Source organism: Paraburkholderia sp. EG287B (genome assembly GCF_040965595.1).
Classification (GTDB): domain Bacteria; phylum Pseudomonadota; class Gammaproteobacteria; order Burkholderiales; family Burkholderiaceae; genus Paraburkholderia.
Genome location: NZ_JBFRCG010000002.1, coordinates 340,914 through 568,121 on the forward strand (window position 1 = coordinate 340,914; position 227,208 = coordinate 568,121).

The following is a 227,208-nucleotide window of genomic DNA, read 5'->3' on the forward strand; positions in this document are numbered from 1 at the left end:
TGTCGCGCCGCGGCGTAGTCTGGATCACTTCATAGAGCGGCGTGTTCGACATCAGGCCGCCGTCCCAGTAGTACTCGCCGTCGATCTCCACGGCCGCGAAGCCCGGCGGCAGTGCGCCCGAGGCGATGAAATGCTCGGGACGCAAGGTCGTGGTCTTGTTGTCGAAGTAGACGAAGTTGCCGCTGCCCACGTTGACCGCGCCCACCGACACGCGCGTTTCGCCCGAGTTGATGCGCTCGAAGTCGCACAGGCGTTCCAGCGTGGCCTTGAGCGGCTTGGTGTCGTAGTAGCTGGCCGTTTCGGGCGAACCCGATCCGTTGGGCAGCGGCGGCGGAAAGCGCGGCACGAAGAAGCCCTTCTGCCCTTCCACGATCGCACCTGCCGCCTGCATGGCCGTGAAGGTCTTGCGCACGGCGGCGTTCGCATTGAAGAGCGCGTGCTCGACGAAGGGCGGCAGTGGGAAGCTGAAGGCCGGCTGGCAGATCGTCTCCCAGAACTCGCGCAGCCGCGCCACGCGATGTTCGGGCGCATTGCCCGCGATGATGGCGGTATTGAGCGCGCCGATCGAGATACCCGCGATCCAGTTCGGCGCGATGCCGGCCTCGACGAGCCCTTCGTACACGCCCGCCTGATACGCGCCGAGCGCACCGCCCCCCTGCAGCGTGAGCGCGATGGTTTCCCATTCCTTCGCTTCCGCGCCACAGTCCGAAACATGTGGCTGTGGTGCGCTCCCCTGCGGTGCGTTGCCGATACGCGCGCCGGTATGCGCACCGACCTCGTCGTCGACTGCGCTCGACTGGACCTGCCCCTTCTTGCGTTGCGCCATTGCTGCGCCTCCTCGGCCCGATGCCTGCGTTATTGCATGAACCAGCCGTGGCTCACCACGAAGGACTGGCCCGTAAACGCTGCGCTCGGGAACGCCGAGAGGAACAGCACGGTTTGCGCGACGTCGTCGACGGTCGTAAAGATGCCGTCCACCGTGCCGCCGAGCATCACGCGCTTGACCACTTCTTCTTCGGAAATGCCGAGTTCCTTCGCCTGCTCGGGAATCTGCTTTTCGACCAGCGGCGTGCGCACGAAGCCCGGACACACCACATGCGAGCGCACGTTGTGCTTGCCGCCTTCCTTGGCGAGCACGCGCGCGAGGCCGAGCAGCGCGTGCTTGGCCGCGACATAGGCCGACTTGAGCGGCGACGCTTCGTGCGAGTGCACCGAACCCATGTAGATCACGACGCCGCCGCGGTCGTCCTGGTACATGTGCTTGAGCACCGCCTTGGTGGTGAGGAATGCGCCGTCCACGTGGATGGCCTGCATCTTTTTCCAGTCGGAGAACGCGTAGTTCTCGATCGGGTTCACGATCTGGATGCCGGCGTTCGAGATCAGGATGTCCACCGGGCCGAGTTCGGCCGCGACGCGGTCGATGCCCTGATTCACGGCCTCTTCACTCGTGACGTCCATGGCGACGCCGATGGCCTTGCCGCCTGCGCCCTTGATCTCTTCGGCCACGGCGTCCGCGCCGCTCTGGTTCAGGTCGGCGATGGCGACTGCGGCGCCCGCCTGCGCGAGCGTGAGGGCAATCTGCTTGCCAATGCCGCTGGCCGCGCCGGTAACGACTGCGACCTTGCCATCGAGTTTCGTGTTCAGGGAGAGAGACGACATCGGGCACCTCCAGGTGAGTGAACGGGACAGGATGAAACCTCGGAGCGCGCGCCGTCAAACCTGACGAATGGCTTATGCCATCCGGCCGGATGTTGCGTCGCGGCCAACGAGGCTATTGTGCATGAAGGCGCCTCGTCGAAGCATCGAGCACGACAGGCAAAAGAGATTTTCGCCGCACTGCAAGGGGCGGCGCGCGGCGCAAGCCCTTTCAGCAGCAACGGCCAAGTCGTGCTAGTTTTATCGGCTCACAAGGAGGCGTTCATGAACTATCGGCGACTGGGCCGCTCAGGCCTGCAGGTAAGCGAACTGTCCATCGGCTCGTGGGTCACCTACGGCAACCAGGTCGACGCCAGGCTCGCGCGCGAATCGCTCGCGGCAGCGCGCGACGCGGGCATCAACTTCTTCGACAACGCCGAGGCCTATGCCGGCGGCAAGTCCGAAGAGCTCATGGGCCAGGCGCTCAAAGAGCTCGCATGGCCGCGCGTGAGCTATGTGGTCTCGACCAAGTTCTACTGGGGCTTGAACGAAGCGCCCAACCAGTACCACACGCTCAACCGCAAGTACCTCATGAACGCCATCGACGGCTCGCTCACGCGGCTGCAACTCGATTACGTCGATCTCGTGTTCTGCCACCGCCCCGACCCGAACACGCCGGTCGAAGAAACCGTCTGGGCGATGAGCGACATGATCACGCGCGGCAAGGCGCTCTACTGGGGCACCTCGGAGTGGAGCGCCGACGAAATCCGCGCCGCGTGGGAAATCGCGGAGCGCCACCACCTGCACAAGCCGGTCATGGAGCAGCCGCAGTACAACCTGTTCCACCGCACGCGCGTGGAAGACGAATACCGTCGGCTCTACGAGGACATCGGCCTCGGCCTCACCACCTGGAGCCCGCTCGCCTCGGGTCTGCTCACCGGCAAGTACCGCGGCGGCGTGCCGTCGGGCAGCCGCGCGGAACTGCAGGGCTACGACTGGTTGCGCAAGAACGTCACCGACCCCGACAAGAACGAGATCGTCGGCAAGCTCGCCGAGTTCGCGAAACAACTCGACTGCTCGGTGGGACAACTGGCGCTCGCGTGGATCCTGACGAATCCGCGCGTGAGCACGGTCATCACCGGGGCCTCGCGCATCGAGCAGATCGGCGAAAATATGAAGGCGCGCGACGTGGCGGAAAAGATCACGCCGGACATCAAGGCGCAGATCGAGGCGATCGTCGGCGACGCTTACGACTGATGTAGGGCGCGTGCCCGCAAGGCGCGGGCCGCCCGAAACCGCGGGGCGGGCTCACGCGCGGGCGTAGCCGGCCAGGCGGCGTACCGCGGCTCACGTATTGCGGTGGCGTACAATACGCGGCCTCGCGGGCGGCGCCGTCATCGCGCCGCCGCTGCCGTCTTCCCCGTTTTCACCGGACCTCGTGTCCCGTCCATCATGCTGAGCTACCGTCACGCCTTCCACGCCGGCAATCATGCCGATGTCCTGAAACACGCCGTCGTCGTGCAATTGCTGCATTACCTCGGCAAGAAGGACAAGGCGTACTGGTACATCGACACCCACGCGGGCGCCGGCGCCTATGCATTGCGCGAAGGCTACGCGACGAAGAATGCCGAGTTCGACACGGGCATCGGCAAGCTGTGGGGCCGCAACGACCTGCCCGCGGCGCTGGCGGACTACGTCGACGAAGTGGCGGCACTGAACCCCGACGGCGAACTGCGCTTCTACCCAGGTTCCCCCTATCTCGCGTGGCGTCTCATGCGCGAGCAGGACCGCATGCGGCTGTTCGAATTGCACAGCACGGAAATCGACGTGCTGCGCCACCGCTTCCACGACGCGGGCCGCCGCGTGATGATCTACGCAGGCGACGGCTTCGACGGCATCAAGGCGCTCCTGCCCCCGCCGCCGCGCCGGGCGCTCGTGCTGATCGACCCGTCTTTCGAGGACAAGCGCGACTACGCGCGCACGCTGACGTGCGTCGAAGAAAGCCTCAAGCGCTTCGCCAACGGCACCTATGCGGTCTGGTATCCGCAAGTCACGCGTCCCGAATCGCAGCGCTTCCCGGAGCAGCTCAAGCGCCTGCAGAACAAGAACTGGCTGCACCTCTCGTTTTCGGTGAGCAACCCGCCCGAAGACGGCTTCGGCCTCTACGGCAGCGGCATGTTCATCCTGAACCCGCCCTACACGCTCGAAGCGCAGATGAAAGAGGCGCTGCCGTGGCTCGTGAAGACGCTCGGCCAGGACGCCGGCGCGCAATTCAGGATCGAGTCGCGCGGCGACTGAGCCGGGACTCAACCCCGCGCGAGCGGCCTTACTGCCCGGATGGCAGCGGCTGGGGAAGCGGCGGCGTCGGGCGATGAGGGGGGCGCGGCGGTCGCGGCGGCGGAGTCGGCCGCCCACCACCCTGCTGCACTTCCACGTACGGCGCGACGACATACGGCTGCGACGAATCCGGCGCGAGACCCGCCGGTTGCACCGCCTGAACCATCGGCTCGGGCGAGAGCGGCGCGTTTTGCAGCACCAGCCCCGGCTGGCCGTCGCTGATCCCTCTTTGTGTATCCAGAATGAGCGGCTGCCCGGCATGCGCGCCGGCGTTGGCGCACGCCATGACGACGGCGATCAGGCCCGCACGCGCAACAGAAAAACGACGCAACGCGCGGCGAGGCGACACAGGCGTGCGGTGGGAAATGCGGTCTTGCACCATGAACGGCCCCCGGAGAGAAAGCGACACCATTGCTATGACGGCTGGTCGCAAAAAAGACTTTACCTTACCCCGGTGGGAAGGCTCAGGCTCTGTTCCATCGGTGGTGCAGAAATGACAAAGCCCCGCCAATGCGGGGCTTGAGATCGTGCTGCTCCAACCGGACCGAGCCCGGCTGAAACTGGCTTACAGCGAGTTGTAGCCGTTCGTTTCGATCGAACGAAGGCGCTGCTCGAGCTGGACGATATCGGCCGACGAGGCGAGATACGCTTCGCGGCGACGACGTTCAGCAGTTTCAAACCAGTTGCTCAGCTTTTCAAGAACGAATGCAAACATGATGGTGTGCTCCAGGGATTCGGTTCGGCGATCCCCGGTGAATTCGCATCAGGGATAACCCTCATCAGGGATAACCCGTATTGTAGCGGTTGCACCGAACTTTGCTAGTGAATTGCCCGAATACTGTGCATTCCATTTTGGAATGACCCCAGAGAGCGAATTGGCAACATCATGTTTTATCGACACATTTTCCGGCGGTTTCGCAGAGACTTGGCGGCAATCCCGTTTTGTCGCACCAATACGGTGCGCACAGCCCATGCGGTTGCGTCAATTTGCCCGCCGCGGTTGCACCTGCGTTCAGTGAACGTGGCCGGGCTCGTGGCATTCTGCCGGGGCGACGTCGGCAAGCCGTTCGATGATCGGGCAGTCGGGCCGGTCGTTGCCCTGGCAGTGCGAGGCCAGGTGGGCGAGCGTGTCGCGCATCTGGGACAGTTCGGCGATGCGCTGGTCGAGTTCGGCGACGTGTTCGAGCGCGATCGACTTGACCTCGGCGCTCGCGCGGGAGCGGTCGTGCCAGAGCGCCAGCAGGCGCCGGATGTCGTCCACGAGAAAGCCCATCCGGCGCGCCTGGCGGATGAAGCGCAGCGAATGCACTTCCTCCGCCCCGTATACCCGGTAGCCGGACTCCGTGCGCCCCTTGGGCGCCAGCAGCCCGACGCTTTCGTAGTACCGGATCATTTTTGCCGTCACGCCCGATTCGCGCGCCGCTTCGCCGATGTTCACGCCGTTCTCCCGCTGTCTGGCCGATCGTTTGATCAATGCTCTGATCGTACACCTTCCCACAATGGGAAGGTCCAGTGCGACGTCCGGTCCCCGCTGGCATAATCCGCCGGCGGCCTCATATCGGGTAGTAACCAGCCTCAATCTCTGAAAAAAGGAACACACGATGATCCAGTTCAACGTCGAAGGCATGAGCTGCCAGCACTGCGTAGGCGCCGTCACGCGCGCGATCCACGAACACGACGCGCAAGCCCGGGTCGAGATCGATCTGGCCGCCGGCCGCGTGAAGGTCGAGTCGAGCCAGAGCGCCGAAGTCCTGAAGTCGGCGATCGACGAAGCCGGCTACACCGTCGTCGGCACGGCCAGCGTCTGACGGACCGGGCCATGTTCAAGGTTGCCGTGATCGGCGCGTCTGGCCTGCTTGGGCGCGCCGTGGTGCGCGAACTGGCCGCCGAGACCGCCTGGCAAGTCGTGCCGACCGCGTTTCGGCACGGCGGCCCGCAGCAGACCGTGCTCGATGTGCGCGACGCGCAGGCCGTGAACGCGTTCGTCGAGCGCGAGGCGCCCGACGCGATCGTGCTGGCCGCCGCCGAGCGCCGCCCCGACGTGTGCGAGCACGATCCGGCGGCGGCGCGCGCGCTCAACGTCGATGCGGTGCGCAGCGTCGCCGCGGCGGCGCGGCAGCGCGGCGCATGGGTGCTGTCGATCTCCACCGACTACGTCTTCGACGGGACGCAACCGCCCTACCGCGCCGGCGACACGCCGAATCCGCTCAACGCCTATGGCCACAGCAAGCTCGAAGGCGAGCGGGCCTTGCTCGAAACCAGCGACAACGCCCTCGTGCTGCGCCTGCCCTTGCTGTACGGGCCGATCGTCGGCTGGCACGAATCCGCGGTCACGAGCCTCGTGCCGGCCATCGTCGCTTCGGCAGAGCCCGGCGCGCAGGCGGCGCCGATGGACGCGTGGGCCACGCGCTACCCCACTTTCACGCCCGACGTGGCGTTCGCGATCCGCGAACTGTTGCTGCGCTGTGCGGACGGCAACGCGGTGCGCGGGGTCGCGCAGTGGTCCGGCGACGAGCCGATGACGAAGTACGACATCGCCCAACGGATCGCGCAGGCACTTGGCATTGAGGCGCGTCTGCTCGCACAGCCGACGCCCACCGACGCCACCCCGCGCCCGCGCGACTGTCATCTCGATTCGAGCCGCCTCGAAACGCTGGGGATGGGCCGCCGCACGCCGTTCGACGTGGCGATTCGCGCCGTGCTCGACGCTTTCATGGGAGACGGCGGGCAGCGCAACGCGTAGCGGCGCAAACTCAGTGAAAATTGCGGCTCTCCGTGGCGAGCCGCCCGAGTAGCCGGCTGTGATCCTCCAGCCGGTGCGCCACGAGGTGCACGACCTCGCCCTCGCGCTGCACCACGCCCGCCACCGCCAGCAGCGAAGACCCTAGCAGTTCCTTGCGCTGCGACTCGACGAGCGACGCGTGCACGATCACGTTGACGCTGCCGGTCTCGTCCTCGAGCGACACGAAGATCGTGCCGTTCGCCGTGCCCGGCCGCTGCCGCACCGTCACGATCCCGCACACGCGCGCGAGCATGCCGTGCCGGCAATGCGCCAGCTGCTCCGCCGTGCGAAAGCGCTGCTTCGCGAGGCCGTGACGCAGCAGCTCGAGCGGATGGCGATTGAGCGTGAGACGCAGGCTCGCATAATCGGCGACGATTTCCGCACCTTCGGAAGCGCGCGGCAACGCAAGCGGCGCCTCGGCAACGGGCGCATCGCGCAACAGCGCGGGCACCGCGTGCTGCGCGGTCACGGCCCACCACGCCTCGCGTCGGTGGCCCGCGATGCTCGCGAGCGCGTTCGACGCCGCCAGCGCCTCCAGTTCGCGCCGCGTGAGCGCCGCACGGCGCGCGAGATCGTCGACGTCGGCGAACGGTGCGCGCTCGCGCGCCGCCATCACACGCCGCGCGGCATCTTCGGAAAAGCCCTTGATGAGACTGAAGCCGAGCCGCACGGCCGGCCCGCCGCGTCCATAGCGGCGCGGCGCAAGCGCAATGCGCGAGCGCACGACGCGCTCGAGGCCGTCCATGAACCTGTGCCGCCGGCCGCCGCGCTTGAGCGTGCCCCTGCGCATCAACGCGGCCGCGCCCAGCAGCGCGCGATGACGCAGCCCCTCGGCGGTGCGCGCGCGAACCGCCTCGTCATCGAGCCGCTCGCCGGGTGCGTTGCGACGCTCCAGCACCGACGCCCAGTCGCTCAACGCGATATCGGGCGCGCGCACCGGCACGCCGTGACGCTTCGCATCCTGCACGAGCTGGGAAGGCGAATAGAAACCGAGCGGCTGGCTATTCAGCAGTCCTGCCAGGAATGCGGCGGGCTCGTAACGCTTGAGCCACGAACTCGTGTAGACGAGCAGCGCGAAACTCGCCGCATGGCTTTCCGGAAAGCCGTAGTCGCCGAAACCCTCGATCTGCTTGCAGATGCGCTCGGCAAATTCCAGCGTGTAGCCCTTCTTGAGCATGCGTTTCGTGAGATCGGCCTGATACGGTCGCAGATCTCCATCGCGCCGCCATGCGGCCATCGCGCGGCGCAGCTTGTCGGCTTCCTCGCCGGTGTAGTCCGCGGCGACCATCGCGAGATGCATCACCTGCTCCTGGAAGATCGGCACGCCGAGCGTGCGTTCGAGCACCGGGCGCAATTCCTCCTTCGCATATTCCACCGCCTCGTCGCCGTGCCGGCGCTTGAGGTACGGATGCACCATGTCGCCCTGGATCGGCCCCGGCCGCACGATCGCCACCTGGATCACGAGGTCGTAGTACGTGCGCGGCCGCAAACGCGGCAACATGCTCTGCTGCGCGCGCGACTCGATCTGGAACACGCCGACCGTATCGGCCCTGGCGCACATGCGATACACCGCCGGGTCCTCGACCGGAATGTCCTGCACGCGCATCTCGGCCATCCCGCGCCTTTGCGCCACGAATTCGAGCGAGCGCCGGATCGCCGAGAGCATGCCGAGCGCGAGCACGTCCACTTTCAACAGCCGCAGCGCGTCGATATCGTCCTTGTCCCACTCGATCACGTAGCGGTCCTTCATCGCCGCGTTTTCGATCGGCACGAGGCGCGAAAGCTTGTCGCGCGCGATCACGAAACCGCCCACGTGCTGCGAGAGATGGCGCGGAAAACCGCGCAGCTCGCGCGTGAGGCGGATGAGCTGTTGCGTGACGTGCGAGTCGGGCGAAAAGCCCGCTTCCTCCAGATGGCGCGCGATCGAATCGGGGCCGTCCCACCACTGATGCGCGCCTGAGAGCTTTTCGACGAGCGCGCTGTCGAGGCCGAGCGCCTTGCCCACATCGCGCAACGCGCTGCGCGAACGATAGGTGATGAGCGTCGCGGCCAGCGCGGCGCGGCGCGTGCCGTACTTGCGGTAGATGTACTGAATGACCTCTTCGCGACGCTGATGCTCGAAGTCGACGTCGATGTCGGGCGGCTCGTTGCGCGCCCGCGAGAGAAAACGCGCCACGAGCATGTTCATGCGCACGGGGTCGATCTCCGTGATCTTCAGGCAGTAGCACACCACCGAGTTCGCCGCCGAGCCGCGCCCCTGGCACAGGATCTTCTGATCGCGCGCGAAGCGGACGATGTCGTGCACCGTGAGGAAGTACTTCTCGTACTTCAGCTCGTCGATGAGCCCGAGTTCCTGTTCGATCTGATCGCGGCGCTTGTCGTTCAGGCCGTCGGGCCAGCGCTCCAGTGCGCCCTTCATCACGAGCTTGCGCAGCCACGACTGCGGCGTCTCGCCGGGCGGCACCAGTTCCTCGGGATATTCGTAGGCCAGCTCGCCGAGCGAAAACGTGCAGCGGCGCGCGACGTCGAGCGTCGCGTCGAGCGCCTCGCGCGGATAAATCGCGCCAAGCCGCACGCGCGAGCGCAGATGCCGCTCCGCATTCGCCTCCAGCGCGCGCCCGCACGACGCGAGCGGCTTGCCGATCCGGATCGCGCTCAGCGTATCCTGCAACGGCTTGCGCGAACGGGCGTGCATCAGCACGCCGCCCGCCGCGACGAGCGGCAGGCCGCTCTCCTGCGAGACGTGGCGCAGCACTTCGATCTGCGTGTCGTCGCCGCCGGTTTGCCAGAGTTCGAGCGCGAGCCAGGCGCGCTCGGCCGCGAAGCCCGCGAGCCAGTGCGCGGCGCGCAGCGTTTGCGCGAGCGTGGCCGCGCGCTGCGGCACGAGCAGCAACACGCACTCGCGCAAGTGCTTCAGATGCTCGAAGCCCGGCTCGGGCTCGGTGAAATCGGCGGGATGCACGCGATAGCTGCCCTTTGCCGCCCGCGAGCGCGCCAGCGTGATCAGCTCGCAGAGATTGCCGTAGCCTTCGCGGGTCGTTGCGAGCGCAACGATCGTGCAGAACGGCGCGCCATGTTCGTCGACGAGATTCAGCTCGCTGCCGATCAGCAGGTGCAGCGACGGCTCGAACGGGCCCAGGGCCGCGGCGGCGGCATGGCCGCCGCATTCGCGGGCCTCGCGCACGGCTTCGTCATACGCCTTCTTGCGCGCCTCGTCGTATTCGTTGAGCGCGCTCCAGGCGCGCACGACGCCCGCGAACGAGCATTCGTCGGTGATCGCGAGCGCGCGGTAGCCGTGGCGGATCGCCTGCTCGACCATCTCGCCCGGGCGCGACGCGCCGTGCAGGAAGGTGAAATTGGTCAGGCAGTGCAGCTCGGCGTAGTCAGGCAGCTGCGCGGCCCACTGCGCCGGCAGTTGTGGAGGCGACGACGCGCCCGTCCCGCTGATCGACATGATTCCTGAAACCCGAAAGAACGACGAATAAACGCTAGCCGAACAGCCCTTGCAGATACCACTGGCCGCCAATGCGCTCGCGATACAGCCAGAACATGCGGCCCTGGTCGTCGGCGGCGACGTAATAGTCGCGCCCGACGCCCTCGCCGTCCCACCAGCCGGACTCGATGCGCTCGGTACGCGTGAGCGTCTTCAGCGGCCGTCGATAAACGGGCCGGTCGCCGCGTGTCGCGAGCTTGAGCGGCTTTTCGAGCAGCCACGCCGGACGCGGCTGGGTCGGCAGCGGCACCTCGGGCAGATCGAAGGCGCTTTGCACGGGCGCGCTCGCGCCGGCCTCCTGCTGCGGCTTGCCTGCCTTGCGCGGCTTGCGCGTACGCTTCGCGCCGCTCTCGCGGTAAGGCCGCGCCGACATCGCCAGTTCGGGCCGGTGATCGTCCTCGACGAAAAGCTGCAGCACGTTCTGCTCACCGAGCCGCGCGCCGATGCGCTCGAAGAGCTGCCCGAGCGACGCCTCGGCGGCCTCGGCCATCGGAAAGAGCGTGTCGGTGGGCGCCGCGTATGCGCTCACCTGCGAGGCGACGAGCGCAAGGCCGATCACGGGCGCGGCAAGCTCGGTCTGATTCAGGCGCTCGCGAAGCAGCCACAGCAGATGCTCGGCGTCGCGCGAAGGCGACGCCCAGGCGATCGTGAGCGTCGAGGTGCGCGGCGCGTGACGCGAAGCCAGCTCGTGCTCCAGACGCAGCTCGAAGCCGCTCAACGCCGCGTGCTGCGCAGCCAGCCAGCCGGCCAGCTGCATCACGAGCCGGCGCGCGGCAAAGAGCAGCGCCTCGGCGCTCTCCACGCGCGCCTGCAATTCGAGCGACGCGTGAAACGACGGCGGCGCGGCAAACCAGACGCGCGGATCGGGCGCCTCGCCGCGCGCCCGCGCGAGCCAGCCGAGCACGCCGTCGCCGAAACGCCGCACGATGCCGTCGCGCGGCAGCCGCCGCAAGTCGCCGAGCGTCGCGCAGCCGATCTGCGTGAGCGCGTGGTCGTGCTGCGCGGCGAACGGCGCAAGCGTGACCGGCAGCGAATCGAGCACGCGCGCGAGCGTCGTTTCCTTGAGCACATGCCAGCGGCGCGACGAACGCGTGACGTGCGCCTGCGCGAGCGTCCACGCCCCCCACGCCGTGGGCGCGCACGCCATGCGCGCGGTGTGCCCGCAGCCGGCCACCGTCGCCGCAACCCTCCCGAGCAGCGCACGCACGCCGCCGAACAGACGCAAGCCCGAACCGACTTCGAGCAACAGCGTGTGCGACTGCGCGAACGACACCTTGGGCGTATAGGCGAGCAACGCGAGCGCGAGCGCCTCGAACGCGCGGGTCTCGCGCGCCGGATCGGCTTCGAGCAGCACGAGCCCCGGCGCGAGCGCGAGCGCATGCGAGCGCGTGTTGCCGGGCTCGACGCCGGCGCGCAGCGCGTCGAGATCGGCGCTCAGGATGCGCGTGTGGTCGGCGAGCGCGTAGCAGCGCGGCGCGCTGGCGACATCGGCATCGGCATCGACGCTTTCAGGCGGAAGCGGCGTTGACGGCGCCGGCGGCATCAGAGGTCTGACGGCCTCCAGCGGCAACAACGGCAAGGTGACGGCGATCCACAGCATGATTGACCCCGGGCCACGGCATGACGACGGAAGCTGCGTCCGGCTGGGGCAGCACCGCGTCCTGCAGCGGCAATGTAATGACGAGTGGCTGGGCGGGCGGCGGCCCGCGGCGCTTGAAAATATCGACGGAGAGCGCGGCGAGCTGCATCCATTGCCGGCGGTTCAGGTTCGCGTCGTCGGGCGGCGGCACCGGCGAGCAGGTCATGCGCAGCGGCGCCGGCGACGACTGGTTGCGCGCGGCGAGCGGCCGCACGAGAAACGCGAGCGCCTGCGAATCCTGGGCGGCGACCTGCAGACGGCGCACGGCGTCGGCGCGCGCCTTCGTCTGCCAGAGCAGCACGGCGCCCATGCCTTCCTGCTTGAGCGCCTGCTCGGCCACCCACGCGGCCTCGTCTTCGGCCGCGCGCACCCAGATCACGCGCTCGAGCGCGAGCCCCCATGCCTTGAGCGCGCAGGCGTAGGGGCGCCACGGCGGCGCGACGAGCAGCACGTGCCGGCCCGCCTGCGCGGTGAGCGCGCGCAACGCCGGCGCGACGAGCCGCATCTCGCCCACGCCGCCCTGCTCGACGAGCAGCTCGGTCAGGCTGCCCGAGGGCCAGCCGGCGCCGGGGAGCTGGGCGTCGAGCGTCGCGTGGCCGCTCGGCACCGTGCGCTCGCTGGCGCGCGCGAGCTGATCGCCTTGCCACACGCGGCTTTGCAGCCGGGGGGGCAAGTGCGCGGCGAGTTGCGCTGTAGTCTGCGCAGTGATCTGGGCTGCTGCTGCCATGGTTCGTGGCCTGATTGATGGGAACGCTCCGCCCTGCCCGGCAAGAAATGGGGCATCGGCAGGAAGGAGGTCGACTCGCCTCCACCTGTATATTTATACAGTATTTTGAGAGATTGGAGGAGGCGGAAATTGGGGGAGGGTCATTTTGCGATCCATTGCAAAATGCTGATCCAGGCGCTTGCGCGATGGATCGGCCGCCGGACGTCGCGCTGACGTCCGGGGCAAACGCCGCTTCTTAGTATTCGCCGCCAGCCCGATGCGGGCGACTGCGATAAACGGCGCGGAGCTTGTTGCTATCAGGACGCCGACGTCAGATCGAGCGCCACGGCTTGCGCAACCTCGATGCCGTCGATGGCCGCCGAGTAGATGCCACCGGCATACCCGGCGCCTTCGCCGGCCGGATACAGACCTACGACGTTCATGCTCTGGTAATTGTCCTTGCGACGAATGCGCAGCGGCGACGACGTGCGCGTCTCCACGCCGGTGAGCACGGCGTCGTGCATCGCGAAGCCTGCGATCTTCCTGTCGATCTGAGGCAGGGCTTCGCGGATGGCTTCGATCACGTAGTCGGGCAGCGCGGTGCTGAGATCGGTCGGGTGCACACCCGGCTTGTAAGACGGCACCACGGAGCCGAGCGACGTCGACGGCCGGCCGGCGATAAAGTCGCCGACCAGCTGGCCCGGCGCCTGGTAATTGCCGCCGCCGAGTTCGAACGCCCGCTCTTCCCACTTGCGCTGGAAGGCGATGCCCGCGAGCGGACCGCCCGGATAGTCCTCCGGCGTGATGCCGACGACGATGCCCGCGTTCGCGTTGCGCTCGGCCCGCGAATACTGGCTCATGCCGTTGGTGACCACGCGGCCGGGTTCGGAGGTCGCCGCGACCACCGTGCCGCCGGGGCACATGCAGAAGCTATAGACCGCCCGTCCATTGTTGGCGTGATGCACCACCTTGTAGTCGGCCGCGCCGAGTTGCTTGTGGCCCGCAAACTTGCCGAAACGGCTGCGATCGATCAGCCCCTGCGGATGCTCGATCCGAAAGCCCAGCGAAAACGGCTTGGCTTCCATGAACACACCGCGATCGTGCAGCATCTGGAAGGTGTCGCGGGCGCTGTGGCCCACGGCCAGCACGACGTGGTCGCACGGCAGCGTCTCGCCGTTCGAAAGCTTGAGCGCGCGCACCTTGCCCTGCTCGATTTCGATGTCTTCGACGCGGGTTTCGAAGCGCACTTCACCGCCCAGTTCGTGGATGGTGGCGCGCATTTTCTCCACCATGCTCACGAGACGGAACGTGCCGATGTGCGGCCGGCTCAGATACAGGATGTCTTCCGGCGCGCCGGCCTTGACGAATTCCTCGAGCACCTTGCGGCCGTAGTGGTGCGGATCCTTGATCTGGCTGTACAGCTTGCCGTCGGAAAACGTCCCGGCCCCGCCTTCGCCGAACTGCACGTTGGATTCGGGGTTGAGCACGGACTTGCGCCACAGCCCGAAGGTGTCCTTGGTGCGCTCGCGCACGGCCTTGCCGCGTTCGAGGATGATGGGACGAAAACCCATCTGCGCGAGGATCAGTCCCGCGAACAGGCCGCACGGCCCCATGCCGATCACCACCGGACGCGCACGCGTCGAGTGCTCGGGCGCCCTGGCGACAAAGCGGTAGGTCATGTCCGGCGTCACCCCGCAATGCGGCTTGCCGGCGATCCGCTTGAGCGCGGCCGCTTCGTCCTTGACTTCGACGTCGACGATATAGGTCAGCTTGATATCCGAGCGCTTGCGTGCGTCGTGCGCACGGCGGAACACGGTGTAACGCACGAGCGCATCCGCCCCTACGCCGAGTTCCGCGAGGCGGCCCCGAATCGCGGCGTCAAGTTCGCTTTCGGCGTGGTCGAGGGGGAGTTTGACTTCGGATAAACGTAACATGGCTGCCAGGGTGCGATCGCCACGGGAGTTGTGGCCGATCCGTATTTTATAAGCTCGGCGGCTTTTCAAAGGGAACGCAAGCCGTACGACGAGACGCGAGCGCGTTTGACCCAACATGGGACAAAAAGAAAAAGGGGCTACAGGCCAATGGCGTGTAACCCCTCGGTATTGCTGGTCGGAGCGATAGGATTCGAACCTACGACCCTCTGATCCCAAATCAGATGCGCTACCAGGCTGCGCTACGCTCCGACGAATCAGCGATTGTATCGGCACTGATGCCACGCCGTCAAATCTTCGGGATCCATAGCGACGAAAAGCGATCCACATCACGCGCTTGCCGCACACCGGCCTGGCGTGCACCATGACAGGACACGCCGTACGTGCACCCCATACCGCCAAAAAAGGAGACGCCATGCACCTCATCCTCTGGCGCCACGCCGAAGCCGAAGACATCGCCGCCAGCGACCTCTCCCGCCAGCTCACCACGCGCGGGCGCAAGCAGGCGCAGAACGTCGCGCGCTGGCTGCGCGCACGCCTGCCCGACGACGCCGTGATCCTCGCCAGCCCCGCCGCACGCACCATCCAGACTGCCGAGGCGCTCACCGATCAATATCGCGTCGTGCGCGAACTCGCACCCGATGCGAGCGTCGAGCAGGTCCTCACCGCCGTCGGCTGGCCCGAGGGCCTCGCATCCACGGTCGTCGTGGTCGGCCATCAGCCCACGCTCGGCGAGGTCGCGGCGCGGCTGCTCTCGGGCGGCGCCGATTCGCGCAGCTGGGCCGTGAAGAAGGCCGGCGTGCTCTGGCTTGCGAGCCGCGAGCGCAGCGGCGGCGACCAGGCCGTCCTGCACGCGGCCATCACGCCCGATCTCGTCTAGCCATCCAACCCGCCTGCGCCTGCCCACCGGGCCGCCTGTACGCGGCCCCTACAACGATTCAAGCGCGCTTCAACCGCACTTCAAACGCGCCCCGCCGCCCCCGGCCTTTCGGCCGCTGTGTCCGTCTGTCTTACGCCACGTCATCGAATCGTCATTGCGTTTTCATGGAAACGTAACCGCGTATTACTACATTGCCGGAAAAGTTCTCTTACTTCCGACCAGGACGCCCCATGCGAGATCTGCCGACGCCCACCCTGCCGTTCGCCTCGACGCTGTTCGAGTCGAACCGACGCTTGCCGCGTGCCGAAGAAACGGTCACCGCGCAGCATCGGCTGCAGGTGGCCTGGGCGCGCACCGACGAGGAGCTGCGCGAAGCCCAGCGCCTGCGCTACCGCGTTTTCGCCGAAGAGATGGGCGCACGCCTGACCGGCCCCGCCGGCCTCGACGTCGACGCCTTCGACGCCTACTGCGACCACCTGCTCGTGCGCGACCTCGACACGCTCAAGGTCGTCGGCACCTACCGCGTGCTGCCGCCGCACCAGGCGGCGCGCATCGGCCGCCTCTATGCCGAAAGCGAATTCGACGTCTCGCGCCTCGCGCATCTGCGCCCGAAAATGGTCGAGGTGGGCCGCTCGTGCGTGCATCCCGACTACCGCAGCGGCTCGGTCATCATGTCGCTGTGGGGCGGTCTGGGCGGCTACATGCAGCACAACGGCTACGAGACGATGCTCGGCTGCGCGAGCGTGGCCATGGCCGACGGCGGCCACTACGCGGCGAACCTGTACTGCGCGCTCGGCGCCGACGCGCTGACCGCGCCCGAATACCGCGCGTTCCCGCACACGCCGCTGCCCGTCGAGGAACTGCGCACCGGCACGCCCGCCGTGCCGCCGCCGCTCATCAAGGGCTATCTGCGCCTTGGCGCGAAGATCTGCGGTGCGCCCGCCTGGGACCCCGACTTCAACACCGCGGACTTCCTCACGCTCTTCCGCCTCTCGGAGATCAACGAACGTTACGCACGCCACTTCCTCGGCGAAGCCGTGACGCGTTAAGGCCTCATCGGCCCTTCACCGGGCAAAATCAGTAGGCAAACTCCGCGGGCAAAACCAGCGGACAAAAAAAGCCCGGCTCACCAACGAGCCGGGCTTTTTTATCGGCACAGTAAGACGAGGCGCAGCGCGCTACGCTCACTCCTCCGTATAGACCACGCGATACGGAATGCCGATCTTGCCCCATTCCGCCGCTTCCTGAACGAGGTTGTAATCGGTGAGCGGATTGTTCTGGACCCAGGCATTGGGCAGCAGCACTTCGTAGCCGTTGCCCTCCTCCTCCACCTTGATGTGCGGCAGGCCGACATCGGCGCGGCGCCGCGTCAGCAGCGCGGCGAGGCGCAGACAGAACAGCAGCGTCCATTCCACATCGCGCGTTTGCGAGAGCTTGCCGAGCTTGCCCACGTGGCCGAGCACGAGCGCGGCGAGGCGCGCCTGGTCGGTGCGCGAGAAGCCGGGCATGTCGGCGTTGCTGGCGATGTAGGCCGAATGCTTGTGGTACGCGCTGTGCGAGATGGAAAGCCCGATTTCGTGCAGCGACGCCGCCCACGTGAGAAACATGCGGTTCTCTTCGCGGCGCTCCTCGTCGGGCTCCTCGAACTGGTCGTAGAACTTCACGGCCAGTTCGCCAATGCGCCCCGCCTGCGCGCGATCGACGCCGTAGCGGCGCATGAAGCCCTCCACCGTGACCGTACGCATGTCCTCGTGCTGCGAGCGGCCCAGCAGGTCGTAGAGCACGCCCAGGCGCAGCGCGCCATCCGTGGTATCGACATAGTCGATGCCGAGTTCCTCGAACACCGCGATCATGATCGAGAGACCACCCGCCAGCACCGGGATGCGGTCGGGCTTGAGCGCGACGAGCTTGAGCCGGTTGACGTTCTCGGCCTTGATGAGCGCGCGCTTCAGGCGCTCGAGGCCGCCGCGCGAAATGCCATGCGTGATGCCGGGATCGTTGAAGCCGTTCGCCTCGACGAGTTCCGCGAGCGCGCGCGCCGTGCCCGACGAGCCGATCGCCTGGTCCCAGCCGGTCTTGCGGTAGTCGCCGGAAATGATCTGGATTTCGCGCGTGGCCGCGAGTTCGGCCTGGCGCATGGTGTACTCGTCGACGTTGCCCGAGGGGAAGAACTGGCGGCTATGGCTCACGCAGCCGATATAGAGGCTTTCCATGCGGATCGGCGTGTAGTGCGCGCCGATGATGAACTCGGTCGAGCCGCCGCCGATGTCCACCACGAAGCGCTTGCCCGCGCTCGCCGGCACCGAGTGCGCAGCGCCCGCATAGATGAGACGCGCTTCTTCGCGCCCCGCGATCACCTCGATCGGGAAGCCGAGCGCCGCTTCCGCCTCGGTGAGGAACTCGCGCGCGTTCTTGGCGACACGCAGCGTATTGGTCGCCACCGCGCGCACCTGGTCGGGATGGAAGTCGCGCAGGCGCTCGCCGAAGCGCTTGAGCGCGTCCCAGCCGCGCACCTGCGAGGCGCGGTCTAGCAGTTTGTCCCTCGAGAGGCCGGCCGCGAGGCGCACCGGTTCGCGCAGCGCGTCCACCGGGTAGATCTGGCTGCCGGCATCGGTTTCCTCGACGCGGCCTACGATCAGACGAAAGCTGTTCGAACCGAGATCGACGGCGGCAAGCAGTTGGGGATTGGTGACCATCGAAGGGGCAGGCTCCATGCGTGCATACAGAGACGAACGCGCAGCCATGCGGGCTTGTTGCGCCGCCGCCGCGCTGTCCAAATGCGTCATTTTAAGCGTAGCCGACTTCACCATGTCGCTCCTCGCATTGGTCATGACCATGGGTACTTTTACCCAGCGTGCATGTTCGCAACGCGACTTGTCGATTTCGTGAAAATGCGGCGTAAAATTTATGACACTACGAATGTCACAATAAAGTCATATTACTGTGAGAATTTCCGAGCGTCCGTTCGAATCCATTCCTGACATTCCGTTTTCATTGCCGATGTCCATCCGCTATCCCCTACTCAATCGCGAACTGGGCATTCTGGGATTCAATGAGCGCGTGCTCGCACAGGCGTCCGATCCCGCTGTTCCTTTGCTGGAGCGCTTGCGCTTCATCTGTATCACCAGCAGCAACCTCGACGAATTCTTCGAAGTCCGTATGGCCGGGCTTCAGGAGCAGATGCGCGACAACCCGGGCGCGCTCTCGCCCGACGGCATGTCGCTGCAGCACGTGTACGACCTCGTGGTCGAGCGCGCGCAGCGTCTCGTGCATCGCCAGTACCGCATGCTGCACGACACCGTGCTGCCCGCGCTCGAACAGGAAGGCATCTACTTCCACGGCACCGACGCGTGGAACGAAGCGCAAACCGCATGGGCGCGCAAATACTTCTTCGACGAACTGCTGCCGGTTCTCACGCCCATCGGGCTCGATCCCGCGCACCCGTTCCCGCGCGTGCTCAACAAGAGTCTGAACTTCGTGGTCGAACTCGAAGGCAAGGACGCCTTCGGGCGTCAAGCCGTCATGGGCATCGTGCAGGCGCCGCGCGCGCTGCCGCGCCTCGTGCGCATGCCGCAGGAGCTTTCCGGCTTCCAGCACGGTTTCGTGCTGCTCGGCTCGCTGTTGCAGCGCTTCGTGGGCGAGCTGTTCCCGAGCCTCGTCGTGCGCAGCTGCAACCAGTTCCGCATCACGCGCAACAGTGAACTCTTCGTCGACGAAGACGAAATCACCAACCTGCGCGTGGCGCTGCAGGGCGAACTGCCCGCGCGTCACCTCGGCAACGCGGTGCGTCTCGAAGTGTCGGCGGAAACGCCTCCGCATCTCGTGAAGCGCCTGCTCGACGAAAGCGGCCTCGACGAAAAGGACTGCTATTTCGTCGATGGTCCCGTGAATCTCGTGCGGCTCATGCAGCTGCCCGAGATGGTCGATCGCCCCGACCTCAAGTTCGTGCCGCACGTGCCTGCCATTCCGCGGCGCATCGCCGCGAACAGCAACATGTTCGACGTGATCGATCAGGGCGACGTGCTCCTGCATCATCCGTACGAGAGCTTCCAGCCCGTGCTCGAACTGCTGCTGCAGGCCGCGAACGATCCGAACGTGGTCGCGATCAAGCAGACGATCTACCGCACCGGCACCGACTCGCCGCTCATGGACGCGCTCATGCAGGCCGCGCGCAACGGCAAGGAAGTAACGGTGGTGGTGGAGCTGCTCGCGCGCTTCGACGAAGAGACCAACATCAACTGGGCCGCGCAGCTCGAAGCCGTGGGCGCGCACGTGGTTTACGGCGTGGTGGGGCACAAGTGCCACGCCAAGATGATGCTGATCGTGCGCCGCGTGCCCGTGAACGGGCGCATGGTGCTGCGCCGCTACGTGCACCTCGGCACGGGCAACTACCATCCGCGCACCGCGCGCCTTTATACCGACTTCGGCCTCATGACCTCGGAGCCGAAGATGTGCGAGGACGTGCACCACGTCTTCCAGCAGCTCACGGGCATCGGCGGCGAGCTGCAGCTGCACGATCTGTGGCAGTCGCCGTTCACGCTGCATCCGAAGATGATCGAGGCGATCCGCAACGAAGCCGACGCCGCGCGCGCCGGCAAGAAGGCGCGCATCGTCGCGAAGATGAACGCGCTGCTCGAGCCGACCGTGATCGACGAGTTGTACGAAGCCTCGCAGGCCGGTGTGAAGATCGATCTGATCATCCGTGGCGTGTGCTCGTTGCAGCCGGGCGTGCCGGGGCTCTCCGAGAACATCACGGTGCGCTCGATCGTCGGGCGTTTCCTCGAGCACCACCGCATCTACTACTTCTATGCGGGCGGCAAGGAAGACGTCTATCTGTCGAGCGCGGACTGGATGGATCGCAACCTGTTCCGCCGCGTCGAAGTGGCGTTCCCGATTCACGACCGCCGGCTCAAGCGCCGCGTGATCGCCGAAGGGCTTTCCACCTTCCTCGGCGACAATCAATCGGCGTGGCTCATGCAAAGCGACGGCCACTATCGCCGCCGCCGCGCGGGCAAGGCCGTGCGCAATGCGCAGCTGAGCTTGCTGGCGAAGTTCTGTCCGTGACGCTTTGACGGATCGATCACGCTGGACGCAAAAAAGCCGCTTCGAATGAAGCGGCTTTTTCAATTGCGGCTGTGGATCGTTAAACCGGCGCCGGCTGCCGTCTCGTCGTGCGCGCGGCCGGGAAACGCACCGTGAACGTGCTGCCCCGCCCTTCCTCGCTCTTCACTTCGAGCGCCGCGTCGTGACGCTGCAGCACGTGCTTGACGATCGCGAGGCCCAGTCCCGTGCCGCCCGTGTCGCGCGAGCGGCTGCGGTCCACGCGATAGAAGCGCTCGGTCAGGCGCGGAATGTCGGCGGCCGGAATGCCGAGGCCGCTGTCGGTAACCGAAAAGACCGCGCTGCCCTGTTCAGAGCGCCAGGATAGATGCACGATGCCACCGTCCGGCGTGTAGCGCACCGCGTTGGTCGCGAGATTGCCGAGCGCGCTCATGATCTCGGTTTCGGAACCGGTGACGCTCAGTCCGTCGTCGAAATCGGCCGTGATGCGGTGACGGCCGCCCGAGAGGCTTTCGGCGTCCTCGCGCACGTGCCCGAGCACCGCGCGCATGTCGACCATATGGTCGCCGGGCTGACGCCCCTCGCCTTCGAGCTTGGCGAGCACGAGCAGGTCGGTGACGATGTGGCGCATGCGCGAGGCCTGCTGCTCCATCAGCTCCAGATAGCGGTTGCGCTCGGCTTCGCCAAGCGGCAGCTCGCGCATCGTCTCGAGGAAGCCCGAGAGCACCGTGATCGGCGTTTTCAGCTCGTGCGAGACGTTGGCCACGAAGTCGCGCCGCATGGCGTCGGTGCGCTCGAGTTCCGTGATGTCCTGCGACAGAATGAGCTTGCGGTTCTCGCCGTACGGAAACACCTGCACCGAGATCACGTTCTGACGCTTCGCGCCCATGCCGCGCATGATCAGCATGTCCTTGTAATCGTGCGAATTGAGGTAGCGCACGAAGTCGGGCTGACGCACGAGATGCGTGATGTGCTGGCGCAGGTCGCGCTTGGCGTCGAGGCCGAAGTGGACTTCCGAGATCGCGTTGCACCACTCGATCTGGTCGTGGTCGTCGAGCATGGCGACGCCGTTGGGCGAAGCCTGGATCGCCTGGATGAAGCGCGAATGCTGCTGCTCCACCTGGCGCACCTGAGCGTGCCAGCGCTTCGCGAGCTTATGCAGACGGTAGTAGATTTCGCCCCAGATGCCGGGGGCGCTCGGCACTTCGCCGTAGACCGGCGCGTCGAGCAGGCGCCACAGACGCTGCTTGTGAAACGTGCTGAAGAGCATTTGCGCGAGCAGCGCCAGCACGGCGATGCTCAGCGCGAGCTTGACGCCAAAAATCGCGCCAATACCCGCGCAAATGAGCGCGAGCAATACGATCGATACGAGGGAGCGCGCCCAGATGATGTTCATGTTCCTGCGATCGAAGATAAATACGGTCGGATGCGGGCACGCGACATCGAGTGACTACCGCGCGAGTACCGGCGGCAGTGAAACGGTCGCGCCGCCCGGTGAGTCACCCTGCGGCGCGGCCATGGGTCCAGCTCAGGCGCTCTTGGCGAGACGGTAGCCGCTGCCGCGCACCGTTTCGATCATAGCATCGCACCCCGCCGGCTTGAGCGCGGCGCGCAGACGCTTGATATGCACGTCCACCGTGCGCTCTTCCACGAACACGTGATCGCCCCATACCTGGTCGAGCAGCTGCGTGCGGCTATGCACGCGCTCCGGATGCGTCATGAAGAAGTGCAGCAGGCGGAACTCGGTCGGGCCGAGATCGAGCTTGATTTCCGAGCCTTCGGCGGCGGCCGCGACGCGGTGCGTGGCCGGATCGAGCTTCAGACCGTTGATCGCCACCACGTCTTCCGTGAGCTGCGGCGCACGGCGGCGCAGCACCGCCTTGATGCGCGCCATCAGCTCCTTGGGCGAGAACGGCTTCGTTACGTAGTCGTCAGCGCCGATTTCGAGCCCGAGCACCTTGTCCTGCTCGTCGCCACGCGCCGTCAGCATGATGATCGGAATATGCTTCGTGCGTTCGTTGTTGCGCAAGTCGCGCGCGAAGTTCACACCCGACTTGCCCGGCAACATCCAGTCCAGCAGGATGAGATCGGGCAGCACGTCGCTGATCAGGTTCTGCGCCTGCTCCGCGTTGTAGGCGCGGATCGGGCAGTGGCCTGCGTGCTGCAGGTTCACCGAAATCAGCTCGGAAATGGCGGGCTCATCTTCGATGACGAGAATGCTGCTAGGCATCGGCACCTCTTGACCTTGTTACCTATGGAATGAATTAGCTGAGCGCTTCGCGTTCGAGGGCGTCGCGCGACTTGTGGCGCACGTCGGTGCCCTTCACGATGTAGATGATGAATTCCGCGATGTTCTTCGCGTGGTCGCCGATCCGCTCGATCGCCTTGGCGATGAACAGATAGTCGAGGCCCACCGAGATCGTGCGCGGATCTTCCATCATGTAGCTCACGAGCTTGCGCACGAACGCGCGGAATTCCTCGTCGATCGCCTTGTCGTCGCGCACGATCTGCGCGGCGGCCACGGTGTCGAGGCGCGCGAACGCGTCGAGCGCGCGGCGCAGGATCGACACGGCCATTTCGCCCGAGACCTTGATCTCGGCGATGTTGACGGTGCGCGAAGCGCCGTCTTCCATCAGGCGCTTGGTGCGCTTGGCGATCTTCTCGGCTTCGTCGCCGGCGCGCTCGAGATTCGTGATGGTCTTCGAAATGGCGAGCACGAGGCGCAAGTCACGCGCGGCCGGCTGGCGGCGCGCGATGATATTGCTGCACTCCTCGTCGATCTCGACTTCCATCGTGTTGAGGCGGTCCTCGGCGGCGATCACGCGTGCGGCGGCCTCGCTGTCGAAGTCGTTGAGCGCCTGCATTGCCGTGATGATCTGCGATTCGACGAGGCCGCCCATTTCGAGCACCTTCGACGAAATGAGGTTCAAATCGGCGTCGAACTGGCTGGACAAGTGTTTGTCGGACATGATTTGCTCCCTGCTCCGATTAGCCGAAGCGGCCGGTGATGTAGTCTTCCGTTTCCTTGCGGACCGGCTTGATGAAGATCTTTTCGGTGTCACCGAATTCGATCAGCTCACCAAGGTACATGTAAGCAGTGTAGTCCGAGCAACGCGCGGCCTGCTGCATGTTATGGGTGACGATCACCACCGTGTAATCGCTCTTGAGTTCCGCGATCAGCTCTTCGATGCGGCCCGTGGAAATCGGGTCGAGTGCCGAGCACGGCTCGTCGAGCAGCAGCACTTCGGGACGGATGGCAATGCCGCGCGCGATGCACAGGCGCTGCTGCTGGCCGCCCGAGAGGCCGTAGCCGCTCTGGCCGAGCTTGTCCTTCACTTCGTTCCAGAGCGCGGCCTTGGTGAGCGCCCATTCCACGCGGTCATCCATTTCCGGACGCGAGAGCTTCTCGAACATCTTCACGCCGAACGCGATGTTGTCGTAAATCGACATCGGGAACGGGGTCGGTTTCTGGAACACCATGCCGATACGCGCGCGCAAGAGCGAGATGTCGCGCTTGGTCGTCAGCAGGTTCTCGCCGTCCATCACGATCTCGCCTTCGGCGCGCTGCTCCGGATAGAGCGCGAACATCTTGTTGAAGGTGCGCAGGAGCGTGGACTTGCCGCAGCCCGACGGGCCGATGAACGCCGTCACCTTGCCGTCGGGAATCTGCAGGTTGATGTTCTTCAGCGCGTGATACTTGCCGTAGAAGAAGTTCAGGTCCTTCACTTCGATCTTCGGCTTGCCCAGCGCCGGCAGGCGTGCGTTCTGGGCGGGATCCGCAGGTTCAAACCCAGCGGAGGGCGCATTGCCGTGCGCAGCGGTGTTGAGGTGACTCTCAGCCATGTTCATCGGGAACTCCGCCCTTGCTTACTTGTTCGAAAAGATCGTGCGCGCGAGGATATTCAGACCCAGCACGCCCAGCGTGATCAGGAAAACGCCGGCCCACGCAAGCGACTGCCACTGCGCAAACGGGCTCATCGCAAACTTGAAGATCGTGACCGGCAGGTTCGCGATCGGTTGATTCATGTTCGCGGTGAAGAACTGGTTCGACAGCGCGGTGAAGAGCAGCGGCGCGGTTTCGCCGGCGATACGCGCAACCGCCAGCAGCACGCCCGTCACGATACCGGCGACCGATGCCTTCAGCGTGATCGACATCACCATCTTCCACTTCGGCGTGCCGAGCGCGAATGCGGCTTCACGCAGGTTGTTCGGCACGAGCTTGAGCATGTTCTCGGTCGTGCGAATCACGATCGGAACCTGCAGGAGCGCCAGCGCAATCGCGCCGGCCCAGCCGCTGAAGTGCCCCATCTTCGCCACGACGAGCGCGTACACGAACAGGCCCACGACGATCGAAGGCGCCGACAGCAGAATGTCGTTGATGAAGCGCGTGACGCTCGCGAGCCAGCTCTTCTGGCCGTATTCCGCGAGATAGATGCCCGCGAGAATGCCGATCGGTGTGCCGACGAACGTTGCGATCGCAACGAGCATCAAGCTGCCGACGATGGCGTTGGCGAGACCGCCGCCGTCGGTGTTAGGCGGCGGCGTGGACTGCGTGAACAGTTCCACCGAAAGGCCGCCGATGCCAAGCGAGAGCGTCGTATAGAGAATCCACACGAGCCAGATAATGCCGAACGCCATCGCCGCGAGCGAGCACGTGAGCGCGATCGCATTGGTCACGCGGCGGCGGCGCTGCAGCTTGTCGCGCATGCGCTCCAGCTCGGGACCGTAAATCGCACCCGGAATTTTCATCATCGGTTCGCTCATCGCGCACCCTCCGCTTTTTCAAGGCGCAGCAACATGAGCTTCGAGATCGACAGCACGATGAACGTGATCACGAAAAGGATCAGGCCGAGTTCCATCAGCGCGGCGGTGTGCAGGCCCGGGCTCGCTTCCGCGAACTCGTTGGCGAGCGCCGAGGTGATGCTGTTGCCCGGCGAAAAGAGCGACACGTTGTCGAGCAGGTTCGTATTGCCGATCACGAACGTGACGGCCATCGTCTCGCCGAGCGCGCGGCCGAGACCCAGCATCACGCCGCCGATCACGCCGGTCTTGGTGAACGGCAGCACGATCTTCCACATCACTTCCCACGTCGTGCAGCCAATGCCGTAAGCCGACTCCTTGAGCAGAACGGGCGTGACTTCGAACACGTCGCGCATGACCGAAGCGATATACGGAATGATCATGATCGCGAGAATCACGCCGGCGCACAGAATGCCGATGCCGATGGGCGCGCCCTGGAACAGCGCGCCGACGATCGGCATGCCGCCGAGCAGCGAGCCGAGCGGCTTTTCGAACCACTGCGCGAAGATCGGCGCAAACACGAGCAGACCCCACATACCGTAGACGATCGACGGGATCGCGGCGAGCAGTTCGATGGCGATGCCGAGCGGGCGGCGCAGCCACGCGGGCGAAAGCTCGGTGAGGAACAGCGCGATGCCGAAACTCACGGGCACGGCGATGATGAGCGCGATGATCGAGGTGGCGATCGTGCCGTAGATGGGCACGAGCGCGCCGAACTGCTCGCTGGGTGGATCCCAGTCGGCAGTCCAGAGGAATGCGAAACCGAATTTCTGGATCGTCGGCAACGAGGCGATGATCAGCGACACGATGATGCCGCCGAGCAGCAACAACGTGACGACGGCGGCGAGGCGTGCGAGGCCGCCAAAAATGATGTCCCCTGCCGGGCTGGGCGCTTTTTGCTGCGCGGCGTTGCCGGGCGGGTTCGACACGAGCGGGACGTCGGACATGGTGACCTGGGTTCCAGTTGCCGCGAGCGCGGGGCTCACGACGTTGATGCAGCCGTGGGACTGCAGATCGCCCGACTTCCGGCCGTTAATACTGACGACTCAGCCGGAAGGCGGACGGCACATCTTGGACAGCGCGGTTTCAGGCAAGCCACAAGCGAACAGGCCGCGCGCGTCACGCGGCGGCCTTTTTTTACGCTTGCCTGACGCCCTGCTTACTCAGCGATGGCTTTGCCGCTCGCGTCCTTGACCTTCTCCTTCCACTGCGACTTGATTTCGGTCACGACCGACTGCGGCAGCGAGATGTAGTCGAGGCTGTCAGCAGCCGGCGTGCCATTCTTGAACGCCCAGTCGAAGAACTTGAGCGTTTCCTTGCCCTGGTCCGGCTTGTCCTGTGCCGTGTGCAGCAGCACGAAGGTCGCGCCGACGACCGGCCACGCGTCCTTGCCCGGCTCGTTCGTGAGGATCTGGTAGAACGACTTCTTCCAGTCCGCGCCAGCGGCCGCTGCCTTGAACGTTTCGGTGTCCGGCTGAACCACAGCGCCCGACTCGTTCTTCATGGCAGTGTAGACCATGTGGTTTTGCTTGGCGTACGCCCACTCGACGTAGCCGATTGCGCCCGGCAGACGCTGCACGAAGGCCGCGACGCCGTCGTTGCCCTTGCCGCCCGTACCCGTCGGCCAGTTCACGGTCGTGCCTTCGCCGACCTTGCTCTTCCAGTCGGGGTTGACCTTCGAGAGGTAGTTCGTCCAGATGAAGCTGGTGCCCGAACCGTCGGCGCGGCGGACCACGGCGATGTCGAGATCAGGCAGCTTGACCTTCGGGTTCAGTGCGACGATGGCCGGATCGTTCCACTTCTTGATCTTGCCGAGGTAGATGTCGCCGAGCACCGGGCCCGACAGGGTGATCTCGCCCGGCTTCACGCCCGGCACGTTGATCGCCGGCACGACGCCGCCGACCACCGTCGGGAACTGGAACAGGCCTTCCTTGGCCAGATCCTCGTCCTTCAGCGGAGCGTCCGAGCCCGCGAAGTCAACGGTCTTGGCTTGAATCTGCTTGATGCCGCCCGACGAGCCAATGCCCTGGTAGTTGACCTTGCCGCCGCCCGACTTTTGATAGGCATCCGCCCATTTCGTATAGATCGGTGCTGCGAAGGTGCTACCCGCGCCGGTGATGTCAGCAGCCTGCGCTGCGATCGCGAAGAGCGCGCCAGCAACGCCAGCGAGCGCGGTTTGCATCAATTTCATGAGACCTCCAGTGTGTGAGCGGATGAACGACACCGCGAAGCTTAGGGGGTCTCTGTGACAGTACCGTGACGATTCATGAAGCGAACGTGACAGTTCGATTACTGGCTGAAAGGCGCGTGGATATGCGTTTTGCGCGATTTTGCAAGCGCGGTCGCGGCATGGCCTGCACGTGCTTTGATAGCTAAAAAGCCCGCCAGGCGGGCGTTTGGCGGCCGCCTGGGGTCCGATGTAAAATTCGAGGATTTCCTCGAAAATGGTTTGCAAACCGTTATGCGATTGTTTTAAACGTTTGCCTGCTTGCGTTGCGACGCCGAATAAATCGCAAAAAAAGATGAGCACGACGGCCAGTTGCCACGTCGTGCTCATCGGTTTGGTGCTGGCGCGACCCCGTCGCGCGGTTTGCGCGACGGGGTCGCCGGCGCTCACGCGATCGAACGCTTCACCACGCTGGCGATCGCCTCGGCGTAGTGCAGCGTGTCGCGCTCCTCGCGGGCCTCGACCATCACGCGCAGCACCGGCTCGGTCCCCGAAGCGCGAATCAGCACACGACCCTTGCCCTTCAATTCCGCCTCGGCGGAAGCGATCGACTGCTGGATCTCGGCGTTGCCCTTCCAGTCGGCGCCCTGCGCGATGCGCACGTTGATGAGCTTCTGCGGAAACAGCTTCACGCCGTCGAGGAGCTGCGCGATCGTCTTGCCGCTGCGCTTCATCGCCGCGAGCACGAGCAGCGCCGAGACGATGCCGTCGCCGGTCGTGTGACGGTCGAGCGACAGGATGTGGCCCGAGCCTTCCGCGCCGAGCTGCCAGCCGCGCTCGCGCAGTTGCTCGAGCACGTAGCGGTCGCCCACGTTCGCACGCACCAGTTGCACGCCGAGGCCTTCGAGCGCCTGTTCCACCGCGAGATTGGTCATGAGCGTGCCCACCGCCCCTTCCACCTTGCCGTCGGTCGCGATGCGGTCCTTCACGAGCACGTAGAGCAGCTCGTCGCCGTTGTAGAGGCGGCCCTGCGCATCGACGATCTGGAGCCGGTCGGCGTCGCCGTCGAGCGCGATGCCGAGGTCCGCGTGATTCGCACGCACGGCGCGCACGAGTGCGTCGGGCGCGGTCGCGCCCACGCCGTCGTTGATGTTGAAGCCGTTCGGCGACACACCGATCGGAATCACGTCCGCGCCCAGCTCGTGGAACACGTGCGGCGCGATGTCATAAGCCGCACCGTTGGCGCAATCGATCACGAGCTTCAGGCCGCGCAGATTGAACGCCTGCGGGAACGTGCTCTTGCAGAACTCGATGTAGCGCCCGCCCGCGTCGTGCAGGCGGCGCGCGCGGCCAAGCTGCTCAGAGGGCGCGCAGGCCAGCGGCTGCTCGAGCTGCTCCTCGATCAGCGTCTCCACTTCGTCGGGGAGCTTGTTGCCGTCGGCGGAGAAGAACTTGATGCCGTTGTCGTAGTAGGGATTGTGCGAGGCGCTGATCACCACGCCCGCGGCGAGTCGCAGCGCGCGCGTGAGATAGGCGATGCCGGGCGTCGTCATCGGACCGGCCAGCATCACGTCGATGCCCGCAGCCGACAGCCCCGCTTCCAGGGAGGCTTCGAGCATATAGCCCGAAATACGCGTGTCCTTGCCGATCAGCACCGACGGGCGCGGCCCGGATGCCGCAGCCGCCCCCGCGAGCACCTTGCCCGCGGCATAGCCTAGCCGAAGCACGAAATCGGGCGTGATCGGCGCCTCGCCGACCTTGCCACGCACTCCATCAGTTCCGAAATAACGACGTCCCATCTTTCTACCCCTCGGTTTGGTGCTGCTTTGTCCTGTATTGTGGCGCCTGGATCTGCTCCGGCGCACTTCGCGCCCGCCGGCGTTCTGCCGGGCGATGGCTCAGTCTTGTGTAGCCGACGTAGCGGCGGACATCGCGTCGCGCATCGCCGCCCAGACCTTGAGTGCGTCCACGGTGGGCGCCACGTCGTGCACGCGAATGATCGCCGCACCGCGCTCCGCCGCGCACACGGCCGCCCCGACGCTCGCCGCCACGCGCTCGGGCGCGGGCCGGTTTACGAGCGCGCCGAGCATCGACTTGCGCGACATGCCGGCCAGGATCGGATACGGCGCGACACCTGCCGCAACCTCGGGTGCCGTCGCGGGCAGGTGCGCGAGCAGCGCGTAATTGTGCTCGACCACCGACTTGCCGAAGCCGAAGCCCGGATCCACGCTGATACGCGCCTTCGCCACGCCCGCCGCTTCGAGTTCGGCGCAACGCCGGGCGAGAAACTCGCGCACCTCGCGTACGATGTCCGCGTAATCGGGCTCGCCCAGTTGCATCGTCTGCGGCTCGCCGAGCATGTGCATCACGCACAGCCCGCAGTTGCTCTCGCGCACGGCCTCGATCGCGCCGGGCATCCGGAAACCCCAGATGTCGTTGATCATGTCGGCGCCCGCCGCCAGCGCCGCGCGCATGACTTCGGGCTTGTACGTGTCGATCGACAGCGGCACGTTCGCGCCCTTGAGCTTTTCCACCAGCGGAATCACCCGTTCGAGTTCCTCGTCGAGCGGCACGGCCGGCGCGCCGGGGCGCGTCGATTCACCGCCGATGTCGATGATATCGACGCCGTCGAGCATCATCTGCTCGGCGCGGCGCAAGGCGTCGCCGAACGCGATATAGCGACCGCCGTCGGAAAACGAGTCGGGTGTGGCGTTGAGGATCCCCATGACGAGCGGACGCTCGAACGTCAGCGTGAAGCGGCCGCACGCGAGCGGTTCAGGTGGGAGACTATCTTGCGAGGAGATGTTGGGCACGTCAGAAAACGTCAGATGTGTAACGAGATGCGGCGGCACAGCGGCACGCCAGAAATGCAAAACGGGCCGATGTGAACATCACACCGGCCCGCAACTTTACTCGATAAGGATCACGCCGGTGCGGTCGCGCTACCGGGCTTGACTTCGGTGCCCGTGCTGCCGCCCGACGACGCGTCGCCCGGCGACGGCGTGCTCTTCGGTGAGCGCGGCGGACGGCCGGCCATGATGTCGTTGATCTGGTCGGCGTCGATCGTTTCCCACTCCATGAGTGCCGCGGTCATGGCTTCGACCTTGTCGCGGTTCTCGTCGAGCAGGCGCTTCGCGAGGTTGTACTGCTCGTCGAGCACGCGGCGGATTTCCGCGTCGACCTTCTGCTGCGTCGCTTCCGAGATCGCACGCGTGAAGCCCTTGCCGAACGGGCCGCCGTCGTTGTCGTCGTCGGCGTAGACCATCGGTCCGAGCGCGTCGGTCATGCCGAAGCGCGTGACCATGGCGCGGGCCGTTTGCGTGGCCTTGTTGAAGTCGTCCGAGGCGCCCGTGCTGATCAGGTTCATGAACAGCTCTTCCGCCACACGGCCGCCGAACAGGATGGCCAGACGATCCAGCAGATAGTCCTTCGAGTACGTTTCGTTGTCGTGCTCGGGCAACTGCCACGTCACGCCCAGCGCTCGACCGCGCGGAATGATCGTGACCTTGTGCACCGGGTCCGCCTTCGGCAGCAGCTTCGCGATCACCGCGTGACCCGACTCGTGGTACGCCGTGGCGCGCTTCGCTTCTTCGCGGATCACCGCCGACTTGCGCTCCGGACCCATGAAGATCTTGTCCTTCGCGTCTTCGAAGTCCTGCATTTCGACGATGCGCTTGCCGCGGCGCGCCGCGAACAGCGCAGCTTCGTTCACGAGGTTCGCAAGATCGGCGCCCGAGAAGCCCGGCGTGCCGCGTGCGATCACCGCTGCATCCACGTCGTTGGCGATCGGCACCTTGCGCAGGTGCACCTTCATGATCTGTTCGCGGCCGCGGATGTCCGGCAGGCCCACATAGACCTGGCGGTCGAAACGGCCCGGACGCAGCAGCGCCTTGTCGAGCACGTCAGAACGGTTGGTTGCCGCGATCACGATGACGCCCGAGTTCGCCTCGAAGCCGTCCATCTCGACCAGCATCTGGTTCAGCGTCTGCTCGCGCTCGTCGTTGCCGCCGCCCATGCCGGCGCCACGATGGCGGCCGACCGCGTCGATTTCGTCGATGAACACGATACACGGCGCGTGCTTCTTGGCCTGCTCGAACATGTCGCGCACGCGGGCCGCGCCCACGCCGACGAACATTTCGACGAAGTCCGAACCCGAGATGCTGAAGAACGGCACCTTCGCTTCGCCGGCAATGGCGCGTGCCAGCAGCGTCTTACCCGTACCCGGAGGGCCGACGAGCAGCACGCCGCGCGGAATGCGCCCACCCAGCTTCTGGAATTTTTGCGGATCGCGCAGGAAGTCGACGAGCTCGGACACCTCTTCCTTCGCTTCGTCGCAGCCGGCGACGTCGGAGAAGTTGACCGCGTTGTTGTTCTCGTCGATCAGGCGGGCGCGCGATTTACCAAAGGAGAACGCCCCGCCTTTGCCGCCCCCCTGCATCTGTCTCATCATGTAGAACCAGAACACGATGATGAGTATGGTCGGCCCGAGGTAGTACAGCGCGGAAACGAGCGCGTTCGGCTCTTCATCGGCCTTGCCGCTCACCTGCACGCCATATTTCATCAGGTCGCCGACCATCCAGATGTCGCCTGGGGAGACGATCTGGTATTTCTGGCCATCAGCCGGAGTGACCGTGAGGTTCCGCCCCTGCACCACGACGCTCTTGACCTTGCCGTTCTTCGCGTCGTCCATGAACTGCGAATAGGAAACGCCTTCCTGGACACGGGGCTTGTCGAACTGCTTGAACACCGTAAACAGCACCAGTGCGATTACCAGCCACACTGCTGCCTTCGAAAACATGTTGTTGTTCAAAGCACCACTCCTTCACTCATAGATGGGCGCCTACATTTGCCTTGCGACTGCGACACCACCAAAGCATTCTAATCCAGTACACGGACCCCTGCCATAACGTTTCGCTACCGCAGGAATAGCCCGAGCGCCTTGTCCGGACCGCCTCTCGGGGTCATTTTGCGACCAGATTGCGCCATTTGCACGGCAATCATGCCCCGTTTAACAGGGACGCTTCAGATGTTTACCCAATATAAACGTTTCGGACGATTTATCACGCGAAGCCTTCGGTTTGCGCGCCGCCACGACCTTGAACTGCTGCTTGAACTTCTCGACGATCTGACTGTAACCGCTGCCGTGGAAGCATTTGACTAAAAGGGCTCCATCGGGTTTCAGATGATTCTGCGAGAACTCGAGCGCGAGGTCGCACACGTGCTCGATACGCGCCGCGTCGGCCGACGCGACCCCCGAGAGATTGGGCGCCATGTCCGAAATTACAAGGTCGACCGGGCGGCCGCCCACCAATTCTTCCAGTTGCGCGAGCACGTCGTCCTCGCGGAAGTCGCCTTGCAGGAACTGCACGTCGGAGATGGGTTCCATCGGCAGGAGATCGAGCGCGATGATCGTGCCGTCGATGCCACCCTGCCGCTCTTCGTCGCGCTTCGTGCCTTGCGCGAGCTTGTTGCGGGCGTACTGACTCCAGCTGCCGGGCGCCGCGCCCAGGTCCACGATCACCATGCCGGGGCGGATCAGCTTGTCCTGCTCGTCGATTTCCTTCAGCTTGTAGGCAGCGCGGGCACGATAGCCCTCCCGCTGCGCCATTTTCACGTACGGATCGTTGATATGGTCGTGCAGCCACGACTGGTTGAAGCGATTTTTTGCCATTAAAGATGAACTCTTGCTGCGTGATTCCGCGCTTTTAGCGGATAATACGCGTTTTATTCGTGCGGCCGTCGCGGCCCGCCTGGCCGGATGTTCGTTGCTCCGCCGGCGTTTTTGGCCCGCGCCCTGCCGTTCCCCACGGTTTTCCGTTGTTCCGACGCGCTTTGCCCGCTGGCGGCCCGCTTTTCGCGGACCGCAATCCACGTCTGCCCAGGTTGTCAATTCACGCCTGTCGACCCGCGCGGCGCCGTCATTTTAGTCGAGTCTGCCACATCCCATGCCCGCCCTCACTCTTTCCGCCGAACAGCGCTCCGAGCTGCGCTCCCAGGCTCACGCGCTCAAACCGGTCGTGCTCATCGGCGCCGAGGGACTGACCGACGCTGTCCTCAAGGAAATCAAGGTTCACCTGGCCGCCCACCAGCTCATCAAGGTGCGCGTGTTCGGCGACGAGCGCGAAGAGCGCCTCGCGATCTACGAAGAGATCTGCGACCGCCTGAGCGCCGCCCCGATCCAGCACATCGGCAAGCTGCTCGTCATCTACAAGCCCGAGGAAGCCAAGGCGAAGGCCACGACCGCGCGCGCCGGCGCCCGCGGCACCGTGTCGCGCCCGGCCGCCGACGTGCCGAGCGCGCGCGAAGCGGGCAAGCGTGGCGCCGCGCCGCGCACCGTCAAGGTCGTCAAGGCCAGCGACAACCCCATGCGCAAGCCGAAGGCGCAAAAGGTGACGGTCAAGGGCAACGAGCGCGTCACGCAAGGCGGCAACATCAAGCGCGCCAAGAAGCGCCAAACCAGTTCCAAGCGAGCCCACCAGGGTTCGAAGTAAAAAAGCGCGGCCTTCGAGCCGCGCTTTTTTTCGCCTGAACCGGCTTCAGGCCACTTTCAGCGCGGCGCGGTTTCCATGCGCTGCGCCAGCGTGCCGCGTGCCGAAGGCAGCAGCCAGACGAGCCACGCACCCAGCAGGCTCTGCACGAGATAGAACAGGCTCGATACGCCGTGCAGCAAGCCGAAGCGGCTCGCATACGGCGAACTGGCCACGTCCATGCCCGCGCTCATCGCCTGAACGCGCAACGCGTTCATGAACGGCTGCAGCGCGAAATAGCCGATCAGCACGCACAGCAGCATCACGGCCAGAATCCAGCGCAGCCGGCGATAGCCCAACGCGCCGCGGTGCACGAGCACGCTCGAGAGCCCGACCAGCAGCACGCCGCACACCACGCCGATCAGGCCTTCGAGGCGAAACAGCTGCGCGGCGAGTTCGCCGGCCACCGGCCTTTCGAGCGACGCGAACAGCACGGGCGCGACCGCATAGCCGATGGTCAGCTGACTGCCGACCCACAGCATGGCCAGCAGCCCGAAGAGCCGGTGCGGAACGAGCGAAACGGGAGTGGCGGAACCCACGTGGCTTGCAGTACTCACGTCGACGCGCCCTCAGACGTAGCGAACCTCGATGACCTCGTACTCGCGCACGCCGCCAGGGGCCTGCACTTCGGCGACATCGCCTTCGGACTTGCCGATCAGCGCACGCGCGATGGGCGAGCTGACCGAGATCAGGCCGTGCTCGAGATCGGCTTCGTCGTCGCCGACGATCTGGTAGGTCACCGTCTTGCCCGAGTCGAGGTCTTCGAGATCCACGGTCGAGCCGAACACCACGCGGCCGTCCGCTTCGAGCGTGGCCGGGTCGATGATCTGCGCGGCCGCCAGCTTCGACTCGATCTCGGCGATGCGGCCTTCGATGAAGCCCTGCTTTTCCTTTGCGGCGTCGTATTCCGCGTTTTCCGACAGATCGCCCTGCGCGCGCGCTTCCGCGATCGAATTGATGACCGCCGGACGCTCGACGGATTTCAGGCGCTGCAACTCTCCGCGGAGTTGGTCTGCACCGCGCTTGGTCAAGGGAATCGTGCTCATAAACAACTCGTACGGCCCACGAGGGCCTAAAGGAGACCGCGCCACGCACGCTTGTCGCGCACGTTGCGGCCATAAAAAAATTCCGCGGTTAAGTGCATCCCGCGAGGGCGGCTGCGCGGTCTGGCGCAGCCTGAAAACCCTGTTGGGACGCCGCTTAACCGCGGCACATTCAGCTTTTGTAGCCTGCCTCGTCGAGCGTTAGACAGACAATTGAAGCCTTAGTTTAGGCGAGCATGGAGGCCTTGTAAATCATAGACTTCCAGGTTCTTCAGGTAGCGCAGACCCTCGACGGCCGCGCGTGCGCCCGACATCGTCGTGTAGTAGGTGACCTTGTTGGCCTGCGCGCTCATGCGGATCGAACGCGAATCGGCGATCGCGGAGCGGGTTTCGTCGACCGTCGTGAACACGAGCGAAATCTCGCCATTCTTGATCATGTCGACGATGTGCGGACGGCCGTCCTTCACCTTGTTCACGACCTTCACCGGCACGCCGGCCGCCTCGATCGCGGCAGCCGTGCCGCGCGTGGCGACGATCGGGTAGCCGAGCTCGTGCAGCATGCGCGCGACTTCGACGGCCTTGGGCTTGTCGGCGTCCATCACGGTGATGAAGACGGTGCCCGACTCCGGCAGGCGCGAGCCCGCTGCGAGCTGCGACTTGAAGAGCGCTTCGCCGAAGGTCTTGCCCACGCCCATCACTTCGCCCGTGGAACGCATTTCCGGTCCGAGCACCGGGTCGACGGTCGGGAACTTGACGAACGGGAACACCGCTTCCTTCACGCTGAAGTACGGCGGCACGACTTCCTTCGTCACGCCCTGCTGCGCCAGCTTCTGGCCGACCATCGCACGCGCCGCGATCTTCGCGAGCGGCAGGCTCGTGGCCTTCGAAACGTACGGCACGGTACGCGAAGCGCGCGGGTTCACTTCCAGCACGTAGATGATGTCCTTCTTCGAACCATCGTCCTGCGGCACTTGCTGGATCGCGAACTGCACGTTCATCAGGCCGACCACGTTCAGCGCCTTGGCCATTGCGGCGGTTTGACGCTTGAGTTCGTTGACCGTTTCCTGCGACAGCGAGTACGGCGGCAGCGAGCAGGCCGAGTCGCCCGAGTGCACGCCCGCTTGCTCGATGTGCTCCATCACGCCGCCGATGAACACGTCCGTGCCATCGGAGATGCAGTCCACGTCGCATTCGATCGCGTCGTTCAGGAAGCGGTCGAGCAGCACCGGCGAGTCGTTCGACACCTTCACGGCCTCGCGCATGTAGCGCTCGAGGTCGCGCGGCTCGTGGACGATTTCCATGGCGCGGCCGCCCAGCACGTACGACGGACGCACGACGAGCGGGTAGCCGATTTCGTCGGCGAGCTTGAGCGCTTCGTCTTCGGCGCGTGCCGTGCGGTTCGGCGGCTGGCGCAGGTTCAGGGCCTGCAGCAGCTTCTGGAAGCGCTCGCGGTCTTCTGCGGCGTCGATCATGTCCGGCGACGTGCCGACGATCGGCACGCCGTTCGCCTCGAGGTCGAGCGCGAGCTTCAGCGGCGTCTGGCCGCCGTACTGCACGATCACGCCAAGCGGCTTTTCCAGGTCCACGACTTCGAGCACGTCTTCGAGCGTGAGCGGTTCGAAGTACAGGCGGTCGGACGTGTCGTAGTCGGTCGAAACGGTCTCGGGGTTGCAGTTGACCATGATCGTTTCGTACCCGTCTTCGCGCATGGCGAGCGCGGCGTGCACGCAGCAGTAGTCGAACTCGATGCCCTGGCCGATCCGGTTCGGGCCGCCGCCCAGCACCATGATCTTCTTGTTGCTGGTCGGGTTCGCCTCGCACTCTTCCTCGTAGGTCGAGTACATGTAGGCGGTCTTCGTGGCGAACTCGGCCGCGCAGGTGTCCACGCGCTTGTAGACCGGGCGCACGTTCAGTTCGATACGGCGCTTGCGCACATCCGTGGCGTTGCTGCCGAGCAGCTTCGCGAGACGGCGATCCGAGAAACCGCTTTGCTTCAGGAAACGCAGCTCGTCCTTCGAGAGGCTTTCGAGCGTGCGGCCCTTGCAGGCCTCTTCCTTCTTGATGATCTCTTCGATCTGCGCGAGGAACCATGGGTCGATCGCGGTTTCTTCGAAGATCTCTTCGCGCGTCATGCCCACGCGGAATGCGTCGCCCACGTACCAGATGCGGTCCGGACCGGCTTCGCCGATCTCGCGGATGATCTCGTCGCGGCTGGTGGTTTTTTCGTCCAGACCGTCCACGCCGACTTCGAGGCCGCGCAGCGCCTTCTGGAACGACTCCTGGAACGTGCGACCGATCGCCATGACTTCGCCCACCGACTTCATCTGCGTGGTCAGGCGCGGGTCGGCTTCGCGGAACTTCTCGAACGCGAAGCGCGGAATCTTCGTGACGACGTAGTCGATAGTCGGCTCGAACGAAGCCGGCGTCTGGCCGCCCGTGATTTCGTTCTTGAGCTCGTCGAGCGTGTAGCCCACGGCCAGCTTCGCCGCGACCTTGGCGATCGGGAAGCCCGTGGCCTTCGAAGCCAGCGCCGACGAACGCGACACGCGCGGGTTCATTTCGATCACGATCATGCGGCCCGTGCGCGGGTCGATCGAGAACTGCACGTTCGAGCCGCCCGTATCCACGCCGATCTCGCGCAGCACCGCGAGCGAGGCGTCGCGCAGGATCTGATATTCCTTGTCGGTGAGCGTCTGCGCCGGCGCAACCGTGATCGAGTCGCCGGTGTGGATGCCCATCGGGTCGAGGTTTTCGATCGAGCAGACGATGATGCAGTTATCCGCCTTGTCGCGGACCACTTCCATCTCGTATTCCTTCCAGCCGAGCAGCGACTCTTCAATCAGCAGTTCGCGCGTGGGCGAGAGGTCGAGACCGCGCTTGCAGATCTCTTCGAACTCTTCACGGTTGTAGGCGATGCCACCGCCCGAACCGCCGAGCGTGAACGACGGACGGATCACGACCGGGTAGCCGCCCGTGCCGGTGGCTTCGGCGATTTCGCCTTGCACCTTGAGCGCCTCTTCCATCGAGTGCGCGACGGCCGACTTCGCCGAGCCAAGGCCGATCTTCGTCATCGCGTCCTTGAACTTCTGGCGGTCTTCGGCCTTGTCGATGGCTTCCGGCGAAGCGCCGATCAGCTCGACGTTGTACTTCTTCAGCACGCCGTGGTGGTGCAGGTCCAGCGCGCAGTTCAGCGCGGTCTGGCCGCCCATCGTCGGCAGGATCGCGTCGGGGCGCTCCTTCTCGATGATGCGCTCCACCACTTCCCACGTGATCGGCTCGATGTAGGTGACGTCGGCCGTGTTCGGGTCGGTCATGATCGTCGCCGGATTGCTGTTGACGAGGATGACCTTGTAGCCTTCTTCACGCAGCGCCTTGCATGCCTGCGCGCCCGAATAGTCGAACTCGCACGCCTGGCCGATGATGATCGGACCCGCGCCGATGATGAGAATGCTCTTGATGTCTGTCCGCTTGGGCATAACGCTCTCGCTAAATATTCCTGTGTCTTTTACGTCTGACGGCTCGCGGGTGACTCAGCTTGCCGCCCGGGTGCGCGCGTGGGCCGTTCTTCGAACCGGCTCGCTGCGCACCCTGCTCTGCTCTTGCGCTCGAGGCGGCGCTTACGCCGTCTTGGCCTTGTCCATCAGCGCCGTGAAGCGGTCGAACAGATAGCCGATGTCCTGCGGACCCGGCGACGCTTCCGGGTGGCCCTGGAAGCAGAACGCGGGCTTGTCGGTCAGCTCGAAGCCTTGCAGCGTGCCGTCGAACAGCGAAACGTGCGTGACGCGCGTGTTCGCGGGGAGCGTCGCGGCGTCCACCGCGAAGCCGTGGTTCTGCGACGTGATGACGACGCGGCCGTCGGCGAGATCCTTCACCGGATGGTTCGCGCCATGGTGGCCCGTCTTCATCTTCATGGTCTTCGCGCCCACGGCGAGACCCATGATCTGGTGGCCGAGGCAGATGCCGAAGGTCGGGATGCCGCGCTCGATGAAAGCTTGCGTCGCCTTGATCGCGTAGTCGCACGGTTCCGGGTCGCCGGGGCCGTTCGAGAGGAACACGCCGTCCGGGTTCAGTGCGAAGGCGTCTTCAGCCGTGGCTTGCGCAGGCAGCACCGTGACGTCGCAGCCGCGCTCCGCCAGCATGCGCAGGATGTTCTGCTTCACGCCGTAGTCGAACGCCACGACCTTGTACTTCGGCGCCGATTGCGTGCGGTAGCCTTCGCCCAAACGCCATTCGGTGGTGTTCCACTTGTACGGCTTGTCGGTCGAGACGACCTTCGCGAGGTCCATGCCCGCGAGGCCCGGGAACGAGCGCGCGAGTTCGATGGCCTTCGCTTCGTCGTCGGAGCCTGCGAGGATCGCGCCGTTCTGCGCGCCCTTGTCGCGCAGGATACGCGTGAGCTTGCGCGTATCGATGCCGGCGATGGCGACCACGCCTTCGTCCTTCAGATACTGGCCGAGCGTGCGCTCCATGCGGAAGTTCGAGGCGAGCACGGGCAGGTCGCGGATGATCAGACCGGCGGCATGGACTTTCGTGGCTTCGACATCTTCGGCGTTGACGCCGACGTTGCCGATATGCGGATACGTGAGGGTGACGATCTGGCGAGCGTAGCTCGGGTCGGTCAGGATTTCCTGATAACCGGTGATGGCCGTGTTGAACACGACTTCACCGATCGTATGACCCGGCGCGCCGATCGAGTAACCACGAAAGACCGTGCCGTCGGCGAGCGCGAGCAGAGCGGGAGGGAATGACGGCAACACGGGAGACTCCTTGGGGGAGCACCCTGTGCCGACCTGTTATCCGACGTTGCGATCTTGCGACCTGTGGGAGCGGCTGCGGCGTCGGCCCCCCTTTCCGTGAGGATCAGGATGCGCGCGCGGCTCGCTCGCTTGCGCGACCTCTTCGTGCGGTCGACCGTTGTGGCGCCGGGCCACGAGCGCGCGTTTGTGACGCAGGATCGGGCGGCAGCCGGCCAGTTGACGATGAAGCGCGGGCGGCGGATGAACGGATGGGAGGAGGTAGGCGCTAGGGTGCGGGTTGATAAGCTCAAACCTTGAAATTATAGCGCGAAAGTCACCTTTCCTTCAAATTTCAGGATGACGCTGGCGACGGGGAGCGTGCTCGCAGCCCGGTGCGCGGCCTTTTCCACTATAGCGGGCGGGGGCGCTGCGGCAAGCGCCGCCCGAAGTGTTACCCATGTCCCCGCACACCTGTTACCCATGTCTGCGCTCACACCCACCAATGAAAACGCCGCCACCTGGCGGGGTGACGGCGTCAAACACAACAAAAACGGAAAAGTGATCGGAGCGAAATACCATGCGCTGCCCCCGCAACGCATGTTTGAGCACCCTTCGCCAGCCGCTATTTTGTATGGTGTTTCTGCGTGTGGGTTTCGGCCTTCGGGCGGCTCGCCGCACCCTTCGACGCCTTGCTGGGCGCAGCGCTGACCGTCTTTGCCTTGACAGGTTCGGAAATCTTGACAACCTCGGTGCGCGCGCGACCGTGCTTCTTATCGTATCGCGACTTCGACCCGGTGTCTGCAACGCGGGTGCCAATTCGCTGCACGCCACCACCAGAAACGTTCGTTGCCAGACGCTCCGGCCCGGGTTCGCTCGGCATCGCCTTGTTGACCGGCACGTGCAACACCAGCACCTGGCCCGGCGCAACGTAGTCGCGGCGGGTCTTGTTCCATGCCTTCAACTGGCCGAGCGACACGCCATAGCGGCTCGCCACCGCTTCCATCGACTGCTTGCGGCGCACGCGGATCAGCATCTTGCGCGTGTCGGGCACGTCCGGCTCCATGGCCAGCACAGCGCTTTCCGCCACGTCGGCGCTGATGTCCTCGTCGTCGCCGTCGTCGGTGCGCGGCACCACGAGCGTCGAGCCCGCCTTCAGTCGCATGCCCGCCGGAATCTTGTTCACAGACATCAGCGTGTCGGCGTCCACGCCGATCTTCTGCGCGATCGCCGCCGGCGTGGCGCGCGAGTCGGTCGTGTAGACGGTCCACGACGAAAGCTGGCCGGAATAGGCCTTCAGGTTGCGCTCGAACGCGCTCGCGTTGTCGAACGGCAGCAGGATCTGCGGATCGGTCGCGCCGAGAATCACGGGCTTCTTGAACGACGGGTTGAGCGAGCGGAACTCGTCGGTCGTCATGTTCGCGAGCTTGGCCGCGACGTCCACATCGATGTCGTGCGAGGTCGTGACCGTCACGAAATACGGGTGGTTCGGAATGGACGGCAGCGTGAGCCCGTACTGCTGCGGGTTCATCACGATGTTCTTGACCGCCTGCAGCTTCGGCACGTAGTTACGTGTTTCGCTGGGCATGCGCAGGCTCTGGTAGTCGGTCGGCAGGCCCGCCGCCTCGTTGCGCGCGATGGCGCGCTGCACGTTGCCCTCACCCCAGTTGTAGGCGGCCAGCGCGAGATACCAGTCGCCGAACATGTCGTGCAGGCGCGAAAGATAGTCGAGCGCGGCGCTGGTGGAGGCCAGCACGTCGCGGCGCTCGTCCTGCCACATGTTCTGCTTGAGGTTGTAGGTGCGGCCCGTGCCCGGCACGAACTGCCACATGCCGGCGGCCTTCGCGACCGACAGCGCCTGCGGGTTGTAGGCGGACTCGATGAACGGCAGCAGCGCAAGCTCGGTAGGCATGTGACGCGCCTCGAGCTCTTCGACGATGTGATAGAGATACTTCTGCGAACGCTCGGTCATGCGCGCGACGTAGTCGGGCCGCTGGGCGTACCAGTTGGCGTTCATGTCGACGAGGTCGCTCTGCAGGTCGGGCATCTGGAAGCCGCGGCGAATGCGCGCCCAGAGATCGGCGTCGGGACTCGTCAGCTGATCGACGGAGCCTTGATCGACGTTAATGGTTTCTTTCGCAGCGGAGGTCTTACGAATGAGGTCGGCGTTGGCCTGGGCGTTGGCTGGTGCTAGAGAAGTCGCAGACGGTCCCCCGCTCGCACAGGCGGCGAGCATGAGGACCAGCAGCGCACTGATTATGAATCGCATGAAAATCTACATCCGCATGGCTGGAATTTGCAGCCGATAGTACGGAACGCGTCCGTTTCCGTCAATCGGAATTATTGGAAAAAAAGCCATGAAATCCGCAGCTTGGGCGTGATTCCATACGATTGGGTTGAGCATGCCCCCTGACCCGGATGGGTCAGCGGAACCGATTCTTCCATTCACGCATCATTGCGAAAGCCGCCAGCCGGTCCGGCACCGATTCGTGCAGCGCCTCGGTGAGCGCGGCTTGCACCGCCGCATCGCCCGCGCGCAGGAAAGGATTGACGGCGCGCTCGTGCGCGATCGTCGTGGGCAGCGTCGGCACGCCGCGCTCGCGCAGCGCCGCCGCCTCGCGGCTCCAGTCGCGCAGATCGGCGTTCTCCGGATCGCAGGCGAGCGCGAAGCGAATGTTCGACAACGTGTATTCGTGTGCGCAATGCACATGGGTATTGCCGGGCAGCGCCGCGAGCGCGTCGAGCGAGTCGAGCATCTGCGCGGGGGTACCCTCGAAGAGGCGGCCGCAGCCGCAGGCAAAGAGCGTGTCGCCGCAGAACACGTGAGGCGTGCCGGCGGCATCCGCTGCCTGGAAATAGGCAATGTGGCCACGCGTATGGCCAGGCACGTCGATCACCGTCAGGTCGAGCGCGGGTGCATCCAGATGGACGGCGTCGCCGCCCTTCACGCGCGTGACAAACGCATCGAGCGGGCCGAGCGCCTCGCCGGCCGGGCCATATACGGGCACGCGGGCGTCGTCGAGCAGATCCGCCACACCGCCGACATGGTCGTTGTGGTGATGGGTGAGTAAAATAGCGACGAGCCGCCAGCCGCGCTTCGCGAGGTACGCGCGAACCGGAGCGGCGTCGCCCGGATCGACGGCAACGGCATTCCGGCCGTCCGAAACGACCCAGATGTAATTGTCTTCAAACGCCGGAACCGGTACGTACTCGTAGGCGCACGCATCGCTCGAACGCGCGTACTCAAGCGGACTCTTCATGGGGCGACGTATTCTTCGACATGTCTGACCGATTGATTATAGACTGGCCCGCCTGGACCGCCTCACCCGCTGGCAGGTATGTGCTCGGCTGGGAGCAGGAGCAGCTCGACCGCGTGGTGTCGAACATATTCGGCTACCATGCGCTGCAGCTCGGCCTGCCGCAGCTCGACGCCCTGCGCGAGAACCGCATGTCGTGCCGCGGCCTCGTGCTTGACGCCGCCAGCGCCGCGAGCGCGCCCTACTCCGTACCCGGCGCGGCGGCCCATGCGCACCCGAACGGCGGGCAACCGTCGCCCGACGCGGGCGGCGCAACCCCAGACCGCGCCCCGGCTGCGGGCGGCAGCACGTTGCTTCACGCGCCCGCGGGCCGCAGCGCCGTCTGGTGCGACTTTCTCGATCTGCCGTTCGAGGCGCAGAGCGTCGACCTCATCGTGATGCCGCACACGCTCGAATTCACGAGCGACCCGCACCGTCTGCTGCGCGAAGCCGAACGTGTGCTGATGCCCGAAGGGCAACTGCTGATCGTCGGCTTCAACTCGCTTTCGCTGTGGGGTGCGCGCCAGTCGGTCGGCAAGCTGACCGGCCATCCGTTCCTGCCCGCGCGCCAGGACCTGATCGCCTTCACGCGCCTGAAAGACTGGATCAAGCTGCTTGGCTTCGAGCTTGAACGCGGGCGCTTCGGCTGCTATCGTCCGCCGCTCGCGACGGACCAGTGGCTCGGCCGCTACGGCTTCATGGAAGCCGCCGGCGACCGCTGGTGGCCGATTTTCGGCGCTATCTATATGGTGACGGCGATCAAGCGCGTGCGCGGCATGCGCCTCGTCGGCCCACTGAAGGTCAAGAAGCCGGTGCTGGCCGCGAGCCTGAAGCCCGCGGCGACCACGCCTTCCCCAACACGCAACAAGGACTCATGAGCACACCCGACTTCGTCGAAATCTTCACGGACGGCGCCTGCAAGGGCAACCCCGGCCCCGGCGGCTGGGGCGCGCTGCTGCGCTTCGGCGCGCAGGAAAAAGAACTGTTCGGCGGCGAGGCCGGCACGACCAACAACCGCATGGAGCTGATGGCGGTGATCGCCGCACTCGACGCGCTCAAGCGCCCGTGCAAGGTGATCGTGCACACCGACTCGCAGTACGTGCAAAAAGGCATCAGCGAGTGGATTCACGGCTGGAAGAAGAAGAACTGGATGACGGCCGCCAAAACGCCGGTCAAGAACGACGACCTCTGGAAGCGCCTCGACTCGCTCGTCGCCCAGCACGAGATCGAGTGGCGCTGGGTGAAGGGTCACGCCGGCCACCCCGAGAACGAGCGCGCCGACGCGCTCGCGAACCGCGGCGTCGCCACGCTCGCCGAACTCTGAGACCGCGGCTTTCCAGGACCGCTTCGCGGCTGCCTCACGCTTTCACGCCTTACAAGACATGCGCCAGATCATTCTCGATACCGAAACCACCGGCCTGAACGCCCGCACGGGCGACCGCATCATCGAAATCGGCTGCGTCGAGCTGGTGAACCGCCGGCTCACGGGCAACAACCTGCATTTCTACGTGAACCCGGAGCGTGACAGCGACCCGGGCGCACTCGCCGTGCACGGCCTCACGACCGAGTTTCTCTCCGACAAGCCGAAGTTCGCCGAAGTCGCGGACGAGATCCTCGACTTCATTCGCGACGCGGACATCATCATCCATAACGCGCCGTTCGACATCGGCTTTCTCGACGCCGAACTCGCGCTGGTCGGCAAGCCGGGGTTCAAGGAGCACTGCGGCGAGGTGATCGACACGCTCGTGCAGGCCAAGCAGATCTTCCCCGGCAAGCGCAACTCGCTCGACGCCCTGTGCGACCGCTTCGGCATCAGCAACGCGCACCGCACGCTGCACGGCGCGCTGCTCGACTCGGAGCTGCTCGCCGAGGTGTATCTCGCGATGACGCGCGGCCAGGAAAGCCTCGTGATCGACATGCTGGGCGAGCACGCCGCACCCGGAGCGGCCGCCGCGCCGCGCATCCAGCTCGGGTCGATCGATCTGCCGGTGATCATGGCGAGCGACGAAGAAATCGCCGAACACAACGCCGTGCTCGACGGCCTCGACAAGGCGATCAAGGGGACATCGGTTTGGCGCACCGAGCCGGCTCCCGCCGAAGCCAATGCGGCCGATGCGCAAAATGCTTAAAAAGGGCTTTACAAGAGCGAAAACACCCTGCATAATCTCAATCTCTTCGGGTGGTTAGCTCAGCGGTAGAGCACTGCCTTCACACGGCAGGGGTCACTGGTTCGATCCCAGTACTACCCACCAGAATTCCTGGTGTTGGTAACGACAAACACCGAAGAATAAAAGGCCTCGTTGCGAAAGCAACGAGGCCTTTTGCTTTGGGCTTCGGCTTTACGCGAAACATCCGATCGGCGCGCTTCACTGTCAGCAATCCGAATCAACCAATAGAACGGGTTTTCTGTTTCGCAGCGAAATTGACGACCTGAGTGCGCCCTACTCGCCGCCGGTATCGAGACCGATGCCGCGCGCCATGCCCGTGGCCGCGAAAACCATCACGACGAGCAAGAGCGTCTGCCATCTGCCGATAAGTGCGTATTTCCGCGCGCCGGTGAGATCCGGCACGTCGCCGCGCCGCACGGCGAGGCGCCAGCGCAGCAGCGCCATCATGGGGACGATCTCGAGCAGAAGGATCAGCACGAGCGCGGCCATCTTCACGAGAAAGAGCGGTTCGTGGATGTAGTACTCGGCGCCCTTCTCGAAACCACCGAACGCACGCATGGCGCCAGTGACGATCAGGACGACCGCCGAGCCGCCCCAGCCGTTGTCGGCGCTGAAGATCATCGGCAGGTCTTCGGTGGACGTGCAGCGGCGCAGGCCGCGCGTGCGCCGCAGGATCGAAGCGAGCGCGAAGCCGAAGGCGAGCAGATGAACGGCAGCGAGCAACCAGCGTATCGGCATTGCAACTCCTTCCGGTGGACGACAGGAACGGCAAGCAATGGTAAAGCGGCTAGTGCGCGGATGGCGCGCAATGCGGCCGGGCAGCGGGTCGTCAGGCCTGCCTGAGCGCGGCGTCGAGGGCGCGTGCAGCCGTGCGGTCGCCTTCGGAGGCGAGCCCCACGCGAAACACAGTCTGACGGTTGTGGCCCGCCGCAGCGGGCGAATCCCAGAGCAATTCGATCTTTGCGCGGCGCGCAGGCTTGCCCGCGGGCGCCGCAGCAGAGGATGCGGATGCCGGCCGCTGCGCAGCGGGCGCGCCCGGCTCAGGCGTGGCCGCAGACTGGCCGGCCCCCAGCGCCGCGGTGGAATCCGCAGAATCCACCGAATTTGCGGCATCCGAAGCAGCAACCGGTTCGGCGACGCCACCCGCGGGCGCAGGATCGTCGGTCTGCGGCGGCGCGGGCAAGAGCGCGGGTCCGGACGCAACGGCCCCGCCCCGCGGCGCGCCGGAGAGCCAGCGCACCGACAGCTCGCGGGCATCGTACTGGCCGACCTTGCGGCTCTCCTGCCAGACGACCGTCGTGCGCGTCGCGGCATCGATCGACACGGCGAAGCGGCCGATCGCGAAGCGCCGCGCCGCGAAGTTGCTGCGCCAGAGAGCGCGCGGCCGGCAGATCCAGACCACGGCCGCATAGAGCGCGGGCGCGGCCACGAGCCAGCCGTTGGTGTCGGCCACGGCGTGGAAGGTGCGCCGCCAGCCGGCGGTCCAGACGAACACGCCGATCGAGCCGATTGCGAACAAGAAGCCGAGCACGCCGAAAAAGCGCAGCGCCTGACGCAGCCACTGGGGCAGCGGGTGAAACGGCCGCTCGACGCGCGCCCTGGCGCCCGGCAGCACGATCAGCAGAAACAGGAAGACGAGATTCAGGCTCGCCGCCGGCGACGACGCCATGCCTTCCAGCGCGGCGACGAAGTTCATTTGCGCCATGGAGTGCAGCCAGCGCGCGAGGATCACGAGCCCGATCGCGCGCAGCGCGAAAAGCGTCCCGGCCCCGGGTACGGTGGCCGTGGGCGTCGGTCGGGTTCTGGCCAAGGGTATTCTCCTCTGTCGACCAGAGTCGACGCTTTAGCGTCTTACTCTGGTCCCATGCATAGCTGTTGCCCGGAGTCGACGCTTTAGCGTCTTACTCCGGTCCCATGCAAAGCTGTCGACCAGAGTTCGCGCTTTGGCACGTCACTCTGGTCCCATGCAAAGCACGCTTTCGTGGGCGCCGCGGATTTTACGGCACGGCCATTATAGGGACATTAAGCGTGCGCCTCACCCGCCGCCGCCGCGAATGCGACAACGCCCCGGTGCATAGGCACCGGGGCGTTGGAAAAGCGGGAAAACCGGGCGCGCCGCAGCGCATCCAGTTTCGGTCGTACCTTAGCCGGCGTTGACTTCGCGCAGCACGGTGCGATGCTTCTGGCGCAGCAGTTCTTCGTACACGGCCACGTAGTTGCGTGCCATCACCTTCGACGAGAAGCGCGCCTCGAACGCAGCGCGCACCTTCTCGCGTGACAGCGTCGACAAACGCTTGACCGCCGCGACTGCGCTGATTTCGTCTTCCACGACGAAGCCCGACACGCCGTTCTCGATGACTTCCGGCACCGAGCCGCGCTTGAACGCGATGACCGGCGTACCGCAGGCCATGGCTTCGATCATGACGAGGCCGAAGGGCTCCGGCCAGTCGATCGGGAACACCAGGGCATGCGCATTGCCGAGGAACTCGCGCTTTTCGTGCTCGCCGATTTCGCCGATGTACTCGACATGCGGCAACGCCATCAGCGGCTTGATGACTTCTTCGTAGTAGGCGCGGTCGGCCTTGTCGATCTTGGCGGCGACCTTGAGCTTCATGCCCGCCTGGCCGGCGATGCGGATCGCGCGGTCAAGGCCCTTCTCCGGCGAAACGCGGCCGAGGAATGCGAGGTAGCCGGGCTCGACGTTCGGAATCGGCGTGAGCACGTCTTCCGGCAGGCCGTGGTACACGGTCTGCTGCCAGTTGGCTTGCTGCAGCGGAATGCGCTGGTTGTCCGAGATCGACACCACCGGCACGTCGTTGAACGCATTGAACACCGGCTGCAGTTCGGGCAGGTCCAGACGGCCGTGCATGGTCGTGACGAACGGCACCGGCTGGCGCTGGAACAGCGAGAACGGGTAGTAGTCGATGTGGAAGTGCAGCACGTCGAACTCGTCCGCGCGGCGGCGAACTTCTTCGAGCAGCAGCATGTGCGGAGCCATCACGTCGCGAATCGTGGGGTCGAGGCGCAATGCCTGCGGCCAGAACGCTTCGAGCTTTGCCGAGGTGATCGAATCGCCGCTGGCGAACAGCGTGACGTCGTGGCCCTGTTCGACCAGCGCTTCGGTCAGGTAGGAGACCACCCGTTCCGTGCCGCCGTACAGCTTGGGAGGAACCGCCTCGTGCAACGGAGCGATTTGAGCGATTCGCATAGTGGTGAACTCCTTCCTCGTAATAAATCGGGCAATAGACTGCAAATTTGACAATCGACCTATGCAGGCTGCGGCTTCCTTGTCGCCACGCGCCTTACAGGCGTTCCATACCGCTAACCGCGCCGGAAATCCGGACACAGACCCGACGCAGTTGTGAAGCGGCAAGAGAGCGCACACGCGGCGGTTCAGGCGGTAAACGCGCAGGGTTCGCGGCCGTTGACACAGAAGCTGTCAAATTCCCTACGCTGTCCGAGTCGGCATTATCCCGGTCCAGGGTAAATACCGGCTAGATCATTTCAAAGTCTTTACGTTGTTACAAACCGGAAACACTCCGCAACCCATTGTTTTCCAAGAGAGTTCTAGATTGGGTGCTGCGCTGCGGGAAGCAACTGCGCGAGATTGTCGCGGCCCTTGTGCGCATGAATCGATCCTGCTCGTTTCCTGGTTCGCAACCGGCGGACAGCGTGTTGCGAGCAAGCACAGCGCTTTTCCGAATGCAATCCGTAATTCTATCTCTAAAACACCTATCTCTAAAACGGTCCACGATTCCTGTTGAACCTCCACTGCAACAACGTGTCCCCAATCTGTATCCCGCGCTATCGTGTCGCGATATGATGCGCGTCCGCCGGGCACAGGCGGTGCGCGAGACCCATGGGGTGTTTACAATGCGGTAAGTCCGCCTTCGTTGCCGTGCGCCCGAAGCCGTTCGTCGCCTCAGCGCCCGCCATCTTCCTTGAACTTGCACGGACGAAATTCCGTCAGACCGACCACCCGATCAATTGGAACATCTGACCATCGCTCAGCGTAACGCCCACAACGCAAAGCTTGCGAGCTATGCGCGGCACCCGCTCGCGTTCCTTTTCCGCTACATCAAGCGCCATCCGTTCGCCCACACTGTCGTGCTCGCCAGCGTGTTCGCGGCAGTCGGTTGCGCGCTTGCGTCGCAGTACGCCATCAAGCATCTGATCGACGTGCTCGGAGCGGGACGCCATCATCCGGGCCCGCTGTGGACCGCGTTCGCCATCCTCGTCGGCCTGATCGCCGCCGACAACCTGCTCTGGCGGGTCGGCGGCTGGTTCGCGGCGCACACCTTCGTCGCCGTGACGGGCGACCTGCGGCGCGACCTCTTTCAGTATCTGAGCGGACACTCGCCCACTTACTACGCCGAAAAACAGCCCGGCACGCTCGCCAGCCGCATCACGGCGACGTCGAACGCCGTCTACACGGCCGAGAACACCACCGCCTGGAACGTGCTGCCGCCCTGTATCGCCGTGGCCGGCGCGATCGTCATGATCATCGCCGTGAACCCGCTGATGGCGGCGGGCCTCCTGCTCTGCTCGGCGATCCTTTCGGTGATCCTCTTCAAGCTGGCCGGGCGCGGCTCGTCGCGCCACCACACCTTCGCCTCGAAAGCGGCCGCGGTGGATGGCGAGCTCGTCGACGTGATCGGCAACATGGCGCTCGTGCGCGCTTTCGGCATGACGTTCCGCGAGCAGAAGCGCTTCGGTTCGACCGTCAAGGCCGAACTCGACGCGCGCCGCTCGAGCCTGCTCTACCTCGAAAAGCTGCGTCTGCTGCACGCCGTGATCACGGCCATGCTGTCCGCCGGCCTGCTCGGCTGGGCGCTGTGGCTCTGGGATCAGGGCAAGGCGACGTCGGGCGACATCGTGCTGGTCAGCTCGCTCGGTTTCACGATCCTGCACGGCACGCGCGATCTCGCCGTGGCGCTCGTGGACGTGACCCAGCACGTGGCACGCCTCGCCGAGGCCGTGCAGACGCTGCTGGAGCCGCACGGCATGCCTGACCGCGACGACGCCAAGGAGCTCGTGGCCCAGGGCGGCCGCGTCGATTTCGAAGGCGTGACCTTCGCGTATCCGCACCGCAAGGCGATCCTCGACCATTTCGACCTGCGCATCGAGGCCGGTCAGCGCGTGGGCCTGATCGGCAAATCGGGCGCGGGCAAGACCACGGTGCTCGCGCTGCTGCAGCACTTCTACGACGCCCAGGGCGGCGCGATCAAGATCGACGGCCAGGACATCGCGCACGTCACCCAGGACAGCCTGCGCCATGCCATCGCGCTCGTGCCGCAGGACATTTCGCTGCTGCACCGCTCGATCTACGAAAACATCGCCTACGGCCGCCCCGAGGCGAGCCGCGAGGAAGTGCTCGCCGCGGCCCGCGAGGCGCGCTGCGCCGAATTCATCGAAGCGATGCCCGAGGGCTACGACACGATCGTGGGCGACCGCGGCGTGAAGCTGTCGGGCGGCCAGCGCCAGCGCATCGCGATCGCGCGCGCCATTCTCAAGAATTCGCCGATCCTGCTGCTCGACGAAGCCACCTCGGCGCTCGACAGCGCGTCCGAAGAGGCCATCCAGCAGGCGCTCGACCGGCTGATGGTGGGCCGCACGGTGATCGCGATCGCGCACCGCCTCTCCACGCTCAACAACTTCGACCGCATCATCGTGATGAGCGCGGGCAAGGTGATCGACGACGGCAGTCCGGAAGAGCTGCGCAACCGTCCGGGCCTCTACCGCGACCTCCTCGCCAAGCAGTACGGCAAGCAGTCCACGCTGCATCTGGGCAGCAAGAAGGCCGACGAAAAGCACGTGGCCTGACACCACCACCGCGCAGGCAGGCGCCTAGCCCGCTGCGTCTCGCCCCGGACGCCCGGACGCAAAAAAGCCGCTTCAGTGCATCGACTCAAGCGGCTTTTTTTCCGCTCTCGTGCGGGTGCGCGAGGCGCGGGTGCTCAGCCCTGAGCGCGCTCGAGCGGCGGCGCGCTCACCCCTTGCCGCACGCTGACCCGGCCGAGATCGCGCATGAAGCGGTCGCGCCAGACCGAGACATTGTTCTCGCGCAGCTGGGCCATCATGTCCTGATAGCGCGCGAGGCGCTCGGCAAGCGGCATGGCAAGCGCGGTGCCCAGCGCATCGGCCATGCCGTCGATATCGAGCGGATTGACGATCAGCGCGCCAGACAGCTCCTGCGCCGCGCCGGCGAAGCGCGAGAGCACGAGCACGCCCGGATCCTCGGGATCCTGTGCCGACACGTATTCCTTGGCGACGAGGTTCATGCCGTCGCGCAGCGGCGTGACGTAGCCGACGTTCGACGCCCGGAACAGCGCGGCCAGCACCGCCCGTTCGTACTGGCGGTGGATGTACCAGATCGGCGTCCAGTCGAGTTCCGCATAACGGCCGTTGATGCGCCCCGACTCCGCCTCGAGCCGCAGCCGGATGTCCTGATAGGCATGCAGGTCGGCACGCGTGGGCGGCGCGATCTGCACGAACGAGACCTTGTTGCGCTGCGCCGGCGCGTGGTCGAGCAGGCGTTCGAAGGCGCGAAAACGCTCCACGAGCCCCTTCGAGTAATCGAGCCGGTCCACGCTCATGATCACCTTGCGTCCGTGCAGCGTGGACTTGAGCGTGCGCACCGGCTTGCCGCGCTCGCCGGCCTTGGCGAGTTCCGCGATCTCGTCGGGATAGACGCCGATCGGGTAATCGCCCGCGCAGAGCGTCTGCCCGAACGCCTCGATGCGCGTGAGGCCGTCCGGCTGCAGCGCCGTCGTGCCCCCCGCCTCGTTCACGATGTAGTCGCAGAACGCGCGCAGATCGGGTTTGGTCTGGAAGCCGAGCAGGTCGAACGCGCACAGCGCCTCAACCAGCTCGCGATGCGGCGGCACCGCCAGCAGCACCTGCGAGGCCGGAAACGGAATGTGCAGGAAGAAGCCGATGCGGTTCTTCACGCCCGCCGCGCGCAACGCCTGGGCGAACGGAATGAGGTGATAGTCGTGGACCCAGATCACGTCGTCTTCGCGCAGCAGCGGCACGAGTTGCTGCGCGAGCCACGCGTTCACGCGGCTATAGCCCTCGTATTCGTGGCGGTCGTACTGGACGAGATCGGCGCGGTAATGGAACGCGGGCCAGAGCGTCGCGTTCGAGAACCCGCGGTAGTACTGGTCGTAGTCGCGCCGCAACAGGCCGATGGTGGCGAAGGTGACGGCCCCGCGCTCCTCGAGCGCGATCTGCGGCTGGCCGGAGGTGAGCACGTCCCCGCTCCAGCCGAACCACATGCCGCCGGTTTCCTTGAGTGCGTCGTACACGCCCACCGCGAGGCCGCCCGCGGCTGGACCGCCTTCGGAAATCGGCGCGACGCGGTTCGACACGATGATCAATCGGCTCATGAGGGGCGGGGTCCGTGCAGGAAATCGGGAAGGCGTGGCGCGCGCGAGGCGAGGCTTCGGCTCGGGCAAGGCAGGCAATCTACTTGGGTGATGGAGCGACGCATGCGTGCGATCACCGGGCGCCCGGCATGGCCGCAACGAGCGAGGCGAGCCAGCCGATCAGCGCGTCGACCGAGTCGACGCGCGTCTGCGCGATGGTGTCGCCGCCGCCGACCTTGATCGACAGCCCGCCCAGCGCGTTGACGACAGAGAAACCCTTCTCGTCGGTCAGGTCGTCGCCGGCGAATACCGGGCTGCGGCCCGCGAACGGCGGCTCGTCGAGGAACGCGCGCAGCGCGCGGCCCTTGTCGACGTCCTTCGGCTTGATTTCGTAGACCATCTTGCCGGGCTGCAGCACGTAGGCGTCGGCGTAATCGGCGGCGAGGCGCTCGGTCGCGGCGCGCGCTTCGGCCTCTCGCTCGGGCGCGTTGCGGTAGTGCAGCGCGAGCGACGCGCCCTTGATCTCGAGCAGCATGCCCGCATGCGTACGCACCACTTCCGCGAGCACCTGCTCCATGTGTAGCAAGCGCTGGTCGTTGAAGCCGACACGCTGCGTGTCGCCGTTGGCATCGCGCCGCTCGGCGCCGTGCAGGCCGGCGACGGGCAGATCGGGCATGCCGAGGAAACCGTCGATGCTCTCGATGCCGCGCCCGGAGACGATCGCCACCGCGCCGTGCGTCGCGCGGCGCAACTCGCGCAGCAGCGCGAGCATGTCGCGACGAACGAGCACGCCATCGGGCGTGGGCGCGAGCTCGACGAGCGTGCCGTCGAAGTCGAAGAAAAATGCCGTCTGTTCAGGCGGCAGGACTGCCGGAAGTGCTTGCATTGCGTTCTTTTCACCCATCGGCCTGCTGGCCGGGTATGGCCCCGGGCTGCGCCCAGGGAAAGTGTGCGAATCTTACCGCGCCTTGGATCGATTATCGAGAAAGTAAGGGGCTGACCGCCTGTGCAGGCATCCCGGACTCGAAGATGCGGCATATCGACGCGAGCAATCGCGCCGACCGGGGCGCGCGCGACCGCGCGGACCCAATTTTGCTACAGTCGCAGCGACAAGCCGAGCCTGATGGTCTGAGCGAGCGCGGCCGACATAATCCATATCGAGTCGACGAGATTGCCTTTGCTCCCCACCTTCGAGCCCACGCTGCGCACGTTCCGCACCCGCTTGAGCCGCTATCTCCGCGGCGGCATGCGTAGCCTGCGGCACGCGGCGGTGGTGGCCGGTGCGGTGCTGCTCGCCGCGTGCTCGCACCCGGGCGAGGCGTGGCAGCTTACGAACGTGAGCGGTCATCTGCCCGACCTGGACTTCGCGCTCACGGCCGACAATGGCCAAAGCGTGACCGGCGCCAGTTTTCGCGGGGACACGACGCTCGTCTACTTCGGCTACACGCATTGCCCGGACGTCTGTCCGGAAACCATGGCGCGCCTGATGCAGGTTATAGCGAAGCTCGGCCCCGATGCGCACAAAGTGCGGATACTCTTCATCAGCGTCGATCCGGCGCGCGACACGCCGCAGGCATTGCACGCCTATGTAGGCGCGTTCGACGCGCGGCATGCGCGCGGCCTGACCGGCACCGACGCCCAGATCGAGTCGCTCGCGCGGCGCTACCGTGTGGCCTACCAGATGGAAAAGCGCGACCCCGACGGCAGCTACGAGGTCACGCACAGTTCGGCCGTGTATGTGTTCGACGCGCAAGGCCATGCGCGCCTGCTCGCCACCGACCACGACTCTCCGGACGCGATCGCGCATGACCTGCGCCGCGTCATAAACGACACGGCGTGAACGCATGCGGCCTCGCCGGTCCAATCATCGGGTTTTGACGCAACAGCAATCGCAACAGGAAACGTTATGACGAAGAACCTCAAGTCACTCACCGTCTCGCTCGGCTGCGCGCTGAGCACCTTCGGTGCGCTCGCCGCCTTCGCGCCCGCCGCACACGCCGCCGCCGGCACGCTGAGCGCGCAGGACGCATGGGTGCGCTGGCTGCCCAACGACCTCCCGGCCGCGGGCTACGTGACGCTCAAGAACGATGGCGACCAGCCGGTCGACCTCGTGGGGGTATCGAGCGACGCTTACGGCATGGTCATGCTGCATCAGACGGTCTCGAATGGCTCGACGCAGAAGATGATCATGGTGCACAAGGCGACGGTGCCTGCGCACGGCACGCTCGCCATCGCACCGGGCGGCTATCACCTGATGCTGGAGAAGGCGAAGCACAAGGTCGCGCCGGGCGACACGGTGAACGTGAAGCTGCAGTTCTCGGACGGCGAAACGCTCGACACGCCGTTCGCGGTCAAGCCGCCCTCGGGACAGTGACGCCGCAGCAATACCACCGCGCGCATACACCGCATTTTTCATTGGTTGCGCGCGCAAGCATGTTGAATCCGCGATGAAGCCGCCGCCATGCTCGCGATGACCCTGCTCTACTGGCTCCAGCCCTGGGAGCCCTCGCCGACCGTGATGATCTGCACGCTGCTCGCGGCGGTGCTGTTCGTGCGCGGCAAGCGGCACGCGCGGGTGTCGCTCGCACGCCAGATCTCGTTCTGGTTCGGGCTTGGCGCACTCTATGTCGTGCTGCATACGCGCCTCGACTACTACTTCGAGCACGAGTTCTTCATGCATCGCGCGCAGCACCTGGTGCTGCACCATCTGGGGCCGTTCTTCATCGCGCTCGCCTACCCGGGCGCGGCGCTGCGCGCGGGCATTCCGTTCAGGTGGCGGCAGCGCTTCGTGCGCCCCGCGCTCGCCGCACGACCCGTGCGCGTGGCGCTCGACATCGTCATGCATCCCGTCGTCGCGGTCGGGCTCTTTGTCGGGCTCATCTACTTCTGGCTCTTTTCGCCGATCCACTTCATCGCGATGCTCGACTGGCGTCTCTACCGCGTCATGAACTGGAGCATGGTGATCGACGGGCTGTTGTTCTGGTGGCTCGTGCTCGACTCGCGCCCCGCGCCGCCCGCGCGCCTCTCGCCGGGCAAGCGCGTGCTCGTCGTGATCGCGGCGATTCCGCCGCAGATCGTGCTCGGCGCGTTCATCTTCTTCACGCCGCGCGAGCTTTACCCGGTCTACTCGATCTGCGGCCGCGCGTTCACCTGGCTCTCGCCCATGCGCGACCAGCAGATCGGCGGCCTGCTGCTGTGGATTCCGGGGTCGATGATGAGCGTGGTCGGCGCGCTGGTCGCGCTGCGCCACTGGATGCGGCTATCCGCGCGCGGACGCTTGCAGCGGGACCGGCGGCCCGGCATGCGTCCGGCAGACGGCGAGCGTCAGGAGGAAGAGCGCCCCTTGCGCACGTAACGCACTCGAGTGCCGGCGCAAGGTGTGACACACGTCGAATCAGGCCGAGCGCATCCACACGTGCGGAATGCCGTCCTCGTCGTGAATCTCGCCAACGGGTGAGAAGCCGAACGCACCGTAGAACTTCTGCAGGTGCGCCTGCGCATGCAGACGCATCGCGACGTCGGGCCATTGACGGACGATCTGCGCGATGGCGCGTTCGAGCAGCGCGTTGCCGAGCTTGATGCCGCGGTGGTATTGCGACGTCACCACGCGGCCGATGCGCACGTCGGCGTCCTGCGCGTCGGGCAACAGCACGCGCAGATAGCCCGCGAGCTCTCGCACGCCGCCCTGCTCGCTCCATGCAAACAGATGCCACGCGCCGAAGTCGAGACCGTCGATATCCCCATACACGCAGTTCTGCTCGACGACGAACGCGTCGGAGCGCAGTTTGAGCATGGCGTAGACTTCGCGCGCATCGAGCGCATCAAAGGCTTTCCATTGCCAGTCGAATTGGGGCAGCGGCAAGGCGGTGGACTGCAAGGTCATGGTCGGTGATTTCCATCAAGGTATCGTCAATGACCACGATTATGCCGCGCGCCGCGCGCGCCACAAACCCGCCACTGCGCAGCGCTCACTTGCGCCGGCGCGGTTGCTCGTATTTGCGCCAGTACTGGAACGGCTCTTCGTGCAGATCGATGTCGAGATCGACGATGCGTGCCTGCATGCTCTCCTGCGCGTCGGCAATCGCCTTGTTGTAGACCGCCGGCGCGATCTCTTCGAGAAAGAAGCCCAGCAGCGCGCCTGCCGCGATGTTGCCGATCGGCTCCTCCATGTTCGCGTCGAAATAGCGCTGGATGGAGGCAATCGCTTCGGTGCGCGCGTCTTCGGGGAGTTCGATGGACATGTGGGGAAACCGCAGAGGAGGGGTTGCGGCTATTTTGCGCCAGGTGCGTTGGCGCGTGGCGAAAACGCAGCAAGGCGGACGCAAAAAACAAAAGCCACCCGAAGGTGGCTTTTGTTTTGCATCTGGAGGCGCGAGCCGGAGTCGAACCGGCCTACACGGCTTTGCAGGCCGCTGCATAACCGCTTTGCTATCGCGCCAGAAGCGGACTGACCGGGGTGCGGAAAACTGCTTGCGCTCGCAACGACCGGACAGATTTGTTTGATGGCTTGATACGCTGCTCAAAGCCTGCCAAACAAAAAGGGAAGCGCTGCTTCCCCTTGGCATTTGGAGCGGGAGACGAGTCTCGAACTCGCGACCTCAACCTTGGCAAGGTTGCGCTCTACCAACTGAGCTACTCCCGCAAATATCCTGCTTTACTGCGACTTTTACTGCTTCGGCACCTCGTTTTTCCTGCTGAAAAAACGCCGCACCTTGAAATCTGGAGCGGGAGACGAGTCTCGAACTCGCGACCTCAACCTTGGCAAGGTTGCGCTCTACCAACTGAGCTACTCCCGCATATCTGCTTCAGATTTCGCCGAATTTTCAACTAACTTCAGCTTATCTTCTGCGATCTCTACTGCATCTGCCTACTTGCTACTTCGTCGTGCAGCGGAGAAGTGAGATTATGTATAACCCGCAGAATCGTGTCAACCCCTTCGCGTGATCTTTTTGGAAAAAGACATAAGGGATTCACAAGCTCCCGCGTTCGCGGATCTGGGGCCACGCGAGCTTCATGTAGTAAAGCATCGACCAGATCGTGAGGAACGCCGCCACGTAGATGAGCCACGCGCCCCACACGCGCGAGTCGAACAGCGTCACGCCGCCGAGCGTGAGCGGCGCGTAGAACAGCAGCATGGGAATCGCGACCATCTGGCACGCGGTCTTGAACTTGCCGAGCGAATTCACGGCCACGCTCTTCGACGCGCCGATCTGCGCCATCCACTCGCGCAGCGCCGAGATCGCGATTTCGCGTCCGACGATCACGAGCGCGATCACGGCGTCGAGCCGCTGCAGATGCACGAGCACAAGGAGTGCCGCGGTCACCATGAGCTTGTCAGCGACGGGGTCGAGAAAAGCGCCGAACGAGGAGGTCTGATTCCACTTGCGCGCGAGAAAACCGTCGAACCAGTCCGTGAGCGCCGCCAGCACGAAGAGCAGCATCGCCAGCACGTTCTGCTGCATCGGGGAAAGCATCGTCTGCGGCAGATAGAACACGCCAACCACGAGCGGAATCGCCAGGATCCGCAGCCAGGTCAGGAGAATCGGGATATTGAACGGCATCGGCTGGCGCTATCTGTCGGGGAGATGCAATTATGGGAGATGCAATTGTGCCGCGTCGCCGCACGTGCCACAAGCAACCGTAAGGAATGGCCAGGCCGGAGCTGGCCAACGACGACGCCGCATCAGTGCAACTGCTGGTAGATCTGCTCGGCGAGCGAGCGCGAGATGCCCTCCACGCTCGCCAGATCCTCCACGCTCGCCGACATCACGCCGCGCAGGCCGCCAAAGCGCGCGAGCAGGCGCTGGCGACGCTTCGCCCCCACGCCCTCCAGCTCTTCGAGACGCGAAGTCTGACGCGTTTTGCCGCGCTTCGCGCGCATGCCCGTGATGGCGAAGCGGTGCGCCTCGTCGCGGATCTGCGCGACGAGCATGAGTGCGGCGCTCTCCTTGCCGAGTTCGAGCGGCGCGCGGCCATCGGCGAACACGAGCGTTTCGAGGCCGACCTTGCGGCCCTCGCCCTTCGCCACGCCCACCAGCATCGCCGGATCGAGACCCAGTTCGGTGAATACCTGGCGCGCGATCTCGACCTGCCCCTTGCCGCCGTCGATCAGCACGATGTTGGGCAGCGTGCCGCCGGGCGGCGGGGCTTCGACGGTCTCGCCGGCCTCCATAGCTTGCGCCTCCGCATCCGGGTCGGCCGGATCGGGCGCCGGCACGGGCGGCGCAGGCGTCTCGTCGGCTTCGGCGCGCGCCGCTTGCGCGACCATCTTCTCGTAGCGCCGCGTGAGCACCTGGCGCATGGCGGCGTAGTCGTCGCCGGGCGTAATGCCCGTGATGTTGTAGCGCCGGTACTCGGCCGACTGCATCTTGTGATGGTGATAGACCACGCATGAGGCCTGGGTCGCCTCGCCCATCGTGTGGCTGATGTCGAAGCACTCGATGCGCAGATGCGCGAGATCGTCCAGTTCGAGCCCGAGCAGTTGCGCGAGCGTGCGCGTGCGGGCCTGCTGCGAGCCCTGCTCGGAGAGCAGACGCGCGAGCGCGAGGCGCGCGTTTTGTTCGGCCATCGCTAGCCATGCGCGCTTCTGACCTTGCGGCTGACGCAGCACCGCGACCTTGTGCCCGGCCTGCTCGCTCAGCACGTCCACGAGTTCGCGGTTCGCGGGCGGATGGCTCACGACCAGCACGGGCGGCACGCGGTTGCCGAAGTAATGCTGCGCGATGAAGGCGTCGAGCACTTCCGATTCGATGCCGATCTCGCGCGTCCTGCGCGCATCCCCCTGCGGCTCGGGCGTGGCGGATTCGGCATCGCTTGCCGCGTCGTCATCGCCGGCGAGATCGGCCGCAATGGCGAGCGGGTCCGCTTCGAGCGCCGCATCGTCGTGTGCGTCGTCCGCTTGCGCTTCCTCGACGTAGTCCTCCACCGTCTTGCGCGCGAGCGTTGGCAGCGACTTCAGCGCGCTCGCCGCAACCACGGTCTCGCTGTCGATTTCCTCGGCGACGCCGCCCTCCTCGTCGGTCAGCGCGCGCTCCACATGCGCGGGGAAATACGCCTTGTCGCCCAGATGCCGGCCGCCGCGCACCATCGCGAGATTCACGCAAACGCGCCCGCCCAGCGCCACCACGGCGAGAATATCGACGTCGCTCTCGCTGCCCGTTTCGATGGCCTGTTGATGCAGCACTGTCGACAGCGAACTCATCTGGTTGCGCACGGACGCCGCCTGCTCGAACTTCAGCTCGGAGGCGAACGCGTGCATCTTCGTCTCCAGTTCCCTCATCACCTCGTTCTGGCGGCCCAGCAAAAAGCGCGATGCGTTGCTCACGTCGCGCGCGTAATCCTCTTCGCCGATGGCGCCCACGCAAGGCGCCGTGCAACGCCCGATCTGATGCAGCAGGCAAGGCCGCGTGCGGTTGTTGAACACCGAGTCCTCGCAGGTGCGCAACTGGAATACGCGTTGCAGGATCTGGATGCTCTCGCGCACCGCCGAGGCGCTCGGAAACGGCCCGAAGTACTGGTTGTTGCGATCCACCGCGCCGCGGTAGTACGCCATGCGCGGGAACTTGTGCCCGGTGATCTTGAGAAACGGATACGACTTGTCGTCGCGAAAAAGGATGTTGTAGCGCGGCGTGAGCGCCTTGATGAGGTTGTTCTCGAGCAGCAGCGCCTCGGCCTCGGAACGCGTGACCGTGGTTTCGATGCGCGCGATACGCGTGATCATCATCGCGATGCGCGGTGAAAGCTGCGTCTTGGTGAAGTAGCTCGACACGCGCTTTTTCAGGTCGCGCGCCTTGCCGACGTAGAGGACCGCGCCTTGCGCGTCGTAGTAGCGGTACACACCCGGCAGATGCGGCAACTGCGCGAGCGCCTTTTTCGGGTCGAAAACGTCGGTGTCGGTCATCCAGTTTCGGGGACGGGCGGTGCGTCGAGAGAGATGAGACCTGGCCTGGCGCCGCCGTCGCGACGCATTCATGGCTGTGTCCTAGAATCGCAAGTTTAGATCATTCCATGCCGCACGGAGCCTGCGCCGAACCTGCCGGCCGGGCGTTCCCCACCCGCTTGCAGCATGGCGGTCCTGATTCTCCGCGTCGTCCGCCACCCATGACAGAAGCCCCCACGCCCACCACCGCCAGCGCTAGCGCCATTGCCTGCGACCTCTTTTGCGCCGTCATCGACAATTTCGGCGACATCGGCGTGTGCTGGCGGCTCGCGCGCCAGCTCGCGCACGAGCACGGCTGGCAGGTGCGCCTCTTCGTCGACGACCTGCACGCGTTCCAGCAGCTCTGCCCCGCGCTCGACCCGGGCCGCGCCACGCAAGCGGTCGAGGGCGTAGTGATCGAACACTGGCACGCGCCCGAGCATGCGGGCGACACGCTGCAGATCGCCGATGTCGTGATCGAGGCGTTCGCGTGCGAGCTGCCGGGCGTCTATGTCGCGGCGATGGCCGGGCGGGCGCGCAAGCCCGTCTGGCTCAACCTCGAATATCTGAGCGCCGAGGACTGGGTCGCCGACTTTCATCTGCGGCCCTCGCCGCACCCGCGCTACGCGCTCGCCAAGCACTTCTTCTTTCCCGGCCTCGGCCCCGGCACGGGGGGCGTGCTCAAGGAGCGCACGCTCGATGGCGGGCGCGCGGACTTCGAGCGCTCGCCCGACGAGCGTGACGCATGGTGGCAGCGCGCCACGGGCGGCCCGCCGCCCGGGCCGGACGCCACCGTGATCTCGCTGTTCGCCTATGAGAACCCCGCCGTCGACCCGCTGCTCGAGCAATGGCGCGACGGCGCGAAGCCGGTGGTCCTGCTCGTGCCGGAGGGCCGCATCTCTGGCGCGCTCGCGCGTTTTTTCGGGCAGCCGGCATTCGGTGCAGGCTCGCAGGCCACGCGCGGCGCGCTGCGCGCGCACGCGTTGGCGTTCACCGAGCAGCGCGGTTACGACCCCCTGCTGTGGGCAAGCGACCTCAACTTCGTGCGCGGCGAGGACTCGTTCGTGCGCGCGCAATGGGCCGCGCGACCGTTCGTGTGGCACATCTATCCGCAAGCCGACGACGCCCATCTGCCGAAGCTCGACGCCGCGCTCGCGCACTACGGCCGCACGCTGCCGAAGGCGCCGCGCGCCGCGCTCGAACGCTTCTGGCATGCATGGAATGGCCGCGGCACGCCGGACTGGGCCGATTTTGCGCAGCATCTGCCGGTCTACACGGCGCGTGCCGACGCCTGGGCGGCCGAGCTCGGGCAGGTTGGCGATCTCGCCGGAAATCTCGCCGAATTCGCAAAAAGTCAGTTAAAATAAGCGGTTATCCGACGGCAGCCGTCTCAAGCGCTTCGAGTTCCGCGCCCTCCATCGTGCACGCATGAAAGAGGGTCGCAGCAACTGCAGCAGCAACCGAATCCGCTTGCGACGTTTGCCGTCGAGCACACTCGAAGCTACTCAATCTGGACAGGACAGTTTTTTACTATGAAGACCGCACAGGAACTCCGCGTCGGCAACGTCGTGATGATCGGTAACGACGCAATGGTCGTGCAGAAGGCCGAATACAACAAATCGGGCCGCAACTCCGCCGTCGTGAAGATGAAGTTCAAGAACCTGCTGACCGGCGCGGGCATGGAAACCGTGTACAAGGCGGACGACAAGTTCGACGTCGTCGTGCTGGATCGCAAGGAAGTGACGTACTCGTACTTCGCCGACCCGATGTACGTGTTCATGGACGCCGACTACAACCAGTTCGAAGTCGAAGGCGAGATGATGGGCGACGCCCTGAACTACCTCGAAGACGGCATGGCCTGCGAAGTCGTGTTCTACAACGAGAAGGCCATCTCGGTCGAACTGCCGACCGTGCTGGTGCGCGAGATCATCTACACGGAACCGGCCGTCAAGGGCGACACGTCGTCGGGCAAGGTCCTGAAGACCGCCAAGCTGAACACCGGTTTTGAGCTGCAAGTGCCGCTCTTCTGCAACATCGGCGACAAGATCGAAATCGACACGCGTACGAACGAGTACCGCAGCCGCGCCTAAAAGCAGCCTGAACGCAGCGTCAGGCCAACAAGGCGCCCGCCCGCCGCCCCGGCGGCAAAAGGCGGACACCGCGATGAAAGCGCCCCCTCGGGGCGCTTTTTCTTTTTTTGCCGAACGTGTATGTTTGAGAGTGCTACGGAAAACCTTACCGGTTATGCGCAATGGATTGCGTGCTTGCCGCCTTCAGCGGGCAAGCGGCCAAGCAAGCGCGGCGCGCACCGGTCAAAGTGACTCCCGCGGCACGGTTTCTGCTGTGGGGTGAGAGAGCATGCGTACCACGCTCTTTCCCCTTATCAGGAGAAACACAATGAACAACGACATTGCCGAAGGCAAGTGGAAGCAGATGATCGGCAAGGCCAAAGCGGCATGGGGCGAGTTGACGGACGACGAACTCGCAAAGGCCGAAGGCCGTGCGGATCGGCTCGCCGGGCTTATCCAGGAACGTTACGGCAAGACGCGTGACGAGGCAGAACTGGAAGTGCGCCGCTGGTTCGACGCGCACCGGCCACGCGACTGACGCACCGTCCACGGCATGGCCGGTGCGGTGGTCGCCCACTTGCAGGCAAACAGGGGGTTGCACGCATGCCAAAGCGCCTCGCGCTTCGGGCTTGCGCTGCTGCTCGGCCCCGCCGGCGGTTCACTGCCCGGCAACGCCGTCGCGCCCCCGTTCTGGCGCAGCACAACTGGGAGGACCGGAACTGAACACCCTGCTACGAGACATCTCCGTGATCTCGGTGAAATCTTTCGCATCGTGCCGCGCTCCCGCGCGCCGCGCGGTTGCCTGCCGGGGCGCGTGCGCGACCCCGCGCGCGCAGCGCCGGCGCGACTGCGCTCATCCGTAAGCCGCTACCGCCATGCCACACGCCCTGATTGTCGAAGACGATCCCAATAGCCTGTCAGGTCTCTCTGCGATCCTGTCGGCCGACGGGTTCTCCGTCGACACCGCTGCCACCCTCGCCGAAGCGCGCGCCGCCCTAGCGCGCTTCATCCCCGACGTCGTACTCGTCGACCTGAACCTGCCCGATGGCGGCGGCCTCGAGTTGCTGCCGCATTTGCCCGCGCAGCCGCCAGGCGGCGCGCTGCCCGTGATCGTGATGACCGGCAACGCCACGGTCGAAAGCGCGATCGAAGGCCTGCGCCACGGCATCTGGGACTATCTGCTCAAGCCCGTCAACATTCCGCGCCTGCGCAGCCTGCTCGCGCGCATTCCGCGTCCTTACGAGCTGACCGAGGAAGTCCGCGCGCTGCGCGCCACGCTGCGCAAGATGGGCCACTTCGGGCCGATGCTCGGGCGCAGCAGTGCGATCCAGCATGTCTACGACACGCTCGAACAGCTCGCGCCCACCGAAGCGGCGCTGCTCGTGCACGGCGAAGCCGGCACGGGCAAGGAAGTCGCGGCGCGTACGCTGCACCAGCTGAGCCGCCGCCGCAAGGGGCCCTTCATCGTGTGCGACGCGCGCTCGCTCGTGGCCGAGGCGGCCGCGGGCCGGCCGCTGGCGAGCGTGCTGTTCGGCCACGAGCGCGGCGCGTTCAGCGGCGCGGAACAGCGCGAGCCGGGTCTCGTCGATCAGGCGAGCGGCGGCACGCTCTTCATCGACGAGCTGACCGACCTGCCGCGCGAGCAGCAGGAAACGCTGCTGCGCGCGCTCGATTCGCAGACCTTCATGCGCGTGGGCGGCAACAGCGAGGTGGGCACCGATTTCCGCCTGATCGCGGCAACCCGCGCGAACCCGCGCGAGGCCGTCCAGCAGGGCGCGCTGCACGACGATCTGTGGCTGCGCCTCGACGCCGCGGCGATCCAGCTGCCACCGCTGCGAGAGCGCGACGACGACGCCGCCCTGCTCGCGCTCGCGTGCATCGACGAACTCAATCAGGAGGCCCAGGCGCACGGTCTGGCCGGCGCGACGCGGCTCGTCGCGCCCTCGTTCATCCGCGAGTGCCTCGCGTATGACTGGCCCGGCAACGTGCGCGAACTGCACGAACGCGTGAGGCGCGCGTGGCACGCCTCGGGCGAGGTGCTGGAAACGCTGCAGGCGGAGGAAAGCAGCGGCGCGGGCCCGCGCGAGATGAACGGCGGCCGCGTGCAGGTCACCGTGGGCACGCCGCTCGCCGACGTGGAGGAAATGCTGATCCGCGCGACGCTCGACGCCGTGGGCGGCACGCGGCACCGCGCCGCGTCGCTGCTCGGCATCAGCCCCAAGACGCTCTACAACAAGCTCCAGCGCATGCGGCTGAACTGAACCGGCAAAGCGCACGCACGTTGTAAAAAGGCTGCCCTTCGTTTCCGAAGGACAGCCTTTTTTCATTGCGCCGATGCGGCAGTCAGGGCGTCAGGGCAATACGCTGCGCAGCAATGCCTGCGCCTCGATGTACCCCGGGTCCGCCACCATCCTGTCCCAGCGCTGCGCCTTGCCGCGCGCGCGCATGCGCCTGATGCGCAGGCCCGAAGCCTTGGATGCGCGGCGCGGCTCAATGGTGCGCAACGCGTCGAGCACCTTTTCGGCCTCGTGCGGCTGATTGCAGATCAGCACCATGTCGCAACCCGCCTCGAGCGCGGCGCGCGCGCCCTCGGTGAGCGTACCGCCCTGGCGCGCGGCCTCCATCGAGAGGTCGTCGCTGAAGATCGCGCCCGTGAAGCGCAGGCGCTTGCGCAACACTTCCTCGACCCAGATGCGCGAAAAGCCCGCGGGCTTCGAGTCGACTTTCGGATAAATCACGTGCCCCGGCATCACCGCTGTGAGCGACAGACCGAGCCAGTCGTAAGGCTGCGCGTCTTCGCCGAGGATCGCTTCGAGCGGACGCTCGTCGACGGGCACCGCGACGTGCGAGTCCGCCGTCACGAAGCCATGCCCCGGAAAATGCTTGCCGCAATTGGCCATGCCCGCAAGCGATAGCCCGTGATTGAGACTCTTGGCGAGCAGCGTGACGACGCGCGGATCGCGATGGAACGCGCGATCGCCCACCACCTTCGACTGGCCGTAGCCGAGATCGAGCACCGGCGTGAACGAGAGATCGATGCCGCACGCGCGCAGCTCGCTCGCGAGGATATAGCCCACTGCCGTCGCGAGCTTGGTGGCGAGCAGCACGTCCTTGTCCCACAGCGCGCCGAGGCGCCCCATGGCCGGCAGCACGGTGAAGCCGTCGGTGCGAAAGCGCTGCACGCGGCCGCCTTCATGGTCGACGGCGATCAGCAGGTCCTCGCGCACCGAGCGGATGGCGTCGGTCAGCGCGACGAGCTGCGCGCGGTTCTCGTAGTGCCGCGCGAACAGGATCACGCCGCCGGTCATCGGGTGCGCGAGGCGGCGCACATCGTCGTCGTTCAGCGTGGTGCCGACCACGTCGAGCATTACTGGCCCGGGATTGTTCTTCATCGATGAGTTTTGCGTAGATGCCGCGCAACGCACGGCGATGGATATCAGCCGTTGATTTCCGCCACCACGAACGACACCGCGTAGTCATGCTCGTCGGTGATGCTCACGCGCGCCGTGATACTGCGTTCATCGAGCCACCGCGCGAGTTCGCCCGAAGCGACGATCACCGGACGGCCGCCCGGCTCGTTGAGGGTCTGCATGGCGCGCCAGGTCATCGGCATGCGCATGCCGAGGCCGATCGCTTTCGAGAACGCCTCTTTCGCGGAGAACCGCGTGCACAGATACGCGAGGCCCCGCGCCGCCGAGCGCGCCTTGCGCGCCTCGTAGACGGCGAGTTCGTCCGGGCCGAGCACGCGCGGCGCGAAGCGCCCGTTGGTGCGCTCCATGACTGCCGCCACGCGGCTCACCTGGATGATGTCGGTGCCGATACCGTAGATCGCCATGAGACTCCCGTCGATGTCTGTCGATTGCGCGCGGCGCGATGGCGCGGGGTAGCAGTCAGCCGCGCGTGCCGAGGCGCGCCGCCACCATGATCGCCTTCATTTCGCGCACCGCGTTTTCCCAACCCGCGAAAATTGCGTGCGCCACGATCGCGTGGCCGATGTTCAGCTCGACGATGCCGTCGATGGCCGCGATCTGCTGCACGTTCGTGTAGTGCAGACCGTGGCCGGCGTTCACCTTCAACCCGAGGCTGTTGCCGCAGCTCACGCCGGTGACCACGCGCTCGTATTCGCGCGCCTGCTCGCCGGCGTCGTGTGCCTCGGCGTAGCGGCCCGTGTGCAGCTCGATCACGGGCGCGCCCGTTTCGTGCGCCGCGCGGATCTGCGTTTCGTCCGGGTCGATGAAAAGCGAGACGCGGCAGCCCGCATCGGCAAGCTGACGGCAGGCGGCGGCGACGGCGTCGAAGTGGCCCGCGACGTCGAGGCCGCCTTCGGTCGTGAGCTCCGCGCGCTTTTCGGGCACGAGGCAAACGTCGTGCGGTTTGATCTCGCACGCGATGTCGAGCATCTCGGACGTCACCGCGCATTCGAGGTTCATGCGCGTTTTCAGCTGCGGACGCAGCGCGCGCACGTCGGCGTCGACGATATGGCGGCGATCCTCGCGCAGATGCAGCGTGATCGCGTCGGCGCCCGCCTCTTCGGCGAGGAGCGCCGCGCGGATCGGATCGGGATAAGCGGTGCCGCGCGCGTTGCGCAGCGTGGCGACGTGGTCGATGTTCACACCGAGGTCGATCACGTTGGGCGAAGTGAGAAAGAAGCTCATAGGTTCTGCAAGTCGATCAGAATCTGGCGCGTCGCGAGCGGCGTGCCGCCAAGGTACGTGTTCAGCAGGAAGCGCATGAGCGCCTTGCTCTGCGCAACCGTCTGGGGTCGATGGTAATCGTCCTCTTCCATGTCGAGCAACGTCTGGCCCGAAAGCCGGGGCCATTGGGAAGGCCATTCGTCCGACGCCTCGCGCACGCCGCGTTCCGGATCGAACACGTAGCGCCCTTCGGCCACGACGGTCTTGCGGTTCACGGTGCGGTTGAGCGCGAGCGCATAGCCCGCCTCGCGCAGCAGCACGCGCTCGAACGAGCGCAGCACCTGCACGGGCGGCTCGTCGTGCGCGAGGCGCGTGAGCGTCACGACGTAGTGGCGAAAGAGTTCGGGGTGCGGGTCTTCGCGCGCGATGAACTTCACGAGCAGTTCGTTCACATAGAAGCCGCACAGCAGCGCGTCGCCGGTCAGCGGCAACATGCCGCCGACCCACTCGGCGCCCGTGAGCGTGCGCACCTCGCCCTTGCCGGTCCACGAAAGCGCGAGCGGCTGGAAGGTTTGCAGCACGCCGCGCAACGCCGAATGCGGTCGCTTCGCGCCCTTCGCGACGAGTGCCACGCGGCCGTGATCGCGCGAGAGCACATCGATGATGAGGCTCGTCTCGCGGTACGGATAGCTGTGGAGCACGAAAGCCGGCTGCTCGGCGATGCGGTAATCGGGGGTCGTGCTGCGTGACGCGCGCGGCAATTGCGAGCGCGCGGTGGTCTTGCGGCCGTTGCGCGGTTCGGCACGGCCTTCGAGCGTGGCGTCGGCGCCTTCGGTCATCGCGTTGCGCGTGGCGGCGCCTTTCGTCGCCTTCGTGCTGCGCGTGCTCGTCGTGCCTTGGGTGCCTTTCGCGGGCGAGCGACGCGCGCTGCGGGAACCGGTCGGTTCGTCCGCAGCGATTGCCTCGTCGGCCTGCGCGTCCTCGTGCGCGGGCCAGTCGTCGTGCAGGGTTCCGGCTGCGCCGTCACTCATACGCGGTGCCCGTCGTGCTTACTCGTAACCGTAGGCGCGCAGCCCGGCTTCGTTGTCGGCCCAGCCGCTCTTCACCTTCACGAAGGTTTCGAGGTACACGGGACCGTCGAACAGCTTCTCCATGTCGAGTCGCGCCTCGGTGCTGATCTGCTTGAGCTTCGCGCCCTTCTGGCCGATCACCATCGCCTTCTGCGTGTCGCGCTCGACGAGAATCGTCGCGAAGACGCGGCGCAGCCGCCCTTCCTGCTCGAACTTGTCGATCAGCACCGTGCTCGTGTACGGCAGTTCGTCGCCGGTCCAGCGGAACACTTTCTCGCGCAGGATTTCGGCAGCGAGGAAGCGCTCGCTGCGATCGGTGAGGTCGTCCTCGCCGTAGATCGGCTCGCCTTCGGGCAGATACGGCTTGAGCGTCGCGAGCAGGCGCTTGATGTCGTCCGGATTATTTGCCGAAAGCGGCACGATCTCGCGGAACTCGCGCAGGCCCTGCACCTGCTGGATGAACGGATACAGCGTGCCCTTGTCGGTCACGCGGTCGATCTTGTTGGCGATCAGGAGCGTGGGCGCGTTCGGGGGAATCAGGTCGAGCACTTTCTGGTCGTCGGGACCGAACTTGCCGGCCTCGATCACGAACAGCACGGCATCGACCGAACTGAGCGTGGAGGTCACCGCGCGGTTCAGCGAGCGGTTGAGCGCCGTGCTGTGGCGCGTCTGGAAGCCGGGCGTGTCGACGAAGATGTACTGCGCGTCGTCGATCGTGTTGATGCCGGTGATGCGATGGCGCGTGGTCTGCGCCTTGCGCGAAGTGATGCTGATCTTCTGGCCGACCAGCGCGTTCATCAGCGTCGATTTGCCGACGTTCGGACGGCCGACGATCGCGACCATGCCGCAACGGAAACCGGCAGGAGTGGAGGTGGGAGCGTTCATGATCGGACCGGAATAGAAAAACGGGAGGCGCGCTCGCGGCGCGCCTCGGTGGAATCAGTGGCCGGCATCGGCCGCGCGCACGGGAATGGCCGTCGTGGCTTCGGCATGCGTCTGGGCATCGGTGTTCGCGCTGCCGGTCGTTGCGGTTTGCACGCGCTCGACGGTGCGCAACGCCGCTTCGGCTTTCACCGCGGCCGAGCGGTGGCCGATGGCGCCGGCGCTCGGTACGGCGTCGAAGCCCGTGGCTTTGTCGGCAGGCTTGTCGCTGGCCTTCTCTGCACCGCGTTCGGCCTTTTCCACGGGCTTTTCAGCCGGTTTGTCCTTCTCCGCCGGACGCTCCTGGACGTGCGCCGCGCGTATCACCGCGAGCGGCGCGCCTTCGGCTGCCGCGGTTTGCGCCGCACGCTCGCTACGCGCCGAAGCGCGCTCGCGGCGCTCCGGCGAGCGCAAATCGAGGGCGCCCTGCACACCTGTCACGCCGGGGACGACCTCAGGCTCCGGTTTGGGAGCACGCGCGCCCTTCGAGCGGCGCGGCTTCGCAACCAGCGCGGGCGCCGCCGCCATAACCTCGTCGAGCGCCTTCTTCGCCGCGGCCTGCTCCGCCGCGCGACGGCTCGCGCCCGAACCCGACACCTTCACGTCGAGCTTCGGCACCGTGCATTCGACTTCGAACTGCTGATTGTGCGCCGCACCATGCGTCGCGACGACCGTGTAGGTCGGCAAGGCGATCTTGTGACCCTGCAGGTATTCCTGCAGCAGCGTCTTGGAATCCTTGCCGAGCGTGCGCGGATCGATGTGATCGAGGATCGGCACGTAGAGGCGCTTGATGACCGTCTGGGCGGCGTCGAAGCCGCCGTCGAGGAAGATCGCCCCGAAGATCGCCTCCAGCGCGTCGGCGAGGATCGACGGGCGGCGGAAGCCGCCGCTGCGCAACTCGCCTTCGCCGAGGCGCAGGCCGTCGGCAATATTGAGGGCCTGAGCGATCTCGTAGAGCGACTGCTGCTTGACCAGGTTCGCGCGCACGCGCGAGAGGTCGCCTTCGTCCAGCTTGCCAAAACGTTGGAACAATAGGGCAGCCACCGCGCAATTCAGAACCGAATCACCGAGGAATTCGAGGCGTTCGTTATGCGTGGCACTGTGACTGCGGTGGGTTAAAGCCTGGCGCAGCAATTCCGCATTGCGAAATTCGTAGCGCAAACGGCTTTCCAACGGAGATTGGGGCATGGGGAGAGTATAACGCGCCCGCCGCCCCCGGCGAAAACAGGGGGCGGCGGGCGAAAAACCGTGACGAAGCGACGTTACCGGGGATTCTTCAAGTAGCGCGCGAAGATGCAATGCGCGTGATGCGAGTGAGTCTCGGGTTCGCGCATACGCTTTTCGTTGCTGCTTCTAATGCTTCTTCGCGCGCGTGCTCGACGTGCATCGCACGTCGAGCCAACACGAATTACTCGAACGAACCGATGCGACGCAGGTTGCTGAAGTTCATCCAGATGAAGAACGCGCGGCCCACGATGTTCGCGTCGGGCACGAAACCCCAGTAGCGGCTGTCCGCGCTGTTGTCGCGGTTATCGCCCATCATGAAGTAATGGCCCGCCGGCACCTTGCAGATCACGCCGCGCGCGTTGTACTGGCAGTTGTCGCGATACGGATAGTCCTCTGCGCCCACGATGAACGGCGGCACCGCGGGGTTGTTGAGGATGTTGTTCTTGCGGCCGCTGCCGAGGTCTTCCGTGAACTGCTTCGCATAGCCGATGCGCTCTTCGTCGAAGAAGTCGCCCTGCGGCACTTCCGGCACCGGCTTGCCGTTGATCGTGAGCTGCTTGTCCTGATAGGAAACCACGTCGCCCGGCAGGCCGATCACACGCTTGATGTAGTCGACCGACTCGTCCTTCGGATAGCGGAACACGACCACGTCGCCGCGCTCGAGCGGGCGGCCCTGGGTGATCTTCGTGTTCGTGATCGGCAGGCGGATGCCGTAGTCGAACTTGTTCACGAGGATGAAGTCCCCCACGAGCAGCGTGGGCACCATCGAACCCGACGGAATCTTGAACGGCTCGACGACGAACGAGCGTACGAGGAACACGATCAGGATGACGGGGAAGAAGCTCGCCGTGTACTCGAGCCACCACGGCTGGCGCAGCTTGTCGTTGCGCAGGTTCTGACGCGTGACGGGCGCGTTTTCATCGGCGAAGCGCTCGCCCACCCGTTCCTGCTGACGGTCGAACTCCGCGACCGCCGCATCGGCGGCGAGGCGCCGGCGCGGCATGAACACCAGTTTGTCTGCAACCCACGCAACGCCCGTCAAGATGACGAGCACAAAGAGTATCAGCGCAAAATTCATGTAGAGAGATCCGTTGTCCGGCTTATTTGCGTTACTTATTTATCTTCGACACGAAGGATGGCGAGGAAGGCCTCCTGCGGAATCTCGACCGAGCCGACCTGCTTCATCCGCTTCTTGCCTTCCTTCTGCTTTTCGAGCAGCTTCTTCTTACGCGTGATGTCGCCGCCGTAGCACTTGGCCAGCACGTTCTTGCGCAGCGCCTTGATGTTCTCGCGCGCGATGATGTGCGCCCCGATCGCGGCCTGAATGGCCACGTCATACATCTGGCGCGGAATGATCTCGCGCATCTTCGCCGCGACTTCGCGGCCGCGATACTGCGACTGCGAACGGTGGACGATGATGGACAGCGCATCGACCTTGTCGCCGTTGATCAGCATGTCGACCTTCACGACGTCGGAGGTGCGGTACTCCTTGAACTCGTAGTCCATCGACGCGTAACCGCGCGACACCGACTTCAGACGGTCGAAGAAGTCGAGCACGATTTCCGCCATCGGAATTTCGTAGGTGAGCTGCACCTGGCGGCCGTGGTACTGCATGTTGATCTGGTTGCCGCGCTTTTGCGTACAGAGCGTGATGACCGAACCCACGTACTCTTGCGGCATGTACAGGTTCACCGTCACGATCGGCTCGCGGACCTCGGCAATCTTCGAGGGCTCCGGCATCTTCGCCGGGTTCTCGACCTTGATCGTGCTGCCGTCCGCCTGCACGACTTCGTACACCACGGTCGGCGCCGTAGTGATGAGGTCCATGTCGAACTCGCGCTCGAGTCGCTCCTGCACGATTTCCATGTGCAGGAGGCCGAGGAAGCCGCAACGGAAGCCGAAGCCCAGCGCCTGCGAAACTTCCGGCTCGTATTGCAACGAGGCGTCGTTGAGCTTGAGCTTTTCGAGCGATTCGCGCAGCGCGTCGTACTGGTTCGCCTCGACCGGATAGAGGCCCGCGAACACCTGCGGCTTCACTTCCTTGAAACCCGGCAGCGGCTCGGCTGCAGGCTTCGTCGCGAGCGTGACGGTGTCGCCCACCTTGGTCGCGGCGAGTTCCTTGATGCCGGCGATGATGAAGCCCACCTGCCCCGCCGAAAGCTGCTCGAGGTTGCGCGACTTGGGCGAGAACACGCCGACGTGCTCGACCGGATACTGCGCGCCGGTGGCCATCAGCTTGATCTTGTCCTTCGGACGCAGCGTACCGTTGACGATACGCACAAGCATCACCACGCCCACGTAGTTGTCGAACCACGAGTCGATGATGAGCGCCTGCAGCGGCGCTTCCGGATCGCCCTCGGGCGGCGGCACCTTGGCGATGAGCGCTTCGAGCACGTCTTCCACGCCGAGGCCGGTCTTCGCGCTGCAGCGCGTGGCGTCGGTGGCGTCGATGCCGATCACGTCCTCGATCTCTTCGATCGCGTTCTCGGGGTTGGCCGCGGGCAGGTCGATCTTGTTGAGCACCGGCACGACTTCCACGCCGAGTTCGATCGCGGTGTAGCAGTTCGCCACCGTCTGCGCCTCGACGCCCTGGCTCGCGTCCACCACGAGCAACGCGCCCTCGCACGCGGAGAGCGAGCGGCTCACCTCGTAGGAGAAGTCGACGTGCCCGGGCGTGTCGATCAGGTTCAGGTTGTAGACCTTGCCGTCACGCGCCTTGTACGAGAGCGCAGCCGTCTGCGCCTTGATGGTGATGCCGCGCTCGCGCTCGAGATCCATCGAGTCGAGCACCTGCGATTCCATTTCGCGGTCGGACAAGCCGCCGCACAGCTGGATGATGCGATCGGCGAGCGTCGACTTGCCATGGTCGATGTGCGCAATGATCGAGAAGTTACGAATATGATCCATTCAGTGCCGATCAAGCGAAAAAGGCGCGCCCCAACGAAAGCTGGACACGCCTCGTAAACAGATGAAAAACCGGACTATTTTAGCCGAAAAGGGGTCCCACGGGCGAACCATCCGGTGATGTAACGGATGGGTCACGCCCTGCGCACGCGTTTCACGCACCGCCGGGCGGCGCCGGCGGCACGCTCGGTGCGTCGGCGCCCAAGCCCAGCGTAGCGCGCACGCGTGCTTCGTCGAGATGGTAGTGACACAGCTCGATGCCGTCGCAAAGGAGCACCGGCACGAGCTCGTCGTAACGCGCCAGGAGTGCGGGGTCGGAATCGACATCGACGACGTCGAGCCGCGCGCCCGCCGCGGCGGCGAGCGGCTCGAGCGCCACGCGCATCTCCTCGCACAGGTGACACCACGCGCGCCCGTAGAGCACGAGGTGCGCGCTCGCCCGTTCGAGCGCGCCCGGCGCCTCCGACTCAGACCGCATGGGCGTGCGCATCGGCGTTACTTCTGCCCCGGCGCGCGCGGGCGCAACGGCACGAACTGCGTGTTGTCGCCGCGACGCACGAGCACCGCGACCGTCTTCTGCGGGTCGAGATGCGCCGTCACCTCCTGGAACTGCTTTGCGCTGGTGATGTCCGTGTCGCCCACGCGCAGGATGATGTCGCCCTTCTGCAGGCCGGCGCGCTGTGCCGGGCCATCGACCGAGTCCACCATCGCGCCGCCCTTGATCTTGAGCTGGGCGAGCTGGTCGGCGGGAATGTCGACCACCGCGATACCGAGCGCGTTCATCGCGCGCGGCTTGGGCTCGGGCGCCTTTTTCTGGTCCGCCTTCGCGTTCTTGTCGGTCTGCATCTCGGCGATCGTGATCGGCAGATCGCGCGTTGCGCCCTTGCGCCAGATCGTCACGGTCGCCTTGGTGCCCGGCTTCGTGTCGCCGACCATGCGCGGCAGGTCGGTCGCGGCGTCGACGCTCGCGCCGTTGAACTTCAGGATGATGTCGCCCGGCTGGATGCCCGCCTTGTCGGCCGGGCCGCCCGGCTCGACGCTGGAAACCAGCGCGCCTTGCGCCTTGGGCAAACCGAGCGAGTCGGCCACGTCCTTCGTCACCTCGCCGATGGCCACGGCAATGCGGCCGCGCGTGACCTTGCCCGTGGACTTGAGCTGATCCGCCACGCGCATCGCTTCGTCGATCGGAATCGCGAACGAGATGCCCATGAAGCCGCCCGTGCGGCTATAGATCTGCGAGTTGATGCCGATCACCTCGCCCTGCATGTTGATGAGCGGACCGCCCGAGTTGCCGGGGTTCACGGCCACGTCGGTCTGGATGAACGGCAAATAGTCGCCCGTGTCGCGCCCCTTCGCGCTGACGATGCCCGCCGTCACGGTGTTCTCGAGGCCGAACGGCGAACCGATCGCCACGACCCACTCGCCCACGCGCACCTTGTTCGAGTCGCCCATCGTCACGGCCGGCAGATTGGCGGCCTGGATCTTCACCACGGCGACGTCCGTGCGGTCGTCCACGCCGATCAGCTTCGCCTTGAATTCGCGCTTGTCGGTGAGCGTCACGTAGATGCTGTCCGCGTCGTCCACGACGTGCGCGTTGGTCATCACGTAGCCGTCGCTCGAGAGGATGAAACCCGAGCCGACGCCGCTGTTCTGTTCGGTGTCGTTGCCGCTGTCCGGGCCGGAGTCCGAACCGCCGCCCGGGCTTCCGCCCTGGCTTCCGCCCTGGCTGCCACCCTGACCGCCGCCCTGCCCACCCTGCGGCCCTTGCGGGAGCGGGATGCCGAAGAAGCGGCGGAAGAATTCCGACATGTCGCCCTGATCCATGCCCGGCGGCAGACCGCGCTGAGCCGAGGAGATACGCGTCGTGGTGCGGATATTGACGACCGACGGCCCCACTTTGTCCACGAGGTCGGCGAAGTCGGGCAGGTTGGCAGCCGGCGCCGCCGATGCCACGTGCGGTGCGAACGGCAGGCACGCCGCCACGACCGCGGCCGCGAAGAATTTGCGCAGCGGGAGAATCGTCATATCGAAGTCAGCCGAAGGAAGGAGTTACCTGGGAGCCTTGTATTCTATGGCAGACGCAAACTGCTGCAACGTGGTCTGGGGCACTTCGCCAAGCAACGTGATGAAGTAATCGCCGTTGCGCTTCACGAGCACGTGGGTCGCGCCACTGCTGCCCGAGCCTTCCTTGCGACTGTTGTTCTTGACCGGTTCGATAAACACCGAAAGCGTGGAGAGTCCGTCAGAGAATACCGCCTGATCGACCGGGATGGGCGGATCGCTCGCGTCGCGCGCCGCCATCGGCCGGCGCACTTCGCGAATCTTCTGGAAGCCCGGCGCGGCCTGCCCAAACGACCAGCCCTGCGCCTCGATGTCGATCGGCTGAAGCGGCGGGCGCACGACGTTCCAGCCCTCGATATTGCGCATGCCGTTGACGATCGGCGTCTTGTCGACGGGACCGCCGATGCGCACCTGCGTGAACGCGAGCTGCTGGAGCACCTGCCCATTCGACGGGTCGAGCATCTGCGAGCGCAGCAGCAGACCGGTTTTCGCGTCCGCCCACAGCTTGTAGGCGAAGCGGAAGTTGTCTTTCGGGTCGAGCTGGATCACCTGACTGTCGAGGCCGGCCACCCGGTCGTTGGCGAGCATCTTCGGCTCGTAGACGCCCAGCACCTGGTCGCCGCTCGTGGAAAGCAGCGCCGGGAAAGCGTCCTTGTTCTGGCGCTTTTCGACGACGAGCAGCTTGCGCTCGGGCACGAAGGTATAGAGATCGTCGTTGTGGCGCAGCATCGTGCGCGGCTTGCCGTCGAGGCTTTCGAGCTTTTCGAACTCGCCGTCCTGCTTCGAGGCGTAATGCGTGATGCGCGAGGACTGCACGAACTCGCCGCGCTGGTAGACGAAGGTGCCTTCGTAACTTTGCTGCTGGGCGGCCTGCTGGATGCGGTCGAGCAGCTGTGCCGCGCTCTGGCGCGTGGCGGCATCGGCCGCCGACGCGCCTTGCGCGTGGGCACGCGGGGCGACAGACAGAGCGGTGAACATCACGGCTGCGCAGCACAGGAATGCCGGCAACCGCCCCCAGATTGTCTTTTTATTCAACCGCAATGTCTGCATCAAACTTATTGGCCTTGCGTGGTAAGAGCGGCTGAACGGATGTACGGCATGGAATCCGAAATGACCGGCTGCTGCGCGAACTGCTGGTGCGCCTGGAGATATTCGTCGAGGCGCGCGTCGCGGATGATGTTGCCGTCCTGAGCGCCCGCCACAGGCGCCGGCGTGGTGTTCATCGCCAAGCGCTGCACGCCGTCGCCCTGCGACTGCACAGCGGCGATTTGCGGCGCGCCGGCCATGCCCACACCGCGCATTTGCGGCATGACGATCCAGGTGAGCGTGGCGGCCGCGGCGGCCACGGCCAGCGACGGCATCACGCGGCGGCGCAACGCCAGAATGCGGCCCACGCGCTCATTGCGGCCAGCCTGCGCCTGCGGCAGCGCGGCCGGCGCGAGCAGATGCGGCTCCGCTTCGAAGCGCGCCGCGAAACCCGTCATGAAGGCGCGGCTCGCGGCCTGGCTGAGGGCCAGATCGTCGGAACGCAGCACGTCGCCGATCAGGTGGTACTCCGACCAGGCTGCGCGCCCTTCGCCGTCGAGTTCCAGAAAATTTCCGTTCAGATGCTCCTGCGCCGACGCTTCACCGTCGACGAAGGCGGACAGACGCTCGCCGCGCGAGCTTGATACCGATTGCATCGAGACCGAACCCATGATGCTCCCCATTCCCTAACAGACGTCCCTGTGACACCAACTCATTCTGGTGAATCGCGTCGCCGCCCGGGGCGAAGCTGGTTCTTCTTCTTACCAGCGCTTGCCTTCCGGAGTGTCCAGCAGCGGACGCAATTTTGCCGCAATGGCTTCCCGAGCGCGGAAAATTCTCGATCTGACGGTCCCGATCGGGCACCCCATCATTTCGGCGATTTCCTCGTAGCTTAGGCCTTCTATTTCCCGAAGCGTAATGGCGGTACGCAGCTCTTCCGGTAAAACCGCCATCGCAGCATTGACCGTCTGTGCGATCTGCTTGCTCATCAACATCGACTCGGGCGTATTGATATCCCTTAGTTGATCGGCGTCCGAGAAAGTTTCCGCTTCTTCAGCATCTGCCTCGGTAGAAGTCGGCGCGCGTCTTCCCTGGGTCGCAAGGTAGTTCTTCGCCGTATTGACAGCAATCCGGTACAACCACGTATAGAAAGCCGATTCGCCACGAAACTGCGGTAGTGCGCGGTAAGCCTTGATAAAGGCGTCCTGGGCCACGTCCTCGACCTCGGCGGGGTCCCGCACGAGGCGCGAGATCAGCCGGATGATCTTGCGGTGGTATTTCGAGACCAGGAGCTCGAACGCGGCCTTGTCGCCTTTTTGCACGCGCTCGACCAGAACCTGATCAATTTCTTTTTCGCTCACCTGAGAAATCCGTTAGCACATGAAGTAGACGTGGGGGCACCATTGTAGCGTCCTCGCCACGGTCTCACGTTACGCGAGTAACAGCGGTTACAAGCTTTACAGCGAAGGGAAGCTCAGCGGCCGGCCGCGCTGCGCGCGCGCACGGCGAGTGTGCGGAAGACTTCTGCCGGAACGGCGTCGGCGGCAACGAGAATCGTCGTGCGGCGTGCGCCCTGCTCCACGACGAGCGCGAGCAGCCACGCGCCCCATTGCGACGCGCCGGCAAGTCGCCCGGCTGCGAGGCAGGCACCGTCGCGCGACCAGGCCGCGAGAAAATCTGACCCGATTTCGAGGAAGGCCGGCTGCTTGCGTCGCCACGCCGCAGCCGCGAGGCCGCCGGTCGCCAGGAACGCCAGCGTGGCGGGCAACGCTTGCCAGACGCCGGACCAGGGTGCGAGCGTCGTGTAGACGGCGGCCGCGGCCACGCCGAGACCCGCGGCAACGAGCAGTTGCAGCGCAAGCGATGGACGCAGGGAAAGCAGCGGCGCGCCCGCGCGCCGCGAGGGGAATGCAGGAGGAACGCGGCCGGCCGAAGCATTCGGCGCGGCCGCTGTCTCGTCGTGCAGGATCAAGCGTGGCGCTTGAAGACGAGCGTGCCGTTGGTGCCGCCGAACCCGAACGAGTTCTTCAGCGCGACGTCGATCTTCATGTCCCGCGCGGTATTCGCGCAGTAGTCCAGGTCGCATGCCGGATCCTGGTTGAAGATGTTGATCGTCGGCGGCGACACCTGGTTGTGCACGGCGAGCACGGTGAACACCGACTCGAGGCCGCCCGCGCCACCCAGCAGGTGGCCCGTCATCGACTTGGTCGAGTTCACGACGATGTCCTTCGCATGGTCGCCGAAGGCGCGCTTGATCGCCGTGGTTTCCGCGAGGTCGCCGAGCGGCGTGGAGGTGCCGTGCGCGCTCAGCCAGTTCACTTCGCTGGTGTTGACGCCCGCGTTCTTCATCGCGGCGATCATGCAGCGGCGTGCGCCGTCGCCGTCTTCGAGCGGCGCGGTCATGTGATACGCATCGCCGCTCATGCCGTAGCCGCCGATTTCCGCGTAGATCTTCGCGCCGCGCGCCTTCGCGTGTTCGTACTCTTCGAGCACCATCACGCCCGCGCCTTCGCCGAGCACGAAGCCGTCACGGTCCTTGTCCCATGGACGGCTGGCCGTCGCCGGATCGTCGTTGCGCTGCGACAGCGCGCGCGCTGCCGCGAAGCCGCCGATGCCGAGCGGCGAGACGGTCGATTCCGCGCCGCCCGCGATCATCACGTCGCAGTCGCCGTATTCGATCAGACGCGACGCTTCGCCGATGCAGTGCAGGCCGGTCGTGCAGGCCGTGACCATCGCCAGATTCGGGCCCTTGAGGCCGTACTTGATCGACAGATGGCCCGAGATCATGTTGATGATCGAGGCCGGCACGAAGAACGGCGAGATGCGGCGCGGGCCGCGGTTGAGCAGCTCGGTTTGCGTGACTTCGATCATCGGCAGACCGCCGATGCCCGAGCCGACGTTCACGCCGATCCGTTCCGCGTTCGCTTCGGTGACTTCGAGACCGCTGTCCTGGATCGCCTGCATGCCCGCCGCGATGCCGTAATGGATGAACGTATCCATATGGCGCGCTTCTTTCGCCGGCATGTAGTCTTCGACGTTGAAGCCCTTCACTTCGCCGGCAAAGCGGGTCGAGAAGTTCGTAGCGTCGAACTTCGTGATGTTGGCGATGCCGGACTTCCCGGCGACCAGATTGGCCCAGCCGTCGGCAACATTATTGCCAACAGGCGAAATCAGCCCCAGGCCTGTAACAACAACTCGACGACGGCTCACGGTAACCCCTTATCCATAGATGACAAAAACAAAAGCCACAGAGGCCACAGGAAATGCTCCTGTGAGCCCTGTGGCTAGTTGACCGGCAGATGCCCCGCAGCGAGTGCGGCAGGCGTACGCGGTTTCACGGGCAAGCGTCCTCGCGGGCCGCCAGCGCACTGCGTTGCGCGGCCCAGGCGGGAATCTGGCGCTTAGGCCTTGACGTTCGCGCGAGCGTAGTCGATCGCTTGCTGAACCGTCGTGATCTTCTCGGCTTCCTCGTCCGGGATTTCCATGCCGAACTCGTCTTCGAGAGCCATGACCAGTTCGACGGTGTCGAGCGAGTCGGCGCCCAGATCGTTCACGAACGAAGCTTCGTTCTTGATTTCAGCTTCGGCGACGCCCAGTTGCTCGGCGACGATCTTCTTGACGCGCTGTTCGATGTTGTCCATTACCCCTCCAAGGGAAAAAAGTTAGCTCATGAATGCGAGTGCGCGCATTTTATCAGGTTTGACCTGGCTGAAAAGCGGCGCTCAAGGTTCCGGAAGGCTATCCGCGACGGCGCTTGCGCAATGTTCTGCATCAAGCGCATCAAGGCGCGGATAGTACCTGAATCCGGTTAAGACATATACATGCCGCCGTTCACGTGCAACGTCGTGCCCGTGATGTAGGCCGCCTGCGGCGACGCGAGGAACGCGACCGCATGCGCGATGTCGTCCGGGCTGCCGAGGCGGCCCAGCGGAATCTGCTGTTTGAGGGCGGCCTGCTGCTCCGCCGGCAGGTCCTTCGTCATGTCGGTGTCGATGAAACCGGGCGCGACGCAGTTCACGGTGATGCCGCGGCTGCCGATCTCGCGTGCGAGCGCGCGCGTCATGCCCGCCACGCCGGCCTTGGCGGCGGCGTAGTTGGCCTGGCCCGGGTTGCCCGACGAGCCCACCACCGAGGTGATGTTGATGATGCGGCCGCCCTTCGCCTTCATCATCGGGCGCAGCACGGCGCGCGACAGGCGGAACACCGACTTCAGGTTGGTGTCGATGACCGAGTCCCACTCGTCGTCCTTCATGCGCATCGCCAAGTTGTCCTGCGTGATGCCCGCATTATTGACGAGGATCGCAAGACCGCCGAATTCCTTGACCGTTGCGTCGATCAGCGCTTCCGCTGCAGCGGCGTCGTTCACGTTGAGCACCGCGCCGCGGCCCTTCAGGCCCGCCGCTTCGAAAGCGGCCGAGATGGCCTGCGCGCCGGCTTCGCTCGTTGCCGTACCGATCACCGTCGCGCCCTGGCGCGCCAGTTCCAGCGCGATCGCGCGGCCGATGCCGCGGGTGGCGCCGGTCACGATCGCGGCTTGATTGTCGAGAGTCTTTTCCATCGTTTGAATCCGTTAGCGGTGGTGGCGTAGGCGCTTAAGCCTTCAGAAGCGCGAGCGCTTCGTCGAGCGACTTCGGATCGAGCACCGAGGCGCCGACCAGGTTGCCGTCGATACGCCTGGTGAGGCCCGCAAGCACCTTGCCTGGACCGCATTCGACTACGTGCGTCGCGCCTTGCGCCGCGATGGCCTGCACGCACTCGACCCAGCGCACGGCGCCCGCGGCCTGGCGCACGAGCGCGTCGCGGATCTTCGCGGGGTCGGTTTCGAAAGCCACGTCGACGTTGTTCACCACGGGAATCTGCGGCGCGTTCAGCGTGACGTTCGCGAGGTAGTCGCGCAGCTGATCCGAGGCGGGCTTGAGCAGCGACGAGTGGAACGGCGCCGAAACCGGCAGCGGCAGCGCGCGCTTGGCGCCCTTTGCCTTGGCGATTTCGCAGGCCTTTTCGACCGCACCCTTGTGGCCCGCGATCACGACTTGCGCCGGCGCGTTGAAGTTCACGGCTTCGACCACGCCGCCGCTCGCAGCCGCGGCTTCCGCACAGACTGCGCGCACGGTGTCGTCGTCGAGACCGAGCACGGCGGCCATGCCGCCCTCGCCCACCGGCACCGCGCTTTGCATCGCCTGCGCGCGAAAACGCACGAGCGGCACGGCGTCGCGGAATGCGAGCACGCCGGCGGCGACCAGCGCCGTGTATTCGCCGAGGCTGTGGCCGGCGACGATAGCAGGCAGAGGACCGCCCGCCTGCTGCCACGCGCGATAGACGGCGTAAGCGGCGGTGAGCATGACCGGCTGCGTGTTGGTGGTGAGATTGAGTTCTTCGGCGGGGCCTTCGGCGATCAGCTTGCCTAGGTCCTGGCCCAGCGCGTCGGACGCTTCTTGCAGCGTCTCGCGCACGACGGCGTTATCGGCGAAGGCGTCGAGCATGCCGACGGCCTGCGACCCTTGTCCGGGAAAAACGAACGCGAATTTCATAACGTCCCCAAATTCGTTCAATACGGGTGGGCAATGCGCTCGGATGAACCGCCGCCGGCTGCGCGCGACGTGTTCGTCGTGCGCCAGGACCGGCTGCGGGAGCGCGAGAGCCCGCTCAGGATGCTTAGAAGCGGATGACGGAGGCGCCCCAGGTGAAGCCGCCGCCCACGCCTTCGATCAGCACGTTGTGGCCGCGCTTGATGCGGCCGTCGCGCACCGCAACGTCGAAGGCGAGCGGTATCGAGGCCGCCGAGGTGTTGCCATGCTCGCCCACCGTCACCACCATGCGCTCGGCGGGCAGGCCGAGCTTGCGGCAGGTGCCCTGCATGATGCGGATATTGGCCTGGTGCGGAATCAGCCAGTCGACCTGGTCGGCGGAGAGCTGCGCCTTGTCGAGCGCCTCGATCGCGACCTTTTCGAGCACGTTCACGGCCAGTTTGAACACGGCCTGGCCGTCCATGTGCAGGAACGCGTTGCCCGCGATCGCGCCGCCGTGCACGTTGCCCGGCGTGCACAGGATGTGCGCGTAGCTGCCATCGGCGTGCAGCGCGCTCGACAGCACGCCCGGTTCGCTCGACGCCTGCAGGATGATCGCGCCTGCACCGTCGCCGAACAGCACACAGGTGGTGCGATCGTTGAAATCGAGAATACGCGAGAAGGTTTCCGCGCCGACCACGAGCGCCGTGCGATGCTGGCCGCTGCGGATCAGGCTGTCGGCCACCGAAACGGCGTAGGCGAAGCCCGAGCACACGGCCTGCACGTCGAACGCCGCGCCGTGATTGCGGATGCCGAGCTTATTCTGCAAGAGGCAGGCCGTGCTCGGAAAGACGAAATCGGGCGTGGAAGTGGCGACGATGATGAGGTCGATCGACTGCGGATCGACGTCGGCGGCCGCGATCGCACGCTGCGACGCCGCAAGCGCGAGATCGCTCGTCGTGACGTCGGGCGCGGCGAAGTGGCGTGCGTGAATGCCCGTGCGGGCCACGATCCATTCGTCGCTCGTCTCGACGCCTTTTGCGGCGAGCCGTTCGGCCAGTTCCTGGTTGGTGACGCGATCAGGCGGAAGATAGCTGCCCGTGCCGATCACGCGGGAATAGAGAGTCGATTGAGCCATTATGCCTTCGAGGATGATGCGGCGCCGGGCGGTACCTCGCCCGCTGCCTGGCTGGGCGCACTGGTAGCCTGCCCCGCCTGCGCGGCTTGCACGTTCTGGGCGCCGCCGGGCTCGTCTGCCGCCTGTTCGAGCGAACCGGCGTTTTCTTCCATGGCGTGCGCGAGGCGCTCCAGCACGCCATTTTTGACGGCATCATACCCGCGATTGATCGCACACTCAAACGCGTAGGCATCGGCCGAGCCGTGGCTCTTGATGACGAGGCTCTTCAAGCCGAGCAGCGCCGCGCCGTTGTACTGGCGATGGTCGACACGTTTCTTGAAGCGCATGAGCACGGGCAGGGCGGCAATCGCCATGAGCTTGGTGAGCCACGAGCGGCCGAACTCTTCCTTGATCATGTCGTTGAGCATCTGCGCGAGGCCCTCCGACGTCTTGAGCGCGACATTCCCAACGAAACCGTCACAGACGATGACGTCGACGGTGCCCTTGTAAATGTCGTTGCCTTCGACGTTGCCGCGGAAGTTCAGCGTGCTCGCGCGCAGGAGCTCGCCCGCGCGCTTGATGGTGTCGTTGCCCTTGATGACTTCTTCGCCGATATTCAGGAGCCCGATGGTTGGGCGATCCTTGCCCTCCAGCGCCGCGACGAGCGCGTGGCCCATCTCCGCGAACTGCAGCAGGTGCTGCGGTTCGCAGTCGACGTTCGCGCCGAGGTCGAGCATCGTCGTGTAGCCGCGCGGATTCGGCAGCGCGAAGGCGATGGCCGGGCGTTCGATGCCGGGCAACGTCTTGAGCACATAGCGCGACACGGCCATCAGCGCGCCGGTGTTGCCGGCCGAGATGCAGGCTTGCGCCTCGCCCTCTTTCACGCGATTGAGCGCGACGCGCATCGACGAATCTTTTTTCTTGCGCAGGGCGACTTCGACCGGATCGTCCATTTCGACGACCTCGGTGGCGGGCACGACGGTAAGCGCGGGATGGTCCGACGCCTTCAGCTTCTTCAACTGGGCGCGAACCGCCGACTCGACGCCCACGAGCATGAGATGCGCGTCGGGGTGCGAGCGGACGAAATGGACTGCGGCAGGCACCGTCACAGACGGGCCGTGGTCGCCTCCCATGCAATCTATCGTGAGCGTAACAGTCATGGAATGCGACGGATTTCAGGCATAAAAAAGCGGCAGTTGAATGCCGCCTTTTTGCCGAGCCGAAATATGGTCAAGCGAACGGAATCGACAGATGCGGCGCCCGGTGTCAAACACCGCGCCGCATGCTGAAACGATTAGTCGTTCTTGGTCTTGACGACTTTCTTGCCGCGGTAGTAGCCGTTCGGGCTGATGTGGTGACGCAGATGCACTTCACCCGTGCTCGGCTCGACGGCCAGCGGCGCGCCCGTGAGGAAATCGTGCGAGCGGTGCATACCGCGCTTCGACGGCGACTTCTTGTTTTGTTGAACTGCCATGATAACTCCTGAAAATTTTCCGAATTCTAACACAGCCCGATCCGGCCGCCGCCACCCTTGGGGGATGGCCGGACTCCGGGCTCAGGCCCACGCGTCTGGTACTGCCTGCCCCGCACAGCCGCCCAAGGCTTGCCTTAGTGCTTGCTGCCAGGACCGTCCTTCTTGAGCGATTCGAGCGCCGCAAACGGGTTGACGCGCTCTTCCGGCTCGATTTCCTGCTCCGGCACGTCGTCCACGGAATCCACGCCCTCCGCGCCGTCGGGACCCGAGGCGAGGCTTTCGTGAATTTCCGGACAGACTTCGTGCTTCGGCACCAGCGGCAGCGCGAGCAACAGCTCCTCTTCGATCAAGTCGACGAGATCGAAATGGCGCGAGCCCACGATCACTTCGACTTCATCGTCGTCGAGCGGAAACTCGTCCGCCTCTTCTTCCGTCTGGACGATACGGAAGGTCGCATCCGCATTGAATGCCTGCTCGTAAGGAGCGAGGCACCGCTGGCACGTGAGCCACGCGCCACCGTGAACTGCAAGCCGCAGGTATGGCTGCGGCCCTTCGGTGCCGTTGTCCTGCATTTCCTGCTGGATAAAGCCCGCAGCCTGCCAGGTGAACGCGGTGTCGCGATCTGGCGCCTCGGCCGGGACTTCGTTTAACATGCGCGGCAGTTGCGAAACGCGCACGACGCCTGCCGCTTCGCGCTCGCTGCGCGCGAATTCGAAGATATCGAAGTCGCGCGGATTCAATTCGGCGCCTGCAGGCTTGCCAGTGTGTTCGGTCATGTGCGCTCTCCTGCTTCAAGGCCTGGGGCGCGGCAAGCGATGCGCGAAAGCCGCCAGCGGCTCGCTGCAATCCAGCTTGTGCCGGCCCGCACAGGTCTCTATCGACCTGCGTTTGCCTACATTCGCCCATCGACACGCTACTGCCGGCAAGGTTTTTCGAGCCGTGACGCCGCTAAATTCAGGCGCCCGCACAAGACGTGCGGCGAGAGCATACCGATGAAAAGCCCAAAATCATATCGCCTTTATCTTTGTGAGTCAAACACTTAAGCTCGCGTACGCAAGTGTCTGTGCGAGCGCGGCTTTCGGGAGCCTCTGACGACGTTTTGCGGGATATCCGCCCCTTTTTTGAGGCGAAATCCACCCGGAAATCGCCAAACCACAGCCGCCTTTTCTCCAGCCACATTCGCAGCCGCTCTCATACTCCGATCGAACATGCAGGATTCTCCCTCACAGGCCCCGCGCACGGGCCGCCCCGCCCTCATCCTCGCCTCCAGCTCGCGCTACCGGCGCGAGTTGCTCGAGCGTCTGCGCATTCCCTTCGATACGGCCGTGCCCGCCGTCGACGAAACGCCGCAGCCCGGCGAGACGCCCGAAGCGACGGCGCTGCGCCTGGCTGCCGCGAAGGCCCGCGCCGTGGCCGCCGCGCTGCCCGCCGGCGCGGCGCGAACGCTCGTGATCGGCTCCGACCAGGTCGCCACCTTCGATGGCCGCCAGATTGGCAAGCCCGGCACGCACGAACGCGCGCTCGAGCAACTGCAGGCCATGCGCGGCCGCGAAGTGTTGTTCCATAGTGCCCTGAGCGTGCTCGACACCGCGACTGGCCAAACGGATACCGTCGATGTCGTGACGAAGGTGCGCTTTCGCGACCTGCCCGACGCCGCGCTCGACGCCTATCTGCGCGCCGAAACGCCGTACGACTGCGCGGGCAGCGCGAAATCGGAGGGTCTCGGCATCGCCCTGCTCGAAGCGATCGAATCGGACGACCCCACCGCCCTGATCGGCCTGCCGCTCATCGCGCTCACGCGCATGCTGCTTGCCGCGGGCTATCCGCTGCTGGAGACGCAAGCATGAGCCTCGGCACCCTCTATCTGATTCCCAACACGCTGGGCGAAGGCGACGATGCCGCGCTCAACGCCGTCCTGCCCACGCCCGTGCGCGAACGCGCGGGCACGCTCGCCAGCTATATCGGCGAAAACGCCAAGACCACGCGCGCCTTCCTCAAGCGCGTGGGCACGACGCGGCCGATCCAGGAAATCGAGATCCGCGAACTCAATGTCAACACGCCTGCAGGCGAGGTCGACAAGCTGCTCGCACCGCTGCTCGCCGGTATCGACACAGGGCTGGTTTCCGAGGCGGGCGTACCCGCGGTCGCCGACCCGGGCGCGCTGCTCGTGCGGCGCGCACACGAGCGCGGCATCAAGGTCGTGCCGCTCGTGGGCCCGAGTTCGATCCTGCTCGCGCTGATGGCGTCGGGCCTGAACGGCCAAAGCTTCGCGTTTCATGGCTACCTGCCTGTCGACGCGAACGAGCGCGTGAAAAAGCTGCGCGATCTCGAGCAGATCTCGCGCAAGATCAAGCAGACGCAGATCTTCATCGAGACGCCCTATCGCAACCGCGCGCTGCTCGACGCACTGCTCGCGACCTGCGCGCCCTCCACGCTCGTGTGCGTCGCCGCCGATCTCACGCTGCCCACCGAGACGATCGTGAGCCGCGCGGTGTCGGACTGGAAGAAGAAGCCAGCGCCCGAATTGCACAAGCGGCCGGCGATCTTCCTGCTGCTCGCAAACTGAACGCGCTTCGGCGCGGAAAACGAATCGGCCGCTGCGCAACCATCGCGCAGCGGCCGATTTTTCTCGAGGACGACGGGAAACGAAAGCGTCGCCGTCGCTCAGTGCACCGATACCTTGCCGCCCATCAGCAGCGAATGCACGGCCGCCGAGCCGATGTTCGCGCCCACGCGCTTCGCCACGCGATCGGTGAGGCTCTGCTTGACCGTGTAATCGACGACGTCCGGCGCCTTGACGACCTCGCGCGCCACGTAATCGGTGTCGCCGTAGCCGTCCGCGAGGCCGAGCTCCACGCTCTTCTGCCCGGTCCAGAACAGGCCCGAGAAGATATCCGGCGAGTCCTTCAGGCGCTTGCCGCGGCCCGCCTTCACGGCGTCGATGAACTGCTGGTGGATCTGGTCGAGCATCTCCTGGGCGTGCGCGTCCATTTTCGGCGTGTCGGGCGAGAACGGATCGAAGAAGCCCTTGTTTTCGCCGGACGTACGCAGGCGCCGCTGGACGCCGAGCTTGTCCATCAGGCCGGTGAAGCCGAATCCGTCCATCAGCACGCCGATCGAGCCCACGATGCTCGCCTTGTTGACGTAGATCTTGTCGGCGGCGGCCGCGACGTAATAGCCGCCCGAAGCACACATGTCGCCGACCACGACGTACAGCGGGATGGCCGGGTACTTGGTGCGCAGACGATGGATCTCGTCGTTGATGATGCCGGCCTGCACCGGGCTGCCGCCGGGGCTGTCGATATGCAGGATCACGCCCGCGGTGCCGTCGTCGTCGAAGGCGCTGTCGAGCGCGCTGATGATGTCCTCGGCGTTCGCCGGGGTGTCGGAGCCGATTTCGCCGTCGAGCGAAACCAGTGCCGTATGGCGCCCCTCACTCTCCACGCGCGCCCCCGAAAGATCGAGGATCGCCCACGCGATTACCACGAACACGGCGAGAAACGCGAAGCGAAAGAAGATGCGCCAGCGCCGCGCCGCGCGCTGCTCGGTGATAGCCGCGAGCGCGATGCGTTCGAGCGCCTCGCGCTCCCAGCCTGGCGCGGGCGCGCCGCGGTCTGACGAAGCCGCGCGGGGCGCTTCGTTCGAATCAGGGGTCGGATTGTCGGACATGCGAGCGGGTTACGTTCGAAAGGGGTCGATAGTCAGGAATCAGGTTGGGGTCGGACGCAAAGCGTCGTCCGGCAGCCAGAATACCGCACGCCCCTCCGGCGTGTCGCGTTCCTCGACCTGCACGGGGCGCAAACGCCCGCCGCGGCACGGGCCGCCCACGCACTTGCCCGTGTCGGGCTGGTAGATCGCGCCGTGCGTGGCGCACATCAGATAGAGTCCCGACGACTCGAAGAACTGGCCCTCGACCCAGTCGAGTTCCATCGGCACGTGCGCGCAGCGGTTCAGGTAGCCGTACACCTCGCCGCCGTAGCGTACGAAGAACACCACCGCGTCGCCGCCCGCATAGGTCGCGTTCATGCGCCGCCCCTCGCCGCCCTCGGCGAGTTCGTCGGCCGCGCAGACGCGCACAGGCTCGAGCGGCGCTGTCTCGGGCGCCGCGCTCATGCGTGCTCCCGCAGCCAGCCCGCGAGCGCGGCCACGTCCGACGCGACGAAGCGCGGCTCGAGCTTTTCGAGCGCGCCGGACGCATGCGCGCCATACGCCACGCCGATGGCAGCCGCGCCCGCGTTGATCGCCATCTGCAGGTCGTGCGTCGTGTCGCCGATCATCACAGTGCGCCCCAGATCCTGCCCCAGTTCGCGCGTGAGCTCCTGAAGCATGGCCGGATGCGGCTTCGAGAAGGTTTCGTCGGCGCAGCGGGTGCCGTCGAAGAGGCTCGTGAGCCGCGAATCCGCCAGCGCGCGGTTCAGCCCCACGCGGCTCTTGCCCGTCGCTACGGCGAGCAGGTAGCCAGTGTCGCGCAGTTCCGTGAGCATCTCGCGCACGCCGACGAACAGCTCGGTCTGCTGGTCCTTCAGCAAATAGTGGATGCGATAGCGCTCGACGAGCCGTGGGTAGTCGGCCGGATCGAGCGTGGGCGCGGCAATCTGCAGCGCCTCGCGCAGGCCGAGGCCGATCACATAGCTCGCCGCCTCGTCGCCGGGCACGGGCAGGCCGAGGTCGCGGCACGCCGCCTGGATGCTGCGCGTGATATGGGCGGTCGAGTCCATCAGGGTGCCGTCCCAGTCGAACACAATCAGGTCAAATAACTCTCGAGCCATGCAGGACTTCTCCAAACGCTGTCAGATTCGGTGTCATTCGGGTCGCGCCGCGTCAGGTCGGGCCGCGCCAGGTCGGGCTGCGTCGGTTGCCGAGCCTGCCTCGCGTTGCGCGCGCAGCGCGTCGACGAAGCCGCGGCAATCCGCCGGCAGCGGCGCCTCGAACTGCAACGGGGCGCCCGTGATCGGGTGCGCGAGCTTCAATCGGTGCGCATGCAGAAACATGCGCTTGATGCCCGGCTTCGCGCCCGTGCGCGCGAGGTCCTTGTTGAGCGCGAAGTCGCCGTACTTGGCGTCGCCGACGATCGGCAGGCCGAGGTGGGCGAGGTGCACGCGGATCTGGTGCGTGCGGCCCGTCTTCAACTCGGCTTCGAGGAGCGCGTAGCCCGGCCAGCGCTCGACGAGATTGAACACCGTGTGCGAGGGCAAGCCGTCCGGCTGCACGCGCACACGGCGCTCGCCTTCCGGGGTCAGATACTTGTGAAGCGGCTCCTTCACGGCGCGCCGACGCCCCCAGTCGCTCGCCCATTCGCCGTGGACGCAGGCGTAATAGCGCTTGTCGGTCTGGTTGTCGCGCATCTGCGCATGCAGGCCCACGAGCGCGGCGCGCTTCTTGGCGAGCATCAGCACGCCCGACGTTTCGCGGTCTAGCCGGTGGACCAGCTCGAGGAACTTGCCCTGCGGGCGCGCCTCGCGCAACTGCTCGATCACGCCGAACGCCACGCCGCTGCCGCCGTGCACGGCCACGCCTGCAGGCTTGTCGATGACGAGCAGCGCGTCGTCCTCGTAGATGATGGGAAACTGGGCCGCCGGCACGGGCGCGGCGCCGGCCGGCGCGCTAGATTGCGAGGTGCGGATGGGCGGCACGCGCACGATGTCGCCTTCCGCGAGCCGATATTGCGCATCGACCCGACCCTTATTTACGCGCACTTCCCCGCTGCGCAAAATGCGATAGATGTGGCTTTTCGGCACGCCTTTGCAGACGCGCACGAGAAAATTGTCGATGCGCTGACCGGCCGCGCCCTCGTCGATTTCGACGAACGAAACCTGGTCGCTTGCGACCTGATTCTGGGATGTTTTGCCTAACCCTTTCATTCTGAATATAATTTGCCCAGCGCCGACGCAACGGTAGGCCAAACGGCCAAATGTTCTGCGAACCACCCAATGGACACCCCAAGGGGGTTATCCTGGACTTGGACCACGCGGCGAGCGCAGGCTGCAAGCGATAAACGGTTATTTTACTTGCGCCCGGGGCTGGTTGCTCACCCCGCTTGATGAGAAGCAACGAGTTGCACGCACGGATCACCACTCCGGCAGGGACGGCGCCCACAGGCACGTTCGGTCAGGAGCGGCTCCGACGGTAACGGAACATTGGTATAAAGAATTTATCCGGCGCGTCCCGCCGCGCGGTCGAAGTGACCGCCGCAGGAGGCGCTGGTGGCGAAAATACGGCGAGCGCCCGAAGCGTCCCGGCAATGTGCGGGACACGGCGACGTCAAAAGTGGCGAGACACCCCGAGGGGGAAGACGGGCGTTCCTGAAAAGCTTCCCGTGCGCGGCCCTGATTGAATCGAGAGGCCGCGAACCTGATCCAGTCGCAAGCGCGCGCGGTTCGCCGCTGCGGCCGGCGTCTGTCACGGCCAGTGCGATGGGCACACCCATTGGCACGCTCATGGTCACGGCAGCCAGGTGGATTGGAAGCGCAGGAAAACGCTGCCGTCGCGAACCCGCGGCATGTCTCTTCGCTTCTTGAAGACGTATTTCGCATGTGCCCACGCGGCCCCGTCCACGGCAACGCAACGCCGGACCGGCGCCCATAAAAGGCAATTCTCCCCGCCATCGTTCCCGCTCCAGCGTGCTTGTGACAACACAATAAGGCGCGGCTCGCCGCTGCCCGCACCGTGCTGCCTGGCGTCGTCGCCGCGCACCGTGCGGCTCGCGCGCGAACGCACTGGAGTCGTTCAATGAAACGAATGCTGTTCAACGCGACACAGCAGGAAGAACTGCGTGTCGCCATCGTCGATGGACAGAAGCTCATCGACATCGACATCGAAACCGCCGGGCGCGAACAGCGCAAAGGCAACATCTACAAGGGGATCGTCACCCGTATCGAGCCTTCGCTCGAGGCGTGTTTCGTCAACTACGGCGAAGACCGCCACGGCTTCCTGCCGTTCAAGGAAGTCGCCCGCCAGTACTTCCGCGAAGGCATCGACATGCGCGGCGCGCGCATTCAGGACGCCCTCAAGGAAGGCCAGGAGCTGATCGTCCAGGTCGAGAAGGAAGAGCGCGGCAACAAGGGCGCCGCCCTCACCACGTTCATCTCGCTCGCCGGCCGCTACCTCGTCCTCATGCCGAACAACCCGCGCGGCGGCGGCGTCTCGCGCCGCATCGAGGGCGACGACCGTCAGGAACTGCGCGAAACCATGGCGCAGCTGCAACTGCCGGACGGCATGAGCATCATCGCGCGCACGGCCGGCATCGGCCGCTCCGCCGAAGAGCTCCAGTGGGACCTGAACTACCTGCTGCAACTGTGGCGCGCCATCGAAGCCGCGTCGCAGGCCGGCCAGTCCGGTCAGCCCATGCTGATCTACCTGGAATCGAGCCTCGTCATTCGCGCGATCCGCGACTACTTCCAGCCCGACATCGGCGAAATCCTCATCGACACCACCGAGATCTATGACCAGGCGCGCGCCTTCATGGATATCGTGATGCCGGACAATGTCAATAAGGTGAAGCGGTATCACGACGACGTGCCGCTTTTCTCGCGTTTCCAGATCGAGCACCAGATCGAGACGGCGTATTCGCGCACGGTACCGCTGCCCTCGGGCGGCGCGATCGTGATCGACCACACCGAAGCGCTGGTCGCCATCGACGTGAACTCGGCGCGCGCCACCAAGGGCGCCGACATCGAGGAAACCGCCGCGCGCACCAACCTCGAAGCCGCCGACGAAGTGGCGCGCCAACTGCGTCTGCGCGACCTGGGCGGCCTGATCGTGATCGACTTCATCGACATGGAGTCGGCCAAGAGCCAGCGCGAAGTCGAGCAGCGCCTGAAAGACGCGCTGCGCCACGACCGCGCCCGCGTGCAGATGGGCAAGATCTCGCGCTTCGGCCTGATGGAACTGTCGCGCCAGCGTCTGCGCCCCGCCCTCTCGGAAGGCAGCCACGTGACCTGCCCGCGCTGTAACGGCACGGGTCATATCCGCGATACGGAATCGTCGGCGCTTCAGGTCCTGCGCATCATCCAGGAAGAGGCGATGAAGGAAAACACCGCGGCAATTCATTGCCAGGTGCCGGTCGAAGTGACCGCCTTCCTGCTCAACGAAAAGCGCTCGGAAATCAACAAGATCGAGTCGCGCTTCAAGGTCGCGGTCGTGCTGATCCCGAACAAGCACCTCGAAACGCCGCACTACAAGCTCGAGCGCCTGCGTCACGACGATGCGCGCCTCGACGACCCGCGCGCCTCGTGGAAGATGGCCGAGGAAGCGGCTCGCGAACTCGAGTCGGAAACCGGCTACAGCAAGCGCACCGCCGAAGCCAAGCCCAAGCAGGAAGCCGCGGTGAAGGGCATCACGCCGGAGCGTCCGGCGCCGAGCGCGCCGGTCAAGCCGGCCGAAACCGCGCCCGTCGCGGCACAACTGGCTGTCACGCCCGCGGGCGGCGGCTTCTTTGGCTGGGTCAAGCGTCTCTTCGGCGGCGCACCGGCTGCGGCGCCCGCGCCGGCACCGGTCGCGCAACCCGAAAAGACCGCCCGTCCGACCCGCGAAGCGCGTACCGAGCGCGGTGAGAAGACCGGCGCCGACCGCAACCGCAATCGCCGTTCCGGCGGCCGCGACGCGGCAGGCCGTGGCGAAAGCGCAGGCGGCGCCCGTACCGGCCAGCCGGCCGGCCGCCGTGAGGAACGCGAGCCGCGCGAACAGCGTGAACCGCGTGAGGCACGCGAGCCGCGCGAATCGCGTGAAGCACGCGAAGGCCGTGGTGCCCGCGAACAACGCGAACCGCGCGAGCAGCGTGAGCCGCGTGAAACCCGCGAAGCACGTGCCGAGCGCGAGCAGCGCATCGAACGCGTCGAGCGCGGTCAGGAGCGTAGCGATGTGACGGCGGAAGCCGGCGCCGCACGCGGCGAGCGCCAGGAACGTGGCGAGCGCCGCGAGCGTGGTGAACGTGGCGAGCGCGGTGAATCGCGTCGCCGTCAGCAAGCCGAGGCCGCTGAAGCCCAGGAAGCGCGTCTCGACGCCGCATCGGCAGACGCCGAAGGCGTCGAAGCGCCGCAGACGGAAGACCTGCCCGAAGGCGTGAGCGCCGGTGCCGACGAAGAAGGCGGACCGCGTGAAGGCGAAGAACGCCGCCGCCGCCGCCGCGGCCGCCGTGGCGGTCGCCGCGAGCGCGAGACGGATGCAGCAGGCCTGACGCCGGGTGCGGATGCACCGGAAGGCGAAGAGCAAGCCGCACCCGCCCAACCGGCGATCGAGCAGCCTGCCGTTGCTGCGCAAGTGCATGAAGCATCGGCCGCGGAAGCGCGTACCGAGGCTGCTGTCGAGACCGTCGTGACCGCTCTGCCGGCCGCAGCCGTCGTCGCCGAAGCCGGGCACGTGCCTGCCGCTGCCGTGACGACGACGCCGGTTGAAACCGTCGCACCCGCCGCAGAGCAAGCTCAGGCTCCGGCCGAGCAAGCTCCGGCACCCGCCGAAGCCGCACCGGTGAGCGTCGAAACCGCACACGCGGTCGAGCCGAAGGCCGAGGAACCCGTGGCACCTGCCGCACCTGTCGCGCCTGTGGCGCCCGCCGCAGCGGACGAACCGGTCGCACCGGAGGCCCCGGTTGAGCCGGTTCAGGCCGAAACGCTGCCTGTCGTGCGCGAAGACCGCGTCGAAGCGCCGCGGACCGAAGAGCCGGCGCAAGCACCCGTCGCTCAACCGGAGCCGGCGCAGGAAGCGGCAGCCGCCGCTCCGGCGGTCGTCGCGATCACCGAGCCGGTCGCACCGCATCCGGCTCCGGTGGCAATGGCGGCCCCCGCGCCCTCGGCCACCGCAGACACGCTGCGCCCGATGCTGGAATCGGCGGGTCTCGTCTGGGTCAATACCGACGCCGACAAGCTGCGCGCCGCGCAGCAAGCCGCTGCGCAACTGGTGAAGCCCGCGCGCACGCCGCGCGAGCGCAAACCGCTGCCGCCGGTCGACAGCACGCCGATGCAGCAGGTCGAAACCACGCGCCAGCCGTAAGCACGGCAAGCGCAACTGGCCGCGCGCCGGGCCCCGAGCCCGGCGCCCCCGAAAAGCCCGCCCCTCCCGGCGGGCTTTTTTTGATATATCAGCGTTCTCCCTTGTCTGTAGGCCGGTGCTGGTTCGGCTAAAATTGAGGCAACGCGAGAACGAAGAGACCATGACACGACGCATCATCCCTGTTGCCGACGTTCGATCGCTGCCGCCCGAACTGCCCAGGCCGGCCGCGGGAACTGTGCGCGCGCCGTCCGGCGCGGTCTTCGACGCGCTCGCCAGACCCCTGCGCGACCTCCGCATCTCGGTCACGGACCGCTGCAATTTCCGTTGCGTGTACTGCATGCCGCGCGCCGTGTTCGACAAGGACTACCCGTTTTTGCCCCATTCCGCGCTGCTGTCGCTCGAAGAAATCGAGCGGCTCGCGCGGCTTTTCGTCGCGCATGGCGTCACCAAGATCCGCCTCACGGGTGGTGAGCCGCTGCTGCGCAAGAACATCGAATTCCTGATCGAGCGCCTTGCCGCGCTGCGCACGCCCGAAGGCGAGCCGCTCGACATTACGCTCACCACCAATGGCTCGCTGCTGGCCCGCAAGGCGCGCGCTCTGCGCGACGCGGGCCTCACGCGTGTGACGGTGAGCCTCGACGCCCTCGACGACGCCCTCTTTCGCCAGATGAACGACGCCGACTTCGCGGTGGCCGACGTGCTCGACGGCATTGCGGCGGCGCAAGCCGTGGGTCTCGCGCCGATCAAGGTCAACATGGTCGTCAAGCGCGGCACGAATGACGGCGAGATCGTGCCGCTTGCACGGCATTTCCGCGGCACGGATGTGACGCTGCGCTTCATCGAGTACATGGACGTGGGCACCTCGAATGGCTGGAACATGGCCGAAGTGCTGCCGTCGGCGGAAGTCGTCGCGCGCATTGCCGAGCACTGGCCGCTCGTGCCGCTGGAGCCCCACAACGCTGCCGAAACGGCGCAACGCTGGGGCTACGCGGACGGCGCGGGCGAGATCGGCGCGATCTCCAGCGTGACGCGCGCGTTCTGCGGCGACTGCACGCGCGCACGCCTTTCGACCGAAGGCAAGTTGTACCTGTGCCTGTTCGCCTCGATGGGTTACGACCTGCGCGCGCTGTTGCGCAACGGCGCCACCGACACGGCGATCTCCGGCGCCATCGCCCAGGTATGGGAAGGCCGCGCCGACCGCTATTCGCAGTTGCGGGGCAGCGCGCAGGCGCCGGCGGCCTCCGACGAGCGCCGCATCGAAATGTCCTATATCGGCGGCTGAGCAGCCCATGACGCCGATGAGCGCCAACGCCATTTCCACCGCATCGATCACGGGCCTCGTGCTCGCGGGCGGCCGCGGCCAGCGCATGGGCGGCGCGGACAAGGGCTTGCAGATGCTGCACGGCAAACCGCTTGCCGCGCTCGTGCTCGCGCGCCTCGCGCCGCAGGTCGGCGCCCTCTCGATCAGCGCGAACCGCAACCGCGACGCTTATGCGGCACTCGGCGCGCCATGGCGGGCGAGCGTGCTCGCCGATCCGCTGCCCGACTTCCCCGGCCCGCTCGCGGGGCTCCTCGCCGGACTGCGCGCGGCGCACACCGAATGGCTCCTTGCGGCGCCATGCGACTCGCCCTGGCTGCCGGCCGATCTCGCCGGGCACCTCGGCCACGCCGCGCTCGCGGAGCGCGCCGACATCGTGACCGCGACCACGAGGAACGCCGACGGCGAGGTCTCGCTGCATCCCGTATTCGCGCTCGTACGCACCTCGCTCGCCGACGACCTCGCCGCCTTCCTCGGCGCCGGCGAGCGCAAGGTGCGTGCGTGGTACGCGCGCCACACGGCCGCCGAAGTCGCCTTTGCCGACGAACGTGCGTTTTACAATATCAATTCCTTACAGGAACTGGCCGAACTCGAACGCGCCTGAATTGCAATCGGGCGGCGCCCGGCCAGCCGCCGTCCCCGGCACACGGCCGGCACGCCCGCCTGGACGATCGCCGCACACGCCGTGCGGATGCGACGCTTCCTCACTCGATGACCACGCCTAACCATCCCACCGGCCAAGCCGGGTGCATCAGCCAGTACGATCCGCAAGCTTTGCCCGTCAGCGCCGCGCAGGCCATCGTGCTGCAGTGGGCGACGCCGCTTGCGGCGAGCGAACGCGTGCCGCTGCGTGAAGCGCTCGCGCGTGTGCTGGCCGAAGACGTGATTTCGCCCATCGACGTTCCCGCGCACGACAACGCCGCGATGGACGGCTACGCGTTCGATGGCGCGGCCCTGGCCGACATCTCCGGCGGCCTCTCGCTCGCCGTGTGCGGCAAGGCCTTCGCCGGTCACGCCTACGCGGGCGACGTTGCCGCCGGCGCAAGCGTGCGCATCATGACCGGCGCGCCGATGCCCGCGGGCTGCGACACCGTCGTGCCGCAAGAGCAGGTGTCGGCGCAGGGCGAAGCCATCGTTTTCGAAGCCAACGTCGTCAAGCGCGGCGCGAACGCCCGCCGCAAAGGCGAGGACCTCGCGCGCGGCGGCGTGGCGCTCGCGGCCGGCCGCGTGCTGCGCGCGTCGGACATCGGCTTGCTGGCCTCGCTCGGCCTCGTCGAGGCGCACGTGAAGCAGCGCCTGCGCGTGGCCTACTTCTCGACCGGCGACGAACTGCGCTCGCCGGGCGAGCCGCTCGAGCCGGGCTGCATCTACGACAGCAACCGTTACGCGCTCGGCGCGATGCTCCAGCGCCTGAACGTCGAGGCGATCGACCTGGGCGTCGTGCGCGACGACCCCGCGGCGCTCGCCGCCACGCTGAAACTCGCTGCCGAAACCGCCGATGTCGTGCTAACCTCCGGCGGCGTCTCGGTCGGCGAAGCCGATTTCACGCGCACCCAGTTGCAAACGCTCGGCGACGTCTCGTTCTGGGGCCTCGCCATGCGCCCCGGCCGCCCGCTTGCGTTCGGCCGCATCTGGTCGGGCGGACGCCCGGGCGCGGGCCGCGCAGCGCTCCTGTTCGGGCTGCCCGGCAACCCGGTCGCGACGATGGTCTCGTTCTACCAGATCGTGCGCCCCGCGCTCATGGCGATGGCGGGCGCGCAAGCGCAGCCCGTCCCGCTCGTGCCGGCATTGAGCGATCAGCCGATCAAAAAGCGCGCGGGCCGCACCGAATTCCAGCGCGGCCTCGCGCGCCGCGAGGCCGGCGGCCAGTGGCGCGTCGCGCCGACCGGCTCGCAAAGCTCGGGCGCGCTCAGCACGATGAGCGAGGCGAACTGCTTCATCGTGCTCGCCCATGAAGCCGGCGATCTCGATGCCGGCGACGCGGTCGACATCATGCTGTTCGATGGACTCGTCTAGCGCGGCGGCGCCCGAGAGGCCGTCAAAACCAACCACACGTCCACACCTGCATAACGGACCGACTACTATGAAAAAACAGATCTCGTTCATCGCTGCGGGCCAGACCGCCAAGGCGCTCATCCTCGTGTACCTGACCTTCAGCGTGCCGATCGTGCTGCTCGGCGTGCTCGTGGCGTTCGTGCGCTATGGCGCGGTCGAACTCTCGACCATCTTCAGCGCGCTGCTGCTCAACGCGATCGTCGGCTTCATCCTGCTGTGGATCGCCTGCCACGCCTACAACTGGGTGGCCTCGCGCTTCGGCGGCATCGAGATCCATCTGTCCGACGTGCCCGAGGAAGCGTAATGGCCGCGACGATCCGCGCCGCCACGCCCGCCGACGTCGGCGCGATGCACGCGCTGATGTACGAGCTCGCGGAGTTCGAGAAGCTCACGCATCTGTTCACGGGCACGGCCGACGGCCTCGCCGACGCCCTGTTCGGCACGCGTCCCGCCGCGGAAGCGCTGGTGGCGGAAGACGCCGGCCGCATCGTCGGCTATGCGCTCTTCTTCCACAACTACTCGACGTTCCTGAGCCGCCGCGGCCTTTATCTCGAAGACCTCTACGTGCAGCCGTCGCAGCGCGGCACCGGCCTCGGCACGGCGATGCTGCGCGCGCTCGCGGCGATCGCCGTCGAGCGCGGCTGCGCCCGCTTCGAGTGGACCGTGCTCGACTGGAACACGCCGGCCATCGGCTTCTATGAAAAGCTCGGCGCGACCGTGCTGCCCGACTGGCGCGTCGTGCGCATGACCGGCGATGCGCTCGAAAAGCTCGCCGCGCCCGGCGAAACGATGATCGGGTAAGCCAACGCACCGCACACGCCCGAATGCAAACGGGCCGCCTGGATCATGCGGCCCGTTTGCTTTTGGCGCGCGGGTTGCGCTCACTCGTCGCCGAAGCCCGCTTCGCTTTCTGCGTCGCCATTGCCATTGCGCAGCGCGTCGCCGAGAAGATTCGCGGCGGCCTCGCCCGGCAGCGCCTCGACGTCGCGCAGCTTGCGGTTCATCGCCCGCGTGCGCACCTCCGCCGCCTCGATGGAACGCGTGACCGTTTCGAGCTGCGTCTTGGTACGCGCGAGCACGTCGCCGAACTTGCCGAACTCCGTCTTCACCGCGCCCAGCACCTGCCACACCTCGCTCGAGCGGCGCTCGATCGCGAGCGTGCGGAAACCCATCTGCAGGCTGTTGAGGAGCGCCGTGAGCGTGGTCGGACCCGCCACGCTCACGCGGTAGTCGCGCTGCAGGACGTCGGTCAAGCCCGGGCGGCGCAGGATTTCGGCGTAAAGGCCTTCGGTTGGCAGGAACAGCAGCGCGAAATCGGTCGTGTGCGGCGGCGCGACGTACTTCTCGGCGATGGTGCGCGCCTCCGCGCGGATGCGCAGCTCGAGCGCGCGCCCGGCCTCCTCGATCGCGAGCACGTCCGCGCGCTCCTGCGCATCGATGAGCCGCTCGTAGTCTTCGCGCGGGAATTTGGCGTCGATCGGCAGCCAGACCGGCTCTCCCTGCTCCGCGCCGCCCACGCCGCGTCCGGGCAGGCGAATCGCGAATTCCACGCGCTCCGTGCTCTTCGGCACCGTCGCGACGTTCTTCGCGTACTGGTCGGGCGTAAGCATCTGTTCGAGCAGCGCTTCGAGCTGTACTTCGCCCCAGGTGCCGCGCGTCTTCACGTTGGTGAGCACCTTCTTCAGGTCGCCCACGCCCGCGGCCAGCGTCTGCATCTCGCCAAGCCCGCGATGCACCTGTTCCAGCCGGTCGGAAACGAGCTTGAACGATTCGCCCAGCCGCTGTTCGAGCGTGGCGTGCAGCTTCTCGTCGACCGTGCGGCGCATTTCCTCGAGCTTCGCCGCGTTGTTCGCTTCGATGTCTTTGAGGCGCTGTTCGAGCGTTGCGCGCACTTCGGCGAAGCGGCGGTCGTTGACTTCGGTGAGTTGCCCGAGCTGCTGCGTGAGGAGCGAGCCGAAGTGGCGCAGCGCGGCGCCCTGCTCGTCGCGCGCCTGCTGCGCCTGCTGTTGCAGGCTCTGGCGCACGGCGTCGAGCTGCTGCGTATTGGCCGCCGTGAGTTTGGCGAGCTGCTGGGCGAAGCCGTCGATCTGGCTGTTCTGCACGGTCGCGATGCTGCCGAGCTGCGCCGCCAGCGCCTGCTGCACCTGTGCGAAGCCGCCGCCGAACTCGCTGCGCGAGCTCTGCGCCGTGCGCGCGATCTCGTTGCGCAGCTCGCGCTCGATGCGCTCGGCCGCGCGAGCCTGGGTGTCGGTCGACGCGGCGAGGCGGTCGCTCAGTTGATCGAGCGCGTCGAGCGTGGCCTCGGCGTCGCCATCGCCATGGCCTTGACGCGCACGCAGCAACGCCACGAGCGTCACGACGAATGCGATCGCCAACGCAACGAGCGGCAGCGACATGACGGCGAGCGGACTCATTTACGCGCTTGCCCCAGCACGGCGGGGTTGATCGGATTGGGCGGCTGCCCGGCGCGTGGTCCCTCGCCGAGCGCGGCGATCAGGTTGTCGGCGGCGAGGTTCGCCATGGCGCGGCGCGTGGCTTCGCTCGCACTCGCGATGTGCGGCGTGAGCACGACGTTCTCCACTTCGAGCAACGCCGGATGCACGCGCGGCTCGCCCTCGAACACGTCGAGGCCCGCCGCCCCGATCTGACGCGTGCGCAGCGCGTGCGCGAGCGCCGCGTCGTCGACGATGCCGCCGCGCGCGATGTTGGTGAGCGTGGCGGTGGGTTTCATCAGCGCGAGTTCCGCGGCGCCGATCGTGTGATGGTTCTGCGCCGTGTACGGCAGCACGAGCACGACGTGGTCGGCCTGCCTGAGCAGGTCTTCCTTCGACAGATATTCGGCGTTCAGCTCGCGCTCGATCTCAGGCGCGACGCGCGATCGGTTGTGATACACCACGCGCATGTTGAAGCCGCGCGCACGGCGCGCGAGCGCCTGGCCGATACGGCCCATGCCGATCACGCCGAGCGTGGCGCCATGAATGTCCGAGCCGAGAAACGCGTCGAACGACCACTTGTCCCACTTGCCCGCGCGCAGGAAGTGCTCCGATTCCGTCACGCGGCGCGCAGCCGCCATCATCAGCGCCCAGCCGAAGTCGGCCGTGGTTTCGTTGAGCACGTCGGGCGTGTTGGTGCCGAGCACGTTGGCCGCGTTGAAGGCGGCCATGTCGAAGTTGTTGTAGCCCACGGCCATGTTCGAGACCACGCGCAGGCGCGGCGCGGCGGCGAGCGTTGCGGCGCCGATCGGGTCGCCCGCGGTGAGCGCGCCGTCCTTGTCGGCGAGACGCTGGTGCAGCGCCTCGGGCGAAAGCGCCTCGCCGTTGTTCCAGTCCACGTTGAAATACTGCTTGAGCCGGTCGATCACGTCGGGAAAGATCGGGCGCGCCACGAGAATCTTTTGCATCGTTGCTCTCCACACTTCAGTCGATGTCCGTCATTGTTGCGCGTGACGGGGCGCTCCGGGAAGTCTCGCGCGCTTTTCGCCGAGCGGCTCGCAAGCCGCCTGCGGCTAGACGAAAAAGAGCCAGGTGGCCGCGAGAAAGACCGGCGCGAGCAGCACGCCCGACCAGCCAAGATAGCCGAAGAAGCCTGGCATGCGCACGCCGCGCGACTGCGCGATCGCCTTCACCATGAAGTTCGGCGCGTTGCCGATATAGGTGAGCGCGCCCATCCACACCGCGCCCGCCGAGATCGCCGCGAGCGTTTTCGCGCCGCCCGACATGAGCGCGTTGGCGTCGCCGCCCGCGAGATTGAAGAACACGAGGTAGGTGGGCGCGTTGTCGAGAAACGACGAGAGGAGCCCCGTCGCCCAGAAGTACAGCGCCTCGTTGGGGCGGCCCGGTGCGTCGTTCACGAACTGGATCAGCGCGGCGAATGCGCCCGCCTCGCCCGCGCGCAGCATCGCGATGACCGGCGTGATCGTCACGAAAATGCCCGCGAACAGCTTGGCCACCTCGACGATCGGCGCCCACTCGAAGCCGTTGTCGGCGCGCGCCGCTTTCGACGTGAATGCGAGCGAAATGAATGCGAGCGCAACGAGTCCCGCATCGCGCACGAGATTCTGCAACTGCAGGTGCGCGCCCGCGACCTCGAAAACGATACCGGGACGCCACACGCCGCTCATCAGCACGAGCGCGACGAGCACTGCGAGCAGCACGAAATTTGCCTTGCCGCCGATGGAGAGCGCGTCGGTGTCCGGCGTCGGGTCGAGCGCAGCGGCGCGCGCTTCCCCGGCGCGGCGGAAGTACCAGCTATCGAGCGCGTAGAACACCGCGAGCAGCACGCCGCACACGAACAGCATCGGCAGCGCGAGATGCTGCGCAGTCCAGAAGAATCCCACGCCGTTGAGAAAGCCGAGGAACAGCGGCGGATCGCCGAGCGGCGTGAGCAGGCCGCCCGCGTTCGCGACGAGAAAGATGAAGAACACGACCACGTGCACGTTGTGCCGGCGGTTGTCGTTCGCGCGCAGGAGCGGGCGGATCAGCAGCATCGCCGCGCCCGTCGTGCCCATCACGCTCGCGAGCACGGTGCCGAGCGCGAGGATCGCCGTGTTCATGCGCGGCGATCCGTGCAGATTCCCGTAGACGCAGATGCCGCCCGCAATCGTATAGAGCGCGCCGAGCAACACGATGAAGGGCAGATATTCGTCGACGACGGCGTGCACGAACAGCGGATACGTCACGCCGACACCATGCGTGGCCGCGAACGGCAGCAGGAACGCGAGCGCCCAGGCCGCCGAAATCTTGCCGAAGTGGCGATGCCAGAACGCGGCCGCGAACATCGGGAAAAACGCGATCGACAGCAGCATGCCGGCGAACGGCAGCGCCCACGCGGCGCCGAGCGATGCGCCGTCGAAGGCCGCCGCGTGGGCGTTCGTGCTGAAGAGTGTCAGCGCGGCGAAGCGCGTCAGCGCGCAAGCGCTCGAAGAAGTGCCCTTACACGCCATGCACGACGATCACATGCACGCGATACGGCCCGTGTGCGCCAAGGATGATGGTCTGCTCGATGTCGCCGGTGCGCGAAGGCCCCGAAACGAAGTTGACCGCGCGCGGCAGCTCGCCGCGTTCGGCGCGCATCAGCGCGAAGGCGTCCTCGTGGCCCGCGACGATGCGCGAAGCGGGCACGACGGCGATGTGCGTTTCGGGCAGCAGCGCGCCCGAGGCCCACGTCTGCGGGCTCGATAGCAGGACCAGCGTGCCGGTCTCGGCCGTGGCGCAGAAGCAGCCCGTGAGGCCGACGAGATCGCGATCTTCGGGCTTGCGGTATTGCACGGCGAGTCCCGCGCCGGCCCAGTCGAACGTGTCGAGCGTCTGCCACGCGACGGCCTGCATGGGCAGGCTACGCTCGGCGAGATAGCGTTGCGCGGCAGCGGGCACGTCGGCGAGCTGCTGGACTTCGTCGACGGTGCTCGACATCTTGCGCGCCTCGCCAACGAAGCGCGCGACGAGATCGCCTTCGAGCGGCGGGCGCGGACCCTCCGGATGAAGCGCGAGGTACTCGGCCACGGCTTGCCGCTCGTGCGCCGCGGGCGTGGCCTCGCGTCCCTGCGCCGCGCGAATGCGCGCGAGTATGCTGCGGCGGGCGGCCGTCGTGTCCATGAACGTCCTCGTCAGATGAAGAAAGGCGACGCGCCGATTATACCGGGGCGTCGCCTGCGATCTGCGGGTCAAGCGTGCGCGTTGTTCAAGACGCCTGGTTGCCCCCGCACTCTTCCTCCACGGGCTGCTCGATGCCGAACACCTGGCGCAGATAGGCGAGATACGCCTTGTCGTCGCACATGTTCTTGCCCGGCGAATCGGAGAGCTTGGCGACGGGCTGCCCGTTGCAGCGGACCATCTTGATGACGATCTGCAACGGCTGATAGCCCAGGTCGTTGGTGAGGTTCGTGCCCACGCCGAACGCGAGGCGGCAGCGGTCGCCGAAACGCTCGTACAGGCGCAGCACCTTGGGAATGTCGAGCGCGTCCGAGAAGATCATCGTCTTCGTGCGCGGATCGCAGCGGTTGTCCTCGTAGTGCTTGAGCAGGCGCTCGCCCCACTCGAACGGATCGCCCGAGTCGTGCCGCGCGCCGTCGAAGAGCTTGCAGAAGTACATGTCGAAGTCGCGCAGAAAGGCCTGCATGCCGTAGACGTCCGAGAGCGCGATGCCGAGGTCGCCGCGGTATTCCTTCGCCCACATCTCGAAGCCGAAGATCTGCGAGTCGCGCAGACGCGGCCCGAGCGCCTGGCACGCCTGCAGGTACTCGTGCGCCATCGTGCCGAGCGGCGTGAGGTTGTGCTTCATCGCGTAGTAGACGTTGCTCGTGCCCGTGAACTGCTCGCCGAGATCGTCCTTGAGCGTGAGGATCACCTCCTCGTGCCAGCGCTTCGAGAAGCGGCGGCGCGTGCCGTAGTCGGCGATCTTGCAGTCGGCGAATTCGGGCTTCGCGCCGAGCAGCTCGATCTTGTGGCGCAGGCGCTCGCGCCCCTCCTCGTACTGCGGATGATGCTGCGTGTTGCGGAAGTACACCTCGTTGACGATGGCGAGCACCGGGATCTCGAAGAGGATCGTGTGCAGCCACGGCCCCTTGATCGCGATGTCGATCTCGCCATTGGCCTTGGGCGACGGCGTGACTGAGATGTACTTTTCGTTGAGGTGAAAGAGCGCGAGAAAGTCGATGAAGTCGCTCTTGATGAAGCGCATCTTGCGCAGGTACTCGAGCTCGGTCTCGGCGAAGCGCAGCCTGCACAGCTTCTGGATCTCGCTGCGGATCTCGTCCACGTAGGGCACGAGATCGACGTTCGGCGTGCGGCAGCGGAAACGGTATTCCACATTGGCCGCGGGGAAATGATGCAGCACCACCTGCATCATGGTGAATTTGTAGAGATCGGTATCGAGCAGCGAAGTAATGATCATGATGGGCCAGCCGGACTGCAATCGGATAGCGCCCGCGAAGCGGGATCCGGACACGCTGCCGGGCAGATGCCCCTCAGCGGTTCCGGGCGGCAGGCGCCAGCGGTGCGTCCATGTTACCCGAATGCCTGCGCGCGCCGCGTGCCCGCCGGCACGGCCCCTCGCGCACAAGGGGTAAAACGTTGCGGATCACCCCGGCATATAAACTAATCACGAAACGATCTAAGGACCGTTGCGGGCCTGTGGTTGGGGTAATTCCTCATCAGTTACAATAGCGCTTTTGGCGAACCGCCATCCCCCGATACAAAAAGCTTGCAGGAGCTGCCTGAATGACTCACGTTGTGACCGAGAGCTGCATCAAGTGCCGCTATACCGACTGCGTCGATGTGTGCCCGGTGGACTGCTTTCGCGAAGGTCCCAACTTCCTCGCGATCGACCCGGACGAGTGCATCGACTGCGCCGTGTGCGTTGCCGAGTGCCCGGTGAACGCCATCTACGCAGAGGAAGACGTGCCTGGCGACCAGCAATCGTTCATCGAGCTGAACGCCGACCTCGCGAAGGGCTGGCCGAGCATCACCAAGACCAAGGCCCCGCTGCCGGAAGCCGACGAATTCAAGGACGTGAAGGACAAGCTCGCGCTGCTTGCACGCTAATCGCTTGTTCGGGGTGTCTCCCCGTCGCCGTCGCTTATGTGGACGGTCCCTCGCGCAGCGGATTGCCCTAAACAGATCGCGACAGGGTATTGACAGGCCCAGCCAGACCCCATAGAATCTCGTTCTCTGCTTTTGTTGATCCCCGATAGCTCAGTCGGTAGAGCGCCGGACTGTTAATCCGTAGGTCCCTGGTTCGAGCCCAGGTCGGGGAGCCAAGATTCGCAAAAGCCCGTTGGCGTTCACAACGCAAAACGGGCTTTTTTATGACGTAAAGTGTTGTCGCTGTACTGCTGGTCCCCGATAGCTCAGTCGGTAGAGCGCCGGACTGTTAATCCGTAGGTCCCTGGTTCGAGCCCAGGTCGGGGAGCCAAAATATCGAGGGGTTGCGTGGTTGCACGCAACCCCTTTTTCTTTTGCTGCGCGCGTGGCGCACGCTACCCTCCCCGATAATGTCGCTTCGTCATCTTCGGGAATCCGCATGAAATCCACCCGCCTCTGCGCTTGCCTCGCGCGCCCGCTGCTCGCCTGCGCGAGCCTCGTCGCCTGCGCCGCCGCCCACGCCGAACAGATCGGCAGTGTGAACACCAACTTCCGCGTGACCGGCTCGGACAAGGTCGTCGTCGAGGCCTACGACGATCCGCAGGTGCCAGGCGTGACCTGCTACGTCTCCCGCGCACGCACGGGCGGCGTGAAGGGCACGCTCGGCATTGCGGAAGATCCGACCGAGGCATCGATCGCGTGCCGGCAGGTCGGGCCGATCTCCTTCGCAGGTCCGCTCAAACAGCAAGACGACGTCTTCAACGAGCGCATGTCGTTCCTCTTCAAGACGCTGCACGTCGTGCGCGTGGTCGACGCGAAGCGCAACGCGCTCGTGTATCTGACCTACAGCGACCGCGTGGTGAGCGGCAGCGCCAAGAACAGCGTCACGGCCGTGCCGGTGCCCGCGGGCACGACGATTCCGCTGCGCTAAACTGGGGATCCGTGCAGGATCCTTCACCATGACCGGTTCCCGTTTTCGAGACTCCGCCCGCTACTGGCGCACGCCGCTTCTGCCCGGCGCGGATCTCGTCACGGCCGAATACAACCAACATACGTTCGCGCCGCACTGGCACGAGGCCTACACGATCCCCGTGATCGAGGGCGGCGCGGAATGCTTTCGCTATCGCGGCACGCAGCATGTCGCCGCGACGGGCAGCGTGCCGGTGATCAATCCGGGGGAGCTGCATACGGGTTCACGCGCCGTCGAAGAAGGCTGGAGCTATCGGGTGATGTACGTGCCGATCGACTTCCTGCATGAGCTCGCCGGCGAAATCGCCGGGCGCACACAGCCGCTGCCGTGGTTCGACGCCGAGGTGATCCACGATCTCGATCTCGCGCACCGGCTCTCGCGCGCCCACCGGCTGCTGGAAGCCGACGCCGACTGGCGGCGCGCCACGGCCACCCCGGAATCGGGCACGAGCGCCAGCCCGGCTGGCGTGGCGGCACTTCCCGCGCCTTCCGGTGCACCGCATTGCGCCCCCGCTTCGGCGCAGTGTGCCGACCTCCTCGCCGTGGAAAGCTCGCTGCTCGACGCCCTCTCGACGCTGCTCACGCGCTACGGCCGCACGCGCGAGGCGGCGCTCAGGCACGGTCCGAACGATCCGCGCGTCGAAACGATGAAGGCGCTCCTCGCCGCCGATCTCGCCACGCCGCTGCGCGTGGCCGATCTCGCCCAGGCGGTCGGCCTCTCGCCGTTTCACGCCACCCGGCTCTTCACGCAGGCCACCGGACTGCCGCCGCACGCCTGGCGCACCCAGCTGCGCCTGCAACGCGCCCTCGCTCCGCTGCGCGAAGGCGCCACGGTCGCCGACGTCGCCGCGGCGAGCGGTTTCACCGACCAGAGCCATTTCACGCGGCACTTTCGGCGCATGTTCGGCGTGCCGCCGGGACGCTGGCAGTCGTCCTGAACGCGCCAGCCCGCGTTCCGCCGCAAGAACGTACAAGCCACGCGTAAGGCGGCCCGCTATGCTGTCCCCATGTATCAGGAGGACAGTTTGACCACGCATCCCAACCGCCTTGCCGAATTCATCGCCGGCGCGCGCGACATGATCCCCATGATGATCGGCGCCGCGCCCTTCGGCGTGATCTTCGGCACGCTCGTCACCTCGGGCCCGCTTTCGCTCTGGCACGGCCAGTTCATGTCGCTCGCCGTGTTCGCCGGCTCCGCGCAGTTCATCGCGCTCGGGCTGATCGCCTCGCACGCGAGCTTCGCGGTGATTCTCGCCACCACGTTCATCGTGAACCTGCGGCACGTGCTCTACAGCGCGACGCTCGCGCCCTATGTCTCGCACCTGCCGCTGCGCTGGCGCCTCGTGCTCGGCGGCCTGCTCACCGACGAGGTCTTTGCCGTCGCGTGGGCGCATTTCCGCCGCCATGCGCCCGGCGACGATGTCTCGCCGTGGCATTTCTTTGGCTCGGGCGTGTCGATGTACCTGAACTGGCAACTCTGGACCGCGGCCGGCCTGCTGTTTGGCGCGGCGTTCCCGGGTCTGCAGTCGCTCGGCCTCGACTTCGCGATGGTCGCGACCTTCATCGCCATCGTCGTGCCGCAGCTGGTGGCCTTGCGCTACCTCGCCGCCGCCGCGACTGCGGGCGCGCTCGCCTTTTTCTGGCAGGGCTGGCCGTACAAGCTCGGGCTGCTCGGCGCCGTGCTCGCGGGCGTGGTCGTGGGTGTCGTGCTCTCACGTCGAGGTTCGTCGCGCGGCGCCCGCGCCGGCAGCGAGTCCTCCCGCAAGTCCCCCAACGTCCAACGCACCGCAGGAGCCGGACAATGAACTACGTCGTCCTGATTCTCGGCATGGCCCTCATCACCCTGGTCATTCGCACTGCAGTGTTCGTGCTCGGCGACCGGCTGGTATTCCCGCCGCTCGTGCGCACCGCGCTCGGCTTCGTGCCCGTCACCGTGCTCACGGCGATCATCGTGCCGATGGCGGTCTCGCCCCACGGTCAGGGCGCCGAGCTGACCTGGCGCAACCCGCAGCTCGTCGGCGCGCTCGCGGCGATCGCCGTCAGCGCGCTCACGAAGCGCCCGCTCCTCACCATCGCGATCGGGCTCGGCGTGTTCTTCCTCTGGCAAGGCGTTGTCCTGCGCTAGAGGCAAGCGTCGTCCCTTACGCTCAAGTTTCACCCCGGAGCGCCGTTAAACCCGTCAGGGCCTGCTCTGGCAGGCCACTGCTCGAACGGCGAGAGCACGCGAGAAGCGACAAGGATTACACCGGGGCAACCACAATGGGGCATATCACCCTTAACCTGAAGGACGAAACGCTTGCGTCGCTGCGCAAGGATTTCGACGCGTTCCTGCGCGTCTCGCTCAAACTCGACCCGCAATTCGCCACGCCGGAATTCGAGGACTACCTGCGCGCGAAGCTGCTCGACAACATGACGCCGCTCACGGAGCACGCCGTCCAGCGGCTCCTGCAAGGCGGCCAGTACGCGTGGGCCAAGCGCACGCTCGACAAGGAATTCCCCGAGGTCGTCTCGATCCTGATGCGTCAGGCAGGCGAATTCGGTTTCGGCTTCGCGTCGCGGCCCGAGTGGACGCCCGACGAACTCTCGAAGCAGTGCCGCGACTGGGCGGCGGCCATCGTGAGCGAAGCCCAGGGCGACGACACGCTGGTCGATCCGCTGGCGGCACAGATCAAGTCGGGCGTGCAGGACATCCAGGCCCTCGAAGAGTCGATGCAGACGCCCGCGTGGCGCCTCACCGAGTCGTTGCGTCAGCGTGTGTACGAAGCGAAGATCGGCTGTGAACAGGCGAGCGGCAGTGCGGCGCGCGAGCGTCTGGGCGAGCTGCGCGGGCTGCTGAGGCTCGGCGTGACGCATGGCGTGTTCCAGAAGCAGGAAGCGCAACAGATCATGGAGTATCTGCGCCTGCTCAAGCCCGAGATTTTCGTCGAGGAGCCCGACGATGTGTTCACGCGCCTCGCCGCGTGGATGCGCAACTTCTTCATGCCGCCGCAGCGCAGCACGGCACGCGAGCAGCGGCGCTAAGCGCTGGCGCGCGCGCCTGAAAACGGCGCGCGCCCCGCTTTCCCCCTCAATCCCACATCTTCCTGAGCTTCGCGGCGATCTCGACCTTCGCCTGCGCGGCTGCGGCGAGTCCGGCCGCGCTCGGCGCGCTCGCCACGGGCGCGGGCGGCCATGCGCGGGATTCGAACAGCGGCAGCATGGGCGTCGCGATGAAGCGCGTGCGCGAGGCCCACACGTGCCGGTCGCCCGACGCCACCTGGTTGTGCACATAAAAGCGCTGCGGCACGACGATGTGCAGATCCTCCTTCGCGCGCGTCATCGCCACATAGAGCAGCCGCCGCTCCTCCTCCAGTTCCTCGTCGCTGCCCGCGCCGAGATCGGACGGAATGCAGCCGTCCACGCCGTTGAGCACGAACACGTTGCGCCACTCCTGACCTTTCGCCGAATGGATCGTCGAAAGGATCAGATAGTCTTCGTCGAGCAGCGGATCGGCGGATTCGGCGCTCGTCGCGTCGGGCGGATCGAGCGTGAGTTCGGTGAGAAAGCGCTCGCGCGAGGCGTAGGTGCTCGCAATGCTCTCCATCTGCAGCAAGTCGGCGAGACGCACCTGGGCGTCTTCGTGGTTGCGCTCGAGATGCGGCTCGTACCAGCGCCGCACGCGCTCGAACTCGGCCGGCCACGGCGTCGAGCGCATCGAGAGGCCGTCGATGAGCGACGCAAACGCCGGCCAGTCCTCGGCCGCGCGCGGCGGCGGCGCGAAAGCCGCGAGCGCCTCGGCGGCGCGATACGCGCCCGTGCACGCTGACACCTGGTCGAGCAGGCGCGCGGCGTTGGCGGGCCCGACGCCCGGCAGCAACTGCGTAACGCGAAACCCGGCTACACGGTCGAGCGGATTCTCGGCCCAGCGCAGCACCGCCAGCACGTCTTTCACGTGCGCGGCGTCGAGAAAACGCAGTCCGCCGAACTTCACGAACGGGATATTGCGTCGCGCCAGTTCGATTTCGAGCGTCGCGCTGTGGTGCGCCGCGCGAAACAGCACGGCCTGTTGCTTGAGCTTCATGCCCGCTTCACGCGCCTCGAGAATCTGCTCGACGACGTAGCGCGCCTGGGTGGCCTCGTCGGCCACGGTGACGAGGCGCGGGCGCTGCTGCGAGGGGCGTTCGGTCCACAGGTTCTTGGTGAAGCGCTCGGCGGCGGCGTCGATCACGGCGTTCGAGGCGGCGAGGATCGGCGCCGTCGAACGGTAGTTGCGCTCGAGCGTCACCTGACGCGCGGGCGGGTCGAACTGCGCCGGGAAGTCGAGAATGTTGCGCACGGTCGCGCCGCGAAACGAATAGATCGCCTGGGCATCGTCGCCGACCACGGTGAGGCCGCGGCCATCGGGCTTGAGCGCGAGCAGGATCGAAGCCTGCAGGCGATTGGTGTCTTGGTATTCGTCGACGAGGATGTGATCGAAGCGCCCCGCGAGATCGGCGGCGATGGCCGGCTCCGCGGCCATGTGCGCCCAGTAGAGCAGCAGGTCGTCGTAGTCGAGGACGTTCTGCTTCTGCTTGGCGTCCACGTACGAGGCGAACAGCGCACGTAGCTGCGGCTCCCACTCGAGGCACCACGAGAACGAACGGTTGAGTACATTGGCGAGCGAGTCGCCCGTATTGACCGCGCGCGAATAGATCGCGAGGCAAGTCGATTTCGAGGGGAAGCGCTTTTCTTTGGCCGAGAAACCCAGCTCGTGGCGCACCAGATTCATAAGATCCGCGGAATCCTCGCGGTCGTTGATCGTGAACGCCGGCGACAGGCCGATGTGATCCGCGTACTCGCGCAACAACCGCGCGCCCACGCCGTGAAAGGTGCCCGCCCAACTGAGCCCTTGCGCGAGCACGGCGGCCGCGCCTGGGGCGCTGGCAGCGATGCGCGCCACGCGCCGCGTCATTTCCTGCGCGGCGCGCCGCGAGAACGTGAGCAGCAGGATGCGGTGCGGGTCGGCGCCACCCGCGATCAGATGCGCGACGCGGTGCGCGAGCGTATTCGTCTTGCCCGACCCGGCGCCCGCGATCACGAGCAGCGGGCCCGGCAGCGCGGAACCGGGCGCGTAGCCCGCTTCGCCGCCGTGTTCGACGGCCTCGCGCTGCGCATCGTTGAGTTTCGCGAGCCACGCGCCAACGGCATTGGCTGCTTCGGCGCGCGCCTGGCTGGCATCGGAGACGGAGGAATCGGCAACGGAAACGGTGGACACGGCGGGCGCTGGGACGATGAACGTGGCGAATCGGGAAGGAGCGACGCATACTGTATATCCATACACCATGCGTCCGCAAGCGCCTGATTCCACGGCGATCTGGCGGGATTTAACGACAACGCCACGGCGCGTTTCGCCGCCGACCTCCGGGAGTCACCAAACGAAACGGCGGCGCCCGTTGTCGGACGCCGCCGCTTACAAGCCTGGCAAAGCCTGCGCCCCAGAGGGCGCAGGCGCCATCGGCATCAGCCGCTCGTCACTGCGACTGGCCGCCCTGCTGCTGGGCCGACATGCCGTTCATCTGGTCCTTCATTTCCGAGTCGTTGGCCTGACGGTCGGCCTTGTGGTTGATCTTCGCGTCCTTCACCTGCGCCTTGTACTGCGACTTCGCCTGCTTCTTCGCGTCGCCGTACTCGGCGTTCGCCGACTTCTTCGCGCTGCGGTATTCGGCGTTCGCCGCCGCGTTCGCGTTGCGCTTTTGCACCAGCGGGTCGGCGGACTGCGGTGCGGTCACGCCCTGCGGCGCGGGAGCGGGCTGCGCGATGCCCGCGGCCGCCGGCGCCTGGCTCGGCGCCTGGCCGGTCATCTGGCCCGGGGCGGCGCCGGGCGCCATGGCCGGTGCGCCGGAAGGCGCCATCGTTGGGGCTTCGCCGGCCTGGGTCGCGCCCTGAGTCGCGTTTTGGGCATACGCGCCCTGCGCGAACACGGCGGCAGTGGTCACGGTGGCAAAAGCGGCGGTAGCAGTGAGCAGCTTGGCGATCTGGGTCATGGCGTATCCTCTTTGCAGTGGTTCCGAAGGCGCTTTTGCAGCGGGCAAGTCCGCCACATCCGCACCCCCGCTCGATGGAGCCGCGCAGGAAAGACCTGGGCGGCGCTGTCGATCCGGGTGAAACCATTTTGGTATGAAGATCGCCGTGAGGTCCCGCGACGTTACTCAACGTTTCATTTACTGACGAATTCATAACATCTGGCCCCCGGATGTGACGAATTCGGTGACAGACGCTGTGGCAGGCTGCCATCGCTTATGATGCTCACCCTTCGCGCGCTAGCCGCACGCCTTTCGAATCTGAATCCGCCATGCCCAACCTCGATTTCACGCTGACCGGCGACTACGTCGAACTGCACAACCTCCTGAAGATCACCGGACTCGCCGACAGCGGCGGCTCGGCCAAGCAGATCGTCGCCTCGGGCGCGGTGAAGGTGGACGGCGAAGTCGAGCTGCGCAAGACGTGCAAGATCCGCGCGGGCCAGGCCGTGCTGCTCGGCGACACGCGCATTGCCATCAAGGCGAGCGAGTGAGCCCCGCCGAAACTTGTCCGCAGGCGCCGGCTATGCACCAGATTTGAGCATCTGGATCGACAAGGTCGCTGTCTCGCAATAAGCTTTCAGTTTTGACAGACGAACCCTGCCACGCGGCGCGCTTATCTCGCGCCGCTTGTTTTTCATGACTCGAACCACGCTTTCCCGCCGCGCCGTTGCCGCACCGCCCACACTGCGCCGCCATGCCGCCGATACCGCCCGCCTCGCCGGGCCGCTCGCGATCGCCCAGCTCTCGCAGATGGCGATGAGCGTGACCGACACGGTGCTGCTCGGCTCGCTCGGCGCCGACGCGCTCGCCGCGGGCGGCCTCGGCGCCAACCTGTTCTTCGTGGTGGTGACCGTGCTGCAGGGCGTGCTGACCTCGGTGAGCGTGAGCGTGGCGCAGGCGCGTGGCGCCGACAACGAAAGCCACGTGCCGCACATCTACTGGACCGGTTTCGCGCTGTCCCTGCTGCTCTCGGTGCCGGCGTTCGCGCTGCTCTCGTTTGCCGAGCCGATCCTGCGCGCCCTCGGGGAGCCGACACTGCTCGCGCATCACATCGGCGAATACACGGCCGTCCTGCGCTGGGGCGCGCCCGCCAGCCTCATCGGCGTGGGGCTCATGCGCTCGTTCCTGCCCGCCATCGGCGCGGCGCGGCGCCTGCTGTGGGTGTCGGTTGCGTGCGTGTTCATCAACGGTTTTCTCAACTTCGGCCTGATCCACGGTGCGTGGGGCCTGCCGCGCCTCGGCTTTCTCGGCTCGGCGGTGGCGACGACGATCACCGTGTGGCTCACCGCGTTCGTGCTGATGGCGCTGCTGCACCTGCGACCTTCGCACCAGCGTTTCGTCGTCGCGCGCCGGCCCACTGCGCCGCTGATGGGCGAACTCTTCACAATCGGCTGGCCGGTTGCGATCACCTATGCGGTCGAAGCGACGCTCTTTCTCGCCACCGGCCTGCTCGCGGGCCTGCTCGGCGAGACGCCGCTCGCGGCGCACCAGATCGCCCTGAACGTGGCCTCCGTCACGTTCATGGTGCCGCTCGCGATCGGCCAGGCGGCCAACGTGCGCGTGGGTTACTGGTCCGGCGCGGGCGTGCCGCGCGCGGCGCGCCATGCGGGCTTCGTCGCACTCGGGCTCGGCGTCGGCTTCATGTCGCTCTCGGCGCTCGTGATGGTGCTGGCGCCGCACTGGATCGTCGGGCTCTACCTGCATCTCGACGACCCGGCCAATGCGCACACCGTTTCGCTCGCCGCCACGCTGCTCGGCGTCGCGGCCATCTTCCAGATCGTCGACGGCGCACAGACCGTGGGTTCGGGCTGCCTGCGCGGCCTCAAGGACACGCGCGTGCCGATGCTCGCGGCCACGCTCGGCTACTGGGGCATCGGCTTTCCGCTCGGCTACGCGCTCGCGTTTCACTTCGGCCTCGGTGCGCTCGGGCTCTGGTGGGGCCTGGCGGCCGGGCTGACCACCGTCGCCGTGCTCATGACGTGGCGCTTTCACCGCATGAGCCGGCGCTCGCCGGCTCATGCCGCCACGGCGAGCCGTGCGGCCTGAAGCGCAGCCTGAAGCGTTTACTTAACCGGCCGGGCCGCACCGGCTCGACCGGTTAAAATACGCGCCTGGCGCCGCGAGCGGCGTCCGTCCCACGAGGGCAAGAACCGTGCGCTGCATGGGACTGGAGACAGCCGCGCCCCGCGAGCGCCGCCGGCCACCCCGGCACCGCTTGCCGTGCGCCAACGCATAACGAACCCACTCACGGACCACCCCTTCATGCTTGCCCCGATTACCCGACTCTTCCCGCTCTGGGCCGTCCTCGTTTCCCTGCTCGCCTACTTCGATCCGGGCCTCGTCGCGCCGATCGCGCCGCACGTCACGACGCTCCTGATGATCATCATGCTGTCGATGGGCGTCACGCTCTCGTTCGCCGACTTCCAGCGCGTCTTCACGCGGCCCGCGCCGGTCGCCGCGGGCATCTTCCTGCACTACCTCGTCATGCCGCTGGCCGCCTGGGCAATCGCCAAAGTGCTGCACATGCCGCCCGATCTCACCGCGGGCATGGTGCTCGTGGGCAGCGTGGCGAGCGGCACGGCATCGAACGTGATGATCTATCTCGCGCGCGGCGACGTCGCGCTTTCGGTGACGATCAGCGCGCTCTCCACCCTCGTCGGCGTCTTCGCGACGCCGCTCCTGACGCGCCTTTACGTCGATGCCTCGATCGTCGTCGACGTGCGCGGCATGCTCATGAGCATCCTGCAGATCGTCGGCCTGCCGATCGCCATCGGCCTCGTCGTGAACCGCCTCGCGGGCTCGCTCGTGCGCCGCGTCGAGCCGGTGCTGCCGCTCGTCTCCATGGTGTCGATCCTCGCGATCATCGCCGCCGTGGTGGGCGGCACGCATGCGAGCATCGCCACGGTCGGTCCGCTCGTCGCGCTCGGGGTGGTGCTGCACAACGGCATCGGCCTGCTCGGCGGCTACTGGGGCGGCCGCCTGCTCGGCTTCGACGAATCGGTGTGCCGCACGCTGGCCATCGAAGTGGGCATGCAGAACTCGGGCCTCGCCGCGACGCTCGGCAAACTCTACTTCTCGCCGCTCGCCGCCCTGCCGGGCGCGCTCTTCTCGGTGTGGCACAACCTCTCGGGCTCGGTGCTCGCCGGCTACTGGGCCGGCAAGGCGGCGCGCGGCAGCACGCGCGATGCGCAAGGCGCTGCGAACGCGTCGACCGAGCGCGTTTGAACAACCGCGGACATTTCCGGCCGCGCTCAAACCTCAGATGCTTGCGGCCCGGAAATTGCAAACGCAGCGTGTCCGCCGCCGCAAGCCAGGTGGGCCGCTTCCCGTAGAATCTTCGTGAAGCCGTGCAATGAAAACGAACCATCACGCGGCGCGCCGCCATGGAGAATCCGTTTGCCCGCGCATCCCGCCCGATCCGAAGCCGTTACGCAACCCATGACCTTGCGGCGCGAGCCACTGCAGGCCCCATTCCGAGCCTGCTTCGCGCTCGTTTGCCTCGCGCTGGTCGCCGGTTGCGCGACGCGGCCGCCCGCCACGGACTACCCGCGCGAGACGAGCGTGGCGCTGCCGGCACAGCAAGCCAGCGCCACGCCGCTCGGCGCCGCACTCGCCGCCCCCGTTGCGGCTCACCCCGACGAATCGGGCTTTCGCCTGCTCGCCACCGGCACCGACTCGCTGCAGATGCGCGTCGCACTCGGGCGCGCGGCGACGAAGACGCTCGACATGCAGTACTACATGGCCAACGAGGACACCACCGGCAAGCTGCTGCTCGGCTCGGCGCTCTATGCGGCCGATCGCGGCGTACGCGTGCGCATGCTGGTCGACGACCTGAACTTTCACGACATCGACCGCCTGATGGCCGCGCTCAACAGCCATCCGAACATTCAGATCCGCGTGTTCAACCCGTACGGCAGCACGAGCGAGTCGATGTACCTGCGCACGCGCAACTTCTTCACGAACGTCGACCAGTTCACGCGCCGCATGCACAACAAGGCGACGATCGTCGACAACGAAGTGGCGATCGTCGGCGGCCGCAATCTCGGCGACGAGTACTTCAACGCGAGCCCGACGATCGACTTCCGCGACCTCGACGTGCTCACGGCGGGCCCGGCCGCGCAAAGCGTCTCGGCAAGCTTCGACGAGTACTGGAACAGCTCGATCTCCTACCCCTTGCGCGTGCTCAATCATCAGGAGTTCGACGCACACAATCTGGACGCCGCCCGCGACGACCTGCGCAAGCATTGGCGCGAAAGCGCCGAACCCTACAACGCCAAGCCGCTCAACGCCACGCCGCTCGCGCAGCAGATCGCGGGCAACACGCTCGGGCTCGTCTGGGCGAAATGGGCGTTCGTGGCCGACTCGCCCGGCAAGATCGCGGGCACCGAAAAAGGCGAGTTGGGCGACGCCATGCGCGCGCTGCTCGAGCGCATCCATCATGCGCACAGCAGCGTGCTGGTGTTCTCGCCGTACTTCGTACCGCACGACGCGGGCGTGCAGGCCATCCGCGCGCTCACCTCGCGCGGCGTGCGCGTCGCGATCCTCACCAATTCGCTCGCCGCCACCGACGCCGTGGCGGTGCAGGCCGGCTACAGCCCCTACCGCGTGCCGCTGCTCGAGGCCGGCACCGAGCTCTATGAGTTCAAGCCGCAGCAGGGCGAGCACGATGACGAGCAGCGCTTCGGCGTGGTCGGTTCGCGCTCGCGCGCGAGCCTGCACGCCAAGGCCTACGTGATCGACGACAGCACGCTCGTGATCGGCTCGCTCAATCTCGATCCGCGCTCGGCGCGCCTGAACACCGAGCTTGCGCTCACCGTCGAGAGTCCGACGATCGCGCATGAAGTCGCCGACCTGTTCAAGCGCGCGATCTCGCCGCAGGTGAGCTACCGCGTGACGCTCGCGACGCCCGCGCAACTGGCGCTGCTCAAAGGCACGACGGTCAACTCGGCGCTCGTCTGGACCGACGAGGAGAACGGCATGATCCGCACCTACAACCTCGACCCAGGTGCGGGTTTCTACAGAAATGTCCTAACCGGGCTATTCTTGCTGTTGCCGGTCGATAGCCAGCTTTGAAGCGGCTTTGCGCGCACGTCGCTATCGGGCGCGCAAAACGTAGAACGCTTGACTTACGTCGTACCGTCCGCCGTCGAGCCAGCCGCGAAGCCGCTTGCGTCACCTTTGTCACGCGAGACGCGCAGCGCCGCCGCAGCCCAGCCACCACGCGGATCCGAACCCGCCACAAGAGCGGCGCTCTCCTGCGCAGCGCAAGCCGCGCGAGCCGAAGGCGCCGCCTCAATCACCGGAGTATCAAATGACCGCAAGCAACGAAAACGTCCGCATGGAGCGGGACACGTTCGGCGAGATCGCCGTGCCCGCCCAGCAGCTTTGGGGCGCGCAGACGCAGCGATCGCTGCAGAACTTCCGTATCTCCACCGAAAAGCAGTCGCCGGAACTGATCACCGCGCTCGCGACGATCAAGCGCGCCGCGGCCGAAGTGAATCTCTCGCTGGGCGTGCTCGACGAGACCAGGGCGCACGCGATCATGCAGGCCGCCGACGAGATCATCGCGGGCAAGCATCCGGGCGAATTCCCGCTCGCGGTCTGGCAAACGGGCTCCGGCACGCAAACCAACATGAACCTCAACGAGGTGATTGCGAACCGCGCGAGCGAGATTCTGGGCGGCGAGCGCGGCGAGGCGCGCAAGGTGCATCCGAACGACGACGTCAACCGCGGCCAGTCGTCCAACGACGTGTTCCCGACCGCGATGCACGTGGCCGCCGCCTACGGCATCGTGAAGCATCTGCTGCCGGCGCTCAAGACGCTGCGCGATACGCTCGATGCGAAGGCGAAGGCCTTTGCCGACATCGTGAAGATCGGCCGCACGCACCTGCAGGACGCGACGCCGCTGACGCTCGGCCAGGAGTTTTCGGGCTACGTCGCGCAGCTCGATCACGGCATCAGGCACGTGGAATCGTCATTGCCGCATCTCTACGAACTCGCGCAGGGCGGCACGGCCGTGGGTACGGGCCTGAACGCGCATCCGCAGTTCGCGCACAAGGTGGCGGAAAGCATCGCGAAACTCACGGGCGTGCCCTTCGTCACCGCGCCCAACAAGTTCGAGGTGATGGCCGCCGCCGATGCGCTCGTGTTCGCGCACGGCGCGCTCAAGACCGTGGCGGCGAGCCTCATGAAGATCGCCAACGACATTCGCTGGCTCGCGAGCGGTCCGCGCTGCGGCCTGGGCGAGCTGTCGATTCCCGAGAACGAGCCGGGCAGCTCGATCATGCCGGGCAAGGTGAACCCTACGCAGTCGGAAGCCGTGACAATGCTCTGCTGCCAGGTGTTCGGCAACGACGTCGCCGTAAACATGGGAGGCGCGAGCGGCAACTTCGAGCTGAACGTGTTCCGCCCGATGATCGCGCACAACGTGCTGCAGTCCATCCGCATGCTCGCCGACGGCGCGCTCAGCTTCAACGATCACTGCGCGGTGGGGATCGAGCCGAACCGCTCGCGCATCGACACGCTGCTCAACGAATCGCTCATGCTCGTGACGGCGCTCAATCCGCACATCGGCTACGACAAGGCCGCGCAGATCGCCAAGAAGGCGCACAAGGAAGGCACCACGCTCAAGGCCGCCGCGCTCGCGCTGGGACACGTGAGCGAGCAGCAGTTCGACGAGTGGGTGAAGCCCGGCGAGATGGTGGGCAACGCGAAGCAATAGGCTTGATTTGCAGGGCTGAAATGCAAAACGGGCGGCGTGGTTCAAACCCTCGCCGCCCATTTTTTCATGCTGCCGCAACAGCGTGCCCGCGTATCAAACCTGTCCTTTCGCGACTTCCTCGGGCTTGAGTTCGACGATCGCGTCGAGCGCTTCCTTCACGTCGAGCGCGTACTTCGCGAGGCGCTTCTGCTCGTCCGTTTCCGGCACGTAGGTCGGCACGGGAATCGGATTGCCGTTTTCGTCGACGGCCACGAACACGATCAGGCAGTCCGTGGTGAGGCGCAGCTGGCCGCTCTTCGGATCGCCGGCGTGCACGGTGATGTGAATATGCATCGACGTGCGGCCCGTGGCGACCACGCGCGCGCGCAACTCGACCATGTTGCCGACGAGAATCGGCCGGCGAAAGCGGATATTGCCCACGCTCACCGTCACGCAATAGCGGCCGGACCAGACCGCGGCGCACGCATAGGCCGTCTCGTCGATCCACTTCATCAGCGCACCGCCGTGCACTTTGCCGCCGAAGTTCACCGAAGTCGGCTCGGCGAGGAACCGGAACGTCGTTTCCGAACGGTCCAGCGGCTGGGTAGGCGTCTTCATCTCGGCTTGGCTCATGGCGAAAAGCCGCGTACGGCGGCTCGTATGGTGGGGTAAGGAGGCGTCGATTATACGAGCGCAATAAGACAGACGGTCGCAGCCATTTGCGAAACGCCATCCGCGATGTTTTTAGTTGGCCGCGAATCGCGCCCGGTAATCGAGCGGCAGCACGCCGTAAGACCTTTCGAACGCGCGCCGCAGATTCTGTTCGGTGCCGAAACCGCAGTCGGCCGCAATGCGCTTGAGCGGCCGACGCGACTGCACGAGCGCGTGCGCGGCGGCCTCCACGCGCATCGCCGCGACCGTGCGCGCCGGCGTGCGCCCCACCGCATCGACATAGCGGCGCGCGAACGTGCGCGGGCTCATGCGCGCTTCTTCGGCGAGGCGCTCGACGCTGAGCTCGCCGTGCAGGTTAGCGGCCATCCAGCCGTGCAGCGCGTCGAACTCCGCGCCTGCGCCGGCCTGGGCCGCGAGCGCCGCGCTGAACTGCGACTGGCCGCCGGGCCGCTTCATGAAGACGACGAGGCGGCGCGCCGCCTGAATCGCGACCGCATGGCCGCAGTCCTCCTCGATCAGTGCGAGCGCGAGATCGATGCCCGCCGTGACGCCCGCCGACGTCCACACCACGCTGCCATCGCGCTCGTCGCGGATGAAGATCGGCTCGGGGTCGACTTCGACGCGGGGAAAGCGGCGCGCGAGCTGGGCGGCGTTGCGCCAGTGCGTGGCCGCGCGGCGGCCGTCGAGCAGGCCCGCCGCGGCGAGATAAAACGCGCCCGTGCAGACCGACGCGATGCGGCGCGCGCGCGGCGCAGCCGCCGCGATCCAGGCGACGAGTTCGGGTTGCAGCGCGGTGCTGTCGTCCGCTGTGTCGTAGATAGGGATGCCGGGCACAATCAGCGTGTCGATCGTGGCGGGGTCGAGCGTGTCGAGCCGCTCGGTGACGATGGGCATGCCTGCGAAGGTGGGCAGCACGCCGCCGGCGACCGAGGCGAGCGTCGTGCGGTAGGCGCAGGACTCGCCGCCGCTTGTGCCGCTCGCGGCGCGCATCGCCAGCTCGGCGCGCCAGAACGCCTCGACGGGGCCGCACGCGTCGAGCAGCACGAGTTCGGGCGCGACGGCAAACACGACATGGCGTGCGGCGGCATGGGACGGCGGTTGAAACGGCATGGCGGCGGACTCGGTGCTGACGATGTGTCCGCATCATCGCACGCGCGCGTTTGGCAGTCAGGTCAAAGCAACATCAAATACTGCCAGATGAAGCGTGGCCGCTCACTTGTGGAACGTGATGCCCTCGTCGATCGTGCCGTACATCGTGATGCCGCTCGCGCCGCTCGACGATGGCGGCGCGGAACCGCCTGCACAGGCGGCGCACAAGGCGGCGAGCGCCGCGGCGGCAAAAAGAGCCAGAAAGCGTTTCATAAAAGGCCGGGCCAATTGCGTGAAGAAACAATTTTAGCGCGGGGCTCCTGCGCGCCGCAGTACGGACCGTCGCAGGCAATGCTTCGGCCCCGTCGCGGGGCTATCCAACGCCTGCAATCGATACTTCAGCGTAGACTGAAACGTCGAATGCGCAATTTCGCTAGAGTAACGATGTGGGCGGCGTCAGCCGCCATCGCAACCCACGAAGGAGCCGCCATGAACCTTCCCGCCACCGACGAATCGAGCCACTTCCCGGGCCTCGCACGCGTTGCCGCACTGCTCGCCGATCCTGGCCGCGCCGCCATGCTGTGGGCGCTGATGGACGGCAGCGCGCGGCCCGCGGGCGAGCTCACGATGATTGCGGGCCTGTCGCCTTCGGCGGCGAGCGGCCACCTCGCGCGCCTGACCGACGGCGGGCTCCTCGCGCTCGACGTGCGCGGCCGCCACCGCTACTACCGCATCGCCAACCCCGAGATCGCCGCGGCGATCGAGGCGCTCATGAACGTCGCGCAGGTGTCCAACGCCGTCACCTCGCAGCGCCCCGCGCCGCGCCGCGCGCGTACGGTGCCGCTCGAGATGCGCCATGCGCGCACCTGCTACGACCACATGGCCGGCGAAGTGGCCGTGCAGGTGTTCGAACGCCTCGTGGACGGCGGCCTGCTGGTGCGCGACGGCGACACGCTCGAAGCCACGCCCGCGGGCGCGGCGCGTCTCGCGGCCTGGGGCGTGGACGTGGCGGCGTTGCGCACGCGGCGGCGCCGTTTCGCCTGCACCTGCCTCGACTGGAGCGAGCGCAGGCCGCACCTGGGCGGCGCACTCGGCGCGGCGTTGCTCGATTCGTGGACGCAGGGCGGCTGGGTCGAGCGCACGAGCAGCCCGCGCGTGTTGCGCATCACGTCCAGGGGACAGCGCGAGTTCGACGCGATCGCTGACGCCTGAACGCCGCGTGTGCGCGTCGAATTAGCTGACAAATACCCGACAAAATCGCCGATTTCGCGCGCAAAAATGCGCGTTTCGCCTGCGGTCACACGTTCTGTTACATCTGGTGCATAAGCCTTAACAAATCCGTGAGCATGGAAACAAGCGCGCCGGATACAGTGCCCTGTATGGGATGGCGCTAAACGCTGCGGCATCAAAGCGCCCAATCCCATCGACAGGAGAACAACGATGACGACGCGCACACCTACGATCACCCAGTTTCGGCGCACCTCGCGCCGCACGCTGTTTGCGCTCGCCGCGCTCGCGGCGCTGAACCTCGCCGCCGCGCCCGCGGTGTTCGCGCAGACGGCGCCGCCCGATGCCGCGACCGCCCCCGCCGCCACGGGCGGCGATCCGCCGAGCCGCGTCGCGCGTCTGGACTACATGGCCGGCGCCGTGACCACCGAGCCGGCCGGCGCCAGCGACTGGTCGTACGCGCAGCTCAACCGCCCGCTCACGACCGGCGACCAGCTCTGGAACGACGCCAATGGGCGCTCGGAACTGCACATCGGCTCGACGGCGGTGCGCCTCGGCGCGCAAACGAGCCTCGACGTCCTCAATCTCGACGATCAAACCGCGCAGCTCAAGATCGCGCAGGGCACGCTCTCGACGCGTGTGCGCGACGTGCCGCCCGGCAGCTCGTATGAAATCGACACGCCGAACCTCGCACTCGGCGTGACGAGCCCCGGCGACTATCGCGTGGATGTGGCGCCCGACGGCAGCAGCACGACCGTCACCGTGCGCAGCGGGAGCGTGACCGTGTACGGCGAAAACGGTCAGACGCCGATGTCGGCCGGCCAGCAGATCCGCTTCGCCGGCACCGACCTGCAGCAGGTGGCGAGCGACCAGACGCCGCCGCCGGACGCCTTCGACCAGTGGGGGCTCGCGCGCGACGCCGCCGAGGACCGCTCGGTCTCGGCGCGCTACGTCTCGCGCGACATCCCGGGCTACCAGGACCTCGACAACAACGGCACGTGGCGCAACGATCCGCAGTACGGCGAAGTCTGGACGCCGAACTCGGTGCCCACGGGCTGGGCGCCGTATCACGACGGCCACTGGGTCTGGCAGGCGCCGTGGGGCTGGACCTGGGTCGATGACGCGCCCTGGGGCTTCGCGCCGTACCACTACGGGCGCTGGGCTTACGTCGACGATTCGTGGGCGTGGGTGCCGGGGCCGATCGTCGAGAGCGCGCCGCCCGTCTATGCGCCGGCGCTGGTCGCGTTCGTGGGCGGCGGCGACGGCGGCACGGACTGGGGCGTCAATCTCGCGGTAGGCGGCGTCGCGGCCGCGGGCGTCGCGTGGTTCGCGCTCGGGCCGGGCGAGCCGTGGCATCCGCACTGGGGCGGCTGGAGCCCCCACTACTACGAGCGCGTGAACCAGACCGTCGTCGTCAACAACTACCGGCGCGACGTCAACATCACGAATATCAACGTTCACAACACCTACGTGAACTATCGCGCGCCGGGTGCAGTGACGGCGGTGCCGGCCACGGCGTTCGTCCACGGTCAGCCGGTCTCGCGGTTCGCGCAGCGTGTCGATCCGCGGCAATGGCGCAATGCGCGTATCGACCCGGGCACACCCGGCATCGCGCCTGTGAAGGGCAGCTTCGGGCCCAATATGCGCCGCGCCGACTACCGGCCGCCCGCGACGCTCAATCAGCGCCAGGTCGTGGCCACCCGCGCGCCGGTTGCGCCGCCCGCGTTCCACGACAACCTCGCGCAGCGCTTCGCCCACGCCGGCGGCACGGTGCCGGGTGCGGGCGCGCCCGTGGTGCGCGTCTCGGCGCCGTCGCATGCGCCCTCCTCGCCGTTCGCTCCGGCGGCTCATGGCGCATGGCCCGCGCAGAACGTGCGCGTCGTGCCGCCGCATTCACCGGTGCTCGGTGCGACGGGCAGGCCGGCGGCCCCGCAGGCGCAAGCCGGCCGTCCGGGTATGCCCGGCGGTGCGCCCCAACCGGGGGCCACGGCCGCCAACGCCATGCCGCGCGGCGCCGAGCATGGCCAGCCGGGTGTGCCGCCGGCCGCCGCGCAGGAACATGGCGTGCCGCGTCCGCCGCAGTTTGCGGGCCGGCCCGAAGGCGGTGCGCCCGCAGCCGGCCAGCCCGGTCCGGGCGCGATGAACGCGGCGAATGTGGCGAATGCGGCGCACGGTGAAGCGCATCAGCCTGCCTGGACGCAGCCGCACGCGCCGATGGCCACGCGTGGCCAGCCTGGCGCCAACGAGGCGGGCCGGCCGCCCGCCGCCGCGATGCAGGCACAGCGTGACGCGGCGCATGGCCAGCCGCCGCAGCCGCAAGCGCAGCAACGGATGCCCGAGCCGGCCGCGGCGCAGCACGGCCCGCAGATGCCGCCGCAAGCCGAAGCGCGGCCGGCGCAGCAGCCCGCGGCGCGCCCCGAGTTCCATCCGCAGGCGCAAGCTCAGCCGCAACCGCAGCCGCAACAGCGTGCCGAGGTCCGTCCGCAGCCCCAGCCGCAGCCGCAGCCGCAGCAACGCGCCGAGGTCCGTCCGCAGCCGCAACCGCAGCCGCAGCAGCGCGCCGAGGTCCGGGCGCAGCCGCAGCCCCAGCCGCGTCCGGAATTCCACCCGCAGCCGCAACCGCAGCCGCAACCGCAGCCGCGCCCGGAATTCCATCCGCAACCCCAGCCGCAGCAGCACGCGGAGGCCCGCCCGCAGCCGCAGCCTCAACCGCGTCCGCAGCCGCAGCCCGCGCCTCATCCGCAAGAGCGCGCAAGCGGGGGCAATCACGACGACCACCACCACGGCTGATCGCCGCGCCGCCAACGAAAAAGCCCGCGAACGTCGCCGTTCGCGGGCTTTTTTCATGGCGCGGTCATACCGGCCACTAACGTAGAGGCAGGCGCCTCACACCGCCATCGGCGCGGTCAGCGGCTCGTGATGCCGGTAATCGACGAGCGAGAAGTCCGACGGCTCGACCTTTTCGAGCCACTGAGGCTCGTAGACGCCCGTCTTCGCGTACTCGGGCACGCGCTCAGAGATGGCCAGACGCGGGCTCGCGTAGGGCTCCCGGCGCAGCTGCTCGTTGAGCATATCGAGCTGGTTCTCGTAGATATGCGCGTCGCCGATGAAGTACGTGAACCAGCGCGGCGTATAACCCGTCAGCCGGCCCACGAGGTGCAGCAGCACCGCACCTTCGGTCAGGTTGAACGGCGTGCCGAGGCCCACATCGTTGCTGCGGATATAGAGGCACAGCGAGATTTCGCGCTTCGTCGGGTTCGGCAGGAACTGGTACAGCAGGTGGCAAGCCGGCAGCGCGATCTCTTCGAGCATGGCCGGATTCCAGCCATGAAACAAAATTCGCCGGTCGGCCGGGTTGCTCATGATCGTATCGAGACACTGGCGCAACTGGTCCACCGCCTTGTAGAGCAGCACCTTGGCGCGGCCATCCTCGGTAAATCCTGCCACGCGCGCGTAGCCGCGCGATTGCGCGTCGGCGAGCTGTGCGGAGGCGTCGGCGTCGAGCACCTTGTAAGCTGGCCAGCGCCGCCATTGCACGCCGTACACGTCGCCCAGGTCGTCCGTGCCCTGGCGGTACGGGTTGGCGAGCCACTGGGCGTTCTCGTTGGCGTTGGCGTCCCAGACCTTGCAGCCCAGCGCCCGGAAGTCGGCGGCGCTGCGCGAGGCGCGCAAAAATCCGATCAGTTCGCCCACGGCAGACTTGAACGCCAGCTTCTTCGTCGTCACCGCGGGGAAACCTTCCTGCAGGTCGAAGCGCAGCATGGCGCCCGGCTGGCTGATCGTGCGGATGCCGGTGCGGTTTTCCTGCCAGGTGCCGGTGTCGAGAATCGAGCGGACGAGCTCGAGATACTGTTTCATGCGCGGTTCCCTCGTCGGGCACGTGGCGCCCGGTTCGGATTCAGGATGGAAAAGAAGGATTTTACCCGGCGCGCGCGTTGCGGGTCGGCCGCGCCGAAAGCGCAAGTCCATCACACAACGGGGACAAGGGCGCAACGCCCACAGGACGGGCTACGACGAGCCCGGGAACAGGTTCGCGGCGCAACAAGGCGCGGCGAGATGAAACGCCATGGCAATGGCCGGGAAAAGCGACGGCACACGCCCCATGCGCGAAGCACGAAAGCGCCGCTCGCCTCAATCGACGTCAATCGGGCTCAAGCAGCCCACTCCGCCTCAACCGCCCGAAGCCAGGCCGCCCGGATGCGGCGCGAGCGGCTCGCTTTCCATATGGCGCATGCCATGCGCGCACAAGAGCCGGTACAGCGTCACGCGCGAGATGCCGAGTTCCTGGGCGGCGTCGCCAAGGCGCCCGCGGTGGCGCAGCAGCGCGAGTTCGATGGCCTGGCGCTCGGCAGCTTCGCGCGCCTGGGCGAGCGAGACCGGCACCACCTCGACGTAGTCGCCGAGTTCGAGATCGCGCGCCGTGATCGCACGGCCCTCCGACATCACGATGGCGCGGCGCACTCGGTTGATCAGCTCGCGCACGTTGCCGGGCCAGCTGTAGTTGTGCAGGGCTGCGATGGCGTCCGGAGAAAAGCCACGCAGGCGCCGGCTGCCGTCCTTCTTGAAGCGCTCGAGCATGTGCCGCGCGAGCAGCTCGATGTCCTTGCCGCGCGCGCGCAGCGGCGGCTCGTCGATCTGCAGCACGCACAGACGGTGATACAAATCCTGGCGAAAGCGCCCTTCCACCATCGCCGCGCGCATGTCGACGTGCGTGGCCGAAATGATGCGCACGTCCACGGGAATCGACTGATGACCGCCCAGGCGCTCGATCTTGCCTTCCTGCAGGAAGCGCAGCAGGCTCGCCTGGCTTTCCATGGGCAGGTCGCCGATTTCGTCGAGAAAGAGCGTGCCGCCGTTGGCCGATTCGACCCGGCCGACCTTGCGCTGGCTCGCGCCCGTGAACGCGCCGCGCTCGTAGCCGAACAGCTCGGACTGCAGCAGGTGCGGCGGGATGGCGCCGCAGTTGATCGGCACGAACGGCGCGCTGCGGCGCGCCGAGCGTTCGTGGATCGCCACAGCCGTGAGTTCCTTGCCCGTGCCCGACTCGCCCGAGATGAACACCGGCGCATCGGTCAGCGCGACCTTGCGGATCGAGCGGAACAGCGCCAGCATCGCCTCGCACGAGCCGACCATTTCGCCCTCGGTGCCGCCCGTGGTGTCGTTCGAGGCGACTTCGCCAAGCGAAACCATGCCATACGCATGGCCGACGGAATCGACGATCCGGTCGCCGTTCCAGGGGACCGTTACGTAATCGAAACAGTAATCGCGCACCAGACGGCGCAGCGTGGCGTCCTGCAGCTGCCCCGTCGTGGTCGCCGCGACCCAGCCGACGTTGGGCAGCGTGAGGCAAGGCTCGAACGAGCCGATTTCGTGCAGATGGAATTCACTTGAAAGATCGAGCAGCCCGCCCGCAGGCATACCCGCACGGAGGGCGCGCCGCGCGTCCCGCGCGTTGCCGACGATCTCCACCTGCCAGCCACGCTCGTGGAACCGTTCGTTCAACGCTTCGACCGGTTTTCGCGTCACATACACCAATTGCCGCGTTGCAGGTTCCATTATTCAGATCCTCTTGCCAACACCATCGTTTGGGAATGACGGCACGCACCTGAATGTACAGACACGCAGCAAAAAGCGACTTTCGCGTACCTGAAAAAACAGTGAACGCGCATGCTTTTGCTGACAGTGAATCCCCGAGTTGTGGCGTGTGTGTCAACTTGCCCAGTTGCGGGCGTTTTCTTTTAGGCATTACGGCTTTTTCTGAAGCTTACTATAGCCTCGTGGCACTTGGATAGAATTTATGCGGCAGGAATGGATAAGGGACCGATGGAAATGTTTCCACCACTTTCCCGGCATTTTGTCAGTGCAGAAATAATTACGGATGTTTCCTTTCTCTCAATAGCTAAGCGCCTCACGCGCAAACGTTCTCCTTTGAAACCCATATCGCATTCCAAACGGGTTTAAACGGCCTCACGTTTCAGCACTGAAACATTTTGGCGAATATCCGCCATTCAAATTTTGCAGAGAATAGTGCGGTTCGAAGCGTATCAATGGATTGCGGGCGATGGCACACGTTTCGCTAAATGTCTCGCACCAGGAGATACGCCATGCGACTCAACATCCAGCAGGTCCGGCGCAGTGTCATCGGCTACGGCAGTGCATGCGCCGCCGTGCTCCTTCCCGCCGCCCTCCTCGTCCTCTCGCCCGGTGCTCGCGCACAGTCGGTGGACGATGCGCCTGGCGCGCCAACCGCCGTTGCCAGCGTCGCCAGCGCCGCCCCGGATGTCGTTCCTGCAACACCTGCGGCACTCGTTCCCGCCACGCTCGCAGTGAGCGCGCCGGCCGGCGACGCTACTTCGACCGCCGCGGACCCAGCCAGCACGACGTCCGCCAGCCCCGCGACCGCCAGCGCCCCGGCCGACCCCGTCACCTCCGGCAACGACGGCGTCTTCGCGGGCATCGGCTCGCTCGACGACCAGACGCTTGCGCGCCAGCGCGGCGGCGCCGTCGGCATGGTGATGGTGGCCGCCACCCCGCAACTGATGCGTGGCAACAACAACGTGACGCTCTGGGACGAAATCGCACCGCCCGCACCGCTGCCGATCCCCGTCGACGCCACCCAGAACGCGCAGGGCAACCTCGCGAGCTACACGAGAAAGTAACGATGAGATAGCACCCGCGCCGCTTGCGGCGCGGTGTCCTGGTTCGCTGCGAACACGCGCAGCCAGGACGAAAGGACCGGACCAGGCGCCGATACGCCGACGCCGGCCAGGAGGAGACCAGCATGAGAGCACGCAACTCGACGCGCGGCGCCAGCCGCCGGTCGGCCCAGGTCGCCGCCGCCCTGTGCGGCTTGCTGGCCGCGAGCGCCACGGCGAGCGTGGCCGCCCAGCAGGTCACGAACCCCGGCGACGTCATCGTCGAACGTGACATCACGCCGCGCAGCGCCTTCGACAACGTGCCGAAGAGTCAGGACCCGGTGCTCGTGCGCGCGACGACCTTCCCCAAGAACAGCTTCGACCCGGCGATGGCGACGCTCGTCACCGACACGGATCTCACCAACGCGCACGGCTCGAGTGGCGTGAACGCAAACGGCGCATTGAGCGCGCAAACCGCCGGCGTCCAGGCGCTCACGCGCATTCTCACGGGCAGCGCGACGGGCTCGAACGTGGCGGCCGGTGCCGGCGCGAGCGCCGGCGTCGGCGCCGGCCTCGGCGGCACGATTTCCTCGACGATCACAGGCGCGCTCGCCCCGCTCACGGGCGCCATGGGAGGCATGAAATGAGCCGTTCGATCCACACGTCACGCACGTTGCGCACGGCGCTTTCCGGCGCGCTCGCCTGCGCCGCCGCGCTCGCCTTCGCGAGCGCCGCGCAGGCCCAGGTGAGCGTCGGCGCGACGGCGAGCATCGCCCCGGGCGCCGCCACGTCGACCACCGGCGCGCTCACGGTGAACGAGACCGCGGGCGTCGACAACGCGCAGGCCAACCAGCTGACGATCACGACCGGCAACGTGTCGATCAACGTGAACGGCGACGAGCAGCTCGCCAGCGTCACGGCGCAGCTCAAGGGCGCAAGCGCAACGATTGGTGCAGGAGCTTTTGCAAACACGAACGGCGCAATGATGGTGAATCAGTCGGCGGGCGTGGGCAATGTCCAGCGCAACACTGCGCTCATCAGCAGTGGTGCGATTGGTGTAGTGGCGGTCTCGGACGGGGAACTGTCCGCGGCGGCTGCTCAAAACGGCGGTCATGGGCAAACGGCCCAGGCAGGGGGCATTCGTGAGGTACGCATCGACAATGCGGCATTCAGGAATGCGACGGGCCTCGTGCAGGTGAACCAGACAGCCGGCGCCGGTAACGCTACGGCAAACAGTTTTGTGCTCCGTCCCCCGGCGGGCACTCTTTTTTAACTGACCACTCAGTATCGGAGCGAAATCATGAAGCGCACCCTCATAGCAGCGGCAGTTCTTGCGTCGGCGGTAGGTTCCGCTCACGCAGCTAGTTCGGCGTATCTCTTTAACGCCACAGGCGTCACCCAATACGTCGGCATCGAAGGCTTCGTCACGCTGTTCGGCTGCGTCTCGGTTTCGAGCACCGCCGGCGCCGTCATCAACAACAACCAGACCACCGGTGGCGGCACGCTTCTGCCGCAAGCGCAAAGCTACGACAGCGGCAAGATCACCACGGCAGTGAACAACACCACGTGGAGCGTGACGGGCACAGGCAGCAATTCCTTCTCGAAGTCCTCGAGCTCGAGCGAGTCGAGCAGTTCGTCGTCGTCGAGCAGTTCGTCGCATTCGCATCAAGTGAATGCATCGAACTCGAAGAGCTCGTCGAGCAACTCGAGCTTCAGCAAGACCTTCAACGCAAGCGCGAGCGCCGACTATCATGTCGCGACCGACAATGGCAGCACACATGACCACACGACGGCCAGCACCTATAGCGACACGGGCAGCGCGGCCCTTGGCACGAGCTACAGCAGCGTAGGCAACAACACGTCGACGAAGTCGCAGAGCGGCAATGGCAGCCTCCAGGCCAATGCATCGTGGTCGCACACCGGCAACCACAAGAACGGCTCGGCCGGCATCAACCTCAGCGGCTCGGAAAGCACGTCGCACACGACGACCAACGCCCACAACAACAGCGACACGACGAACGTCGGCGCGGCCTGGTCCGTGAACAACAACAAGAATACGAGCAACAGCTCGACGACCGCCAATACGGCTCATGCTGACGGCACGGCCAGCGCCGCGCTTTCGACGAGCGTAAACGGCACGAGCGAAAAGTCGAAAAACTCGTCGAGCACGTACGCTTCCATGTACAGCTCGTCGAGCTCCAGCTCGGATTCGCATAGCCACTCGTCGTCGCGCAGCTCGAGCTCGAGCAAGAGCTGGGGCTACAACGTGAGCGACTCGCTCAACACCGTCGACGAGCACACCACCGGCTCCGTCACGCAGCATATCAACACACAACAGGCGGGCACGCTCGACGCCAACACCGGCAGCGGCGCAGCCACCGGCGTGACGGGCAACCTCGGCGTGAACATCGCGGAAGGCATCAACAACGCGCAAAGCAACGATGTCGCGCTCGCTTCTGTCGACATGGGCAACGTGTTCGGCAACGCGCAGATCTTCAACAATCAGGCGTCCAGCGGTAGCGCCCACGTGAAGAACTTCAACCTGAACGCGTCGGTCGGCGACGGCTCGCTCGCCAACGTATCGGGCAACGTCGGCGTGAACGTCGCATCGGGCATCGGCAACGCGCAGAACAACAGCCTCGCCGGCTCGGTGACGACGGCAACCCCGGGTGCCTACTCGACGGTTGCAATGGTCGCGACGGATAACAACTCGCAGAACGCCAACATGTCGGCAGTCGGCCAGTTCCAGGGTACGGCCAGCCTCGGCGCCAATACGCTCACCGGCGCGCAAGGCAACATCGGCGTGAACATTGCCGGCGGCATCGGCAACCTGCAGCACAACGGCATGGCAATCGCCGCGATGAACAACGGCCACTAGGCACGGCTGGCAGCACTGCAGGAACTGGGCTCGCCCCAGGCAGAAAACGCAGCAAGCAACGCGCGCCGGCTGTCCCACCGCAGCCGGCGCGCATACCAGAAGGTAGGAGACCACCATGTCCGGGCCCGTATCGACCCCGGCATCAAGGATGTTTGTCGTCGCGCTGACGCTCTCGGCCAGCGCAGCCCTTGTGCCTGTGCATGCGCAGCAGTCGACGCTCGACGCGACCCACCTCATCGGCGTGCCGGTGAAGCTGCCGCTGCACTCGATGCGGGACCTGCGCTATCGCAGCATCGTCAGCCAGCAGTATGACTACAGCTGCGGCGCCGCCGCGCTCGCCACACTGCTCAAGTATGGCTACGGCATCGACATCCCCGAACCTGAGCTGATCCGCCAGATGATGGTGTTCTCCACGCCCGAGGTGGTCGTCAAGAACGGCTTCTCCATGCTCGACATGAAGAAGTTCGTCGAGACGATCGGCTTGCGCGGCCGCGGTTTTCGCGTCAATACCGACGCGCTCTACCACCTGCAGATTCCCGTGCTGGTGCTCATGAACATCGATGGCTATGAGCACTTCGTGATCGTCAAGCACGCCGAGAACGGCCGCATCTTCATTGCGGACCCCGCGCTCGGCAACCGTATCGTCGCCGAAGACGACTTCGCCAAAACATGGAACGGACTCGTCTTCGCGGTGCTCGGCAAACCGTTTCTGGAGGACTCTCCGCTGTTGCAGAACAACGAGTCGCTCGCGCTCAAGCTGCGTGAACAAGCCTTGCTCAATGGCACTGCGGCGACTCCCTTCTTCGAATACGGCCTCGATAAGGCCGTCATGTTCTGAAGTCCGAAGAATCATGAAACGCAACCTCTCACAGTGTGGCATCGCGGCAGCCGTCTCCGCGCTCGCCTGCGCTTTTTCGAGCGGTGCGCTAGCGGCTGAAGGCATCGGCTTGCCGCAACCGATGCCGGCGTTTCTCTCGAACGCCGACGCGCAGGCGCAAGGCATCCGCTGCGAAGCCGTCGGCGACGACGTGCTCGCGCATCAGACCGGCAAATATGCCGGCAGCGACATGATTTCCGGGTTCGTTCTGAACCTGCTTTCTCAATGGCAATTGCCAAACGGCGCGACCGCAGTCGCGCAAGGCGCGCTCGCGGTCGCCCAGAACGCGGCCAACCAGGTGAGCGCGCAGGTGAAGACCTATGCAACCGTGATCGACCCGACGCAGGGCGGAACCACGGGCGCAAACAGCGGCGCCAACCCGAACGCGACGGCCACCGGCGGCCAGAACGTTTCGGTCAACGGCGTCTCGCAGATCACCCAGGTGGCCGGCAACGGCAATACGGGCGCCAATGCCGCAACCATCTCCTATGACAACAACGCGCCGCAGCTCGCCAGTCTGCCAGGCGCGGCCAACCAGCCGAGCGCGTCGGCATCGAACGCGACCGGCAGCATAAGAGCGGGCATCTCGTTCGGCAGTAACGGCGTCAACGTGACGCTGCAGACGCCGGCGGGCATCGCCACGCAGAACATCGTGCCAGGCAACATGCAGCAGGCCGGCGCGATCGCCCAGCTACTCCAGGTCGCAGGCAACAACCAGCAGGTCGCCAACCAGTTGCAACTGAGTCTGCAGACGCAGCAGATGACGTCGCAAATGATCCAGCAGACCGGCGTATTACAGGCTCTGCGAAATCTCCACTAACCGAGGGCCTGCACGAGACGTACCAGTCAAGGAGACCACCACGCGGGCAAGGACCCGCGCGAGAAGCAGCACTTTGAATGAGGAGCATCGACGTGCGCGGGCGTGGAACCAGGGAGTTCCGCCGGGCGCCCGCATTCGATCCCGGGGGAAGAACAATGAAGATGATGTCCAGGGCGGCCGCGCCACACGTGTCGCTGGCCGCCATTCCAGCAGCCGTTTTACTATTCGCGCTCTCGCAGTCCGCCCACGCGCAGGCGCTACAAAGCCAGTCGATCGAAGACCGCCTGAATACGCTCATGCGCGTCGTCGACGAGCAGCAGCGGCAAATCCAGTCACTCGAGCGCCAGGTGACGAACCTCGAAATGGCGCAGCGCGGTCGCGGCATGCCGGGCGCGGGTGCGCCCGACGCCGCGTCGGACGCGACGGTCGCGGAACAACCGGGCGCAGACGGTCTGCCTGTGCCCCTGCCGCCGCTCGCCCAGGCGCTGCCGGGCGCGACGGCGCCGGGTGCGCTCACCGGCACGGCCACGGGCGTGCCCGTGAACCCGCCCTCGCCCGACGCAGGCGCGACCAATGGCGCGACCGGCAGCTCGGCCGCGAGCGGGCCGCAGCAGGGCGCGCCGGTTGGCGTGAACCCGAACAACCCGACCGTGGGCGAGACGCAAAAGAGCGCCGAGCCGTCGCGCACGCAAGCCGAAGAAGCGGTCGTGCAGCGCGAGCACGCGCCGCTCTTCGACCACAAGCTGACGTTGGACTGGGGCATCAGCGACAGTTACTACGATCGCCGCCAGCTGCAGCTTTCGGGCTTTCTCGCCCTCGACGCGATCTTCCTCGGCAACATCAATCTGGGGCAGACCAAGTCGCACACGATCACTGCCGACCTCGACACGCGCTACGGCCTCACCGACCGCATGAGCATCGATGTGGACGTGCCTTACGTCTACCGGCACAGCACCTTCATCGTCGGTGGCGCGGGCGGCTCGGCCAGCACGCTCACGGATGCGTCGGTCAATTCGAACTCGATCGGCGACGTGAACTTCGGGATCTACTACCAGTTCCTGAAGGAAACCAACAACATTCCCGACGTGGTCGGCAGCCTGCGCGTGAAGACGGACACCGGCACCTCGCCGTTCGGCATCAAGGTTCAGCAGATCACGCCCGACAACACCAATCTCGTCGCCCCCAGCAAGCTGCCCACGGGCACGGGCTTCTGGAACGTCACGGCCGGCATCTCGGTGCTGAAGACCTACGACCCGGTGGTGCTGTTCGGCAGCTTCTCGTACACGTACAACATCTCGCGCTCGTTCGCCGACATCTCCTCGGTGATCGGGCAGACCGAGCCTGCCGAAGTGAAGCTCGGCGACATCATCCAGTTCGGCGGCGGCGTCGCGCTCGCCTTCTCGGACAAGGACTCGGCAAGCATTTCGTACACCATGGCCATCGAGCCGCAGTCGAAGACCAAGTCGCCGGGCGGCACCTGGACCGGCGTGCCGGGCAGCGAGACGACGGCCTCGGTGCTCAACTTCGGCCTGAATCACGTGGTCAACAAGCACCTGACGATCAACGGCGCGGTGTCCGTCGGGCTCACGCCCGATGCACCGAACTTCGTCGTCGGCGTGCGTTTCCCTTACACCTTCTGATGACATGAGGCCGATCGTGCGCGAATCCTCACATCTGGGCGCCACTGTGACACCGCTCGCCGGAGCCGGGCAGCGTCTCGCCGTGGGCGGACCGCCGCTTGCCGGCGATGTCCCCGACGCCGGCCGCGCGCGCGATGCGAAGCCCGAGGCGAGTCTCGAGCGCACCTTGCTGTATGTCGCGCGCACGCCCGACCCGCTGCTGTGCGCCTACCTCAAGAGCCGCGGCTGGGAAATCGCGACCGCGCGCACGGTGCACGAGGCCTCGCGCCTCGTGAAGCCGGAGGCGGCCTATGCCGGCCTCGTCGATCTCACGGGTTTCGCGCCGCGCGAGTTCGCGAGCCTCGAGACGATCCTGCGGCTGCAGCAGGTGGGATGGATCGCACTCACCGACGATTCGCGCCTCACCGACGCCGAAGTGCGGCGCCTGATCCGCCACTACTGCTTCGACTACGTGCATGTGCCGGTCTCACATGCGACGCTCGACTACCTCGTGGGCCACGCGTTCGGCATGGTGTCGCTGTGCGATCTCGACACGCCGGCCGCCGCCGCGAGCCAGGACGAAGACGAGATGGTCGGCACCTGCGAAGCGATGCAGCAGCTCTTTCGCACGATCCGCAAGGTGGCCAACACCGACGCCACGGTGTTCATCTCGGGCGAATCGGGCACCGGCAAGGAACTCACGGCGCTCGCGATCCACGAGCGCTCCGCGCGGCGCAAGGCGACCTTCGTGCCGATCAACTGCGGCGCGATCCCGCATCATCTTCTGCAATCCGAACTGTTCGGCTACGAGCGCGGCGCGTTCACGGGCGCGAACCAGCGCAAGATCGGGCGCGTCGAATCGGCCAACGGCGGCACGCTCTTTCTCGACGAGATCGGCGACCTGCCGCTGGAAAGCCAGGCAAGCCTGCTGCGCTTTTTGCAGGAAGGCAAGATCGAACGCCTGGGCGGCCACGAGCAGATTCCCGTGGACGTGCGCATCATCTCGGCCACGCACGTCGATCTCGAGGCGGCCATGCGCGACGGACGCTTTCGCGCCGACCTCTTTCACCGCCTGTGCGTGCTGCGCGTGGACGAGCCGCCGCTGCGCGCGCGCGGCAAGGACATCGAGATTCTCGCGCACCACGTGCTGCACAAGTTCAAGCAGGACAGCGCGCGCCGCATCCGCGGCTTCACGCCTGACGCCATCGAGGCCCTCTACAACTACAACTGGCCAGGCAATGTGCGCGAACTCATCAACCGCGTGCGCCGCGCGATCGTGATGGCCGAGAGCAAGCTGATCTCGGCGGAGGATCTCGATCTCGCGCACTTCACCGCGCAGCAGACGGTCACGCTCGCGCAGGCCCGCGAGGCCGCGGAGCGACGCGCGATCGAGGCGGCGCTGCTGCGGCACCGGCACCGGCTCACGGAGGCCGCTGCCGATCTCGGCATCTCGCGCGTGACGCTTTACCGGCTGATGGGCACGCACGGCCTGCGCGACGAAAAAACGTTCTTTGGCGGCGAAGCGGAGAACCAGGCGGAATTGCCGCCCGACGGGCAGGACTGAAACAGTCGATCGCGTGGAGGAAGCGCGCCGGGGCGCCCGGCGCGCTCAGGTAGAATCGCTGCGAACAGCTTACAACCTCGCACCTCTACCCTTTCGATGACGACGCTCACCCTCATCGTCGCGCGCGCCCGCAACGGCGTGATCGGCCGCGACAACGCGCTGCCCTGGCGGCTACCCGAAGACCTCGCGTTCTTCAAGCGCACCACCATGGGCGCGCCCATCATCATGGGCCGCAAAACCCACGAATCGATCGGCCGCGCCTTGCCGGGCCGCCGCAACATCGTCGTGACGCGCGACGCGGGCAAGCGCTTTCCCGGCTGCGACACCGCCACGAGCCTCGACGAGGCGCTCGCGCTCGCGGCCCAGGACCAGGCGCCCACGGCGTTCCTGATCGGCGGCGCGCAACTTTACGGCGAAGGACTCGGGCTCGCGCACGAACTCGTGGTGACGGAAATCTCCGCGGACTTTGAGGGCGACGCCACCTTCCCCGCGCCCGACCCCGACGTGTGGCAGGAAACCTCGCGCGAGACGCTGCATGCGCATGCGCCGAACGACTTCGATTTCGCGTTCGTGCGGTACGTGCGGCGGGATTGATCGACGGGGCGCGCAGCGCGGCTCCGAAAAGCAAAACGGCACGCCTGGGCGTGCCGTTTTTCATCGAGCCAGCGCAGAAGGCGTTAAACGGCGCTTACTGCCCCGCCACCGTCATCCGCTCGATCAGCACCGAACCGGTCTGACGCGTGCCGCGCGCGAGCGTATCCGCGCCCACGGCGACGATATGGTGGAACATCTCCTGCAGCGTCGAAGCCACCGTGATTTCCTCCACCGGGTATTGGATCTTGCCGTTCTCCACCCAGAAGCCCGACGCGCCGCGCGAATAGTCGCCCGTCACGAAATTCACGCCCTGCCCCATCAGTTCGGTCAGCAGCAGGCCCGTGCCGAGCTTTCTCAGCATCTCCTCGAAGTCGTCCTCGGGCTTCGTGAGCGAGCTCTGGAACTGCAGGTTGTGCGAGCCGCCGGCGTTGCCCGTGGTCTGCATGCCGAGCTTGCGCGCCGAATACGACGACAGGAAATAGCCCTGCACGATGCCGTCCTTCACGACTTCGCGGCGCTGCGTGCGCACGCCCTCTTCGTCGAACGGCGCGCTGCCGGCCGCGCGCGGCACATGCGGGTCCTCGACGATCTGGATGTGCGGCGCGAACACCGGCTTGCCGAGGCTGTCGACGAGGAACGACGTCTTGCGATACAGCGCGCCGCCGCTCACGGCCTGCACGAACGCGCCGAGCAGACCCGCGGCGAGCGGCGCCTCGAACAGCACCGGCACCTTGCGCGTGTCGAGGCTGCGCGCGTTCAGGCGCGAAAGCGCACGTTCGGCCGCATAGCGCCCGACGGCTTCGGGCGAGGCCAGCTCGGCCGCGCTGCGCCGCGAGGTGTACCAGTCGTCGCGCTGCATGTTGCGGCCGACGCCTGCGATAGGCGCACACGAAACGTAGTGGCGCGAGTACGGATAGCCGTGCATGAAGCCGCCCGAGGTGGCGAGCACGAACTGCGAGTGCTGTGCCGACACGCTCGCGCCTTCGGAGTTCTTCACGCGCGGGTCGACGGCGAACGCCGCGTCTTCGGCGCGGCGCGCGATTTCCACGGCCTCGTCGGCGGAGAGATTCCACGGGTGATAGAGGTCGAGGTCGCGCGGCGCGGTTTCGAGCAGATCGCGTTCGGCGAGGCCCGCGCAGTCGTCGTCGGCGGTGAAGCGCGCGATGTTGTACGCGGCCGCCACCGTGTCCTTGAGCGCCTGCGGCGAAAAATCCGAGGTGCTCGCGTTGCCGCGCTTGTTGCCGATATAGACGGTCACGCCGACCATCTTGTCGCGGTTGTGCTCGATCGTCTCGACCTCGCCGCGCCGCACCGAAACGGACAAGCCGTCGCCTTCGGAGATCTCGGTCGCGGCGTCGCTCGCGCCGAGCGCGCTGGCGTGCCGCAGGATGTCTGAGGCGATCTCCTTCAGCTCGTCCTGGGTGTGCGGGAAAAAGCGTTGCCGGGCTTCGATGTCTGCTGCCATTGTCGTTACGGTCCGGTATTGGGCCGGTGCGGCCCGCTGGTGTCGTGTTTCGCTGGTGTCGGTTCAGGTGCTTCGGAACGCGCTGCGTTCGCAAAGCGCATCCCGCGATCATAGCAAGGTATGTGAACACGCATCACAGGCGCTTTCGCCGCCTGGCCCCTCGCACCAACTGCCGCACCAACGCCCGCCCCGGCATCGGGCCGCCGGCGCCGCCGTCCGCCGCCTTCCAGCCCGAGCCGCACGCGCGCGCACGCTACAATACGCCCCATGAAACGCAAAACCCGCATTCAACCGATGAACGACGCTGTCGCCGAGCAGGACGACAACGGCTACGATCGCCCGAGCAAATCGCAGCTCAAGCGCGACATGGAAGCGCTCCAGGAACTCGGCCAGGCCCTCGTGGAACTGCCCAAGGACGCGCTCAAGCGCATGCCGATGACCGAAGACCTCGCGGACGCCGTCCACGAGTGCCGCCGCATCACCGACCACGAAGGCCGTCGCCGCCAGCTCCAGTACGTGGGCCGCATGATGCGCGGGCTCACGGAGGCCGAAGTCGCCGCGCTGCGCACGAAGCTCGACGAGCACCGCGGCGTGAACAAGGCCGCCACGGCGCGCCTGCACTGGATCGAACGCACGCGCGACAAGCTGCTCGCGGACGACGCCGCGCTCACCGAATTCATCCGCCTGCACCCCGCCGCCGACCCGCAGGAAGGCCGCACGTTGATCCGCAACGCGCGCCGCGAGCAGGAGCAAAGCAAGCCGCCCAAGTCCTTCCGCGAGCTGTTCCAGTGGATCAAGGACGCGAGCGCCCAGGGCGCCGACGAGGGCGAAGAGCACGAAAACGAGCGTGCCGACGAGGACCGCGAAGATGACGAAGCCTGAGCGCAGCCATCCTGACGAACTCGTGATCGGCCTCGTGTCGGTCAGCGACCGCGCGACGAGCGGCGTCTACGAGGACAAGGGCATTCCCTCGCTGATGGAGTGGCTCGGCAACGCGCTGAAAACGCCGTGGCGCGCCGAAACGCGCCTGATCCACGACGACGCGGCGACGATCTCCGCGACGCTCACGGCGCTCGTGGACGGCCTCGGCTGCGACCTCGTGCTGACGACGGGCGGCACCGGCCCCGCGCGCCGCGACGTGACGCCCGAGGCGACGCTTGCGGTGGCGACGAAGGAAATGCCGGGCTTTGGCGAGCAGATGCGCCAGATCAGCCTGAATTTCGTGCCGACGGCCATTCTGTCGCGCCAGGTTGCCGTGATCCGCGAAAATGACGACCACGCGGCGCTCATCATCAACCTGCCGGGGCAGCCGAAGTCGATCAAGGAAACGCTGGAAGGCCTGCGTGACGATCAGGGCGCCGTGAAGGTGCCGGGCATTTTTGCTGCGGTGCCGTATTGCATCGACCTGATCGGCGGCCCGTATATCGAAACCGATCCGAACGTCGTGGCGGCGTTCCGGCCTAAAAACGCGCAGCGGGCGCCGCGCGCTTGACACTCGAACTTCAACGATCGCGCAGCAGCGGCAGAAGCGCTGCTGCGTGTCTCAACGGCGCTCAGAGCGCCGGGCCGGCCTCGCCCGCGGCCATGTCGGGCACGATGCCCGGCGCCGGAACGAGGAAGTGCTCGCGGTAGTACTTGAGTTCGTCGATCGACTCGTGGATGTCGGCGAGCGCCGTGTGCATCGCGCGCTTCTGGAAACCCTTGTAGATGGTCGGCTGCCAGCGGCGGCACAGCTCCTTGAGCGTGCTCACGTCGAGGTTGCGGTAGTGAAAGAAGCGCTCGAGCGTGGGCATCCAGCGCGCCATGAAGCGGCGATCCTGGCAGATCGAGTTGCCGCACATCGGCGACTTGCCCGGCGGCACGTATTGCGAAAGAAACGCCATGATCTGCTCGGTAGCGGTTTCCTCCGTGACGGTCGAGGCGCGCACGCGCTCGGTGAGGCCCGAGCGGCCGTGCGTGTTGCGGTTCCATTCGTCCATGCGGTCGAGCACCGTCTCCGGCTGATGGATGGCCAGCACGGGGCCTTCCACGAGCTTGTCGAGCGTCGAATTCGTCACCACCACGGCGATCTCGATGATGCGGTCGTTATCGGGATCGAGGCCCGTCATTTCCATATCGAGCCAGATCAGGTTCATGTCGGTGCGCTCGATGAGCGGCGCGCCGGCAGCGGTAATGTCAGTCATGAAAGGCAACCCGGAGAGCGTTGGTGGCGCGGCGCGTGCGCGGCATCGACAGGATGCGATGCCCGGCCGGCGAGAACATATAATTGTCGCATAGATACCACGGACTTCCTGGATGCCTAATCTGTCCCCCTCCCCTGCGCTGTACTTCAGCGTGCTGTTCGTCGTCGGCGTGCTCGCCATGGTCGCGACCAAGCTCTGGCTCGCCTCGCGCCAGATCCGCTTCGTGGCCGCCCACCGCGGCGCGGTGCCCGAGCAGTTCACCGCCACCATTCCGCTCGCCGCGCACCAGCGCGCCGCCGACTACACGGTCGCGCGCACGCGCCTCGGCATGATCGAGATCGTGCTCGGCGCCGTGGTGCTGATCGCGCTCACGCTGCTCGGCGGCGTGCAGGCGCTCGATCTCGGCATTTCGGACGCGATCGGACGCGAATATGTGGGCCAGATCGCGCTGATCGGGGCCGTGCTCGCCATCTCCGGCCTGGTCGAGCTGCCGCTCGACTACTACCGCCAGTTCGTGGTCGAGGAGCGCTTCGGCTTCAATCGCATGACGAGGCGCATCTTCATCATGGACCGCATCAAGGGGCTCCTGATCGGCGCCGCGTTCGGCATTCCGCTGCTGTTCGTCGTGCTCTGGCTCATGAAGCAGGCGGGCAGCCTCTGGTGGCTCTGGACGTGGGCCGTCTGGGTCGCCTTCCAGATGCTCGTGCTGGTGCTCTACCCCACCTTCATCGCGCCGCTCTTCAACAAGTTCGAACCGCTGCGCGATGAGGCGCTACGCTCGCGCATCGAGGCGCTCATGCAGCGCTGCGGCTTTGCGGCCAAGGGCCTGTTCGTGATGGACGGCAGCCGCCGCTCCGCGCACGGTAACGCCTATTTCACGGGCTTTGGCGCGTCCAAGCGCATCGTCTTCTTCGATACGCTGCTCGCGCGCCTCTCCGGCAGCGAGATCGAGGCCGTGCTCGCACACGAACTCGGTCACTTCAAGCGCCGTCACGTGATCAAGCGCATGGTCGTCACGTTCGCGATCAGCCTCGCGCTGCTCGCCCTGCTCGGCTGGCTCTCGCAGCGCGTCTGGTTCTACGAGGGGCTCGGCGTGCGGCCGTCGCTGCTCGGCGGCAACGAAGGGCTCGCGCTCGTGCTGTTCTTCCTCGCCGTGCCCGTGTTCCTGTTCTTCGTCACGCCGCTTGGCAGCCTCTCCTCGCGCAAGCACGAGTTCGAGGCCGACGCCTTCGCCGCCACGCAAACGGACGCGCAGCATCTCGTCAACGCGCTCGTGAAGCTCTACGAGGACAACGCGTCGACGCTCACGCCCGACCCGCTCTATACCGCGTTCTACTACTCGCATCCGCCGGCTTCGCAGCGGATCGACCGACTGCTCGCGCACGCATGAACCGGCGCGCAACCAAAGCCGCCGGCAACGCAAAAGCTGCAGGCGCCACGCTGCACGGCGTGGTGATCGCCGCCCACGGGCGCCACTATCTGGTCGCGCCCGACGGCGGCGGCGCGCACCTGCAATGCTTCCCGCGCGGCAAGAAGAGCGAGGTCGCGGTGGGCGACCGCGTCGAGTATCAGTCGACTTCCGCCGACCAGGGCGTGATCGTCGCGATCGGCAAGCGGCGCAACCTGCTCTATCGCTCCGACCAGTTCAAGTCGAAGCTCTTTGCGGCGAACCTCGACCAGCTGCTGATCGTGCTCGCCACCGAGCCCCACTTCAGCGAGGACCTGCTCGGGCGCGCGCTCGTGGCCGCCGAGGCCAACGACCTCAAGCCGCTCATCGTGCTCAACAAGATCGACGTCGAGGCCGCGCTGCCGCTCGCGCGTCAGCGCCTCGAGCGCTATCGCGCGCTGGGCTATACGGTGCTGGAGGTATCGGTGAAGGGCCGCCCCGAGGAGGCGCACGCGACGCTGGCCGAGCATCTGCACGGCCATGAGACGATCCTGCTCGGCCAGTCGGGCATGGGCAAGTCGACGCTCGTGAACCTGCTGATTCCCGACGCCGAAGCGGCCACGCGCGAGATTTCTACGGCACTCAACAGCGGCCGCCACACCACGACGTTCACGCGGCTCTACACGCTGCCCGAAGGCGGCGCGTTGATCGACTCACCGGGCTTCCAGGAGTTCGGCCTGTATCACCTCACCGAAGGCAAGCTGGAGCGCGCGTTCCCCGAGTTCCGGCCGCTGCTCGCGCACTGCCGCTTCTACAACTGCCATCACCTGCACGAGCCGGGCTGCGCAATTCTGGAGGCCGTCGACGACGGCCGCATCGCGCCCGAGCGCCAGGCGCTGTACGCGCAGCTCATCCACGAGATCAGCCAGGTCGTGCGCTGACGCGCCGCCTGCCCGCAAAACGCCTATGCTCAAGCTCGTGCGCGCGCCGAATCTGCTGATCGCCCAGCACTGGATGAACATCCTGGCGACGGCGGGCGTGCCCTGCGAGCTGCACAACCGCTACCTGAGCGGCGCGATGGGCGAGATTCCGGCCGAGCAGTGCGCCCCCGAACTCTGGCTCGTGGATGAGCGCGACGAAAAGCTCGCCCGGCGTCTGATCGACGAAGCGGTGAGCGGCCCGCCGCCGGGCTCGCCGACGTGGCGCTGCGCGCGCTGCGGCGAGGTGCTCGAAGCGCAGTTCACCGTGTGCTGGAATTGCGGACGCGATCGCGACGTGCGCGACGAGTGACGTCAGGTGCTGACCCAAACGAAAATGGGCCGCTGGAAGCGGCCCATTTGCATTCTTACGACTCAGCGCTGCGCTGCGGCGCTCAGAGCCAGACGGCGATCGTCAGCATGAGCAGCAGGATCATCCACAGGATCACGGCGCGCCACACGAGGCCCACGGCCGATTGCAGCGTGCGCGGCGTGCAGTCGTCGCCCACCGTGTACGGACCGCCCTCGCCCGGCTGCGCGAGCACATCGACGCTGGACTGCTCGGCGAGCGGGCCAGAAAGCCGCGCGCCCAGCGCGCCGCTGCCGGTGGCGAGCAGCACGCCTTCGTTGGTGTCGGGCCACTGGTTCGTGTGGTTGCGCCAGGAGTAGATCGCGTCCTCGAAGTTGCCGACGATCGCAAAGCCCAGCGACGTAAGGCGCGCCGGCACCCAGTCGATCACGAAAAACACATGCTGCGCGAAGTTCGAGAAAGCCTCGGTGCGGTCCTCGGCCGGACGCGCCCACTCGCGCGCGAGGTATTCGGCGATGCGGTACAGCACGGCGCCCGCGGGCCCGATCGGCACGAGAAACCAGAAGAACACGCCGAACACGTGCCGGTGCGAGGCGATCACCGCGTGAATCAGCGTGTGGCGCACGATCTCGCTCACGGGCATGTCCACGGCGTCGATGCCGGTCCATTCGTGGAGGATTTCACGCGCGCGCGGCACGTCGTCGTTGTTCAGCGCGAGATGGATATCGGTGAAATAGTGGCTGAACTGGCGAAAGCCGAGCGTGAAGTACACGACCACCACGTTCCACAGGAACGCCAGCACGAAGCTGATGTGGTACAGCACGTAGTAGACGAGCGCCGTGGCAAGCGTCCACGGCAGCACGACCACGAGCCAAGCGATGAGGCCATGTTTCTGCTTGCCGGCGTCGAAGCCGTGAGCGGCCCACTCCGCATTGAGGCGCACGAGCGCCATGACCGGATTTTTGGGCGACAGCGCCCGCACCTGTTCGATGACGAGAGCCAGCAATACGGAAAAGAAGGTCATGCGACGCGCCGTGCAGATCGGGTTGCGAAAGGGGTTTTATGAAAGTGTTGCAACGATATCACAGGGCCAGATGTGCCTGACCATCGCCGGCAATTCGGGCGGCAAACTCGCAACAGTGCACGGCGGTGCTTGCACGCGCCGTCAGACGTGTTACGCGAGCAGGAAACGGTAGAAGTTGCGCAGCATGCCCGCCGTCGCCCCCCAGATGAAGTGCGAGGACCCGACGCCGGAAGCGATGACGGGTTCGGGCACGTTGGGGTCCGGCGAATGGCGGTCCGGATACGGCATCGCATAGAAGCGCCGCTCGCCGCCTTCCCAGCGGAACACACGCACCTGGTGATGCACCGGGTTCATGAGAAAGCTGAGCGGCACCTCGAAGATGCTCGCCACTTCGAGCGAGTCCGCCGCGAGACTGAACGGCTCGTGCACGAGACCGACCACGGGCGTGACTCTGAAGCCCGTGCCGGTCAGGTAGTCGGGCAACGCGCCGAGCACCTCGACGCGCGCGGGGTCGAGATTCACTTCCTCGTGCGCCTCGCGCAGCGCGGCGGCGATGGGCGTAGGGTCGGAAGGTTCGCGGCTGCCGCCGGGAAAGCTCACCTGGCCCGCGTGATTGCTGAGGTTGTCGGCGCGCTGGGTGAGCAGCACGGTCAGGCCGCCCGGGCGCATGGCGATGGGCATCAGCACGGCGGCCTCGCGCGGATCGCGCATCTCGAACAGACGGGCTTCCTGGGGTTCGGGGTCCCACGGCAGGCGCTGCTCGAAGCGCGTGCGCAAGCCGGCGGCGGTCAGGCGTTCCGCGGCGACCTGCGGAAGGCTCGCGCCCGTCGATTCGATCGGCAGGCTTTCGGGTTCAAATACTGGGCGGATCAACGGGCGTCCCGGATGACACGTACACGAGATTATTTTGCGGCCAAAAAGAAAAAAGCACCCCGGAGGGTGCTTCTTTCTTACAGCTTTTACGCCTGGTCGGCCGGAGCAGCTGCGCGGTCTTTCGACACCAGCTTTTCCTTGATACGTGCCTTCTTGCCCGACAGGTTGCGCAGGTAGTACAGCTTCGCGCGACGCACGTCGCCGCGACGCTTCACCACGATGCTGGCCAGCAGCGGCGAGTACGTCTGGAACGTACGCTCGACGCCTTCGCCCGACGAGATCTTGCGCACGATGAACGACGAGTTCAGGCCGCGGTTACGCTTCGCGATCACGACGCCTTCGTATGCCTGAACCCGCTTGCGGTTACCTTCAACCACGTTCACGTTGACGATCACCGTATCGCCGGGAGCGAATTCGGGGATGGTCTTCTCGCCCAGCACGCGCTGGATTTCTTCCTGCTCGAGTTTTTCAATCAGATTCATGGATTGACTCCGTATGCCATCTTGTCGGCGTTCGTACCTGTGCAGGGTTGCCTGCACTACGGCCCCGATAGAGGATGGATTCACAACTGGCGCCGTTCACGCATGAAGCGGCACCGCCTTTTGCGCCCCTTGTCGCGCACGCCCGAAGCCTTACGCTTCGTCCGCGCCCTTCGCGAGACTAGCGAGCCACGCCTCGTCGGCCCGGCTCAACATCTTGTTCTTTCTGGCCCGCGCGATCAGATCGGGCCGCTTGTTCCACGTGTTGCGCAACGCCTCGCGGCGACGCCACTGCTCGATTTCCGCATGATGGCCGCCAAGCAGCACATCGGGCACGCGCACGCCGTCGTATTCCTCGGGGCGCGTGTAATGCGGGCAGTCGAGCAAACCGTCGACGAAGCTGTCCTGCACCGCCGAAAGCGCATCGCCCAGCACGCCCGGCAGGTTGCGCACCACGGCGTCCATCAAGGCCATCGCGGGCAATTCGCCCCCCGAGAGCACGAAGTCGCCGAGGCTCACTTCTTCGTCCACGCAGCGGTCGACGAGACGCTGGTCGATCGCTTCATAGCGGCCGCACAACATCACGAGGCCCGGCTCCTGCGCGAACTGCATGACGCGTTCGTGCGTGAGCGGCTTGCCTTGCGGCGACATCAGCAGCACACGCGGGGCGCTCACGCCGGCTTGCGCCTGCGCGGCCTGCGCCGCGTCGATCGCCGCTTCGAGCGGCCTGGCCAGCATGACCATGCCGGGGCCGCCGCCGTAGGGGCGGTCGTCGATCGTGCGGTAGTTGTCGGTCGTGAAATCACGCGGATTCCACGTGCGCAACGTGTAACGCTGCTGCTTCGCCGCCCGGCTGGTAATGCCCCAGTCGGTCAGCGCGCGGAACATCTCGGGAAAGAGCGTGACGACATCGAACTGCATCGCTCTCTCCGTTCAGCGAAATTGAATCAGGGCGCGCGGCGGGGTTGCCACAGCACAGCGTTGCCGCGGTGCCTAGTAGTCGGCTTCCCAGTCGACGACGATACGCTTCGCCGCCAGGTCCACCGTCTTTACGAACACGCCCACGAACGGGATCAGGCGCTCGCCGGTGGCCGGCTTGCCATCCTTGTCTGTGGACGCGTACGTGACACGCAACACCGATTGCGCGCCATTGTCGATCAGGTCGGCAACCTTGCCGAGCTCGACACCCGCCTCATTGGCGACATCGAGGCCGATCAGGTCGACCCAGTAATATTCATCGGCTGCGGGCGCCGGGAATTCGGCCCGGCTCACGTACACGCGCGCGCCGCGCAACAGCAGCGCGGCATCGCGGTCGTCCAGGCCCGAAAGCTGGCCAACGACGCTGTCACCATGAACCTTGGCGCTCACGCGCACCGCGGAATGACGCTCGCGATGCGCCTGACCCTCGCGGCCCTTGAGGAGCCACCAGCGCCTGGCGGAAAGCAGCGCGCGGCCGTCCTGCGCGTGCGGCGCGATTTTCAGCCAGCCCTTGAGGCCATAGGCGTCGATCACGGCACCGACTTCAACGGCGTCGGCCGGCCAGCTCGCTTCGGTTTCGGCGCGCAGACTCTCACCTGCGGGCGCAGCTTTCGCGGCGCTCTCGCGTGCAGGCTTGCGCACGAACGCGCCAAACGACGGCGCGCCGCGGGCGGCGGCCTTGCCGGCGCCGCCGGTCGCAACTTCGGGCGCCCCGCGTTCCGACGCGTCGTTCGCCTCTACGGCAGATTTGGCGTCATGCGCGGACATCGGCACCCCTTGCGACCAGCTTGATATTGCATACGCGGATCATGCAGCGCGTACGCGGGCAAAACACGGACAACAGACTGAAAAGACGCTTAATGACTTAAGCAGCCGGCGCAGCGGCGGCGGTCTTTTGCGCTTCCTTCACGAGGCGCTCGACGGCCGGCGACATTTGCGCGCCGTTTTCCTTCCAGTACGTCACGCGATCTTGAGCGATACGCAGCGTTTCACCCTTGGTAGCGACCGGGTTGTAGAAGCCCACGCGCTCGATGAAACGGCCGTCGCGACGGTTGCGCGAGTCGGTTGCGACGATGTTGTAGAACGGGCGCTTCTTCGAGCCGCCGCGTGCCAGACGGATGATGACCATACTAAAATCCTTGAAAACCGGGGGTTCGGGACTACTGAAACATGCGATTATAGCCCGAAACCGGAGGCATAACAAACACTTAACGGGAAATTGCGCGCCGGCGCGCAGAAAGCGGCAAGACACAGCGGTCAAACTGCGGCCCATGCCCACGACGGGCGGGCCCTGGAGCGAATTGTGGCGACTTTCAGACGACTCGTGCAATGGCCGCGTCGCGGTGGCGGCCGCGGCATGGGTAACGGCTCGCTTTTCCCAGTGTCTCGCGAGACGGCCAGACGCCTGGCAGCGGCATGGCTCGTCCTTGCCGCCGCCCTGCTCGCGGCACCGCTCGCTCACGCGGCGCTTCCGATCGACCGCATCAAGCTGCCACCGGGCTTCCACATCGAGGTGCTGTCCGCCGACGTGCCCGGCGCACGCGAAATGACGCTGTCGGGCAACGGCACCCTCCTGTATGTGGGGAGTATGGGCGGTGACGTCTACGCACTCGAACTCAGGGACGGCAAGGCCATCAAGCGCCATATCGTGGCCTCGGGACTGACGATGCCGGTGGGCGTGGCCTGGCGCAACGGCGAATTGTATGTCTCGGCGGTGTCGTCGATCGTGCGGCTCGACGACATCGACCGCCATCTCGACGATCCGCCCAAAGCCGTCGTCGTCACGGATTCGCTGCCCAGCGAGCACCACCACGGCTGGAAGTTCATCGCCTTCGGCCCCGACGGCAAGCTCTACGTGCCGCAAGGCGCGCCGTGCAACGTCTGCCTGCCGGCCAGCGACCCGCAGCGCGTGCACTTCGCGATGATCGGGCGCATGGACCCCGACGGCTCGCACTACGAGACTATCGCCCGCGGCGTGCGCAACACGGTCGGCTTCGCGTGGCATCCGCAGACGCACGAACTCTGGTTCACCGACAACGGCCGCGACATGCTCGGCGACGACATCCCCGACGACAAGCTCAACCGCCTCGCGCATGGGGGCGCGGACTTCGGCTTTCCCTATTGTCACGGCGGCAACGTCGCCGACCCCGAGTTCGGCGCAGGCCATCCGTGCAGCGCTTTCACGCCCCCGGTCCTCAAACTCGGCGCGCATGTGGCGTCGCTCGGCATGCGCTTCTACACCGGTTCGATGTTCCCGGCCGACTATAAGAACAGCATGTTCATCGCCGAGCACGGCTCGTGGAACCGCAGCAAGAAGGTCGGCTATCGCGTGGTGCGCGTGAGCGCCAACCCCGACGGCACGAACGCGCACCAGGAAGTGTTCGCGCAGGGCTGGCTCAACGCCGACGAAACCCAATGGGGCCGCCCCGCCGACGTGCTGCCGCTGCCCGACGGATCGCTCCTTGTCAGCGACGACTATGCGGGCGCGATCTATCGCGTGACCTACACGAAACCGTGACGCGGGCAGGCATGGTGCCGGGCATAAGCGTGCGCTTGTGCTGCAAGCGCGGCGTGCGGCATACAATGCCCGGCGGCCCGTGTGTGTTTGACGTAATGCGCTCATGACGGCCGAACGCCCACGTTTCGCCCGAGCCCATGCCCAACGACAAGAACCCCGCACGCTTTCGCTCCAAGACGCTCACCGCCGCCCTCGCCTTCCTGTTTGGCAGTCTCGGCGCACACCGCTTCTATCTATACGGCCCACGCGACGTGTGGGGCTGGGCGCATTTGCTCGGCACGCTCATCGGCCTTCCGGGCGTGATGCTGCTCGTCGCCACCGAACGCGCGTCGATTCCCGGCTGGGTGCTCGCCGTGATCGGCGCGGTGTCGGTCATCTCGGCGTTTCTGGCGGCGATCGTCTACGGGCTGCGCCCCGACGCCAAATGGGACGCGCAGTTCAACGCCGCGTTCGTGGAGCAAGGCCGCACGAGCCGCTCGGGCTGGACGGTGATCTTCGTCGTGATCTTCTCGCTGCTGATTGGCGCGTTCCTGCTGATGACGGGACTCGCACTTTCGTTTCAAACGTACTTCGAGTCGCAGGTCGAGGCCGCGAAGGCGATCTCGCAGTAAATCGCGCCGTAAATCGCGCAGTAACGGCTCAGAACAGGTCGAGCTGCGGCTTCTCGCGCACGGTCTTCGACTGCACGAACGCCGACATGTCCAGAATGCCGTGACGCCGCTCGTTGAGCCCGAGGCGCCGCACGGCATTGTGAAAGCGCTGCTTGAGCAGGTCGGCCCATAGCCCCGTGCCCTTCATGCGCTGCGAAAACGCCGACTCGTAGTCCTTGCCGCCGCGCATATCGCGCACGCGGCTCATCACGCGCTCCGCACGCTGCGGGAAGTGCGCCGCCAGCCAGTCCTGGAACAGCGGCGCGACCTCCCATGGCAGGCGCAGCACGATGTAGCTTGCGCTTGTCGCACCGGCCTCGGCGCAGGCTTCTAGCACGCGCTCCATGTCGGGCTCGGTCACGAACGGGATTACGGGTGCGATGCTCACGCCCACCGGCACACCGGCTTCAGCTAGCGTGCGGATGGTGCGCAGCCGCCGCGCGGGTGTCGCCGCACGGGGTTCGAGCGTGCGGGCGATATCGGCGTCGAGCGTGGTGATCGTGATTGCCGCCATGAACTGCTTGCGCGCGGCCATCGGCGCGAGGAGGTCGAGATCGCGCTCGATCAGCGAGGATTTCGTGATGGCCGCGAACGGATGCTGCCGTTCGGCCAGCACTTCGACCACGCGGCGCGTGATGCGCAGGTCGCGCTCCACCGGTTGCCAGGCGTCGGTATTCACGCCCAGCGCGATCGGCTCGGGCTCGTACGACGGCTTGGCGATTTCCCGCGCGAGCAACTCCGCCGCATTGATCTTGGCGTAGATACGGCTCTCGAAATCGAGCCCCGGCGAGAGGCCGAGATAACTGTGCGTGGGCCGCGCGAAGCAATAGATGCAGCCGTGCTCGCAGCCTCGATAGGGATTGAGCGACACGTTGAACGGAATGTCCGGCGACTGGTTGCGCGTGAGGATGCTTTTCGCGCGCTCTTCGAACACTTCGGTGCGCAGCCTGGGCTCGCCCGTTTCATCGCCATGGTCCCCGCCGCCGCCCGTCTGCTGCCAGCCGTCGTCGAACGCTTCGCGCTGGTCGACTTCGTAGCGCCCTTGCAGGTTCGTGACCGCCCCGCGCCCCTTGCGCGCCGTGGGCGGCGCAACGGGATACCAGGCGTCGGGATCGGGGTGATGGGAGTCGGTCACGGCTTAAGCGGAATAGACAAGGAAACGCGGATCGATACTGTATAAATATACAGTATCGATCCGCGTTGTCGAGTCCTAAAAACGGGGCGCTTTCAGCCGCCACAGTGACCCTCGTCATTCCCCCACGGCGATGGTCAGCGTCTCCTTGATCTCTTCCATCACCACGTAGCTCTTCGACTGCACGGCGCCCGGCAGTTGCAGCAGGATGTCGCCGAGCAGCTTGCGGTAGTCCGCCATCTCGCCGATGCGCGCCTTGATGAGATAGTCGAAGTCGCCCGAGACGAGATGGCATTCGAGCACCTCCGGGATCTTCTGCACCTCGCGGCGGAACTGGTCGAACATGTTGCCGCTCTTGTGGTCGAGCGTGATCTCCACGAACACGAGCAGCGCCGCACCCAGCACCGTGGGATTCACGCGTGCGAAGTAGCCCGTGATCACGCCGTCGCGCTCCATGCGCTTGACCCGCTCGATGCACGGCGTGACCGAGAGCCCGACCTGCTCTGCGAGGTCCTTCATGGCCATGCGGCCGTCCTCCTGGAGCAGCTTCAGGATGCGGTGATCGAGCCGGTCGAGCGCGCGGACCGGTTGGCGCTGCGTTCTCATGATTTCTTCCCGAAAATCTGAAAAATACGATAACAAAACCTGGACGTACAACAATAGCATAGCTACAAATACTGGCTACACCCGAAATTTCATGCCTTCTTCCCTATCAGTGCCAAAACACGACTTCCAGGGTCCAGGCAACGCGGCGTAGCTCAACGAATCTATATGGAGCAGCTATGCGAGTCGTCGTGTTGGGCAGTGGTGTGGTCGGTGTGGCCAGCGCCTGGTATCTCGCCCGCGCGGGCCACGAAGTCACGGTGATCGACCGCGAGGCCGGTCCCGCGCTCGAAACCAGTTTTGCCAACGCCGGCCAGATCTCGCCGGGCTACGCCGCGCCGTGGGCCGCGCCGGGCGTCCCGCTCAAGGCGATCAAGTGGATGTTCGAGAAGCACGCGCCGCTCGCCATTCGTCTGGACGGCACCAAATTCCAGCTGCAATGGATGTGGCAGATGCTGCAGAACTGCACGGCCGAGCGCTACGCGCTCAACAAGGGCCGCATGGTGCGCCTCGCCGAATACAGCCGCGACTGCCTGCAGGCGCTGCGCGCCGACACGGGCATTCAGTATGAAGGCCGCACGGGCGGCACGCTCCAGGTGTTCCGCACGCAGCAGCAGTTCGAAGGCGCGGCGAAGGACATCGCCGTGCTCGAAGACGCGAACGTTCCGTACGAACTGCTCACGGCCGCCGAACTCGGCCGCGCCGAACCCGCGCTCGCCGCGGTGTCGGGCAAGCTCACGGGCGGCCTGCGGCTGCCCGGCGACGAAACCGGCGACTGCCAGATGTTCACTACGCGCCTTGCCGCCATGGCCGAACAACTGGGCGTGAAATTCCGCTACAACACGCCGATCGATGGTCTCGCCATGCGGGGCGACCGGATCGCGGGCGTGCAATGCGGCAGCGAGCTGGTGCGCGCCGATTCGTACGTGGTCGCACTCGGCTCCTTCTCGACGAAGCTGCTCGCGGGCCTCGTGAAGATTCCAGTCTATCCGCTCAAGGGCTATTCGATCACGGCGCCGATCGTGAATGCGAGTGCCGCGCCGGTTTCGACCGTGCTCGACGAAACCTACAAGATCGCGATCACCCGTTTTGACGACCGCATCCGCGTGGGCGGCATGGCCGAGATCGTCGGCTTCGACAAGACGCTCAAGCAAGCGCGCCGCGAAACGCTCGAAATGTGCGTGAACGACCTGTTCCCGGGCGGCGGCGACACGACGAAGGCCACCTTCTGGACCGGCCTGCGCCCGATGACGCCGGACGGCACGCCGGTCGTCGGCCGCACGCCGATCTCGAACCTGTTCCTGAACACGGGGCACGGCACGCTCGGCTGGACGATGTCGTGCGGCTCGGGCCAGTTGCTCGCAGACCTGATCTCGGGCAAGCAGCCCGCCATCCGCGCCGACGATCTTTCGGTGCACCGCTATCTCGGCGACACGCAAGGCTCGCATCGCCCGGCTTATGCCTGAAGCCAGTCACGCAGCGTGAACGAGCACGGCGCCTCCTGGGCGCCGTGTTTCATTTCTCGCTTTCAATAGCACGGCGAAGTCAGAACTGATCCTCCGCCAGCGCCAGCACGCCCTCGCTGCTGTTTGCGCTGACGATCGCCGCTTCGAGCGCCACCGCCTGCGGCAAGACGTGTTGCGCGAAGAACTGTGCCGTGGCGATCTTCGCGCCATGAAACTTCGGGGCCGCCTGCATGAGACGCTGCGAGGCGAGCATGGCGCGCGCCATCTGCCAGCCGCCCAGCACGATGCCCGCCAGCTTCAGATACGGCACGCTGCCCGCGAACACCGCGTTCGGATCGCTCTTCGCCTTCGCGAGCACGAAGTCCACGGCCGACGCCAGCGCCTCTTTGCCTGCCGCGAGATGCTTGCGCATCGACTCGAACGCCGCGCCTTGTTGTGCGGCTAGCGCGTCGACGGTCTGCGCGATATCGGCAAGCAGCGCCTTTGCCGCCGCGCCGCCGTCGCGCAGCGTCTTGCGCCCGATGAGATCGTTCGCCTGAATCGCCGTCGTGCCCTCGTAGATCGGCAGGATGCGCGCGTCGCGGTAGAACTGCGCCGCGCCCGTTTCCTCGATGAAGCCCATGCCGCCATGCACCTGCACGCCGAGGCTCGTCACTTCGAGCGCCAGTTCGGTGCTCCAGCCCTTCACGATCGGCACCAGGTATTCGTAGCGCGCCTGATGCCGCGCCCGGGCCGCCTCGTCGGGGTCGCCATGCGCGCGGTCGCTCTCGCCCGCCGCCACGTAAGCGAGCGCACGCGCGGCTTCGGTGAGCGCCCGCATCGTGGCGAGCATGCGGCGCACATCGGGGTGATGGATGATGCTCACCGCCGCTTTCGCGGAACCGTCCACCGGACGGCTCTGCACGCGCTCCTTCGCATAGGCGAGCGCCTTCTGGTACGCGCGATCGGAGACGGCCACGCCCTGCATGCCCACCGCAAAACGCGCCGCGTTCATCATGATGAACATGTATTCGAGGCCGCGATTCTCTTCGCCGATCAACTGGCCGATCGCGCCGCCATGATCGCCGAACTGCAGCACGGCGGTCGGGCTCGCCTTGATACCGAGCTTGTGTTCGATCGATACGCAGTGCACATCGTTGCGCGCGCCTGGCGTGCCATCGTCATTCACGAGGAACTTCGGCACGATGAAGAGCGAGATGCCCTTCACGCCTTCGGGCGCCGTGGGCGTGCGCGCGAGTACGAGATGGACGATGTTCTCCGCCATGTCGTGCTCGCCCCACGTGATGAAGATCTTCGTGCCGAACACCTTGTAGGTGCCGTCGCCTTGCGGCTCGGCGCGCGTGCGCACGGCGGCGAGATCGGAGCCCGCCTGCGGCTCGGTGAGGTTCATCGTGCCGGTCCAGTCGCCGGCAATGAGCTTCGGCACGAAGCGCTGCTTTTGCGCTTCGCTGCCGGCGGTGAGGAGCGCTTCGATGGCGCCGTCGGTGAGCAGCGGACACAACGCGAACGAGAGGTTCGCCGCGTTGAGCATTTCCACGCACGGCGTGCCGACGAGCTTCGGCAAACCTTGTCCTTCGTATTCCTGAGGATGCTGCACGCCTTGCCAGCCGCCTTCCACGTATTGCCGGAATGCCGCCTTGAAACCGGGCGTGGCGTGCACGTTGCCGTTTTCCCAGCGGCTCGGATTGCGGTCGCCTTCGGCGTTCAACGGCTCGAGCACTTCGCCGCATAGCTTCGCGGCTTCGTGCAGCACCGCTTCGACCGTTTCGGGCGTGGCGTCTTCGCCGCCCGGCAATTTGGCGATTTCTTCGAGGCCGGCCAGTTCCTTCATGACGAACAGCATGTCGCTCGTGGGCGCCTGGTACATTTCAGTCTCCTCCTGTCGGTATGCGGTTCCTCAAATGACAAAGGGGCGCCGCGGCGCCCCTTTGTTGCTTCGTCTCACGCCACGCGTCCAATCATGATACGCGGCGCTCGTCGCTCGATACACCGGCCGGATTCAGCCGAGTTCCTTCACGAGTTCCGGCACGACCGTGAACAGGTCGCCCACGAGGCCGTAATCGGCCACGCTGAAGATCGGTGCTTCTTCGTCCTTGTTGATCGCGACGATGACCTTCGAGTCCTTCATGCCGGCCAGATGCTGGATCGCACCCGAGATGCCGACTGCAACGTACAGTTGCGGCGCGACGATCTTGCCGGTTTGGCCGACCTGATAGTCGTTCGGCACGTAACCCGCGTCGACGGCTGCGCGCGAGGCGCCGAGGGCGGCGTTGAGCTTGTCGGCGAGCGGCTCCAGAACCTTCGTGTAGTTCTCGCCGCTGCCCAGACCCCGGCCACCCGAGACGATGACCTTCGCGCTCGTGAGTTCCGGACGGTCGAGCTTCGTGACTTCACGGCCGACGAACTGCGTGAGGCCGCTGTCTGCTGCGGCTTCGATCTTCTCGACTGCCGCGCTGCCGCCTTCTGCTGCGACGGGATCGAAACCGGTCGTGCGGACCGTGATCACCTTGATCGGGTCGCTCGACTGGACGATTGCGATCGCATTGCCCGCGTAGATCGGACGCTCGAACGTGTCCGGCGAATCCACGGCGGTGATATCGCTGATCTGCGCGACGTCGAGCTTCGCGGCGATACGCGGCGTGACGTTCTTGCCCGCTGCCGTTGCCGGAGCCAGGATGTGCGTGTAGTTCTTCGCAATAGCGAGGACCGTCGCTTCGACGTTCTCCGCGAGACCCTGCTCGAGTTGCGGCGCGTCGGCCAGCAGCACCTTTGCAACGCCTGCGATCTTCGCGGCGGCGTCGGCAGCAGCCTGCGCGTTGTGGCCCGCGACCAGCACGTGCACGTCGCCGCCAATTTTCTGTGCTGCGGCGACCGTGTTCAGCGTCGCGGCCTTGATCGACTCATTGTCGTGTTCGGCTATTACCAGATTCACCAGATTCGTCATTTTGTTTCGCTCCCCTTACAGCACCTTGGCTTCCGTCTTCAGCTTCTCGACCAGCGTCTTCACGTCCGGCACCTTCACGCCTGCGCTACGCTTCGGCGGCTCGGCAACCTTCAGCGTCTTCAGACGCGGCGTGACATCGACGCCCAGGTCTTCCGGCTTCACGATTTCCAGCGGCTTCTTCTTCGCCTTCATGATGTTCGGCAGCGTGACGTAGCGCGGCTCGTTCAGGCGCAGATCCGTCGTCACGACCGCGGGCAGCTTGAGCGACAGCGTTTCCGCACCGCCGTCCACTTCGCGCGACACAGTAGCCTTGCCGTCGGCCACGACCACCTTCGAAGCGAACGTAGCCTGCGGCAGGTTCGCCAGCGCAGCGAGCATCTGGCCGGTCTGGTTCGAATCGTCGTCGATGGCCTGCTTGCCGAGGATGACCAGTTGCGGCTGTTCCTTGTCGACCAGCGCCTTCAGCAGCTTGGCCACAGCCAGCGGCTGCAGGTCTTCGTTCGACTCGATGAGGATCGCGCGATCCGCGCCGATGGCCAGCGCCGTGCGCAGCGTTTCCTGCGCTTGCGTCACGCCCGCCGAAACGGCGATGACTTCGGTCGCCACGCCCGCTTCTTTCAGACGCACCGCCTCTTCCACGGCGATCTCGTCGAACGGGTTCATCGACATCTTCACGTTGGCGATGTCGACGCCCGTGCCATCCGACTTCACACGAACCTTCACGTTGTAATCGACTACGCGTTTGACTGGCACAAGGACTTTCATTCACATGCTCCGAAGTTACGAATACGTCAACCTGGCGGACATTATAGCGATAGCCCTGTCGGGCCGATCTGCCACCAGCAATTTTCACGAACCACCGCTGCCGCACCCCGGTCGTCAGTAGCGAACGATCGTGCGATTTTACGGTGGAAAAAACCCGGGCATCAAGCCCGGGCGCCGAAAAAAATCTCTAATTCCACGGCCTGGAGGGTCTTACCAGGAGGTAATGACCGCCCCGCCGAACGTCGTTTCGACGTAGTGCTTCACTTCCGGCGAGTGGTACGCGGCGACCAGTTTCGCCACCCAGGGCTTGTTGCGGTCGGCCTCGCGGATCGCGAGGATATTCACGTACGGCCCCTTTGGGTCTTCGATTGCGATCGCGTCCTGTTTCGGCTTCAGGCCCGCCTGCATGGCGAAGTTCGTGTTGATCGCGGCGGCGTCCACGTCGTCGAGCGAGCGCGGAATCTGTGCAGCGTCGAGCTCGACGATCTTCAGCTTCCTGGGGTTTTCCACGATGTCGAGCGGCGTCGCCTTCAACCCTGCCTCGGCGCGCAACTTGATGAGACCCTGGCTCTGCAGGAGCAGCAAGGCACGGCCGCCATTCGTCGGATCATTGGGCACCGCGATGCGGGCGCCCGGCTTCAGTTCGGCGAGCGATTTGATCTTCTTCGAGTAGATGCCCATCGGGAACGTGACCGTGTCCGCAATCTTGATGAGCTTGTAGCCGCGATCCTTCACCTGCGCGTCGAGATACGGCGCGTGCTGGTAGCTGTTGGCGTCGAGGTCGCCGCCCGCGAGCGCCGCGTTCGGCTGCACATAGTCGGAGAACTCGATGATCTTGATGTTCAGGCCGTTCTTCGCGGCCACGCTCTTCACGACTTCCATCACCTGCTCGTGCGGGCCGCCCGTCACGCCCACCCTGATGGTTTCGTCCGCATGCGCAGCAAGCGGTGCGATGAGCGAAGCCGCGCCAAACGCCGCCGCGAGCCGAATCATGAAACGACGTTGCATACCCAACCTTTGTCTTGTGTTTTATGTTGATCGAAAAACTGCCTGTTTTAAGGCTTATTTGTGGCTCAGGCGCCGCACGAGCCAGTCGCCGAACGACTGCACGAGCTGCACGAACACGATCAGGATCACGACCACGATCAGCATGACTTCGGGTTCGAAGCGCTGATAGCCGTAGCGGATGCCGAGGTCGCCAAGACCGCCGCCGCCGATCGCGCCGGCCATCGCCGAATAGCCGACGAGCGAGATGAACGTGATGGTGAGCCCCGCCACCACGCCCGGCAGCGACTCAGGCAGCAGCACCTTGAAGACGATCTGGCTCGTGCTCGCGCCCATGGCCTGGGCCGCTTCGATCAGGCCGCGATCGACTTCGCGCAGCGCCGTTTCGACGAGCCGCGCAATGAACGGCGCAGCGGCGATGGTGAGCGGCACGACGGCGGCCGCCGTGCCGATCGACGAGCCCACCACGAGACGCGTGAACGGAATCACGGCGACGAGCAGGATGATGAACGGCGTGGAACGCACGGCATTGACGATCACCCCCATCACGCGATTCGCGGCGATGTTCTGCAGCACGCCGTTGCGATCGGTGAGGTAGAGCAGCACGCCGAGCGGCAGGCCGATGGCCGCGCCCACGAGTCCCGAGATGCCCACCATGACGAGCGTCTCCCAGAACGACTGGACGAACATGTCGAACATTTCACTCCACATGGGACAGTTCCTCCACCACGACGCCTTGTTCGCGCAGCCACGCCATGGCCTGCGCCACCTTCACCGGATCGCCGCCCGCGAGCACCGCGAGCGAGCCGAACGCCTGCCCCTGGATCTCGTCGATCTGGCCGTGCAGGATGTTGAAATCGAGTTCGAAGCGGCGAATCGTCTCCGAGAGAACCGGCTGGTCGACGCCCGTACCCTTGAACGCGAGGCGCAGCAAGTGGCCGCTGCCCTTCGCGAGATGCTCGGCCACACGCGCCTTGAGCGCGGGCGGCAGCTCCTGGGCGATCACGTCGCCGAGCAGCGCGCGCGTGACTTCGTGGCGCGGCTGCAGGAACACGTCGATCACGGGACCGCTTTCCACCACGCGGCCCGCGTCGAGCACGGCCACGCGGTCGCAGACCTGTTTGATCACTTCCATCTGGTGCGTGATCATCACGATGGTCAGGTTCAGTTCGCGATTGATCTTGCGCAGCAGGTCGAGAATCGCGCGCGTGGTTTCGGGGTCGAGCGCCGAGGTCGCCTCATCCGAAAGCAGCACCTTCGGCTTGCTCGCGAGCGCGCGCGCAATGCCCACGCGCTGCTTCTGGCCGCCGCTGATCTGCGAGGGATAGCGGTCTTTCTGGGCGGTGAGGCCGACGAGTTCGAGCAGCGGCAGCACCGTCGCTTCGATCTCGGCGCGCTTCACGCCGGCCAGTTCTAGCGGCAGCGCGACGTTGTCGAACACGGTGCGCGACGACAGCAGGTTGAAGTGCTGGAAGATCATGCCGATCTCGCGGCGCGCTTCGCGCAACTGGGCCGACGAGAGCGACGTGAGCGTGCGAGCGTTGACGACGATGTCGCCTTCGGTGGGCCGCGTGAGCAGGTTGATGGTGCGCACGAGCGTGCTCTTGCCTGCGCCGCTGCGCCCGATGATGCCGAACACTTCGCCCGGCGGAATCGTCAGATTGACGTTGTGCAGCGCCTCGATCCAGCCTTGTGGGCCGGCGAAGCGCTGGGACACGTTTCGAATTTCGATCATGGAAAAAAGCAAAACGGCGGATGTGCCGCGCGCCGCTCGCGCAGGCCGCACCTTTTGAGGAGCGGAAAACGCGTCGCGCCGGCAGACAGCCGCCGTTTGATGGACTGGATATAGCCGCGCATTTTACCCTGGCACGCAAAATTCCTTTTAATAATCAATTTCGATAATTTCATAACTCGTTTGCATTAGAGGGTTCTGGCGGCGCGAGGCCGCCCGCACGGCCGCTACACTGCTGCCGAGAGGCTGATACCGAAAATTGCGCAAACAGGGAGCGAGATGGAGACCAGTCAGAACATCGCCATGGCGCAAGCCGCCGAATCTGCCGGGCAAGCGACGCTGCGTACGCGTGACGGCGTCGACCTGCCGCTCCACGTCTGGCGCGCGAGCGCGACGCCGCGCGCGGCCATCGCGCTGGTTCATGGCCTGGCGGAACACGCGGGCCGCTATGCGGCGCTCGCCGCGCGGTTGAATGCCGCAGGCATCGATGTTTACGCAATCGATCTGCGCGGTCACGGGCGTGCCCCCGGCCGCCGCACCTGGGTCGCACACTTCGACGAATATCTCGACGACGCCGAGGCGCTCCTCACCCACGCGAGCGCGCAATGCGCCACACAGGGCACTCCGCTCTTCCTGATGGGGCACAGCATGGGCGGCGCAATCGCCGCGCTCTACGCCGTGGAGCGCCTGCCGCAATCGCGCATGCCGCTCGCGGGCCTGCTGCTTTCGAGCGCGGCACTCGCGCCGGGCCGCGACGTGCCCGCGTGGAAAATCGCCGCGAGCCGCGTGATCAGCGCGGTCTGGCCGACCTTTCCGGCGATGAAGATCGACGCGGCGCTGCTCGCGCGCGTGCGCGACGTGGTCGAAGCCAATCGCGCCGATCCGCTCGTGCATCACGGCGCGATTCCCGCCCGCACGGGGGCGCAATTGCTGGAAGCGATGAAGCGCATCGAGGCGGGACGCGCGCAACTGCGGCTACCCGTGCTGATCTGGCATGGCACCGAGGACAAGCTCACCGAGCCCGAAGGCAGCCGCGCGTTCGGCGCGAACGTGGGATCGCCCGATCGCACGCTCACGCTCTATGAAGGCAGCTTCCACGAAACGCTCAACGACCTCGATCGGGAGCGCGTGATTGGCGCGCTGATCGACTGGATCGACCGGCACGGCTGACCGGCCAGGCGTGTTACTTCGCGCCGCGTTTCTCGATGAACGCCTGCACGCCGTCGAGCGCGGGGTCGGTCATCATGTTGCAGGCCATGGTCTGCCCGGCCAGTTGATACGCGGCGTCGATGCCCATTTCGAGCTGCCGGTAGAAGAGCCCCTTGCCTGCCGCGACCGCCTCGCGCGGTTTCGCGCAGATACTCGCGGCCAGCGCGGTCACGGCGGCGTCGAGTTCGTCGGCGGGAACCACGCGGTTCACGAGGCCTTCGCGCAACGCCTTTTGCGCATCGATGAATTCGCCCGTCATCAGCATCTCGAAGGCCGCCTTGCGCGAGACGTTGCGCGAGAGCGGCACGGCGGGCGTCGAGCAAAAGAGCCCCAGATTGATGCCTGATACCGCAAAGCGCGCCGAGTCCGCCGCCACCGCCAGATCGCACATCGCGACGAGCTGGCAGCCCGCCGCCGTCGCCACGCCCTGCACACGCGCGATGACGGGCTGCGGCATCTTTTGAATCGCGAGCATCATCTTCGAGCAGCGCTCGAACAGTTTTGCGTAGTACTCGTGCGAGGGCGCCGCGCGCATTTCCCTGAGGTCGTGGCCCGCGCAGAACGCGCGCCCCGCCGCTGCGATCACGACCACGCGCGCGTCGGATTGCGCCAGCGCGGCGAGTTCGCCCTGCAATGCATCGATGAGCGCCTCGGAAAGCGCGTTGAACGCATCCGGGCGGTTCAGCGTGAGGCGCACGACGCCTGGCACACCGTACGCATCGCGTGTGACCTCGACGAGCGACGGCGATGAAGAGGGAATGGCACTCACGTTGCGTGTCTCCTTCGTTCGAATGGGTGCGATGCGGGTCTGCGCTCAGGGCCGCACCGAAAGCCTAGATATCCGCAAGCACGCGCAGATGCGCCACCACGCTGCGGCCGAGCGCCGAGAGGTTATAGCCGCCTTCGAGGCTGCTCACGATGCGCCCCTTCGCATAGCGGCCTGCGATCTCGCGAATCTGTTCCGTGATCCACGCGAAGTCGTCCTCCACGAGCCCCATGTTGCCGAGGTCGTCTTCGCGATGCGCGTCGAAGCCCGCCGAGACGAACACCATCTCCGGCTTGAACTCGTGCAGCCGCGGCAGCCACATGATGTCGATGGCCTCGCGCACTTCCATGCCTTTCGTGCGCGCCGCGATCGGCAGATTGACCATGTTCGGCGCCGGATTCTCGGCCCCCGAGTACGGATAGAACGGATGCTGGAAGAAGCTGCACATCAGCACGCGCGAGTCGCCCGCGAACGCCGCCTCGGTGCCATTGCCGTGATGCACGTCGAAATCGACGATCGCCACGCGCTGGAGGCCATGGACTTCGAGTGCATGGCGCGCCGCGATCGCGATGTTGTTGAAGAAGCAAAAGCCCATCGCGCGCGCGGGCTCCGCGTGATGGCCGGGCGGGCGCACGCTGCAGAATGCGTTCTCGTAGCGCCCGGCGAGCACCGCGTCGGTGGCCGCGATCGCCGCGCCCGCCGCACGCAGCGCCGCCTGCCACGTGTGCGGATTCATCAGCGTGTCGGGGTCGATGCTCGCGTAGCCTTCCTTGGGCGCCATGTTGCGGATGAAGTCGATGTGCGCCTGGGTATGCACGCGCAGGAGGTCCGCCTCGGTCGCGAGCGGCGCCGATTCGTCGCGCTCGACCAGCGCGTCGATGCGGCCCGCGATCAGCTGGTCTTCGATGGCCTGCAGACGCGCGGGGCATTCGGGATGCCATTCGCCCATCTCGTGCAGCAGAAAATCGGGGTGAGAGAAGAAACCGGTCGTCATGAGTCGCTCTCGCCGCGGGCTTCGCGCATGCGCGCGGCCGCGGGTCTCCTTCTGTCTTTAGTCTGGCGGCACGCCGGCTGGCGCGCGAACAGACACCACGTTACCACAGCGACCTGGTGCTCACGCGCCACGCCGGCGCGCAACGGCCCAATTCGCGTAAGGCGCTCGGTTATACTGCCCGGGTTCTTCCTGGACCGCTCTCCCCCCGCTCTCTCATGACCCTCAAGACCGCTCTGTCCGCCTCCAGCCGTCCACGTCGCACGACCCTCGCACTCGCGCTTTGCGTCGCGGCGTCGTTGTGCACCGGCGCGGCGCGCGCGCAAACTGCCGCGCCGAAATCGCGACAGACGCCGCTCACGCTCGCGCAGGCACAGCCGCAAGCGCCGACGCAGGGCCAGACGTTCGAAGAGGAAATCGTCCCGCAGCGCTACGCGAACAATCCGGACGTCGACGGTTTCATCAACGACATGGTGGCGCGCTACGACTTCGATCCCACCGCACTGCATGCGCTGTTCTCGAGCGCGAACTATTCGGCAACGGCGGTGAAGCTCGTCACGCCCTCGCCCGTGCCGGGCGTGAAGAACTGGCGCGCGTATCAGGCGCGCTTCCTCGACCCGGTGCGCATCAATGCCGGCGTGCGCTTCTGGCGCGCGAACCAGGCCACGCTGCAGCGCGCATCGGAAGAGTTCGGCGTGCCGCCCGAGGTGATCGTCGGCATCATCGGTGTGGAGACGATCTACGGCCGCTACATGGGCAACTTCCGCGTGCTCGATGCGCTCACCACGCTCGCCTTCGATTACCCGAACACGCCGAACCGCGCCGAGCGCATGGCGACGTTCCGCAAGAACCTCGAGGACTACCTCGTGTGGACGCGTGACGCGCAGATCGATCCGTCGTCGGTGCAAGGCTCGTACACCGGCGCGATCGGCATTCCGCAGTTCCTGCCGAGCAGCATCGTGCAGTACGCGGTGGACTACGAGGGCAACAATCACATCGACCTGCGCGCGAGCACGGCCGACGCGATCGGCAGCGTGGCGAACTATCTGCGGCAGAACGGCTGGGAATCGGGACGGCCCGTGGTGTGGAACATCGCCACCGATGCGGGCAGCCTCGGCATCGCCCAGGCCGCCGCCGACGGCAAGCCCGAACCGCGCTGGCCGCTGAGCCAGTTGCTGCGCTCGGGCCTCGTGCTCGACCAGCCGGACGTGGATATCGCCGCCGAGGCAAGCACGCCTGTCACGGTGATCGACCTGCCCTCGCCTGGCCGCGGCACCGAGTACAAGCTCGGCCTCAAGAATTTTTACGTGCTGACGCGCTATAACCGCAGCTTCTTCTATGCGCTCGCGGTGTATCAGCTGGGCATGCGCGTGAAGGCACAGATGCTGGCGACGCAGCCGGGCGTGGGTGTGGGCCCCGCGAACGGAAATGGCGACAACGGCGGCATCAACGGCGGCAACGGAAATGGCAACGGCAACGGGATGAACAGCGCCCCGAATGGTACAGGCACGACGCCGCCCGCCCAGCAAAACTGATTTCAACGCTACAAAGCAAAACGGCCTTCATTGAAGGCCGTTTTTTGCGTTCACGCTTCAATCAGGCGGGAAACACACCCGTCGAGAGATACCGGTCGCCGCGATCGCAGACGATGAACACGATCGTCGCGTTCTCGAGCTGGCGCGCAAGACGCATCGCCACCTCGCATGCGCCGCCCGACGAAATACCCGCGAAGATGCCTTCGACCGAGGCAAGACGGCGCGCCATGTTCTCGGCGGCGGCCTGGCTCACGTTCTCCACGCGATCCACGCGGCTGCGGTCGAAAATCTTCGGCATATACGCTTCGGGCCACTTGCGAATGCCCGGAATGCGCGAGCCTTCTTCCGGCTGCGCGCCGACGATCTCGATCGCCTGATTCTTTTCCTTCAGGAACTGGGACGTGCCCATGATCGTGCCGGTCGTGCCCATCGACGAGACGAAGTGCGTGATACGCCCTTCGGTGTCGCGCCAGATTTCCGGGCCGGTGGCCTCGTAATGCGCAAGCGGATTGTCGGGATTGGCGAACTGGTCGAGGATGATGCCCTTGCCGTCGCGCTGCATTTGTTCGGCGAGGTCGCGCGCATATTCCATGCCGCCCTTGACCGGCGTAAGCATGATTTCGGCGCCGTAAGCCGCCATGCTCTGGCGGCGCTCGACCGAGAGGTCCTCCGGCATGATGAGCACCATCTTGTAGCCGCGAATTGCCGCCGCCATGGCGAGCGCGATGCCCGTATTGCCGCTCGTCGCTTCGATGAGCGTGTCGCCCGGCTTGATGCGGCCGCGCTCTTCGGCTTTACGGATCATCGAGAGCGCCGGGCGGTCCTTTACCGACCCAGCCGGGTTGTTGCCTTCGAGCTTGGCCAGCACGACGTTGTTGCGGGCGCGGATTTCGTCGTCCGGCATGCGGACGAGTTGCACGAGCGGGGTATTGCCGATCGTATCTTCAATGGTCTTGTAGGGCATGGGGATGGCAGTGAGGCGCGATGACGTGACCCGTCGATTCTAAACCACGCGGGCAGCGACCGCAGGGGACCCATAACGCCGGTATGGACGCAGGCTGGCGACTCCGCCACTACGCGCGGCAAAAAGCCCGCGGCCCGGGCCGCGGGTCAACGTCGCGGGTCGACATCACCTGAGCGACACCTGAAGGAAACTGCGCCCCGCGACGGCGCAGCACGACGCGCGGGGTAACACACGAGCGCAAGCGGCCTGCTACTTCTTGACCGCCACGGCAGCCTGAGGCGCGCCCGCCTTCGCGGGCGTTGCCTGCGCAACCTTCGCCTGTGCTGCATGGGCATTCGCGGGACCGATCGCCAATCCTTCGGCCTGCAAACGTTCGACGGTATGGCCGCCCATGCCCTTCACGCGCTTGCCGAGGTCACTGGCATCCTTGTACGGGCCGTGCGCGCTGCGCTCGTCGAGAATGGCCTTGGCGCGCGCGGGCCCCACGCCCTTGATGCCGCGAAGCGCGTCTTCGTTGGCGGTGTTGACGTCCACGGCCGCAAAGGCGTGGCTGAATACGGCCAGAAGCGCGGCCGCCGCAAGGACTTTTCGGAACATGCTGGATCTCCCTCAAAACGCCGGCGACCATCGCCGGCGAGGAGAGTCCAGTTTATGAAGTCAGGGCTTTGCGTTACACCTGGCCAGAAAGCCAACGTACGTAACGATCCACGCCTTCCTGCACCGTCAGGAACGGCGCGTCGTAGCCCGCCGCGCGCAGCTTCGACTGGTCCGCCTGCGTGAAGCACTGATACTTGCCGCGCAACGCGTCCGGGAACGGGATGTACTCGATCAGCCCTTCCTTGACCTGCTCCGCGAGCGAGAGCGCAGGCTTGCCTTCCATCGCACGCAGCGTGTTCACCACGGTCGTGGCGATGTCGTTGAACGGCTGGGCACGGCCGCTGCCCAGATTGAAGATGCCCGTCTTCTCCGGATGATCGAAGAAGAACAGGTTCACCTTCACCACGTCCTCGACCGAGACGAAGTCGCGCGTCTGCTCGCCAGGCGCATAACCGTTGTATTCGCCGAACAGCTTCACGCGGCCTTCGGCGCGGAACTGGTTGAAGTTGTGGAACGCCACCGACGCCATGCGCGCCTTGTGCGTTTCGCGCGCACCATACACGTTGAAGTAGCGAAAGCCCGCAATCTGGCTTTGCGCCGTGGGCAGCACGCGGCGGATCACCTGGTCGAACAGGAACTTCGAATAGCCGTACACATTGAGCGGCGCTTCCACTTCGCGCTCTTCGACGAAGCGCGTCGAGCCGCCGTAAATCGCCGCCGACGACGCATACAGAAACTGCACGCGCTGCGCGAGACACGCGTCGAGCACGGCGCGGCTATAGCGGAAGTTGTTGTCCATCATGTAGCGGCCGTCGGTTTCCATCGTGTCCGAACAGGCGCCTTCGTGGAACACCGCGCGCACGTCGCCGAAATCGCCGCGCGCAAAGCGCTCGACGAACTCGGTCTTGTCGATGTAGTCGTCGATCTCGCAATCGACGAGATTCCTGAACTTGTCCGCGCGGGTGAGATTGTCGACGGCGATGATGCGGTCTTCGCCGCGTTCGTTCAGCGCCTTGACGATGTTGCTGCCGATGAAGCCGGCCGCGCCGGTGACGATGAGGGTCATGATAGGTCTGCGGTGACGAGGTTCACGCGAGGTTGATAGCCCGCCGGAAAAACGCTGCGGAAATGCCGGCCGGGGCGCGAGCGCTGCGCGCTCGCGTGCACAACGTTATTGAAAGAGTTCGTCGTAGTCGACGGTGGCCGTACCGAGCTTGCCGACCACGATGCCGGCCGCGCGATTCGCGAGCGCAACGCCTTCGACGAGCGGCAAGCCCGCGCCCAGCATGACCGCGACGGTCGCGATCACCGTGTCGCCGGCGCCCGAGACATCATACACTTCGCGGGCGTCAGCCGCCGCGTGCAGCGCGCCGTCATCGGAAAAGAGCGTCATACCCTCTTCCGAGCGCGTGAGCAGCAGCGCGTCGAACTGCAGTTCGCGGCGCAGCTTCGTCACGCGCGCGTGCAGGTCCTCCTCGGACTTCCACGTGCCTACCACTTCGCGCAGCTCCGCGCGGTTGGGCGTGATGAGGCTCGCGCCGCGATAGCGTTCCCAGTCGTCGCCCTTGGGATCGACGAGCACCGCCTTGCCCGCGGCGCGCGCCTTCGCGATCATCTGCGTGACGTGCGTGAGACCGCCCTTTGCGTAGTCGGAGAGCAGGATCACGTCGTGCGTGGGCAGCAACGCGTCGAAGCGCGCGAGGCCGGCGAGCAGGATCTCGTGCGCGGGCGTGTCTTCGAAGTCCACGCGCAGCAGCTGTTGCTGGCGCGACAGCACGCGCAGCTTGATGGTGGTCGGCAAGGCGGGATCGCGCTCGAGATACGCGTTCACGTTGCTTTCGTCGAGCAGCTCGACGATGCGCTCGCCGGGCTCGTCGTGGCCCACCACGCACAGGAGGCCCGCATGCGCGCCGAGCGCCGCCGCGTTGCGCGCGACGTTCGCGGCGCCGCCCAGGCGGTCTTCCTTGCGCTGCACGTGCACGACCGGCACCGGCGCTTCCGGCGAAATACGGTTGACGTCGCCGAACCAGTAGCGGTCGAGCATGACGTCGCCCACCACCAGCACGCGCGAGGTCGCGAGCTTTTCGCGCGGCACGACGCGCACTTCGGGCGCGATCGCCGTAGCAAGCGCGGCGACGGGCGCGGCTTCAGGCTGCGGAGTTTGCGAGATTGACATGAGGCCGCCCAATCGAGTGATAGTCAATGCCGAGCTCCGCCATGGCGTCGGGCTCGTAAAGGTTGCGTCCGTCGAAGATACGCGGTGCCTTGAGCACCTTCTTCAAATGCGCGAAATCGGGCGCCTTGAAGGCGGTCCATTCGGTGACGATCACGAGCGCGTCGGCACCCGTGAGCGCGTCGTCCTGGCTCGACGCGAACGTCAGGCGCTCGTGCTGCTCCGGCGCGTGCGCGAGATCGAGCGCGAATACGCGCTGCGCCTCTTCGGCCGCGACCGGGTCCCACGCCGCCACCGTGGCGCCGCGCGAGAGCAGGTCGGCGATCAGGCGGCGGCTCGGTGCTTCGCGCATGTCGTCGGTGTTCGGCTTGAACGCGAGGCCCCACACGGCAAAGTGCTTGCCGGTGAGGTCGTCGCCGCACACGCTGGCGATCTTCTTCACGAGCACTTCCTTCTGGCCGTGATTGACCTCCTCGACGGCTTCGAGCACGCGCAGGTTCTGGCCCGTCTCCGCGGCCGTGCGGATCAGCGCCTGCACGTCCTTCGGGAAGCACGAGCCGCCATAGCCGCAGCCCGCATAGAGGAAGTGATAGCCGATGCGCGGATCGGAGCCGATGCCGCGGCGCACCGACTCGATGTCGGCGCCCACGCGGTCGGCGAGATTCGCCATCTCGTTCATGAACGAGATGCGCGTGGCGAGCATGGCGTTGGCCGCGTACTTCGTGAATTCGGCGGAGCGCACGTCCATGTAGATCGTGCGTTCGTGATTGCGGTTGAACGGTGCGTAGAGGCGCTTCATCTTCTCGCGCGCGGCGGTGCCGTTCTCGTCCTCGTCGAGGCCGATGATGATGCGGTCCGGGCGCATGAAGTCGTCCACCGCCGCGCCTTCTTTCAGAAACTCGGGGTTCGAGACGACCGAGAAGCGGTGATCCACGCTCTGTGCGAGGCCGCGCTTCGCCAGTTCTTCGGCCAGCACGCCGTGCACGCGCTGCGCCGTGCCGACCGGCACCGTCGACTTGTCGACGACCACCTTGAAGCCGTTCATGTGGCGGCCGATGCTGCGCGCCGCTTCGAGCACGTACTGGAGATCGGCCGAGCCGTCTTCGTCGGGCGGCGTGCCCACGGCGATGAACTGCACCTCGCCGTGCTCGACGCTCGCCGCGATGTCGGTGGAAAAGGTAATGCGCCCGGCCGCGCGGTTGCGCGCGATGAGTTCGAGCAGGCCCGGCTCGTGAATCGGGACGCCGCCGCCATTCAGGATATCGATCTTGCGCGGATCGACATCGAGGCAAAACACGTCGTGGCCGATTTCGGCGAGACACGCACCGGTGACGAGGCCGACGTAGCCGGTACCGACAATGGTGATCTTCATAGGCGCTCCGGTGACAGATGCGGATGTTGGAATGATTGTGGGCGCGGCCGGCTGATGCCGGGCCGGGCACGCGCGCCCTTAAGGCTCAGCTCGACGCGGGAACCGGCTCGACACGGCGCGGCGCATAGGTTTCCCAGCCGCTGCAGCCCGGACACTGCCAGTAGAAGAGGCGCGCCCGGAAGCCGCAGTTCTGGCAGGTGTAGCGAGGCAGGTTCTTGGTGCGCTGCTGGAGCAGCTTGCGCATCAGCTCGAGTTCGCTGCGGCGCGGCTCTTCTGCCGTGGCCTGCTGAGCTTCGAGCAGGCGCGCCATGCCGGCGAGGTTCGGCGACTTCTGCATCTGCGTGCGGGCGAGCGCGTGCGCCGCATCGGCGCCGCGCAGCGCGGCGACATGCTTGTAGGCGACGTCGAGCAGATCGTTCGACGGATACGCGTCGACCCACGTCGTGAGCAATTGTGCGCCCTCTTCGGCACGGCCGAGCGTCTCGTAGGCCTTCATGACCTTTTCGGCCACGAGCGGCAGATAAGCGGGGTTTTGCGCTTCGACTTCGCGCCAGTGGCCAAGCGCAGTCTCACAATCGCCGCTTGCGGCGTCGACGTCGCCCGCGAGGATCGTCGCGCGCACGTTCTGCGAATTGGCCTTGAGCGCGAGCGCCAGTTGACGGCGCGCTTCGTCGCGCTTCTTCTGCTGGAGCGCTTCCTGCGCGAGTTCGCAGTGGAACTGGGCGATCTCGAGGTCGAGCGAAGCCGCGCCCATCGTTTCGAGATGACGTGCCGTATCGATGCAGCGGTTCCAGTCCTTCTCGATCTCGTAGATCGCGAGCAGTGCGCGCTGGGCGCCGAGCGCGAAGTCGCCCGACTTGAGCTTGCCGAAGGTCTCTTCGGCGCGGTCGAGCATGCCGGCCTTCAGAAAATCCTGGCCGAGTTCATAGAGCGCGTGGTCGCGCTCGTTCACGGGCAGGTCGGAACGCGAGAGCAGATTCTGATGCACGCGGATTGCGCGGTCGGTCTCGCCGCGGCGGCGAAACAGATTGCCGAGCGCAAAGTGCAGCTCGACGGTTTCGGGGTCGAGCTTGGCGACCTCGATGAACGCGTCGATGGCCTTGTCCGGCTGCTCGTTGAGCAGAAAATTCAGGCCGCGAAAATACGAGCGCGGCAGGTTGGCGCTTTCGGAAAGCAGTGCCTTCAGGTCGTAGCGCGACGCCATCCAGCCGAGCGCGAAAGCCACGGGAATGACGAGGAGCCACCAAAAATCGAGATCCATGCGAGCGATGGTATGAGCGGAAAATCAGCCGCTCGCGTTCAGGCGCGCGGCACGGCAATACAAATCAGATAAGCGGCGGCAGCGGCGGCTCGACGCTCGGCGTGGGCGTTTCACGCGCCACCCGCAAGTCGCGCTTGAGGCGGCCGTTTTCCATGCGCAGCCGGAACACGCCGGGCAGCGCGGAAAGCAGCCCCGCCAGCAGCCCCACGACAAAAAACGCGAGGCCGATCAGGATCAGCGGGGCCTGCCACGAATATCCGGCCAGAAAGTTCAGCGTCGCGGTTTGCGTGTTGGCGAGCGCAAGGACGAGCAGCAGTACGAACACCAGCACACGGAGCACCCAGGCGATCAATCTCATTGAAGGATTCTCTTGGCAGTTGAGAAAGGCGCCGGCACGGCGGACATGCTGCGCCGCAGCACAAGCCGCGCCGAAGTGTCCCGTATTGTAATTGAACGGCTCGCGGGCCGACACGTGTGAGCGAGCACTGAGCCAGGCAACCTGGCTTGCCGGAACTAACCGCGTCGAAAAGGCGCAGACGAAAAAAAAGCGCCGGGGTTGTTCACCCCAGCGCTTTTTACCGGTCCATGCATTCTGGCCATCTGGCATTGACCGCCGACGACCGCAACCGCCCGATCGAAAACGATCCAACGCTTACAGGTCGTCGTCCGGCTCGTCCGCCTTCAGCGGCTCGCCCGAATTACGGTCCACGCGCTCGCGCAGTTCCTTGCCCGGCTTGAAGTGCGGCACGAACTTCTCAGGCACCAGCACCTTTTCACCCGACTTGGGATTGCGACCGACGCGCGACGGCCGACGATTCAGGCCGAAGCTGCCAAAGCCACGAATTTCGATGCGATGGCCCTTGGCAAGCGCCTCGGACATCGCATCGAGCATCGTCTTGACCGCGAAATCCGCGTCCTTGAGAACAAGTTGCGGAAATCGCGTAGCCAGCTGCGCGACCAATTCAGATTTGGTCATACTTCAGCTTGCCCCCGTTTGAGGCTTACTGGTTCTGGCCGTCGAGCTTGGCCTTCAGCAGCGCGCCGAGGTTGGTCGTGCCGGTGGCAGCCTGACCCGAATCAGCCGACATGCTGCGCAGGGCTTCCTGCGTTTCAGCCGAGTCCTTCGCCTTGATCGACAGGTTGATGCCACGCGACTTGCGATCGATGTTGATGATCATCGCGTTGACCTTGTCGCCTTCCTTCAGCACGTTGCGAGCATCTTCCACGCGGTCTTGCGCGATTTCCGAAGCACGCAGGTAGCCTTCGACGTCGGCGTTCAGCGTCACGACTGCGCCCTTGGCGTCAACCGACTTGACCACGCCGTCGACGATCGAACCCTTGTCGTTGACAGCAACGAAGTTGCTGAACGGGTCGCCTTCGAGCTGCTTGATGCCGAGCGAAATGCGTTCCTTCTCGACGTCGATGCCCAGAACCACGGCTTCGACTTCGTCGCCCTTCTTGTACTTGCGAACGGCTTCTTCGCCGGTTTCCGACCACGACAGGTCCGAAAGGTGAACCAGACCGTCGATACCGCCAGGCAGACCGATGAACACGCCGAAGTCGGTGATCGACTTGATCGCGCCCTGGAGCTTGTCGCCCTTCTTGAAGTTGCGGCTGAAGTCATCCCACGGATTCGGCTTGCACTGCTTCATGCCGAGCGAGATGCGGCGGCGGTCTTCGTCGATCTCGAGGACCATGACTTCGACTTCGTCGCCCAGCTGGACAACCTTCGACGGAGCAACGTTCTTGTTGGTCCAGTCCATTTCCGACACGTGAACCAGGCCTTCGATGCCCGATTCGACTTCGACGAACGCGCCGTAGTCGGTGATGTTCGTGACCTTGCCGAACAGGCGCGTGCCCGACGGGTAACGGCGCGAGATGCCTTCCCATGGATCGTCGCCCAGTTGCTTGATACCGAGCGAAACGCGGTTCTTTTCCTGGTCGAACTTGAGGATCTTCGCGGTGACTTCCTGGCCAACCGAGAGAACTTCGCTCGGGTGACGCACGCGACGCCATGCGATGTCGGTGATGTGCAGCAGGCCGTCGATGCCGCCGAGGTCCACGAACGCGCCGTAGTCGGTGATGTTCTTGACCACGCCGTTGACGATCGCGCCTTCCTTGAGCGTTTCGAGCAGCTTTGCGCGCTCTTCGCCTTGCGTGGCTTCGATGACTGCGCGGCGCGACAGCACGACGTTGTTACGCTTGCGGTCGAGCTTGATGACGCGGAATTCGAGGGTCTTGCCTTCGTACGGCGTCGTGTCCTTGACCGGACGCGTGTCGACGAGCGAACCCGGCAGGAACGCGCGGATGCCGTTGACCATGACGGTCATGCCGCCCTTGACCTTGCCCGTGATCGTGCCGGTCACGAGTTCGTTGTTGTCGAGAGCCTTTTCCAGCGACAGCCACGAAGCGAGACGCTTCGCCTTGTCGCGCGACAGGATGGTGTCGCCGTAGCCGTTTTCCAGCGCGTCGATCGCGACGGAAACGAAATCACCCGCCTGCACTTCCACTTCACCCGCGTCGTTCAGGAATTCTTCGAGCGGAATATAGGCTTCGGACTTGAGACCAGCATTGACGACCACGAAGTTGTGGTCGACGCGCACGACTTCGGCGGAAATCACTTCGCCGGCGCGCATGTCCTGGCGGGTCAGCGACTCTTCGAACAGAGCCGCGAAAGATTCGGTATTCGGGGTGGAGGTTTGCAGGTCGGACATAAAAATCTGGATTTGCATGGTTTTCGCTACCTCGCCAGTCGGTCTTGACTGCCGGGCGTTGAGGCCGGAACACGATGCTCACGGCGCAGATGCAAAAGCCATACGGGGTTAAAGGGTTTAACACACGCCCTGTTGCTTTCCAGGGCACCTACTCGTACTGCTTACTGCTTTCTTTACTGCGCTTTGCCCCGTTCGCGGATTACCGTACGGGCCGCAGTTGGCTAGACTCCTGATACCACTGCACCACCTGTTCGACCGCCTGGTCGACGGAGAGCGCCGAAGTATCGAGAAGCTGCGCATCTGCTGCAGGCTTGAGCGGTGCGGCCGCGCGGTTACTGTCGCGCGCGTCGCGTCCACGCAAATCCCGAAGCAAGTCATCCATATTAGCAGAAAAACCTTTTTGGATCAATTGCTTATGCCGGCGGGCCGCACGGGCCTCCACGCTGGCCGTTAAAAACACCTTCAGAACGGCGTCCGGGAAGATCACGGTGCCCATGTCGCGGCCATCCGCAACGAGCCCGGGAAGCTTGCGAAACGCCCGCTGGCGCGCCACGAGCGCGGTGCGCACGGCCGGATGCGCGGCGATCATCGAGGCGCGGTTGCCCACTTCCTCGGCACGGATTTCGTTCGACACGTCGATGCCGTCGAGCTGCGCGAGCCCCTCGCGGAACGTGATGTGGAGGTCGTCGATCAGCTTCGCAAGGCTCTCGGCGTCATCGGCCGCGATCGCGTAGCGCACGCTCGCGAGCGCCGCCAGCCGATACAGCGCGCCGCTGTCGAGCAGGTGAAAGCCGAGTTGCGCGGCGACCAGCGCGGCCACCGTGCCCTTGCCGGAGGCGGTCGGGCCGTCGATCGTGATGACGGGCGTCGGATAAAAGGGACGGGTCGATTTCATGCGGCAAAGATAGTCGGCTTCATTTGAATCAAGGTTGCGCGAGCGCCAGGAAGCGCTCGAAGTAATCGGGGAACGTCTTGCCGACGCACTTCGGATCGTTGATGCGCACCGGCACACCGCCGAGGCTCACGAGCGAGAAGCACATCGCCATGCGGTGATCGTCGTACGTGTCGATCGCGGCGTTCGGCGTGAGTGTCTCAGGCGGACGCACGATCAGGTAGTCGGGCCCCTCTTCCACGTTCGCGCCCACCTTGCGCAGTTCCGTGGCCATCGCGGCGATGCGGTCGGTTTCCTTCACGCGCCAGCTCGCGATGTTGCGCAGCGTGGTCGCGCCGTCGGCGAAGAGCGCCGCCACGGCGATCGTCATGGCCGCATCGGGAATCAGGTTGAAGTCCATGTCGATCGGGTCGAGCTTGCCGTGATCGTTGCCGATCCCGCGCACCTCGATCCAGTCGTCGGCGACCGTGACGTTCGCGCCCATGCGCATGAGCGCCGCGGCGAACGCGACGTCGCCCTGGATGCTCGAGCGTCCCACGCCTTCCACGCGCAGCGGGCCGCCCCCGATCGCGCCGGCGGCGAGGAAATACGACGCGCTCGACGCATCGCCCTCGACCATGATCTTGCCCGGCGACTGGTAGCGCACGCCCGCCGGAATCTCGAAGCGATGCCAGCCGTGGCGCTCGACCTTCACGCCGAAGCGCTCCATCAGCTTGATCGTGATTTCGATGTAGGGCTTGGAGATCAGCTCGCCGTCCACCTCGACGATCGTGACGCCGTCCTTGGCGCGCACGAGCGGCAGCGTCATCAGAAGCGCCGTGAGGAACTGGCTCGACACGTCGCCGCGCACGCGGATGGGCGCCTCGACCGAAATCGGCGCCGGGCGGATGCGCAGCGGCGGGTAGCCTTCGTTTTCTTCGTAGTCGATCTTCGCGCCGATCTGGCGCAGGCCATCGACGAGGTCGCCGATCGGCCGCTCGTGCATGCGCGGCACGCCGTGAATGCGGTAGTCGCCGCCGTTCACCGCGAGCGCGGCCGTGAGCGGACGCACCGCCGTGCCTGCGTTGCCGAGAAAGAGATCCGCGCGCACCGCCTGGAACGCGCCGCGCGTGCCCTGTACGACGCAGGTGTCGTCTTCGCGCTTGAGCTTCACGCCGAGCTTTTCCAGCGCGTCGAGCATCACGCGCGTGTCGTCGGAGTCGAGCAGGTTCGTGATGGTCGTTTCGCCCTCGGCCAGCGCCGCGAGCAGCAGCACGCGGTTCGAGATGCTCTTCGAGCCGGGCAGACGGATCGTGCCGGACGCACGGGTGAACGGTCCGAGATCGAGGTGTTCCATGAGCGTGTCCTGAGAATGCCTGGTGGTACCTGGGGTTGCCTGGGGTTGCGGCGCGCGCGCCGTCGGGCTGGGTCCTGCTTGCTTATTTGCCTGGTGCCACATCGATGGGCGCTGCCGCGCCCTTGCCGCCGCGCTCCTGCCATGCCTCGCGCGCCGCGCGCGAACGCGCGAACACGGTTTCGAGCGCCGCGCCGTCGCCGGCGTCGATGGCCGCGCGCAACCTCGCCAGCACCTCAGTGTAGCCGTCGAGTTCGGCGAGCAGCGCGGCACGGTTCGCGAGGCACACGTCGCGCCACATTTCGGGGCTCGACGCGGCAATGCGCGTGAAGTCGCGGAAGCCGCCCGCAGCGAACGAGAATTTCAGCTGGGCGTCGGGCGACGCGAGAATCTGGTCGACGAGCGCAAACGACAACACATGCGGCAAATGACTCACCGACGCGAACACGCGATCGTGCTGCGCGGCCGGCATCTCGCCGATCACGGCACCCGTGGCGCGCCACATCGCAGCAATGCGCTCGACCGCTGCCGGCGCGTTTTCCGCGAGCGGGCACAGCACGACGTTGCGGCCCACGTAGAGATCGGGCAACGCGGCGTCGACGCCGCTCGACTCGCGCCCGGCGATCGGATGCCCCGGCACGAACTGGGCGATGCGCGCGCCGAGCGCGGCACGGGCCGCGGCGATCACGTCGCTCTTGGTGCTGCCGGCGTCGGTCACGATGGTGGCTTGCCCCAGGTGCGGCGCGATGCGCTCGAGCAGCGCCTGGGTTTGCGCGACGGGAGCCGCGATCAGCACGATGTCGGCGCCGGCGAGCGCGGCGGCGAGCGCCGCTTCGTCGTCGAGCGTCGCGGCGGCGTCGATCACGCCCAGTTCGAGCGCGCGCGCTACCGACTTTGCGCTGCGGCCCACGCCGATCACCTGCGCGCCCTGGCCGCCGTGCGAACCGCGCTCGCGCAACGCGCGCGCGAGCGACCCGCCGATCAGGCCCACGCCGAAAATCACCAGTTTGTTAAACGAAAACGCACTCACGACGTCACCGAAAAAGTAAAGGTTGCGCGCTCACGGCGCGCCAAGCGCTCGCTCGAGGGCCGCGACGAATGCCGCGTTCTCCTCGGGCAAGCCGATCGTCACACGCAGCCATTGCGGCAGGCCATAGTTGCCCACCGGACGTACGATCACGGCTTGCTTGAGCAGCGCGAGATTCACGCGCTCGCCGGCGCCGTCGTCCGCTGCGTCCTTCGCCACGCGCACCAGCACGAAATTGCCGTCCGACGGCACGTATTCGAGGCCGAGGCGCTCGAACGCCGCGGTGAGCGTGCGATAGCCTTCTGCATTGAGCGCCGCGCTGCGCTCGAGGAACGGCGTGTCGCCGAGCGCGGCAATCGCAGCGGCCTGCGCGAGCGTGTTGACGTTGAACGGCTGGCGCAGACGGTTGAGCAGATCGGTCAGTTCAGGCTGCGCGATCGCGAAGCCGATACGCAGGCCGGCGAGTCCGTAGGCCTTCGAGAACGTGCGCGAAACGAGCAGGTTCGGAAAGCGGCGCACCCACGCGATCGAGTCATAGCGCTTCCCGGCCGCGAGGTATTCCGTGTACGCCTCGTCGAGCACGACCGCGACATGCGCGGGCACCTTCGCGATGAACGCCTCGAGCGTCGCGCCGTCGACGAACGTGCCAGTCGGGTTGTTCGGGTTCGCCACGAACACGAGACGCGTATCTTCGTCGATCGCCGCCAGCATCGCGTCGAGATCGTGGCCGTAGCGCACCGCCGGCGTCACGATATGGCGCGCGCCGAGGCCCTGGGTCGCGAGCGCATAGACCGCGAACGAGTACTGCGAATAGACGATCGCCTGACCGCGCTCGACGAACGCATGCGCGGCCATTTCGAGAATGTCATTGCTGCCGTTGCCGAGCGTGATCCACTCGGACGGCACGTCGTAGCGCGCGGCCAGCGCGGCCTTCAGCTCGAACGCGTTCGAATCGGGATAGCGGCCCAGTTCGCTCGCGGCCTGCACGATCGCGCGTTGCGCCGATTCGGGCATGCCAAGCGGATTCTCGTTCGAGGCGAGCTTCACGATGCGCGCTTCGTCGAGCCCGAACTCGCGCGCGACTTCGGAAATCGGTTTGCCGGCGATGTAAGGCGCGATGGCGCGCACATACGAGGGGCCGAATTGCGTGGTCATGCGTCTCTCCAGGGCTCAAGGCGCCGGGCGTACAACGGTCTCATCCAGACGGATCGGGAAAGGCGCGCCGCCCGGCACATTCATGCGGCGGGCGGCGGTTGGCGGCGGGCCGCCCGCGCCTTCCGCGCGTTAGCGTGCGCGCGGATACGAGCCGAGGATCTTCAGATACGCGGCCTTCTTGCTGAGTTCGTCGAGCGCGGCGGCCACGGCGGGTTCGTCGCGGTGACCTTCGAAGTCGATGTAGAAGTAGTACTCCCACGTGCTGCCAAGGCGCGCCGGCCGCGACTCGAAACGCGTCATCGACACGCTGTGGCGCGCGAGCGGCTCGAGCAGCTTGTACACAGCGCCCGGCTCGTTCTTCACCGACACGATCATCGAGGTCTGGTCGCGCCCCGTCGCGCCCGCCGGCTGCTTGCCGATCATGACGAAGCGCGTGCGGTTGTGCGGGTCGTCCTGGATCAGCGCGTTCGCGATCAGCAGACCGTAGTGCGTGGCGGCGCGATCGCCCGCAATCGCGGCGACCGTCGGGTCGGCGGCGGCGAGGCGCGCGGCCTCGGCGTTGCTCGACACCGGCTGACGCTCGAGCTGCGGTGCGTTCGCCGTCAGCCAGTGCTGGCACTGTGCGAGCGCCTGCGGGTGCGCGCACACGCGCGTCACGCCTTGCAGGTTGCCGCTTTGCGTCATCAGATTGTGCTGAATCGGCAAGGCGATTTCGCCGCCTATGACGAGCTGCGTTTCGAGGAACAGGTCGAGCGTGCGCGAAACGGCGCCCTCGGTCGAGTTCTCGACCGGCACGACGCCGAACTCGGCGGCGCCCGCCTCGACCGAGCGGAACACCTCGTCGATCGACGGGCACGGCAGGCCTTCGATCGACTGACCGAAGTACTGGTACATCGCCTGTTCGCTATAGGTGCCGACCGGGCCGAGGAACGCGGCCGAAATCGTCTTTTCGAGCGAGCGGCTCGCGGCCATGATCTCGCGCCAGATCGCGCTGATGTGATCGTTGCCGAGCGGGCCGACGCTCATGTTCTGCAGGCGCTCGATCACCTGTTGCTCGCGCTCCGGGCGAAACACCGGCGCGTTGAAATGCTTCTTGACCTCGCCTACTTCGAGCGCGACCGAGGCGCGCTGGTTCAGGAGCGCGATGAGCTGCGCGTCGATTGCATCGATGCGTTCGCGCAGCGGTTTGAGTTGGGAGTTGAGTTCGTCGTCCATGCGTGAAACCGGCAATCTGAAAGGATGCGCGCGGCGCCGCTTCGCCCAGTGAGCGAGGAGCGCTTACGCGTGCTTCGCCTCGAATTCCTTCATGTACTCGACCAGCGCATTCACTGCTTCGAGCGGCACCGCGTTGTAAATCGATGCCCGCATGCCGCCGACGGACTTGTGGCCCTTCAGCTGCAACAGCCCGCGCTCTTTGGCGCCGGCGAGGAAATCTGCGTTACGTGTTTCGTCTGCGAGGAAGAACGGCACGTTCATCCGCGAGCGCGCGCGGCGCTCCACCTTGTTGATATAGAAGCTGCTCGCGTCGATCGTGTCGTAGAGCAGCTTCGCTTTTTCCACATTACGCGCCTCGATGACTTCGAGACCGCCCTGACGCTTCAACCACTTGAACACGAGCCCGGCGATATAGATCGCGTAGGTGGGCGGCGTGTTGAACATCGAGTTGTTCGCGGCCACGGTCTTCCATTCGAACGCCGAAGGACAGATCGGCATCGAGCGGTCGAGCAGGTCTTCGCGCACGATCACGACCGTCACGCCCGCCATGCCGATGTTCTTCTGCGCGCCGCCGTAGAGCACGCCGTACTTGGCGATGTCCATCGGGCGCGACAAGATGTGCGACGAGGCGTCGGCCACGAGCGGAATGTCGCCGAGGTCGGGAATCTCGAAGGTCTCGACGCCGTCGATCGTCTCGTTCGTGCACAGGTGCACGTAGGCGGGGTCGTCGGAGAGCTGCCACTCGCCCTTCGGCGGCGAATGCGTGAAGCCGGCCTCGGTGCGGCCCGTCGCGGCGATATGCGCTGCGCCGTACTTGAGCGCTTCCTTCTGCGACTTCTGCGACCACGAGCCGGTGATGACGAAGTCGGCGCGCGGCTTCGAGCCGAACAGGTTGAGCGGCACGATCGCGTTTTCGCCGATGCCGCCGCCCTGCAGGAACAGGATCTGGTGACTTGCGGGGACCTGCATCAACTCGCGCAGATCGAGCAGCGCCTCGGCGTGGATCTGCATGAATTCCGGGCCGCGATGGCTCATTTCCATCACACCCATGCCGCTGCCGTGCCAGTCGAGCATTTCGTCAGCGGCCTGACGCAGGACTTCTTCTGGCAGCGCTGCCGGCCCAGCTGAGAAGTTGTAGACGCGCATCGTAAAGGGATCCCCGAGGCAGGCGCTGTGGCAAAAACCGCCGGAAAACACGCCAGAAAAAAGAAAATGGCCGCTTGCGCTCATCGCGCAAACGACCATTATCGCATTGTCGCCGGGAACCCGCCACGCACGGCGTGGCGACGGGCTTCCCGGTCTACGCGGCCGATCCGGCCCCGCTGCCGTACATCATGGCTGCGGGCCAGAGGGCGCGTGACGCCAGACTTACTTGCCGACCTTGACCGAAGCGACTTCCTTGTCGGCCTGGTCGCGCGTTGCCTTGATCGACTGCGGCATGTACTTCTGCATCAGGCTGTTCACGACGTCGCGGCCAACCTGGTCTTGAACCTGAATGAACTTGCGGCCGGTCGGGCTGCGGTAGAACGTGGTCAGGTCCTTGATTTCCTGCGTGCTGTAGTACTTCGCGTAGGCGTCGTACTGAGCTTGCATGGCGTCCGTCTTGAACGAGTCGGTCGCGAAGACCTGGCCTGCCGAGTCAACCAGCTTCGGCACGGCGTTCTTCTGCAGCGACGGAACGGCAGCTTGCTTCTGCTTGTCCGTCATCGTCTTGTTTTCCGAGAGCGCGTCCGAGAGGATGGCCGGGACGAGCTGCTTGGCTTGCATCTGGGCGCTGTTGCCGATTGCGCCGACGAGCTTCTGTGCGTCGATCGCGTCGAGCAGGTCCTTGATCGCGGCTTGCTTGGCCGGATCGACGGGTGCTGCAGCCGCTGCCGGTGCCTGGGCGGGCGCCTGGTTCTGGAGCGCCTGAGCCATGGCAAACGTCGGCACGAGAGCGGCCAGCAACATCACCTGCTTGAATCGTTTTTGCATCATTACTCCCTTTGAGAAATTAATCGATTTGCACTGCCGCGCGGACTGCGGGGCGCCGCATTGCGTTCTGCGCCCGCTCACTGGTCCGCCCGGCACACCATTCATTTCGCTGACACTAACAAGGTTCGCTGAAACCCACCTTAAAGCCCGCGTAAGCGCATCGATTGAACACGCTTGTGCGGGCCCGGATAACGCATCACTCTTCGCTTTCGCCTGCTTCGCCCTCACCTTCGGCGTCCACTTCTGCGTCCGCTTCGGCGACCTGCTGCAGCCCGGAAAGCTTCGTACCTTCGTCAAGGCTGATGAGTGTAACACCTTGCGTTGCACGGCCCATTTCGCGGATTTCCGACACGCGGGTGCGAATCAGAACGCCCGTGGTGGTGATCAACATGATCTGCGCTTCGGAGTCGACGAGTGTGGCCGCAACCACCTTGCCGTTGCGCTCCGAAGTCTGGATCGCGATCATGCCCTTCGTGCCGCGGCCGTGGCGCGTGTACTCCGTGATCGGGGTGCGCTTGCCATAGCCGTTCTCGGTCGCGGTGAGCACCGACTGCTGCTCGTCGCCCGCCACGAGGAGCGCGATGACCTGCTGATTGTCTTCGAGCTGCATGCCGCGCACGCCGCGCGCTTCGCGGCCCATCGGGCGCACGTCGTTCTCGTCGAAGCGCACCGCCTTGCCGGCGTCGGAGAACAGCATCACGTCGTGTTCGCCGTCGGTGATCGCAGCGCCGATTAGGTAGTCGCCGTCGTCGAGACCGACCGCAATAATACCCTTGCGCAACGGGCGGCTGAAGGCTTCGAGCGGCGTCTTCTTTACCGTGCCCAGCGCCGTGGCCATGAAGACGAACTTGTCGGCCGAGAACTCCTTGACCGGCAGCACGACCGTGATCTTCTCGCCGTCCTGCAGCGGGAACATGTTGACGATCGGACGGCCGCGCGAGTTGCGCGAACCCTGCGGCACTTCATACACCTTCACCCAGTACACGCGGCCGCGATTCGAGAAGCACAGGATGTGGTCGTGCGTGTTGGCGATGAAGAGCGTGTCGATCCAGTCGTCGTCCTTCATCGAAGTCGCCTGCTTGCCGCGACCTCCGCGCTTCTGGGCGCGATATTCCGACAACGGCTGCGATTTCACGTAACCGGCGTGCGACATGGTCACGACCATGTCCTGCGGCGTGATCAGGTCTTCGGTGTTGAGCTCGGTGGCGTTCATCTCGATCTTCGAGCGGCGGGCGTCGCCGAATTCGCTCTTGATCGAGGTGAGTTCGTCGGAGATCATGACAGTTACGCGCTCGGGGCGCGCAAGGATGTCGAGCAGGTCGGCGATCTGCGCCATCACTTCGCGGTACTCGCCGATGATCTTGTCCTGCTCCAGGCCGGTCAGGCGCTGGAGGCGCATTTGCAGGATTTCCTGCGCCTGCGTGTCGGACAGACGGTAGAGGCCGTCGGACTGCATACCATATTGCGGGTTCAGCCCTTCCGGACGGTAGGCTTCGCGCCCACCCGCCGCCGCGTTGTCCTGCTCCGCGCGCGTGAGCATCTCGCGCACGAGCGACGAGTCCCACGAGCGGTTCATCAACTCCTGCTTCGCGATGGGCGGCGTGGGCGCGGCCTTGATGAGTTCGATGAAATCGTCGATGTTCGCGAGCGCAACGGCGAGACCTTCGAGCACGTGGCCACGTTCGCGCGCCTTGCGCAGTTCGTACACCGTGCGGCGCGTGAGCACTTCGCGGCGATGCGAGAGGAAATGCTCGAGCATTTCCTTCAGGTTCAGCAGCTTCGGCTGGTTGTCCACCAGCGCGACCATGTTCATGCCGAACGTGTCCTGCAGCTGCGTCGCCTTGTACAGATTGTTGAGGATGACCTCGGGCACTTCGCCGCGCTTGAGCTCGATCACCACACGCATGCCGCTCTTGTCGGATTCGTCGCGAATATCGGAGATGCCTTCGAGCTTCTTCTCGTTGACGAGCTCGGCGATGCGTTCGAGCAACGAACGCTTGTTCACCTGATACGGCAGTTCGTCGACGATGATCGCCATGCGTTGACCGCGATCAATTTCCTCGAAGTGCGTGGCCGCGCGCATCACGACGCGGCCGCGGCCGGTGCGATAGCCGTCGCGCACGCCCGCGACGCCATAAATGATGCCGGCGGTCGGGAAGTCGGGGGCGGGAATGATCTCGATCAGCTCGTCGACCGTTGCCTGCGGGCTCTTCAGCAGATGCTGGCAAGCGTCGACGACTTCATTGAGATTGTGCGGCGGAATGTTCGTGGCCATGCCGACCGCGATACCCGACGAACCGTTGATGAGCAGGTTCGGAATGCGCGCGGGCAGGATCTGCGGCTCGCTCTCGCTGCCGTCGTAGTTCGGCCCGAAGTCGACCGTTTCCTTGTCGATGTCGGCCAGCAGCTCGTGGCCGATCTTCGCCATGCGGATTTCGGTGTATCGCATGGCGGCGGCGTTGTCGCCGTCGATGGAGCCGAAGTTGCCCTGGCCGTCGACCAGCATGTAGCGCAGGGAGAAGTTCTGCGCCATCCGCACGATCGTGTCGTAGACAGCCGTGTCGCCGTGTGGGTGGTACTTACCGATGACGTCGCCGACGATACGCGCCGACTTCTTGTAAGCGCGGTTCCAGTCGTTATTCAGCTCGTGCATTGCATAGAGCACGCGCCGGTGGACAGGCTTCAGGCCGTCACGAACATCCGGAAGTGCTCGCCCGACGATCACGCTCATCGCGTAATCGAGATACGAGCGGCGCATTTCCTCCTCGAGGGAGATTGGCAGAGTCTCTTTGGCGAATTGATCCATTATCGATGTCTTATTTGGGCACGCGGTGTGCTAGCGCCTCGCCCCAACTGGAAGAGCGCAGGTCGCCGCAGTCACCGCAGGACGCCCAGCTGTCGCATGGACGCCGCGGACGCAGCGCATCACGCGATTCTACCATGCACGACACCCTCGCCCGCCGCCTGCGTATACCTATTAGAGGAGTGAAGCCGAACGGCTCAAAAGCGCCTTGAGCGTGGCGCAAATGCCGCAGTGCGAACCGGAATCAGATGCATCGCCCCCGATTTGGATGACAATGTGTGACGCTCACGCTACCCAGGCGCAATACCAGGTAAAATTAAGGGAACTTTTTTGTTGCGGGCGTACCACGTTCGACCAGCCGCAGTGAAAGGGGCGGATTTTTTTTATCGTCGGAGGGGAACGATATGGCAAAATGCCAACGCACAAAGTTAGACACTACTCGAAGTCTACACAACGCAAAGCGTTCCCCACAACTTGCCAATGTTATACTTCGAGCAATGTATGACTTGTCTTCGTCATATGGCTCGCAGTAAACCTGCGGTAATCTCAATTTCGAGAGGAGAAATATGAATAAACTTTCAAAGCTCGCGTTCATTGCAGCTACCGCAGTTGTGGCTGCATCCGCTCAGGCACAATCGGTGCCGGCGTCGCGACAAGCCGTCAATGACAACTGGGTGAATGGTACCGGCGAATACGTGTGGATGAACGGCACGAACGAGCTTTGCTGGCGCGATGCATTCTGGACGCCGGCCACCGCCAACGCCAAGTGCGATGGCGCCCTGGTCGCCCAGGCACCGCAGCCGCCGGTCGCTCCGCCGCCGCCGGCCATCACCAGCCAGAAGATCACGTACCAGGCTGACGCCCTGTTCGACTTCGACAAGGCCATCCTGAAGCCGGCTGGCAAGGAAAAGCTGGACGACCTGGCAAGCAAGATCCAGGCTCTGAACCTCGAAGTCGTCGTCGCGACGGGCTACACCGACCGTATCGGCTCGGTTGCCTACAACGACCGTCTGTCGCTGCGCCGTGCGCAAGCCGTCAAGTCGTACCTGGTCAGCAAGGGCGTTCCGGCAGAGCGTATCTACACGGAAGGCAAGGGCAAGCGCAACCCGGTTACGACGGGCTGCAACCAGAAGAACCGCAAGGCTCTCATCGCCTGCCTCGCACCGGACCGTCGCGTGGAAGTCGAAGTCGTCGGCACGCAAAAGCAGTAATCGCGAGCTCTCGACCGCAAGTCTCAAAAGCCCCGCTTCGGCGGGGCTTTTTTTATCCCGCGTTTTATCCTTCTTTCATTTCGCCTTTCATTTCGCCTGTCTCCGCGCGGCGTGATCGTTCCGGAAAGCCTGACGGCACGGCGCGGCATTTTGCTGCCCTGTGCACCCGCCTGTATACTCGGGGCTTATTCTTTCCGACCCGCACCGCGCTTCAGGCTGCCACGACATGACGAATGCCGATCCCCACGAGCTGCAGAAATTCAGCGATCTCGCTCATCGCTGGTGGGACCCGAACGCCGAATTCAAGCCGCTGCACGAACTCAACCCCGTTCGCCTGGGCTGGATAGACAGCCATGCGCATCTGCCGTCCAAGCGCGTGCTCGACATCGGCTGCGGCGGCGGCATCCTCTCCGAATCGATGGCGGGGCTTGGCGCAACCGTAAAAGGCATCGACCTGTCGCGCGAGGCGCTCGGCGTGGCCGACCTGCATAGCCTCGAGAGCGGCGTGACGGTGGACTACGAGCTGATCGCGGCCGAAGCGATCGCCGCGCGCGAACCGGCGTCGTTCGACGTCGTGACCTGCATGGAAATGCTCGAACACGTGCCGCAGCCCGCCGAGGTCGTGAAGGCCTGCGCAACGCTCGTGAAGCCTGGCGGCTGGGTGTTCTTTTCGACGCTCAATCGCAACGTGAAGTCGTATCTGCTCGCCGTAATCGGCGCGGAATACATCGCGCAGATGCTGCCCAAGGGCACGCACGACTACGCGCGCTTCATCCGCCCCTCGGAGCTTGCCGCGTTCGTGCGCGACGCCGGCCTGCACGTCGCCGAGATCAAGGGCATCACGTATAACCCGCTCACGCGGCACTTTGCGCTTTCGAACGACTCCAGCGTCAATTACATGATCGCCTGCCGGCGCGACGCCTGACGGCATATGCACGAGCGGCGCCGCCGGTTCCCCCTGCTCCGGCGGTATTTCCTGCACACCGGCGCGGCGCGCCATTGCTTCCAGACATGAACTCACCCACGAACGCCCAACCTGCCGCGGACAGCGCCGCAGCGCTTGCCGCCTGCGACGCCGTGCTGTTCGACTTCGACGGCACGCTCGCCGATACGGCCCCCGACCTCGCCGCCGCCGTCAACCAGATGCGCCACGCGCGCGGCCTCGCTCCCACGCCGCTCGAGAAGCTGCGTCCGCTCGCTTCGGCGGGCGCGCGCGGCCTGATTGGCGGCGCGTTCGGGATCGGCCCCGACGATCGCGAGTTCGCCGCCATGCGGGAGGAGTTTCTCGCCAACTACGAGGCGAATCTGCGCATCGAGACGGCGCTCTTCGCCGGCATCGACGCGGTGCTCGACGACCTCGACGGCCGCGGCGTACGCTGGGGCATCGTGACCAACAAGGTCGCCCGTCTCACCGAGCCGCTCGTGAAGCTGATGCACCTGGACACGCGCGCAAGCTGTGTGGTGAGCGGCGACACGACGCCCTATTCCAAGCCGCATCCGGCGCCGTTGCTGCACGCGGCCGAGGCGCTCGGCATTGCGCCGCAGCGCGTGGTCTACGTCGGCGACGATCTGCGCGACGTGCAGGCGGGCGCCGCGGCGGGCATGGCGACGATCGCCGCCGCGTACGGCTACTGCGGCAACGACGTGCCGCCGTCGCAGTGGAACGCGCAATATGTCGCCGACACCACGGCGACGCTGTTCGCCCTGCTTCAGCACATCCGCAAGCCGGCCTGAGGCGACGTAAAAACGGCTTTTGATCGCGAACAGCCCGCGCGCCCTTGAACCGGGCGCGGTTCGCCTCATATGGCGAACTATGGGATAATTGTTCCTACCTCTGGGGCCGACCTGGTTTCGACAGGGGTTATGAAGTAATCAGGGCATGCCGAGGACCCGTCACCTCGTTAATCAATGGGAAAAACGTAACTGCAAACGACGATACGTTCGCACTGGCAGCCTAACGGCCGCCGTCCTCTGCCTGGCTCACTGACGGGCTAGCGTCGCAAGACCGGTAGCAATACCGCCAGAGGTCATTTACGTCAGTTAAGCCTTGGTGGCGTCACGACGCCAAGGTCGAAAATCTAGTGAATCGCCGTAGCGCAGCGTGTTCGTCCGCGTCGCTGCGGTTAAATCAAATGACAGAACTACGCATGTAGAACTGGTTATGGACTGCTTCTGGACGCGGGTTCGATTCCCGCCGGCTCCACCAGATATTTCCGGTCGTCCACGACGATCGGACTCGAGCCCCGGCGCCGCAAGGCTGTCGGGGCTTTTTGCTTGCCACGGTCCCGACGCCGGCCGCGCCTGCACAGCGCATACAAAAAAACTCGCGACAGCCCGTTCGGGCTTCGCGAGTTTTTCTTTGCTCCACAGGCCGCGCAACTTTCGCGCGCGCCTCCAGGGTCATCAATTGTCCTGCGGGCACTGCAGATTACAGCCGTTCTGATCACCCAGATCGCCACGCTTGCGTGCGGCGCTCGGCTTGCCATGCTGATACTTGGCCGACGGCGCCGAAGCGGCGAACTGCATCTGTGGATGCTCGTTGAACTTGAACTGATCGCTCAGAATGCCACCCGGCACGCCTGGCGAGTTCTGCGCAAAGGCAACGTTGAATGTAGCCAACAACGCTGCCGCCGTAGCGGCAGCAGCACCAACTTTGAGGACAAATTTCATGGTCGATCGGCGCGACGGGCGCGCAACTGAAACGTGAGAGCGAATACAAACTGAAAGTATCACAAAAAGCGCCTCAGTCTGCAGCGTGGTCTGGCCAATCCGTTGCCTTCTATTACAACGGCCGCGCCTCGCCCTCGAGCGGCCCGCCCCACGCGGCTTCGAGTTCCACCACGTCGCCGCATGACGCCGGATCGTATCCCTCCAGTTGCGCAACGGACGCACGGAACCCCGCGCCGCGCAGCAAACCCAGCACGGTCGCCAGCGGCTCGTGCGTAAGATGGCCGCGATCGCACGCAAAGTAGTAGTCTTCATCGGCGATCTCGATGAAATCGAGCCCGAAATGGTGCGCAGCCGGCGCCACGCCGAAGCCCACGTCGGCCATCCCGCTGGCCACGAACGCGGCGATCGCCGAATGCGTGAGTTCCGACGACGCGTAGCCGTTCACGCGCTCGGGATCGACGCCGATGCGTGTGAGCAGCAGATCGATCAGCATGCGGGTGCCCGAACCCGGTTGCCGGTTCACGAAGCGGATATCGCCGCGCGCGAGGTCGGCGAGACCCGTGACCTGCTTCGGGTTGCCGCGCCCGACCAGGAGTCCCTGCTTGCGCTGCGTGAGATGGATGAGCACGTGCCGCTGCGGATCGAGCCAGCCGCGGTAGGCGTTGGCGCAGGCGGCCCGAAAGTCGCCGCGCGGCAGGTGAAAGCCTGCGAGATCGCATTCGCCACGCGCGAGTGCCGTGATTGCGTCGACGCTGTCGCGGTACTTGATCTCCACGGGCACCTGGTCGGCGACGAGCGCCGTCACGAGCGCCGCCACCGCATAGCCGTGCGAAGCATGGATGCGCAGATCCTGCGCATCGGGCGCGAGCCAGCGGTTCAGGTCGCTGGCCACTTCACTGGCCAGCGCCTCGAGGTTGCCCTGCAGCCGCTCCCCGCACAGGCGCTGCGAGCGCAGCACAGCCTCGCCCAGTTCGGAGAGCACGGACCCGCGGCCGCGCGCTTTCGCGATCAGCGCGCCCCCCAGGCGCTCCTCCACTTCACGCAAAACACCCCACGCATGGCGATAGGACAAACCCTTACGCTGCGCAGCCTGCGCAATGCTTCCTTCCTCGGCGACGAGCGCAAGCAACGGCACAACGTCCGTCAGGCTTGCCTCGCGGCCTTCCGCGTCGCGCACGACTAGCTGCGCATGGCACTCGACCTTGATCATTATGAAATATTCCTTCCTATTGCGTCCGCCTTTCCACGGGCCTATTGTTCGGTCAGACAACAAGACAACCGCAGCATAGATGCACACTTTATGAATAACAAGTGCATATATGCCCAGGAGAAGCCCCATGATGGAAGAGACAACAGTTAGCGCGCCGGACGATCTCGTCCTGCGTCACGCGCAACCAGGCCGCACACTGCTTGCGATCCTGCATGCGATCCAGGACGAAGTCGGCTTCGTGCCGCCGGCCACGGTCGTGCCGCTCTCGAAGGCGCTGAATCTCTCGCGCGCCGAGGTCCACGGCGTGATCACCTACTATCACCACTTCCGCACTGCGCCGCCCGCGCCGGTCACGGTCCAGCTGTGCCGCGCCGAGGCCTGCCGCAGCATGGGTAGCGAGGCGCTCGCGCAGCACGTCGAGGCGCATACCGGCTGCCGGTTCCAACAGCACGGACACGACACCGAACACGCGCACGCGCATGAAGGCCCGGTCGCGCTCGAATCCGTCTATTGCCTAGGGCAATGCGCGCTCTCGCCCACCATGATGATTAACGGCACGTTGCACGCAAAAGTGACCCCGCAGAAGTTCGACAAGCTCTACGCTGCCGCGCTCGCGACCGTGCGCACCGAGGAGGCCGCATGACACGCGTCTACGTTCCCCGCGACTCCTCGGCGCTTGCGCTCGGCGCGGATGCCATCGCCGAGGCCATCGAACGCGAAGCCGCCGCGCGCGGCGCGAGCATCGAGCTCGTGCGCAACGGCTCGCGCGGCCTGCTTTATCTCGAGCCGCTCGTCGAAATCGAAACGCCGGACGGCCGCGTCGGCTACGCGAACGTCGACGCCGATGAAGTCGGCGCCCTCTTCGACGCCGGCTTCCTGCAAGGCGGCCAGCACGCACGCAGCGTCGGCCTCGTCGAGCAGATTCCGTATCTGCGCAAGCAGCAGCGCCTCACGTTCGCGCGCATCGGCATCACCGACCCGCTTTCCACCGACGACTACGTCGCCCACGGTGGCCTCGAAGGACTGCGCAATGCGTTGAAGATGACCGGCGCCGATATCTGCGAAGCGCTGGTCGAGTCGGGCCTGCGCGGCCGCGGCGGTGCGGCGTTCCCGGCCGGCATCAAGTGGCGCACGGTCGCGAATGCGCAAGCCGACCAGAAGTACATCGTCTGCAATGCCGACGAAGGCGATTCGGGCACGTTCTCCGACCGCCTCGTGATGGAAAGCGATCCGTACGTGCTGATCGAGGGCATGACGATTGCGGGCATCGCGGTGGGCGCGACCGTTGGCCATATCTACGTGCGCAGCGAGTATCCGCATTCGATCGAAGCGCTCGAAGAAGCCATTCGCCGCGCACGCGCAGCGGGCTGGCTCGGCGACGACGTGCTCGGCAGCGGCAGGCGCTTCGAGCTGTTCGTGGCCAAGGGCGCGGGCGCTTACGTGTGCGGCGAGGAAACGGCGCTGCTCGAGTCGCTCGAAGGCAAGCGCGGCATCGTGCGCGCCAAGCCGCCGCTGCCCGCGCTCGCCGGCCTCTACGGCAAACCCACGGTCATCAACAACGTCATCACGCTCGCCACGGTGCCGATCATCTTTGCGAAGGGTGCGTCGTACTACAAGGACTTCGGCATGGGCCGCTCGCGCGGCACGCTGCCGTTCCAGCTCGCGGGCAATATCGCGCGCGGCGGGCTCGTCGAGCTTGCGTTCGGCGTGACCTTGCGCGAGCTGATGGTCGACTACGGCGGCGGCACCGCCAGCGGCCGTCCGGCACGCGCCGTGCAGGTGGGCGGCCCGCTCGGCACCTATCTGCCCGAAAGCCAGTGGGACATTCCCATGGACTACGAGGCGTATGCGGCGGTTGGCGCGGTCGTGGGTCACGGCGGCCTCGTCGTCCACGACGACACGTCGAATCTCGCCGAACTCGCCCAGTACGCCATGGAGTTCTGCACGCTCGAATCGTGCGGCAAGTGCACGCCGTGCCGCATCGGTTCGACGCGCGGCGTCGAGGTGATCGCGAAAATCCGCAAGGGCGACACGTCCGAAAAGCAGGTCACGCTGCTGCGCGACCTGTGCGACACGATGGTGTCCGGTTCGCTGTGCGCGATGGGCGGCATGACGCCCTACCCCGTGATCTCCGCACTCAACCATTTCCCTGAAGATTTCGGTCTCGAACCCGTCGCCCAACAACCAGCGGCCGCCTGAACGAGGAACCACCATGTCCGACATGCTCATGAACCAGGCCGGCGGTTGCGGTTCCGGCAATTGCGCCTGCAAGTCCCAGGCAAAGAAGCAACGCTCGCCGTTCGATGATACCGATTTCGGCACGCCGCTCGTCCACGCCGACGTGGACGTCACGCTCGAAATCGACGGCCAGTCCGTCACCGTGCCAGCCGGCACGTCGGTGATGCGCGCCTCCATCGAGGCCGGCATCAACGTGCCCAAGCTCTGCGCCACCGATTCGCTCGAACCGTTCGGTTCGTGCCGCCTGTGTCTCGTGGAGATCGAAGGCCGCCGCAGCTATCCCGCTTCGTGCACGACGCCCGTCGAAGCGGGCATGAAGGTGCGCACGCAAAGCAACCAGCTGCAGAAGCTGCGCCGCAACGTGATGGAGCTGTACATCTCCGATCACCCGCTCGACTGCCTCACCTGCCCCGCCAACGGCGACTGCGAGCTGCAGGACATGGCCGGCGTGACGGGCCTGCGCGAAGTGCGCTACGGTTTCGACGGTGCGAATCACCTGAAAGACAAGAAGGACGAATCGAATCCGTACTTCACGTACGACCCGTCGAAGTGCATCGTCTGCAATCGTTGCGTGCGCGCCTGTGAAGAGACGCAAGGCACGTTCGCGCTGACCATCGCCGGGCGCGGTTTCGAATCGCGCGTGGCCGCCGGCGCGAGCGAATCGTTCATGGACTCGGAATGCGTGTCGTGCGGCGCCTGCGTTGCCGCGTGCCCGACCGCGACGCTGCAGGAAAAGACCGTCGTGATGCTGGGCCAGGCCGAGCACTCGGTCGTGACGACCTGCGCCTATTGCGGCGTGGGCTGCTCGTTCAAGGCCGAGATGAAGGGCAACGAAGTCGTGCGCATGGTGCCGCACAAGAACGGCCAGGCGAACGAAGGCCACGCCTGCGTCAAGGGCCGCTTCGCGTGGGGCTACGCCACGCACAAGGACCGCATCAAGAAGCCGATGATCCGCGCGAAGATCACTGATCCGTGGCGCGAAGTGAGCTGGGACGAAGCGATCAACTACGCCGCGAGCGAGTTCCGCCGCATCCAGGCGAAGCATGGGCGCGATTCGATCGGCGGCATCACGTCGTCGCGCTGCACGAACGAGGAAACCTATCTCGTGCAGAAGCTCGTGCGCGCCGCGTTCGGCAACAACAACGTCGATACCTGCGCACGCGTGTGCCACTCGCCCACGGGCTACGGTCTCAAGACGACGCTCGGCGAATCGGCGGGCACGCAGACCTTCGCTTCCGTCGACCACTCCGACGTGATCATGGTCGTGGGCGCGAACCCCACCGACGGTCACCCCGTGTTCGGCTCGCGCCTGAAGCGCCGCGTGCGTCAGGGCGCGAAGCTGATCGTCGTCGACCCGCGCCGCATCGACATCGTCGATACCGCGCACGTGAAGGCCGAGCATCACCTGCAACTGCGCCCGGGCACCAACGTCGCGATGATCAACTCGATCGCGCACGTGATCGTCACCGAAGGGCTCGTCAACGAAGCGTTCGTGGCGGAGCGCTGCGAAACGCGCGCGTTCGAGCAATGGCGCGATTTCGTCTCGCTGCCGGAAAACTCGCCCGAAGCGATGGCCGAAGTGACCGGCGTGCCGGCCGAGCAGGTTCGCGCCGCCGCGCGCCTCTACGCGCAGCAAGGCAATTCGGCGATCTACTACGGCCTCGGCGTCACGGAACACGCACAGGGCTCGACGATGGTGATGGGCATCGCCAACCTCGCGATGGCCACGGGCAACATCGGCCGCGAAGGCGTGGGCGTGAATCCGCTGCGCGGCCAGAACAACGTGCAGGGTTCGTGCGACATGGGCTCGTTCCCGCACGAGCTGCCCGGCTATCGCCACGTGGGCGACTCGACCGTGCGCGGCCTGTTCGAAGACGCCTGGAACGTCGCGCTGCAAAGCGAGCCGGGCCTGCGCATTCCGAACATGTTCGAAGCAGCGCTCGACGGCACCTTCATGGGCCTCTACTGCCAGGGCGAGGACATCGTCCAGTCCGACCCGAACACGCAACACGTGGCGGCGGCGCTTTCGTCGATGGAATGCATCGTCGTGCAGGACATCTTCCTGAACGAAACGGCGAAGTACGCGCACGTGCTGCTGCCGGGCTCGTCGTTCCTCGAAAAGGATGGCACGTTCACCAACGCCGAGCGCCGCATCTCGCGCGTGCGCAAGGTCATGCCACCGATCGCCGGCTACTCGGACTGGGAAGCGACGATCCTGCTCTCGCGCGCGCTCGGCTACGAGATGGACTACACGCATCCGTCGCAGATCATGGACGAGATCGCGCGCCTCACGCCCACCTTCCACGGCGTCTCGTACAAGAAGATCGACGAGATGGGCAGCATTCAGTGGCCGTGCAACGAAGAAGCGCCCGACGGCACGCCGATCATGCACATCGACGAGTTCGTGCGCGGCAAGGGCAAGTTCGTCATCACGAAGTTCATCGCCTCGCCGGAGAAGGTCACGCGCCGCTTCCCGCTCCTGCTCACGACGGGCCGCATCCTCTCGCAGTACAACGTGGGCGCGCAAACCCGCCGCACCGAGAACTCGCGCTGGCACGAGGAGGACCGCCTCGAGATTCACCCGGTGGACGCCGAAGACCGCGGCATCCGCGACGGCGACTGGGTGGGCATCGAATCGCGCGCGGGGCATACGGTGCTGCGCGCGAAGGTCAGCACGCGCATGCAGCCGGGCGTGGTCTATACGACGTTCCACTTCCCCGAGTCGGGCGCGAACGTCATCACCACGGATGCCTCCGACTGGGCCACGAACTGCCCCGAGTACAAGGTGACGGCCGTGCAGGTCAGCCACGTGCAGCAGCCCTCCGAGTGGCAGCGCGAATACTCTCGCTTCAACACGACCCAGCTCGAGCTGCACAGCAAGCGCGAACCGCTTACAACCTCAGGGAAATAAAGCGATGAAAGCTGATCACTTGATCGAGATGGCGAACCAGATAGGCATGTTCTTCGACTCGCTGCCCGATCGCGAGGAGGCGCTCACGGGCATCGCGGAGCACATCCGCAAGTTCTGGGAACCGCGCATGCGCCGCACGCTGCTCGCGGCGCTCGATGGCGAAGGCGAGCAAGCGGGCTTCACGGAGATCGTGCTCGCCTCGCTCACGAAGCATCGCGAGGCGCTGATGCCCGCGGCGGCTTGAGCTGGGCCAGCCGGCCCGTCACACGAGACGCACGGCGCCGCACGGTTCAGACCGGCGGCGCCTGTCCAAAGCCCGCCGCCGCGTACCACGTCTCGCAGTGGCGCAGCAGCGCATTGAGGTCCGACGCGGGACGCCCCCGCGCGCCGATATAGCCGTCGGGCCGCATCAGATAAAACGCGGGCCGCGTGCGCCCGTACGATTCGGTGAGCGTTGCCGCGCCCTCGCCCGCCAGCGGCGTCTCGCCGTCGGCCAGCTCGGCGATCCACCAGACCCGCAACGCCTGAGGAAACAGCCGCTCGACGGCTTCGGCAAAACGCTTGAGCGTTGCCCTCACCTCTGCGCCGTTTTTCGCCGCTGCCGCGTCGGCGTCGCCCTCGACCAGCAGGAACAACGAAAAGCACGCCGGGTCGTGCAGATCGAAGATGCGCCCCTTGCCCGGCGCCTTGCCGAGCGGTCCGTCCACCACGCGCACGAAGGCGTCCGGGGCGCGCTCGCCCGCGCGCGGGCCGCCGTCCAGCACGCGCTCGAGCGTGAGCGGGCTGCGGCGATACTGGATCGACAGCTCGCTCACCGCCTGGCGCGCCGCGTCGCGCAACGGCCCAAGCGCGACGAGCGCCGGCATCACGCGCTCGCGCAGCAGCTTGAGCGGGCCGTGATCGGCCTCCACCAGTTGCGTCATGAAGCTTGTCTGCTGCAGCACCAGCCGCTCGATCGGATAACGCTCCGCGTGATAGGTGTCGAGCAGGCGCTCGGGCGCGCCGCGCGCGTGCACGCGCGCGATCTTCCAGCCCAGATTGAAGGCTTCCTGAATGCCCGTGTTCAAGCCCTGCGCGCCTGCGGGGCTGTGCACGTGCGCGGCGTCGCCGGCAAAGAAGGTGCGCTCGACGCGCAACTGCCGCACCATCCGGCTGTTCACGCTGAAGTACGAAGCCCAGCTCATGTCCGAGACGGACACCGGATGGTGCACGCGCTGCAGAATGATGTCGCGGCATTCCGCCAGCGTCGGCACGGGGATCGTGCCTTCGGGCGCGGCGGGCAGCATGGCCTTGTGATCGGCGATCAGGCGGTAGCGGCCGTGGCCGAACGGAAAAAGCGCGGCGAGACCGTCGCCCGAGGCGAAGATGTGGAACTCGTCGTCGGACCACGGCGTGCTCGCGCTCAGGTCGGCGAGCAGGAACGACTGCGCCATCGTCTCGCCGTCGAACTTCATGTCGAGACGATGGCGCACGGTGCTGTGCGCGCCGTCGGCGGCGATCACGTAAGCGCAGCGCACCGACTCGACGCGCCCGTCGGGCCGGCGCACTTCCGCGCTCGCGCCGGCCGAGCCCTGGGTGTACTCCAGCAGCTCGCAGCCGCGCTCGATCTCCACGCCGAGCGTCGCGAGATGCCCGCCGAGGATGCGTTCGGTAACCGTCTGCTCAATGAAGAGCAGATAGGGATAGCGCGTGAAGAGCGGATCGAAGTCGAGCCGCGCGCGGCGCTGGCCGTTCGAATAGAGATTCGCGATATGGGCGCGGTGGCCGAGTTCGAGAAACGGCTCGACGATGCGATGCTGCTCGAACAGTTCGAGCGTGCGCGCCTGAATGCCGATCGCCCGCGAGTGGCGTCCGGGCTGCGGCGCGCGATCGATCAGCCGCACGGGGATATGCGCGCGCGCAAGACTCATCGCGGCGGCGAGCCCGGTGGGTCCCGCGCCCACGATGAGCACGGGCGCGAGAGAAGAAGCCACGGCCATGCAGACCTCCATGCGCTCGACACGATACAAGGGCCTGCCCACATGAACAACAGGCTTGCGAACGCGCCTTGCCGGCTGCAGTGCAAGGAGGGCGTCGCGCCGTTTGGCCGAGCCAAACAAGCGACGCGCGACGCTGCAATGCGGCCGGCAAGGCACGTTCCCCAAACCAACTAATTGCATTACAGGGGCTGGCCACCAGAAGGGCCGATCGCTGCGTCATGCTCCTCACGAATACGTTGAGTATTCGCTTCGTCGCAATCCTTGCGCTCGGCCCTTCTGGTGGCCAGCGCAAGCCTGTTATTCATGTGAGCAGGCCCTTAGTGTATCGCCCGCGCCCGCACCGGTCGCGCGGCAGCGCATCAAATGCGCTCTGAATCGGGCGGGAAGCCGCTGCGCGGATGGCCGCGCTTCAGTGCGCGTGCGGATGCCCGTGCGCTGGCGTGTGCCTGTGCACGCCGTCCGGCATGTCCAGTGCGCAGCGATGCTCGCTCGTACCGAGATCCACCTGCAACGTCACGTGCCGCATGCCGAAGCGCAGCTGGAGCGACTCGACCATATGATCGAGCGCGGCGTCGCCGGGGTGCCCCGCCGGCATCACGAGGTGCGCGCTCAGCGCGCAGCCCGTGGTCGAAAGCGCCCAGACGTGCAGGTCGTGCACATCGAGCACGCCCTCCTGCTGCGCGAGGAAGCTGCGCACGCGCACGATGTCGACGTTCTCGGGCACGGCGGCAAGCGCCAGCCGCACCGACTCGCGCAGCAGTCCCCAGGTGCCGTACACGATCACGAGCACGACCGCGATCGACATGAGCGGATCGATCCAGCTCCAGCCGGTCGCGAGGATCAGCAGACCGCTCACGGCCACGGCGGCGGAAACGCCGGCGTCGGCGGCCATGTGCAGGAAGGCGCCGCGAATGTTCAGGTCGTCCTTTTGCCCGCGCATGAACAGCCACGCCGAAAAGCCGTTGACCACCATACCGATGGTCGCCACGACGAACACGTCGAAGCCCGCGACCGGCGCCGGATGGAACAGCCGGCCAAGCGCCTGCGCGAGGATCGCACCGCACGCGAGCAGGAGCAGCGCGGCGTTGGCGAGCGAGGCGAGGATCGACGAGCTGCCGAACCCGAATGTGAAGCGCGCCGACGGACGGCGCGTGGCGAGCCACGCGGCGCCCCAGGCGAGCAGCAGGCCGAGCACGTCGGAGAGATTGTGGCCGGCATCGGCGAGCAGCGCGGTGGAATGCGCGAGCACGCCGTACACCGTCTGCACGACGACGATGAAGACGTTCAGCGCGACGGCGATGGCGAACGCGCGGCCGTGCCCCGCGACGGGCGCGTGATGATGGTGATGGTGGCCGTGGGCGTGAGCGTGTTCGTGCGGCGCGTGGGCGTCGTGCGCGTGGCCGTGGGCGTGGCCGTGCTCGCCCTCGTGCTTCCCGGCGTCTTCGGCGTCATGGGCGTGTTCGTGATCCGCTGCGCTCATGCGCCCTCCTGCCATTGCGCCGAGGGCTCGGCCACATGTTCCAGCATGCCGGCGATCATCGCGCTGATATGCGCGTCCGCGGCCGTGTAGAACACCTGCTTGCCCTCGCGTTCGGCGCGCACGACGCGCGCGGCGCGCAACAGCCGCAGATGGTGACTCACGAGCGACGGCGACAAACCGAGCGTGTCGGCGATCGCTCCCACGGCGATCCGGTCCTGCACACAGGCGAGCACGATACGCAGACGCGTGGCGTCGCCGAGCAGACGGAAGAGGTCGGCGAGCGGAACGACGCGCTCGTCATCGGAAACTGGGGTCATGACGATACACCACACATATGAACAAGTGTTCAAATGTTAGTTCAACAACGGATGCCGGTCAACTTTCGATCAACATTCGGCCGACTTCGGGAACGGGTCCGCGAGTGTGGGAAAATGCCGCCTTTGTGTCTCGAACGCTTTGCTTCTTCAGTCATGGAACAGCTTTTTGTCCGCGCGTACGCCGCACATCGCGACGGCCGGCTGGACGACGCCGAGCGCGACTACCGCGCGACGCTCGCCGCCGATCCCGTGCACGTCGATGCGCTGCATCTGCTCGGTGTGCTGCGGCATCAGCGAGGCCAGCACGCCGAAGCCGCGGACCTCGTGCGCCGCGCGGTCGCCTTGCGCCCTGACGACGCCGCGCTCCAGCTGAACCTCGGCAACGCGCTCAAGGCGCTCGGCGAACTGGAAGGCGCGATCGAGCGCTTTCGCAACGCGCTCACGCTCGCGCCCGCCTTTGCCCTCGCGCATTACAACCTCGGCAACGCCTATGCGGCGATCGGCCGGCACGAGGACGCGATGTACGCGTTCGGCCAGGCCGTGCGCCTGCAGCCCGGCGACGCCTCGTCGCACAACAATCTCGGCAACGCGCTGCACGCGCTCGGCCGCCATGCCGAAGCCGCCGACTCGTTTCGCCGCGCACTCAAGATCCGCCCGGGCCACGCAGGGGCGCACAACAACCTCGGCATGTCGCTCAATGCGCTGGGCGACAGCGCGAGCGCGGTCGAACATTTCCAGAAGGCGCTGCGCGTGCAGCCGCGCTTCGTCGCCGCGCATTTCAATCTTGCGAATACGCTCGATGCGACCGGCCATCACGGCGAGGCCGTGGCCGCCTTCGAAACGGCGCTTGCGCTGCAGCCGCATTTCGGGCCTGCCCTCTTCGGGCTCGGCAATGCGCTCGCCGCGCTCGGCCGCCACGACGCTGCCATCGGACCCTACGAGCGCGCGATCGGCTTCGATCCGAAATTCGCCCTCGCCTGGCTCGCGCTCGGCGTGGCGCATCACGCGCTCGGCCGCCATGCGGCCGCGCTGCGGGCCTACGACGAAGCGCTGCGCGTGCGGCCCGATCTGGCCGCCGCGCATTTGAATCGCGCGCTCACGTGGCTCACGCTCGGCGATTTCCGGCGCGGACTGCCCGAGTACGAATGGCGGCTCGATCCGGCCGCGCGCGACGAGGCGCACGCCAACGCACCGCGCGGCGCTGGCTACGCCCTGCCCCCGCAGGTGAGCGCACCGATTGCGCCCCGCACGCCGCAAAGCACGCTGCCACGCTGGCACGGCGAGCCCCTGAACGGCCGCACGCTGCTGATCGAGGCCGAGCAGGGTTTCGGCGACACGCTTCAGTTCGTGCGCTTCGTGCCGCAAGTCGTCGCAACCGCACAGAAAACCGGCGCGCGCGTCGTGCTCGAAGTGCAGCGCGCGCTCTTCCCGCTCATCGCGCCCGCGGCCGAGGCCTGGCGCGTGACGCTCGTCGAGCAGGGCGCGCCCCGGCCCGCCGCCGACCTGCACTGCCCGCTCCTCTCGCTGCCGCTCGCACTCGGCACGAGCCTCGACACACTGCCCGCGCGCACGCCCTACCTCAACGCCAGCGCGGCCTACGGGCGCAAGTGGCGCGGCTCGCTGGGCGGCCAGGCGCGGCGCAAGATCGGCCTCGCGTGGTCCGGACGCATCCAGAAGCACGAGAATCGCGCGATTGCGCTCGCCACGCTCGAACCGCTCTTCGCGCTCGACGGCATCGACTGGATCGTCCTGCAACCGGAACTCAGCGCCGCGGAACACGCGGCGCTCGACGCGCATCCGCGAGCCCGCTCGATCCACCGGCTCGGCGGCAAGCTGCAGGACTTCGCGGATACCGCGGCCGTGATCGAGCGTCTGGACGGCGTCGTGTCGATCGATACCTCGATCGCCCATCTCGCGGGCGCGCTGGGCGCGCAACTCTGGGTCATGCTGCCGTTCGCCGCGGACTGGCGCTGGTTTGCGGGCACTGACGAAAGCCCCTGGTACCCACGCGCGCGGCTCGTGCGTCAGCCGCGCCCGCGTGCATGGGCGGAAGTTGTGGATACGGTCGCGCGCGAACTGCGCGACGCGTAAGCGGCACAATGAAAAACGGAGCGCCTGAGCGCCCCGTTCTTTTCGCTTTTGCCGCGAAATCGCGGATCACCCGATCCGCAAATCAAGCCGCCTTGTACTGATTGCGCGCTTCCGGCGTGCGATAGAGCACGAGCGTCGCGACGAGGCCGCACACGCCCGCGACGCCCATCCACGCCCCCGGCGCGGCCTTGTTGCCGCTCACGTGGATGAGGTAGGTCGAGATCGCCGGCGTGAAACCGCCGATCGTCGTCGCGAGGCTGTAGGCGAGCGAGAAGCCGGCGGTGCGCACATCGGCGGGCATGACTTCGGTGAGCGCCACGACCATCGCGCCGTTGTAGCAGGCGTAGAGGAACGACAGCCACAGTTCGACCGTGAGCAGGCGGCCGAACGACGGTTCCGCCACGAGCCACTGCACGGTGGGATAGGCGGTGAGGATCGTGAGTACGGTGAAGGTGATCAGCATCGGGCGGCGGCCCACACGGTCCGAAACCGCGCCGGAAACCGGCAGCCAGAAGAGGTTCGACAAGCCGATGCAGACCGTCACGATCAGCGTGTCGAGTTCGTTCAACCTGAGCACTTCCTTGCCGAAGGTCGGCGTGTAGGCGGTGATGAGGTAGAACGACACGGTGGTCATGATGACCATGCCCATGCCGGCGATCACGACGCCCCAGTTCTGCAGCATCGACGCCATGATTTCGCCCATCGACGGACGATGCTTCCTCTTCGCGAACTCCTCCGTTTCCTGGAGCGAGCGGCGAATGATGAACAGGAACGGCACGATCAGGCAGCCGATGAGAAACGGCACGCGCCAGCCCCAGTTCGTCATGTGCTCGACGGGCAGCAGGCGATGCAGCAGCACGCCCAGCAGCGCGGCAAACACCACGGCGACCTGCTGGCTGCCCGACTGCCACGAGACGTAGAAGCCCTTGTTGCCCTTGGTCGCGATCTCGGAGAGATAGACCGAGACGCCGCCCAGTTCCACGCCCGCCGAGAAACCCTGCAACAGGCGCCCCAGCAGCACGAGCGCGGGCGCGAGTATGCCGATGGTCGCGTAGCCCGGCACGACGGCGACCGCGAGCGTGCCGAACGCCATCAGGCCGAGCGTGAGCATGAGGCCCTTGCGGCGGCCGTGATGGTCGATGTACGCGCCGAGGATGATGGCGCCGAGCGGACGCACGAGGAAGCCTGCGCCGAACACGGACAGCGTGAGCATCAGCGAAGCGAACGCATTGTCACTCGGGAAGTAGGTCCGGGCGATCGCCGAAGCGTAGTAGCCGTAGACCATGAAATCGTACATTTCCAGGAAGTTGCCGCTGACGACGCGGAAAACTGTCCGAAACTTTGATTCGCCTGGGGATGCGTGGGACGCGGTAGACATGACACTCTCTGAAGAGACTGTCCGGGAAGCCTGAGCGGCTCGCGGGACAGTGAAAAACAATCACTCGCGGTCAGCGAGGGTCGCGCGGGCGCGCGCGCGGGCATTTTATTGTGCGGTACGCGCCGGGACTCAGATATTCGGGCATTTCCTTAAAAGAGGCTAGCAAAAAACATCAACGGAAGTCATTTCTTTCATTGTTATTACGATTACACTTCGTCACGCTTTCATGAGTGGCAAGCCCGCCGCGAATATCCTCGAATCGGGCAAAATACTTTGCAGCAGGGCTCGGCGCGCGGCCCCCGACGCGCGCCCTGATCCGGACGTCCGCACGTCCTCCATCCGCATGACCGAAATCCCAGCCCTCACACTGCGCCCGGCCACCGTCGCCGATGCTCCCTTGCTCGCCGCCATGCACGCCGCAAGCTGGCAGGCCACGTATCGCGCGCTGCTGCCCGCCGCGTTTCTCGAACGCGAAGTCGACGCCGAGCGAGCGGCTTACTGGCGCGCGCGCATGGAGGCGCCAGGCGGCGAACGGCGTCTCGTGCTGATCGCGGAGCTTGCATCGGGTGCGGCCGTGGGCTTCGTGTGCGTCGAACGCCAGCCAGGCTCCCCCTGGGGCGTGCTGCTCGACAATCTTCATGCGCTGCCGGCGCATCAGGGCACCGGCGTCGGCAAGCGGCTCATGCGCGCGGCGCAGGACTGGGCGCGCGCCCAGGGCGAAACGCAGCTGTATCTGTACGTGCTCGACGGCAACACGCCCGCGATTGCGTTCTACGAGCGCCAGGGCTGGACCTACTCAGGCTCGGAACCCGACCGCATGGGCGGCATCGACATCACGGCACTGCGTTACGTGTACCGGCTGGGCGGCCAGTGAAATCCGCGAGACACAGCGCAAGGAATCCGGGCTTTTAAGCCATTTCCGATGGAACGGCGAAATGGCGACGGTCATGATCGGCGGCATCCCTTTAATTGCATGCGCCGCAGGCGACCCATCGATGACATTGCCGCGCGGCGCCGTCGCCAGACCGGGGTTGCGAGAGATCGATGTCAACATTTCAGTTCGTTCAGGTCGCAGGCGCGCTCGCGTTGCCGCATATTCGCCCGCTGGCCCATTTGCCCGCGTCGTTTGGCCGGGAATGGGCGCTTACGCCTCCCCATTTCAGCCTGCGCGCCGAACTGCGCGCGCTCTATGCCGCCATCATGCGCACGGTGTGTCTGAGCGCCGAAGCGTTTCGTGCCGCGGTCGGCTGGGGCGACGATCACCGTCCGGCTTCGCAGCCTCCCAGGCCCGTTGCAGCGCCTGCTGCCGCACCCGCCGGGCGAGCCGCAGACGCGGGGAGCGCGCCTGAGCGCACATCGCCGTTCGAGCAGCGCAGGTTGACCGGCGGCGCGGTCGCGATTGGCGGCGCCGCACTGCTGGCATGGATCGTCGCGAGTCATGCGCCGCGTGAGTCGGCACGCGCAAGCAGCAACGCGACCCTACGCGCAAATGCGAGCACGGTTCAAGACACCTCGCAGCGCTTGGCCGCTGCGTGCTTACAGCAAGCAGCGCCCGCGAGACTGGCAGAGCGCGAAACGCTCAGCAATGTGCGTGCGGTCGAGCGCAGTGCCAGTCAGCGCGTTGCAGAACGCGGCACGCACCCGCGTCGCGACATCCGCGCGTTTGCGCCATATCGCGAAGCGCGTCCGGCAACGTCACATCGCGCGCATGGCGCCTCCCCGCAAGCGCAAGGCTATGCGCCACGGTCAACCGGTGCGAATTCCGCCGACGACTATGCGTCCGTCCTTGCCTATGCGAGAACGTACGTCCCTGCACGCGCATCGAATTCGCCGGCCGTGCCGGTCGACAGTACGGAGTGGGTCGATCATGTTTCGCAACGTCGCATCACCGAGGTGCCCGACCGATTCGCACAGTGACTCGCAGAGCCACCCGCCGTTGCACCATAAAAAAGCCCGGCAGATGCCGGATAAAGCCGGCGCAAGGCACGCAGGACGGCGGGGAAGGAGATCGAATTGAGAAAGCCGCGCGCAGGTCGCGCGCGGCCGGGATGGCGTTGCTGTGATTCGCCGTGATCGCCGGTGGTTGGCAATCAGAAGCGGGTTTCGCGCGCGGCTCGCAAGAAGGTGTCGAGCAGCGGCGTGCAGTCGAGCAGTTCGGGACCGCCCGCGCGATGGAACTCGGGGTGCCACTGCACGCCCACGACGAACGGCGAGCGCCGGTAACGCACCGCCTCGATGAGCCCGTCGCCGGCCGACACGGCCTCGACGGTCAGGTCGCGTCCGAGATTCCTCACGGCCTGATGGTGAATCGAGTTGACGATCGCCTCGCGTCGCCCGGGGAACAGGGTCGCGAACGTCGAGCCCTCCGGGAACGTGACCGCGTGGCGATGCTGGTCGTAATGCTCGCTCACGTGCACCCCGGCCGTCGGCACGTCGCTCGCGATGTCCTGATAGAGCGTGCCGCCGAACGCCACGTTGATGAGCTGGCAGCCGCGGCACACGCCCAGCACCGGCTTGCCCGATTCGACGAACTCATGCAGCAGTTCGAGTTCGTACATGTCGCGCACGCGGTCGCCCGGCCATTCGGGGCGCGGCGAGATTTCCGCATACGTCTGCGGCGAGACATCGGCGCCGCCCTGGAGCAGCAGGCCGTCGAGATGCTTCGCGTAATCGCGCAGGCGGATATTGCTCGGATGCAGCATCCCCTGGTGCCCGACCGTCGGGATCATGAACACGATGACGTCCCGGGACATCACCCAGTGCGCGATCGATTCCTCCAGGTATTGCAGCGTCTTGCCGCGCAGCCCGTGTGCGCCCGGCTCCGGGTGGAAGATCCGCGCCGAGACGCCGATGCGCAGCGTGCGCTGCGTGATGCGCTGACCGGCGCGGTCGAACAGCTGCCGCGCACGCGCCGCGACGATGCGGCCGAACACGGCCCAGGCCGAATCGCTCGGGCGCAGATAGCGCGGCGGTTCCGGCGGAATGGCGCCGGGCGGCGGCGGGTGATGCGCCGTGAAGTCGGGCGCCTGGCCGAAGCCGGCCGGCGCCGCACCGGGACGTTGCGGCGCAGCAGACGCGGCCGCCTCGCCAGTGCTGGCCGGTTCGGTATGCGGGGCCGGCGCGGGCGCGGCCGTGCCGGCCTCGGCGGTTTCGCTGATCGGAATACTCGGCGTGGTCCCCGTCGGCGGCTGCTTCGGCAATTCACCGGGCGTGGAAGCCGCTGCCGCCCCTCCGGCGCTGGGCGTGACGGTCGAAGCGCTTTCGGGCGCATCGGTCGAGGCACGTTGCGCGGCTTCCCCAGAGGGCGAAGCGGAGGGCGAGGCAGAGGGAGAACCAGCAGAAGCGCCGGGAGAACCGGGAGGAGAGGACGAGGCCGCGGGGGCGCCGGCAGGACCGGCATCGGCAGGACGGCTTGCGCCGTCAGGGACCTCGGGTTGGTCTGATTTGTTATCGCTCATGACGTGGGGTCAGGCGCGCGGCGCGCGAACGAATGAACAGGCTTTGATTATCCGTCGCACGGCACGCCGCCGCCACCCCCGCACACAATTGCTCACATCCCGTCACAGCGGTGCCTCGAACACGTTCAGGTCAGGCATCCGGCCGCTCGTCGAAGGTCTCGCGCAACGCAATCTGCATCGACGCGTGGATCTTCACGCACCAGCGCCACAGCAGCATGGTGAGCGCCGCCGCGCACATCAGTACGCCGACGAGGAAGCCCGTGGGCGGCAGGATGGTCCCCGAGAGCGCCGCCACGAGCAGGAACACGCCGAACATCGAGACCACCGGCACCAGTTCCGCAATCACATGGCGGATCGCGCGCGTAAAGCGCCCGGCCTTCTCCGGCTGCACGCTCACTTCGGCGAGCAACAGCGCGAGCGACTGCGTCTTGCGCCACACCGCCACGAGAAACGGCATCGCGAGCACGAGCGCGGCGCTCCACAGGACGACGCGCTGAATGCGCTCGTCGCCGATCCAGTGCGCAAGCAACGGCGAGGCGTAGCGCGCGCCATACGAAACGCCGATGAAGATCGCCGAGACGAGTGCGAGATTCACGGCAATCTGCACGACGATGCGCTTCGTGAGCGAAAAGATCGTGGGCCCGTCCGAGCGCGGCACGAGGCAGCGCAGCCATTGGCCGTACATGCCGAACACGTTCGAGACGGCGGGCGGCATGGCGCGCGCGAGGCGCTGCGAGAGTGGATCGGCGATGCGGATGAGATAAGGCGTGGTGAGCGTCGTGATGGCCGAGACGGTCACCGCGATCGGATAGAGAAACCCGCTCGTCACCTTCAGCGTGAGACCGAGCGAGGCGATGATGAACGAAAACTCGCCGATCTGCGAGACGGTCATGCCCACGCGCATGGCGGTGCGCCCGTCGCGGCCCGCGAGAAAGGTGCCGAGGCCGCACGACACGAGCTTGCCGAGCACCACGGCAAGCGAGATCACGGCGATCGGCCAGGCGTAATCGACCAGCACGAGCGGGTTGAGCATGAGCCCGATCGTCACGAAGAAGATGGCGGAAAACGCGTCGCGCAGCGGCGCGACGAGATGCTCGATGCGATGCAGATGGCGCGACTCGGCCATCACCGCGCCGATCAGGAACGCGCCGAGCGCGATCGAATAGTCGAGCTTAACGACCAGCAGGCAAAAGCCGAAGCAAAAGCCCAGCACCGAGACGAGCAGCATCTCGTCGTTGCCCACGCGCGCGATATAGCCGAGCACGCGCGGCACGATCAGGATGCCCGCGAGTAGCGAGACCAGCATGAAGAGCAGCAGCTTGCCGAGCGTGATGAGCGCGATGCCCGGCGAGAGCTCGCCCGTCTGCGCAATGCCGCCCAGCAGCACGAGCATGGCAATGCCGAGAATGTCCTCGACGATCAGGATGCCGAACACGAGCTGCGCGAACGGCTCGCGCTTCACGCCGAGATCGGAGAGCGCCTTGACGATGATGGTGGTCGAAGAGATGGCGAGAATCGCGCCGAGGAACAGCGCATCCATCGTGGCCCAGCCGAACGCGCGGCCGATCTCGTAGCCGAGCCACAGCATCAGCACGATTTCCGAGAGCGCCGCGACGATGGCGGTTGCGCCCACCTGGAAAAGCTTGCGCAGGCTGAATTCGAGGCCGAGCGAGAACATCAGGAACACCACGCCGAGTTCGCCGAGCGTCTGAATGGTCTGCTCGTCGTGAATGAGCTGGAACGGCGGCGTGTACGGCCCGATGATCACGCCCGCCGCGATATAGCCGAGCACGACCGGCTGCTTCAGGCGATGAAACAGCACGGTGACGACGCCTGCGAGCGCCATCACGACTGCCAGATCCTGAATGAAGCCGATTCCGTGGTGCATGAAGATCTTTCCTTACAAATAGCTATCGATTCTGGGCATGTTACCCGATGCGCGGCGTGAGCCAAATCGCACGCAAGGAAAAAAGCCGACCTACAATGATGCGACCCTTGCAGGCGCCGCCCGCCCTCGGCGCCCTTCGCCGGCGGCCCGCCCGCCTGCTCCGCTGAACTTCGCGCAGCGCGCCGCCGCGCATTGACCGAGTCTTCCGCCGCCATGACCACCGCTTTTACCCCGTTCCCTCCCCTCGCCCAGCTCGCGGCCGATCTCGCCGCGGGCCGCACGACGAGCCGTGCGCTCGCCGAAGCCGCGCTCGAACGCATCGCCGACCCGGCCGGCCAGGGCGCGACCGTGTTCACGCACGTCGATGCCGCGCGCGTGCGCGCCGCCGCCGACGCGCACGACCGCCTGCGCGCGGCCGGCACGGTGCTTTCGCCGCTCGCGGGCATTCCCGTCTCGGTGAAGGATCTGTTCGACGTGGCGGGCGAAGTCACGCGCGCGGGTTCCACGGCGCTCGCGAACGCCGCGCCCGCCAAAGAGGACGCCACCGCCGTCGCGCGGCTGCGCCATGCGGGCGCGGTGCTGGTCGGCCGGACCAACATGAGCGAGTTCGCGTTCTCGGGGCTCGGCCTGAATCCGCACTACGGCACGCCGCTCTCGCCCTGGCGCCGCGGCGTGGCAGGCGACGCGCGCGTGGCGGGCGGCTCGTCCTCGGGCGCGGCGGCCTCGGTCGCGGACGGCATGGCCGCCGTCGCGCTCGGCACCGACACCGGCGGCTCCATCCGCATCCCCGCCGCGTTCTGCGGCCTCACGGGCTTCAAGCCCACCGCCGGGCGGATTCCGAAAACGGGCGGCGTACCGCTCTCCCCCACGCTCGACTCGTTCGGCCCGATCGGCAACACGGTGGCGTGCTGCGCGCTCACGGACCGCGTGCTCGCCGGGCTCGCGCCGCACGTGCCGGCCGCTCGCCACCTCGAAGGCGTGCGCCTCGGCGTGCTGACCAACTACGTGACCGACGACGTGGACCCCGAAGTCGCGGAAACGATCGATACGGCGCTCAAGCATCTGGATGCGGCCGGCGCGATCGTGAGCGAAGTCCGCTTTGGCGCCTTCGAGCGCTTCGCGGGAATCAACCGCATCGGCTTCTCGCCGATGGAGGCGTATGCGTGGCATCGCGAGCTGATAGCGAAGCATCGGGACCAGTACGACCCGCGCGTGCTGGTGCGCATCCTGAAGGGCGAGCACGCCACGGCCGCCGACTATCTGGATCTGATCGCCGCGCGCGCAGCGGTCATGGCCGAGGCCCAGGCGACCCTCTGGTCGCGCTTCGACGCTGTGATCGCGCCGACCGTCCCCATCGCGCCGCCTCCCGTCGCCCCGCTTGCCGCCGACGACGATGTCTTCGCGCGCACCAACGCGCTCGTGCTGCGCAACCCGAGCGCGTTCAACTTCCTCGACGCCTGCGCGCTCTCGCTGCCATGCCACCACTACGGCGCGGCGCCCGTCGGGATGATGCTCGCGGGCGCACCTGACAACGATGACGCGCTGCTCGCCATCGGCCGCGGCGTCGAAGCGGTGCTCGCGCCGCTGCGCTGATTTGAGCGGGAGTCACTCGAGCACGCCCTGCGCGCGGGCGAGGACACGTCCGCGCCGCGCGCACCCTTCGCGCTAGAATCCCGTCACGCCGTCGCAGCCGCCTGTGCGCTGCGCCAGATAACCCGAACGAACGAGCCTCATGAACGACGATAACGCGCTGTTGCGCCGCGAGCGCGGCCTGCTGGTCCTCCTTGGCCTGATCTGCCTCGCGCTGCTGGGCGGCGCCCTGTACTTCCAGTATGTCGAACATCAGGACCCGTGCCCGCTGTGTATCCTGGGGCGCTATTTCCTGATCCTGATTGCGGTCTTCGCCTTTCTCGGCGCGCGTATGACGAGCTGGCGCGGCGTGCGCGTGCTCGAAGCGCTCGTGGTGCTTTCGGCGGTGGGCGGTGCGATTGCGTCCGCGAAGCTCGTCTGGGTGCAGGCGTTCCCCAACTACAGCTGCGGTTTCGACACGCTGCAGCCCATCGTCGATGGCCTGCCGTTCGCGCACTGGCTGCCCGGCGTGTTCAAGGTCCAGGGTCTTTGCGAAACCACCTATCCGCCGACGCTCGGCCTGACCATGCCGGTGTGGTCGCTGCTCGCCTTCATCATCGTGTTCCTGGCCGTGATCCTGAGCCTGTGGCGCAACCGGCGCCGCCAGGTGTCGTGGCCCGGCATCCGCCGCTGACCGGCTAGAGCGCACGGCGCAGGCGCGCCGCGCCTGGTCGAGCTCCACTGGCCGTTCCGGCTCACCCGCCTCATCCGCCGCCCGGCCATCGGGCGGCGCGCCCCGACAGCGCGATTTGCGCGTCAGGCTCGCACGGCAGGCTCGAATCGCGCACGACTTCCGCACCTTCCCCCGCCCTTCCGGCGCGCTCGCCGCACGCGGTGGCCTTGCACGGCCATACACGCTGTGACGGCGTCATGACCCAACTCACATAACCCCCATCTTGCGGGGGAAATACTTTCCTGCGGCAAGCGGTGCTATCTTCGGAACTGGATGGCGATCTACGTGCGCGAGGCCGGTGTTGGCGCGCCCCTCTCGTAACGCGCGCCTGATCCGCAATGTCCCCGGGTTCACCATGACAACGCAAACCATCCGCTTCCTCCACCGAGGCGCCGTGCACGAAGTGCGCGACCTGCCTCCCACGCGCACGGTGCTTCAGCATCTGCGCGAGGATCTGCATGCCTGCGGCACCAAGGAAGGCTGCGCGGAAGGCGACTGCGGCGCGTGCACCGTGGTTGTGGGCGAACTCGACAGCGCAGGCCGTCTCGCGCTCAAGGCCGTCAACGCCTGTATCCAGTTCCTGCCGACCCTCGACGGCCGCGCGCTCTACACCGTCGAAGACCTGCGCCAGCCGGACGGCGCACTGCACCCGGTCCAGCAGGCGATGGTCGATTGCCACGGCTCGCAGTGCGGCTTCTGCACACCGGGCTTCGTCATGTCCTTGTGGGCGCTGTACGAGAACCAGCCTGCCGGCGCGGGCCTGCCGACCCGCGAGGAGATCAACGAGGCGCTCTCGGGCAACCTGTGCCGCTGCACCGGCTACCGTCCGATCATCGAAGCGGCGCTGCGCATGTTCGACGAAACCTGCCATGCACGCGTGGCGCTCGATCGCGCTCGCGTCGAGGCGCAGCTGCGCGCGCTGCGGCGCACCGGCACCTTCGAATATCGCGGCCCCGACGTGCGAGGCGCCGTGCACGGCGCAAGCACGTTCTACGCGCCGCGCACGCTCGCCGACTTCGCGGCGCTGCGTGCCGCGCATCCTGACGCGCGCGTGCTCGCGGGCAGCACCGATATCGGCCTGTGGGTCACGAAGCAGTTCCGCGACCTTGGCGACCTCATCTACACCGGCAACGTCGCGGAACTGACGAGCGTTTCGCGCGACGCCCAGACGCTCACGATCGGCGCGGCCGTTTCGCTCGAAGAGGCCTACGCCGCGCTCGCCATCGATTACCCCGAACTCGCGGAACTGTGGGCGCGCTTCGCCTCGCTGCCCATCCGCAACGCGGGGACGCTCGGCGGCAACGTCGCGAACGGCTCGCCGATCGGCGACTCGATGCCCGCGCTGCTCGCGCTCGACGCCACGCTCGTGCTGCGCCGCGCGGCGCGCGTGCGCACGCTGCCGCTCGCGGCCTTCTACACGGGCTACCAGCAGAACGCGCTCGAAGCCGGCGAATTCGTCGAAGCGGTCCGCGTGCCCCGGCCCGCGCCGACACTGCGCTTTCGCACCTACAAGGTCTCGAAACGCTACGACCAGGATATCTCGGCGGTATGCGCCGCATTTGCACTCGACGTGCGCGAGGACGGCACACTCGCGAGCGCGCGGATCGCCTACGGCGGCATGGCCGCGATCCCGCAGCGCGCCACGCACGCCGAAGCCGCGCTCACCGGCGCACGCTGGGACGAAGCCAGCGCCCAGCGCGCGATGGATGCGCTCGCCACCGACTATCAGCCGCTCACGGACATGCGCGCGAGCGGCGCGTACCGCCTGAAGGTCGCGCGCAATCTGCTGTGGCGCTGCTGGCTCGAAACGCGCGACGAGGCTCCGCTCGCGCTGTGCGACGTCAACGCGTTCGCTTTCACCGAAAGCGACGACGACGGCCTCGTCGACGCTGCCGCCGGAGTCACGCCATGAACGATCAGGCCGAAGCGCTCGTCATGCGCCCGCGGAAAGGCGATGAACACGCCCACGAGCGCGCGCTCGGCGCGCCGCTGCCGCACGAATCCGCCGATGCACACGTGAGCGGCGAGGCGCGCTACACCGATGACATCCCCGAACTGCACGGCACCGTGCACGCGGCGCTCGGCCTTGCGCGCCATGCGCACGCGCGCATCGCCGCGCTGGATCTCGAACGCGTGCGCTCGTCGCCGGGCGTGCTTGCGGTGCTGACGGCCGCCGACATCCCCGGCGAGAACGACTGCGGCCCGGTCGTGCACGACGATCCGGTGCTCGCGAGCGACGTCGTGCAATATCTCGGGCAGCCCGTGTTCGCGGTGATCGCCACGAGCCACGAACTCGCGCGCCGCGCCGCGGCGCTCGCCGCGAGCGAAGACGTCGTGCGCTACGCGCCGCTCGAGCCCGTGCTCAGCATCGAAGAGGCGCGCACGCGCCAGCACTACGTGCTGCCGCCGCTGCGTCTCGTGCGCGGCGCGCCCGATGCGGCGCTCGCCGCTGCGCCGCATCGCCTCGCGGGCACGTTTGCCGTGGGCGGCCAGGAGCAGTTCTATCTCGAAGGCCAGGTGGCCTACGCGCTCCCGCAAGAGCAGACCGGCATGCTCGTCTACAGCTCGACGCAGCACCCGAGCGAAATGCAGCAGGTCGTCGCGCATCTGCTCGGCTGGCCCGCGCATCGCGTCGCCTGCGAATGCCGGCGCATGGGCGGCGGCTTCGGCGGCAAGGAATCGCAGTCGGCGCTGTTCGCGTGCGTCGCGGCGCTCGCGGCACACAAGCTGCAGCGCCCCGTGAAGCTGCGCGCGGATCGCGACGACGACTTCATGATCACCGGCAAGCGCCACGATGCGCTCTACACATACGAAGCGGGCTACGACGACGCAGGCAGGCTGCTCGGCGCGCGCGTGGAGATCGCGCTGCGCGCGGGCTATTCCGCCGATCTTTCGGGCGCGGTCGCCACGCGCGCGGTCTGTCACTTCGACAACGCCTACTTTCTGCCGGACGTCGAAATCGTCGCGCTCTGCTGCAAGACGAACACGCAGTCGAATACCGCGTTTCGCGGCTTCGGCGGCCCGCAAGGCGCGCTCGTGATGGAGGTGATGCTCGACGAGATCGCCCGGGCGCTGGGCCGCGATCCGCTCGATGTGCGGCGCGCGAACTATTACGGCAACGGCGAGCGCGACGTCACGCCGTACGGCCAGCGCGTGGAGGACAACGTGCTCGCGCCGCTCACCGACGAACTGCTCGCGTCGAGCCGCTATCACGAGCGCCGCGCGGCCATCGCCGCGTACAACCGCACGAGCCCCGTGCTCAAGCGCGGCCTGGCGCTCACGCCGGTCAAGTTCGGCATCTCGTTCAACGTGCCGCATCTGAACCAGGCGGGCGCGCTCGTGCATGTGTATCGCGACGGCTCGGTGCTCGTGAACCACGGCGGCACCGAAATGGGCCAGGGGCTCAACACCAAGGTCGCACAGGTCGTGGCGGGCACGCTCGGCTTGCCGCTCGCACGCGTGCGCGTGAGCGCCGCCGATACCTCGAAGGTCGCCAATACGTCGGCGACGGCGGCCTCGACGGGCAGCGACCTCAACGGCAAGGCCGCCGAGGATGCCGCGCTCACGATCCGCGCGCGCCTCGCCGCGTTCGCGGCGGCACAATACGGCGGCGCAGCCGAAGACGTCGCGTTCGACGATGGCCTGGTGCGAGCGAACGGCAAGGCGATCGCCTTTGGCGAATGCGTCGAACTCGCATACATGAAGCGTGTGCAACTGTGGTCCGATGGCTTCTATGCCACGCCCAAAGTGCATTGGGACGCGCGCACGCTCACCGGCCATCCGTTCTACTACTTCGCCTATGGCGCGGCGGTGTCCGAAGTGGTCGTCGACACGCTCACGGGCGAATGGAAGCTCGTGCGCGCCGATGTGCTGCACGACGCGGGCCAGTCGATCAATCCGGCCATCGATCTCGGCCAGGTGGAAGGCGGCTTCATTCAGGGCATGGGCTGGCTCACCACCGAGGAGCTTTGGTGGAACCGCGACGGACGGCTCATGACGCATGCCCCGTCCACTTACAAGATTCCGGCCGTGAGCGACACGCCAGAGGCGTTCGACGTGAAGCTCTATCGCAGCGGCGGCAACTGCAATGTCGAACCGACCGTGTTCCGCTCGAAGGCCGTGGGCGAGCCGCCGCTGCTGTTGCCGTTCTCGGTATTTCTCGCGATTCGCGACGCCGTGGGCGCGGCAGTGCCCGAGGCGCGCGAGGCCGCGCCGCTGCGCGCGCCCGCGACGCCTGAAGCAATTCTCGATGCGCTGGACGCGCTGCGGGAAAACCACCGCAAAATGGACTGACCGCGCGCGAACCTGCCGGCGCCTCGCACACTCCAACCGCGAAGCGCAGCCCGCGCGAAGCCACGAAGATTAACCGGCGGCACAGGCGAGAACGTGCCGCCCCGTAGGGAGAAGCGCCAGATGCAAACCTGGCTTTCCGATCTGCAGCAACTGCTCGCGCACGGCGACGCCGCCGTGCTGGTCACCGTTGCGCGCGTCGAGGGATCGGCGCCGCGCGAGGCCGGCACGAAGATGATCGTCACGCGCGAAGCGGCCCGCCACACCATCGGCGGCGGCCACCTCGAATGGAAGGCCATCGAAATCGCGCGTCAGGTGCTGCGCGACGGCATGCGCACGCCGCACGCGCGGCGCCTCGAGCGCCTCGCGCTCGGGCCGAGCCTCGGCCAGTGCTGCGGCGGCGCCGTGGTGCTCGCGTTCGAGCGCCTCGACGTGGCCGACCTCGGCTGGCTCGCCACGCTCGCGCGCCGCCTCGCGGCAGGCGCGTCGACCGTGCGTAGCGTATCATTTCGCTCCTCGCGGAACGGGAGCCCGGAAGGTGAAGGCACCGCAGCCGATCCGGCCATGCTTTCCGAGCCGGAGCCGGGCGTGGAAGCGCCCGACTGCCTGCTGTGGGAAACGGGCGGCGCACTGCTCCTCACCGAAACCATCGCGCCGAACGACTTTCCCGTCGTGCTGTTCGGCGCGGGCCACGTGGGCGCAGCGCTCGTGCGCGTGCTCAGCACGCTGCCCTGCCGCGTGCTGTGGGTCGACGAGCGCGACGCCGCGTTTCCGACGCCCGAGGCGTTCGCGCTGCTGAACGCGCCCAACGTGGCGATCGACGCCAACGACGCGCCCGACGAAGCCGTCGACACGGCCCCGCCCGGCACGAGCTTCATCGTGATGACGCACGATCATTCGCGCGACCTCGATCTCGCCGAGCGCATCCTGCGCCGCGGCGACTTCGTGTTCTTCGGCATGATCGGCTCGCACACGAAGCGCAAGCAGTTCGAGCACCGGCTCGCCGCGCGCGGCATCGATCCCCTGCAGATCGCGCGCATGAACTGCCCGCTCGGCGTGGACGGCATCGTCGACAAGTCGCCCGAAGTCATCGCCGTGTCGGCCGCCGCGCAACTGCTGCAGGCGATCGAAGCGGCGAAGCGGGCGAGCGCGGCGCATGCCCCCGCCACCCATTCCGCGTGATGTCAAACACTGAAGAACCCGAAAGCTAATCGAACCGAACATGACGATCACGACCACCGCCAATACCGCCGCCAACGCAAAGGCGCTCGTCGAAAAGGCCGCCAATGCGCCGAAGGCCGAGCTGCACATCCATATCGAAGGCTCGCTCGAACCCGAGCTGATCTTCGCGCTCGCCCAGCGCAACAATGTCAAGCTCGCCTACGACTCGATCGACGCGCTGCGCGCCGCCTACGCGTTCACCGACCTGCAGTCGTTCCTCGACATCTACTACGCGGGCGCGAGCGTGCTGCTCTCGGAGCAGGACTTCTACGACATGACGATGGCGTACTGCGAGCGCGCGCTCGCCGACAACGTCGTGCACACCGAAATTTTCTTCGATCCGCAAACGCACACCGAACGCGGCGTGCCGATCGAAACCGTGGTCGCGGGCATCGACCGCGCGCTTGCCGACGCCGAAAAGCGCGGCCTCACGAGCAAGCTGATCCTGTGCTTCCTGCGCCACCTGAGCGAAGCCGATGCGCTCGCCACCTTTGAAGCCGCGCGCCCGCTGTTCGAGCGCTATGCGCGCCTGATCGGCGTGGGCCTCGACTCGTCGGAGCGCGGTCATCCGCCTTCGAAATTCGAGCGCGTGTTCGAGAAGGCGCGGGCGTTGGGGCTGAAGCTCGTCGCGCACGCAGGCGAGGAAGGCCCGCCCTCCTATATTTACGAAGCGCTCGACCTGCTCAAGGTCGACCGCGTCGATCACGGCGTGCGCAGCATCGAAGACGCGGCGCTCGTCACGCGTCTGGCCGACACGCGCGTGGCGCTCACGGTGTGCCCGCTCTCGAACACCAAGCTGTGCGTGTTCGACGACATGACGCAGCACACGCTCAAGGCCCTGCTCGACAAGGGCGTCGCAGTGACCGTCAATTCCGACGATCCCGCCTACTTCGGCGGCTACGTCAACGAGAACTACCGCGCCATCATCGAAGCGCTCGAGCTCGACGACGACGAGGTGTACACGATCCTGCGCAACGGCTTCGAGGCTTCGTTCGTGACGCCCGAAGAGCGCGCCGCGCTGATCGCGAAGCTCGACGCGAACTGGAGTCGCGCAACGGCTTAGGGCCTGCACCCAGGCGCTAACTAAAAACGCGGACTCGTCCGCACAGCAAGCCCCAGCCCGGGCTGTCACACGAATCCGGTCCAGCGCGCGAGCGCCGGACCGTGGGCCCTTGCGCGCCGCAATTTCAGGAGCGGCATGCGTGATGCGGGGCATGCATTGGACGATTACCTGAATTTATCGGAGACGAAGTTCCCATGACTCAATCGGCTTACCGCGCAAAACTGTTGACGTTCACCGGCGACCCTGCGCAATCGTCCGACGCCGCTGTCTTTGACGAAGACGGCGTCGTGATCGTCGAAGACGGCCACGTGGTCGCCTCGGGCGCGTGGTCCGCGCTCAAGTCGCGCGTCGATGAAAACGCGACGGTCCACAATCTGCGCGACAAGCTGATCGTGCCTGGCTTCATCGACACGCACATCCACTATCCGCAGACTGACATGATCGCCTCGCCCGCGCCGGGTCTGCTGCCGTGGCTGAACACGTACACGTTCCCGACCGAGCGCGGCTTCGAAAACGAAGCGGTGGCGCAGGACACGGCGCGCTTTTTCGTCGACGAGCTGCTCGCCTGCGGCACGACCACGGCGCTCGTGTACTGCACCGTGCACAAGCAGTCCGCCGACGCGCTCTTTACCGCGAGCGAAGCGAAGAACCTGCGCATGGTCGCGGGCAAGGTGCTGATGGACCGCCATTGCCCCGAGTTCCTGCGCGACACGCCGCAAACGGGCTACGACGACAGCGCCGAGTTGATCGAGCGCTGGCACAACCGCGGGCGCCAGATGTACGCGCTCACGCCGCGCTTCGCGCCCACTTCGACCGAGGCGCAGCTCGAAGCGTGCGGCGCGCTCGCGAAGGCGCATGGCGACATCTTCATCCAGAGCCACGTGGCCGAGAACCCGGACGAGGTGAAGTGGGTCAAGGAACTGTTCCCGGGCCATCGCAGCTACCTCGACGTGTACGATCACTACGGACTCCTGCGCAAGCGGGCCGTGTACGGCCACTGCATCTGGCTCGACGATGAAGACCGCCGCCGCATGGCAGATACGGGCACGGTCGCGGCGCACTGCCCGACCTCGAACCTGTTCCTCGGCAGCGGCCTGTTCGACTTCGACAAGGCCGGCGAATCGTCGATGCCGGTGACGCTCGCCACCGACGTGGGCGGCGGCACCTCGTTCTCCATGCTGCAAACCATGAACGAGGCGCACAAGGTCGCGCGCATGGGCGGCCACCACCTCACGGCCACGCGCATGTTCTGGCTGGCGACAGCGGGCGCGGCGCAGGCGCTCGATCTCGCCGACAAGATCGGCACGCTCGCGCCCGGCAGCGAAGCGGACTTCGTCGTGCTCGACGCGCAGGCCACGCCGCTGCTCGCGCGGCGCACGGCACGCGCCGAATCGTTGGAAGAATTGCTGTTCGCGCTCGCCCTGCTCGGCGACGACCGCGCCGTGTTCGAGACCTACGCGGCAGGCAAGCGCGTGCACAGCCGCGCCGGCACGCGCCGCTGAAAGCCCCGCCCAGCGCGGGGTTGCAGGCAAAAGCGCGATACTATGATCCGCGCTTCATTGGGGAGTAGCCGCCTCGCATCGCGCCGCAGCGCCGGTCTTCGGATCCGGGGCTTGCCGCGCGCGAATTCGCGGGGGCGTCCGTCAACAGACCTGGCTTGTACGGCCATGGCGGACGCGGCCTTTGTCCCGGGCCTGGCGAGACCGATGACCCATGTCCGCCGCAACAGGGCCCGGCGGTTCGTGGGTCGTCGCTCGCAGACACACGGCCCGAGGATCCATCAGAACGTGAACCAAGCCTTCCTGGTCTCGGCCGGCGCAGTCGCGCTCGCCGAAATCGGCGACAAGACGCAGTTGCTCTCGCTCGTGCTCGCGGCGCGCTACCGCAGACCGCTGCCGATCATCCTCGGCGTGCTCGTCGCGACGCTCGTCAATCACTCGGGCGCGGGCGCGCTCGGCACGTGGCTCGGCGCGTTCGTGACGCCTGGCGTCATGCGCTGGGCGCTCGCCGCCTCGTTCGTCGCCATGGGGCTCTGGATCCTCGTACCGGACAAGCTCGATGAAGGCGAGGCGAACGTGAACCGCTCGCAGCTCGGCGTGTTCGGCGCCACGGTGGTGACCTTCTTTCTAGCGGAAATGGGCGACAAAACGCAGATCGCGACCGTGGCGCTCGCCGCGCGCTTTCACGACTTCTTCGGCGTGGTGGCGGGCACGACGCTCGGCATGATGATCGCCAATGTGCCCGCGATCCTGCTCGGCGACCGCTTCGCCCACAAGCTGCCGACGAAACTCGTGCATGCCGTTGCGGCGGTGCTGTTCGTCGTACTCGGCGTGCTCGCGATTCTGGGCGTGGGGTTCTGACGTGCCGTCGCGCATGGCATAAAAAAACGCGCCGGACAGAAGTTCCGACGCGTCGCCTGGTGGGCGGGCACGACGATGCGTGCCTATTTCGCCGGCGCGTTCCCCGTCGCGGCCGCACTGCCCTGCCCCGCACCCGCCGGAGCCGCAGCTGTCTCGTTCGGCGCGCCGCCATTCTTGCCGACCGGAATCTTGACCTCCGTGACCGTGCCGTTGGCCAGCGGGAAATTCCCCAGCGCGCTCTGCACGAGAAAGGGCATCACGCGTACGAGCGAGGGATCGTCGCCCGAAGTGCGCGCCTGCACGTTATAGACCTCCTTGCCGCTCGCCTTTTCCGTGATGCGAATCGCGAGCGCATGCGAATACACGGGATAGCTCTGGTTCACGTAGGCGGGCTGATAAGGTCCCCATGCGCCCCACGGGTTCCACGGCCCCCAGTACGGGCCCGGCCAGGGGTTGTAGAACACGGGCTGCGCGACCGTCACCGTGTCGGTGCGGCTGCCGTAGGCGAGGCCCACGAGATAGCGCGCCTGCGGCTCGGCCACGAGGCGGAATGCGTGCATGGCGAGCCCGTTGGCGACGAACTGCTCGTAGGTGCTCTGCTCGATGCTCTGGTTCTGCTCGGGGCTGCGTTTGAACGCGAAGGTGCGCGTGGCGTCACTGCCGCCGTCCCATGCGGAGAAGGCGGTCACCTGGCTCGTCACGTAGGTCGTGCAGCCGGAGAGCGTGAGGGCGAGCGCCGCCAGCATCAGGAGGGCGCGGCGGGTCCATCTGTCGTGCATCATGGTCTTCTCGTAGCAGGGTTGCTTCAGTTGGAAAAGTGCAGTCGTGGGGGCCGCTCTCTCCGATACGATCTTTGCGCCGCGCTTATTCCGTGTCCGATCCGTGCGCATTCCACGCCGGTCGTGTCCTGTTTTGCGTTCAGCCAGCTGCGCGGCAGGGCCTGATCATACTGACTCGTGGCGCGGCGCGAAAGTTCGGCGACCGGGCCCCGACGGACAAAGCGGCCCGAGCCTTTGTACAATGGGGCGATCCGCCGCGCTCCCGCGACGGCAGGCAGCGCCCGGCGGGCGCACACGCCGCCGCGGCCGGCCCATTCGATCCACACCGATCGATCCACCCCGATCCGACACGCCCCTATCCAGACCATGTCCGATACCGCCACGCCCACCGTGATCCGCCGCGAAGACTACGCGCCGCCCGCGTTTCTGATCGATACCGTCGACCTCGAATTCGACCTCGTGCCCGAGCGCACGATCGTCAAGAGCACGTTGCGCGTGCGTCGCAATCCCGACGCGCAACCCACCTCGCACCTCGAACTCATGGGCGAGCAGCTCGAATTCATCGGCGCGGCGATCGACGGCAAGCCTTACGCGAATGTCCGCGCGCACGAACACGGGCTCACGATCGAGAACGTGCCCGAGGCCTTCGAGCTCACGCTCACCGGCGCGTGCGCGCCCGCCGCCAACACCACGCTCTCGGGCCTGTACGTGTCGAGCGGCAACTTCTTTACGCAGTGCGAGGCCGAAGGGTTTCGCCGCATCACCTGGTTCCTCGACCGGCCCGACGTGATGGCGACCTACACGGTCACGCTGCGCGCCGACAAGACCGCGTACCCGGTGCTGCTCTCGAACGGCAACCTGATCGCCGAAGGCGAGCTGCCCGATGGCCGTCACTATGCGAAATGGGAAGACCCGTTCCGCAAGCCGAGCTATCTGTTCGCGCTCGTGGCGGGCAAGCTCGTGGCGCTGGAAGAGCGCATCCAGAGCGGCTCGGGCAAGGAAAAGCTGCTGCAGGTCTGGGTCGAGCCGCACGATCTCGACAAGACGCGCCACGCGATGGACTCGCTCATCCACTCGATCCACTGGGACGAACAGCGCTTTGGCCTCGAACTCGATCTCGACCGCTTCATGATCGTCGCCGTGAGCGACTTCAACATGGGCGCGATGGAGAACAAGGGGCTCAACATCTTCAATACGAAGTACGTGCTCGCGAATCCGGAAACGGCCACCGATGTCGACTTCGCCAACATCGAGGCCGTGGTCGGCCACGAGTACTTCCACAACTGGACCGGCAACCGCGTGACCTGCCGCGACTGGTTCCAGCTGAGCCTGAAGGAAGGCCTCACGGTGTTCCGCGACCAGGAGTTCTCGGCGGCGATGTCGGGCGGCGACGAGAACGAGGCGGCGCGCGCGACCAAACGCATCGAAGACGTGCGCGTGCTGCGCCAGATGCAGTTCGCCGAAGACGCAGGCCCGATGGCACATCCGGTGCGCCCCGAGAGCTACGTCGAGATCAACAACTTCTACACGATGACCGTCTACGAAAAAGGCGCGGAAGTCGTGCGGATGTATCAGACGCTGCTCGGACGCGACGGCTTCCGCAAGGGCATGGACCTGTACTTCCAGCGCCACGACGGCCAGGCCGTGACCTGCAACGACTTCCGCGCCGCGATGGCCGACGCCAACGGCCGCGACCTCGCGCAATTCGAACGCTGGTATAGCCAGGCGGGCACGCCGCGCGTGAGCGTGAGCACGAGCTACGACGAAGGCACGCGCTGCTACAGCGTGACGCTCACGCAGGGCTACGCCAACGGCTCGCCCGCCGCGCGCGAAACGCAGAAGGGCCCGCTGCACATTCCGTTTGCAATCGGCCTGATCGGCGCGGACGGCGCGGACCTGCCGCTGCGCCTCGAAGGCGAAGCCGCCGCGCACGGCACGACGCGCGTGCTGGAGCTGACCGACACGCAGCAGACCTTCACGTTCGCCGACGTGATGGCCAAGCCCCTGCCCTCGCTGCTGCGCAACTTCTCGGCGCCGGTCATCGTCGACTACGACTACGGCAACGACGAACTCGCGTTCCTGCTCGCGCACGACAGCGATGCGTTCAATCGCTGGGAAGCGGGCCAGCGCCTCGCCACGCGGGAACTGCTCGCGCTCGCCGGACGCGCCGCCGCGGGCCAGCCGCTCGAAATCAACGACGCGCTCGTCGATGCGTTCCGCCGCGTGCTGACCGACGAATCGCTCTCGCCGTCGTTCCGCGAGCTGGCGCTCATGCTGCCCTCGGAAACGTATCTCGCCGAGCAGATGACCGAATCCGATCCGGCCGCCGTGCATGCCGCGCGCCAGTTCGTGCGCAAGCAACTGGCAACGGCGCTGCAAGGTGAATGGCTCGCCGCCTATGAGCGCAATATCACGCCGGGCGCGTACGAGCCGACGCCCGAGGCGGCTGGGCACCGCGGCTTGAAGAACCTCGCGCTCTCGTATCTCTCGGACCTCGACGACTCCGCGCAAGCGGTGCGGCTCGCCACGGCGCAATACGACGCCGCGAACAACATGACCGACCGTTCGGCGGCGCTCTCGGCGCTGTTGAACGTGCAGGCGGCCACGGGCGGCGACGTCGCTCGCCGCGCGCTCGAAGACTTCTACGTACGCTTCGAGAAGGAACCGCTCGTGATCGACAAGTGGTTCGCGCTGCAAGCCACGCAACGGGGCACGGCGCAACGCCCGACCATCGAGACGGTGCGCGCGCTCATGGGCCACCCGGCGTTCAACATCAAGAATCCGAACCGCGCACGCTCGCTGATCTTCAGCTTCTGCGCAGCGAACCCCGCGCAGTTCCATGCCGCCGACGGCTCGGGCTACGCATTCTGGGCCGACCAGGTGATCGCGCTCGACGCGCTCAATCCGCAGGTCGCGGCGCGCCTCGCCCGCAATCTCGAACTGTGGCGCCGCTTCACGCCCGCGCTGCGTGACGCGATGCGCACGGCGCTCGAGCGCGTCGCCGCTGAGGCCAAATCGCGCGACGTACGCGAGATCGTCGAAAAAGCGCTGGCTTGATCAGACGAAACCGGACGAAGCGGCACACCACGCGCGGCGCCTGAGCAGCGCCGCGCGGCGACCCATGAACCGGCCGGCGCGCCGGTTTTTTTGCGCATTTTTTTCACGATTATTTTGGCGGTGCGCCGCGACCGGGCACCGCGCCCAAAGCCGCGCCAGCCAACCCGGCCGGGCCCCGGCGCTTTATTTTGCGCGGCTGTGCGGCGGGCGGTCACAGTCGAGCGGGTAGAATTGCGACATCCCTAAGCGTATCCGGAGTACTGCAATGGCTTTGCAACGTCGCACCACCCTCACCAAGTACCTGATCGAGCAGCAGCGCCAGCACAGCAACCTGCCCGCCGACCTGCGTCTCCTGATCGAAGTCGTCGCGCGCGCGTGCAAGGCGATCAGCTTCAACGTCAGCAAGGGCGCGCTCGGTGACGCCCTCGGCACGGCCGGCAGCGAGAACGTCCAGGGCGAAGTGCAGAAGAACCTCGACATCCTCTCGAACGAGATCCTGCTCGACGCCAACGAATGGGGCGGCAACCTCGCCGCGATGGCCTCGGAGGAAATGGAAACGTTCTTCCCGATCCCGGCCAACTATCCGAAGGGCGAATACCTGCTCGTGTTCGATCCGCTCGACGGCTCGTCGAACATCGACGTGAACGTGTCGATTGGCACGATCTTCTCGGTGCTGCGCTGCCCGGACGGCCAGCAGGCGACCGAGGAATCGTTCCTGCAGCCCGGCACGAAGCAGGTCGCCGCGGGCTACGCCGTATACGGCCCGCAAACGGTGCTCGTGCTCACGACCGGCCACGGCGTGAACTGCTTCACGCTCGACCGCGAACTGGGCTCGTGGGTGCTCACGCAAAGCGACATGCGCATTCCGGAAGAGACGCGCGAATACGCGATCAATGCGTCGAACGCACGCCACTGGTATGAGCCGGTGCAGAAGTACATCGGCGAGCTGAACGCTGGCAAGGACGGCGCGCGCGGCGAGAACTTCAACATGCGCTGGATTGCCTCGATGGTCGCGGATGTGCACCGCATTCTGAACCGCGGCGGCATCTTCATGTACCCGGCCGACAAGCGCGATCCGTCGAAGCCCGGCAAGCTGCGCCTGATGTACGAAGCGAACCCGATGTCGTTCATCGTCGAACAGGCGGGCGGCATGGCGACCAACGGCGAAGAGCGCATTCTCGAGATCCAGCCGAAGAGCCTGCATGAGCGCGTCGCCGTGTTCCTCGGCTCGAAGAACGAGGTCGAGCGCGTCACGCGCTACCACCACGAAGCGAAAAAATGAAAAAAGAGGAGGGAAGGGCTTGCATAGTTCGCGGGGACTTCCTATAATCTTTCTTCTCTGATGCACGCCGGAATAGCTCAGACGGTAGAGCAGCGCATTCGTAATGCGAAGGTCGGGGGTTCGATTCCTCTTTCCGGCACCAGGATTCAAGCAAAAAGCCCAGTCTTCGGACTGGGCTTTTTGCTTTGTGGCGTCGGCGCACGGCACTCCGTGCGCTGTGCCTAACCCCTTCGATCATCTGATCCCATTGCCCCACCTCGCGCTACGTGATGAGCTTAGGCGCCCTCACGCTTCTCGCGCAGAAAGTCGATGAACGCACGCAGCTTGGGCGGCAACTGCGCACGCCCGGCCGTATACAAATAGAACCCCGGGAACGATGCGCCCCACGGCTCGAGCACCGGCACGAGCCGGCCTTCCTCCAGCTGCGCACGCACGTAATCTTCGATCACGTGCAGCAGACCCACGCCCTGCTCGGCGGCACGCACCATCGTACGCAGATCGTTGGTCACGAAGCGGCCCTCGGTGACCACATCGAACACGCGCCCAGGATCCTCCGGCTGCGCGAACTCCCAGCGGTAGACGCCGCCCGTCGCGAAGCGATAGTGCAGGCAATCATGCGCGGCGAGGTCGTCTGGGGTGACGGGCCGAGCGCGACGCTCGAAGTATGCCGGCGAGCCCACCACGACGATGCGAATCGGCCCGCCGATCGGCACCGCCATCATGCCCGGCGCAACCGATTCCCCCAGGCGGATCCCGGCATCGAAGCCGTCGCCGACCAGATCGGCGAAACCGTCGTCGAGCGCGAGTTCGAGCTTGATCTGCGGATAGCGCGCCATGAATTCCGCGAGGTGCGGCATGACGAGCAACTCGCTCGCCACGCGCGGCAGGTTGATGCGCAGCGTGCCGGCCGGGGCGTCGCGCGAGGCGTCGAGTGCATCGAACGCCGCCTCGATCTGTGAGAGTGCGGGCTGAACGCGCGCGAGCAACTGCGCGCCCGCCTCGGTCAGCGCGACTCGGCGCGTCGTGCGATTGAAGAGCCTCACGCCGAGCTGCGCTTCGAGCGCCCGCACCGTTTGCGAAAGCGCCGAAGTCGAGAAGCCCGCGGCGGAGGCCGCACGCGTGAAGCTGCCATGGCGAGCGACAGCAGCCACCGCCAGCAGTGCGGGCAGGCGTCCCGCCAGTCCCGACGTGGCGGGCGGCGCGAACGGTGACGTGGAAACCGGGTCCATGTTGCCTCCATTGTGAAGCCTGGCTTCACAGTGCTTTCAGGTGAGCCCGATTTTTCCACAAAAAGGAATAGCGCAAGATGAGTTCGCGTTTGCCATTCACTCTTGAGGAAACCGCCATGAAACTCGCTAGCTACACCCTGCTCGGCCGCTCGGGCCTGCGCGTCAGCCCCATCGCCCTCGGCACGATGACGTTCGGCACCGAATGGGGCTGGGGCGCCGACGAAGCCACCGCACAGCGACTCTTCGACCTCTATGTCGATGCAGGCGGCAATTTCATCGACACCGCCGACCTCTATACAGAAGGCACGAGCGAAACCTGGGTGGGGCGCTTCGCGGCGGCGCGCAGTCTGCGCGAGCGGCTCGTCATCGCCACCAAGTATTCGTACAACGCGCAAGCGGGCAATCCGAACGCCGGCGGCAACCATCGCAAGAACCTGTTGCGCGCGCTCGACGGCTCGCTCAAGCGCCTCGGGACCGACTACATCGATCTCTATTACCTGCACACGTGGGACCGCATGACGCCCGTCGACGAAGTGATGCGCGCCATGGACGACGCCGTGCGCGCGGGCAAGATCCGCTACGTGGGTCTCTCCGACGTGCCCGCCTGGTACGCGGGCCGCGCGCAGACGCTGGCCGACTGGCGCGGCTTCGAGCCGGTAGCGGCCATGCAGCTCGAATACTCCCTGATCGAGCGCAACGCGGAACACGAATTCGCCGATCTCGCGACGCAACTCGGCATGGGGCTCGTGCCGTGGAGTCCGCTCGGCATGGGGGTGCTGTCGGGGAAGTATCGGCCGTCGCAGGCCAGCGAAGGCGTGAGCGGTGCGGGCCGCTTGCAGACGATGGGGGCAAAGCCGCCGCCCGGCTTCGACAAGCTCTCGGCGCGCAACTTTGCGATCGTCGCTGAGCTCGAGCGGGTCGCGCAGGAGGCCAACCGCCCCATGGCCCAGGTGGCGTTGAACTGGCTGTATCAGAAGCGCGGCGTGGCGAGCATCATCGTGGGCGCAACCAAAGCCGCGCAACTCGAAGAGTCGCTGGGCGCGCTCGACTTCACGCTCGCCCCCGAACTGGTCGCGCGTCTCGACGCGGCCTCCGAGCCCGCTCACCCGTTTCCGTACTACATGTTCGCGGACGGCCACCAGTCACGCATTCATGGCCAGGTGGACGTGCGCGCGACGCCCGCGAACCATGCTCAAGTGCAGCGTGTGCCGGCGCCGCCGGAGGCCCAAACGTAACGAATTATCGGAGTGCATCAATACGCCGCGCCCGAATGCGCGGCTATTTACGCACGTCCGGTCATTAAATCGCGGCCAAATGACGCGCAACAAAGTATTAATCACCCAATCGGATAGAAACGGTCGCTTACATAGTTTTAATTCTTATTAACGTTTCGACGTCAACGGCTAAGCATAATCGACCGTTGTAGATGAATGGTGTCTGCACGCTGAAGCTGAAGCCGGAGGGAGCGGCCCGCGCGTGCGGCGCCGCGCAATACGAACGCGGCAAGACTGTACGGTCTGCGCGGTGCCCAGAGCCGGGGGAAGCGCGATCGAGGCGTTGTGCGACTGCAGCAGACGCTGCGCTGGAGAGTTGGAGAAACGTGGAGCGTACGCGATTCACGCAGCATGCGGCAGTGCGAAGGACATCTCAACAATTATATTCCCGCGCCGTTAATCATTTGTATCGCTGTGCGAAGAAAGCAACACGCGTGCGAGAAAAGCACTGTTACCGTAAGCGGGACTAGCGCAGCAGAAGTGCCGAGCCGGATAATCGGCTTACATAGGAGAAAGATCATGGATGCCAAACCGCCAAGGATTCCGACCCCGGACCAAGTTTTCAGCCCGGATCCGGAACCGGTGGCCGTCGAGTTTCTCGGCGATGAATTGCCCGCTCACGTGCGCGCATTTCTCGACGAGCAACGCAAGGCACACGAACAGAAGTGACGGGGAAGAGCACACGTACGCGCTCGCGGGCTCACACGCACTGCAGACGTTCGTGTGCATCTCGACACGCGTAGTTCGGGGACGCGCGTGTCATGCTGCGCGCGCAGTTTTGCGCCGTAGCCGTTGGCATTCGGCGCGCTCGATCGCGCGCCTCGATGCGGCCATCTCGAATCGACCTCAGCACCGTTAGACGCAAGCGCACCATAACCGGCTATGCTGCGGTTTTCCTTGCCGGCGTCTTTCTTCCACTCGATGACTTTGCTGACCCGCGCGAGCGCACGTTTCGCTGCTGCGCTGCTCTTCGCCCTGCCGATCGCATCCGTCCACGCCGACGGTGACGACACCGCCCTGACCAACCTCGTCGCGCTCGTTTCGCAGCGGCTGGCGCTCGCCGAGCCGGTCGCGCACTGGAAGTGGCAGCATCACAAGCCGATCACCGACACGCCCCGCGAAGACGCCCTGCTCGCCGACGTGCAGAAGCGCGCCACGGCAGCCGGCGTCGATCCCGCGTTTGCGCGTGCGTTCTTCCGCGATCAGATCGATGCCAGCACGCAAATGCAGAAGTCGCTATTCGACACGTGGCGCGCCTCCCAGGCGCCCAGCGACCCGGCACCGGATCTCGCCACGGCGACGCGCCCGCAACTCGACAGACTCACCGGACAATTGATCGGTGCGCTCGCACGCGTACAACCGCTGCGCGGCGCACCGGATTGCCCGGCGCGCGTCGCAAGAACGGTCGCGAACTGGAAGGAGCTCACGCGCTACGACTCCGCGCGCACGAATGCGATGAATCAGGCGCTGGAGCACGTATGCGAATCGGGCGGCGTCGGCGGAACTGCCTAAGCGCTGCTATGCCGCGCTCGTGACGCCGTCGGCCTCGGAGAGCTGCAGCACCTGCACACGCAGACCGCGTTCGAAGTGCGTTTGCAGAATGCGCCAGGTCGAAAGCTCGAACACGCGCTCGGCGCTGCTGTCCACCAGCGCTTCGGCCTCGGCCGTGCTCGGAAAGGCGCCGATATAGCACCAGCGATCGATCAGGTGATAGACGTCGGCGCCATTCGTCGCGTCCTGCTCGAGCACGACCACAGCGCCGCCGAATGGCCAGGGCGCCGCCCCAAGGTCGGCGGGGTCGCGCTTCGACACACGCGGCACGCGGTTGAACGAGGGCTTGAGCGTGGCGATCCATTGCGCCTCGACCAGCAGCGCGCCAAGCTCGCCGCCGGTCGCACGCCACTCCACGCGGCGGACCTGTTGCGCCATC

The 227,208-nt window shown here is 66.1% G+C and carries 202 protein-coding genes, 8 tRNA genes, 1 other RNA gene and 1 riboswitch (2 of these 212 running past the window's edge); of the genes, 87 read left to right on the top strand and 124 right to left on the bottom strand.

Annotated elements, in window-relative coordinates; genetic code table 11:
- A protein-coding gene (locus AB4Y40_RS04265; protein ID WP_368686572.1) for a DUF3734 domain-containing protein crosses the window boundary here: on the bottom strand, positions 1-826 show its 5' portion. The gene continues 455 nt to the left of window position 1, outside the view; the window shows 826 of its 1,281 coding nt (coding positions 1-826); the start codon lies at positions 824-826; its stop codon lies off the left edge, out of view.
- 29 nt (positions 827-855) lie between these two features.
- A complete protein-coding gene (locus AB4Y40_RS04270) occupies positions 856-1,659 on the bottom strand; it encodes a 3-hydroxybutyrate dehydrogenase (protein ID WP_368686573.1) in 804 nt (267 codons plus the stop codon).
- A 261-nt stretch (positions 1,660-1,920) separates the two neighbouring features.
- On the opposite strand from AB4Y40_RS04270, the gene AB4Y40_RS04275 reads away from it, so the two are divergent.
- Positions 1,921-2,892 carry a potassium channel beta subunit family protein gene (locus AB4Y40_RS04275; protein WP_368686574.1) on the top strand — a complete coding sequence of 324 codons (972 nt, stop codon included), beginning with the start codon at positions 1,921-1,923 and terminating at the stop codon, positions 2,890-2,892.
- 195 nt (positions 2,893-3,087) lie between these two features.
- Positions 3,088-3,933 carry a 23S rRNA (adenine(2030)-N(6))-methyltransferase RlmJ gene (locus tag AB4Y40_RS04280; RefSeq protein ID WP_368686575.1) on the top strand — a complete coding sequence of 282 codons (846 nt, stop codon included), beginning with the start codon at positions 3,088-3,090 and terminating at the stop codon, positions 3,931-3,933.
- Positions 3,934-3,961: 28 nt separating this feature from the next.
- On the opposite strand, the gene AB4Y40_RS04285 is transcribed toward AB4Y40_RS04280, so the two are convergent.
- The 3 genes from AB4Y40_RS04285 to cueR all read right to left on the bottom strand — a co-directional run bounded on the left by AB4Y40_RS04285 (position 3,962) and on the right by cueR (position 5,410).
- Entirely contained in the window at positions 3,962-4,354 is a 393-nt protein-coding gene (locus AB4Y40_RS04285; RefSeq protein WP_368686576.1) for a hypothetical protein, read from the bottom strand.
- 183 nt (positions 4,355-4,537) lie between these two features.
- Complete coding sequence (locus AB4Y40_RS04290; protein ID WP_110388587.1) at positions 4,538-4,687, bottom strand: DUF3563 family protein; 150 nt, start codon at positions 4,685-4,687, stop codon at positions 4,538-4,540.
- A gap of 297 nt (positions 4,688-4,984) precedes the next feature.
- The gene (gene cueR, locus AB4Y40_RS04295; RefSeq protein ID WP_368686577.1) at positions 4,985-5,410 is read right to left on the bottom strand and encodes a Cu(I)-responsive transcriptional regulator; all 426 of its coding nucleotides are present in this window, start codon (positions 5,408-5,410) and stop codon (positions 4,985-4,987) included.
- Positions 5,411-5,573: 163 nt separating this feature from the next.
- Here cueR and AB4Y40_RS04300 point away from each other — a divergent pair, with 163 nt between their 5' ends.
- Both AB4Y40_RS04300 and AB4Y40_RS04305 read left to right on the top strand, forming a co-directional pair.
- Positions 5,574-5,780 carry a heavy-metal-associated domain-containing protein gene (locus tag AB4Y40_RS04300; RefSeq protein WP_201698136.1) on the top strand — a complete coding sequence of 69 codons (207 nt, stop codon included), beginning with the start codon at positions 5,574-5,576 and terminating at the stop codon, positions 5,778-5,780.
- Between the two features lie 11 nt (positions 5,781-5,791).
- Complete coding sequence (locus AB4Y40_RS04305; RefSeq protein ID WP_368686578.1) at positions 5,792-6,715, top strand: dTDP-4-dehydrorhamnose reductase family protein; 924 nt, start codon at positions 5,792-5,794, stop codon at positions 6,713-6,715.
- Between the two features lie 10 nt (positions 6,716-6,725).
- Here the strand turns inward: AB4Y40_RS04305 and AB4Y40_RS04310 are convergent, their stop codons facing one another.
- From AB4Y40_RS04310 to AB4Y40_RS04330, 5 genes are all read right to left on the bottom strand, one after another.
- Positions 6,726-10,208, bottom strand: a complete 3,483-nt coding sequence (locus AB4Y40_RS04310; protein WP_368686579.1) for an error-prone DNA polymerase — start codon at positions 10,206-10,208, stop codon at positions 6,726-6,728.
- A 34-nt stretch (positions 10,209-10,242) separates the two neighbouring features.
- Positions 10,243-11,847 carry a DNA polymerase Y family protein gene (locus AB4Y40_RS04315; RefSeq protein ID WP_368686580.1) on the bottom strand — a complete coding sequence of 535 codons (1,605 nt, stop codon included), beginning with the start codon at positions 11,845-11,847 and terminating at the stop codon, positions 10,243-10,245.
- The gene (imuA, locus tag AB4Y40_RS04320) at positions 11,756-12,613 is read right to left on the bottom strand and encodes a translesion DNA synthesis-associated protein ImuA (protein ID WP_368686581.1); all 858 of its coding nucleotides are present in this window, start codon (positions 12,611-12,613) and stop codon (positions 11,756-11,758) included. Before imuA ends, AB4Y40_RS04315 begins: the two co-directional genes overlap by 92 nt.
- Before the next feature lie 296 nt (positions 12,614-12,909).
- Complete coding sequence (locus AB4Y40_RS04325) at positions 12,910-14,526, bottom strand: NAD(P)/FAD-dependent oxidoreductase (RefSeq protein WP_368686582.1); 1,617 nt, start codon at positions 14,524-14,526, stop codon at positions 12,910-12,912.
- Positions 14,527-14,698: 172 nt separating this feature from the next.
- A tRNA-Pro gene (locus AB4Y40_RS04330) sits at positions 14,699-14,775 on the bottom strand.
- A 163-nt stretch (positions 14,776-14,938) separates the two neighbouring features.
- Between AB4Y40_RS04330 and sixA the strand changes: the two genes are divergently transcribed.
- Both sixA and AB4Y40_RS04340 read left to right on the top strand, forming a co-directional pair.
- Positions 14,939-15,403 (top strand): phosphohistidine phosphatase SixA, encoded by a 465-nt coding sequence (gene sixA / locus AB4Y40_RS04335; protein ID WP_342921894.1) that lies wholly within the window; start codon positions 14,939-14,941, stop codon positions 15,401-15,403.
- 230 nt (positions 15,404-15,633) lie between these two features.
- Positions 15,634-16,452 (top strand): GNAT family N-acyltransferase, encoded by an 819-nt coding sequence (locus tag AB4Y40_RS04340; protein WP_324150960.1) that lies wholly within the window; start codon positions 15,634-15,636, stop codon positions 16,450-16,452.
- A 135-nt stretch (positions 16,453-16,587) separates the two neighbouring features.
- Here the strand turns inward: AB4Y40_RS04340 and ppx are convergent, their stop codons facing one another.
- The gene (gene ppx, locus AB4Y40_RS04345; protein WP_368686719.1) at positions 16,588-18,210 is read right to left on the bottom strand and encodes an exopolyphosphatase; all 1,623 of its coding nucleotides are present in this window, start codon (positions 18,208-18,210) and stop codon (positions 16,588-16,590) included.
- Positions 18,211-18,403: 193 nt separating this feature from the next.
- On the opposite strand from ppx, the gene ppk1 reads away from it, so the two are divergent.
- Positions 18,404-20,467 carry a polyphosphate kinase 1 gene (ppk1, locus tag AB4Y40_RS04350; protein WP_342921892.1) on the top strand — a complete coding sequence of 688 codons (2,064 nt, stop codon included), beginning with the start codon at positions 18,404-18,406 and terminating at the stop codon, positions 20,465-20,467.
- A gap of 79 nt (positions 20,468-20,546) precedes the next feature.
- Here ppk1 and phoR read toward each other — a convergent pair whose 3' ends face one another.
- From phoR to AB4Y40_RS04405, 11 genes are all read right to left on the bottom strand, one after another.
- The gene (gene phoR / locus AB4Y40_RS04355) at positions 20,547-21,860 is read right to left on the bottom strand and encodes a phosphate regulon sensor histidine kinase PhoR (RefSeq protein WP_368686583.1); all 1,314 of its coding nucleotides are present in this window, start codon (positions 21,858-21,860) and stop codon (positions 20,547-20,549) included.
- A 132-nt stretch (positions 21,861-21,992) separates the two neighbouring features.
- Positions 21,993-22,694 carry a phosphate regulon transcriptional regulator PhoB gene (gene phoB, locus AB4Y40_RS04360; RefSeq protein ID WP_042261377.1) on the bottom strand — a complete coding sequence of 234 codons (702 nt, stop codon included), beginning with the start codon at positions 22,692-22,694 and terminating at the stop codon, positions 21,993-21,995.
- A 34-nt stretch (positions 22,695-22,728) separates the two neighbouring features.
- The gene (phoU, locus tag AB4Y40_RS04365; RefSeq protein ID WP_028208453.1) at positions 22,729-23,433 is read right to left on the bottom strand and encodes a phosphate signaling complex protein PhoU; all 705 of its coding nucleotides are present in this window, start codon (positions 23,431-23,433) and stop codon (positions 22,729-22,731) included.
- Positions 23,434-23,452: 19 nt separating this feature from the next.
- The gene (pstB, locus tag AB4Y40_RS04370) at positions 23,453-24,313 is read right to left on the bottom strand and encodes a phosphate ABC transporter ATP-binding protein PstB (protein ID WP_368686584.1); all 861 of its coding nucleotides are present in this window, start codon (positions 24,311-24,313) and stop codon (positions 23,453-23,455) included.
- Positions 24,314-24,331: 18 nt separating this feature from the next.
- Positions 24,332-25,228: a phosphate ABC transporter permease PstA gene (gene pstA / locus AB4Y40_RS04375; protein ID WP_342921888.1), complete on the bottom strand. Its 897-nt coding sequence runs from the start codon at positions 25,226-25,228 to the stop codon at positions 24,332-24,334.
- Positions 25,225-26,211 carry a phosphate ABC transporter permease PstC gene (pstC, locus tag AB4Y40_RS04380; RefSeq protein ID WP_368686585.1) on the bottom strand — a complete coding sequence of 329 codons (987 nt, stop codon included), beginning with the start codon at positions 26,209-26,211 and terminating at the stop codon, positions 25,225-25,227. The genes pstA and pstC overlap by 4 nt, the downstream gene beginning before the upstream one ends.
- A 212-nt stretch (positions 26,212-26,423) precedes the next feature.
- Positions 26,424-27,455, bottom strand: a complete 1,032-nt coding sequence (gene pstS / locus AB4Y40_RS04385) for a phosphate ABC transporter substrate-binding protein PstS (protein ID WP_368686586.1) — start codon at positions 27,453-27,455, stop codon at positions 26,424-26,426.
- Between the two features lie 422 nt (positions 27,456-27,877).
- Positions 27,878-29,230 (bottom strand): phosphoglucosamine mutase, encoded by a 1,353-nt coding sequence (glmM, locus tag AB4Y40_RS04390; protein ID WP_342921884.1) that lies wholly within the window; start codon positions 29,228-29,230, stop codon positions 27,878-27,880.
- Positions 29,231-29,329: 99 nt separating this feature from the next.
- Positions 29,330-30,235, bottom strand: coding sequence for a dihydropteroate synthase (gene folP, locus AB4Y40_RS04395; protein WP_368686720.1), 906 nt, complete (start codon positions 30,233-30,235; stop codon positions 29,330-29,332).
- A 119-nt stretch (positions 30,236-30,354) separates the two neighbouring features.
- A complete protein-coding gene (gene ftsH, locus AB4Y40_RS04400) occupies positions 30,355-32,241 on the bottom strand; it encodes an ATP-dependent zinc metalloprotease FtsH (protein WP_133183568.1) in 1,887 nt (628 codons plus the stop codon).
- 198 nt (positions 32,242-32,439) lie between these two features.
- A complete protein-coding gene (locus AB4Y40_RS04405; RefSeq protein WP_368686721.1) occupies positions 32,440-33,102 on the bottom strand; it encodes an RlmE family RNA methyltransferase in 663 nt (220 codons plus the stop codon).
- Positions 33,103-33,376: 274 nt separating this feature from the next.
- On the opposite strand from AB4Y40_RS04405, the gene AB4Y40_RS04410 reads away from it, so the two are divergent.
- The gene (locus AB4Y40_RS04410) at positions 33,377-33,922 is read left to right on the top strand and encodes a YhbY family RNA-binding protein (RefSeq protein WP_368686587.1); all 546 of its coding nucleotides are present in this window, start codon (positions 33,377-33,379) and stop codon (positions 33,920-33,922) included.
- A 56-nt stretch (positions 33,923-33,978) separates the two neighbouring features.
- On the opposite strand, the gene AB4Y40_RS04415 is transcribed toward AB4Y40_RS04410, so the two are convergent.
- From AB4Y40_RS04415 to gloB, 6 genes are all read right to left on the bottom strand, one after another.
- Positions 33,979-34,440 carry a DUF4149 domain-containing protein gene (locus tag AB4Y40_RS04415; RefSeq protein WP_368686722.1) on the bottom strand — a complete coding sequence of 154 codons (462 nt, stop codon included), beginning with the start codon at positions 34,438-34,440 and terminating at the stop codon, positions 33,979-33,981.
- 87 nt (positions 34,441-34,527) lie between these two features.
- Positions 34,528-35,004, bottom strand: a complete 477-nt coding sequence (greA, locus tag AB4Y40_RS04420) for a transcription elongation factor GreA (protein WP_042261359.1) — start codon at positions 35,002-35,004, stop codon at positions 34,528-34,530.
- A gap of 218 nt (positions 35,005-35,222) precedes the next feature.
- Complete coding sequence (carB, locus tag AB4Y40_RS04425; protein ID WP_368686588.1) at positions 35,223-38,477, bottom strand: carbamoyl-phosphate synthase large subunit; 3,255 nt, start codon at positions 38,475-38,477, stop codon at positions 35,223-35,225.
- A 141-nt stretch (positions 38,478-38,618) separates the two neighbouring features.
- Positions 38,619-39,758 (bottom strand): glutamine-hydrolyzing carbamoyl-phosphate synthase small subunit, encoded by a 1,140-nt coding sequence (gene carA / locus AB4Y40_RS04430; RefSeq protein ID WP_368686589.1) that lies wholly within the window; start codon positions 39,756-39,758, stop codon positions 38,619-38,621.
- A gap of 601 nt (positions 39,759-40,359) precedes the next feature.
- Entirely contained in the window at positions 40,360-42,003 is a 1,644-nt protein-coding gene (locus AB4Y40_RS04435) for a transglycosylase SLT domain-containing protein (protein WP_368686590.1), read from the bottom strand.
- Positions 42,004-42,157: 154 nt separating this feature from the next.
- Entirely contained in the window at positions 42,158-42,994 is an 837-nt protein-coding gene (gloB, locus tag AB4Y40_RS04440; RefSeq protein ID WP_368686591.1) for a hydroxyacylglutathione hydrolase, read from the bottom strand.
- A gap of 20 nt (positions 42,995-43,014) precedes the next feature.
- Between gloB and AB4Y40_RS04445 the strand changes: the two genes are divergently transcribed.
- The 4 genes from AB4Y40_RS04445 (at position 43,015) to AB4Y40_RS04460 (ending at position 45,282) form a co-directional block, all read left to right on the top strand.
- Positions 43,015-43,908: a class I SAM-dependent methyltransferase gene (locus tag AB4Y40_RS04445; protein WP_368686592.1), complete on the top strand. Its 894-nt coding sequence runs from the start codon at positions 43,015-43,017 to the stop codon at positions 43,906-43,908.
- Positions 43,905-44,354, top strand: a complete 450-nt coding sequence (rnhA, locus tag AB4Y40_RS04450) for a ribonuclease HI (RefSeq protein WP_069262548.1) — start codon at positions 43,905-43,907, stop codon at positions 44,352-44,354. Before AB4Y40_RS04445 ends, rnhA begins: the two co-directional genes overlap by 4 nt.
- Before the next feature lie 58 nt (positions 44,355-44,412).
- Complete coding sequence (gene dnaQ, locus AB4Y40_RS04455; RefSeq protein WP_368686593.1) at positions 44,413-45,159, top strand: DNA polymerase III subunit epsilon; 747 nt, start codon at positions 44,413-44,415, stop codon at positions 45,157-45,159.
- Between the two features lie 48 nt (positions 45,160-45,207).
- Positions 45,208-45,282 (top strand) — tRNA-Val (locus AB4Y40_RS04460).
- 189 nt (positions 45,283-45,471) lie between these two features.
- Here the strand turns inward: AB4Y40_RS04460 and AB4Y40_RS04465 are convergent.
- The 3 genes from AB4Y40_RS04465 to AB4Y40_RS04475 form a co-directional block, all read right to left on the bottom strand.
- Complete coding sequence (locus AB4Y40_RS04465) at positions 45,472-45,936, bottom strand: DUF2214 family protein (RefSeq protein WP_368686594.1); 465 nt, start codon at positions 45,934-45,936, stop codon at positions 45,472-45,474.
- 91 nt (positions 45,937-46,027) lie between these two features.
- The gene (locus AB4Y40_RS04470; protein WP_368686595.1) at positions 46,028-47,008 is read right to left on the bottom strand and encodes a hypothetical protein; all 981 of its coding nucleotides are present in this window, start codon (positions 47,006-47,008) and stop codon (positions 46,028-46,030) included.
- Positions 47,009-47,341: 333 nt separating this feature from the next.
- Positions 47,342-48,406, bottom strand: coding sequence for a glycosyltransferase family 4 protein (locus AB4Y40_RS04475; protein WP_368686596.1), 1,065 nt, complete (start codon positions 48,404-48,406; stop codon positions 47,342-47,344).
- A 779-nt stretch (positions 48,407-49,185) separates the two neighbouring features.
- Here AB4Y40_RS04475 and AB4Y40_RS04480 point away from each other — a divergent pair.
- A complete protein-coding gene (locus AB4Y40_RS04480) occupies positions 49,186-51,021 on the top strand; it encodes an ABC transporter ATP-binding protein (RefSeq protein WP_368686597.1) in 1,836 nt (611 codons plus the stop codon).
- Positions 51,022-51,155: 134 nt separating this feature from the next.
- Here AB4Y40_RS04480 and otsA read toward each other — a convergent pair whose 3' ends face one another.
- Positions 51,156-52,586 (bottom strand): alpha,alpha-trehalose-phosphate synthase (UDP-forming), encoded by a 1,431-nt coding sequence (otsA, locus tag AB4Y40_RS04485; RefSeq protein ID WP_368686598.1) that lies wholly within the window; start codon positions 52,584-52,586, stop codon positions 51,156-51,158.
- Between the two features lie 112 nt (positions 52,587-52,698).
- Positions 52,699-53,451 carry a trehalose-phosphatase gene (otsB, locus tag AB4Y40_RS04490; RefSeq protein ID WP_368686599.1) on the bottom strand — a complete coding sequence of 251 codons (753 nt, stop codon included), beginning with the start codon at positions 53,449-53,451 and terminating at the stop codon, positions 52,699-52,701.
- Positions 53,452-53,811: 360 nt separating this feature from the next.
- Between otsB and AB4Y40_RS04495 the strand changes: the two genes are divergently transcribed.
- The 3 genes from AB4Y40_RS04495 to AB4Y40_RS04505 all read left to right on the top strand — a co-directional run bounded on the left by AB4Y40_RS04495 (position 53,812) and on the right by AB4Y40_RS04505 (position 55,920).
- A complete protein-coding gene (locus tag AB4Y40_RS04495) occupies positions 53,812-54,405 on the top strand; it encodes an SCO family protein (protein WP_368686723.1) in 594 nt (197 codons plus the stop codon).
- Positions 54,406-54,471: 66 nt separating this feature from the next.
- Complete coding sequence (locus tag AB4Y40_RS04500) at positions 54,472-54,939, top strand: copper chaperone PCu(A)C (RefSeq protein WP_368686600.1); 468 nt, start codon at positions 54,472-54,474, stop codon at positions 54,937-54,939.
- Positions 54,940-55,035: 96 nt separating this feature from the next.
- Entirely contained in the window at positions 55,036-55,920 is an 885-nt protein-coding gene (locus tag AB4Y40_RS04505) for a cytochrome c oxidase assembly protein (RefSeq protein WP_368686724.1), read from the top strand.
- 39 nt (positions 55,921-55,959) lie between these two features.
- Here AB4Y40_RS04505 and AB4Y40_RS04510 read toward each other — a convergent pair whose 3' ends face one another.
- The 7 genes from AB4Y40_RS04510 to uvrC all read right to left on the bottom strand — a co-directional run bounded on the left by AB4Y40_RS04510 (position 55,960) and on the right by uvrC (position 60,465).
- Positions 55,960-56,448, bottom strand: coding sequence for a GNAT family N-acetyltransferase (locus AB4Y40_RS04510; protein ID WP_368686601.1), 489 nt, complete (start codon positions 56,446-56,448; stop codon positions 55,960-55,962).
- A gap of 85 nt (positions 56,449-56,533) precedes the next feature.
- Positions 56,534-56,806 carry a DUF2164 domain-containing protein gene (locus AB4Y40_RS04515; protein ID WP_342951950.1) on the bottom strand — a complete coding sequence of 91 codons (273 nt, stop codon included), beginning with the start codon at positions 56,804-56,806 and terminating at the stop codon, positions 56,534-56,536.
- 123 nt (positions 56,807-56,929) lie between these two features.
- A tRNA-Cys gene (locus AB4Y40_RS04520) sits at positions 56,930-57,003 on the bottom strand.
- 128 nt (positions 57,004-57,131) lie between these two features.
- Positions 57,132-57,207: transfer RNA gene (locus AB4Y40_RS04525), tRNA-Gly, on the bottom strand.
- A 78-nt stretch (positions 57,208-57,285) separates the two neighbouring features.
- Positions 57,286-57,361, bottom strand: a tRNA-Gly gene (locus AB4Y40_RS04530).
- Between the two features lie 174 nt (positions 57,362-57,535).
- Entirely contained in the window at positions 57,536-58,126 is a 591-nt protein-coding gene (pgsA, locus tag AB4Y40_RS04535; protein WP_042261239.1) for a CDP-diacylglycerol--glycerol-3-phosphate 3-phosphatidyltransferase, read from the bottom strand.
- A gap of 122 nt (positions 58,127-58,248) precedes the next feature.
- Complete coding sequence (uvrC, locus tag AB4Y40_RS04540) at positions 58,249-60,465, bottom strand: excinuclease ABC subunit UvrC (RefSeq protein WP_368686602.1); 2,217 nt, start codon at positions 60,463-60,465, stop codon at positions 58,249-58,251.
- A 200-nt stretch (positions 60,466-60,665) separates the two neighbouring features.
- Here uvrC and earP point away from each other — a divergent pair, with 200 nt between their 5' ends.
- The 4 genes from earP (at position 60,666) to AB4Y40_RS04560 (ending at position 64,813) form a co-directional block, all read left to right on the top strand.
- Complete coding sequence (gene earP / locus AB4Y40_RS04545) at positions 60,666-61,850, top strand: elongation factor P maturation arginine rhamnosyltransferase EarP (protein ID WP_368686603.1); 1,185 nt, start codon at positions 60,666-60,668, stop codon at positions 61,848-61,850.
- A 165-nt stretch (positions 61,851-62,015) separates the two neighbouring features.
- The gene (gene efp / locus AB4Y40_RS04550) at positions 62,016-62,573 is read left to right on the top strand and encodes an elongation factor P (RefSeq protein ID WP_133183590.1); all 558 of its coding nucleotides are present in this window, start codon (positions 62,016-62,018) and stop codon (positions 62,571-62,573) included.
- Positions 62,574-62,880: 307 nt separating this feature from the next.
- Positions 62,881-63,090: a CsbD family protein gene (locus tag AB4Y40_RS04555; RefSeq protein WP_368686604.1), complete on the top strand. Its 210-nt coding sequence runs from the start codon at positions 62,881-62,883 to the stop codon at positions 63,088-63,090.
- A gap of 337 nt (positions 63,091-63,427) precedes the next feature.
- Entirely contained in the window at positions 63,428-64,813 is a 1,386-nt protein-coding gene (locus AB4Y40_RS04560) for a sigma-54 dependent transcriptional regulator (protein ID WP_342921866.1), read from the top strand.
- A gap of 90 nt (positions 64,814-64,903) precedes the next feature.
- Here AB4Y40_RS04560 and nagZ read toward each other — a convergent pair whose 3' ends face one another.
- The 22 genes from nagZ to AB4Y40_RS04670 all read right to left on the bottom strand — a co-directional run bounded on the left by nagZ (position 64,904) and on the right by AB4Y40_RS04670 (position 85,269).
- Positions 64,904-65,944, bottom strand: a complete 1,041-nt coding sequence (gene nagZ, locus AB4Y40_RS04565) for a beta-N-acetylhexosaminidase (protein WP_368686605.1) — start codon at positions 65,942-65,944, stop codon at positions 64,904-64,906.
- A 44-nt stretch (positions 65,945-65,988) separates the two neighbouring features.
- A complete protein-coding gene (gene acpS / locus AB4Y40_RS04570) occupies positions 65,989-66,387 on the bottom strand; it encodes a holo-ACP synthase (protein ID WP_368686606.1) in 399 nt (132 codons plus the stop codon).
- 55 nt (positions 66,388-66,442) lie between these two features.
- Complete coding sequence (gene pdxJ, locus AB4Y40_RS04575) at positions 66,443-67,207, bottom strand: pyridoxine 5'-phosphate synthase (protein ID WP_368686607.1); 765 nt, start codon at positions 67,205-67,207, stop codon at positions 66,443-66,445.
- Entirely contained in the window at positions 67,204-68,217 is a 1,014-nt protein-coding gene (recO, locus tag AB4Y40_RS04580; protein ID WP_368686608.1) for a DNA repair protein RecO, read from the bottom strand. The genes pdxJ and recO overlap by 4 nt, the downstream gene beginning before the upstream one ends.
- 18 nt (positions 68,218-68,235) lie before the next feature.
- Positions 68,236-69,141 carry a GTPase Era gene (gene era, locus AB4Y40_RS04585; RefSeq protein WP_368686609.1) on the bottom strand — a complete coding sequence of 302 codons (906 nt, stop codon included), beginning with the start codon at positions 69,139-69,141 and terminating at the stop codon, positions 68,236-68,238.
- A 54-nt stretch (positions 69,142-69,195) separates the two neighbouring features.
- Positions 69,196-70,365: a ribonuclease III gene (gene rnc, locus AB4Y40_RS04590; RefSeq protein ID WP_368686610.1), complete on the bottom strand. Its 1,170-nt coding sequence runs from the start codon at positions 70,363-70,365 to the stop codon at positions 69,196-69,198.
- Positions 70,366-70,585: 220 nt separating this feature from the next.
- Positions 70,586-71,482: a signal peptidase I gene (gene lepB, locus AB4Y40_RS04595; RefSeq protein WP_069262567.1), complete on the bottom strand. Its 897-nt coding sequence runs from the start codon at positions 71,480-71,482 to the stop codon at positions 70,586-70,588.
- A 35-nt stretch (positions 71,483-71,517) separates the two neighbouring features.
- Entirely contained in the window at positions 71,518-73,311 is a 1,794-nt protein-coding gene (gene lepA, locus AB4Y40_RS04600) for a translation elongation factor 4 (RefSeq protein ID WP_368686611.1), read from the bottom strand.
- A 151-nt stretch (positions 73,312-73,462) separates the two neighbouring features.
- Positions 73,463-73,786: a glutaredoxin family protein gene (locus tag AB4Y40_RS04605; RefSeq protein WP_368686612.1), complete on the bottom strand. Its 324-nt coding sequence runs from the start codon at positions 73,784-73,786 to the stop codon at positions 73,463-73,465.
- A gap of 17 nt (positions 73,787-73,803) precedes the next feature.
- Entirely contained in the window at positions 73,804-75,333 is a 1,530-nt protein-coding gene (locus AB4Y40_RS04610; protein WP_368686613.1) for a DegQ family serine endoprotease, read from the bottom strand.
- A 24-nt stretch (positions 75,334-75,357) separates the two neighbouring features.
- Positions 75,358-76,419, bottom strand: coding sequence for a MucB/RseB C-terminal domain-containing protein (locus tag AB4Y40_RS04615; RefSeq protein WP_368686725.1), 1,062 nt, complete (start codon positions 76,417-76,419; stop codon positions 75,358-75,360).
- A 5-nt stretch (positions 76,420-76,424) separates the two neighbouring features.
- Positions 76,425-77,066 (bottom strand): sigma-E factor negative regulatory protein, encoded by a 642-nt coding sequence (locus tag AB4Y40_RS04620; RefSeq protein WP_368686614.1) that lies wholly within the window; start codon positions 77,064-77,066, stop codon positions 76,425-76,427.
- A 90-nt stretch (positions 77,067-77,156) separates the two neighbouring features.
- Positions 77,157-77,756, bottom strand: coding sequence for an RNA polymerase sigma factor RpoE (rpoE, locus tag AB4Y40_RS04625; RefSeq protein ID WP_027795258.1), 600 nt, complete (start codon positions 77,754-77,756; stop codon positions 77,157-77,159).
- Positions 77,757-77,869: 113 nt separating this feature from the next.
- Entirely contained in the window at positions 77,870-78,367 is a 498-nt protein-coding gene (locus tag AB4Y40_RS04630) for a protein YgfX (protein WP_368686615.1), read from the bottom strand.
- A complete protein-coding gene (fabF, locus tag AB4Y40_RS04635) occupies positions 78,364-79,605 on the bottom strand; it encodes a beta-ketoacyl-ACP synthase II (RefSeq protein WP_254354937.1) in 1,242 nt (413 codons plus the stop codon). Before fabF ends, AB4Y40_RS04630 begins: the two co-directional genes overlap by 4 nt.
- A gap of 191 nt (positions 79,606-79,796) precedes the next feature.
- On the bottom strand, positions 79,797-80,036 hold the full coding sequence (gene acpP, locus AB4Y40_RS04640) for an acyl carrier protein (RefSeq protein ID WP_004197638.1): 240 nt from the start codon (positions 80,034-80,036) through the stop codon (positions 79,797-79,799).
- 167 nt (positions 80,037-80,203) lie between these two features.
- Complete coding sequence (fabG, locus tag AB4Y40_RS04645) at positions 80,204-80,953, bottom strand: 3-oxoacyl-ACP reductase FabG (RefSeq protein WP_368604846.1); 750 nt, start codon at positions 80,951-80,953, stop codon at positions 80,204-80,206.
- A gap of 34 nt (positions 80,954-80,987) precedes the next feature.
- Positions 80,988-81,926: an ACP S-malonyltransferase gene (gene fabD / locus AB4Y40_RS04650; RefSeq protein WP_368686616.1), complete on the bottom strand. Its 939-nt coding sequence runs from the start codon at positions 81,924-81,926 to the stop codon at positions 80,988-80,990.
- Between the two features lie 124 nt (positions 81,927-82,050).
- Entirely contained in the window at positions 82,051-83,040 is a 990-nt protein-coding gene (locus tag AB4Y40_RS04655) for a beta-ketoacyl-ACP synthase III (RefSeq protein ID WP_368686617.1), read from the bottom strand.
- A complete protein-coding gene (plsX, locus tag AB4Y40_RS04660; RefSeq protein ID WP_069262574.1) occupies positions 83,040-84,179 on the bottom strand; it encodes a phosphate acyltransferase PlsX in 1,140 nt (379 codons plus the stop codon). The genes AB4Y40_RS04655 and plsX overlap by 1 nt, the downstream gene beginning before the upstream one ends.
- Positions 84,180-84,313: 134 nt before the next feature.
- Entirely contained in the window at positions 84,314-84,493 is a 180-nt protein-coding gene (gene rpmF / locus AB4Y40_RS04665) for a 50S ribosomal protein L32 (RefSeq protein WP_018441573.1), read from the bottom strand.
- A gap of 134 nt (positions 84,494-84,627) precedes the next feature.
- Positions 84,628-85,269 (bottom strand): DUF177 domain-containing protein, encoded by a 642-nt coding sequence (locus AB4Y40_RS04670; protein WP_368686618.1) that lies wholly within the window; start codon positions 85,267-85,269, stop codon positions 84,628-84,630.
- 432 nt (positions 85,270-85,701) lie between these two features.
- On the opposite strand from AB4Y40_RS04670, the gene AB4Y40_RS04675 reads away from it, so the two are divergent.
- Both AB4Y40_RS04675 and AB4Y40_RS04680 read left to right on the top strand, forming a co-directional pair.
- Positions 85,702-86,340, top strand: a complete 639-nt coding sequence (locus tag AB4Y40_RS04675) for a Maf-like protein (RefSeq protein ID WP_368686619.1) — start codon at positions 85,702-85,704, stop codon at positions 86,338-86,340.
- The gene (locus AB4Y40_RS04680; RefSeq protein ID WP_368686620.1) at positions 86,337-87,059 is read left to right on the top strand and encodes an SAM-dependent methyltransferase; all 723 of its coding nucleotides are present in this window, start codon (positions 86,337-86,339) and stop codon (positions 87,057-87,059) included. Before AB4Y40_RS04675 ends, AB4Y40_RS04680 begins: the two co-directional genes overlap by 4 nt.
- A 98-nt stretch (positions 87,060-87,157) precedes the next feature.
- On the opposite strand, the gene AB4Y40_RS04685 is transcribed toward AB4Y40_RS04680, so the two are convergent.
- From AB4Y40_RS04685 to AB4Y40_RS04700, 4 genes are read right to left on the bottom strand one after another with little or no spacing between them, the layout of a single operon-like run.
- Complete coding sequence (locus tag AB4Y40_RS04685) at positions 87,158-88,162, bottom strand: S49 family peptidase (RefSeq protein ID WP_368686621.1); 1,005 nt, start codon at positions 88,160-88,162, stop codon at positions 87,158-87,160.
- A 39-nt stretch (positions 88,163-88,201) separates the two neighbouring features.
- Positions 88,202-88,606, bottom strand: a complete 405-nt coding sequence (locus AB4Y40_RS04690; RefSeq protein ID WP_324151384.1) for a Rieske 2Fe-2S domain-containing protein — start codon at positions 88,604-88,606, stop codon at positions 88,202-88,204.
- Positions 88,603-89,262: an HAD-IA family hydrolase gene (locus AB4Y40_RS04695; protein WP_368686622.1), complete on the bottom strand. Its 660-nt coding sequence runs from the start codon at positions 89,260-89,262 to the stop codon at positions 88,603-88,605. Before AB4Y40_RS04695 ends, AB4Y40_RS04690 begins: the two co-directional genes overlap by 4 nt.
- A gap of 33 nt (positions 89,263-89,295) precedes the next feature.
- Complete coding sequence (locus AB4Y40_RS04700; RefSeq protein ID WP_368686623.1) at positions 89,296-90,354, bottom strand: RluA family pseudouridine synthase; 1,059 nt, start codon at positions 90,352-90,354, stop codon at positions 89,296-89,298.
- 868 nt (positions 90,355-91,222) lie between these two features.
- On the opposite strand from AB4Y40_RS04700, the gene AB4Y40_RS04705 reads away from it, so the two are divergent.
- From AB4Y40_RS04705 to AB4Y40_RS04730, 6 genes are all read left to right on the top strand, one after another.
- The gene (locus tag AB4Y40_RS04705; protein WP_368686624.1) at positions 91,223-94,480 is read left to right on the top strand and encodes an Rne/Rng family ribonuclease; all 3,258 of its coding nucleotides are present in this window, start codon (positions 91,223-91,225) and stop codon (positions 94,478-94,480) included.
- Between the two features lie 160 nt (positions 94,481-94,640).
- Positions 94,641-95,762: a GTP 3',8-cyclase MoaA gene (gene moaA, locus AB4Y40_RS04710; protein WP_368686625.1), complete on the top strand. Its 1,122-nt coding sequence runs from the start codon at positions 94,641-94,643 to the stop codon at positions 95,760-95,762.
- A gap of 16 nt (positions 95,763-95,778) precedes the next feature.
- Entirely contained in the window at positions 95,779-96,402 is a 624-nt protein-coding gene (mobA, locus tag AB4Y40_RS04715; RefSeq protein ID WP_368686726.1) for a molybdenum cofactor guanylyltransferase MobA, read from the top strand.
- Between the two features lie 107 nt (positions 96,403-96,509).
- Positions 96,510-97,814, top strand: a complete 1,305-nt coding sequence (gene glp / locus AB4Y40_RS04720) for a gephyrin-like molybdotransferase Glp (RefSeq protein WP_368686626.1) — start codon at positions 96,510-96,512, stop codon at positions 97,812-97,814.
- A 67-nt stretch (positions 97,815-97,881) separates the two neighbouring features.
- Positions 97,882-98,157 carry a hypothetical protein gene (locus tag AB4Y40_RS04725; protein WP_028206699.1) on the top strand — a complete coding sequence of 92 codons (276 nt, stop codon included), beginning with the start codon at positions 97,882-97,884 and terminating at the stop codon, positions 98,155-98,157.
- On the top strand, positions 98,157-98,654 hold the full coding sequence (locus tag AB4Y40_RS04730; protein WP_368686627.1) for an N-acetyltransferase family protein: 498 nt from the start codon (positions 98,157-98,159) through the stop codon (positions 98,652-98,654). The genes AB4Y40_RS04725 and AB4Y40_RS04730 overlap by 1 nt, the downstream gene beginning before the upstream one ends.
- 80 nt (positions 98,655-98,734) lie before the next feature.
- Here the strand turns inward: AB4Y40_RS04730 and AB4Y40_RS04735 are convergent, their stop codons facing one another.
- The 5 genes from AB4Y40_RS04735 to pncB form a co-directional block, all read right to left on the bottom strand.
- Entirely contained in the window at positions 98,735-100,267 is a 1,533-nt protein-coding gene (locus tag AB4Y40_RS04735; RefSeq protein ID WP_368686628.1) for a DNA recombination protein RmuC, read from the bottom strand.
- A complete protein-coding gene (locus AB4Y40_RS04740) occupies positions 100,264-101,253 on the bottom strand; it encodes a 2-hydroxyacid dehydrogenase (RefSeq protein ID WP_368686629.1) in 990 nt (329 codons plus the stop codon). Before AB4Y40_RS04740 ends, AB4Y40_RS04735 begins: the two co-directional genes overlap by 4 nt.
- A 105-nt stretch (positions 101,254-101,358) precedes the next feature.
- Positions 101,359-102,795, bottom strand: coding sequence for a sodium:proton antiporter (locus AB4Y40_RS04745; protein ID WP_368686630.1), 1,437 nt, complete (start codon positions 102,793-102,795; stop codon positions 101,359-101,361).
- The gene (locus AB4Y40_RS04750) at positions 102,785-103,447 is read right to left on the bottom strand and encodes a lactate utilization protein C (protein ID WP_368686631.1); all 663 of its coding nucleotides are present in this window, start codon (positions 103,445-103,447) and stop codon (positions 102,785-102,787) included. Before AB4Y40_RS04750 ends, AB4Y40_RS04745 begins: the two co-directional genes overlap by 11 nt.
- An 85-nt stretch (positions 103,448-103,532) precedes the next feature.
- Positions 103,533-104,744 (bottom strand): nicotinate phosphoribosyltransferase, encoded by a 1,212-nt coding sequence (gene pncB, locus AB4Y40_RS04755; RefSeq protein ID WP_368686632.1) that lies wholly within the window; start codon positions 104,742-104,744, stop codon positions 103,533-103,535.
- 326 nt (positions 104,745-105,070) lie between these two features.
- Between pncB and fdxA the strand changes: the two genes are divergently transcribed.
- From fdxA to AB4Y40_RS04795, 8 genes are all read left to right on the top strand, one after another.
- Positions 105,071-105,394 (top strand): ferredoxin FdxA, encoded by a 324-nt coding sequence (gene fdxA / locus AB4Y40_RS04760; protein WP_028206706.1) that lies wholly within the window; start codon positions 105,071-105,073, stop codon positions 105,392-105,394.
- A gap of 139 nt (positions 105,395-105,533) precedes the next feature.
- Positions 105,534-105,609, top strand: a tRNA-Asn gene (locus AB4Y40_RS04765).
- Positions 105,610-105,688: 79 nt separating this feature from the next.
- Positions 105,689-105,764 (top strand) — tRNA-Asn (locus AB4Y40_RS04770).
- A gap of 108 nt (positions 105,765-105,872) precedes the next feature.
- Entirely contained in the window at positions 105,873-106,364 is a 492-nt protein-coding gene (locus AB4Y40_RS04775; RefSeq protein WP_342945431.1) for a CreA family protein, read from the top strand.
- Positions 106,365-106,392: 28 nt separating this feature from the next.
- Entirely contained in the window at positions 106,393-107,340 is a 948-nt protein-coding gene (locus AB4Y40_RS04780) for an AraC family transcriptional regulator (protein WP_368686633.1), read from the top strand.
- A gap of 138 nt (positions 107,341-107,478) precedes the next feature.
- Positions 107,479-108,207: an AzlC family ABC transporter permease gene (locus AB4Y40_RS04785; RefSeq protein WP_368686727.1), complete on the top strand. Its 729-nt coding sequence runs from the start codon at positions 107,479-107,481 to the stop codon at positions 108,205-108,207.
- Complete coding sequence (locus tag AB4Y40_RS04790; RefSeq protein WP_368686634.1) at positions 108,204-108,527, top strand: AzlD domain-containing protein; 324 nt, start codon at positions 108,204-108,206, stop codon at positions 108,525-108,527. Before AB4Y40_RS04785 ends, AB4Y40_RS04790 begins: the two co-directional genes overlap by 4 nt.
- A gap of 134 nt (positions 108,528-108,661) precedes the next feature.
- The gene (locus AB4Y40_RS04795) at positions 108,662-109,423 is read left to right on the top strand and encodes a DUF4088 family protein (RefSeq protein WP_254354957.1); all 762 of its coding nucleotides are present in this window, start codon (positions 108,662-108,664) and stop codon (positions 109,421-109,423) included.
- Between the two features lie 46 nt (positions 109,424-109,469).
- Here AB4Y40_RS04795 and AB4Y40_RS04800 read toward each other — a convergent pair whose 3' ends face one another.
- Positions 109,470-111,704 carry an ATP-dependent helicase gene (locus AB4Y40_RS04800; protein ID WP_083245116.1) on the bottom strand — a complete coding sequence of 745 codons (2,235 nt, stop codon included), beginning with the start codon at positions 111,702-111,704 and terminating at the stop codon, positions 109,470-109,472.
- A gap of 187 nt (positions 111,705-111,891) precedes the next feature.
- Entirely contained in the window at positions 111,892-112,404 is a 513-nt protein-coding gene (locus tag AB4Y40_RS04805) for a hypothetical protein (RefSeq protein ID WP_368686635.1), read from the bottom strand.
- 308 nt (positions 112,405-112,712) lie between these two features.
- On the opposite strand from AB4Y40_RS04805, the gene AB4Y40_RS04810 reads away from it, so the two are divergent.
- The 5 genes from AB4Y40_RS04810 to fumC all read left to right on the top strand — a co-directional run bounded on the left by AB4Y40_RS04810 (position 112,713) and on the right by fumC (position 119,164).
- On the top strand, positions 112,713-112,934 hold the full coding sequence (locus AB4Y40_RS04810; protein ID WP_028206712.1) for an RNA-binding S4 domain-containing protein: 222 nt from the start codon (positions 112,713-112,715) through the stop codon (positions 112,932-112,934).
- Between the two features lie 145 nt (positions 112,935-113,079).
- Entirely contained in the window at positions 113,080-114,489 is a 1,410-nt protein-coding gene (locus AB4Y40_RS04815; protein ID WP_368686636.1) for an MATE family efflux transporter, read from the top strand.
- Positions 114,490-114,705: 216 nt separating this feature from the next.
- Complete coding sequence (locus AB4Y40_RS04820) at positions 114,706-115,668, top strand: bile acid:sodium symporter family protein (RefSeq protein ID WP_368686637.1); 963 nt, start codon at positions 114,706-114,708, stop codon at positions 115,666-115,668.
- A gap of 213 nt (positions 115,669-115,881) precedes the next feature.
- On the top strand, positions 115,882-117,516 hold the full coding sequence (locus tag AB4Y40_RS04825; RefSeq protein WP_368686728.1) for a phospholipase D family protein: 1,635 nt from the start codon (positions 115,882-115,884) through the stop codon (positions 117,514-117,516).
- A gap of 238 nt (positions 117,517-117,754) precedes the next feature.
- Positions 117,755-119,164, top strand: coding sequence for a class II fumarate hydratase (gene fumC, locus AB4Y40_RS04830; protein ID WP_368686638.1), 1,410 nt, complete (start codon positions 117,755-117,757; stop codon positions 119,162-119,164).
- A 93-nt stretch (positions 119,165-119,257) separates the two neighbouring features.
- Here the strand turns inward: fumC and AB4Y40_RS04835 are convergent, their stop codons facing one another.
- The 3 genes from AB4Y40_RS04835 to AB4Y40_RS04845 all read right to left on the bottom strand — a co-directional run bounded on the left by AB4Y40_RS04835 (position 119,258) and on the right by AB4Y40_RS04845 (position 121,177).
- Positions 119,258-119,761 carry an acyl-CoA thioesterase gene (locus AB4Y40_RS04835; RefSeq protein WP_069262939.1) on the bottom strand — a complete coding sequence of 168 codons (504 nt, stop codon included), beginning with the start codon at positions 119,759-119,761 and terminating at the stop codon, positions 119,258-119,260.
- A gap of 126 nt (positions 119,762-119,887) precedes the next feature.
- A complete protein-coding gene (locus AB4Y40_RS04840) occupies positions 119,888-120,925 on the bottom strand; it encodes a GlxA family transcriptional regulator (RefSeq protein ID WP_368686639.1) in 1,038 nt (345 codons plus the stop codon).
- Positions 120,926-121,027: 102 nt separating this feature from the next.
- Positions 121,028-121,177: a hypothetical protein gene (locus tag AB4Y40_RS04845; RefSeq protein WP_342921823.1), complete on the bottom strand. Its 150-nt coding sequence runs from the start codon at positions 121,175-121,177 to the stop codon at positions 121,028-121,030.
- 216 nt (positions 121,178-121,393) lie between these two features.
- Between AB4Y40_RS04845 and AB4Y40_RS04850 the strand changes: the two genes are divergently transcribed.
- Both AB4Y40_RS04850 and AB4Y40_RS04855 read left to right on the top strand, forming a co-directional pair.
- Positions 121,394-122,116: an ArsR/SmtB family transcription factor gene (locus tag AB4Y40_RS04850; RefSeq protein ID WP_368686640.1), complete on the top strand. Its 723-nt coding sequence runs from the start codon at positions 121,394-121,396 to the stop codon at positions 122,114-122,116.
- A gap of 228 nt (positions 122,117-122,344) precedes the next feature.
- Entirely contained in the window at positions 122,345-124,921 is a 2,577-nt protein-coding gene (locus AB4Y40_RS04855; protein ID WP_368686641.1) for a DUF6600 domain-containing protein, read from the top strand.
- 96 nt (positions 124,922-125,017) lie between these two features.
- Here AB4Y40_RS04855 and AB4Y40_RS04860 read toward each other — a convergent pair whose 3' ends face one another.
- On the bottom strand, positions 125,018-125,989 hold the full coding sequence (locus tag AB4Y40_RS04860) for a thymidylate synthase (protein ID WP_368686642.1): 972 nt from the start codon (positions 125,987-125,989) through the stop codon (positions 125,018-125,020).
- 312 nt (positions 125,990-126,301) lie between these two features.
- On the bottom strand, positions 126,302-127,687 hold the full coding sequence (locus AB4Y40_RS04865) for a sigma 54-interacting transcriptional regulator (protein WP_342921819.1): 1,386 nt from the start codon (positions 127,685-127,687) through the stop codon (positions 126,302-126,304).
- A gap of 548 nt (positions 127,688-128,235) precedes the next feature.
- On the opposite strand from AB4Y40_RS04865, the gene AB4Y40_RS04870 reads away from it, so the two are divergent.
- From AB4Y40_RS04870 to AB4Y40_RS04910, 9 genes are all read left to right on the top strand, one after another.
- Positions 128,236-128,790, top strand: a complete 555-nt coding sequence (locus tag AB4Y40_RS04870) for a hypothetical protein (protein WP_368686643.1) — start codon at positions 128,236-128,238, stop codon at positions 128,788-128,790.
- A gap of 122 nt (positions 128,791-128,912) precedes the next feature.
- Positions 128,913-129,413: a hypothetical protein gene (locus AB4Y40_RS04875; RefSeq protein WP_368686644.1), complete on the top strand. Its 501-nt coding sequence runs from the start codon at positions 128,913-128,915 to the stop codon at positions 129,411-129,413.
- Positions 129,410-130,039: a hypothetical protein gene (locus tag AB4Y40_RS04880; protein ID WP_368686645.1), complete on the top strand. Its 630-nt coding sequence runs from the start codon at positions 129,410-129,412 to the stop codon at positions 130,037-130,039. The genes AB4Y40_RS04875 and AB4Y40_RS04880 overlap by 4 nt, the downstream gene beginning before the upstream one ends.
- Before the next feature lie 27 nt (positions 130,040-130,066).
- Positions 130,067-131,644 (top strand): beta strand repeat-containing protein, encoded by a 1,578-nt coding sequence (locus AB4Y40_RS04885; protein WP_368686646.1) that lies wholly within the window; start codon positions 130,067-130,069, stop codon positions 131,642-131,644.
- A 148-nt stretch (positions 131,645-131,792) separates the two neighbouring features.
- Complete coding sequence (locus tag AB4Y40_RS04890) at positions 131,793-132,482, top strand: C39 family peptidase (RefSeq protein WP_342921955.1); 690 nt, start codon at positions 131,793-131,795, stop codon at positions 132,480-132,482.
- A 13-nt stretch (positions 132,483-132,495) separates the two neighbouring features.
- The gene (locus AB4Y40_RS04895) at positions 132,496-133,341 is read left to right on the top strand and encodes a peptidase C39 (RefSeq protein ID WP_368686647.1); all 846 of its coding nucleotides are present in this window, start codon (positions 132,496-132,498) and stop codon (positions 133,339-133,341) included.
- 155 nt (positions 133,342-133,496) lie between these two features.
- Positions 133,497-134,981: a hypothetical protein gene (locus tag AB4Y40_RS04900; protein ID WP_368686648.1), complete on the top strand. Its 1,485-nt coding sequence runs from the start codon at positions 133,497-133,499 to the stop codon at positions 134,979-134,981.
- Between the two features lie 16 nt (positions 134,982-134,997).
- A complete protein-coding gene (locus AB4Y40_RS04905; protein WP_368686649.1) occupies positions 134,998-136,524 on the top strand; it encodes a sigma 54-interacting transcriptional regulator in 1,527 nt (508 codons plus the stop codon).
- A gap of 96 nt (positions 136,525-136,620) precedes the next feature.
- Positions 136,621-137,118: a dihydrofolate reductase gene (locus AB4Y40_RS04910; RefSeq protein ID WP_342921811.1), complete on the top strand. Its 498-nt coding sequence runs from the start codon at positions 136,621-136,623 to the stop codon at positions 137,116-137,118.
- Between the two features lie 94 nt (positions 137,119-137,212).
- Here the strand turns inward: AB4Y40_RS04910 and pmbA are convergent, their stop codons facing one another.
- Entirely contained in the window at positions 137,213-138,583 is a 1,371-nt protein-coding gene (gene pmbA, locus AB4Y40_RS04915; RefSeq protein ID WP_342921810.1) for a metalloprotease PmbA, read from the bottom strand.
- A gap of 267 nt (positions 138,584-138,850) precedes the next feature.
- Here pmbA and yjgA point away from each other — a divergent pair, with 267 nt between their 5' ends.
- Both yjgA and mog read left to right on the top strand, forming a co-directional pair.
- A complete protein-coding gene (gene yjgA / locus AB4Y40_RS04920; protein WP_368686650.1) occupies positions 138,851-139,465 on the top strand; it encodes a ribosome biogenesis factor YjgA in 615 nt (204 codons plus the stop codon).
- On the top strand, positions 139,452-140,075 hold the full coding sequence (mog, locus tag AB4Y40_RS04925; protein ID WP_324161639.1) for a molybdopterin adenylyltransferase: 624 nt from the start codon (positions 139,452-139,454) through the stop codon (positions 140,073-140,075). Before yjgA ends, mog begins: the two co-directional genes overlap by 14 nt.
- A 61-nt stretch (positions 140,076-140,136) precedes the next feature.
- On the opposite strand, the gene orn is transcribed toward mog, so the two are convergent.
- Positions 140,137-140,766 carry an oligoribonuclease gene (gene orn, locus AB4Y40_RS04930; RefSeq protein ID WP_368686651.1) on the bottom strand — a complete coding sequence of 210 codons (630 nt, stop codon included), beginning with the start codon at positions 140,764-140,766 and terminating at the stop codon, positions 140,137-140,139.
- A 112-nt stretch (positions 140,767-140,878) separates the two neighbouring features.
- On the opposite strand from orn, the gene AB4Y40_RS04935 reads away from it, so the two are divergent.
- Genes AB4Y40_RS04935 through AB4Y40_RS04945 form a run of 3 tightly spaced genes read left to right on the top strand, consistent with a single transcriptional unit; the run spans position 140,879 to position 143,443 of the window.
- On the top strand, positions 140,879-142,156 hold the full coding sequence (locus AB4Y40_RS04935) for a M48 family metallopeptidase (RefSeq protein ID WP_368686652.1): 1,278 nt from the start codon (positions 140,879-140,881) through the stop codon (positions 142,154-142,156).
- Entirely contained in the window at positions 142,153-143,094 is a 942-nt protein-coding gene (gene rsgA, locus AB4Y40_RS04940; protein WP_368686653.1) for a ribosome small subunit-dependent GTPase A, read from the top strand. The genes AB4Y40_RS04935 and rsgA overlap by 4 nt, the downstream gene beginning before the upstream one ends.
- A gap of 25 nt (positions 143,095-143,119) precedes the next feature.
- Positions 143,120-143,443, top strand: coding sequence for a DUF2007 domain-containing protein (locus AB4Y40_RS04945; RefSeq protein ID WP_321912620.1), 324 nt, complete (start codon positions 143,120-143,122; stop codon positions 143,441-143,443).
- Positions 143,444-143,525: 82 nt separating this feature from the next.
- Here AB4Y40_RS04945 and AB4Y40_RS04950 read toward each other — a convergent pair whose 3' ends face one another.
- From AB4Y40_RS04950 to rpsP, 6 genes are all read right to left on the bottom strand, one after another.
- The gene (locus AB4Y40_RS04950) at positions 143,526-144,464 is read right to left on the bottom strand and encodes a CobD/CbiB family protein (RefSeq protein WP_368686654.1); all 939 of its coding nucleotides are present in this window, start codon (positions 144,462-144,464) and stop codon (positions 143,526-143,528) included.
- A 150-nt stretch (positions 144,465-144,614) separates the two neighbouring features.
- The gene (locus AB4Y40_RS04955) at positions 144,615-145,337 is read right to left on the bottom strand and encodes a CoA pyrophosphatase (RefSeq protein ID WP_368686655.1); all 723 of its coding nucleotides are present in this window, start codon (positions 145,335-145,337) and stop codon (positions 144,615-144,617) included.
- Between the two features lie 86 nt (positions 145,338-145,423).
- Entirely contained in the window at positions 145,424-145,819 is a 396-nt protein-coding gene (rplS, locus tag AB4Y40_RS04960; protein ID WP_028206741.1) for a 50S ribosomal protein L19, read from the bottom strand.
- Positions 145,820-145,969: 150 nt separating this feature from the next.
- The gene (trmD, locus tag AB4Y40_RS04965; RefSeq protein WP_368686656.1) at positions 145,970-146,737 is read right to left on the bottom strand and encodes a tRNA (guanosine(37)-N1)-methyltransferase TrmD; all 768 of its coding nucleotides are present in this window, start codon (positions 146,735-146,737) and stop codon (positions 145,970-145,972) included.
- Positions 146,738-146,809: 72 nt separating this feature from the next.
- Positions 146,810-147,562, bottom strand: coding sequence for a ribosome maturation factor RimM (rimM, locus tag AB4Y40_RS04970; protein ID WP_368686657.1), 753 nt, complete (start codon positions 147,560-147,562; stop codon positions 146,810-146,812).
- 97 nt (positions 147,563-147,659) lie between these two features.
- Positions 147,660-147,923 (bottom strand): 30S ribosomal protein S16, encoded by a 264-nt coding sequence (gene rpsP, locus AB4Y40_RS04975; protein ID WP_028206744.1) that lies wholly within the window; start codon positions 147,921-147,923, stop codon positions 147,660-147,662.
- Between the two features lie 309 nt (positions 147,924-148,232).
- Between rpsP and AB4Y40_RS04980 the strand changes: the two genes are divergently transcribed.
- Together AB4Y40_RS04980 and AB4Y40_RS04985 are read left to right on the top strand one after the other, a co-directional pair.
- Positions 148,233-149,312 (top strand): sorbosone dehydrogenase family protein, encoded by a 1,080-nt coding sequence (locus AB4Y40_RS04980; RefSeq protein WP_368686729.1) that lies wholly within the window; start codon positions 148,233-148,235, stop codon positions 149,310-149,312.
- A 137-nt stretch (positions 149,313-149,449) separates the two neighbouring features.
- A complete protein-coding gene (locus AB4Y40_RS04985) occupies positions 149,450-149,923 on the top strand; it encodes an NINE protein (RefSeq protein ID WP_368686658.1) in 474 nt (157 codons plus the stop codon).
- 28 nt (positions 149,924-149,951) lie between these two features.
- Here the strand turns inward: AB4Y40_RS04985 and AB4Y40_RS04990 are convergent, their stop codons facing one another.
- Together AB4Y40_RS04990 and AB4Y40_RS04995 are read right to left on the bottom strand one after the other, a co-directional pair.
- On the bottom strand, positions 149,952-151,097 hold the full coding sequence (locus AB4Y40_RS04990; RefSeq protein ID WP_368686659.1) for a PA0069 family radical SAM protein: 1,146 nt from the start codon (positions 151,095-151,097) through the stop codon (positions 149,952-149,954).
- Positions 151,098-151,211: 114 nt separating this feature from the next.
- Positions 151,212-151,700, bottom strand: a complete 489-nt coding sequence (locus tag AB4Y40_RS04995; RefSeq protein WP_028206748.1) for an Lrp/AsnC ligand binding domain-containing protein — start codon at positions 151,698-151,700, stop codon at positions 151,212-151,214.
- A gap of 176 nt (positions 151,701-151,876) precedes the next feature.
- Here AB4Y40_RS04995 and AB4Y40_RS05000 point away from each other — a divergent pair, with 176 nt between their 5' ends.
- On the top strand, positions 151,877-153,163 hold the full coding sequence (locus AB4Y40_RS05000) for a D-amino acid dehydrogenase (protein WP_368686660.1): 1,287 nt from the start codon (positions 151,877-151,879) through the stop codon (positions 153,161-153,163).
- A gap of 79 nt (positions 153,164-153,242) precedes the next feature.
- Here the strand turns inward: AB4Y40_RS05000 and AB4Y40_RS05005 are convergent, their stop codons facing one another.
- The 6 genes from AB4Y40_RS05005 to AB4Y40_RS05030 all read right to left on the bottom strand — a co-directional run bounded on the left by AB4Y40_RS05005 (position 153,243) and on the right by AB4Y40_RS05030 (position 159,612).
- Positions 153,243-155,030, bottom strand: coding sequence for an acyl-CoA dehydrogenase (locus tag AB4Y40_RS05005; RefSeq protein ID WP_368686661.1), 1,788 nt, complete (start codon positions 155,028-155,030; stop codon positions 153,243-153,245).
- Between the two features lie 132 nt (positions 155,031-155,162).
- Complete coding sequence (locus AB4Y40_RS05010; protein WP_368686730.1) at positions 155,163-156,098, bottom strand: electron transfer flavoprotein subunit alpha/FixB family protein; 936 nt, start codon at positions 156,096-156,098, stop codon at positions 155,163-155,165.
- A 24-nt stretch (positions 156,099-156,122) separates the two neighbouring features.
- A complete protein-coding gene (locus AB4Y40_RS05015) occupies positions 156,123-156,872 on the bottom strand; it encodes an electron transfer flavoprotein subunit beta/FixA family protein (protein ID WP_368686662.1) in 750 nt (249 codons plus the stop codon).
- A 210-nt stretch (positions 156,873-157,082) separates the two neighbouring features.
- Complete coding sequence (locus AB4Y40_RS05020) at positions 157,083-157,880, bottom strand: MetQ/NlpA family ABC transporter substrate-binding protein (protein ID WP_368686663.1); 798 nt, start codon at positions 157,878-157,880, stop codon at positions 157,083-157,085.
- Between the two features lie 54 nt (positions 157,881-157,934).
- Entirely contained in the window at positions 157,935-158,588 is a 654-nt protein-coding gene (locus tag AB4Y40_RS05025) for a methionine ABC transporter permease (protein ID WP_069262628.1), read from the bottom strand.
- Positions 158,578-159,612 carry a methionine ABC transporter ATP-binding protein gene (locus AB4Y40_RS05030; RefSeq protein WP_069262629.1) on the bottom strand — a complete coding sequence of 345 codons (1,035 nt, stop codon included), beginning with the start codon at positions 159,610-159,612 and terminating at the stop codon, positions 158,578-158,580. Before AB4Y40_RS05030 ends, AB4Y40_RS05025 begins: the two co-directional genes overlap by 11 nt.
- A 276-nt stretch (positions 159,613-159,888) precedes the next feature.
- Between AB4Y40_RS05030 and AB4Y40_RS05035 the strand changes: the two genes are divergently transcribed.
- Entirely contained in the window at positions 159,889-160,779 is an 891-nt protein-coding gene (locus AB4Y40_RS05035) for a lysophospholipase (RefSeq protein WP_368686664.1), read from the top strand.
- A 13-nt stretch (positions 160,780-160,792) separates the two neighbouring features.
- Here AB4Y40_RS05035 and AB4Y40_RS05040 read toward each other — a convergent pair whose 3' ends face one another.
- On the bottom strand, positions 160,793-161,587 hold the full coding sequence (locus AB4Y40_RS05040) for an enoyl-CoA hydratase (protein WP_368686665.1): 795 nt from the start codon (positions 161,585-161,587) through the stop codon (positions 160,793-160,795).
- 64 nt (positions 161,588-161,651) lie between these two features.
- A complete protein-coding gene (locus AB4Y40_RS05045; protein WP_368686666.1) occupies positions 161,652-162,578 on the bottom strand; it encodes a histone deacetylase family protein in 927 nt (308 codons plus the stop codon).
- Positions 162,579-162,793: 215 nt separating this feature from the next.
- Here AB4Y40_RS05045 and mltB point away from each other — a divergent pair, with 215 nt between their 5' ends.
- On the top strand, positions 162,794-164,110 hold the full coding sequence (gene mltB, locus AB4Y40_RS05050) for a lytic murein transglycosylase B (RefSeq protein WP_368686667.1): 1,317 nt from the start codon (positions 162,794-162,796) through the stop codon (positions 164,108-164,110).
- A gap of 61 nt (positions 164,111-164,171) precedes the next feature.
- On the opposite strand, the gene cysM is transcribed toward mltB, so the two are convergent.
- The 17 genes from cysM to gyrA all read right to left on the bottom strand — a co-directional run bounded on the left by cysM (position 164,172) and on the right by gyrA (position 183,593).
- Positions 164,172-165,074 (bottom strand): cysteine synthase CysM, encoded by a 903-nt coding sequence (cysM, locus tag AB4Y40_RS05055; RefSeq protein WP_368686668.1) that lies wholly within the window; start codon positions 165,072-165,074, stop codon positions 164,172-164,174.
- A 249-nt stretch (positions 165,075-165,323) separates the two neighbouring features.
- Positions 165,324-165,671 (bottom strand): helix-hairpin-helix domain-containing protein, encoded by a 348-nt coding sequence (locus AB4Y40_RS05060; protein ID WP_069262634.1) that lies wholly within the window; start codon positions 165,669-165,671, stop codon positions 165,324-165,326.
- Between the two features lie 73 nt (positions 165,672-165,744).
- A complete protein-coding gene (gene rfaD, locus AB4Y40_RS05065; RefSeq protein WP_368616012.1) occupies positions 165,745-166,737 on the bottom strand; it encodes an ADP-glyceromanno-heptose 6-epimerase in 993 nt (330 codons plus the stop codon).
- Between the two features lie 105 nt (positions 166,738-166,842).
- A complete protein-coding gene (rfaE1, locus tag AB4Y40_RS05070) occupies positions 166,843-167,847 on the bottom strand; it encodes a D-glycero-beta-D-manno-heptose-7-phosphate kinase (protein ID WP_368686669.1) in 1,005 nt (334 codons plus the stop codon).
- Positions 167,819-169,216 carry a UDP-glucose/GDP-mannose dehydrogenase family protein gene (locus tag AB4Y40_RS05075; RefSeq protein WP_368686670.1) on the bottom strand — a complete coding sequence of 466 codons (1,398 nt, stop codon included), beginning with the start codon at positions 169,214-169,216 and terminating at the stop codon, positions 167,819-167,821. Before AB4Y40_RS05075 ends, rfaE1 begins: the two co-directional genes overlap by 29 nt.
- An 85-nt stretch (positions 169,217-169,301) precedes the next feature.
- Positions 169,302-170,477, bottom strand: coding sequence for a lipopolysaccharide assembly protein LapB (lapB, locus tag AB4Y40_RS05080; protein WP_368686671.1), 1,176 nt, complete (start codon positions 170,475-170,477; stop codon positions 169,302-169,304).
- A gap of 64 nt (positions 170,478-170,541) precedes the next feature.
- Positions 170,542-170,835 carry a lipopolysaccharide assembly protein LapA domain-containing protein gene (locus AB4Y40_RS05085; RefSeq protein WP_368616247.1) on the bottom strand — a complete coding sequence of 98 codons (294 nt, stop codon included), beginning with the start codon at positions 170,833-170,835 and terminating at the stop codon, positions 170,542-170,544.
- Between the two features lie 294 nt (positions 170,836-171,129).
- A complete protein-coding gene (locus AB4Y40_RS05090) occupies positions 171,130-171,453 on the bottom strand; it encodes an integration host factor subunit beta (protein WP_027817382.1) in 324 nt (107 codons plus the stop codon).
- Positions 171,454-171,478: 25 nt separating this feature from the next.
- A complete protein-coding gene (gene rpsA / locus AB4Y40_RS05095) occupies positions 171,479-173,209 on the bottom strand; it encodes a 30S ribosomal protein S1 (RefSeq protein ID WP_158758332.1) in 1,731 nt (576 codons plus the stop codon).
- A gap of 181 nt (positions 173,210-173,390) precedes the next feature.
- Entirely contained in the window at positions 173,391-174,086 is a 696-nt protein-coding gene (cmk, locus tag AB4Y40_RS05100) for a (d)CMP kinase (RefSeq protein ID WP_368686672.1), read from the bottom strand.
- A gap of 28 nt (positions 174,087-174,114) precedes the next feature.
- On the bottom strand, positions 174,115-175,419 hold the full coding sequence (aroA, locus tag AB4Y40_RS05105) for a 3-phosphoshikimate 1-carboxyvinyltransferase (protein WP_368686673.1): 1,305 nt from the start codon (positions 175,417-175,419) through the stop codon (positions 174,115-174,117).
- Positions 175,420-175,501: 82 nt separating this feature from the next.
- Positions 175,502-176,446 (bottom strand): prephenate dehydrogenase, encoded by a 945-nt coding sequence (locus AB4Y40_RS05110; RefSeq protein ID WP_368686674.1) that lies wholly within the window; start codon positions 176,444-176,446, stop codon positions 175,502-175,504.
- A 30-nt stretch (positions 176,447-176,476) separates the two neighbouring features.
- Complete coding sequence (hisC, locus tag AB4Y40_RS05115; RefSeq protein WP_368686675.1) at positions 176,477-177,598, bottom strand: histidinol-phosphate transaminase; 1,122 nt, start codon at positions 177,596-177,598, stop codon at positions 176,477-176,479.
- 129 nt (positions 177,599-177,727) lie between these two features.
- The gene (pheA, locus tag AB4Y40_RS05120; RefSeq protein WP_368686676.1) at positions 177,728-178,813 is read right to left on the bottom strand and encodes a prephenate dehydratase; all 1,086 of its coding nucleotides are present in this window, start codon (positions 178,811-178,813) and stop codon (positions 177,728-177,730) included.
- Between the two features lie 63 nt (positions 178,814-178,876).
- Entirely contained in the window at positions 178,877-179,959 is a 1,083-nt protein-coding gene (gene serC / locus AB4Y40_RS05125) for a 3-phosphoserine/phosphohydroxythreonine transaminase (protein WP_368686677.1), read from the bottom strand.
- 222 nt (positions 179,960-180,181) lie between these two features.
- Positions 180,182-180,787 carry a DUF2059 domain-containing protein gene (locus tag AB4Y40_RS05130; protein ID WP_028208183.1) on the bottom strand — a complete coding sequence of 202 codons (606 nt, stop codon included), beginning with the start codon at positions 180,785-180,787 and terminating at the stop codon, positions 180,182-180,184.
- Positions 180,788-180,983: 196 nt separating this feature from the next.
- Positions 180,984-183,593: a DNA gyrase subunit A gene (gyrA, locus tag AB4Y40_RS05135; RefSeq protein ID WP_368686678.1), complete on the bottom strand. Its 2,610-nt coding sequence runs from the start codon at positions 183,591-183,593 to the stop codon at positions 180,984-180,986.
- Positions 183,594-184,156: 563 nt separating this feature from the next.
- Between gyrA and ompA the strand changes: the two genes are divergently transcribed.
- From ompA to ssrA, 4 genes are all read left to right on the top strand, one after another.
- Positions 184,157-184,801: an outer membrane protein OmpA gene (gene ompA, locus AB4Y40_RS05140; RefSeq protein WP_042260999.1), complete on the top strand. Its 645-nt coding sequence runs from the start codon at positions 184,157-184,159 to the stop codon at positions 184,799-184,801.
- A gap of 226 nt (positions 184,802-185,027) precedes the next feature.
- Positions 185,028-185,726, top strand: a complete 699-nt coding sequence (gene ubiG, locus AB4Y40_RS05145; RefSeq protein WP_368686679.1) for a bifunctional 2-polyprenyl-6-hydroxyphenol methylase/3-demethylubiquinol 3-O-methyltransferase UbiG — start codon at positions 185,028-185,030, stop codon at positions 185,724-185,726.
- A gap of 86 nt (positions 185,727-185,812) precedes the next feature.
- Entirely contained in the window at positions 185,813-186,535 is a 723-nt protein-coding gene (locus tag AB4Y40_RS05150) for an HAD-IA family hydrolase (RefSeq protein WP_368686680.1), read from the top strand.
- Between the two features lie 102 nt (positions 186,536-186,637).
- Positions 186,638-187,007, top strand: a transfer-messenger RNA (tmRNA) gene (ssrA, locus tag AB4Y40_RS05155).
- A gap of 197 nt (positions 187,008-187,204) precedes the next feature.
- On the opposite strand, the gene AB4Y40_RS05160 is transcribed toward ssrA, so the two are convergent.
- A complete protein-coding gene (locus AB4Y40_RS05160; RefSeq protein ID WP_342924989.1) occupies positions 187,205-187,471 on the bottom strand; it encodes a hypothetical protein in 267 nt (88 codons plus the stop codon).
- A gap of 112 nt (positions 187,472-187,583) precedes the next feature.
- Positions 187,584-188,681 carry a substrate-binding domain-containing protein gene (locus tag AB4Y40_RS05165; RefSeq protein WP_368686681.1) on the bottom strand — a complete coding sequence of 366 codons (1,098 nt, stop codon included), beginning with the start codon at positions 188,679-188,681 and terminating at the stop codon, positions 187,584-187,586.
- 130 nt (positions 188,682-188,811) lie between these two features.
- On the opposite strand from AB4Y40_RS05165, the gene AB4Y40_RS05170 reads away from it, so the two are divergent.
- Genes AB4Y40_RS05170 through AB4Y40_RS05185 form a run of 4 tightly spaced genes read left to right on the top strand, consistent with a single transcriptional unit; the run spans position 188,812 to position 194,074 of the window.
- Positions 188,812-189,324, top strand: a complete 513-nt coding sequence (locus AB4Y40_RS05170; protein WP_368686731.1) for an NAD(P)H-dependent oxidoreductase subunit E — start codon at positions 188,812-188,814, stop codon at positions 189,322-189,324.
- Positions 189,321-190,880: a formate dehydrogenase beta subunit gene (locus AB4Y40_RS05175; protein WP_368686682.1), complete on the top strand. Its 1,560-nt coding sequence runs from the start codon at positions 189,321-189,323 to the stop codon at positions 190,878-190,880. The genes AB4Y40_RS05170 and AB4Y40_RS05175 overlap by 4 nt, the downstream gene beginning before the upstream one ends.
- Positions 190,881-190,893: 13 nt before the next feature.
- Positions 190,894-193,830 carry a formate dehydrogenase subunit alpha gene (gene fdhF, locus AB4Y40_RS05180; RefSeq protein WP_368686683.1) on the top strand — a complete coding sequence of 979 codons (2,937 nt, stop codon included), beginning with the start codon at positions 190,894-190,896 and terminating at the stop codon, positions 193,828-193,830.
- A gap of 4 nt (positions 193,831-193,834) precedes the next feature.
- Complete coding sequence (locus tag AB4Y40_RS05185) at positions 193,835-194,074, top strand: formate dehydrogenase subunit delta (protein WP_254316108.1); 240 nt, start codon at positions 193,835-193,837, stop codon at positions 194,072-194,074.
- Positions 194,075-194,120: 46 nt separating this feature from the next.
- Here the strand turns inward: AB4Y40_RS05185 and AB4Y40_RS05190 are convergent, their stop codons facing one another.
- The 3 genes from AB4Y40_RS05190 to AB4Y40_RS05200 all read right to left on the bottom strand — a co-directional run bounded on the left by AB4Y40_RS05190 (position 194,121) and on the right by AB4Y40_RS05200 (position 197,606).
- Positions 194,121-195,809, bottom strand: a complete 1,689-nt coding sequence (locus AB4Y40_RS05190; protein ID WP_368686684.1) for an FAD-dependent monooxygenase — start codon at positions 195,807-195,809, stop codon at positions 194,121-194,123.
- A 409-nt stretch (positions 195,810-196,218) separates the two neighbouring features.
- A complete protein-coding gene (locus AB4Y40_RS05195; RefSeq protein ID WP_368686685.1) occupies positions 196,219-197,289 on the bottom strand; it encodes a cation diffusion facilitator family transporter in 1,071 nt (356 codons plus the stop codon).
- Entirely contained in the window at positions 197,286-197,606 is a 321-nt protein-coding gene (locus AB4Y40_RS05200) for an ArsR/SmtB family transcription factor (protein ID WP_368686686.1), read from the bottom strand. The genes AB4Y40_RS05195 and AB4Y40_RS05200 overlap by 4 nt, the downstream gene beginning before the upstream one ends.
- Before the next feature lie 153 nt (positions 197,607-197,759).
- Between AB4Y40_RS05200 and AB4Y40_RS05205 the strand changes: the two genes are divergently transcribed.
- The gene (locus tag AB4Y40_RS05205; RefSeq protein WP_368686687.1) at positions 197,760-199,697 is read left to right on the top strand and encodes a tetratricopeptide repeat protein; all 1,938 of its coding nucleotides are present in this window, start codon (positions 197,760-197,762) and stop codon (positions 199,695-199,697) included.
- An 82-nt stretch (positions 199,698-199,779) separates the two neighbouring features.
- On the opposite strand, the gene AB4Y40_RS05210 is transcribed toward AB4Y40_RS05205, so the two are convergent.
- Positions 199,780-201,075: an MFS transporter gene (locus AB4Y40_RS05210; protein ID WP_368686688.1), complete on the bottom strand. Its 1,296-nt coding sequence runs from the start codon at positions 201,073-201,075 to the stop codon at positions 199,780-199,782.
- Positions 201,076-201,418: 343 nt separating this feature from the next.
- Between AB4Y40_RS05210 and AB4Y40_RS05215 the strand changes: the two genes are divergently transcribed.
- Positions 201,419-201,949, top strand: a complete 531-nt coding sequence (locus AB4Y40_RS05215; RefSeq protein WP_342924999.1) for a GNAT family N-acetyltransferase — start codon at positions 201,419-201,421, stop codon at positions 201,947-201,949.
- 170 nt (positions 201,950-202,119) lie between these two features.
- Positions 202,120-202,992, top strand: coding sequence for a hypothetical protein (locus AB4Y40_RS05220; protein WP_368686689.1), 873 nt, complete (start codon positions 202,120-202,122; stop codon positions 202,990-202,992).
- Positions 202,993-203,165: 173 nt separating this feature from the next.
- Here AB4Y40_RS05220 and AB4Y40_RS05225 read toward each other — a convergent pair whose 3' ends face one another.
- Both AB4Y40_RS05225 and AB4Y40_RS05230 read right to left on the bottom strand, forming a co-directional pair.
- Complete coding sequence (locus AB4Y40_RS05225) at positions 203,166-204,533, bottom strand: gamma-glutamyl-gamma-aminobutyrate hydrolase family protein (protein ID WP_368686690.1); 1,368 nt, start codon at positions 204,531-204,533, stop codon at positions 203,166-203,168.
- A 130-nt stretch (positions 204,534-204,663) separates the two neighbouring features.
- Positions 204,664-206,421, bottom strand: coding sequence for a cation:proton antiporter (locus AB4Y40_RS05230; protein ID WP_368686691.1), 1,758 nt, complete (start codon positions 206,419-206,421; stop codon positions 204,664-204,666).
- A 213-nt stretch (positions 206,422-206,634) separates the two neighbouring features.
- Between AB4Y40_RS05230 and AB4Y40_RS05235 the strand changes: the two genes are divergently transcribed.
- The 8 genes from AB4Y40_RS05235 (at position 206,635) to AB4Y40_RS05270 (ending at position 217,657) form a co-directional block, all read left to right on the top strand.
- Positions 206,635-208,014, top strand: coding sequence for an amidase (locus tag AB4Y40_RS05235; protein WP_368686692.1), 1,380 nt, complete (start codon positions 206,635-206,637; stop codon positions 208,012-208,014).
- A 139-nt stretch (positions 208,015-208,153) separates the two neighbouring features.
- The gene (locus AB4Y40_RS05240; protein WP_342924131.1) at positions 208,154-208,684 is read left to right on the top strand and encodes a disulfide bond formation protein B; all 531 of its coding nucleotides are present in this window, start codon (positions 208,154-208,156) and stop codon (positions 208,682-208,684) included.
- A 394-nt stretch (positions 208,685-209,078) separates the two neighbouring features.
- Positions 209,079-210,635: a xanthine dehydrogenase small subunit gene (xdhA, locus tag AB4Y40_RS05245; RefSeq protein WP_368686693.1), complete on the top strand. Its 1,557-nt coding sequence runs from the start codon at positions 209,079-209,081 to the stop codon at positions 210,633-210,635.
- Complete coding sequence (gene xdhB, locus AB4Y40_RS05250; protein ID WP_368686694.1) at positions 210,632-213,016, top strand: xanthine dehydrogenase molybdopterin binding subunit; 2,385 nt, start codon at positions 210,632-210,634, stop codon at positions 213,014-213,016. The genes xdhA and xdhB overlap by 4 nt, the downstream gene beginning before the upstream one ends.
- Positions 213,017-213,136: 120 nt before the next feature.
- The gene (gene xdhC, locus AB4Y40_RS05255; RefSeq protein WP_368686695.1) at positions 213,137-214,195 is read left to right on the top strand and encodes a xanthine dehydrogenase accessory protein XdhC; all 1,059 of its coding nucleotides are present in this window, start codon (positions 213,137-213,139) and stop codon (positions 214,193-214,195) included.
- A gap of 40 nt (positions 214,196-214,235) precedes the next feature.
- Positions 214,236-215,297, top strand: a complete 1,062-nt coding sequence (locus tag AB4Y40_RS05260; protein WP_368686696.1) for an adenosine deaminase — start codon at positions 214,236-214,238, stop codon at positions 215,295-215,297.
- Between the two features lie 194 nt (positions 215,298-215,491).
- The gene (gene guaD / locus AB4Y40_RS05265) at positions 215,492-216,799 is read left to right on the top strand and encodes a guanine deaminase (protein ID WP_368686697.1); all 1,308 of its coding nucleotides are present in this window, start codon (positions 215,492-215,494) and stop codon (positions 216,797-216,799) included.
- A 37-nt stretch (positions 216,800-216,836) separates the two neighbouring features.
- Positions 216,837-217,030, top strand: a riboswitch (yybP-ykoY riboswitch).
- 54 nt (positions 217,031-217,084) lie between these two features.
- The gene (locus AB4Y40_RS05270; protein WP_368686698.1) at positions 217,085-217,657 is read left to right on the top strand and encodes a TMEM165/GDT1 family protein; all 573 of its coding nucleotides are present in this window, start codon (positions 217,085-217,087) and stop codon (positions 217,655-217,657) included.
- Between the two features lie 83 nt (positions 217,658-217,740).
- Here the strand turns inward: AB4Y40_RS05270 and AB4Y40_RS05275 are convergent, their stop codons facing one another.
- Positions 217,741-218,439, bottom strand: coding sequence for a DUF4136 domain-containing protein (locus tag AB4Y40_RS05275; protein WP_368686699.1), 699 nt, complete (start codon positions 218,437-218,439; stop codon positions 217,741-217,743).
- Positions 218,440-218,802: 363 nt separating this feature from the next.
- Here AB4Y40_RS05275 and pepN point away from each other — a divergent pair, with 363 nt between their 5' ends.
- From pepN to AB4Y40_RS05290, 3 genes are all read left to right on the top strand, one after another.
- Positions 218,803-221,493 carry an aminopeptidase N gene (gene pepN, locus AB4Y40_RS05280; protein WP_368686700.1) on the top strand — a complete coding sequence of 897 codons (2,691 nt, stop codon included), beginning with the start codon at positions 218,803-218,805 and terminating at the stop codon, positions 221,491-221,493.
- Between the two features lie 265 nt (positions 221,494-221,758).
- Positions 221,759-222,775, top strand: a complete 1,017-nt coding sequence (locus AB4Y40_RS05285) for a class 1 fructose-bisphosphatase (RefSeq protein WP_368686701.1) — start codon at positions 221,759-221,761, stop codon at positions 222,773-222,775.
- Between the two features lie 66 nt (positions 222,776-222,841).
- Positions 222,842-222,917, top strand: a tRNA-Thr gene (locus tag AB4Y40_RS05290).
- A gap of 133 nt (positions 222,918-223,050) precedes the next feature.
- On the opposite strand, the gene AB4Y40_RS05295 is transcribed toward AB4Y40_RS05290, so the two are convergent.
- On the bottom strand, positions 223,051-224,004 hold the full coding sequence (locus AB4Y40_RS05295; RefSeq protein WP_368686702.1) for a LysR family transcriptional regulator: 954 nt from the start codon (positions 224,002-224,004) through the stop codon (positions 223,051-223,053).
- A gap of 116 nt (positions 224,005-224,120) precedes the next feature.
- On the opposite strand from AB4Y40_RS05295, the gene AB4Y40_RS05300 reads away from it, so the two are divergent.
- The 3 genes from AB4Y40_RS05300 to AB4Y40_RS05310 all read left to right on the top strand — a co-directional run bounded on the left by AB4Y40_RS05300 (position 224,121) and on the right by AB4Y40_RS05310 (position 226,790).
- Positions 224,121-225,239: an aldo/keto reductase gene (locus tag AB4Y40_RS05300; protein WP_368686703.1), complete on the top strand. Its 1,119-nt coding sequence runs from the start codon at positions 224,121-224,123 to the stop codon at positions 225,237-225,239.
- Between the two features lie 558 nt (positions 225,240-225,797).
- Entirely contained in the window at positions 225,798-225,947 is a 150-nt protein-coding gene (locus tag AB4Y40_RS05305; protein ID WP_027795377.1) for a hypothetical protein, read from the top strand.
- Positions 225,948-226,199: 252 nt separating this feature from the next.
- Positions 226,200-226,790 carry a chorismate mutase gene (locus AB4Y40_RS05310; RefSeq protein ID WP_368686704.1) on the top strand — a complete coding sequence of 197 codons (591 nt, stop codon included), beginning with the start codon at positions 226,200-226,202 and terminating at the stop codon, positions 226,788-226,790.
- Positions 226,791-226,796: 6 nt separating this feature from the next.
- Here the strand turns inward: AB4Y40_RS05310 and AB4Y40_RS05315 are convergent, their stop codons facing one another.
- Positions 226,797-227,208, bottom strand: partial view of an exonuclease domain-containing protein gene (locus AB4Y40_RS05315; protein WP_368686705.1) — the end only. Its footprint extends 755 nt past the window's final position; only the last 412 of its 1,167 coding nucleotides appear in the window; the start codon falls outside the window, past its right edge; it ends in the stop codon at positions 226,797-226,799.

What these genes read in the sequence shown, in the direction of transcription:
- AB4Y40_RS04270 (WP_368686573.1), bottom strand. Translation starts at nt 1,659, where the DNA reads ATGTCGTCTCTCTCCCTGAACACGAAACTCGATGGCAAGGTCGCAGTC.
- AB4Y40_RS04275 (WP_368686574.1), top strand. Translation starts at nt 1,921, where the DNA reads ATGAACTATCGGCGACTGGGCCGCTCAGGCCTGCAGGTAAGCGAACTG.
- AB4Y40_RS04280 (WP_368686575.1), top strand. Translation starts at nt 3,088, where the DNA reads ATGCTGAGCTACCGTCACGCCTTCCACGCCGGCAATCATGCCGATGTC.
- AB4Y40_RS04285 (WP_368686576.1), bottom strand. Translation starts at nt 4,354, where the DNA reads ATGGTGCAAGACCGCATTTCCCACCGCACGCCTGTGTCGCCTCGCCGC.
- AB4Y40_RS04290 (WP_110388587.1), bottom strand. Translation starts at nt 4,687, where the DNA reads ATGTTTGCATTCGTTCTTGAAAAGCTGAGCAACTGGTTTGAAACTGCT.
- AB4Y40_RS04300 (WP_201698136.1), top strand. Translation starts at nt 5,574, where the DNA reads ATGATCCAGTTCAACGTCGAAGGCATGAGCTGCCAGCACTGCGTAGGC.
- AB4Y40_RS04305 (WP_368686578.1), top strand. Translation starts at nt 5,792, where the DNA reads ATGTTCAAGGTTGCCGTGATCGGCGCGTCTGGCCTGCTTGGGCGCGCC.
- AB4Y40_RS04310 (WP_368686579.1), bottom strand. Translation starts at nt 10,208, where the DNA reads ATGTCGATCAGCGGGACGGGCGCGTCGTCGCCTCCACAACTGCCGGCG.
- AB4Y40_RS04315 (WP_368686580.1), bottom strand. Translation starts at nt 11,847, where the DNA reads ATGCTGTGGATCGCCGTCACCTTGCCGTTGTTGCCGCTGGAGGCCGTC.
- imuA (WP_368686581.1), bottom strand. Translation starts at nt 12,613, where the DNA reads ATGGCAGCAGCAGCCCAGATCACTGCGCAGACTACAGCGCAACTCGCC.
- AB4Y40_RS04325 (WP_368686582.1), bottom strand. Translation starts at nt 14,526, where the DNA reads ATGTTACGTTTATCCGAAGTCAAACTCCCCCTCGACCACGCCGAAAGC.
- sixA (WP_342921894.1), top strand. Translation starts at nt 14,939, where the DNA reads ATGCACCTCATCCTCTGGCGCCACGCCGAAGCCGAAGACATCGCCGCC.
- AB4Y40_RS04340 (WP_324150960.1), top strand. Translation starts at nt 15,634, where the DNA reads ATGCGAGATCTGCCGACGCCCACCCTGCCGTTCGCCTCGACGCTGTTC.
- ppk1 (WP_342921892.1), top strand. Translation starts at nt 18,404, where the DNA reads ATGTCCATCCGCTATCCCCTACTCAATCGCGAACTGGGCATTCTGGGA.
- phoR (WP_368686583.1), bottom strand. Translation starts at nt 21,860, where the DNA reads ATGAACATCATCTGGGCGCGCTCCCTCGTATCGATCGTATTGCTCGCG.
- phoB (WP_042261377.1), bottom strand. Translation starts at nt 22,694, where the DNA reads ATGCCTAGCAGCATTCTCGTCATCGAAGATGAGCCCGCCATTTCCGAG.
- phoU (WP_028208453.1), bottom strand. Translation starts at nt 23,433, where the DNA reads ATGTCCGACAAACACTTGTCCAGCCAGTTCGACGCCGATTTGAACCTC.
- pstB (WP_368686584.1), bottom strand. Translation starts at nt 24,313, where the DNA reads ATGAACATGGCTGAGAGTCACCTCAACACCGCTGCGCACGGCAATGCG.
- pstA (WP_342921888.1), bottom strand. Translation starts at nt 25,228, where the DNA reads ATGAGCGAACCGATGATGAAAATTCCGGGTGCGATTTACGGTCCCGAG.
- pstC (WP_368686585.1), bottom strand. Translation starts at nt 26,211, where the DNA reads ATGTCCGACGTCCCGCTCGTGTCGAACCCGCCCGGCAACGCCGCGCAG.
- pstS (WP_368686586.1), bottom strand. Translation starts at nt 27,455, where the DNA reads ATGAAATTGATGCAAACCGCGCTCGCTGGCGTTGCTGGCGCGCTCTTC.
- glmM (WP_342921884.1), bottom strand. Translation starts at nt 29,230, where the DNA reads ATGGGACGTCGTTATTTCGGAACTGATGGAGTGCGTGGCAAGGTCGGC.
- AB4Y40_RS04405 (WP_368686721.1), bottom strand. Translation starts at nt 33,102, where the DNA reads ATGGCAAAAAATCGCTTCAACCAGTCGTGGCTGCACGACCATATCAAC.
- AB4Y40_RS04410 (WP_368686587.1), top strand. Translation starts at nt 33,377, where the DNA reads ATGCCCGCCCTCACTCTTTCCGCCGAACAGCGCTCCGAGCTGCGCTCC.
- AB4Y40_RS04415 (WP_368686722.1), bottom strand. Translation starts at nt 34,440, where the DNA reads ATGCTGTGGGTCGGCAGTCAGCTGACCATCGGCTATGCGGTCGCGCCC.
- greA (WP_042261359.1), bottom strand. Translation starts at nt 35,004, where the DNA reads ATGAGCACGATTCCCTTGACCAAGCGCGGTGCAGACCAACTCCGCGGA.
- carB (WP_368686588.1), bottom strand. Translation starts at nt 38,477, where the DNA reads ATGCCCAAGCGGACAGACATCAAGAGCATTCTCATCATCGGCGCGGGT.
- AB4Y40_RS04435 (WP_368686590.1), bottom strand. Translation starts at nt 42,003, where the DNA reads ATGCGATTCATAATCAGTGCGCTGCTGGTCCTCATGCTCGCCGCCTGT.
- gloB (WP_368686591.1), bottom strand. Translation starts at nt 42,994, where the DNA reads ATGAAGAGTCCGCTTGAGTACGCGCGTTCGAGCGATGCGTGCGCCTAC.
- AB4Y40_RS04445 (WP_368686592.1), top strand. Translation starts at nt 43,015, where the DNA reads ATGTCTGACCGATTGATTATAGACTGGCCCGCCTGGACCGCCTCACCC.
- rnhA (WP_069262548.1), top strand. Translation starts at nt 43,905, where the DNA reads ATGAGCACACCCGACTTCGTCGAAATCTTCACGGACGGCGCCTGCAAG.
- dnaQ (WP_368686593.1), top strand. Translation starts at nt 44,413, where the DNA reads ATGCGCCAGATCATTCTCGATACCGAAACCACCGGCCTGAACGCCCGC.
- AB4Y40_RS04465 (WP_368686594.1), bottom strand. Translation starts at nt 45,936, where the DNA reads ATGCCGATACGCTGGTTGCTCGCTGCCGTTCATCTGCTCGCCTTCGGC.
- AB4Y40_RS04475 (WP_368686596.1), bottom strand. Translation starts at nt 48,406, where the DNA reads ATGCGAATCGCTCAAATCGCTCCGTTGCACGAGGCGGTTCCTCCCAAG.
- otsA (WP_368686598.1), bottom strand. Translation starts at nt 52,586, where the DNA reads ATGAGCCGATTGATCATCGTGTCGAACCGCGTCGCGCCGATTTCCGAA.
- otsB (WP_368686599.1), bottom strand. Translation starts at nt 53,451, where the DNA reads ATGCAAGCACTTCCGGCAGTCCTGCCGCCTGAACAGACGGCATTTTTC.
- AB4Y40_RS04495 (WP_368686723.1), top strand. Translation starts at nt 53,812, where the DNA reads ATGCGTAGCCTGCGGCACGCGGCGGTGGTGGCCGGTGCGGTGCTGCTC.
- AB4Y40_RS04500 (WP_368686600.1), top strand. Translation starts at nt 54,472, where the DNA reads ATGACGAAGAACCTCAAGTCACTCACCGTCTCGCTCGGCTGCGCGCTG.
- AB4Y40_RS04505 (WP_368686724.1), top strand. Translation starts at nt 55,036, where the DNA reads ATGACCCTGCTCTACTGGCTCCAGCCCTGGGAGCCCTCGCCGACCGTG.
- AB4Y40_RS04510 (WP_368686601.1), bottom strand. Translation starts at nt 56,448, where the DNA reads ATGACCTTGCAGTCCACCGCCTTGCCGCTGCCCCAATTCGACTGGCAA.
- AB4Y40_RS04515 (WP_342951950.1), bottom strand. Translation starts at nt 56,806, where the DNA reads ATGTCCATCGAACTCCCCGAAGACGCGCGCACCGAAGCGATTGCCTCC.
- pgsA (WP_042261239.1), bottom strand. Translation starts at nt 58,126, where the DNA reads ATGCCGTTCAATATCCCGATTCTCCTGACCTGGCTGCGGATCCTGGCG.
- uvrC (WP_368686602.1), bottom strand. Translation starts at nt 60,465, where the DNA reads ATGACCGACACCGACGTTTTCGACCCGAAAAAGGCGCTCGCGCAGTTG.
- earP (WP_368686603.1), top strand. Translation starts at nt 60,666, where the DNA reads ATGACAGAAGCCCCCACGCCCACCACCGCCAGCGCTAGCGCCATTGCC.
- efp (WP_133183590.1), top strand. Translation starts at nt 62,016, where the DNA reads ATGAAGACCGCACAGGAACTCCGCGTCGGCAACGTCGTGATGATCGGT.
- AB4Y40_RS04555 (WP_368686604.1), top strand. Translation starts at nt 62,881, where the DNA reads ATGAACAACGACATTGCCGAAGGCAAGTGGAAGCAGATGATCGGCAAG.
- AB4Y40_RS04560 (WP_342921866.1), top strand. Translation starts at nt 63,428, where the DNA reads ATGCCACACGCCCTGATTGTCGAAGACGATCCCAATAGCCTGTCAGGT.
- nagZ (WP_368686605.1), bottom strand. Translation starts at nt 65,944, where the DNA reads ATGAAGAACAATCCCGGGCCAGTAATGCTCGACGTGGTCGGCACCACG.
- acpS (WP_368686606.1), bottom strand. Translation starts at nt 66,387, where the DNA reads ATGGCGATCTACGGTATCGGCACCGACATCATCCAGGTGAGCCGCGTG.
- pdxJ (WP_368686607.1), bottom strand. Translation starts at nt 67,207, where the DNA reads ATGAGCTTCTTTCTCACTTCGCCCAACGTGATCGACCTCGGTGTGAAC.
- recO (WP_368686608.1), bottom strand. Translation starts at nt 68,217, where the DNA reads ATGAGTGACGGCGCAGCCGGAACCCTGCACGACGACTGGCCCGCGCAC.
- era (WP_368686609.1), bottom strand. Translation starts at nt 69,141, where the DNA reads ATGAACGCTCCCACCTCCACTCCTGCCGGTTTCCGTTGCGGCATGGTC.
- rnc (WP_368686610.1), bottom strand. Translation starts at nt 70,365, where the DNA reads ATGCCCCAATCTCCGTTGGAAAGCCGTTTGCGCTACGAATTTCGCAAT.
- lepB (WP_069262567.1), bottom strand. Translation starts at nt 71,482, where the DNA reads ATGAATTTTGCGCTGATACTCTTTGTGCTCGTCATCTTGACGGGCGTT.
- lepA (WP_368686611.1), bottom strand. Translation starts at nt 73,311, where the DNA reads ATGGATCATATTCGTAACTTCTCGATCATTGCGCACATCGACCATGGC.
- AB4Y40_RS04605 (WP_368686612.1), bottom strand. Translation starts at nt 73,786, where the DNA reads ATGCGGTCTGAGTCGGAGGCGCCGGGCGCGCTCGAACGGGCGAGCGCG.
- AB4Y40_RS04610 (WP_368686613.1), bottom strand. Translation starts at nt 75,333, where the DNA reads ATGACGATTCTCCCGCTGCGCAAATTCTTCGCGGCCGCGGTCGTGGCG.
- AB4Y40_RS04615 (WP_368686725.1), bottom strand. Translation starts at nt 76,419, where the DNA reads ATGCAGACATTGCGGTTGAATAAAAAGACAATCTGGGGGCGGTTGCCG.
- AB4Y40_RS04620 (WP_368686614.1), bottom strand. Translation starts at nt 77,066, where the DNA reads ATGGGTTCGGTCTCGATGCAATCGGTATCAAGCTCGCGCGGCGAGCGT.
- acpP (WP_004197638.1), bottom strand. Translation starts at nt 80,036, where the DNA reads ATGGACAACATCGAACAGCGCGTCAAGAAGATCGTCGCCGAGCAACTG.
- fabG (WP_368604846.1), bottom strand. Translation starts at nt 80,953, where the DNA reads ATGGAAAAGACTCTCGACAATCAAGCCGCGATCGTGACCGGCGCCACC.
- fabD (WP_368686616.1), bottom strand. Translation starts at nt 81,926, where the DNA reads ATGAAATTCGCGTTCGTTTTTCCCGGACAAGGGTCGCAGGCCGTCGGC.
- AB4Y40_RS04655 (WP_368686617.1), bottom strand. Translation starts at nt 83,040, where the DNA reads ATGGCTCAATCGACTCTCTATTCCCGCGTGATCGGCACGGGCAGCTAT.
- plsX (WP_069262574.1), bottom strand. Translation starts at nt 84,179, where the DNA reads ATGACTGTTACGCTCACGATAGATTGCATGGGAGGCGACCACGGCCCG.
- rpmF (WP_018441573.1), bottom strand. Translation starts at nt 84,493, where the DNA reads ATGGCAGTTCAACAAAACAAGAAGTCGCCGTCGAAGCGCGGTATGCAC.
- AB4Y40_RS04670 (WP_368686618.1), bottom strand. Translation starts at nt 85,269, where the DNA reads ATGACCGAACACACTGGCAAGCCTGCAGGCGCCGAATTGAATCCGCGC.
- AB4Y40_RS04675 (WP_368686619.1), top strand. Translation starts at nt 85,702, where the DNA reads ATGCAGGATTCTCCCTCACAGGCCCCGCGCACGGGCCGCCCCGCCCTC.
- AB4Y40_RS04680 (WP_368686620.1), top strand. Translation starts at nt 86,337, where the DNA reads ATGAGCCTCGGCACCCTCTATCTGATTCCCAACACGCTGGGCGAAGGC.
- AB4Y40_RS04685 (WP_368686621.1), bottom strand. Translation starts at nt 88,162, where the DNA reads ATGTCCGACAATCCGACCCCTGATTCGAACGAAGCGCCCCGCGCGGCT.
- AB4Y40_RS04690 (WP_324151384.1), bottom strand. Translation starts at nt 88,606, where the DNA reads ATGAGCGCGGCGCCCGAGACAGCGCCGCTCGAGCCTGTGCGCGTCTGC.
- AB4Y40_RS04695 (WP_368686622.1), bottom strand. Translation starts at nt 89,262, where the DNA reads ATGGCTCGAGAGTTATTTGACCTGATTGTGTTCGACTGGGACGGCACC.
- AB4Y40_RS04700 (WP_368686623.1), bottom strand. Translation starts at nt 90,354, where the DNA reads ATGAAAGGGTTAGGCAAAACATCCCAGAATCAGGTCGCAAGCGACCAG.
- AB4Y40_RS04705 (WP_368686624.1), top strand. Translation starts at nt 91,223, where the DNA reads ATGAAACGAATGCTGTTCAACGCGACACAGCAGGAAGAACTGCGTGTC.
- moaA (WP_368686625.1), top strand. Translation starts at nt 94,641, where the DNA reads ATGACACGACGCATCATCCCTGTTGCCGACGTTCGATCGCTGCCGCCC.
- mobA (WP_368686726.1), top strand. Translation starts at nt 95,779, where the DNA reads ATGAGCGCCAACGCCATTTCCACCGCATCGATCACGGGCCTCGTGCTC.
- glp (WP_368686626.1), top strand. Translation starts at nt 96,510, where the DNA reads ATGACCACGCCTAACCATCCCACCGGCCAAGCCGGGTGCATCAGCCAG.
- AB4Y40_RS04725 (WP_028206699.1), top strand. Translation starts at nt 97,882, where the DNA reads ATGAAAAAACAGATCTCGTTCATCGCTGCGGGCCAGACCGCCAAGGCG.
- AB4Y40_RS04730 (WP_368686627.1), top strand. Translation starts at nt 98,157, where the DNA reads ATGGCCGCGACGATCCGCGCCGCCACGCCCGCCGACGTCGGCGCGATG.
- AB4Y40_RS04735 (WP_368686628.1), bottom strand. Translation starts at nt 100,267, where the DNA reads ATGAGTCCGCTCGCCGTCATGTCGCTGCCGCTCGTTGCGTTGGCGATC.
- AB4Y40_RS04740 (WP_368686629.1), bottom strand. Translation starts at nt 101,253, where the DNA reads ATGCAAAAGATTCTCGTGGCGCGCCCGATCTTTCCCGACGTGATCGAC.
- AB4Y40_RS04745 (WP_368686630.1), bottom strand. Translation starts at nt 102,795, where the DNA reads ATGGCGTGTAAGGGCACTTCTTCGAGCGCTTGCGCGCTGACGCGCTTC.
- AB4Y40_RS04750 (WP_368686631.1), bottom strand. Translation starts at nt 103,447, where the DNA reads ATGGACACGACGGCCGCCCGCCGCAGCATACTCGCGCGCATTCGCGCG.
- pncB (WP_368686632.1), bottom strand. Translation starts at nt 104,744, where the DNA reads ATGATCATTACTTCGCTGCTCGATACCGATCTCTACAAATTCACCATG.
- fdxA (WP_028206706.1), top strand. Translation starts at nt 105,071, where the DNA reads ATGACTCACGTTGTGACCGAGAGCTGCATCAAGTGCCGCTATACCGAC.
- AB4Y40_RS04775 (WP_342945431.1), top strand. Translation starts at nt 105,873, where the DNA reads ATGAAATCCACCCGCCTCTGCGCTTGCCTCGCGCGCCCGCTGCTCGCC.
- AB4Y40_RS04780 (WP_368686633.1), top strand. Translation starts at nt 106,393, where the DNA reads ATGACCGGTTCCCGTTTTCGAGACTCCGCCCGCTACTGGCGCACGCCG.
- AB4Y40_RS04785 (WP_368686727.1), top strand. Translation starts at nt 107,479, where the DNA reads ATGATCCCCATGATGATCGGCGCCGCGCCCTTCGGCGTGATCTTCGGC.
- AB4Y40_RS04790 (WP_368686634.1), top strand. Translation starts at nt 108,204, where the DNA reads ATGAACTACGTCGTCCTGATTCTCGGCATGGCCCTCATCACCCTGGTC.
- AB4Y40_RS04795 (WP_254354957.1), top strand. Translation starts at nt 108,662, where the DNA reads ATGGGGCATATCACCCTTAACCTGAAGGACGAAACGCTTGCGTCGCTG.
- AB4Y40_RS04800 (WP_083245116.1), bottom strand. Translation starts at nt 111,704, where the DNA reads ATGGTGTATGGATATACAGTATGCGTCGCTCCTTCCCGATTCGCCACG.
- AB4Y40_RS04805 (WP_368686635.1), bottom strand. Translation starts at nt 112,404, where the DNA reads ATGACCCAGATCGCCAAGCTGCTCACTGCTACCGCCGCTTTTGCCACC.
- AB4Y40_RS04810 (WP_028206712.1), top strand. Translation starts at nt 112,713, where the DNA reads ATGCCCAACCTCGATTTCACGCTGACCGGCGACTACGTCGAACTGCAC.
- AB4Y40_RS04815 (WP_368686636.1), top strand. Translation starts at nt 113,080, where the DNA reads ATGACTCGAACCACGCTTTCCCGCCGCGCCGTTGCCGCACCGCCCACA.
- AB4Y40_RS04820 (WP_368686637.1), top strand. Translation starts at nt 114,706, where the DNA reads ATGCTTGCCCCGATTACCCGACTCTTCCCGCTCTGGGCCGTCCTCGTT.
- AB4Y40_RS04825 (WP_368686728.1), top strand. Translation starts at nt 115,882, where the DNA reads ATGACCTTGCGGCGCGAGCCACTGCAGGCCCCATTCCGAGCCTGCTTC.
- fumC (WP_368686638.1), top strand. Translation starts at nt 117,755, where the DNA reads ATGACCGCAAGCAACGAAAACGTCCGCATGGAGCGGGACACGTTCGGC.
- AB4Y40_RS04835 (WP_069262939.1), bottom strand. Translation starts at nt 119,761, where the DNA reads ATGAAGACGCCTACCCAGCCGCTGGACCGTTCGGAAACGACGTTCCGG.
- AB4Y40_RS04840 (WP_368686639.1), bottom strand. Translation starts at nt 120,925, where the DNA reads ATGCCGTTTCAACCGCCGTCCCATGCCGCCGCACGCCATGTCGTGTTT.
- AB4Y40_RS04845 (WP_342921823.1), bottom strand. Translation starts at nt 121,177, where the DNA reads ATGAAACGCTTTCTGGCTCTTTTTGCCGCCGCGGCGCTCGCCGCCTTG.
- AB4Y40_RS04850 (WP_368686640.1), top strand. Translation starts at nt 121,394, where the DNA reads ATGAACCTTCCCGCCACCGACGAATCGAGCCACTTCCCGGGCCTCGCA.
- AB4Y40_RS04855 (WP_368686641.1), top strand. Translation starts at nt 122,345, where the DNA reads ATGACGACGCGCACACCTACGATCACCCAGTTTCGGCGCACCTCGCGC.
- AB4Y40_RS04860 (WP_368686642.1), bottom strand. Translation starts at nt 125,989, where the DNA reads ATGAAACAGTATCTCGAGCTCGTCCGCTCGATTCTCGACACCGGCACC.
- AB4Y40_RS04865 (WP_342921819.1), bottom strand. Translation starts at nt 127,687, where the DNA reads ATGGAACCTGCAACGCGGCAATTGGTGTATGTGACGCGAAAACCGGTC.
- AB4Y40_RS04870 (WP_368686643.1), top strand. Translation starts at nt 128,236, where the DNA reads ATGCGACTCAACATCCAGCAGGTCCGGCGCAGTGTCATCGGCTACGGC.
- AB4Y40_RS04875 (WP_368686644.1), top strand. Translation starts at nt 128,913, where the DNA reads ATGAGAGCACGCAACTCGACGCGCGGCGCCAGCCGCCGGTCGGCCCAG.
- AB4Y40_RS04880 (WP_368686645.1), top strand. Translation starts at nt 129,410, where the DNA reads ATGAGCCGTTCGATCCACACGTCACGCACGTTGCGCACGGCGCTTTCC.
- AB4Y40_RS04885 (WP_368686646.1), top strand. Translation starts at nt 130,067, where the DNA reads ATGAAGCGCACCCTCATAGCAGCGGCAGTTCTTGCGTCGGCGGTAGGT.
- AB4Y40_RS04890 (WP_342921955.1), top strand. Translation starts at nt 131,793, where the DNA reads ATGTTTGTCGTCGCGCTGACGCTCTCGGCCAGCGCAGCCCTTGTGCCT.
- AB4Y40_RS04895 (WP_368686647.1), top strand. Translation starts at nt 132,496, where the DNA reads ATGAAACGCAACCTCTCACAGTGTGGCATCGCGGCAGCCGTCTCCGCG.
- AB4Y40_RS04900 (WP_368686648.1), top strand. Translation starts at nt 133,497, where the DNA reads ATGAAGATGATGTCCAGGGCGGCCGCGCCACACGTGTCGCTGGCCGCC.
- AB4Y40_RS04910 (WP_342921811.1), top strand. Translation starts at nt 136,621, where the DNA reads ATGACGACGCTCACCCTCATCGTCGCGCGCGCCCGCAACGGCGTGATC.
- pmbA (WP_342921810.1), bottom strand. Translation starts at nt 138,583, where the DNA reads ATGGCAGCAGACATCGAAGCCCGGCAACGCTTTTTCCCGCACACCCAG.
- yjgA (WP_368686650.1), top strand. Translation starts at nt 138,851, where the DNA reads ATGAAACGCAAAACCCGCATTCAACCGATGAACGACGCTGTCGCCGAG.
- mog (WP_324161639.1), top strand. Translation starts at nt 139,452, where the DNA reads ATGACGAAGCCTGAGCGCAGCCATCCTGACGAACTCGTGATCGGCCTC.
- orn (WP_368686651.1), bottom strand. Translation starts at nt 140,766, where the DNA reads ATGACTGACATTACCGCTGCCGGCGCGCCGCTCATCGAGCGCACCGAC.
- AB4Y40_RS04935 (WP_368686652.1), top strand. Translation starts at nt 140,879, where the DNA reads ATGCCTAATCTGTCCCCCTCCCCTGCGCTGTACTTCAGCGTGCTGTTC.
- rsgA (WP_368686653.1), top strand. Translation starts at nt 142,153, where the DNA reads ATGAACCGGCGCGCAACCAAAGCCGCCGGCAACGCAAAAGCTGCAGGC.
- AB4Y40_RS04945 (WP_321912620.1), top strand. Translation starts at nt 143,120, where the DNA reads ATGCTCAAGCTCGTGCGCGCGCCGAATCTGCTGATCGCCCAGCACTGG.
- AB4Y40_RS04950 (WP_368686654.1), bottom strand. Translation starts at nt 144,464, where the DNA reads ATGACCTTCTTTTCCGTATTGCTGGCTCTCGTCATCGAACAGGTGCGG.
- rplS (WP_028206741.1), bottom strand. Translation starts at nt 145,819, where the DNA reads ATGAATCTGATTGAAAAACTCGAGCAGGAAGAAATCCAGCGCGTGCTG.
- trmD (WP_368686656.1), bottom strand. Translation starts at nt 146,737, where the DNA reads ATGCAGTTCGATGTCGTCACGCTCTTTCCCGAGATGTTCCGCGCGCTG.
- rimM (WP_368686657.1), bottom strand. Translation starts at nt 147,562, where the DNA reads ATGTCCGCGCATGACGCCAAATCTGCCGTAGAGGCGAACGACGCGTCG.
- rpsP (WP_028206744.1), bottom strand. Translation starts at nt 147,923, where the DNA reads ATGGTCATCATCCGTCTGGCACGCGGCGGCTCGAAGAAGCGCCCGTTC.
- AB4Y40_RS04985 (WP_368686658.1), top strand. Translation starts at nt 149,450, where the DNA reads ATGCCCAACGACAAGAACCCCGCACGCTTTCGCTCCAAGACGCTCACC.
- AB4Y40_RS04995 (WP_028206748.1), bottom strand. Translation starts at nt 151,700, where the DNA reads ATGAGAACGCAGCGCCAACCGGTCCGCGCGCTCGACCGGCTCGATCAC.
- AB4Y40_RS05000 (WP_368686660.1), top strand. Translation starts at nt 151,877, where the DNA reads ATGCGAGTCGTCGTGTTGGGCAGTGGTGTGGTCGGTGTGGCCAGCGCC.
- AB4Y40_RS05005 (WP_368686661.1), bottom strand. Translation starts at nt 155,030, where the DNA reads ATGTACCAGGCGCCCACGAGCGACATGCTGTTCGTCATGAAGGAACTG.
- AB4Y40_RS05015 (WP_368686662.1), bottom strand. Translation starts at nt 156,872, where the DNA reads ATGAAAGTCCTTGTGCCAGTCAAACGCGTAGTCGATTACAACGTGAAG.
- AB4Y40_RS05020 (WP_368686663.1), bottom strand. Translation starts at nt 157,880, where the DNA reads ATGCAACGTCGTTTCATGATTCGGCTCGCGGCGGCGTTTGGCGCGGCT.
- AB4Y40_RS05025 (WP_069262628.1), bottom strand. Translation starts at nt 158,588, where the DNA reads ATGTGGAGTGAAATGTTCGACATGTTCGTCCAGTCGTTCTGGGAGACG.
- AB4Y40_RS05030 (WP_069262629.1), bottom strand. Translation starts at nt 159,612, where the DNA reads ATGATCGAAATTCGAAACGTGTCCCAGCGCTTCGCCGGCCCACAAGGC.
- AB4Y40_RS05035 (WP_368686664.1), top strand. Translation starts at nt 159,889, where the DNA reads ATGGAGACCAGTCAGAACATCGCCATGGCGCAAGCCGCCGAATCTGCC.
- AB4Y40_RS05045 (WP_368686666.1), bottom strand. Translation starts at nt 162,578, where the DNA reads ATGACGACCGGTTTCTTCTCTCACCCCGATTTTCTGCTGCACGAGATG.
- mltB (WP_368686667.1), top strand. Translation starts at nt 162,794, where the DNA reads ATGACCCTCAAGACCGCTCTGTCCGCCTCCAGCCGTCCACGTCGCACG.
- cysM (WP_368686668.1), bottom strand. Translation starts at nt 165,074, where the DNA reads ATGCCCTACAAGACCATTGAAGATACGATCGGCAATACCCCGCTCGTG.
- AB4Y40_RS05060 (WP_069262634.1), bottom strand. Translation starts at nt 165,671, where the DNA reads ATGTTCCGAAAAGTCCTTGCGGCGGCCGCGCTTCTGGCCGTATTCAGC.
- rfaD (WP_368616012.1), bottom strand. Translation starts at nt 166,737, where the DNA reads ATGACCCTCATCGTCACCGGCGCGGCCGGCTTCATCGGCAGCAACATC.
- rfaE1 (WP_368686669.1), bottom strand. Translation starts at nt 167,847, where the DNA reads ATGTCAATCTCGCAAACTCCGCAGCCTGAAGCCGCGCCCGTCGCCGCG.
- AB4Y40_RS05075 (WP_368686670.1), bottom strand. Translation starts at nt 169,216, where the DNA reads ATGAAGATCACCATTGTCGGTACCGGCTACGTCGGCCTCGTCACCGGT.
- lapB (WP_368686671.1), bottom strand. Translation starts at nt 170,477, where the DNA reads ATGGATCTCGATTTTTGGTGGCTCCTCGTCATTCCCGTGGCTTTCGCG.
- AB4Y40_RS05085 (WP_368616247.1), bottom strand. Translation starts at nt 170,835, where the DNA reads ATGAGATTGATCGCCTGGGTGCTCCGTGTGCTGGTGTTCGTACTGCTG.
- AB4Y40_RS05090 (WP_027817382.1), bottom strand. Translation starts at nt 171,453, where the DNA reads ATGACCAAATCTGAATTGGTCGCGCAGCTGGCTACGCGATTTCCGCAA.
- rpsA (WP_158758332.1), bottom strand. Translation starts at nt 173,209, where the DNA reads ATGCAAATCCAGATTTTTATGTCCGACCTGCAAACCTCCACCCCGAAT.
- cmk (WP_368686672.1), bottom strand. Translation starts at nt 174,086, where the DNA reads ATGAAATCGACCCGTCCCTTTTATCCGACGCCCGTCATCACGATCGAC.
- aroA (WP_368686673.1), bottom strand. Translation starts at nt 175,419, where the DNA reads ATGGAACACCTCGATCTCGGACCGTTCACCCGTGCGTCCGGCACGATC.
- hisC (WP_368686675.1), bottom strand. Translation starts at nt 177,598, where the DNA reads ATGACCACGCAATTCGGCCCCTCGTATGTGCGCGCCATCGCGCCTTAC.
- pheA (WP_368686676.1), bottom strand. Translation starts at nt 178,813, where the DNA reads ATGGACGACGAACTCAACTCCCAACTCAAACCGCTGCGCGAACGCATC.
- serC (WP_368686677.1), bottom strand. Translation starts at nt 179,959, where the DNA reads ATGCGCGTCTACAACTTCTCAGCTGGGCCGGCAGCGCTGCCAGAAGAA.
- AB4Y40_RS05130 (WP_028208183.1), bottom strand. Translation starts at nt 180,787, where the DNA reads ATGCAAAAACGATTCAAGCAGGTGATGTTGCTGGCCGCTCTCGTGCCG.
- gyrA (WP_368686678.1), bottom strand. Translation starts at nt 183,593, where the DNA reads ATGGATCAATTCGCCAAAGAGACTCTGCCAATCTCCCTCGAGGAGGAA.
- ompA (WP_042260999.1), top strand. Translation starts at nt 184,157, where the DNA reads ATGAATAAACTTTCAAAGCTCGCGTTCATTGCAGCTACCGCAGTTGTG.
- ubiG (WP_368686679.1), top strand. Translation starts at nt 185,028, where the DNA reads ATGACGAATGCCGATCCCCACGAGCTGCAGAAATTCAGCGATCTCGCT.
- AB4Y40_RS05150 (WP_368686680.1), top strand. Translation starts at nt 185,813, where the DNA reads ATGAACTCACCCACGAACGCCCAACCTGCCGCGGACAGCGCCGCAGCG.
- AB4Y40_RS05160 (WP_342924989.1), bottom strand. Translation starts at nt 187,471, where the DNA reads ATGAAATTTGTCCTCAAAGTTGGTGCTGCTGCCGCTACGGCGGCAGCG.
- AB4Y40_RS05165 (WP_368686681.1), bottom strand. Translation starts at nt 188,681, where the DNA reads ATGATCAAGGTCGAGTGCCATGCGCAGCTAGTCGTGCGCGACGCGGAA.
- AB4Y40_RS05170 (WP_368686731.1), top strand. Translation starts at nt 188,812, where the DNA reads ATGGAAGAGACAACAGTTAGCGCGCCGGACGATCTCGTCCTGCGTCAC.
- AB4Y40_RS05175 (WP_368686682.1), top strand. Translation starts at nt 189,321, where the DNA reads ATGACACGCGTCTACGTTCCCCGCGACTCCTCGGCGCTTGCGCTCGGC.
- fdhF (WP_368686683.1), top strand. Translation starts at nt 190,894, where the DNA reads ATGTCCGACATGCTCATGAACCAGGCCGGCGGTTGCGGTTCCGGCAAT.
- AB4Y40_RS05185 (WP_254316108.1), top strand. Translation starts at nt 193,835, where the DNA reads ATGAAAGCTGATCACTTGATCGAGATGGCGAACCAGATAGGCATGTTC.
- AB4Y40_RS05190 (WP_368686684.1), bottom strand. Translation starts at nt 195,809, where the DNA reads ATGGCCGTGGCTTCTTCTCTCGCGCCCGTGCTCATCGTGGGCGCGGGA.
- AB4Y40_RS05195 (WP_368686685.1), bottom strand. Translation starts at nt 197,289, where the DNA reads ATGAGCGCAGCGGATCACGAACACGCCCATGACGCCGAAGACGCCGGG.
- AB4Y40_RS05200 (WP_368686686.1), bottom strand. Translation starts at nt 197,606, where the DNA reads ATGACCCCAGTTTCCGATGACGAGCGCGTCGTTCCGCTCGCCGACCTC.
- AB4Y40_RS05205 (WP_368686687.1), top strand. Translation starts at nt 197,760, where the DNA reads ATGGAACAGCTTTTTGTCCGCGCGTACGCCGCACATCGCGACGGCCGG.
- AB4Y40_RS05210 (WP_368686688.1), bottom strand. Translation starts at nt 201,075, where the DNA reads ATGTCTACCGCGTCCCACGCATCCCCAGGCGAATCAAAGTTTCGGACA.
- AB4Y40_RS05215 (WP_342924999.1), top strand. Translation starts at nt 201,419, where the DNA reads ATGACCGAAATCCCAGCCCTCACACTGCGCCCGGCCACCGTCGCCGAT.
- AB4Y40_RS05220 (WP_368686689.1), top strand. Translation starts at nt 202,120, where the DNA reads ATGTCAACATTTCAGTTCGTTCAGGTCGCAGGCGCGCTCGCGTTGCCG.
- AB4Y40_RS05225 (WP_368686690.1), bottom strand. Translation starts at nt 204,533, where the DNA reads ATGAGCGATAACAAATCAGACCAACCCGAGGTCCCTGACGGCGCAAGC.
- AB4Y40_RS05230 (WP_368686691.1), bottom strand. Translation starts at nt 206,421, where the DNA reads ATGCACCACGGAATCGGCTTCATTCAGGATCTGGCAGTCGTGATGGCG.
- AB4Y40_RS05235 (WP_368686692.1), top strand. Translation starts at nt 206,635, where the DNA reads ATGACCACCGCTTTTACCCCGTTCCCTCCCCTCGCCCAGCTCGCGGCC.
- AB4Y40_RS05240 (WP_342924131.1), top strand. Translation starts at nt 208,154, where the DNA reads ATGAACGACGATAACGCGCTGTTGCGCCGCGAGCGCGGCCTGCTGGTC.
- xdhA (WP_368686693.1), top strand. Translation starts at nt 209,079, where the DNA reads ATGACAACGCAAACCATCCGCTTCCTCCACCGAGGCGCCGTGCACGAA.
- xdhB (WP_368686694.1), top strand. Translation starts at nt 210,632, where the DNA reads ATGAACGATCAGGCCGAAGCGCTCGTCATGCGCCCGCGGAAAGGCGAT.
- xdhC (WP_368686695.1), top strand. Translation starts at nt 213,137, where the DNA reads ATGCAAACCTGGCTTTCCGATCTGCAGCAACTGCTCGCGCACGGCGAC.
- AB4Y40_RS05260 (WP_368686696.1), top strand. Translation starts at nt 214,236, where the DNA reads ATGACGATCACGACCACCGCCAATACCGCCGCCAACGCAAAGGCGCTC.
- guaD (WP_368686697.1), top strand. Translation starts at nt 215,492, where the DNA reads ATGACTCAATCGGCTTACCGCGCAAAACTGTTGACGTTCACCGGCGAC.
- AB4Y40_RS05275 (WP_368686699.1), bottom strand. Translation starts at nt 218,439, where the DNA reads ATGATGCACGACAGATGGACCCGCCGCGCCCTCCTGATGCTGGCGGCG.
- pepN (WP_368686700.1), top strand. Translation starts at nt 218,803, where the DNA reads ATGTCCGATACCGCCACGCCCACCGTGATCCGCCGCGAAGACTACGCG.
- AB4Y40_RS05285 (WP_368686701.1), top strand. Translation starts at nt 221,759, where the DNA reads ATGGCTTTGCAACGTCGCACCACCCTCACCAAGTACCTGATCGAGCAG.
- AB4Y40_RS05295 (WP_368686702.1), bottom strand. Translation starts at nt 224,004, where the DNA reads ATGGACCCGGTTTCCACGTCACCGTTCGCGCCGCCCGCCACGTCGGGA.
- AB4Y40_RS05300 (WP_368686703.1), top strand. Translation starts at nt 224,121, where the DNA reads ATGAAACTCGCTAGCTACACCCTGCTCGGCCGCTCGGGCCTGCGCGTC.
- AB4Y40_RS05305 (WP_027795377.1), top strand. Translation starts at nt 225,798, where the DNA reads ATGGATGCCAAACCGCCAAGGATTCCGACCCCGGACCAAGTTTTCAGC.
- AB4Y40_RS05310 (WP_368686704.1), top strand. Translation starts at nt 226,200, where the DNA reads ATGACTTTGCTGACCCGCGCGAGCGCACGTTTCGCTGCTGCGCTGCTC.